Raw genomic sequence first — 230,686 nt, forward strand, 5'->3', positions numbered from 1 at the left:
ATGCCACTGCTGAAAGAACTTCAGGACAAGGTCCGCGCCACCCACCTACTGGTTCGCCCGGCCGAAGAATGGAACAAGCTCTCCGAGAAAGTTCAGCAGGCCTGGGCCAGCGGGGACGAGCAGCAACTCGAAACGGCCCGGAGGTTCCACCTCATCGCGTGGGCATCCGTCGCCCGGAACATCCTCGCCGATCCTTTCGAGGGCGTCGGCATCACCACCACCCCGGCCAGCACCGACTGGGGCATCGCAACCCTGACCACCAGCAGGCGCAGCTGCCAACCACAACTAACCCGATCGGACACCGCCGATCCCAGCACCGGCACCCAGCCCCGATTGCGGAGCTTCGAAGAAGTCATGACCGACTACGACGCCTGCCTCGACTACCTCGCCGGCATCCCATCCCCGCCCCAGGGCTAACTGCAAAACAAGCCGGTCCGCACTCGCGGGCCCTGACAACAGACAGCAAGTCAAAGAAACAATAAGGAAACCCGAGCCGGGGCGTCGGCACAATTCGTCCACGGGGTCACAAAGGCTGCCGACACTGCGATGCGCGGTGCGACGATGACCGCAGCGGAGGTCATACGACCCTCTAAAACCCAGGCCTACAGCCCACGATTTACCGTCCCAAAAAACAACAGTCTTTCGAGACACGGACGTCACGTCCCGGAGGATCGAAGGAACCGGCGTCGGGCCCGGCCGCCCGTGTCTTGGAAAGCTGTCTCACCGTGAATCGTCTCAGGCACGTGCCGGCCGGGGGTTTCTGAGGCACCATGGCCGGGTGAGACATCTCGGGTACATGTCATTTTCCGAAGCCGTCCGCACGAAATGTCCAAAGTCGTCGGCGCGCCCACTACTTCTCCGTGAGGGGGAGCCTGCACTGGGACGCTCGATCCCACGATCGGCCTACTCCGTTGTTCCACGGTTGAGGGTATGAGGCGGCCGGCACGGTATTGCGCCGGCGCTGACCGGCCCCGGATCGTCAGCCCACGCGGATGCCATTCTCAGCGAGGAACTCGCGGGCACGGCCCATCTGGCGGTCGGTGGAGAAGGCATACCACTGGTCGCTAAGGTTCTCGCCGTGGACCAGGTCGCGGAACCGGAAGAAGGCACCTTTGCCCTCGATCGCCCGCTCCAGCCGCTCCCGGAGGGCCTCATCATGCTGCCGCCCGGCGAAGGCCGCCATGTCCTCCCAGCCGTTGCGCGAACCGGTGCGGTCGAGCCGAAGCCAACGCTCCGGCTCCTCCTCCACGTCGATGGCCGAGCCCTCCCCGACCATCATCGGGTCAGTGGCGGCCTCGTCGTACACCTGCCCGGTGCGCAGGTCGAGATAGCCACCGGTCGACAGCTCGGGATCCCCTTCCAACACGGTGCTGAGCATGTCCAGGTCTACCGGCACCACGCGGCCCGTCAGCGGCACACGGCGCAGACCGGCCAGCAGGTCCTCGGCCAGCAGCCGGTCCCCTGTGCCGCCGCGCCACGTCAGCCGGTTGATGACCGACAGTGCCACCGGCTCGGCTTCCCGGCGTCTCCGCTCCAGCGCCATCGGTATGCCGGCCCCCACCTGTTGCAGAGCATCATCGATATCGCGTCCCGTCACCGCCGCGAGGAAGCGAGCCGCATCTGTTGCCGCGATGGCTTCACGCAGCTCGGACAGGTCGAGCCCGGGCACCTGCACCCGTGCGGGCCAGGCGTGCAGCAGCATCGGGTGCAGCCGGTCCGGTTTCCGTGGCGCCCGGCTCTCCCCGTCGTCGGTAGCCCACCGGCGCCCGTACTGGTCCGGGATGCTGCCCCAGCCCCAGTACGGCAGGGGGGCATCAGGGCGGATACCCAATACCTCCAGCGGGTCGACCTTCACCTCCCCGACCACGCATCGGTGCATCCAGGCGTCACCGAGGTCGAACGTGAACTGAAACTCAGCCCCCTGCTCCACCGTCCGGGCGACCTTGGCAGCAGCGATGTCGATTGGTGCGATGATCGGGCCGCGGATCGACGAGGCCATTTCGGATCCCGTCTCTTCATCAGTGATTACCCGGCCGTCGGCGAGGGTGAACATTGACAGGTGTGAGCGGTCCCATCGGGCGAAGGCATCGTTGATGGCATTGGCGAGGTCCATGAAGGTGTGCGACGGTCCGACCGCGAAGATGCGCCCGGGCCATGGCCACAGCTCCTCGCCACGACCACTGAGCAATTCCACCGTCACCGACAACCAAGTTCGTGCCATACCCCAAGAATGGCACGTGCCGCGGCGCTGCCGTAGCCGCGTTACTGCAGGGCCCCGGCACCAGCATCCCGCAGGAGGACGCTGTTCCGAGAGACGGATGAGCGAAAACCTTTGCACGCGCTTGCATGCGCGGTGATGGCCTGCGATCCGGCTCCAAAGCAGCCCCCTGCTATCACGTCTGAGGATCCTTCAACGGCCGTGTTTGCAGCTTGCCGTTGATCACCCGAAGGCGCCGGAGAGCGCCAGCGTAGTGATTGTTTCTACCGCACCAGTGACGGCTGCGCTGACGGCCGGAGCGCCAATCACTGCGGCGATGGCGTTTAGTTTGCCTGCTTTCTTCACCACGTCGCCGGTATTCGGCGTTTCCTGCTGGGTTGCTGCCCGGAGTTCCTCGACCGCCGCAATCAGTTCAGATCGGTTCTCGTCGTCAGCTACTCCCTTTGCCGTGGACTGAACGACGTCGAGCAGCCTGATCGCGTCGTCGACACTCAACCCCTCGGCCTTGGCTTTTGCCTTCGAACCGATGGCAGTAGGACCGTTTGCGGTCTGAATCGTGGTGTTGTATTGCGTACCGATGTGCTGGCCCACGGCTGCGTCCACAGCTTGTTTTCTTGGCAACTCCGTCAGCGGAGTCTCTGCAGTCAGGTCGGCAACGACGTCGACGAGTTGCGTTCTGATCTGACCCAAAACCCCTGTGAGCATCGACCCGGGAAGTGAGTAAGACATGCTCAGGATCTGCTGGAATGGGCCAAGCTCATCGTTCCAAATGGTCTGAGCATAGGCCAGGCCCGTGCTGGAAAAGGAGATCGACGAGCTCCCGGCGAGACTTTCCAGCTCTTCGATGGGCTGACGGAGTGGAAATGACTCCGGCACGCCCTTCTGGGCCTCTACGGGCAATTGCAGCCGATTGAACGTCTGACCTTTGGCCCAGGTATTCCCACTAATTGAGCTCACCGTTATCGGTGGCGAGGGCAGCACCCGGTAGCTGGGGACTTCAGCGTCGTCGTCATATCCGGAGAGCTCGTATCTTGCCCATTGCCTCAATGACTCAGAGCCGGTTTCGGCACCGAGCAGCAAGCACTTGCGCAGGAGCCCTGCCAGAGGTTCTGATTCGTCCAGGATTTGCTCCCTCAAGGAGCCGAGCAGAGTGTTGGTCATTTGAAGTCCTTCAACGTGAAGCCCTGTTGCATACCAAGCGAATCTACCGGCCATCTCCGACATCAGGGGGACAGGTGCCCGAACCGTCCCGTTAGCCGGTCCCCCACCGCAACACGTTTGAGAAGCTCCCCCATCGCGAAACTTCTATGCAGATGCTGGGCTTCAGACCTCGCGTATACGCCGCCCGCAAAACTGTCCCGCTTAGGTCGTCCAACCGCTACAGCTTTTCCGCCCACTCGACCGGCCCATCCGAACCCGAAGCGGTGTCTTGAGACAGCTGTGGTGTTCTTGACCCTCGATCCTGAAACTAGGATGACTAGGCTGCGGGCAAGGGAAGAGGAGCAGGGTGCTGGAGCTAACCAAGACTGGCGGCCTCGACGAAGCAGCTCTCGAGGAGTTCATGTCCTGGGTGCGGGGATATGACGACCCCGACTTCGCTGGTCGGAATCGCAGCCGCCATGAACAATGGCTGGCAATGCTCTCCTGTTCCATACTCCGTCTCGACAACTCTGGGCCGGTCGACGAATTGGTTTAGGCAATTACGGGATAGACCAGGGCCCGGCCGGAGGACGTAGCCGGTAGTTTTTGAAGCCCGCAGATCGCCATTAGATGTCGCAGGTGACGTTTAGAGTCTGTTCATGACTAACTACATCTATGCCACTTCGGGCAAAGCAGTCGGCTTCATACGAGGTCGATTTGTTCACTCACTTAACGGGAAGGCCATCGGCCAACTCAACGGAACCAACGTGCACCGCCTTAGTGGTCAGTACGTCGGAGAGCTCCACAATGACCAAGTGGTGGACAAACACCTGGGCAGCTTCGGGAACATCGGAAATCCAGGGAACCCAGGGAATCCCGGCAACCCTGGGAATCCAGGAAACCGGGGTAACCAGGGCTGTCCCTACCGGGATGTCTTCGACAAACTCCTCTAGTCGTCAAGTAACGCAGCATGCGGACCAGGTGCCCATTCGCCATCGCCGGGGCTCGTCACAATCGGCTGGTAGTCGTTTTGCTGGTCAGAAATCATCGATGTGGGAGTGGTCAGGAGGAAACACTTGAACTAAGTGTCCGACCGACTGCGTTTTGTGCGACAAACTGTCTGCATGGCCTTCAAAACGAGAAAAACTGCGAGCGAACCACCCTCAAGCCCTGAGCAGTTATTCCTGAAAAGTAGAACGGCATCAAGCACGCCAGATTCTCTTTGGCCCCATCAGGCCCAAATTTTCCAGACATGGCATGCGAGTCACTCCGGCGCCAGGGATGTTGCGATCGAGCTACCCACGGGCGCAGGCAAGACCCTGATTGGGGGATTTATCGGGGAGTTTCAACGACAAGCCAACAAGAAGCGTGTCGTGTATCTGTGCCCGACGAGGCAACTCGCGAGGCAGTGTCACGAGCGCCTTGAAAGCTACGGCATTTCTGCTGTCCTTCTCATTGGGCAGGTTAGTGACTGGAACCCTGCCGATAGAGCACGATACTCATCCGGTGAGGCTATCGCTGTCTCGGTCTATTCACATGTATTCAATAGCAACCCCGCCTTGGACAATTCCGAATACATGATCCTCGATGACGCTCACGCGGCGGAAGGGTACGTCTCCAAGCCTTGGTCAATCGTTCTCGATCGCAAAGAATCGGCCTACATGGAGGTCCTGTCAGCCCTCAGCGACGCACTTGATCCCTTAGTTGTAAACCGACTGAAGCAGGACAGCCCCGCCGGTCAATTCGCATCCGATACATATCTAGCTTCCCCACTCGGCGTCACCGCGGCCGCCGGCGACTTGGAGAGGATACTCAAGTCGGCCCAAGTGCCTGCAGACATGAGTTCAGATTCCCATTACGCTCTGCGACTGATGCAAGGACACCTGGGGCGTTGCTTGGTATATGCATCGTACCGACAGATCCAGATCCGCCCCTTCATACCTCCCACCCACTCTCACATGGCTTTCGACGCGCCTCAACAGCGGTTGTACATGAGCGCCACCCTTGGCGAAGGCGGCGAGCTCGAAAGAAGCTTCGGTCGACAGAGAATCTCAAGGATTCCTTCGCCTAAGGAATGGGAAACCAAGGGCACTGGACGCCGATTTTTCATGTTCCCTGAACTAACTACCGACCTGTCCAAAAACAAAGCAGGAACCTCGCCATGGGTTTCAAATCTCATAAAACAAGCGGGTAGAGCTATCGTTCTGACTCCGGACTCCCGGAGTGCTGACGATTTTGAGGATTGGATCGGCGGAGACCATAAGGTATTCCACGCAACTGACATCGAAGACGATCTGTCAGCCTTCACGGACGAGTCCAACGCCGTGCTGGTTCTGACCAACCGCTACGACGGAATAGACCTGCCTGATGACGACTGCCGGCTCGTGATCCTGTTCGGACTGCCATCAAGAGGCGACCTGCAGGAAAGGTTCCTCGCTGGCGCCCTGGGCGCCATGGATGTACTCCAAGAACGGATACGCTCACGAATAGTCCAAGGAGCGGGCCGTGCAACGCGAAACTCGGCCGACTATGCCGGCGTTGTGATGCTCGGTGATGATCTGAGTTCTTTTTGCACGCGCAAGGACGTCTTGAATGCGATGAGGCCAGAAGTCAATGCTGAGGTCTCTTTTGGTCTGGACAACAGCTTGGGGTTCGAATCGGATGAGATGACCGAAAACTTCCAGACGTTTCTCGCCCAAGGCGACGCCTGGCAGGAGGTTGAGGAAGACCTTGCGGAGCGGCGATCCGAAGCCGAGCGGGCCTATCCCCCAGGAACGCATGAACTTAGTGCAGCGGCGCGTGAGGAGGTAGCGGCCTACCACGCACTTTGGCAAGGGGAGCTGGACAGGACGCTGGATCACGCTCGGCGCGTTCTGGATGGACTCACGGGGGGCAGAGCACCTCAACGATACGCGGCGCTTTGGAACTATTTGGCTGCTTGTTGGGCTCTCCTCCATTCAAGAAATGGAGGAGAGGAAACCTTGAAAGAGTCCAGTAGGGCCTACTTCCTTGCAGCACGCTCGTCAGGCCGTGGGACTCTATGGCTTTCCCACATGGCAGCGCCTTCTGAAAGAAACCTCTTCCAGGCTCCTTCGACCAACGAGGTGGATCCGCTTGACGCGGCGGCGGCGCAACGAATAGTTGAAGTGTTGCCCAAGATCGGGAAGCCAAGCTCGTTTGACGATGAGGTAACGCGCATGAGGGGGCAGTTGCTCGCCACCGAGGCTACTCCCTATGAGGAAGCACTCGTTTTCCTTGGTTCCCTCCTAGGCGCGAATAGCTCCGGAAACGGCGGTGCAACTGCAGCGCCGGACGCGAGTTGGGTTTTCGATTCGCACTCCTGGATTGGATGGGAAGCAAAGAGCGAAGCCGAACCCAGCGGCGAGCTCGGTCCGGTGGATGTGCGACAGGCCGGCTCACATCTTCGTTACATTGCCAATGAGCGTCAGGAAGCTATCCCCAGTCAATCGCTGACGTTCACAATGACCCCACAAGAACGCATCCATCCAGCTTCCAGAGCCGTCGCTGAAGATCACGTATTCCTCGTACGCCCTCACCAAGTAGTAGAGCTCTTCGACGCGATCGTGGCAGCTTGGCGCAAGATTCGCTCTCGGGGGCTCCGCGTCGTCGGCCCCGATGATGTCGTTGCTGCCCTTACCGAGGCCGATGCGCTGCCGTCCACGCGGATACGCCGTCTTGCAACCGAACCGTTGAGTGCCCAAATTGAGCCGAGTGTGTAAGTAGCACCCGCGAAGGTCTTTTCGAGTGTCGGACGCAACGCCGAAGAGCCGGCACTTATGGTGCCGGCTCTTCCTGGTTTCCCTCTGCAAAGGAATCTGTGGTTCAGCTTAGCCGAACGGTTTGTGGTGCTGCCACGGCCTGGGGGACCCCGTTTTCCCTGGTCCCGCGGGTGGTGGTCAGCCGGTCGCGTTGCCGCTGTTAATGGCGGTCCGTCGCCGGTGAGTGGCTGCTGTGGTTCGCCCTGGGCGACGGACCAGGAGACACGGACCTCTCACGGCAACCCCGTCATTCTGTCACCAAGTGCTGTGAATTCATCGCCAAATAGCGAACCGCCCCCGCGGACATCAACGCATCAACCTGGGAGCCCAATGACTGCCCCAGTGCTGAACCTCGCATAGCCGATCACGTTGCTGACACCGGATTGCCGCCCAGGGTGGTGGAGGTACGGCCTGGGCGAAGCCCGATTGGCTGACCTTTATGGGCCCTCCAACGAAGAATCCCCTCCAAACCGTCGCGATCTGGAGGGGCTCCCTTCGCTAGCTAGCGGTCGGTCTCCCACGTTCCGGTCGAGGCGCTGTATGTAGCGGTGAACGGATGCGGGTGGGCCGGCGATCCCCAGTGGAACCGCTCTTCGCCATCTTCGAATTCGTGTGCAGAACGTTGCGCGATGCCCACTACTTATTACCCCTTGCCTTCTGAGCCAGTGCACTAGCCGCCGCCGTTTTGGCGGGCTTAGTGGACCGCGGGTTCCTGAGTACGTTACTAGCGGCGGTGGCAGCCTTGCTGCCGGTTTGTTTGGCGTTTTTAGCCATGGTCAGTTGTTCCTTGCTGTCGTGATTGATCAGACGAGGCAAGGTCATCGGCGGCGAGCGACCGCCGATGACCGGCCTTGAGTCAGGCGCTTAGCGCCGAACCGGGGAGATACGGATGGTCCGCTTGATGCGGATCCGTACTGCGCGAGTAGCCATGTGGCTAGCTCCTTCCCGGGATCACCGGACACAAGACATGGAACGATGTCAAGATTGACAGTTTGTTAGAACCGCTCGTACTCTGTTGTGACGTTCTGGTAGAAGGAACGAAAAAACAACACAACACATATCTTGGGCCTTGACGCAAACGATCTGATTGCGTGGGCGTTGATCCCTATTTATTTGTTCAAAGCGCATGCCCGGTTACCGCCGGTCGTGCGCTTTGTCGTTAAGCCACCCATCGGGAGTGGTCCAACTCCTTACAGTCTACTTGCCAGCTCCGACACTGTTCGGCCGGTGGCACGCTGAAACTGTATGTCGATACTACATGTAGTGCAAGAGCCTCACGCGGACCCCAAGATGATGTATTACACGTATGTCATTTAACCCACCCGTAATCCACAGGAAGGGGTCCTCCAAATGTCCGGATTTCCGCCATTTCGGCGCACGGAATCCACACCCTGTGGAGTAGTGAGCCACATTAATCACTCCCGCGTGTCGCACCGCAGACGGCGTGTCGTCCTGGGAATATCCGTTTCGAAACTGCCAAGCGGCTATTCTTCGGCCCCCGAACGTGGGTCGGTTCGTGTCAATCCGGTTTCGGGACTGCCCCGGAATTCGTTGACTCTCGGGGTTTGGTGTCGCTAGGCGGCTTTGAGGCCGCTATTGATTGTCTCAAACTCGACCGGTGTTAGCCGTCCGAGGCGCCGCTGGCGGCGTTTCCGGTGGTACGTTTTCTCGATCCACGTCACGATGGCCAGGCGCAGGTCCGCCCTTGTGGACCATCGCTGGCTGTCCAGCACGTTCTTCTGCAGGAGCGAGAAGAAGGATTCCATGGCGGCGTTATCGGCGCACGCGCCGACCCGTCCCATCGATCCTGTGAGCCGGTTGCCCTTCAACGTCCGCACGAAGGCGTTTGAGCGGAATTGGGAGCCGCGGTCACTATGGATCACGGTTCCCTCCGGCTCCCGGAGCGCTATTGCGTTGTGCAGGGCCGAGACTGCCAGGGACGCCTTCATCCGGGAATCGATGGAGTAACCCACGATCCGGTTGGAGTAGACGTCTTTGATGGCGCACAGGTAGAGCTTGCCCTCGTCGGTCCGGTGCTCGGTGATGTCCGTGAGCCACAGCCGATCCGGTGCCGTTGCTGTGAAGTCCCGCCGGACGTGGTCATCGTGCACGGGCGGGCCGGCCTTGCGGGTCAGGCCGCGCTTCTTGGCGAAGACAGACCAGATCCGCTGGCTGCTGCACAGCCGTGCGACCCGGTTCTCTCCGGCGCTGAAACCCTGGTCTTCGAGCTCGTCGGCGATAAACCGGTACCCGAACCCCGGATCGTCCCGGTGGACGTCCACCGCCGCGTTGATCAGGTGGGCATCTGACCAGTCGCGCTCGGAGACGGGACTTCTCTTCCATTCGTAGAAGGCCTGTTTGGAGAAACCCAGCACCCGGCAGGCCACCGCGACGGGAATTCCGTCCGCGGCAAGGTCAAGGACCAGCGGAAACTTCATTTTGGGGGCAGCTCCCGGGCGAAGAAGGCCGCTGCCCGGCGCAGAATCTCGTTCTCCTGCTCCAGCAGCCGGATCCGCTTCCTGGCATCCCTGAGTTCTGCCGCTTCCTTCTCCGTCACTCCGGGGCGGACGCCGTCCTCGACGTCGGCTTTCTTGAGCCAGTTGTGCAGGGTCGCTTCGGAAATCCCGAAGTCTTTAGCGATCTGTGAGATCGGGGCTTCGTGCTTGCGTGCCACGGCGACCACGTCACGGCGGAACTCAGCGGGGAAAGGCTTGGGCATGTGAACATCCTTGCTGCAAGGACTGAATCCTCACAAGTCAGGAGTCAACAAAACCGGGGGCAGTCCCTTCCTGTCGAACGCGTCCGAATAAGGAACTTTTGTGGCCTTCCTCGAGCAGATGAAAATCCGTCTTTGAATCTGGGGCTGATTGGCTGGTTTATCCCTTTGTCTCCGAGCAGGTCTGGAAAAGTTTTGATGCTTTGAACAGCGAACTCTTCTTCGGTGCGGCACACTTCAGACAGTTGTATGAAGTGGTCTACTCAAACCTCATTTGGATTTTGCCGGACTGCGAAGTCGTTCCGGACAGGGAGAACATCGGCTGGCGCGGAGTCTGGACATGCGGTTGGCATGGCCAGCTCTGGGAGCGCGTCCCGTCGCCGGCCGCCGCGGTCGGAGAACTACGTATGCCTCGTAAGCGAGTGGCGGAGCCTTCGGGTCCATGGCAGGAGGAGCGGAATTCCTCGAAGCCCAGGCCCTCCAGCGTTTTGCGGTCCATATTTGATTTCATCGCCGCTCGGGGAATACCGATGGCAAGTACGTGCAGCAGGAGTGAGACAGCGATCCTCCTCGAAAACGAAGGCCCTACGGTTTGAGCATCGCCCCTTCCTCGACATGACCGCCGTCCATGTCATCGCCGGGTTGTCGAGACCGCTCGGTGTTGCCTAAATAAGGTATCGGTAGACCGTGGCGCGGGAGACTCCGAGCATCTTGCCAATGTCGGAGGCACTGATTCCTTTTCCTTTGAGTTCTTTGGCCCTGGCAGCGGCAGCGTCGTCTATTTTGCGGGGCCTTCCCCCGTGGCGGTTGTTGGCTGCGGCCGCGGCGAGTCCCGCCCTGGTGCGTTCGATCATCGTGTCCCGCTCCAGCTGCGCGAAAGCGGCCATGATCGTCAGCATGGCCGTACCCATGGGCCCGGTGGTGTCCAGTCCTTCGGTCAGAGAGCGGAAGCCTGCTCCCTGTTCCCGGATGTTCTCGATGACGTCTAGGACGTGCCGGGTGTTGCGTCCCAAACGGTCGAGCTTCCACACGATGAGCACATCGCCGGCCTCCAGCCGATCCAGGGCTCTCGACAACTGTGGGCGTTCGACCGTGGATCCGCTGACTCCATCGTCGGCAAATATCCGGACTGCACCGGCGGCCTTGAGTGCTGTGAGCTGCAGATCAAGGCTTTGTTCTGCGGTGGAAACCCTCGCGTACCCGATCAAGGCCATCGCCGACCCCAATATTCTCTTAATCCTGAACACTTGGCCGTTATGAGACTACCTGTTCTTGGACGGCATTTCGAGACGACCAGGTGTCCGTATCGCGGGGGCTTTCGAAGCCCATGGCTGAACGACCAGGCTGTCTCAGCAATTGATCGTTGTCGAGACGAACGGAAACCGCGTTGGGCCCATCATGCGATGCTTCACTACCCGCGCCCTGGAGATCCAGACCACCAACGGCGCCATCGCCCAGCGGGACTGGAGTACTGAGGAGTAGACCAAGCAGGGGGCCATGCACTCCTGCTCCCAGGCCGCTGTCCGCTTCGCCGAAGGACTCTCGGCCGGGGTGCCCCTCATCCCCGAGGGTGACATCGATTACCACAGTGAGCGTTTCACCCGTCTTCTGGTCGGAGGCGAAACGAACGTCAACACGATCATCGGCGAGACCTTCGGCGAGGGTCCTGGTGAGCCCGGCACAGGACCGCGTCAACGGCCGCCGACCCGAAGGCGTTCGCCTGCCCGAGCATTCGGACGCTGTGGTGGCCCTCTCCCCCGCCGCCCAGCGGATGAGGTCAAATCCCTGCGCCCGCAACCAGCAGTTGACCCGGGAGCGGCAGGGGGAAGTCCTTGACGCGCAGCGGGACGAACTCCCTTCAGAGATCCGCCACGCCGCCACGGCATCGGCTGCCATCCAGATGCTCAATGTGCCTCCCCAGGCAGCCACCCTCAGCGAACGCAGAGACGGTGCCGAGGTCACCTTCTTCGAGGCCGTAGACGCAGACGGTAACACCATCGTCAGCTAAAAAAAGACCTCGGCGACTGGGACAACCCCTGTAAAAGGACCGATCTTTCCGGGCCGCGACCCGACGCTCCGAGGAACGCCTCCGGGCCTCCGAGTTGCCACTGGAGAGCTGGGTCGTCATCGGCATCAACGACGCCATCAGGAAGGCGGCCGCACGCCTGGGTTAATTAGAAACGCTCCCCTGACGCGGCGCCGCTTCGCCGATAGCATGGAGCGTGTCCACTGGCACGCCGGCGGGCGAGAACCCCTGTGTGCGCTATGGCTTGGACACCTGCGATTCGATCAATGGAACTTCATGCCATAAGCCATGCCATAAGTCACGTAGGGCGATTCACCGTACGTCGGGTAGACCGTCAGGCACTGAGGCCAATGGCTCGTGCTGCCGTATCTCTCACATCACGCCTAATGATGAATAACGCATTAAATGTCATTGACCGGACAGCTTGATAGAACGCACGTCGTCCTATATGACAACTCGTGGAAAATCCGGTGAGGGCATAAACATGAGTTCCCACGTGACCACATGCGGCACCTAACGCATGGCGTCAAGCACCGCGTCCAACGGTCTGTACGACGTGCCGTCCAGTTACCCACCCGACAGGACGCATTGTGAGGCCACTTATGCGTGTCACTGCCATCAATCACGCGGTAGTGCACATAGCGTTAAAGGCAGGAGCACCCGCCACCCACCATGTAGGAGAGTCACCGGCCGATGGCACGATCACTGCAAGCCCCAGTACCCCCGAAAACCCACGAAACACGGGCAATTGACCGGGTCGTTTCCCTGGCGAACGGCAAAGGGGGAGTGGGGAAGACCACGACTGCAGCCAACGTCGGCGGGTACGCGGCGCTGGCTGGCTCCCGCGTCCTGATGGTGGATCTGGACCCGCAGGGTGACCTGGCTCGTGACCTCGGCTATGAACGTCAGAGCGGCCGGGAACTGTTCCAGGCACTCATCGCCGGGACCGCGCCGATGATCCTCCGGAACGTCCGGGAGAACCTTGATGTCATCCCCGGCGGGCAGGACCTCGAGGACATCCAGGGCATCATGCTTTCCCGCTCCAGCCGTTCCGATGCCGGTGACTTCGGCGACATGCTTTACGCCGTCCTGGCGCCGCTGGCGGACGACTACGACCTGATCCTGATCGACACCCCGCCGGGGGAACGGATCCTCGTGGAGGGTGCCTTCGCCATCTCAAGTGCGGTCGTCATACCCACCCGCTCCGACGACGCAAGTATCGACGGTGTAGAGCGCATCGCACGCCGCTTCATGGCCGTCCGGGACCGGAACCCGAACCTGCAGCTGGCCGGCATCGTCCTCTTCGGTGTCGGACCGCGTTCGCTTCGCCTGGAACGAAGCGTCCGCGACACCCTGGAGGAGATGCTGGGTACCGTCGCACCGGTCTTCGAGACCCGGATCCGGAACCTGGAAAGCGCCAGCGCCGATGCTCGCCGCAAGGGCCTGCTGTTCCACGAGCTGGAGGGCGCAGTCACTGACGCCCAGAAGAAGCGCCTCAAGGCACTGCGGGCGGGGGAGAAGCCGGCTGACGGGTTCTTCTCGCGCAACGCCGGGGGACTGGCTGAAGAATACGAGCAGCTGACCGGGGAGATCCTGGCCCGATTGAACGAGATCGAGAGCGGGAACCAGGCATGAGCGGCCGCCAGAGCCTTGCCGGGGCGTTCGCGCCCGTCGCACCCGCCCGCGGGGTTGGACTGCAGGGGCTGCTGCCTCCGAAGCGGAGGAGAGGCACCCAAGCGCCGGAAGCAACAACCCACGACGAGTCCGTCGAAAGCCCCGTCCCGGAGCCCATTCAGGCACCGCCCGCCGCCGCACCCAAGCCCGAGGGGGAGCAAGCGCCTACAGTCGAGCTGGCTCCCCCTGAATTGGGGGAGCGGGACGAGCCGGAGCCGGCGTCAAAGCCAGCCGCCGCCCCGAAGGCCGCACCGCGGCAGCTGGCAGCCAAGAAGGCCGCTGCAGTACAGAAACCAGCACCAATGCATAAGGCATCCGAGACGGTGCCAGGGGCGCTGCGCAACGTCGGCGTATACCTGCCGCCGCAGCTGCTGGCCGAGGTCAAGGATGCGGTCTACCAGGGCCGAACCACATATGCCGACCTCCTCATTGATGCCTTTGACACTCTGACCGACGAGCAGATCGCGGCGGAATTCACTGCAGACACGGAGCTGACCAGCTCGGGCATGCCTCGGCGCGCACCCCGAAAGAGGGGAGAGGCCGGCATTCAGATCCAGTTGCGCCTCGACGGGCTGCAGGTTGCCTGGCTGGATGGGAAGGTCACCGAGTTCGACGCCCCGTCACGGAGCGCGCTCGTCTCGGCCGTCTTCAAACTCCACACCCAAGCGGGTCCAGCAGCGGGGGAGTGAGGATACACGTCAAGCAGGACTTCCGCCCTCACTTATGGCATGACTTATGGCATGAAAATGTGAGCTGCAGGAAGTCGGTCCTGCGGTGGGGAGTAGCTGCCCAAGGGCAGACCTTCGGCGTTGGACCTACCCGGCTCTGCTGAACGCGATGTCCGCCAGAGCCCAGTCATCCGGCGGACCCTCGAAGGCCTCCCATGGGTAGTCCTCCCCGGGCGAGAGGAGCTCGGCGACGGTGTTGACGTTGTGGGCAAGCCATTCGCGCCAGATGATCCGCTCGATCCGGTGCCGCTGCACCTGCGCGGCGACGGCTTCGAGAACACCGAGGTGTTCGGCGAGCTGCCTCAGCGACGTCGTTGCCACCACCGACCAGGACTTGCCGGCGTTCCGTGCCACCAGGTTCCAAGCGGCGAGTATTTCCAAGGCTTCGTTGACCGCTGAGCGGGAGAGCCGGGTGACCCGGACGAGTTCGGTGATCGGCAGTGCGGGGGAGTGCTCCAGGGCTTCGTAGACGAACGCGGCCGGCAGACCCAATTCCCTGAATGCCGGGCGGAGGGCGTGGATTTTCCCTTTCCGCCAGGACCCGTCCTCGGCCGCGGTCTTGAGCGCTTCGGGGACGCTGAGCATGTACAGATCGCCCTTTGTCCCGCGGGCTTCCTCAACCAGGGTGATGAGGGGATCCTTCTCCGCCCGGAGGGCCTTCAAATGCAGGGCCACCGTGGTGTGATCGAGACCTGTGGCCACGGCAATGGACCGGACCCCGAATTCGATGAACCGGGATGCCGTCATGTGGGCCGCCTCCCCCAGTGACCTCAGCACCATTCTTCGTGCCATCCCTATCCGGGATTCCGTGTAGTTCACCTCCCTGATTCGTAGCGCATTCCGCCAGGTCCGAATGAACCGATGCTCTGCATCGGGATTCGAGTTTTGGTTCAAGCCCTTCAGTGCCGGGGGCTGTGTATTTGGCTGGCTTGTGGGGGATCTACGGACATTGTTATTCCCGTCCCCGTTTGAGGGGTTTTTGCTCAGGTAGGCCACCGCATTGATCCAGTCACGACGCAGGGCCGGGACACGGTGACGGGAGGCATACCGGGCATAGAAGGAGGCGAGCCCTGGCCAGGTCCCCTGCATCATCCGGCGTTCGACGTCCACGAGCTGGAGGCCGGCTGCCGCGGCCCCGGTGACAATCGCCTGGCGGGCATCCGAATCGGAGGCGTACCGGTTCGAGTCGTAGAGCCCGGTCTGCGCCATCAACTGAATGACCCTAGATATCCGCCCCGCCGGAGGCGTGATCGCCGGCGCATCCTCGGCCACAGGAGTGAAGGTCGTCTCGAGCCGCAGCGCCCGGACCGCGTTGATCTCCCCCGCCAGGTCAGCGTTCATGGCCGCCCAGATGCCAGCGGAGTTGGGCCGCCGGGCGACGTCGTAGGCCATGGACAAGCTCATCGCGAGTTCCTGGTGGCCGCCGCGCTTGTGCGGGGACCCGGGTGTGCGCATGCAGCCATGGAGAAGGTTTTGGTGCGGGGTCTTGTCCAGGGTCCGGTACCGGGTGCCCAGCGCCTCGACAAGATCACGCGCTTCAGAAAAGGTGACCCGCTGCGCCAGCGGGATGTAAACGTGGCGGCCCCCGTTAGGTGAGTAGTCCTCAATCCAGCGGGCACCGACCGAGTGCAGCCAGGTCTGAACGGCCCGGACATCAGCCAGCACCCAGTCGACGCCGGCTACCGAGGAGTCGAAGTCAAGGAATATCGCGGCGCACGTTCCGTCTTTTCCGAAGATCCGGACGGCAGCAGGGAATGTGGGCAGCGCCTCAGTGAGAGCCCGCTCGTGCTTCTGCGGGTAGGTCTTTCCGGCGTCCCTGGAGAGCCGAACACGCGGCTGACCTGCGAGGATAGGCGCCAAAGCAGCCCACGCGTCAGCGGGCGAGTATGCCGAGTAAGAGTTGCGCGACACGCCAACGGTAGGTATAGCTGGCGGCGCACATGATTGTCCATGTACGATGAGTTTGTTCCTGTTCAGGGAATAGCAAAGGGCCGATCCTGCCAGATCGGTTTCATAGCAAAACTGAAGGACCTGAGAAGGTCCATCTACGATTTACGAACTGTCTCGCCGGCAAGCAAATCCAGTTCGTGAATCAGAAGCTTCGAAGGCCCGCCTAGTGCGGGCCTTCAACTTTTTAAGAGGCTAATGCGATGGGGAGCTCCTGCTGGTACTCGTGCTGATCAAGTGCCGCCAGGTCAGACTGCAGCTGTGGTTCCACTGCCGACAGGACGTACTCAGATACGGTTAGGCCTTTGGCTGCTGCGACCTTAGCAATGCCGTCAGCGGTGCATTCCGGGCTTCGGAAGCCAATAAATTTGCGCAGGCCCTTGCTGGGACGCCCGCCGCCTCGATTAACTGCTACTGCCGTCATGTGCTTAGTCCTTTGAATCTCGTACCGGAGCCGTAGAGCCGGTAGTGCTTCATCGTTCGTTGGTGCTGCAGCTGCTTCCGGATAGAAACGAATCCTTCATGCGGCTGTCTTGAAGCTACCACCACGGAATTACAAGTTCGGGTATTTGTTTTCTGAAAACGGGCGCGTGTCGCGTTTTCTGAAAACGATTGACTTCGGTGCCGGGCCGCCGACGATGGAGCTGCGCCGCACACAAACGGGCATGAATGCATCAACCCGACCCTGCGTCGACAGACGCCCCGACCACGAACAACGACTTCGTGCCCACCGTCTCGGTGAGTTCGGCTTCGCCGGCCACATGTCCGCCGAAGAGATCCCCCAGGTCACCGCCGAGCTGAACGCTTCGCCAGCCTTCCGGGATGAAAACATTACCGCCGTTGCCGACAGTGTCCATTACGACACGGCCGGACGCCTCATCAGCGACGCCCTGGCGGTAGACGAAAGCATCGTCCACCTGACCCGGCTCGGGCACGAGGACCAAGCCGCCGCCCTCCGCCGCGTGCTGGCCAAGGACAGCCAGCCGGCCCAGGCGACTTGGGCCCGTTCTCTGCTGGCCGGCCATTGCTCCAATATCTCACAAAATGAGAAAAATTGAAATTTGGCACTAATCGAGTAAATCTAGCTCAGCGCTTCCAGGCCCGGCGGACCATGGCGTCTACGGCCTCAGCGTCGTCAGAGGAGCTGAGGCCAGAGTTAAAAACGCCCCGGAATAGGTCCCGGGTTGCCAAGAAGGACCTGAAGTACTGTCCGCGGCGGTCGATTCGTCGAGCCTGCACGCCAAGGAATTTAGCTGCTTCCCGTCGATTCATTCCGGAGACGATGCAGATTTTCACTGCTTGGAAGATGACCCTGTAGGCAGCTTCGTCTTCTTTGTGGACCTTGGTGAGGACGCGTTTGACGGCCAGCTGGGCGTCTTGCGGCGTCGGATTCATGAGGCAGCCTTTCTAGTCGATCAAGAGAGCCGAGCGAAGCTCGGTCTGCGCTCTGCGGTTCTTCCGGGCATAGGCGAAGAGTGCCAGGCCTATTACCACGAAGGCCGTGGAGATGTAGGAGACAATCATGAAGAGGTAGGTGACGTCGCCGGTCGCGCTCAACTCGACCGGATAGGTGAAGGCGCGCATCAGTGACAGCGTAAAGCCGGAAGCAATAAGCCCGGACGCGAGCCGGCCGACCCGTAGGGGATTCTTACGGGAGTCCTTGTAAGCAGGCCTGATGAGGGGGGCGACGATGTAGGCGACGTAGGCCAGCACGAGCCACGTATTCAGGCGCACGCTCGGTTGTGCAGCGTAATCCAGCAGCTGCGGGGACGGATTCGGGGCGTCGGTCGCCAGCAGGGTCCCAAGTAGGCCCGTGGCGATGATTCCCAGCGTAGTCGCCCCTGGCACCCCGACAGTCCACCGACGAGCGAAAGGTGAGCCGTAGGCAATGCTGAGGTGGCCGCCCAGGAATGCAACGGCGACGAGGGCAAAGTATTTAGATATCAGGTCCGTGCCATTGGTCAGCGGCATGAGCGACTCCATACCCATGTAAACCGGGGGCAGGAGCAGCAGATAGGCCAGGGTCAGGAAAATACCCGAAAGGGCGATGCTGCTGGCTCTTCCCTGCAGTGCGTGCTGGTGTCCCAGCACAGGGGTATTGATGCGCTTGAACGTCAGGCTGCCCAGGAGAATGAGCATCAGGCTTACCGGGACGACGGTGAGCGGGCTCATCCCAGGAGTTCCGTCATTCTCTCCGCGTATTCGCGGGCTTCCTTCCGCTGCTTCACACGCCTCTGCAGGAGATGAATGCGCGCAGAAATGGCCTCGACCAAAACATCGTCAGAAACTTCAAGCAGCTCATCCTCGCGTGCCCGGATCTGCCACCCGCCCTCGGCCGGAGTGATCAATTCAGTCACCACAAGGCCGGTCGCGTACGAGGTTCCACCGGCCCGGGACGCCGCAATGGCCAGATAGGGATTGAGCTTGTTCTCGGTGAGCTGAGTAGCGATATAGGTGAGTGCCATGCCCGTTTCCTCGGACATTTTCTGGCGGATGTCTCCTGGGTCGATGGAGTCGATCCAGGCCCGGACAGAGCCGTCATGGGGAAAGGCAATGAGGTCGATTCCCTTGCGCATCTCACGGGGATAGTGCTTTCGAGAGGTGCGAAACTGCAGCTCAGCCATCAGGTCTGCGTGGTGGATCTGACTCAGGACCTCTGCGGCGGAGGGCTCTATGGGCCGGGATTTGATGACCTGGTACGGACTGAAGACGCTGAGGGCATCGATGACGTTCGTGTCGGTAGCCCGCGCAACGGCGATCACTGTGGACTCGGCAACATTTCCACGCCGGAGCTGATTGTTTAGAGTGCCCCGATTTATACCGGTCAACGCACTCAGCGCAGTCGGGGAAGGGCTGAGGGATCGCCCTTTCAACCATTCCCGAAATTCGGCGGCTGAGACGGGCACGGACACTCCTTAGACAAAAGGCACAGACAAGCACGGGCGATCAATACCTGCTACGTTTGAGCCAATAATTAAACAAGTCTTGATATTTCAAGATTTGTATTAGTTCTGCGTAGCTTCTGGGATCGAGTTTAGCCGGGGCCAGCCTACGAGACATGACCGCAAGGCAACACAGCACAGAAACGCAGGGGGAAGCCGTGAGCCCGTCCAGGATGCTCAGCACCGGTGCCGCCGTCGCAGCCCCCGTGCTGGTGCTCGGTCTGCTCTTCTCCCTGGTCCTGGTGCTGGCCCCCGCCAAACCTGCTGCGGCCGACTGCGGTCCGGCCATTTCGGTCGGTATCGATGGCAGCACCAAGGTTTATGGGTATACCCAGGAGCAGTTGAAGAACGTCGCCGCCATCATGGGTGCCGGCAAAACCCTGCACCTGTCGGCCAGGGGTCAGATGGTCAGCGTCTTGGTGGCCTTGGGGGAGTCGGGCCTGCGGGTGCTGGATACCGGCGACGGTGCCGGGCCCGATTCCCGGGGGTTGTTCCAGCAGCGCGGCAACGGCGCGTGGGGCTCATACACAGACCGCATGAACCCCACCATCAGCGCGACGAACTTCATCAAGGCCCTGCAGGCCGTGCCCGGCTGGGAGCTGTTGGAGCCGACCCTTGCCGGTAACAAGGTCCAGCGCAACACCGACCCCTACCACTACCGGAAGTACTGGCCCGAGGCCGTCAAACTCGTCCTGGCGCTCTCGACCTCGAAGCTCTCCCTGCAAGGCAGGGACTGCGCGCTCCCGGGACAATCCGGGGCGGGGGATGACTACCCGTGGAAAAACTCCCCGACCTGGTTGCAGGCCGGAGCGAACACCGCCAGCACCTCACCGCTGGGCATGTACTACCGCGAGTGCGTGGACTTCGCCCTGTGGCGGGTGAACCAGCAGATGGGCTCAACGGGAGCTCCGTTCAAGGTCCTCAACGGCACCTTCCGCCCGGACGGGCAGCAGCTGGGTTCCGCGGTGACGTGGAAGGCCGGCTGGGATGCCAAGGGCTGGCCCACCGGCAGCACCCCCCGGGTCGGTGCCGTTGTCTGGTACGCCCCCGGCGCCGGGGGAGCGGACTCGACCTTCGGCCACGTCGCCGTGGTGAAGGCCGTCAACGCTGACGGGACCTATCTGGAGGAGGGCTACAACGGCAACCCGGCCCCGGCGGACCACAGCTACTACGCCCGGACGGTGGCCAACACTGTCCCCTCCGCTTTCCTGTACCTGCCCACCCAAGAGGAGAAGAAGTGAAGAAGCCCTTGACCCTGCTCGCCGTGGCGCTGCTCTGCGTGTCCTGCGCACCGGTGGCGAACACGACGCCGGCACCGGCGGCATCAATTAGCAAGCCCACAGGGTCCGCGCCGGTCTCATTGAGCGCCAACAGCGGACCCCAGGCACCGGGCGGCACTATCCCCGCCACCATCGGCATTACTTGGGATCAGGCCAGCAAGGACGAGGCCATGGACGTCGCAGAGAACGCTATGACGGACTTCGCCCGCCCCGCCATGGGGGATATGCAGTGGGCCAATGACCTCGCCCGGTGGCTGACCCCGCAGGCCACCGCTGACTACTCGGCCGTGGACCCGGCCAACATCCCGGCCAGCCGCGTCACCGGCCCCGCCGCCCTCGCAGTCGATGAAGCCAACGGCTTCGGCGTCATGGCAGCGGTCCCCACCAACGCGGGAATCTACACCGTGCAACTGCTCCGCACCGGCAAGGACGCCCTGTGGAAGGTCAACCGGTTCACCCCGCCCTCGTCCTAACCGCCGCACCCTCCATCCCCACACACGTAAGGAAGAAGCTCATGGGTACTACACCAACCGAAGTCATGGCCTTTCCCAACATAAGGGCCATCGTCCGGGACAACGGCACCGCCGAGGTCGTCGTCGCGGGCAACTCCCGCATCGTCCCTGCCGGGGACTCCGTTCAGGAACTCCGCAACAGCGCCCTGGCCCTCATCGTGGGCGAGGCACAGACCCTCCAGCGCCCCGTCAGGGCTCGGATCGAAGATCCTGAGGGCCACGGTGAACTCATCGTCCACCCGGACAACAGGATCGAATCCGTGTCCTATGACCCCCGGCAGACCCGCCGCCGGGCAGAAGCCCCGGAAACCACACCGAAGGCAGCCGGGCCGGCTATCATCGAGACCGTCCCCGCACCGGAGCCCGTGGCCGCTCCTGCCACTGCATCACCGGTGGACGCCCAGCCGTGGCCACCGGCCCCCGCGACGGTCGCCCCGGAACCGCTGTCAGCTGCCGTTGTTGAGGAAGCCGCACCGACGCGGCGCAGCCTGAAGGAAACTTCGTTTCTGGTCAGCGCCCCGGTGCTGGAACCGGCCACGCAGGGCTGGCGGGGAACGCTCACGCGCCTGGGACTGCGGATGGATCCCTCGGAGGAAGAATTCGCGGAACGGGAGGATATCCGCACGGTGAGCCAGCACTGGCCAGGCCCGCGGACGATTGCCGTGGTCAACCGCAAGGGCGGGGCGAACAAGACCCCCACCGTGGTGATGCTCTCGGCAATCCTCGCCCGCTACAGCGGCGCCGCCACGGTCGCGTGGGACAACAACGAGTCCCAGGGCACGCTCGGGTGGCGGACGGAAAAGGGCTCCCACGACCGCAGCGTCCTGGACCTGATCGACGCCTCCACCGAACTGCTCTCCCCGTCCACAAACGCGGCCGAAATCGCCAAGTTCGTCCACCACCAGACCGCGGACAAGTTCGACGTCCTGCGCTCGGACGAAAACGAGGAAGGCGACCACGAAGTCACCGCCGATGAAGTCGACATTGCCCACCAGGTTCTCACCCGCTATTACCGTCTTGTGGTGATGGATTCGGGCAACACGGCCCGGGCCGCGAACTGGCGCCGGATGATCGATCACACCAACCAGCTCGTCGTCCCGGTCACCGCCATCGAAGACCGCGCAGAAGCCGCCAGACTGACGCTGCAGACGCTGGAATCCCGTGGGGGGCACGACGCGGAACTGGCCCGGGGCGCCGTCGTCATCGTCTCCGAGTCCACCGACGCCAAGCGCAGCATGAGCGGCGAGGCTCTGAAACGGGCGAAGGACGAGGCCCTGCGGATCGCTGACGGCTTCGCACCCTTCGTCCACGCCGTCGTCCGGATTCCTTACGACCCGGCCCTGGTCAATGGGCCCATCCGCTACGAAGCCCTCCAACCCGCCACCCAGCGGGCCTGGCTCGCGGCCGCGGCAGCCGTCGCCGCTGGCTTCTAAGCCACCCACCACCGGACTCTGAAAGGAGGCAACCATGCAACAGTCCCTGAACCCCTGGATCACCCGCCCGGCTCCAGCCGACGACGCGGACACGGCATCCCCGGAAGCGCACGTGCCGCCGCCGGCAGCCATCAATGCGCCGCTCAGGGGAATGGTCGAACCGGACGCCGCAGACCGGCTTGGCCGCTGCACCGTCCCAGGCTCCGCAGCACTGTGGGTCACCGGGACCCACGGTGGATCCGGCGAAAGCCGCATCGCCGACCTGATCGAAGGGGCGCGGACCACGGCTCACTGCTGGCCTGTCCTCCAGGACGGCGGCAAACCGCGGGTGCTGCTGGTTTGCCGTGCAGACATGCGGGGCCTGACAGCGGCCCGGAGCGCTCTGACCCAGTGGGCATCAGGGGCGGCACCCGATCTTGATCTGCTCGGCCTCGCCGTCCTGGCGGACGCCCCGGGCAAGACCCCCAAACCCTTGCGGGACTTCGCCACCATCGTCGGCGGGGGAGCGCCCCGGCTCTGGACGCTGACCTGGGTCGAAGCCTGGCGACACGGAGACTCCACGACCCTGCCGCCGGCCCGCGAGTACCAACGCTTCATCACTGACTTAGCCGCCCTGGCTGCCGACACCACACCAAGCATCACCAATTGAAAGGTCTCACCATGAACCCCTTCGCTGTACTTGACGGAAGCGTCATCCCCAACCCCACCCCGGTCGTCCCGGAACAGGCCAAAGGCCTACTGACTGTCCTGAACTGGGCCTCCGGCATCGGGCTGGTCCTCGGCGTCCTGGGCGTCATCATCGTCGGCATCGGCATGGTCATCCAGCTCCGCCGCGGCGAAGGCGGCGAGTCCATCGGCAAGCTCGGCTGGGTCCTGGCCGGCTGCATCATCATCACCGGCGCCTCCGGCATCGTCCGCGCCTTCGTCTAAACCCGCAACTACCGGAGAGGTTCATCATGAGCGAATCCACCCAAAGCAGTACCGAACGCAGCCCGTTCACCAAGCCCGGATTCATCATCTCGGCCGCCCTGGTCATCGCGCTGATCGCCGCCGTCGTCGTGATCTCCTTCCTCCCCAAGGCAGACAGCACCGCCCAACAGCCGCCCGCCTCATCGCCTGCCGGCGCCTCGCCGCCGACAAAGTCAGCCGACGCGACCGAAGGAAGCGTTTGCGGGCTGCCCTCAAGCACGGAGACGGCTCTTGGCGCAGCGCCGAAGTCCAAGTGGGAACTCGTCGGCAAAATGGCGGCACCCACTGACCCCAAGACCTTCGGCCCAGGCGTGACAGACGGGGACGGGTTCCGGTCATGCTTCGCCCAGAGCCCCACGGGAGCCCTCTACGCAGCCGCCAACATGATCGCGCTTGGCTCTTCCGGGACACAGGATGAACTCAAGCTCGCCGACAAACTTCTGGTGGCGGGCCCAGGACGTGACGCGGCTATTAAGGCTGCCAAGACGCGGACTTCGACTGCGGGAAGCGGTGAGACCGCTCAGATCAGCGGCTTCCTGCTTAAGTCCTACAGCCCGGCCGAGGCAGACGTCGATCTGGCTATCAAACTCCCGAACGGCGCGCTGGCGCATTCAGTCCTTTCGCTTCGCTGGGTAGCCGGAGACTGGAAAGTGAAGTCCTCTGATGATGGCCAAGTATTCAATGGTGTCGCCCAGCTCGGTGATCTGAGCGGTTTCATCCTCTGGTCAGGCGTCTGACATGGCTGAGTGCAGTCTGGGGGACATGACATGCGTGGCGGGCAACATCGCCTCCGGTGCGGTCAACGACGCCATAACGAACCTGGCGAAGTCGATCATGGAGGGCATGAGCCAGATGGTGACCACGCTCTCCACCTTCTGGGTGTCCATGCCCACGGCCAACCTCGCATCCCAGGACGGGCTCACCCCCAGTCCTGTGGTCGGGTTCGTCAATTCGGAACTGGGCTACTGGACGCTGGCGCTGGCGGTTTTGTCGGTCATCCTCGGCGGCACCCGGATGATCTGGGAGCAGCGCGGGGCACCGTTGAAGGACCTGCTCCGGTCCCTGCTGACCCTCACCCTGGTATCCGGGCTCGGGCTTGCGGTGATTTCCATTCTGGTGATCGCCGCCGATGCGTTCTCGGCCTCGATTATCGACCGGGCAACTGACGGCAAGGGCTTCGCCCGCGCGATGGCCATCCTGGTGATGACAAACCAGACCGGCGTCGGGGTCTTCATCCTGATTATCCTGGGCCTGATGGGTTTGCTTGCCGCCCTCGTCCAGATCGTCCTCATGATCGTCCGCGGCGGCATGCTCGTAATCCTGGCCGGCATCCTCCCGACCACGGCGGCGTTCACCAACACCGAGATGGGACGCCAGTGGTTCCAGAAAGCCATCGGCTGGACCATCGCGTTCATTCTCTACAAGCCCGCCGCGGCCGTCGTCTACGCCGTGGCCTTCAAGCTCATGGGATCCTCGCGCGGCGGGAACATCCTGCTGGGATCCATTACCGGCTTCGCCCTCATGATTGTCGCGCTGCTGGCACTGCCGGCATTGATGCGCTTCGTCACTCCGATGGTCGGAGCTGTCGCTTCCGGTTCCGGCGGGGGAGCCGGAGCGGCGGTGGGGGCCATGGCCACCGGTGCCGTCTCCATGGGCCGTTCCGGCAGTGGACGCGGCAACGCATCCCCCACACCGGGAAGCCAGCCCGGCCAGACGAGCGCCAGCGCACAGGGCAGCAAGGGCGCAGGCGGCAATAACGGCGGCAACGGCAAACCCACCCCTGGCTCAACGGGCCCCGGAGGGGCGCCCGGCAAGGGCACCACCGGAAGCGCCGCAGCCGCCGGGGCAGGCACCTCAGGCCCGGTTGCAGGAGCCGGCGCTGCCGCTGGCGCGGTTACCGCCGGTGCAGGGGCCGCATCGGGAGCGGCCAAAGCCGCCGGCCCGGCCGGACTCGCCGTCGCCGCAGGAGCACACGTAGCGTCCAAGGCCGCGTCGGCCGCACAACAGACCGCGCAGGATTCAACCGGCCAATCAGAACCAACGGAGGGCCCCAGTGGCAGCAATTAATACCGAATACAAGGAACCGTCCTACGGCAACTGGCGCGTTCCCCGCTCCGCAGGGCTGGGAAGCCTGGGCGCGATCGGCACCGGCATCGTCATGACCGGTCTGCTGGCCGGCATCATCACCTTCGCCATCTGGGGCCTGCTGCCGGGCCTGAGTGTCCTCGCCCTCGCCGGGCTGCTCGTGCTGCTTCTGACGGTCAAGGACAAGCACGGACAGTCCATCGTGGACCGGTTCGCGACGCGGATGAACTTCCGTCTCGCCCGTTCCGGCGGGACCAACCTCTACCGTTCCGGCCCGCTCGGGGTCACCGGGTGGGGGATGTTCCAGCTCCCGGGCCTGGCCGCGAAGTCCCGGCTGTATGAGTTCAACGACTCCTACAACCGCCCGTTCGCCATGCTTCACGTCCCGACGACGAACCACTTCACCGTGGCCTTCTCCACCGAACCAGATGGTGCGTCCCTGGTGGATCCGGAACAGGTCGACGCATGGGTCGCGAACTGGGGCGGCTGGATCGCCGGACTCGGGGATGAAGCCGGGTTGGAGGCCGCGGCCGTGACCGTGGAGACCGCACCGGACTCCGGTTACCGGCTGCACAACGAAGTCGAAATGAACATCCACCCCGATGCCCCGGAGCCCGCGAAGGCGATCCTCCGCGAGGTTGTCCGCACCTACCCGGAAGGCTCGGCCACCGTCCGGGCCTGGGTGTCCCTGACCTTCACCGCCGCGCTGCGCTCCGGATCCCGGAAGCGCGAACCCGAAGACGTCGCCCGGGACCTCGCATCCCGGGTCCCCGGGCTCGGTGCCCGGCTGCAAGCCACCGGCGCCGGCATCGCCCGGCCCATGTCCGCGCAGGAACTCTGCGAGGTCGTCCGCATCGCCTACGACCCGCCCGCGGCGTTGATCCTTGATGAAGCCCACGCCGCCGGATCCCCGGTCGACCTGACCTGGGGTGAGGTCGGGCCGTCCGCGACGCAGGCGAGCTGGGATGACTACCGGCACGACGGCGCGTTCTCAGTCTCATGGACCATGACAGGTGCCCCGCGCGGGTCGGTGAACTCCTCCGTTCTGTCCCGGCTGCTGGCCCCGCACGGGGACATCGACCGCAAGCGCGTTTCCCTGCTGTACCGGCCGATGGATTCCGCCCGGGCCGCCGCCGTGGTCGAGCGGGACCAGAACAACGCCAACGTCCGCATCACCTCCGGAGGGCGCCCGTCCGCCCGCGCCCTCGTCGATGCCCGCTCCGCCGCACAGACCGCCCAGGAAGAAGCCCAGGGCGCCGGGCTGGTGAACTTCGGCATGGTTGTCACCGCCACCGTCACCGACCCCGCCCGGCTCGCCGATGCTGTCGCCGCCGTGGAGCAGACCTCCGGCACCGCCCGGGTGCTGTTGCGCAGGGCCTACGGTTCTCAGGACACCGCCTTCGCCGCGTCCCTGCCGCTCGGACTGGTCCTGCCCCGTCACATCCTGCTGCCCACCGAAATCAGAGAGGCCCTCTAAATGGCACCCGTGTGGCCTCTCCGCTCAAAGACAGTAAAGACAGTAAAGACAGTATTCGGTACCGACGACCTGCCCGTGAAGCCGACGAAGTCCGGCAGCGTCCGTGGACGCGCGCCCGGGTCCCGTGGCTGGGGCGGCCGCGGGGGAGGGGCTGCCGCCCTGGTCCCGGCGGCGCGTGAATACCGCGGGACCACGGTGCAGGTCTGCGGGCTGTGGCCGTTTTCCTCGGGTACGTCCTCGCCCATGGTCGGTGTCCCGCTGGGCCGGCACGAGGAAACCCAGGCCACGGTCTGCTGTGATCCGATCAGCTGGTTCCAGCGCGCCCACCTGATTTCCAACCCTTCCGCGTTCATCCTGGGTAAGCCCGGTCTGGGCAAATCCACGCTCGTGCGCCGCATGATGCTGGGCCTCTCCGGCCAGGGCGTCCACCCCCTCGTGCTCGGGGATTTGAAGGGCGAACATGTGGACGCCGTTCGCGCCATCGGCGGGCAGGTCATCGAACTCGGCCGCGGCCGCGGCTTCCTGAACATCCTCGATCCGGGACAGGCTATTGAGGTCGCCCAGCTCCTCGAGGAACGCGGTCACCATGAAGCCGCCGTCCGGGTCCGGGCCGATGCCCACGGCCGGCGCCTGACCATGGTCGTTTCCCTCATCACGATCAGCCGGAACAGCCCGCCCACCGATCAGGAACAGACCATCCTGGACCGCGCCCTGCGGGTCCTCGATGACTCCTTCGACGGTGTTCCGGTCCTGAATGACCTGCTCGGCGTCATCATCGCCGCCCCGGACGAGCTGCGCCAGGTCGCGCTGGACCGGGGAGACATGACCGTCTACCTGCAGGAAACCCGTGCACTGGAAGCAACCCTCCTCGGACTGACCGGCGGCGGGAAACTCGGGGAAATCTTCTCCCGTCACACCACGAACCCAATGCGGCGCGACCGGGCCGTCGTCTTCGACGTCTCCAGCATCGATGAGACAGAAACGGACCTGCAGGCCGCCGTGCTGCTGGCGTGCTGGTCCTACGGCTTCGGCACCGTCAACGTCGCCAACGCCCTCGCCGACGCCGGGCTGGAACCGCGGCGGAACTACTTCGTCGTCCTGGATGAGCTCTGGCGGGCACTGCGCGCCGGCAAGGGCATGGTGGACCGGGTGGACGCCCTGACCCGGCTCAACCGCTCGGTAGGTGTCGGGCAGGTCATGATTTCCCACACCATGTCCGACCTGCTGGCGCTCCCGGCAGAAGAGGACCGGATGAAGGCCCGTGGCTTCGTTGAACGCGCCGGCATGGTCATCTGCGGCGGCCTTCCCGCCTCGGAGATGCCACTGCTGACCGCAGCGATCCCGCTCTCGCGACAGGAACAGCAGAAGCTCATCTCCTGGCAGGACCCGCCGGCCTGGGACTCGCGCGGCGGCGACGTCGAACCTCCCGGACGCGGGAAATTCCTAATCAAGGTCGGCGGCCGGCCCGGCATCCCCGTCCAGATCGGCCTCACTTCCATCGAGGCCTGCCTGAACGACACCAACAAACGCTGGCACGCCCCGGCAGAGTCCCTGGCCGAAGCGTCCGCTCCGGTCCGGGAAGAGGGTGCGGCATGAGTGCTCCGAACCGTAAAGGCACCGGCATGGGCGACGGGCTGGGGATCTGGCTGTCCATCGGCGCAGCTGTCGTCATTGGGGGCGGGGCCTGGGTCTCGGCACATCTCGGATCCTGGATGGCCGGTCTCGCGTCGGCCCCGGCCCACCCGATTGATCTGGTGGCCGGGCTGGCCAAGGGCCGGGTGCCCTGGCCGGTCCAGTCCACCATCGTCGCCTGCGTGCTCCTCGGAATATTGATTGCCCTGACGGTGACGGTGCTGGTGGTCCGGGCCCGAACGGCGCACCAGCGCACCCGGGTGGATAAGGCCGCCGTCCACATGGGCCGCGGCAAAGACCTCGATCATCTGGGCACCAAAGGAGCCACGGCCACCGCCGTACGTCTCGGCGTGGAGAACTCCACAGGGGTGCGGCTTGGCCGCAGCGTGGCCGGGAAGCGCCCGCTGTGGGCGTCCTGGGAGGACATGCTGATCCTCATCGCCGGTCCCCGCACGATGAAGACCACCTCCTACGCCGTCCCGGCAATCCTGGACGCACCCGGCGCGGTGATCGCCACCTCGAACAAGCGCGACATCGTCGACGTCACCCGTCCGGTCCGGGCTGAGGCCGGCGCCGTGTGGGTCTTTGACCCGCAGGCCGTCGCCGAAGAAGACCCCGCCTGGTGGTGGAACCCGCTGTCCTACGTGAAGAACGAAGCGACGGCCGGGAACCTGGCCCAGCACTTCGCCAACGGCTCCCGGGAACCCGGGACCAAACCCGATGCCTACTTCGACCCGGCAGGGCAGAACCTGCTCAAAGCCTTCCTGCTCGCCGCCTCCCTCGGCTCCGCCCCGGTCACGCAGGTCTACACCTGGCTGACCCGCCCGCACGACGAGGCCCCCGCCGAACTGCTCAGGACCGCCGGGTATGACTTGCTCTCGGACATGATCAGGGGCCACATCCGCGAACCGGAAAAGCAGCGGGCCGGCGTTTACGGCACCGCCCGGCAAATGGTTTCCTGCCTGACCGACCGTGAGGTCAGCCAATGGGTCACGCCGGCGCGGGACACGACGGTGGCCACCGACCCGCGGCCGCAGTTCGTCCCCGAGGACTTCGTGCGCGGCAACGGCACGCTCTACAGCCTCTCCCGCGAAGGCGTCGGCACCGCCGGCCCCCTCGTCACCGCCCTGACGGTCGCCGTCGTGGAAGCGGCCGAAAAATACGCCACCTCCCAGCCCGGCGGCCGGCTCGCTACCCCGCTCCTCGGGATCCTGGATGAGGCGGCGAACGTCTGCCGGTGGAAGGCGCTGCCGGACCAGTACAGCCACTACGGCTCCCGCGGCATCATCCTGATGACCATCCTGCAGTCCTGGTCCCAGGGTGTGGAGGTCTGGTCCCTGGAAGGGATGCGGAAACTCTGGTCCGCGGCGAACGTGAAAATCTACGGCGGCGGCGTCTCCGAAGTCGGCTACCTCGATGAGCTCTCCCGCCTGATCGGCCAGTACAGCTACATCAACGTCTCCCGCAGCCACAGCAAAACCGGATCCTCCTCCTCCCGGCAGGAGAACAAAGACGAGATCCTGTCCGTCGCCGACCTGACGGCACTGCCGCGGTTCCGGGCCATCCTGCTCGCCTCCGGCGCCCCGGCCACCATGATCGAAACCATCCCGTGGATGAACGGCCCCCACGCCCAGAAGGTCAAAGACTCCCTCACCGACCGGGAGAAAGTCGACCGCGAGCCTGTGGCCGTCCCCGCGCACAACCCATGGACGAACACCGCGTGAGTGAAGAGTTCGGGGACGCGTTCGGCGACGAAAAGGCCAGACCCACAACGAGCGGCCACAGCCATGACGAACCTGAACCGGAGCTGGTCTACTCCAGCGCCGTTAAGTTCTTCGCCGAGCTCCTGGCCCCGTCCTACGTCCGGGAAGTCAACGAAGGCGCAACCTTCGCCTGGTGCCCCGAGTGGTATAAACACCCAGAAGCCCTGATCCGAATGGAAGCTATCTGGCGCGCCTGGGAACACCTCCGGCTCGAACCTGCCCTCGGCATCAGCGCCTGGTGGCTGAACCATGCCGATCCGCACATGCGCGTCCTCATGGACACCGAAGGTCCCTTCAAGAAGTGCGCCTACGACGGTCATAAGCCACCGACCGAGGAGAAAACAGGCCTGCCTCACAGCGTCCCGGAGGAAGGAATCTTCGACTGAACCGGCGACTAATTCGTTGTTGGGGCAGGAACGACTGGGCACCCGAGTGAGTTGCCCGCTTCCTCAGAGCCCGGATTCGTCGAGATGCGCCGGGGTGCTAGTACGGGATTAGTTGGTGAGCTACGCCTGCGGACATCAAGCTCTGCGTTCGTCCCGGATGATGACGACGCAAAGCCGGACGATCCGAGCATCAATTAGTCAGTCCTGATGGCAGTGCGGAGTCGACGCGTCCGGAGTCAGTTGCGTTACAGTATTTGACTGTAACTTAATTTCCCTTTAGTCTAGCCCTAGAAGCGGCCCGGACGACTCTCAGTCTCGACTGGCTTCTCTTCGGCGGAAACCTACTCCTAGGATGGCCCGGCCTGCTGCCGCACTGGGAGGAGCGGCCGCGGGGGTGGGCCCTCTGGCGCTTTTCTATCGGCCGGAAAGCCAGAAGGCCGCCGTCGGTTCAAGACGGCCGCCTGGCAACGGCGTTGACGGATATCCGGCAGTAAGGAAGATAAGCATGTACTACAGGCATGATGATTGGCACAGCCTGCAAGGAGCGGAAGTGCAGGTGTGGCGTGGAGCGACCCTGCTGCGGACCGGCGTGATAGACGCAGCGACAGAGGATTCAACCATTGCTTGGATTGCAGCAGATGCCAATGACCGGAGGTGGCTGGTCGACAAGGCCAGCGGATTCCAGCTGAAAATTAGTACCAACCAGCTGATCTTGCGTTCCTTGACGGGGTGAAACCGAGCCCTGTCGTGGGCTTGATTCCGAAGTCGGTTACTGGACGTTGGCGCTGGCGGTTCTGTCCGTCATTTCTCGGCGGCAGCCGTATGCTCTGGGAGCAACGCCGGGGCACCATTGAAAGACCTACTCCGATCCCTGCTGACCCTCAGGCTGATGTCCGGTCTCGGGCCGGCGGTGATTTCGACTCTGGTGATTGCCGCCGATGCGTTCCCCGCCTCCATCATCGACCAGGCCGCGGACGGCAAAGGCTTTGTCGTCCGAGGGCGTCCTGGTTATGACGAATCAGACCGGCGTCGGGGCGGTCAGCAGTGCAATGGCTCCGTCCATGTGCCGGTTTATGGAAAGCAGGACTTCACTGCTGTCCCCGGATTCGATGGCACTGATGATGTCCAGATGCTCATCGACGGCTTCGTGCGGCAGGGCGTATTTTCCTTCCAGGCGTGCGATGCACTGGCGGGTCTGAACAAGGAAGGTTTCTGACATCCGTTCCAAGCGACTGTTGCGCAGGCTTGCCACGAGTATTTCGTGGAACCGCTGGTCGGCCCGGGTCAGTTCGGCGGAATCGCCGGTGTCCACGGACCGGGCCATTGTCATGTATTCCTTGCGCAGGCTGTCCAAGACGGTTGAATCGGGTGAGGACGCTAGGTTCAGGGCTGCCGAAGTCTCTATCGCCCGGCGGGCGTTGTAAATATCGACGATGTCGTCGGGAGAAATTTCCGTCACAAAGACACCACGGTGCGCGAAGGAGGTCAGCAGGCCTTCCTGCACGAGTCGCTGCATGGCTTCACGAACCGTCCCGCGGCTGACACCGAATCCTGCAGCCACTTCCGGCTCTACGAGTTGCTGGCCGTCAGCAAGGACTCCGTCTGCGATGGCGGCGCGAAGTTTCGCGGTGATCATTTCCGGCATGGATAGGTTCGTCAGTTTTCCAAATGCTGGGGTGGCTGCGCCCATGGCCCTCCTCTGAACGGCGTCTGGTATTTCACATCAGTGTAACGCAGAAACAGTTCTTCGTCCGATCGTTTGACAATCCAACGTTCCTAACCCTAATTTGGTGGGCCCCCGTCACAGAAGGCGGATCGGGAACCCAGCCGGCGAGACCAAAGGAATGTTGCATGCGCAGTAAAGACCAGTTCGAAGGCGTCCAGCGTTCCCTGCAGCGAGCCTGGATCAAGGGTGCGGGCTTCACCGACGAAGAGCTGTCGCGCCCTCTGATCATGATCGCCAATACCTATCAGGACTTCTCGCCCGAGAATGCACACCTCCGCACGTTGGCGGATGCGGTCAAGGCTGGCGTCCGGATGAACGGCGGCACGCCGATCGAAATGAACACCATCCACGTCACCGACAGCGAGGCCTTCGCAGCACGTAGCATGCGCTACGTGCTGCCCAGCCGCGACATCGTCGCAGACTCTGTAGAACTGATGGCCGAAGGCCATGGCGTGGATGCCCTCGTGCTGCTGACCGGCGGAGACAAGCCGACGCCGGGCATGATCATGGCAGCTGCCCGGTTGAACATCCCTGCCATCATGCTCTACTGCGGACCCACCCGGTTCGGTGAGCATCAGGGCAAGAAGCTCTTCCTCGAGACTGTGTACGACGGAGTAGGCGAAGCGATCCGCGGCGCCATCACCGAGGAGACACTTAAAGCTTGGGAGGACAAGCTCTTCCCTGGCAACGGTGCCGGTGACACCATGACGTCGGGCAACACCGCCGGCATCTACACGGAGGCTCTGGGTATGTCCCTGCCTGGTTCCGGGACCCTTGAAGGCGGCTCCAACGCGCAGATCCGGGCTGCCAAGCACACCGGCATGCGGATTGTTGACCTGTTCCGTGAGAACGTCCGCCCCTCGGACATCCTCACCGAAGCCGCCTTCGAGAATGCCCTGCGCGCTGCCCTGGCCGTCTCGGGATCCACGAACCTGGTGCTGCACTTCATCGCCATGGCCAGCGAGGCCGGCATCAAGCTCGACTTCGACTTCATCGACAGGATCGGGCGCACCACCCCGACGTTGGCCAAGATCGCGCCCTCTGGCCCGTGGGGTGTGTCCGAGCTGGGGCATGCCGGCGGCGTGCCCGCCGTCCTGAAGGAACTCGGAGACCTGATCCACCGGGACGCCATCACCGTCAGCGGCCGGACCGTCGGCGAGATCGTCGACGCTGCGGCAAACGAAAACCCCGAGTTGCTGCACTCTTCATCGAATGCCCACTCACCCGAGGGCGCGATTTTCGTGCTGAAGGGAAGTTCTCGGGCAAGGAAGCACGCCGACCCGCACATGCGCCTCCTCATGGACAAGGAAGGCCCGTTCAAAAAATGCGCCTACCACGGTCACGAAACTCCCGCCCGGGACAGAACTGCTCTTCCCCATAAGACCCCTGAAGCCGGAATATTTGACTAGCAATGCAGGATGGTCACGATCGGATGCAAAACATAGGGAAACGGTTAAGCCTTTGCTGCCCGGACCACACGGCCGGAGCTGAGCTGACTTTTAGCTGTCCAGGGCTGGGATCAATTCGGGCTTTCCATGGCTGGAAATTGGGAGCCGTTGGAGTAGCTCCCTCGGCAGCAGTAGCGGTGGATAACCCCGCAGGATTGTCCCCAGCCGTGTGCAGCTGGCCCTGTCTTCACCCCGAGACACCCGCAATCGTGCAACGCTGCCTGAGATAACTCGGTCTGATGTGGGCGGCAGTCGCCCTGAAGCTGATTTAGTTGCTAGGCCATCGGGCAAGGGAATGAGTGCCGCCAGACCTGTTGCCTGATTCCCGTTCGTACGCCTGAGGTTCCGTCAGAGCTTTGCGCCGAATCGAAGGCCGTCGAGTAGTAAGGTCACCATACGCTCGGTCTGCTCTTTTTTCGGAGGCAGAGGGTTGCGACAGCCTGAAGCAGGTCGCTTGTGGGCACATCAGGACGGATGGAACCTGCTGCCGCAGCTCTACTGAGCAGGAGACCTAGGGCTGGCCGCAGGGGTTCCTGAAGGCACTCGCTAAGGGTCGGAAATCGACGTCGACAGCTTCTTCGGATTCTGCCACGGCGTGAAGAAGTCCGGGTCGAGCGGCTTCTGGGCCACGACAACGTCGTTCTCGCCAGCAAGGTGCACTACCCCATGGGAGATGACCCGAATCGGCGCGGAAACTCCCGCCGCTGGATCTTGACAGCGGTCGAGGAGACACTGCGGCGTCTCCAGACTGATCACTTGGGTCTTTATCAGATCCATCGCCCCGACCCGACGGTTGATGTCGAGGAGACGCTCACCGCTCTCACCGACCTCGTATGCAGCGGCAAGGTGCGTGCGATCGGCACCTCCTCGTTCCCTGCTTCGGAGATTGTCGAGACGCACTGGGTGGCCGAACGTCGAGGTTTGGAGCGTTTCCGAACCGAGCAGCCCCCGTACTCGATCATCAATCGGAGCATAGAACGCGATGTACTTCCTGTAGCTCAAAAGCATGGGATGGGCACCTTGGTGTGGAGTCCACTGGGGCAGGGACTGCTTACAGGGCGGCACCGCAGAGGCGATGCTTCCTTCTCAAACGCACCGCTCCTCTGGCATGCCGTCGCATTTCAATAACGACCGCAAGCTTGATGTCGTCGAGCAGCTCATCCCGCTCGCCGCCGACGCTGGCCTCCAGATGACACACCTCGCTATGGCATTCGCGATCGCGCACCCTGGAGTCACTGCAATCCTCGGTCCCCGAACGATGGAGCAGCTCGACGGCCTACTTGAGGGAGCTGAGGTCACATTGGATGACGAGATCCTCGATAAGATCGACCACATCGCGCCACCGGGCACGGACTCTGGTCCGAATGATGTCGCGTACGTTCCGCCTGCCGTTCAGGACAAAGCGCTGCGCCGGCGCAACTTGAGCGAACGCTCGGCTGCATAAGCCATGGTTCCGCGGCCGCCGTCTCACCCAGAGGTGGCGGCCGGCTTGGCGCCGCCGGATGCTCGTCAGCTGCTTAGGTGCAGCGTGGCGACGTCCCTGTCAAGCGTGGGAGTGCAGGGCTGGTGTTGACGCCCGATAATGCAGCAGGCGTCGAACGATTCCAGTCGCTACGCGGGTCGTGCTCGCCAGCGCGTTCGGCTACGGACATATACCGCAGTCGGCCCCGCTCACCTAAGAAGACTGGACCAACATCGACGCAACATTTCACCCTACCAGCGGTCCAAAACCCTTCTTGAGCGAGCCGCCTGCCAGTTTTATCGCCCAGGAGGGACAGCGCGAGCCTGAGCTTGCCGTTGTGAACCCAACTACCGTCATCGGGCCGCTCCTGGGGCTGGATGATCCGCCGACATTGCGGATCATTGGTGGCATGCTCGGCAGGGCGCTGCCCGCCTCTGCCGTTCGTGACGAGGGGTCGGTATGGATCGACCAACCAAAGGAGATCCCCGAACAGTCAGCCGCCTAACTCCCACTGTTACCGTTCAGCTTGATAAGTTCCGACGCCGCAGCCTGCTTACTAGTGGGCAAGTTCAGCAGACTTCGTCTCACTTCGCGCAGTGTGCACAGGCGGCGAAATCCAGACAAGGGCTGAAACTGACGGGAGCACATAGTTGGGCTTTCCTCACAAACTGGCGAGCACTTGCGCGAGTCCGTCTTCCTTGAGTGTTCCGGTGGTCTCCGTCGCGACGGTCAAGAGTGCCCGGGGGGCATGGCCCATGGCTACCCCCCGCCCGTGTGCACCGGCCCATTCGAGAAGCTCAATGTCATTGAACCCGTCTCCGACCGCTAAAACACGATCATGGCAAAAACCTAGAACTGCTCGCACTTCTTCTGCCGCCGCCGCTTTGGTAATTCCTTCCGCGGCGATATCGATCCACGCGGTCCATCCGAACGAGCAGGTCACCCCCGTAAGATTCATCCGTTCGACAGTCATCCGAAACTCGGAGACATCACAGCCAGGCTCGGCCACGACCACCCGCAGGGTATTTCCTTTCAGCAAGGCCTCGAATGGAACGATGCTCTGGGCTTCCTTTGCCTCTGTCGTAGCAGGCGGAAACGGGTGGGTATATCGGTAGGAGCCCAACTCGTCTTCAACGGCGATATGCGCATTCGGGAGGTGCACACGAACTGCCTCCAGCACGGCCGAGGCATCAAACCCCATCGTCCGGAGCCGCCGGTATCCGCCCGCCGCGTCGGCATTGCGTTGCAGGATCACAGCACCGTTTGAACAGACGAGGTACTCGGGCCGAACCTCGATATGTTCCAGTACGGTAAGCGTTGTCGCCTGCGATCTCCCGGTAGCGATGAGTAAGTGATGCCCCGCCTGTCCGATTCTTCGAAGCTCCGCCCTTACGGCTGGGCTGGCTTGTCCACCCTCATCGATGGTGGTGCCGTCTAGGTCAATCGCGACCAGCCACTCATCGGCATTCCGGCCTTTATGGTGGAGTGCTCCGGCATCGGCGGCTTCGTAAGTCTTCTGGTGCAGTTGCCTCAAGAGAATCCTTTCAGTCAAGAGTTGGTGCAAAGAATCTGCGTAGCCTTGTTTCACCAAGCGTCCACGATAGATTGGCGTGCGGTCCTCGCATATCGGGCCGCCTAGCTGCCACACATAGGGAAGAAGTTTGGGCGAATGGCATGGAGACGGGCGTTGAGAATAAGTCAACACTGGCTACGCCGCCCATACCAGCTGCCGCATACGCGTATTCCGATCCGTTGATAGCATATGCCCAGCCCACTGGCTCGAGCTGTGGTTTACACGGAATCCGGGGAGTGGGACAGATCACGATATCAACTCGTTGGTCAGCTTTGCTGATGCAGTTCCGCTGAACAGTTTTGAAAATTCCACGGGCTCGCTGTCGAGACCGATTGTGCCTCGGGGAACGGGTTTGGTGTACCGGTAATGCCCGTGACTATCTTCGACCGCGAAGCGAGTGCTTTCCCTGTGCGAGCGGACTAGGAAGCACATTGGTCGGGTCAAAAAATTCCACCCGTTCATGCCGGTGGCCGCTTGGAGCGCCGGGAACGCTGCAGGGTGATAGCTTCATTGGCAGGCAGACAAGGAACCAAGGTGTGACACCGAGGCGCTCAAGCACTGGCATGGTGGCTGCAAAGGAACGGCCGGTGCGCTCACCACCTGATGTCCGGGAGCCTCGACACCTCGCTGCTGTTCAATGACAGCGCCGCCCTTGGATCCCTCTAGGCAATTGACTAAGCAGGGGAGAGTCGGCGTTGCTTATAACAAATGAAATATCCTTTCGCCTCTGGGCACAAGCCGAGAACGTTGGGGGTAGCGTCTCCTGCTGATTGCCGAAGCGGGGTGTGACGTCGGCTTGAACGACGCTTCGGGCGCCGACCGGGCCGCTTGGGATGGAGCGGTTGTGGCGACTGGCGGTAGTGGTCCTAGGGTAGGGGTCTTAGTGAGAGCCTGGTGTGTAGTGGCCGGGGACCATGCGGGTTGAAACGCCGAAGCGGTTGAATGCGTTGATGGCCACAACCGCCGCGATCAGGTGAGCGAGCTCGGTCTCGGTGAACAAGGCGGCGGCCTGCCGGTATACCGCGTCCGGCACGAAGCCGTCCGTGAGTACTGTGACCGCTTCGGTCAGTTCAATTGCCGCGATTTCTCGTGCGGTGTAGAAGTGTTTGGATTCGTTCCAGGCGTTGAGTTGGATGATCCGTTCTGCGGTTTCTCCGGCCGCAATGGCGTCTTTGCTGTGCATGTCGAGGCAGAAGGCGCATTGGTTGATCTGTGACGCGCGGATTTTGATCAGGTTGAGTAGGGCGGGATCGATGCCGTTCTTGGCGGCCGTGTCGAGGCGGAGCATGGCCTTGAAGACCTCGGGGGCGGCTGTCATCCAGTCCAGACGCGGTGTGTGTTCTGTCAGGAGTACTTCGTTTTCGGGTGCCGTAGTTATCATCATGGCTTCCACATTACGGATGATGCGGCATGGAGGTAAGATCCATTTTCTCGGTGTTTTCCCGGACCAATTCGCGCGTGTTCCTGTTCTGACGACGACCATCGTCTTGGCAGTCTTGGCAGTCTTGGCATGTCCGTTGGCCTGGTCGGCGGCGCGCTCTCGCCCGAGAGCGTGACCCGCACTCCGTGAGCGTTACGTTCGCTCACTCCGCGAGTCGCCGTTCCGCCGGCTGCCAGAAAAGAATTCACCGCCGCGGCCTCCGTGATCGCCGCAAGCTGTTTGCTCGCAGGACTGTCCCTCGGACTGGCACCGACGATCGTGCGTAACGTCTTCCACCTGAACAGCGGACTGGTCAGCGGTCTCAGCGGTCTCAGCGGCTTCATCGCGCCGGCGACGGTGGGCGTTGCCGGCGTCGCGATCGTACGCCTCAGCCCCCGGAGCGGATTGATCGTTGGCATTTACGCCTCCGTCTTGGGGACCGCCGGCCTCGTGTCCGCACTGCTGTCCGGAAGCCTGGCGATCCTCATCGCGGGCGCCGGGTTCGGCGCGGCGTTCCCCGCATCGCTGCGGCTGATCATGCCCGCTGGCCGTCCCCCAGCAGAGGGCAGGAATCGTCGCCGCCATTCATGTCGTCGCGTACATCGCCTTCGGCCTGCCGGTCATCATCGCGGGCCAGTTCGCCGCTCCCTTCCGCCTCGTACCCACGATGGTCGGATACGGAAACGCGACAGTCCTCCTCCCACTCATTAGCCTTATCGCGCAGTTTCGCATCCCGCGGCGCTCAAGTTTGAACGACTATGCGCCCGGCGAAACATTCTGAGCCCTAGCAAGGGAGTCCCGACCTTGAGCGAACCACACGGCCCTGACGAAGGTCGCGGACCGAAGTCTCAGGCAGTCCCCGATGCCTGCCTCCCGGGCAGCCGAGACCCTGGTCCAGATCCGATAGGTATCCCTGCGCCAGCGCGAACAGCAGGACACCCAGGCCGCGAACGTCACGACGCCTCGGTCGTACCGGAAAACCATCAGAACTCTTGAGCTCGACGAAAGGGATGGTCAGTGTTTCAACTGCAGGCTGAGACGGTCCACACCGTGCATGGCATCCGCCGCCCGCACCAGGGTCAGGTGGGAGAAGGCTTGGGGAAAGTTTCCCGCCATCCGATTGTCCTTCATTGAGTATTCTTCGCTGAGCAGGCCGAGGTCGTTGGAGAGTCCCACCAGCATGTCCATCAGGTTCCCGGCGTCGGTCCGGCGGCCCGAGCGGGCGTACTGTTCCACCAGCCAAAATGAACACGCGAGGAATGGATGCTCACCCGGTTCCAATCCGTCAACTCCCGTCTCAGTGCGGTAGCGCAGCAGCAGTCCCTCCGCGGTGAGCAGCTCCCTTTCCAGCTGAGCGACGGTGCCGAGCATGCGCTCATCGTCATAGGCCAGGAAGCCAACCTGCGGCAAGGCCAGCAGGGCGGCGTCCGTCTGCTGACCGCCGTAGGTTTGCGTGAACGAGTTGAGGTCCCGGTTGAATCCGAGAGCGACGACTTCCGCGGCCAGGTTCTCACGGAGTCTCTCCCAATGCTGCACAGGACCAGCCAGTCCGTGGTCCCGAACGGCCCTCACCCCGCTGTCAAAGGCTGCCCACATCATGACTCTGGAGTGGGTGAAATATTGGGCATCGCCACGCACTTCCCACAGGCCGAAGTCTTTGTCCTCGAGGTGATTTTCCACGGATCCGAGCAGCGCCCGCTGGAGCGCCCAGGAAAAATGGTCCTCTTTGCCCCCGGCGAGACGAAGCCGTTCAAGCGCCACCATCACTTCGCCGACGACATCGGCCTGGTACTGGGACACGGCAGCGTTGCCGATTCGCACCGGTCTGGCATTCCGGTATCCGGGAAGGTGGTGCAGCTCCTTTTCCGCCAGGTCCCGTTCGCCCCCCACCCCGTACATTATTTGCAGGTCCTCGGGATCGCCGGCGAGGGCGCGCAAAAGCCAGTTGCGCCACTTCAGCGCCTGGGATTCGTAGCCGTGTGTCAACATGGCCTCCAGCGTCAAGGACGCATCGCGCAGCCAACAGTAGCGGTAGTCCCAGTTGCGCGTCCCGCCAAAATCCTCCGGCAGGGAAGTGGTGGGCGCGGCGACAATGCCGCCGGTCTCATAGTGGGTGAGCGCACGCAGCACCAGCAGCGAACGCTTCACCGCCCCGCCGTATTTGCCGTCGTCGCGGCAATTGCCGGCCCAGGTGGTCCAATAGTCCACCGCCAGTTCGAGGGCATCATCGACATTGACGGCCGCCGGCACATCCTCGTGCGAGGGAAACCATGTCAGTTCGAAGTCCACGGTCTGCCCCTGTGCAACCGTAAATTCCCCGGCATGCCGGTGACCTTCGGCCATCGGAAGGTAGTCTCCCCGTAGGGCCAGGGCGTCCGGACCCGACATGGCCAGCAGTATCTCCGCACCCCGAGCCGCCGCGCTATCAAGGACCCGGCTTACCCAGGGCAATACAGTGGCGTATTGGGGCCGGATTCTCATCTCCTGGCGCATGAGGACGGTCCCGCTCAGTCCGGTAACCCGTCGGAGGAGTGTCGACCGAGCGTCACCCACGGGCATGAAATCCGTCACCAAGACCCATCCGGAGTCGGTCTGCCACGTTGTCTGGAGGACAAAGGTGGAGTCCACATAGTGGCGGTCAATCACAACGGCCTCGGGCGGGCTTGGTGCCAGCAGCCACCGGCCGTGTTCCTCGCTCCCGAGTAGGGCGGCAAAGACTGAGGGCGAGTCGAAACGCGGGAAGCACAGCCAGTCCACGCTGCCTTGCAGGGAAACGAGAGGTCCGGTGTGAAGATCGGAAAGCAGCGCATAATCTTCTATCGGTGCGGCCATGCTTCACTCAATCACGACGGGACGGAATCCAGATAGGCCCTGCCTTTCCGCAGCGCTTGATTTCCACCGGGTTCCTTTCCGCCTGCGCGACCGCGCCGGGCGACTGTTCGCAGGAGCAGGAGGTCGCACGTTGGTTGGCTACCCCGACAACCTTTTAGAGCTGTCCCTCGCGAGGACTCAGTCCAGTGACTCCGGTGACGGCTGGGAAGACTTCACTCCTGGGAGCCTCTCAGGCATTGGTAAGTCGAAGTCCTGGAGTGCAGTCGAAGAATGACGGCTGTACAACGCCTGCAAACGGAATGATGAGCCATTGGTTGCCGTAGAACTCCACGTAGGAGTCGGAGGGGCAACGTGCAAAGGCTTCTTCGCGAGTCATCGTGGTGTTCCCTTCTATAGTGTTCGAACGGGTAAGGCCTGACCCCAGCCGCATCAATGATCACATTTGAAATACCGGCGTGGTGCGGAGTGCTGCTGATGCATTCATCCGGATCACCCGTCGGACACATAGTTGCCTGGGAGAGAATCTTCGTTTGTATCTTTGGCATTATTTTGCATTGGTAGAATTAGCCACATTGATACATGTAATGCCGCAAGCTTTCAGAAGTACCCTCTCCACATTGATGTGTTGAAATAGTTGTAGCAATAAGACATTCGAGATCACAACCTTCCGTTGCATTTTTTGCACAGCGAAACACCTATTGAGGACTGGCTACGCCATTCCTCTGAGTAATATGCACAACGAATCGTCGATGGCCGAAATCGTGGGGCGAGAGCTGCGCGGTGCGCAGCCCGGCAAGGTCCCCGACGTCCGGCCGGCACTGTAGCAGCGCGAGACTTCCTTCACCCCGGATCCACGCCGACATCGGGGTGACTTGCTTACAGACTTCCAGACAAACAGAGTCCCGGAAATGACGGACCCTCATAGCGCATGAACGGGCGGTGACCGCGCGGACCGGCGTGGCGCTGCCGGCGCCGACAGGGTCCAACGTGAACTGGCTGCTTGGTTGCACCGGTCGAGCAGGCCCGGTCGGAACTGGACGGCGCCTCCGCTGCGAGCCATGATGAAAAGAGGCGCGGGGGCTGGATCGTCCACCGCAGTTTGCGATGGCCCCTCCGCGGTGGAGGCGCGATGACATGTCACGGAAATCGGCACCCACGCAGCAGGCCGAGTCTGCCGTTCCCCTTGAGCCCAGCGAATCCTTCCTGGCCGGCTACTACGCGCAGGTGTCCGCGGAGGACCTGAGGAGCTACAGCCCTGGGACACTCCGGGCGAGGGCGGCTCACCACCTGAAGGTGGCGTCGTCGCGGGCACCTGGACAGGCCGCCGTCGGGATCCTGAACGAAATGGACGCCAGCATCGTTGCCGTGGTGACCGACGACAACCCGTATCTGGTCCACTCCGTCACAGCGGAGCTCACGCGCGACGACGCGCCGATCCGGCTGCTGGTGCATCCGAGCCTTCAGGTGCTTCGGGATCCGGTTTCTCACGAGTTATTGGAGGTCGGGCGGGGCCCTTCTGTGGAAGGCGGGCCGGCTCGGGAATCCGGCAGCACCGAGGTCTGGTTTGCCGCTGAGATCGGCAGGCTGGGAGACGACGCTGCCGCAAGAGAGCTCACAGAGAACCTGCACAGGGTACTGGACGATGTCCGGGCTGCCGCCGATGACGCCGCTGCCATGCACGGCAAGCTGGCCGAGGCCGTGGCCGCTGTGGATGGATTCCCGCAGGCAGTTGTGCCACCGTCGGAGCAGCTTGGTGAACTGCTCCGCTGGCTCGACGACGGCAACTTCTTGTTCCTCGGTTACGGCGAATATCAACTGACGACGGCGGAAGGCCAGGAGCTGCTCTCTGAGCGACCCGGTGCCGCGCTGGGACTGCTGAAGGGACTGCGGGGAAGCGCTCCTGGAGCACCGGTGCCCGGGATGATCCGCGGAAACCAGGCACTCACGCTTGCCACCTCAGAGGTCCGCTCCACCGTCCTCAGGCGGTCGTATATGGACGAATTGCGTTTACAGATATTCAACGAGGCCGGCAGGGCCACCGGGGAACGACGGTTTGTGGGGTTGTTCACCCCGGTCGCCGCCCATCAGTCCGTTCGGCGGATTCCGATGATCCGTGAGAAGGTCCAGGCCGTTAGGGAACGCCTGGGATTCAGCCCCCGATCACAGCAGAGCAAGGACCTGCTGGCTGTTCTGGAAACCTTCCCGCGCGATGAACTCTTCCACATTGACGTGGATGACCTGACCCGGCTGGCGGGGGACATCCTTCGCGCCGAGGCACTCCGGCGGACCCGAGTGTTCCTTCGACCTGACAGCTACGGCCGGTTCATGTCCGTGCTGGTCTTCTTCCCGCGCCGCCGCTACAGCACCGCCGTGCGGCTGCTGATGGAACAGGAGCTCCGGCAGGCATTCAAGGCGAAATCCATCGAGTTCGAGGTCCGTCTGACCGGATCGGCCATGGCCCGGGTGTTCTTCCGGATTCTTCTGGCCGGTGGCCTGTCGGATTCCCCGGCGTCCGGGACTGCCGTCGTCGACCCTTCCGATCTGGAGCGGCGCCTGATTTCAGCCACCCGCTCATGGGCGGACGGGCTCGATGAAGTGATCCGTGAGCGCTTCCCCGCGTCAGAGGTCGCACGTCTTTCCGGGCTGTGGTCCGAAGCATTTCCGTCGAGTTATCGCGCTGATTACGGGGCGGAAACCGCCGTCGGGGACATTATCAACTTTGAGACGTTCGATCTGGACGGTACCGGTGGTCGCTCCTTGGGGGATCCGTTGCTGACGGTGTACGTCAGGACGCGGGTTTCGCCCACCCTGACCGAGGACGCCCGGATCCGGCTCTACCTGACCCGGCCGAGGAGCCTCACGCAGATCCTGCCGTTCCTGCACAACCTCGGGCTCGAGGTGCTGGACCAGCGGCCCTTCGAACTCCGGCGCGGTACCGGACAGGGCGTGTTCCTGTACGACCTCGGCGTGAAGTATCCTGCCGGCGTCGACCCCGTGGCCACCAGTGGACTCCTTGCCGATGCCTTCGGCGCCGCCATGCGGGGCGACCTCGAATCCGACCGGATCGACGCACTCGTTATTCGGGAGGGGGTGGGCTGGCGGCAGGCGACAATCCTGCGAAGCTACGCGAAGTACCTCCAGCAGTTGGGGATTACCAACTCGTACGGTTTCATTGCGGACACGCTGATGACCAACGTGCGGGCAACACACGCACTCCTGGGGCTGTTCGAAGCGAAGTTCGATCCCGGGCTGGACGCGACCGACCGGTCGCGGGATACCGCCGCGGCCCGGAACAAGCTGCTGGCCGCAATTGACGAAATTCCCACCCTCGATGCGGACCGCCTGCTGCGCACCTTCATGAACCTCGTGGAGGCAACGCTGCGCACCAACTATTTCCTGGACAAGGCCCATCTGAGTTTCAAGCTGAATCCGGCCGCAATCACCAATGCGCCGTTTCCGCGGCCAATGCATGAGATCTGGGTTTACTCTCCCCGCGTTGAAGGCGTCCATCTCCGGTTCGGGACCTTGGCACGCGGCGGCCTGCGGTGGTCCGAGCGAAGCGAGGATTTCAGGACCGAGGTCCTGGGGCTGGTGAAGGCGCAAAACGTGAAGAACTCCGTCATTGTGCCGACGGGGGCAAAGGGAGGGTTTTATCCCAAGCACTTGCCGGACCCGGCCGCGGACCGGGATGCCTGGCTGGCTGAAGGCCTGGCGTGCTACCGGATCTTCGTCAGCGGGCTGCTTGACCTTACCGACAACATGGTCCCGTCCGGGTCCGGCGAGTCGGTGGTGCCTCCGGAACGCGTGGTGCGCCATGACGGCGATGACTACTATCTGGTGGTGGCGGCCGACAAGGGAACGGCATCTTTTTCCGATGCCGCGAACGCCGTGGCGCAGGAGTACGGCTTCTGGCTCGGCGACGCCTTCGCATCAGGCGGCTCCGTGGGCTATGACCACAAGCAGATGGGAATGACGGCCCGCGGGGCGTGGGAATCCGTGAAGCACCATTTCAGCGAGCTGGGCATGGATCCCCAGCACGACAATTTCACGGTCGCGGGCATTGGCGACATGAGCGGCGACGTGTTCGGGAACGCCATGCTGCTCTCTCCACACATCCGCTTGGTGGCGGCATTTGACCATCGGCACATCTTCCTGGACCCGGCCCCTGACCCGGCGGCGTCCTTCGACGAGCGCGAGCGTCTCTTTCATCTTCCGCGCTCGTCCTGGGCCGACTACGATCCCTCGCTGATCAGCGAAGGCGGGGGCGTCCACTCCCGACGCGCCAAAGCCATCGAAATCACGGAACAAGTCCGGACCTGCCTCGGCCTCGAGGCCGGAACACTGGCATTGCCCCCTCACGGGCTCTTGCAGGCCATCCTCAGGGCACCCGTCGACTTGCTCTACAACGGTGGCATCGGAACCTACGCCAAAGCCTCCACGGAAAGCCACGCCGACGTGGGGGATAAGGCCAACGACCCCATCAGGGTCAACGGCAGCGAACTGCGGGCCCGGGTCGTGGCTGAAGGCGGGAACCTGGGCATTACCCAGCGTGGACGGATCGAGGCGGCCCTTGGCGGTGTGTTGCTGAACACCGACGCGATCGACAACTCGGCGGGCGTGGACTGTTCGGATCACGAGGTCAACATCAAGATTTTCATCGAACGGATGATCGCTGCCGGAAAGATGCCCGCGGCGGAACGCGCAGGCTTCCTGCAGTCCCTGACGGATGAGGTGGCCCGCCTTGTCCTGGCAAACAACGTCGACCAGAACGTCCTCCTTTTCAACGACCGGCACCTGATGCTGGAGTGGAGTCCCGGGTTCGAGAGGTTTATGGATTGGCTGGAAAGCACTACGGATCTGGACCGCAGCCTAGAAGCGCTGCCGACCGCGGAGCAGCTCCAGGAGCGGCTGCGGACAGGTGAAGGCCTCACTGCACCGGAACTCTCTGTGCTCGCCGCCTACGCAAAGATCGAGCTGGCCAGGGAGCTCAGCGCCAGCGATCTTGCCGACGACCCCTGGTTCAAGCAGGTACTCCGTGGCTACTTCCCCCGCCAGCTCTCCGAGCGCTTTGACGCGGAGCTGGACGCCCACCCCCTGCGCCGCCAGATCGTGTGCACGGTGGTGGCCAACGACATGATCAACCTCGGCGGCATCACCTTCGCCTTCCGCGCCATCGAGGAAACCACAGTCACCGCGGCGGCCGTGGCCAGAGCCTTCGTGGTAATTCGGGAGGCGTATGACCTTCCCTGGATCATGGGCAGGCTTGCCGCGCTTCCCCCCGGGTATCCCAGCGAACACGCCGCTGAAGCCACGCTGCACATGCGCAGGGTCCTCGACCGGGGAACCCGGTGGTATGTGACACACGACCACCGGGACCAGCCCGTCGCGACGGCTCTGGGCCGGATTGCGCCTGCTCTGGAGCTGCTTAGGACCAGAACCGTGGACTTTCTGCGCGGTTCCGATCTTGACCGCGTCCACGACCGGCTGTCCCGTTGGGACGAGGTGGGTATGCCGCAGGATTTGGGAAGACGCGCATCCGATCTATTGGAAAGTTTCGGGTTGCTGGACATCTCACTGATCTCCGAACAGGTGCGCGAACCGATCACCACTATCGCCGACGTGTACTACGCAGTTTTTCAGCGGATGGGTGTGGTGAGCATGCTGCTGCGTATCGCGGAGCTGCCCCGGCGGAGTCGGTGGGAGGCCTTGGCCCGGGCTGCCTTGCGTGACGACGTCTACTCCTCCGTGGCGGACATGACAATTTCTGTCATGCAGAGCACCCAGGGCGGCGACGCCTCCGGCGCCAACGGCGTAGAGCGCATTGTGGCGTGGGAGCGCGGGCACCGGGAGCAGCTGGCACGCATCAAGAACACTTTCGCGGAGGTGACCACACCTGGACAAGTCGACATCGTTTCGATCTCCGTCGCCTTGAAACTCCTGCGGACCCTGGTGCGGCGATGACATATCCACCTGCGGCTATGCTGTCAACATTCCTAGCCACGCGTGGTGTCCCGGCGACTTCTAGCGCGTGGGGGGTCCCTATGCTTTTGGTCAAGCGGCCTGGGGAGCTTTTTCCTCGTAGAGTGTCCCGTTTCGGAGCATCGCGTGGATGACGTCGCAGCGGCGCCGGGCGAGGCAGATGATGGCGGCGTTGTGCTTCTTTCCTTGGGCGCGTTTCCGGTCGTAGTAGGCCTTGGAGAGCGGGTCATGGCACGAGGCGATCCAGGCGGATCGGAAGAGCGCGTTCTTGAGTTGTTTGTTGCCGGAGCGGGCCGGGAATTCGCCGCGGATGGAGGTGCCGGACCGGCGGGTGACGGGCGCGATGCCGGCGTAGGCGGCGAGGTGCCCGGCGGTTTTGAAGCTGCTTGCGTCGCCGATGGTCAGGAGTATCGTCGCGGCGGTCTTGATGCCGACTCCCGGCATGGACATCAAGACCCGGGAAAGAGGGAAGTCGTCCAGGAGTTTCTCGACTTCGTCGGCGACGATGGCGCGCTGGTGTTTGAGTTCCTTGATCTGGGCGGCGACGCGCGGGATGACGAGTTCGACGGCTTCGGTTCCGGCGACGGTTACCGTCTGCTCTCCGAGCGCGGTGAAGATTGCATCTACAAGCTGGACGGGGTCCTTCCGGCTGTGGTGGCGGGCCCAGCGCAGCACGTTGGTGCGGCCTGCGGCGCGCAGGCCCGTGGGACCGGCGTATTTGATCAGCAGGTCCAGGACGAGGGGACGGGTCAGGACCGTGCCGGGGAAGGCACGTTCCAGGGCCGGGAAGATCTGCAGCAGCAGGGACCGCAGCCGGTTGATGGCGCGGGTGCATTCGTGGGTCAGATCGGCGTCGAACCCGGAGAGGACTTTCAGTGCGGAGAGGACCTCGCTGTCCCGGTCCACGGCCCGCAGCGTGTGAGGCATCGCCCGGGCTGTCTCGGCAATGATGAATGCGTCCCGGGCATCTGTTTTCGAATTACCGGGATGCAGATCCGCCGCTTTGCGCATGGCCAGCCCGGGCAGGTAAGCGACTTCGCAGCCGCAATCCCTGGCCACCGCCACGGGCAGGGCACCGATGGTGTTGGGCTGGTCCACGACCATCAGCACGTTCCCATGCTGCTGCAGCGTCGTGAAAAGCTCCCGCAGCCGGGCTTCGTCCTGCGGCAACGGCTTATCAAAAAGGCGTTCGCCGGCGCGGCTCAGCGCGGTGGCGTGGTGTTCGCTCTTGCCGACATCAAGTCCGCAGTAAACGTCGAATCCCTGATCCATACTGGCGCTCCTTCGCACCACTCTATGGCCGCAGTCACGACACCCGCTGCCGGCACCCACGTTACGAAGAGACCTGAACCCGTTGGTCCGGCCTTGTCCCTATCAGCGGTCAACAAGTGCCTCCGGACCCGGCGACAACACCCCCCTGTGATCATCAGTGACAGGGCAGGAAAGTCATACCGGGTCCAGCGACCATGTCCCCGGCGGTCGGGAACCCAATAAATGTAACGGGTAGCAGCCCTCATCGTCCGCGGTTCCGGTCACGCTGGTCTGACGCGTGGACTGCAGGGCCCACGCCCGGCGTCGGCTGCGGCGATGAATTCGCGGGCAGCGGCTAGCCTGGCGAACTCTAGGTAGATTGGGACCATGCAGATGAATGGTGCGTTCCAGGGGATCACAGGCGGCGGCCATGCCACCCATGCCCACACCGGAGCCTGGATTGCCGGCGTGCTGCGTTCGCGCATATCTGCAGGGCTACTCCCGCCGGGGACCAAGCTCTCCGAACAGAAGCTCGCGGCGGCGCTCGGGGTCTCGCGGAATACCCTGCGGGAGGCCTTTACGGTCCTCGCCGAGCAATCGATAGTGCAGCGCATCCCCAACCGGGGTGTCTACGTTTCCGCACCTGGAGCCGAAGATGTCCGGGAGATCTACCGTCTGCGGCGGCTGATTGAACCCGCGGCCGTCCTGTGGGGCGAGGTTGTGGCCGGAACGCTGGACAGCCTTGATGCCCTAATCGCAAGTGCCCGGGAAGCGCTGGCCGCAGGCTCTGTGCAGGGCATGGCCGACGCCAACCAGGAGCTGCACAAGGCGCTGGTGGCCCTTTCCGGAAGTACTTCACTGCAGGCCTTGATGGAAAAGGTCCTCGCCGAGATGCGGCTTGTGTTCCTTCCCATGGCCACCACTCCAGAATTCCACAGCCAATATGTGGAGCGCAACGCCGCTCTTGTGGCTATGATACGGGCCGGGCGCCGTGTCGAAGCTGCTGAGGAGCTTCGACGGTACTTGGACGCTGCAGAGCAAGAGCTGCTCGCGGAGCTGAACGGAGAATCCCCCTCCTAGTTGCTGACAACCAGCAACTTGCCCCCGTGGTCCAAGACCATATCCCGAACGGCGGGTCGTATCCCCTAGGAACCGGTCACTGGGGGCGGTACGGGTCCCGAGAGAAGCTAATACGCGGACAAGGAAGCCGGCCGAAAGTCACCGGAGAACCCGGGGCCAAGGCAAGGTCGACGGTGTCACCCCGTCCAGCACCGGCTCGTCAACAATTTATCGACCTGGGTCGGCTGTGTCGGGACACCTGATCAGGCCGCTGCTGGGTTTGACCCCATAATCATCTGGGATGAATTGTGGCGCGCTCTCGCACTCCCGTCGAGCACACGTTTCGTTTGGACCCCGTGCCGTTTGCCGTGCAGATTCGGCTCTCGCTGGACATCGACGCGCGCAGAGGCTCTGGATCAGGTGAGATTTCGCCCCGGCAGGCGTCCGCCCTTTCGGAGCTTTTTGGCCTGACCAGCTCAAGGCGGGAACGGACGAGCCCGGTCTCTAGAGTCAAGAAGCAAATTTCCTGTGCCTGCGCCGCCGCCGATGTGAAAGGGACCCATGAGCGCATCCTCGTCATCGGAGCCGGTGCGACAGGAGACGACTTCGATGCCTCGTGCCGGGAGCCGGTGGCAAGGTCATCTAGACGCCGGAGGGGTGAAGCCGCCGAACTCCTGCTCGAGCAGCTGGGCGAAACGAATGGGTGTGTGGTCTTCGAACATCGGACCAATTAGTTGAACACCGATGGGCAACCCATCGGGTGACCGGGTGATGGGCACGGCGGTCGCGGGGAGCCCGGGCGTTGTGGCGACACCGGCCCACACGAGCTGATCGGCGTAGTCGTAGTCGGCATCGTCAATCGGGATGGTTCGCGCCCACAGGTCCGCGCTCTGATCGTGACGGAAGGCAGTGGTCGGTGCCGCGGGGCAGATCACAATGTCGAATTCAGTGAACAGCTCGCTCCACGCGGCGCGGTGCCGGGTGCGAAGCGAGTCAGCGGTGATCCAATCGCGGTAGCTGAGTGCGGCGCCGCGGGTGCGTTCGGCGGCGAGGCTTATGTCGTCTGGGTCGACCCGTTGTGAGGCCGTGCGCGCCTGCTCGTAAACGTCGGGCGGGTACGCGGCCGCAATGGAGGCGAGAAGGAGGCGCATGTAGAGTCTCGCTGCTTCGATCTGATCGGGTAACAGGACGCTGTTGCGGTTCACCTTCGCACCTGCCTGAGCGAGACCTGAGGCCAGATAGTCGATTGCCGTGCGCACGTCGGTCGACGTCGGGATGAGCGGATGCGTGTCCACGATGAGAACCCGGTAGCTGGGCAGGTCATCGTGGCGGGCCGGGGGCAGTGCGAGCCGATGAGCGATGCCCACCCCCGTCGCATCTGGCTCGGCCAAGAGATTGAGCATGAGCGCAAGGTCAGAGGCGCTGCGGGCCATCGGTCCGATGACCGTGAGATCCCGGTCGTAGGCCAACGGCCGAGCAGGTGGGGTCGTGTGCCCTCGCGCGGGCAGCAGGCCGAACGAGGGTTTGTGCGCGTACACGCCCGTGAAGTGCGCGGGCATCCGCAGTGATCCCGCGATATCAGAACCGATCGAGACGGCCCCGAACCCGGCCGCGAGTGCCGCGGCCGAACCGCCGGAGGATCCGCCGGGCGTCCGCTCCCGGTCCCATGGATTGTTCGTCGTTCCATAGATGGGGTTGTAGGTCTGTAGATCTCCGAGCGCGACGGGCACATTCGTCTTCCCGAGGATCACGGCACCCGCAGCCTTCAGACGCGCGACCGCGACGGCGTCCTCGGTCGGAACGAAATTCTTGAACGGCGGGATACCCCATGTCGTGGGCAGCCCGGCGACGTTGAAGGATTCTTTGACCGTGATCGGCACCCCGAGGAGCGGCCCGCCCGCACCCCGGGCCCTGGCCGCATCGGCCACGCGGGCTGCATCCAGGGCGCGATCGAAGTCCCGCACGGGAATGGCGTTGATGCCGCTGTCGTAGCGTTCGATGCGATCCATCGCAGCGGAGGCAAGCTCGACAGCAGATACCGCTCGGTCGTTCATCGCCGAAATCAACTCTGTCGCCGTCGAGTGCGTGTAGTCGGTTGTGGTCATGGCGTCCTCACTTCAGTAATTGTCATGGCTGGAACCGGCATGAGAGGCGGTCCAACTTATGCCTAATTTCCAGACCAATGGTGCAGCTGGAAGGGGCGGACGCGACGCGGGCCCAACCGCCCCTTTGGCCTGGATCAAGCTGTGCCTCTGAGGTGGCGTCTCCTCTTGGCCTCAGTCGGTGATGACGATCACGCCCGACGGCTCGTTCAGCAGCTCGACCGTCCGCTCTGCGGCGCGGTCGATCTGGATTCGCGGGTCTTCGGGGATCTGGTGTTCGTTGTAAGTGCCGGGTCCGTAAAACTGGCCATAGCTCAGGACGACGCCACCTTCCGCGAGAACGGAGCGCTCCAGCTCTGCCACCGCCAGCGCGTCCGGCCCATCGGGCAGCTGCCACGCAACAGTCTGCGCCAGGATCTTCGGCGACCCGGACTGTCGTGCGGCCTCGATCAGGTTCTGGTTCCCCTCCGTGCGGATGCGAGCGTTCAGCTCCGCGTGGGCACCGATGCTCTCTACGTCGTCCGGCAGATCAGTTAGCTCGTTGAGGATCATGTCCGGTGCGAAGTCACGAACGGCCTGGATCAGCCTTTCTCGGTCGAAGACATCGCAGAGGATCGGTTCGGCACCGAGTCGGCTGAGCAGTTCGGTCTTGTCAGTCGAACGGGTCATGCCTCCGACGATGTGCCCGGCCCGGACTAGCCGGGGGATCAGTCTTTGACCGATCACTCCGGAGGCTCCGGCAAGGAATACGCGCTGGCTGTTGGTGGAGGACATTTGACTGCCTTCTTTCTTGTGGGGGTCCGGTTCACACGTTGGTGAGTTCATGGAGACCGTCGTTCTTGCCGGATTGCTGGTGCGTGCGTAGTTTGAGACGATGCTGAGCAGCGAGGCTGAGCAGCGCGAGGAATACGACTACCGCGCCGTACCAGCGGACGGTCGGGACGACGCCGAGGACGTCTGTGAGTTGCCCGGCGAGGACCACGGGCAGTCCGAGACCGACGTACGAGACGACATAGATTCCTGCGACGACTCCGGCACGTTGGTGGGCAGCCACGATCGAGATGATGAGGCCCAAAGCCGCGGTGAATGCCGCACCGAATCCGAGGCCGGCGATGGCTTGCCCGATGAACATGGTGACGAGGCTGTTGGCGGTCGCGCCTCCGATGATGCCGAGGGAGCCGATGATGGATGCCCAGATTCCGATGCTCATCGCAGTCCGAGGACGGACGCGGGCGAACGATAGCCCGATGATCACGGAGACCGCCGGCGCTATGAACCCGGCGAGCCCGTCGAGCAGGCCGCTGTCGAGGTGGAACACGCTGTGGACCATGCTCGGGGCCAGGCCACCGGAGAGTCCGGCGAGCATCCATACCGCTGCGACCGCGGGCGCTGCAGCCAGGAACTCGGCGCGGGCTGCCGACGGGATCGCGACGTTGGGGATCATCGAGCGAAGTGCTCCGGGGCTGCGGCGGATGGTCTCCCGGGAGGCAGCGACGGCGAAGCCGCCGACAATGGTGAGTGCGCTGAGAACGACGAAGGCGATCGTGTTGGCCGAGGACGTGAGCTCGATCGCAAAGCCTGCCAGAAGGGACCCCACGGCAAGACCTCCGGTGAGTCCGACGCTGCCGAGGATCGGGCCAAGCCGCTTCTGATGGGGCGGCGCATGCTCGACGAGTGCTGCCGTGAACGCCGCGGTCGCCGCGCCGCTGGCGACTCCCTGCACAATTCGGCCCGCGATGACCCACCCGATTTCAGGGGCCAGGAGGAATATGAGGTTCGATGCGAACTGGACGACGAGGGCGCCGATCAGTACCGGCCGTCTGCCGATATGATCTGACAGCGAACCCAAGGTGAGTGCGGCCGCGAGGAATCCGATCGCATAGACGGCGAACGCCACCGTGAGCAGTGAAGGCGCGAAGCCCCACTGCTCCCGGTAGACCACCAGCAGTGGTGTCAGGGCGCCGGCTGCGAGATACATGCTGGTGAATGCGAGTGCTGTACCCGCCAAGGCCAGGCCTGGGCGTAGCGTATGCCGTCTTCCGGGGGTGCCCGCGTTTCCATGGATTTCGTCAGTGGTCATATCGTCGACTTTACGGGTCAAGAGGACCGGGTGTAGGGTCCACTTTTATGATGAATTTCCAGACCAATTCGGCGACTGAATCGCTCTTCGGGACGGGTGTGGACCTGCACCTGGAGCTGAGAGGCCCGGGGCTGCGGGCTGGGCTGACGGGCGCTCTGCGGGAGGCGGTGCGCTCGGGACGACTGACGCCGGGCACTCGTCTGCCGGCATCCCGGACGCTCGCGGCTGATCTCGGCATCGCCCGCAGTACTGTGACCGAGTGCTACGCCGAACTGGTAGCCGAGGGCTGGCTCACGGCCCAACAAGGCTCCGGCACCCGGGTGGCTCAACGGGCCACGCCACGCCGCGCAGCGGCTCGCACCGGACAGACTGGGCCGCAGCGACGCCGACCCACCCACGGACTGCTACCCGGTGCAGCGGACTTCGCGGAGTTTCCTCGCCCCCAATGGCTCGCCGCCGCCCGCCGCGCCCTGACAGTAGCACCGCATGACGCCTTCGGTTACGGCGATCCCCTCGGCAGGGTGGAACTGCGCACCGCTCTAGCAGACTACCTCTCCAGGGTCCGCGGCGTGTATGCAGAGCCAGAGCGGATCATTATCTGTTCCGGTTTTCACCACGGGCTGACGTTGACAGCACGAGCACTCAAAGCGCGGGGCGAGCGTGCAGTAGCAGTCGAGGCATACGGTCTAGGCCTCTACCGCACCCTACTGACCGACGCCGGCCTGAGCATCCCGCCACTGCCCATCGATGAACATGGGGCACGTACTGACGACCTGGCGAGCCTGGGCGGTGTGGGTGCCGTACTGCTGACACCGGCCCACCAGTTCCCGACGGGCGTCGCCCTGTCCCCGGAACGGCGCGCCGTCGCTATCGACTGGGCCCGCACCACCGGCGGGCTGGTCCTAGAAGACGACTACGACGGAGAGTTCCGATACGACCGAAAACCGGTGGGAGCTGTCCAGGGCCTCGACCCTGACCGCGTCGTGTACTTCGGCACAGCGAGCAAATCACTGGCACCCGCCCTCCGAGTTGCCTGGATGGTGGTACCCGGACACCTCCTCCCGGATATCACGGCAGCCAAGGGGCGCGTCGAGACGGTGAGCGTCCTGGAACAACTGACTCTCGCGGAGTTCATCACCTCGGGCGCTTTCGACCGTCATGTACGCTCTCGGCGGCAGAGCTACCGGCGCCGACGCGACCAACTGGTCGCAGCCCTGGCGCAGAGCGCACCCGACATCCGAGTGTCCGGCATGGCCGCCGGGCTGCAAGCGGTCCTCGAACTACCACCCGGAACCGAGAGCTGGGCCCTACAAGCCGCGGCCCGCCAAGGACTGATGGTCAGCGGGATGGCGGAGTTTCGTCATGAAGAACTAGACCGGCGGGCAGCCACACAAGACGCCCTCGTCGTCAACTACTCAGCAGTCTCGGACAGCGCATGGGAGGGAGCACTGAACACGTTGTGCAGCGTGATGCCGTAGGGCGCACTCAGGCGGCCCGCTAAACGATTTGCTATTCCGAGGACTGGCATCCTCGCTCGGCAGTGTCGGCACGGCCTACGACAAGGCCCTCCGACAATGGACAACCGTGCTGTTCAAGGACGAATGCATCCGCAGCAGCAGACATTTCTTAAACGTTCCGCTCATACAGCTCGCAGACGTGGCGAGAGCGACCAGGGGCTGGGTCCACTCATACAACACCGTCAGACTGCACGGCCCGCTGGCCTCGGTCCCGCCCGACGAATTCGAGAAGATCAACTACGCGAAATTAGATCCCTCATCAAACGAGGCCACAGTAAGAAGAAGGGATAAACTTTCCGACCCCAATATGGGGTCTAAGGGGCTCTTCAAGGTTCATGGGGAAATTGATTCCCGGATGAGTGTCATGCCGCCGTCCGGGCGGCACTGGTCATGAGGATAATCGATTTGTAGTTCCCTGCGTTGCGGTAGCCGCGGGCGGTGCGTTTATGTGCTTGATTCCGGTGTTGTTGGCTTCGACCTTGCCGGTGGTGGCGCCGGTGACGATGAGGACTTCGATCTCGTTCCACCACCGGCAGACAGTGCGGTAGAGCTTGTTCGTCTCCGGCCTTCCGGCGGCCTCAACTAGGGTCTTGAGTTCCTCTTTCGCCGAGGCGGCGTCGGCCAGCGAGTTGGTGCGCAGCAGGGCCCGCAGCTGTTCCTTGACCTTCCAGACTGCCTGGAGCTTGCCGGTGGCGTCATCGGCGGCGAAGACCTCAGCCAGGCGGTGGGCCGCGGTGTCAGAGAGTGTGTCGCCGGCGCGCAGGAGCAGCATCCGGTGGGCCCAGGCCTTGTCGATGCCGCGGCCGCGGCGGCCCTTGACCTGCTGGGAGAGGTTCTGCCGGGTCTCGGTCACCGCCTGGTTGGCCAGGGACACCAGGTGGAAGTGATCGACCGCGACCGCGGTGCGGGGAAGCCACATCCTCAACGCTTTCTTCGAATGCGGCCGAGGGGTCGATCGCGACCACCTGCACGCCCAGCCGCCACTGAAGCGGGCGGGCGAAGAGCCAGTCCCCGACGCCCTTGTGATCCCGGCCGTCGACCACGCCCAGGACCTGCCCGGTGTCCAGATCCACGATGGTGGTCATTCACGGCTCGTGCCGGATCCACGAGCTGGATTCCGGGTCACGGAAATACCGCACTGATCGGAACCGGTGTTCGTCGATGCCCAGCATGCGCGGGCTGAGCTCATCCACGTCCGGCAGCGTCAGAAGGCAGGCTTCTGTCAGCGCGGCACGGACCATCCACCAGGACACCGCGAACGCGGCAGCGGTCTCGGACACGGCCCGGCCGGAATTGATGACCGCGTCAACGACGTGGTCCCGGAGCCGGCCGGTGGAGCGGGCGCGGCGCGGGACCTGGGCGGTGGATTCAAAGAACGAGAGCCGGGGACCCTCGGGTTCCACGCAGTGCCAGCGGTACTTGGACCAGAGAACCTCCACGGCGCCAGCCACGGGAATGTCGCGGATCCGCTGAAAGCGCCGTTCCTTTCGCCGCGTCGCCACGACACCGCAGGGGGGTGTCCCTATGCTTTTGGTCAAGCGGCCTGGGGAGCTTTTTCCTCGTAGAGTGTCCCGTTTCGGAGCATCGCGTGGATGACGTCGCAGCGGCGCCGGGCGAGGCAGATGATGGCGGCGTTGTGCTTCTTTCCCTGGGCGCGTTTCCGGTCGTAGTAGGCCTTGGAGAGCGGACTTCGCTGTCCCGGTCCACGGCCCGCAGCGTGTGAGGCATCGCCCGGGCTGTCTCGGCAATGATGAATGCGTCCCGGGCATCTGTTTTCGAATTACCGGGATGCAGATCCGCCGCTTTGCGCATGGCCAGCCCGGGCAGGTAAGCGACTTCGCAGCCGCAATCCCTGGCCACCGCCACGGGCAGGGCACCGATGGTGTTGGGCTGGTCCACGACCATCAGCACGTTCCCATGCTGCTGCAGCGTCGTGAAAAGCTCCCGCAGCCGGGCTTCGTCCTGCGGCAACGGCTTATCAAAAAGGCGTTCGCCGGCGCGGCTCAGCGCGGTGGCGTGGTGTTCGCTCTTGCCGACATCAAGTCCGCAGTAAACGTCGAATCCCTGATCCATACTGGCGCTCCTTCGCACCACTCTATGGCCGCAGTCACGACACCCGCTGCCGGCACCCACGTTACGAAGAGACCTGAACCCGTTGGTCCGGCCTTGTCCCTATCAGCGGTCAACAAGTGCCTCCGGACCCGGCGACAACACCCCCCTGTGAGTCTTGATGTGGCTGGTCTGGGACTGGCTGGCAGGGTTGGTGCTGGACGCCTCTTCCTGGCTGTGACTCAACACCCCCTCGGCCCTTTCTTGGGCCTTGGATCCGAATTGTCCGGTCACGGAAATGGCGGCCAGTGCCTGCCCGGCCCACCTCGATGGCTTGATCAGAAGACTGCCCAGCCCCTTAGGACTGTGGCTCATCACAGGAATGCCTCTGAGTGACCTTCACCCGGGCCGGCGTCCGGGCCGCACCGCGCGGCCTGAAGCATCTGCCCGTTCGTGAGGAAGGAACCCCGACCGCGATGACCACTGTCGCATGCTCCCACCCGTTCGTCATCGGCGTGGACACCCACGCCCGCACACATACCTATGCCGTTATCGCCGCCAGCGGCGAGCATCTGGGCACCCAGGCCTTCCCGAATACGCACGCCGGTAGGAACCGTGCGATCGCCTGGGCCGCACGCCGCACGGGCGGCGACCTCGGTGCCTTGTGGGTCATCGAGGGCACCGGCAGCTACGGGGCCCTGCTCACGGGCACCGTCGGAAGGGCGGGGTACCGAGTCGTTGAAGCCCCCAGGGCCTACGCACCCGCCCGCCGGGGCGCCGGAAAATCCGATCCGCTGGACGCGGCCGCCATCGCTGCAGCAGCTCTTCCACTGGACGAGGCTCGTCTGCGAATCCCGCGACAGGACGATGGAATCCGTGCCGCCCTGCGCGTCCTGGTCGCCGCCAGAGAGCAGATGACGCTCGAGCGGACCGCTAAGGTCAACGCCCTTACCGCCCTACTGCGGGCCATCGACCTAGGAATCGACGCCCGCAAGCCCCTCACCGATACCCAGATCACCGAGATCTCCCACTGGCGCGCCCGCGACGAAGAGTTGGCTCTGTCGACTGCGCGGGCCGAGGCCGTCCGGCTCGCCAAGCGCATCACCACGCTGGACGCCGAGCTTAAGGACAATCACACCCGCACCACGGAGCTTCTGGAGTCCAGCCCCGCCGCTCCGCTTCTGGAGGAAACAGGAATCGGGACCGTGACCGCCGCCGTGGTCTACACAGCCTGGTCGCATCTGGGCCGGGTACGTTCCGAGGCCGCCTTCGCCGCCCTGGCCGGGGTCAATCCCATCCCAGCATCGTCGGGGAACACAGTCCGACACAGACTCAACAGAGGAGGCGACAGGCGCCTCAACAGTGCACTCCACATGGCTACCGTCGTCAGGATGGTCCACGACCCCGTCACCCGGGCCTATGCCGAACGCAAGAAAGTCGAAGGTAAGAACCCACGAGAGATCCGCCGCATCCTCAAGAGATATCTCGCCCGGCACCTCTATCGCGCCCTGAACGCGCTCCACACCGCTAACGACACGGTCCCGAGGACGGCTTGACAGATATAGAAGATTCGGATCATCAGTGACAGGGCAGGAAAGTCATACCGGGTCCAGCGACCATGTCCCCGGCGGTCGGGAACCCAATAAATGTAACGGGCAGCCCGGTGGCTGGTCGGTTTCGACAATGACCTGGCGGCGCCCGTTCTCCAGCACGGTGGCGGAGATGACGCGGTAGTCGGGCAGGTTGAAGATGCTGGTGGCAGCGTCAGCCGCCGCCCCGGTAGGCTCAGTCAAGGCTCGTGGTCCTGTTCCTGGTTTGAATGCTTAGACACACTCATCCCAGCAGGGCCACGGGCCCCTTTTTTAGCTACGACACGGAATCAATTCCCCACCAACCTTGAAGAGCCGTCTAAGGAGTCCGAGAGAGACAAAGCAGGCGACCGAACTCGGCCGCAATTGACCCTGCACGAACGACGTGTGGCCCCCTCTTCTGAGGAATCGGGGGCCACAAGTGTCTGGGAGCGCCCCGGCGCCTAGTGTTCCGGGGACTTCTGGGCAAACTGGACGGGGACTTCCGTGCCCTCAGCGTCGATCAGCTTGCCGCCTTCGAACCGGTCGCCGTCGGCCAGGCACTTGAGGTCGTCTTCGGTCACCACCCGTCGCCCGGTACCCGCCACGGTGATCGACTGGTTCTCCGAGTTGCCCGCTTTGAAGTGGTTGAAGAGCAGGTTTAGGCAGATGGCCATGATGGCGGCAGAGCTGATGCCCGAGTGGAAGATGGTGGCAAACCAGGGCGGGGTCTTATCGTAGAACGTGGGTGCGACGATCGGGATCATGCCGAAGCCGATGGAGGCGGCCACGATGATCAGGTTCATGTTGTTCCGGTACTCCACTTTAGCTAGTGTCCGGATTCCGCTGGCGGCGACGGTGCCGAAGAGAACTATGCCAGCACCGCCTAGCACGGCGGTGGGGACGGCTGCAACGACTCGGCCAAGTATCGGAAGCAGGCCCAGGAGAACCAGGATGAGACCGCCGGCTGCCACCACGTAACGGCTTTTCATCTTGGTGACGGCGACGAGTCCGACATTTTGGGCGAAGGCGCTCTGGGGGAACGAACCGAAAATTGGTGCCACCAGGCTGGAAACCATATCCGCGCGCAACCCAGCTGCGATGCGCTTGGAATCTGTTTTGGTGCCGATGATTTCGCCGACGGCCAGGATGTCGGCCATGGTTTCGGTCAGGATAACGACCATCACGATCACCATGGAGATGATGGCTGCGATCTCAAACGTGGGGATGCCAAGGTGGAAGGGCGTGGGAAACGCGACGACTGGGCCGTCGCCCACCTTCGAGAAGTCCGCCATGCCGACGACAACGGAGACTAGGGTTCCGATCACCATGGCGAGGAGGATGGACAGGCGGGAAATCGTTGCCCTGCCTACCTTACTCAGCACGAGGACCAGGGCAAATGTCAAGGCGGCCAGACCGAGGTTAGCCATGCTGCCGTAGTCCTCGGCCTTTTTGTTCCCGCCCATGGCCCAGTTCGCCGCCACCGGCATGAGCGTCAGGCCGATAGTGGTGATAACGGTGCCGGTCACCACGGGTGGGAAGAATCGGACGATCCTCGAAAAGACGGGCGCGATCAGGAGACCGATGGCTGCGGACGCGATGACCGCACCGAACACGGCCGGAAGCCCGCCGCCGCCAGTCACGATGGCGACCATAGTCGCGACGCTGGAGAACGACACTCCCTGCACCAATGGTAATTGGCAACCAAAGAACGGGAGGCCGATAGTCTGCAGGAGCGTTGCCAGGCCCCCCACAAAGAGAGCGGCGGCGATCAGGATGCCGATGTCGTTAGGCGCTAGACCGGCAGCCTGACCGACGATAAGGGGAACGGCGATAATGCCGCCATACATGCTCAGGACGTGCTGGAAGCCGTAAGCGAAGCTGCTCCCGATGGAGACCCGTTCGTCTTCAGGCCGGTTACTTGGCCGCTTGGTACCAGCCTTGGAGGGACTTTTCTGGTTCATGGTGAACTCTCTGATTCATGACAGACGTCTTCGTCTGCTCAACATTGTCTGGCTAACAAGATGATGGGAGATCCTTCTGTGGATTTTGGTCCAGAGAACGGTCGTGTGGAGGTCCCGCAGGGCCCGATGAGTGGACAAGACACGGTCGGGTGAACCTGAGGTTGCTGCGGGCTTAGCAAATGCCCGCGAAGCCGGTCAACGCGACGGAGCGCAGGCGTCGTCGCGCCGGAACGGGGAAAATTGGGCGCGCGTTCGCAAAATTGACTTCCAGAATAGCCCAGCATCGACGTGGTGTGCATCACACTGCCGCGCGTAGAAGTGGTGATTCGGGTAGGTGAACGCCATCGGATCTGACTTCCAGAGTTTGCCCGTAGGGAACGTCGCTACTTAACTCGGCTGTGTAAGTCGAATGGTCATGTCTGGTGAGAAGTATGCCGGAGGATGGTCGCTCTAGGGCGGCAAGGATGAGCAGTCCGACGGCTTCATTGATTGATTCTTGGACGCTTTCGGCGTCGAGGGCGGTGATGCGGATTGCTGTTGGACTAACTTGTTCGGTGGTCATCTACGGACTTTCGTGCAAAGGGGGCGGCGCCTTTGGCCTCTCCTCTGAATCATGCGGGAGGTTCAAGACGATGGATACGAACGGGCGTGGCATCGCCGTCGATAGCAGGAAGATTCCACTTCCAGCTCTTCGGGCGCTGTTCTTTACCGCTTGAGGAGGCGCTCTGTCCTTCCCGGTTGACCTGTTCGGGCAGGCGAAAGGACGCCAATTTGCTCCCGTGGTACGGAGCATCCATCCACTGAAGAGCCGGCCCCTTCCGCGCCGGGCGCGGTGTGGTTATCCGAGGCGATCATCTCCAGGCCGTCCCGCTGGCGGGTGAGCTCGGCTCCGATCTTCGCAGCGATCTCCGGATCCAGCGCGGACAGGTCCGCGTCTAAGGACGGGGACCCTACCTGCTCAAACGCGACGGTAGCCGCTGGGCCGTTCACAGTTCGCCACCGTTCATGGACGCGTACTCCTGGGCGGAGAGCAGCGGGCCTTCGGCGGTCACGGCCACCTTGAACAGCCAGCCGGCGCCGTATGGATCGCTGTTGATCAGCGACGGGTCGTCGACGACGGCGGGGTTGATGGCGGTGACCTTGCCGGTCACCGGTGCATACAGGTCCGAGACGGACTTGGTCGATTCGACCTCGCCGCAGGTCTCCCCCGCTGTCACCTTTGTGCCGACCTCGGGCAGGTCCACGTACACAATGTCACCCAAGGCATCCGCGGCCACGGCCGAAATACCAATGCCAACCGGGCCGGACCCGTCAGCGGCAACCCACTCGTGCTCTGCGGAGTACTTCAGTTCAGCAACAACCTTGCTCAATTTGCTTCCTGTCTTCGGAGGGAGAATCTACTTTTGGCGCTTGTAGAAAGGCAGTACGACAACTTCGAAGGGCTCGGTCTTGCCACGTACGACAATGTCCACGAGGGTGCCGGGTTCGGTGTGCTTGACATCGACGTAGGCCATGGCAATCGGGTAGCCCAAGGTGGGTGAGGGCTGGCCGGAGGTAACTTCGCCGATCAAACCGCCATTTCTGAGAACTGCATAGAGGCCCCGCGCGGCTCGCCGTCCGAGGCCCTTGAGCCCGACGAGTTTCTGGCCAATAGTTGTGCCGACGCCGGCTTCCTTCTTGGCGGCCAGCGCGGACTTGCCGATGAAGTCGCCCTCCTTGGACAGCGCGATGACGGAGCCCAGGCCGGCAGCGTATGCATTGCCATACCGGGAGAGTTCGTTGCCGTAGAGCGGCATGCCGGCCTCGAGCCGGAGCGAGTCGCGGGACGCGAGTCCGGCGGGCGTCAGCTCGCCCTCTTCGGCGATGGCGACGAGCGCCTGCCAGAGGGCTGAGGCGGCGTCGTTTCCGACGAAGATCTCAAAGCCGTCCTCACCGGTGTAGCCGGTGCGGGCCAGCAGGAGGTCCTGGCTGGCGCCGCCGAACATGAACGAAACCTCCACGGCGGCGTAATACTTCAGGCCGGTCACGAGGTCGTGCTGACCGGCGGGGATCAGGCGCAGCAGGATCTCCTGGGCCTTGGGCCCCTGCACGGCGATCAGCGAGGTCTCGGCGGAGGCGTCCAGGACGGTGACATCGAACCCTGATGCCCGTACGGCGAGGGCTGCGGCGACCACCGTGGCGTTGCCCGCGTTGGGGACCAAGAGGAACTTGTCAGTGCCGTCGGTCCCCGCCGGGCGGCGGTAGGTGATGAGGTCGTCGATGATGCCGCCGTCCTCCTGGCAGATCAGCGAGTACTTGGCCTTGCCGATCGCCATCGCGGAGATCTTGCCGACGAGGGCGTAGTCGAGGAAGGCTGCGGCGTCGGGGCCGGTGACCCAGACTTCGCCCATGTGGGAGAGGTCGAACAGGCCCGCGGAGTTGCGGACGGCGTGGTGCTCGGCGAGTTCGGAGCTGTACTTCAGCGGCATCTGCCAGCCGCCGAAGTCAGTGAAGGAGGCGTCGAGCTTCTTGTGCTCTTCGTACAGGGCCGTGTAGTTCTCAGGCATCGTTGGCTGTCCTTAGTTGGCGGAGTCGTCCGAGCGGACCTCGAAGGCTTCGAGGGGAGGGCAGAAGCAGATCAGGTTGCCGTCCCCTGCAGCACCGTCGATCCGTCCGACCGGCGGGAAGTACTTGTCCTGCTTGAGCGTGTGGACAGGGAAGACGCCCTGCTCGCACGGGTACTCGCGGGTCCGGATGTCCTTCGGAACGGCGATGTCCACCGCGGCATCGACGGTGTCGTAGCCGTAAGCCTTCAGCATGTCGTCGACGTCGGTCTGGCGGCGCGCGCCGATGTGCCCGTCCGAAAATAGGGATTTAGATGAATGAACCGCCATGAGGAACTCCACAATTCAGGGATATGAGCCACGAATATTCAGGTTCCTCCCCGCTCTGTATTGGACCTGAGAGTTTTCGCGTCCCCTGTGGTTACAGGGCACCGCTTGCACCGTCGGTGAGTCGAGGTTCCAACTACGTTCAGAGTTGCCTCACCGCGGCGGTACGGGGGCCTGAGAGATTCCTGGGGAGGATTTGCTCCTACGGCGCCTGCTTGTATCTACTTGCAGGGCTCTCCCGCCGCGATCAACAGCTGTATCACTTGTGAGTGATATGTCTCACACAATAACCGACCTCGGATAGGAGCGGGAGGTGAGGATGCAAAAAATGCAACCGTGAGGGTGTTGTAAAAAATGCAACTTAGGGCTTGTGCAGAAAATGCAACTGGGGGTTGTGGAACCCAAGATTTCGTTGCTAGAACTTATCGCAACGCATCCGGTGGAGGAATCTAATTGGAGCTTGCGGCATCCAGTTCAGTTATCCCGCAGCTTCGCACGATGCGGATATGTGCTGAAGATAAAAGGGAAGTATGTGGAATCAAAAGCATTTAGGATCAAGTTTGTCCGATTCCAAAAATGCTAATAGATATTATCTAAGCAGGCTTTTCCTGCGACACCAGTCAGTGTCCGGCAGGGGGCTAGGTTATAACGAGTTTGTACTCTACATTCAGCCTGCTTGTCTCTAGCACATGCCAGTAAGGTCGCTACGGGTGGTCCGCTACGACTGAGAAATAACAATCAAGGAGATCAGTATGAGTGACAAGTCCACTCTTGTTGGTGCAGGAAAAACCATTGCCTCAATGACCAATGGGTTCAATATCTATACTCGATACTTGTCGAGTGGTGTGCAGAAAGGACTCGAAGGGACCGGGTACTCCTACGTCGGCCGGCAGTCCGGGTTCGACAGCGGCCGCGAACTGGCGAACTTCGAAGAGCTGATCGAAATGGGCGTCGATGGAATCGTCATCATGCCGCATCAGCTGGAGTCTGCAGCTCGTGGCGCCGAACTCGCCGCAAAAGCTGGAATTCCCGTCGTTAGCCTGCTCCGTTTCGGCCCCGGTCCGCTGGACCCCTACATTGTTGGGTCCGTTCGCCAGGATGACCGCGTTCCGGACATCGCCGAGTGGGTAACCGAAAACACCGATCCCTGTGAAGTCCTCCTCGTACCCAGCGTCCTGGGACAGGGCTTCTCGGAGGAATACACCAAGACCCTCGAAGAATCATTTGAGAAGTTCGGCGGCGGCAAATGGAAGATCGTTGGCGCCGCTGAAGGCCGATACGACCGCTTCAAGTCCGCTGCGGCCGTAGAGGGTCTCTTGCGGGAACACCCCAATGCAAAGGTCATCATCGATTACGCCGCAGAAATGGCCATCGGTATTGCCCAGTACCTGAAGAAGACTGGCCGGACCGACATCGTCACGATTACCAGCGACTGCACCGAGGAAATGATCCCCTGGGTCAAGAACGGCGGCATCACCGCATCGCGCTACTACTCCCCGGCCTGGCACGGCCTTACGGGCGTCGAGGTTCTTCGAAACTACCTCGAGAATGGCGTGAAAGAACTGGAAGCCGTTCAGGTTCCCGTTGCCGACGTCATCGTCACAAAGGAAAACATCGATGAATGGACCGCAAAGCAGCCGGTGTGCTACGAGGAATACTTTGCCAATGTAGTGCGCATCCCCTAGTTACCGAAGTCCTAAGCAGCCATAACAAGAGGTTGCTAGTTAGGGATATTAGGTTGTTTGGGAATCCTCGGGGAGCTGATTACGCATTTAGTTATGACAGACCCGGATGCAGCACTTCGACTTTACGACTGCCCGACCACGCAAGGACGCTGTGGACGGTCAGTGCGAGGTGCACACAGCATTCAGTTATGGCAGGACCGGAAGCAGCTTTCATCTTTTGACTACCCCACCACGGACGCTGTGGGCCGTCAGAACGAGATGTGCACAACTACAAGTAATTCGGATTAGATTTCGGCCCACCCTGCTCTCTCGATAGCGATGAGAAATCCCGTCCCTCGTCCCGTGCGGCGAGCGATTGCCGGCGCTTGGATTAACCGCAGCAGACCCGGACGCAGTGACAGTTGGGATAAGCCATGGTCACTGAGGGCAGGGTGGGACCGAAAGAAAGAGGCGACTATATTGTGAACGACTTGCTGATTGAGGGAGCACGGCTTTGGACTGGTGGACCTCTTCAAAATATTCGCATTGACGGGTCACACATAGTGTCGGTGATTCCTCAATCAGAGGACCAGGCGCTGAAACTCAGCTGCGGTCCTGCCAGGAGAACCCTGCGGCTCGACGGGCGACTTGTGTTTCCTGGTTTCGTCAATATCCACGCACATTTGGACAAAGCCATGATGGCCGATCGTTTTAGAAATGAAAGCGGGACCATTGACGAGGTCCGCAGAAATATGAAGAAGGCCAAATCATCCTTCACCTACGATGACGTCCGGGAGCGCGCTTCCAGAGCCTTGCAAAGATGCGTTGAGCATGGCGTAACTGCAGTCCGAACCCACGTCGATATAGACCCAACTGTCGGCTTGACCAGCCTGCGTGCGCTCCTGTCCCTCAAAGAAGACTTTCAGAAAAGTATCGACCTGCAGATCGTGGCTTTCCCACAGGAAGGCATACAAGAATATCCTGGAACGAGGGACCTGCTCAAGGCCGCACTGGAACTGGGAGCTGATGTCATCGGCGGACACCCAAGCATCTCAGCAAGCAGAAAAGAGCTCAACGAGCAAGTCGATATCGTCTTTGAATTGGCCAAAGAGTTCGACGTCGACATTGACTTCCATACGGATTTCGGGATCAATGCAAACTACACACACCCGGTAACGCTTCACGCGGATGGGCGGGAGTACCCCGATAATCTAGGGGCAGTCTATATCGCTGAAAAAACAATAGCGGAAGAATACCAAGGACGCGTCACCGCAAGCCACCTCTGCGGTCTGGATATGGTGCCACCTGAACTACGAGCGAACGTGTGCGACCTGTTGCGCGAGGCAGGCGTCTCGGTGGTATCCACGCCCGCAAGCAACATGTACGGCAATGGCCGCGATGATGCTGTGGGAGCGCGCCGTGGAGTGACGCGACTATCTGAATTGCGCGCGGCTGGTGTCAACGTTGCCGTTGGCACGGACAATATCCGTGACCCGTTCGATCCTTATGGGAACACGGACCTCATCCAAAACGCCATCCTGGCCTCGCTGGCTTGTCACATGGTCACCGAACACGACTTTCTGGAGATGCTTTCGCTTCATACGGTTGCGCCCGCTCAGATTATGGGCCTGACCAAGTATGGACTTGCCAGTGGCGATGAGGCGAGTCTGGTCGTATTGGAAGCCCGGTCCCTAACCGACCTACTTGACGGAGACACGGCTAGGAGAGTTGTGCTGAAACGCGGGCTCTCCGTGGGCGCGGCACCTCTGAAGTCTTTGTACGACGACAATGAAGGCGTCACGACCGGGGTGGCGAAATGACACAGAAAATCATCGACCTCAGAAGCGACACAGTCACCAAACCCACAGCCCGGATGCGCGCAGCCATGGCTGAGGCGGAGGTGGGTGACGATGTATTCGGTGAGGATCCCACAGTTAGGGCCCTTGAAGAGGAGAGTGCCGGACTGCTCGGCAAAGAAGAGGGCATGTTCGTTGCCTCCGGCACTATGGCGAACCAGATCGCCGTTCTGAGCCTTTGCAGCCGCGGACAGGCAGCGATTGTCCTAGAACACTCGCATCTTCAACGTATGGAGCGGGCGGGAGCGGCCGCTCTCATGGGAGTACCATTCCTGCCCATAGCCACAGGCAGTGGCGTATTCAATGGTGCCCAGTTGGAAGCCTCACTGTCGCCGGTACACCCGATTCAGATGCCGAAGCTAGGGCTGCTCTGCCTGGAGAATACGTATGACCTCAATCGGGGACTCGTTGTTTCGCCGGCGGAAATCGACGCAATGTCCGTACTGGGCCGGCAACATCACGTGCCGACATTTCTCGATGGTGCCCGAATATTCAATGCGGCGGTGGCCTTAGGTGTACCTGCTGCGACCTTGACCCGTTCCGTTGATGCCGCCCAATTTTGTTTGGCCAAGGGATTGTCGAGTCCTGTGGGGTCAGTTCTCGTCGGGAGTCGGGACTTTATTGCCGAGGCCAGATGGATGAAGCAACAGCTCGGAGGTGGCTGGCGACAGGCCGGCGTAATAGCGGCCGCAGGGCTCGTTGCCCTCAAGGAGATGATCCCCCGTCTAGCCGAGGACCACGCGAGGGCACGGCAGCTTGGGCTGATGCTTGCCGACGTTGGATTGAAAGTTGATGAATCGCAAATACAGACGAACATTATTCGCGTGGAACTTGGTCCGTTTGGCCTTGACGCGGAGACGTTTGTTCGGCGCATGGCGGCTCTTGGCGTTCTCGTGAAGCCGATCGGGCCCGAGACTGTGCGGATGGTTCTGCACAGGGAAATTGAGCAGGGCGATCTTGCCGCAGTTGTCGATGCGGCTGCAGCCTGCTCATCAGATTAGTGAATTAAATTACCCAAAGGAAACAGCGATGTTTGATCTTCTGATAAAGAATGGCAAATTGGTGACTGCGGAAGAGGAATTTTTCGGGGACGTTGGGATCCGCGATGGAAAAATTCTAGCCGTAGGTGCGCCGGGGACACTGTCGTCGGCTGAACAGACCGTGGATGCTGATGGCCTCCTTGTACTTCCAGGCTTAGTCGATCCGCATGCACATTTTGGGCACCGCGTCCACCTGGATCATGGGTGGGTTTCTGCGCTTGACGATTTTGCAACGGGAACCGCATTCGCTGCCGCTGGTGGCACCACAACGGTCATCGACTTCGCAGTCCAGCGCGAATCGGATCTGATTTCAACAATTCAAGAACGCCGAACAGAAACCGAGGGGCAGTCTGTCATCGACTTCTCGCTCCACCCGGTTTTAACCAGTACGTCGACTGAAACGGTTGACGAACTCCCTCAACTCATAGCGCTGGGCTTCCCTACTTTTAAGCTCTACATGCTGTATCGGTCTCAGGGCCGTATGGGTGATGATGCGCTCCTGCTGGCTGCTCTTGAAGCGTCCGCACGCGGAAACGGCATGACCATCGTGCACGCAGAGAACGCGGCGATGATGGAGTTCAACACTCAAAGCCTTGTAGCGAATGCCGCGACGACTGCGGCTGATTTTGCGCGAACGAAACCCAACATCGCCGAAGCAGAGGCGATCAATCGTGCCCTGTTCCTTGCCGAGCAGACGGGCGCAAGCATATACATCTTCCACACCTCCACCCGCCAGGGTGTGGAACTGATACGGCGAGCTCGCGAAAGGGGTGTTGCGGCCTACGCCGAAACGTGTCCACACTATCTGACCCTCACGGAGGAGTCACTGCAACGCCCTGACGGGCATCGGTTCCTGTGCAGCCCTCCGTTGCGCACAACCGAAGATTCCGATGCACTTTGGCGAGCGTTGGCAGACGGCGTGATTCAGGTCGTCAGCTCGGATCACTGTGGTTACGGCACTGAAGTGAAAGACCTCGGCCGCACCGACTTTCGCCGCGGGGCCAATGGTCTGCCCGGGGCAGGTCTCCGGCTTCAGCTGATCCATTCACAGGGCGTCCTGAAGGGACGTCTGAATTTGAGTGAGATGGTCGGGCTCTTGAGCACAAACCCCGCCCGACTATTTGGGTTATGGCCGATGAAGGGGACCATCAGCCAAGGATCCGATGCCGATCTGGTTCTGTTCGACCCGACTATACGACGGGTCGTCAGGGCAGCAGAACTTGACACCCCCGTTGACTGGTCTCCGTATGAGGGGATGGAACTTACCGGATGGCCAGTCATGACCTTGTCTCGGGGAGAGATCGTGGCCCTGGACGGAAAGTGCGTGGCCACCCCGGGCCGGGGGAAATTGGTCCAGCGCTGGTCATCTGGAGCCGCCGCAATGACTACAGGGTCGGCGGCAACCACAGCTGTCGAGACTACGGAAGAAAAAGAGAAAGGCCACTTGTGATGCATGAGACTCTTGAAGACTTTGAAGAAGATGCGGGCAGAATGCTCGACGAGCTCTACGCCATTGGTGCTCAGAGCGACGGTGGTACCTATCGATCCCTATACGATGCCTCCTGGGTGGAGGCACGGGAACTGATCAAGGGCTGGATGGCGGAACGCGGGCTGGAAGTACGGATAGACCCTGTTGGGAACATCATTGGTCGCCTGCAAGGAACGACCGATGCGCCAATCGTGGCTACTGGTTCGCACATGGACACGGTAAGGAACGGCGGCCGCCTGGACGGTGCCTACGGTGTTGTCGGCAGCATCCTCGCCGTCGGATCTCTGGGACGGAAGCTGGGTAAGCCCGCCCGTACGCTTGAAGTTATCGTGCTTTGTGAGGAAGAGGGAAGTCGATTCACCAATCATTACTGGGGCTCTCGCTCCATCGTTGGAGAGACGACTCTGCGCGAAGCCGAAGAGAGTCTCGACAAGACCGGCGTGTCCCTGGCCAGTGCCATGCAAGAACTAGGACTGGATCCGCGTGAGATCTCCTCGGCCAAGCGCAACGATATCGGCTACTTTGTCGAACTCCATGTCGAACAAGGCGGGATCCTAGAGAACGAGGGTCTTGACTTGGCGTTGGTAACTGCGATTACAGGAATTACGCGTTGGGACGTCACCGTGACGGGAGAGGCCAATCACGCCGGCACAACTCCAATGAACCTTCGCCGAGACGCGCTGGCAGGCGTTGCACAGATGATTTCCGACGTCGAAAATGCGGCAAAAGAGGCTGGCCCGCCGGCCGTCGCGACGGTCGGCCGCCTATCTGTAACTCCCGACCAGATCAACGTTGTTCCAGGACAGGTCAGGTTCACGGTCGAGCTGCGGACTCCCGACCGGATCCAGCAGCTGGCCACCCAGTCAGTCATTGAACGAAGTCTCGCCGCGACAGCGGCAAAGAGGGACCTCGGGATTGAGCTGAAACTTCAACACGATCATGAGCCTGTGCTGATGAATGTCGAAGTGATGGACGCTATCAAAGAAACGCTGAATGATGGCGGAGTTCCGTACCGGCCACTCTCCAGTGGAGCAGGGCACGATACACAGTTGTTCTCACAGATAGCGAAAGTCGGAATGATCTTCACCTCCTCAAAGGGCGGCCTGAGTCACACTCCCTTGGAGGACACCGACCCAAGGGCACTGGGAGAAGGAGTATCGATCCTTGCCGGCACCCTCCTGCGGCTGGCCTACAAGTCCTAATCCATGATCGCGGCAGACATGCGCCGCGGTTAGTGCCTGATCCAGCCCTGGCTGGAGGGATTCCCGGCTGATCTGGCCAGTGAGTGGGAGGGAAGGCCTCACGTACTTCTACGCACAAGGCGACAGGTCCCTTTCCTCTCACGCCGAAGCGTGGGAGGCCCCATGAGTACGTCCGCCGAGTCCGCGTTCAAATCGTTTGAAGTTTTGCCAAGCAATCTCAGTGGCGGACGTATACCTCAGCCGCTCCTGTGATATCACCGGTCAGCGGAGCACCCATAGGGTCGCCGGGTCCGCAAATGAGATGACGGCCCCGCCGTCATCCACAATCCGGGACCCGGCCTGCCCGCGAACGACGAGCCCGCCGTCTGGCCCCAGACGAAAATACGTTCAAAAAATCGCACGCGTAAGCGCCGCGCCCCAAAAAATCAGCAAGTCTGTGACACCACAAGAGTCACCGCCACACGCATATTAAGGATGCAGTCATGTCGCTTGGTTGGAAGATACATGGTGACGGCAAGTCACTCGGCCCGGAAGAGGTAGTGGCCCCCGACGAACGACTGTCCTGGCCCAGGACGATAGGCCTGGGTGTGCAGCACGTCGGTGCCATGTTCGGCCCCACTTTCATTCTTCCGCTGCTCATGGGGCTGGACGCGCGGCTAGCGATCATGATGAGTGGTGTCACGACCGTTATGTTCCTGCTCGTCGTAAAGGGTCGCGTGCCCAGCTACCTTGGCACCAGTGGTGCCTTTGTCGGCGCGGTACTCGTGGTGCGTTCCCAGCCCGGTGCAGATTCGGCCGAAGTCACCGGGGCCATCCTGGTCGCCGGTGTTGTGCTCGTCCTTCTGGGGGTCCTGATCCACTTTGCCGGATCCCGGGTGATCAACAAAGTCCTACCTCCTGTGGTGACCGGCTCAATCGTACTGATGATCGGATTCAATCTCGCGCCAGTGGTGGCCGACACCTATTGGCCGCAGGACCAGTGGGTTGCCCTGATCGTGATGCTCTTCACGATCTGCTGTGCGGTCGGGCTGCGTGGCTTCTTCGGCCGGATCTCGATCTTTCTCGGCCTGGTTTTTGGCTACTTCTTGTCCTGGGTGCTTGACGTGGCCGTGGGCCCGATCACCTCGTTGGACGCTGGCATAGGCCAGGTCACCACCCATTTACGGGTCAACTGGCAGCCGCTGCACGACGCCGATTGGATCGGGCTTCCTGCGCCCACGATGATGGGCGCAGACGGAACGGAGGCCGCCGGGTGGCACACTCCTAGCTTTTCCATCGCAGCGATCATGGTCATCTTGCCCGCCGTTATCGCCATTACGGCCGAGACGGTTGGCCATGTCAAGGCCATCGCGGAGACCACGGGCGAGGACCTGGACCCTATGATGGGCCGCTCAGTCATAGCCGTTGGCCTCGGCACGGTGGTCGCCAGTGCAGTGGGCGGCTCACCCGTCACCACCTACGGTGAAAATATCGGTGTCATGGCCGCCACCCGCGTCTTCTCCTCCGCCACCTACTACGTTGCCGCCGGCATAGCGGTCCTTTTTGGATTTTCCCCCAAGTTTGGCGCGCTGTTCGCGGCCATGCCTGGCGGTGTCCTCGCCGGCAGCACAGTCATCCTCTACGGCATGATCGGCCTACTTGGCGCCCAGATCTGGAAGGAAAGCGGCGTTGACTTCGGCAATCTGATCAATATGGTGCCGGTGTCAGCGGGCGTCATCATTGGAATCGGCAACACTAGCGTGAATTTCAGCGACTCATTCTCCCTGAGCGGAATATCACTCGGAACCATCGTGGTGATAGGCGGCTATCATCTGTGCCGAGTGATTGCTCCGGTACAGCTGTTGGCAAGTATCGACAAGCGGCAAGCTAAGGAGACCGCCCAGGGTTTGGTTGACTCTCCGAGGTAATGGGTTCCGGGCACGGGGCATCCAGGTCAAGGCCGCCTCGCCCCGTTTGCGAGAGCCAGTGCCGCGCACGGCGTAGGGTGGGGGAGGAGCCCGCCGCTAGACCGCCCGAAGGGTCCCGCGGAAGCTGCGGGCACCGGTCGACGCCCAGGTTGGCCTCACTCTGCACCTGTGCGCCCCAGAGCGGATGTCCGCAGCCAGAGTTCACCGTCCCTGAAAGGGCCGTTCGAGCACCCGCCGGCGTCGCAAGGACTGAAGCCCGACACCCATGTCCTCCTCGCCCTGCATCCGCAAAACCAGAAGGATCGCTGCAGCCGGTTTACGGACTGCTTCTCACCCTGCTGACCGTTGCCTAGACAACCGCTGACGCGACCAGCAGGTCCTCGATGTCCCACGCTAACGCCAATGCCGTTTTGACGCCGCGCCAACGTTTATGGGTCGCGCGTCTGGTCATTGACCACGGATGGCCGGTGTCCCGTGTGGCCGAACAGTTCAATTGCGCCTGGCCCACGGCCAAACCTTGGGCGGAGCGATATGCCGCGATGGGCGAGGCGGGCATGACGGACAGGTTCTCGCGGCCGCACCGAGTGGCGAACCGCTCCCCGCAGCAACTCGTACGCAAGGTCGTGCACCTTCGGTGGAAGCAGCGTCTGGGACCAGTCGGGATCGGCGCGAAGCTGGCCATGCCGGCCTCAACGGTCCACGCGGTTCTGGTCCGCTGCCGGCTGAGCTGGCTCCCTTACTCGGACAAGCGCACCAGGGAAGTGATCCGCCGCTATTAGCACGAGACACCCAGGATCCATGATTCATGATTCATGTGAAAGAGCTCGGGAACATCCCGGACGGCGGCGGCTGGCGCTACGGCGGCAGGAAAAACGGCGGACGGAACAGGGCTGCGACCCCAGCAAAGCCGCGGAGCAAGAACCGGGAACCGCTGATCGGGACCGCTTACGTGCACACCGTCATCGACGACCACTCCCGGGTGGCTTACGCCGAGATCCATGGCGATGAAAGTGCGGCCACGGCGGTAGCCGTGCCGAAAAGGGCTGCGTCTTGGTTCGCCGCCCGCGGTGTCACCGTCGAACGGGTCCTCTCCGACAACGGCGGCCTACAAATCCCATCTCTGGCGGGACACCTGCCTGGAGCTGAACAACAAGGCGAAGAAGACCCGCCCCTACCGGCCGCAGACCAATGGGAAAATCGAGCGGTTCCACTGCACCCTGGCCGACGGATGGGCATTCCAACGCTTCTACGCCACAGAATCAGCCCGCAGAAACGCCCTCCCGGCCTGGCTCCACCACTGCAATCACCACAGGCCCCACACCGCAATCGGAGGCCGGACGCCCATCAGCCGCTTAACCAGCCTGCCCGGGCAGTACACCTCGCCCGGCTTAAATCGGGTCCCGCGGTCGGCCCGTACCGCGAACCCTGGCGGGCTCCTCATGCCTACCGCGTTCCTGCGGTCTGGGTGTTCGCCACTCGTCGGTGTCGTGCCACGGCGTCCGTGTTTCCGCACCGGGCACTGCAGTATCGCTGCCGGCCGGCCTTTGAATTGTCGACGAACGCCCGGTAGCAGCTCTCCCGGGCGCAAGTGCCGATCCGTTCGCCGCCGCTCCAGGCAATAAAGAGCGCCAGTCCACAGGCAGTGACAGCCTTGACGCGGGAGAGAACGTCGTCGCCGTCAGGAAAAAGGTGGAGGTGGGGAGGGGAGCCGTCATGGGTCGTCAATGACAGTTTCCCAGCGGCACGCTCGAGGAGCGCATTGATTGAAAGGCATCTTGCTTCCACGCTTCGGGCGGCAAATACCGGCTTCAGTTCTGCTGCCCAGGCGTAAAGACCCTGCTCTGCAGCGGTGTCCACCCCGGGTTCCGTAATGCTGACATCGCGCAGCAAAGCCTCCAGGTCCTGCCCGTCCGGCGCATTCACCAGGGCCGCTGCTAATTGGGCTCCTACCTGAGTCTCGTGACTGTATCCCACACCGCCAGTGTAATGGTTGAACGGGAGCAATACATTACAGGATGCTGTACCTATGCATGAACATACCTGGCAAGTCCAATCCGAGCATTCCACGTCCTCCGGAACCGTAATCTACTCCCAGTGTCACTGCGGCGCTCACACGCTGGGACTGAAGCACCGCACCCACGACCTCCTCGCCGTTGTCGTGAAAAAATGACCGATGGGCAGCCATCCCTGGAGGGATGGCTGCATCCGATTCACTGTTTGTTTCTCACCCTGCTGAGGACATCTGGGACCTACGTTTGCCCCAGAACACAGGGCGACTCCGCCCTAATCGCATCAAGCATCAACTTTCGAAATCGCCAAGGTTCTACCGGCCAACCCTCCTGCTCCGGTTCCCCGCCCTTCTGTGTTCGCCGCATCCACCTACCGCTGCACAGGACCTTCAGTGGGGCCAGTAATAAGCGTCCTGCCAAGGCCAGAAAATACTCGACAGCCAAGGCTTTGGCGACGAGGTCATCATCATGGGAGCCGGTTGCTGCCCTGAAGTTGCAGTTTTTGCATCATGCCGTTGCATAAAGTGTGTCTTCGACCTAGCATCCGAGGATGGAGACGGAGCAGAAACAGAGCGGCGCGGCGAGAGTCATGGCAGTTCTTGAAGCGCTCAGCTCTGGCGATGCGGCTGAGTTCCCCGACGGAATGACCGTTTCCGATGTTTCGCGTGCGTTGGGCCGCGACAAATCCGTCGTATCCCGCCAGCTCAAGAGCCTGCTGGAAACCGGGCTGGTGGCCCGTGATCCAGAGGGCCGATATGAGCTGAGCTGGCGCTTGTTTGCGCTGGCTCTGCGGGCCGGTGATCAGCGCCTGACTAAGATGGCCGTGCCAATGATGTTCCGGCTTACTGCGGTGATTCGCGAACGCAGCTATCTGACAGTGTTCAGTGATGGCGAGGTCCTGACGGTACACACCGAAAGTTCCCACCGGTCCATCGAGGCAGTCGGATGGGCAGGGCGTACGGTACCCCTGAACCGAAGTTCAAGCGGGATGGCGCTGTTGATGGACTACGAGGATGATCAGATCCTCGAGATCGTCCGCAGAGGCCAAGACGGCCTCGGAACCCATGCAGCACGGGAGTATCTGGCTCACGTCCGGGAAGCCCGGGAAACTGGTTACACAGTAGCTAACCGGATTTTTGACCCCGAGCTCATCGGCGTCGGCGCACCAGTGCGTGACCATTCAGGACGCATTATAGCCGCCGTGAACATTTCTGGACCAGACACTCGAGTAGAACCTAACATCCTCGTCGTCGCGGGACAGATACTCTCTATGGTCCGAGCTGTTCAGCAGTCGCTCTCGCCAGGGACGCGTGTCTTCGGCTACCACACAAGGACATGATCTGGTCGGTACCTTCGCCGCCCCAGCCTTGCGAGGCCATTGATGGGCGATAGGCGACTGCGGGCCGACGCTTCCGCAACCAGAACGGAAACTTGAACTGGCCGGGGGTGCCGCCCCGCCTTCTGGGATCAGTCTCCCGATGGATGCGGATTTCCTTTCGCGTGGGCTGATGCGAGGAAGAAGCCTTCGCCGTCCGGTGGTCAGCTGCCCGCAATCGGAGCGAGATCGCCGATCTTTCCGGAGAAGGAACCACCGAGCCGCACGACCGAATCACTGCTCGGAACAGTGACGGATCTTCCGGGCAGCTTCTCGAGCGGGTACGGACGCCGTTCTGGGCCATCCATAGAGCTGCCACTAGAGCAACTGGGCCCCGCGATCTGGCGGGTTGATGAGCCAGGACGTAGGCGCCCGAACAGGACGGCAATCGACGCGCTCATGCTATCGGGCTACTTCCGGGCAAGCACACGCCATCATCCGGAAGGCTCATGCCGCCGGTTTCCATCGAGGCGAAGTCGACCGGTTGTGCAGCCGCCCAGGCCTGGTCCAAGGCAGCCACGAGAGCGTTGACGTCCCGAGCTCCATAAATCGCCAGATGCCCATCTATCAGCATGAAGGGGGTCCCGCTGGCACCGAGTTCCTGGGCCTCCCGCTGATCACGCTCGACACTGTGGCGGAACCGGCCGCTCCCGATAGTGTCGCGGGCGGCGACCGGATTGATCCCGATGTCGGATGCGAATGCAACGATGTCATCGATGCTCCACAGGTTGCGTCCGTCACCGAAGTGCTGACGGAAGGCGGTGTGCCACGCTTCGCTGTGCTTGCCCTGCTCCGTCGCAAAGGCAAGCATCTCATGCAGCTGGCCGGTCGGTCCGAGGGTCCGATCGAGCGCGTTGTAAGGCTGCAGCCCATCACGCTCTGCCATGAGCTCGATCGGGCGCAGGACGCTTTCCGTGTCGGCGTCTGTCATGCCATGCATCTTCGATAGCTGTCGCTGGGTGATCCCCTCCACCGGAAGGTCGGAATGCAGTGGGAATGACCGGTGAACGACTTCGACCTGTTCGGAGTGCGCGAATCGTTCAACTGCCAAGGTCAAGCGATGCTCCATCAATCCACACCATGGGCAGATGATGTCTGACCAGAAATCAATTCTCATGAAGGCTCCTCGGGTACTATTTGTTCGTAACAACATTATGTGTCAGTGTTGAGACCATACAAAAGGCACATCGATGTGCGTACGAAGGAGATGGCCATGACGTCAAAGAACGTCCGCGCGAACGTTCGGACAGTTCCCGGCCCGTGCGCACACTGGGGAGATCTCGACGCCGACTTCATTCGCGAAGTTCTCGACCTCGTGGGCGACAAATGGAGCATTTTGGTAATAGGCACGCTGGAAGGTGGACCGATTCGATATTCTGATCTTGCCTATGCCATCCCTGGCATTTCGCAACGCATGCTCACCCTTACGTTGCGCCGACTTCAGCGGGACGGACTTATCACCCGAGCCGCCTATGCCGAGGTACCTCCCCGTGTGGAGTACGCCCTCACCGATCTGGGCAACTCCCTGCTTTCGTCCGTCCTTCAGCTCTCTGCATGGTCGGTCGAGCATCATCGCCAAATCAAGATGCACCGCAACGGGTTCGACTCAGATCGCGATGGGGACGCCAAGCGGCCTGGCCTTACCCGGTCGTGACCAGCAGGGCTCTACTCTCCATGGTCCGAGCTGTTCAGCAATCGCTCTCGCCCGGGACGCGGGTCTTCGGCTACCACACAAGGACTTGATTTGGTCGGCACCTTCGCCGTTCCGGCCTTGCGAGGCGACTCACGGATGAAAAACGACTCTGAGCCGACGATTCCCAACCAGATCGGAAATTGAACGAGCCAGCCGCCGGCCGTCCAGGACCAGCCTCCCGATGGAGCCGGATGTCGTATCGCTTGGCCTGATGCGAGGAAGAAGCTACTCGCTCCGAGACCGGCCGTCCGCAATTGGTGCGGAATCGCCCTGATGTTCCCCTGGGGCACCGCGAGCTGGATGTGCTACTCACTGCTTGGTCAGGACAGTGATGGATCGTCCGGGCACCTTCTCAACCATCGAGCGGGTGAGGACGCCATTCGGGGCGAGCCAAAGAATACTTCCGTCGCTGGTCACGGCGTCTACGCGTCCCCGCGCAATAAGCTGACCACCGTCGTAGATCTGTACCGCTCGGCCTTCGAGTTGTGTCCAGTCAGCTTCGTGTTGCTGTGCTGTCCATCTGTCGCCCGGATGGCTGCTAGTTTGGTGTCTTTTATCCACGGCATTTCTCAATCTTTGAGGAGTGAAAAGTGGCAACGACAATCTTGCAGGGTAACGAAGACCGCCGGGATGAGTGCGTCGCGTCCAAAGTGCGCACGATTTACGCAGCGCAGACCTGCTGGGTGCGGCAGGCATGGTCGAGTTTCTGGGTGAATCCAAAGGGCACCCGGGGGAAAGGGACACGGAAAAGTGGTCAAAATCGTGTCGGGTGACGTCAAAATCGTGTCGGGTGACAAGGATGCCCCGCGTTCGGTCCACGACTGCCTGTTGTCTGGCCGCCCGGACGGCGGCTTCCAGTTTCCTCTCCATCTCGGTCCTGCCTTGGACGCGGAAGTCAGCGACCAGCTGATCAAATCCCATGAGTCTACTTTCGGGATTGTAGGGGCGGTTCATGTCAAGCTCCTAGGTTCGCCAACCAGAAGGTTGGCCACAAATGCGGGGGCGAATATCAGGTTCCTCGGGTTTCCCGCCGGCGCCGGCTCACGATTGGGCTCCCGTGGTGGATTGCGATCAGACCGCCTTGGTCAGAAGGCCACGGTCCACGCCCGCCCGGAGCTGGATAAGCGCGAGGTCGAGAATCGGGGTGGGTACGCTCCACGCATGGGCCCGGGCTGCGAAGTTGCCCAACAGGTGCTCTGTTTCGCCGGCCCGAGCAGCGATTACGTCGCGGTATAGCGAAGACGTGAACGTCGAGCCGGGCTCGGTGAGCATGCCGATAGTCGCACGGTGTTCGGTGTCTGGCACGGCCTGGCCAGCAGCGGCGGCAATGCTTTCGCACTCCGCGACGATCCGGCGAATCGCATCCTCACCGCCGGGAACTGCCAGGATATTGCCGATGGTGTTCCGAAACAGACACGTGGCCACTCCTGACGCGGCGATAAAAGCCCACTTGTGCCACAGAGAGGCCATAATGTCCTCCGCGAGCACGGTGTCGATGCCCGGAACGGTGAGCACATTGAAGGCTTGCAAAAGGCGCGGAGTGCGGTCGGCGGACAATTCACCGATGGTGAGTGTAGCGATCGGCTTGAGCTGGATGATCCGGCCAGTGTCGTCGACCGTAGTCACGACGCGGACGATCCCGCCCAGGACATTGCCGGGGAAGCGAGCCGTGAGTTCCTCAATATGCTCGATGCCGTTCAGGAACGGCACGATCACGGTCTGTTCCGTGACCACTGTTTCGATCCCGTTCAGTGCGGCGGCAAGCGCGTCAGCCTTGACCGCGACAATAATGAGGTCAAACGGTGTAGTTACCTGGTCGTGAGTCAGGATCGGCGGGTGGACGGTATCGGTGCGGTCGCACCCGATCACTGTCAGGCCCTCTGCCCGGAGCTGTGCAGCACGGGATCCTCGAGCGAGCAAAGTGACGTCCCGACCGGCTAGGGCGAGGCGGGCCCCGAAGTATCCTCCTGTCGCACCAGCTCCGATGACGAGAATGCGCATTTGCTTACCTTTCAGTCTGCAGTTTGCAGAACCGCCGCGGCGGCCGTTGGTATGTGTCAAGTGGGGTAATTGGCAAAGCGCGAGTCCGCTGGCCGCAACCCATACGATTTGGGCGGCTGGCGTTATCGGACTTCGGCCAGGGCGGGCTGCGATGTCGTCGAATCCTGCCCGGACATTTTCCATACAGCGACCATGGCCAAGGCAGATACGACCAGGGGAGCGCCGAACAGCATAAAGATTGCTTCGGCCGGCCATCCCCCTGCCAAGAGGTAGCCAACGAAAATCGGGGACACAATAGAGACTAGACGTCCGATGCCGATCATCCAGCCAATGCCCGTTCCGCGCAGCGCTGCCGGAAATAGTGACGGGGTCGTAGCGTAGAACCCGCAAACATTTACGCTTGTCAGCACGCCGAGAACCATTCCGATGAGGATGGCGATTGACGTTTGGTGAAACACCAAGCCAAACGTCAGATAGATCCCCGCCGATGCCAACAGCCCTCCGAGCAACAGGTGACGGCTATCAAGGAAGATTGCCAGAACAGCAAAGAGCACGGCCCCGGCAATACCTCCGGTGTTGATGACAAGGCCCATGGTTACTCCCAGGGAATCATCACCCGACGCAGTGGCCATCAGTTTTGGTGTCCAGGTGGTGGCGAAGTAGTAGGCGGCGATCATCAGGCCGTACCCGGCCCAAAGCAGCACAGTCCGGGTGGCCATGCGCCCGGTGAACAGCTCCCCAATTCGGCCCTTAGCCTGCTGCTCCTGAGAGGGCAATTCCGCCAAAAGCGGCCTTCCCATCTTTGCCATGATGGCGTTTACCCGCGTCAGTGCATGGTTGGGTCGTCTGCTGAGCAGGTAGTCGAGGGACTCCGGGAGGAAACGCCAGGCCACGGCGAGCATAACGAGGCTGGCAGCTGCGCCCGCAACGAAGACCGACCGCCAGCCGAACTGTGGAATCAGCGGGCTGGCGATCAATCCGCCCAGAGTTGCCCCGATCGGGAATCCTGCTGTGTAAATGCCAAAGATGCTGCCGCGGCGTTTGTCTGAGGAGTATTCAGACACGAAGACGTTGTTATTGGCAATCATGCCCCCGATTCCCAGACCGGCCAGGACCCGGAATGCCATCAGCTGCACAACATCCGCTGCCAAGGCGGACAATAGCATTCCGGCTCCGGTGAGGACGAGCGCGAGCAAGGTCAGCCTCCGTCTGCCGATCCGGTCCGAGAATGGTGTCAGGAACAGGGACCCGGCTGCCATGCCTACGAGACCTGAACTCAGCAGAAATCCCAAGGTGACAGGGTCCAGATTCCAGGTACGGGAAAGCGCGGGGGCTGCGTAGGCTGCAACAGCTATGTCGATCCCATCGATCATCATTAGTGCGGTTGCTACGGCAACGGCACGGATTTGAAGCCGGCTCATTGGTGCTTGGCGAAGGTCCTTCAGGATGTCCATCTTTGCGTCCTTAGTAAATAGGGTCGGGGGGCCAGCTGGCCTGTGATGCGGGCTTCTGCATTCCGCATTTTGGGACACGCTGGGTTGGAGAGGGAGATAACGGGCTTGTCGAATTCCGGATTTAGAGATGATGTTTGAACCACGTCAGGGCCGATGAGCACGCGGTTTGGAACTCTGTTTCGTAGGGGGAGAAGTGTCCACCGGGCATGGTGACCAGGGACTTTGGCTCAAGTGCATTCTCGTAGGCCCGTAAGGCCAGATCCGTTACTGTCACGGTGTCCTGTAATGCAACGAGAAAGAGAAGAGGGGTTGGAGAAACCCTTGGTGCCCAGATGCCCGGCTCGTAAGAACGGGCCGCTCGCGTAGACCTCAGCGTGACTTCGTTCTCCCAGCTATCTTCGGCGGAGGCCTGAGTGTAGAAAGACATGGCGTCCGGGCTGCGATAAGCGGCCGCTTCCTCGGCGTCAGACGAAACCACTCGAGTCTTACGGGGCGCCCGTCCACGGAACGGCTGCCTCGCATCTTCCGCAAAGGCGGCCTCCAGGGCTGCCGTGGCGTCGGGTGACACGCGGCGTTGTCCTTGGTCATAGCCGCTGATAGTTGGAACTTGCGCCACGACACAACGAAGGCGGCGGTCTGTCGCGCCCAACACTATGGCGTGTCCGCCACCGAAGCTGGTACCCCAAATTCCGATTCGATCCGGGTCAACCTCGGGCCGCAGCTCAAGAAAGGTGATCGCGCGGCGCCAATCGGCGATCTGTCGCCAGGGGTCGATGTCGTGGCGAGGTGATCCTTCGCTCGCTCCAAAATTGCGGTGGTCATGGACGAGAACGACGAACCCCTGAGCGGCGAAAGCGCGGGCGAATGTTTCCAGGCCATGTTCTTTCACGGCCGCGAAGCCGTGTGCCATTGTGATGGCCGGCTTTGGCCCCTCGCCTTCAGGCTGAAACAGCCAGCCGCGGAGAATGACGCCGTCCTCGCCTTCGAATTCGACATCGATTCGAGTTGTCATGAGCTATGCCCGATCGGGGAGTGCGATACGTTCAAAGCGCTGGGGTTCTTTTCCGGCGATGACATCGCGACCTCGTGCGGTGTCAGCGTATAGGCGTCCCTGCACAACCTGCCCGTTTGCCACCTTGAAGAGGAATAGGTGCTCATTGCGCATCCGGATGCCCTGTTTGGAGAGTGCATTGGTTTTCACCGGGACCACGATGGTGTTGCCGCTATGGATGATCTCGTGGGCATCGTAGCGGAAGTACTCCCACTCCTTTCCAACCTCCTTCCAGTACGCCGCGAACTCTTCAGGACCTATGTACAGTCCGCCATAGGGAAGCGAATCGGACATCTCAAACGCGAAGTCGGGGGAGAGGAGCTTGATCAGCGGTTCCCGATCGTTAGTTTCGTACCCTGTGAAGGCGAGCTCCATGGCCTCCACAATTGCAGTGCTGCTCATTGACGATTCTTTCTTGGGCATTGTTGTATTTCGACCGATTGGCCAGGATCCGATACGGACCGGAGAGAATATGGTGGGCGAGGGCTTCGGAGAACTGCGCGGGTGATTCCAGCGGGGGTGACCGGAACCCGCGACCACAGCCCTGAACGTGGGCTGTTGCCCGGTCCGTAACTGCTGCCGATGGCCATCGAAGGCAAATTGCTGGATGTGATGCCAAACACATCGATAATTAGGAGCATATACTCCTATTTGCTGGCATGTCAATCTTCTCTTGCCGGATGTCCTCGAGCTCGTCCCGGGAGCCAGGGCTGGTGATGCCAAAAACGAAACCGGAGGAGGAGCGGCGGGCGGGACTGCGCGCATGGGCGGCCAGTGCAACCGCCCTGCCTGCGCCAGGCTGTCGATCGTCGACCGCACCCTTAATGACAGCCGGCGTCGGCGCCTGTGGGACTATCCTGAAGAATTTGCCGAAATCAAGGACATGCCAGCGACGACGTCATCGTGATGGACGGTACTGCGCTCAAGACAAGCCTCCAGTCAACTGGCAGTGGCCGAGTCCGTCGCGGTCGACCTCCGCTGGGGACCGTCCAGATTGCGCCTGCCGGGGCGGCCAAATTCGCGGAGAATCCCTTCTGGACCGCGGAACGGTCGCACCCCCATTCCAGGTCGGTCCCGCTGGCAGGGTCGACGAGTTGCCGGCCGCCGTGCTCGATATTGGCCCCACTTCCACAAAGGGTCTTGCTTTCCCCAATAATATGCGCATATGCTCCTATTTATCCGTATGGCCTACCCGCCATCACACCAGGAGGATTCCATTGCCCGTCTTCAATGCCCATATTCCTGCCGGCCGATTCACGAGTACGCAGAAGCGCATGCTGGCGGACGCTCTAAACATGTCGCTCGTCGAAGGCCTCGGCGTTCCTGAGGACGACCGCTTCATCATCATCACCGAGCATGGGCCCGATGAGCTCTATCTCCATCCGACGTTCATGGGTATGGAAAGGGGATCTGACGGCATGATCATCACTGTTCTGTTCGGTGCCCATCGGTCACTGGACGATAAACGGAGCGTCACTGCGGCAATCAATCGACTCGTTGCCGAGGCTTTGGAGGTTTCGCCTGATGACATTTTCATCGCCTTAGTTCCTGTCCCGAACGAGGGCTTCTCCTTCGGTCGTGGCGAGCTCCAGCTGGCTGAAATAGCGCCCCGCTGGTGAAGCGCACAAGTCTGCGCACCAGCCCTACACCCAAAAGAAAAGAAATATGATGACAAAGTTCCTTGAATATCGCACGATCGGCAACGGCCCCGTACGCGTGCTCTTCGCCCATGCATGGTCGGCATCTTCAGCCGCCTTCGAGCCGCTGTATCCGTATCTCGACGTCAACGCCGCGACCTGGCTATTCCCAGACTTCAGGGGATACGGCGCCTCCGCGGCACTCTCAGGTGATTTCACCATTCGCGAGATGGCAGCGGACCTGCTCGCGCTCGTAGACGAATTGGGATGGGATCGTTTCCATGTAGTGGGCCATTCGATGGGTGGCCAGGCCGCTCAGTTGCTCGCCGCAGCAGTAGCCCAGGATCGCATCGAAACGTTGACCCTCATCTCCGCAGTGCCGAGTCGAGGCTTTCCCGTGGACGACGAATCAGCGGCTTTCTTCAGTGCGGCCGCCAAGGATCCAGACATCATGGCAAAGGTGTGCACCGTACTCACCGGTGGACTGCTTGGTTCAGCATTCGGATCAGCCATGGGGAAGCTCTCGGTCGAGACCGCGAGCCCCGAGAGCCTGGCCCTATACCTTGAGGCATGGACCCAGAATGATGTGTCCCCGGACGCGCAAGGGTTTGGCGGATCGGTCCTAGCCTTGGTCGGCGAGAACGATCCTGTACTGACCGCCCAGGTGACCGCCCTGCAGATCACAAATCAATATTCCTCGCCGAGATTGGTCACGTTGCCCGGTGTGGGACACTTTGCACCCCTTGAGGCGCCTGCCCGCCTGGCTGCTCTTGTCAGCAGCCATGTGTTCCGAACGCTTGACGTTTTGGATGACGTGGACAGGGCCAATCAAACCGTCCCGTCGAAAATTGTAAATGCGGTCAAGGCCGCTTTTACGGGGTACGAGCGTAACGACCGCGGTGCCCTGAATGCGCTGCTGGCACCAAACTTCACTTTCGAGATGTCAGACTCGCTCCCCTATGGCGGCCAGTATGTGGGGCCCGATGAGTGGGTGGCCTTTTGGAAGGAAGTTTCGAAGGAATGGCGATACTTCCGGTACGAGGCACGTGATGTACTCGTGTCCGGCGCCTGGGTGATCGTGCCGGTGCAGACCGACTCCCTTTCAATCCACGACATCCCCATGAATAACGAACACTTGTTTCTTTTCCGCGTCGAAGGTGACCGCATCGTGTTCTGCCGTCTCTACGCCGACACCGCCCGTGGTCGGGATGTCGTCCAAGGAATCCCCCCAAAGCGGTTCCCTCGCGCCGACCTCCACATCAAGAACTGAGACGACAAATACCGAGCAACATCCAGGACACTGGGCGCCCGGGCCGGCGGTGGCTCGCCGCTGCGGTTCCGGGTGCGCGCTGGTTCCGCATCAAATAATAATTCACCATCCAATCGTGCCGGCCACGCGCATGCGGGCCGGGCAGTTCACAACCGAAGGAAAGACTGATGGAAAACATTGACTGGGATCGCGTTCAGCGCGGAGTGGCTCGAGAGAACCACAAGATGATTTGGCGCCCCTATGGCGCCCCCCTCATCATGGACCTCGAGGGGTCCTCGTTCCACGATATGCCCACGTCAGAGCCATGGACGAGCATTCCCGAAGAAACGATCGTCTCTGTGGCAATCACGGGGGCCTTCTTCGGGAAAAAGGAGAACCCGAACCAGCCGATTTCTTCAGCGGAGATTCTGGAGTCCGCTCGTGAAGTTGCCGAAGCCGGAGCCAGCACGGTCCACCTACATGTACGCGACGACGCCGGATACAACGTGCTCTCCCCGCAGCTTTTCAAAGATGTCACAGAGCCCCTGCACAGCGAGTTCCCCGAACTGCCCGTTGACGGCTGCCTCGTGCCGGCCCTAGACGGGGAGTGGGAAAAGATGGTCGAGATGCTGGGGCTCGGTTTGCTCGACGCAGCGCCAATCAATGCCACTGCCACGTATATTGGAGACTCACTTTTTGCGAAGCCGGCTCCTATCATCCTCGAGAAGGCCCGGCTGATCAAAGAGGCCTCCAGCGTGCCGGAAATCGCCATCTATACAGATGCCGATGTCAGCATCGCCGATCGACTACTCATTCGAAGTGGACTCATTTCAACGCCAGCTGTATGGCTCGTGCTACCAGCCCTACCTGGTGGAAGCCCCATGAATAATCCCCGCCAGATGATCTCCGGGCTGACCCGCATCGTAGAAGCCATCCGCGACATCGACCCGGACGGCATCATCATGGTCTGCGCGGCGGGGAGACCTTCCCTCCACCTTGCAACCCTTGCCGTGCTGATGGGCCTGCACGTCCGTATCGGCATGGAGGACACGTACTACATGTGGCCCCACCGCACAGATCGAATCGAATCGAACCTCGCTGTCTTTAAGACCATGAAGAGCATCGTTGAGTCCCTCGGCCGAACGGTCGCGACCCCAAAACGAGCGGCCGAGTTGATGGGTCTTTCCCTCAAGCGGTAGAAACCAGCGGCGATGAGTCGGCAATGTCAACGATCACCAGAAGGAGCAGCGGGATGAAGTCAACCATGCAGGATATTGAACTCAGCATTGCTGACATACTCGAGCACGGCGCACGAAACTTCGCAGAGAGCAAGGTCTTCACCCATTATGAGGATGGCGTCCGGGAAACCAATTTTGCCTCAATCTCTGAAAAGAGTTCGCGTCTCGGTACCGCTCTCAAGACCCTAGGAGTGGCTCCGGGCGACCGGGTAGGAACGCTGGCCTGGAATACGCGGGAGCATTTGGAATGCTATTTTGCCATCCCCGGTCTAGGAGCGGTACTGCATACGCTAAACCCCCGGTTCAGTACCGACCAGCTCACCTGGTGCATCACTGACGCCGGCACCTCAGTGATCATCGTCGATGACATGCTGTTGGCAACCCTTGTCGACTGCATTGGGCTAACACCCGGCGTGCGAGCCGTCATTCACTACGCCAACGGCGTGCCAGGCCCCGATTCGGAGACGCACCTGGACGCAATCGCCAGAGCCGGAATTGCGGTTTACAAATACGACGAACTGGTCAACGCCAGTGAAGCCATTGCCGAATGGGTGCGCGTCCCCGAGAGATCGGCGGCTGCCCTTTGCTACACATCTGGAACGACGGGACAACCTAAGGGCGTCCTGTACAGCCACCGATCCATCTGGCTTCAGTCACTCCTGAACACAAGCGGAGCTCAGTTTGGGCTTTCGCGCCAAGACACAATCCTGCCCGCCGTTCCGATGTTTCATGTCACGGGATGGAATCTACTCTTCTCTGCATTCATGGTCGGCAGCAACATCATCCTCACCAACCGATCGAACCAGGCGAAGCCATTGCTTGAAGCTATTACGGAGTTGAGGCCAACGTTCGGGGCAGGAGTTCCGACGATTTGGGGCGACGTTGCACACGCCTACGACTTGGAGAAGGACGGGACCTACGACATTTCGTCACTTACGCGAATTTCCTCTGGTGGCGCGGTCGTCCCGGACGGGCTGATCTCTTGGTGGCAGATCAGTCATCACGTGGCCATCTTGCACGGATGCGGCATGACCGAAACATCGTCCACTATGACGTCCGGGATTCCACCCCAGGGGTTCGACTTCGAAACCCTTTCGCCGTATCAGCGCACCCAAGGGCAATTCCTGATCGGAGTTCAGAGTCGAATAGTCGACGAGTGCGGTTCTCCGCTTCCCAATGACGGCCGCCGGGCCGGCGAGCTTCAGCTTCGTGGTCCATGGGTCGCCAGCGGCTATTTGAACGGACAAGGGGACACCTTGACTGCGGACGGATGGCTCCCGACTGGAGACATCGCAAATATCTCCCCCGACGGATACGTCACCTACACTGACCGCATTAAGGACATCATCAAGTCCGGTGGAGAGTGGATCTCGTCAGTTGCACTGGAAGCGCACCTGGCCGGTCACGCAGGCGTACGGGAGGCCGCCGTCATCGCAGTGGATGACGACAAATGGCAGGAGCGCCCCGCAGCGATAATCGTCGCCAGCGGTGAACGGCCGGCAGCTGCTTCCTTGAGGGAATACGTCGCCGCAGCCTTTCCCAAGTTCTGGGTTCCGGATCATTGGATTTTCCTAGATGCGTTGCCGAGAACCTCCGTTGGCAAATACGACAAAAAGCTGCTCCGGGAGAGATTCCGGTCGCTCGGGAACGGCCATTAGTCAACGCAGCATGCTGCCTGGGTAACGAGCTGCGTATCGCATGTCCGTCGGTATCCGAGTGAGGCTGCACCGTGTTCCTCCCTGACTCCCGACGTGTAGGGGTTCAATTTATGCAGCAGGTTGTTCACCTGCCTTAGCCGTTCCCTGCTGATACGTGCCATGACATGGTCGAACTGGCAGCTAGGCATACAGTCCTGGACCTTGCCAGAAGATTTCCTGGCGCGGGCTCAGCCTGACGGGCCCCGGGTCTCTCAGAACACCCCATCCACGTGTGAAGGAGCAGGCAGGTCGCGGTGCTCGTCATTTCAAATCTTCGAGCCAAGGATGAAAGCGCCTTTGGTGGTCGAGGCGCCCCACAACAAAGTAGCGCCCCGACCTTCCCAAGGTTCATCGTCAAGTTCCCACGGATGACTGCGTGCCGTCAATAGCGCCGTATCCTGCCCGATGCACCTGAAGGGACGATACAAGGGTGGTGCGTGTGCGTCAGTGACTCTAAACGGGTCCTTTTGCTTAACGAATGCCGGGCCCGGTCACCGGTCTTCCTTCAGCCAGCCGGCAACCTCAGCTGCCCAGTAAGTAAGCACCATGCTGGCGCCCGCACGCCGAATGCTCAGAACTGATTCGGTGATGGCTGCTCGCCGATCTATCCAGCCATTCGCTGCTGCAGCTTCAATCACCGCACACTCACCCGAGACCTGGTAGGCCGCAACGGGCACAGGACTCATAGCTGCCACGTCGGCCACAATGTCCAGGTAGGTCGTGGCGGGCTTGACCATGACTATGTCCGCTCCCTCGGCCAGATCCAGCTTTACCTCGCGGAGAGCCTCGCGGCGGTTGCCGGCGTCCATTTGGTAGGTACGGCGATTCCCCTTGAGCTGGGAGTCGACAGCTTCGCGGAATGGGCCGTAGTAGGCCGAGGCGTACTTGGCACTGTAGGCGATGACAGAGGTTGATGCGTGCCCGGCGCCATCCAGTGCCGTCCTGATGGCCGCAATCTGACCATCCATCATTCCCGACGGACCCACCATGTGGGCACCGGCCTCGGCATGGGCTACTGCCATCCGCGCGTAAATTCCTACTGTTCGATCGTTGTCAACGTAACCGTCAGCATCGAGAACACCGCAATGGCCGTGGTCGGTGAACTCGTCCAGGCACAGGTCGCTCATGATGACTAGTGCGTCTCCCACCTCGGCCCGGACGTCGCGGATGGCCTTGTTCAGGACACCTTCAGGGTCTAATGAAGCGGTTCCGTCGGCATCCCGGACTCCCGGGATGCCGAACAGCATGACTCCTCCCAGCCCAAGTTCCGCCGCCTGCGTCACTGCTTGTTTGAGGGTGTCGGTGGTGTGTTGCACGACACCTGGCATCGAAGTAATGGGAGTCGGAGCCGTCAAACCCTCGCGAATGAAGGCCGGAAGAACCAGCTCGGCAGGGGCCACCCGTGTTTCGGTGGTCAGCCTGCGCATCGCAGCTGTGGTCCGTAGACGGCGGGGGCGGTGGCTTGTAAGACTCATGGTTTTGTCCTTAACTACGTCGGGGAGGTCGGGCGGGTGGTCCGTACCGGCGGGAAACTTGGCGTTCCAGAGTGACGCCATGAACGTTCTGGGGTTCTCAGTTGCATGCGACATCACCAGCCCGCTGAGAGGCTTGCCAATGGCTCTGGGGGCCATGCGGCCCGTTTTGCAGCCTTCTGGCATGCCGCATTTCGTGACACGCCGGGTCGGAAAGGGGCTAAGAGGCTTAGCCCCTTCGGCCCGCCACTTCAACCGGAACCTGAGATGGAAATCTAGAACAGTCCTCATGTGATTAGCGCTAGGGGCAGCATGGACAGTTAGGAGCATATGCGCCTATCATGAAGGAATACAAGAAACCCTTGTGGATGAAGCCAATATCGAGCGAAGGATACCAATGACCTCGTCGAGTCTGTCCGCGTCGGCCGACCTTGAGGGGCGGTGTAACTGCTTCGCGGTTCGGAAAGCAGCCCGCTACTTGACCGCCACCTACGATGCCGCCCTCGTCAGCGTCGACCTACGCGCCACCCAGTTCACACTCCTGCAGAAATTGAAATCACGGGGCCCGGAGACCATAGGGCAACTTGCCGACGTCATGGCCATGGATCGCACAACGCTGGCTGCCAACCTGAAGCCACTTGAGCGAGACGGACTTGTCCATACGGCGTTGTCGGCGTCGGACCGCCGAGCCAAGGTCGTAAGTTTAACCAAGCGAGGTGCTGAACGGTTCGACCAGGCATTGCCTCTCTGGGAAAGCGCTCAGGCTCGCTTTGAGGAGGCATATGGAGCAACCCGGGCCGCCAGCCTGCGAGAACTAGCCGGCGCCGTACCCGACACCCAACCAAACCCCTGGGCATAGTAGGGCTGACCCTCCAATCCACGGCCGAAGTGATTCCGGGATTGCGCCTTCCGCATTTCTGGGGATCGATTCGCCCGGGTCGATTAGTCACAACCTAGGACACTTTCGAGGGGGGCATCGGTCCGGTACATCGTTCGGATTACTCCGCACTCCGAGGGCCATTTGATGCAGACCGGGCCTCGACGCATGGTCGATGAACATGACAGATCAGGCGATGCCAGATCCCGTGCGCCTCGAAATGCTTTGTCATGGGCGAAATGGTCCGCTTCTTCATACGTCGAATGATTATCCCACCACAGAACGTTCTCGAGGCCTCGAAGGCCCGGCGCCTTCAGGACCGGTATCTGTCCAGTGTTTCTATCAAGTTCGGTAACAAAGTCACGGAAAGACAAAGGCTTCAACATGATCATTGATTCGGTGGACCTCGATGCGGTCTCCGCGTACAAGCTACTGATCGGGAGCATCGTTCCCAGAGCAATCGCATGGGTCAGCACGGCCTCAGGCGACGGGGTTGCCAACCTGGCCCCCATCTCATTCTTCACTGCGGTTGGGCGGAAGCCGCCGATGGTTTCCTTGACGCTGCAGCCTCGATCTGATGGCGCCTTGAAGGACACCCTCATCAACATTCGTGAAACGGGCTGCTTCGTCACCAACATCGTGACGTTGCCGCACGCTGACGAGATGCACCGCAGTGCCTTCGAATTCGATTCCGGAATCGATGAGTTCCACGCCGTGGGACTTGAGAAGGAAGCGTCCGAAGTCGTGAGTGCACCTCGGATCAAGGACGCCCCCATTTCGATGGAATGTGTGGTTGATCGGATTATCCCGGTGGGCGAAGTACTCGACCATGTCGTATGGGGCGAGGTTGTCCGGTTTCACATCCGGGATGACTTGTACCTGGACCGAGGACGCATAGACACCGCTGCCCTCGCCGCTGTCGGACGTCTGGCAGCTGAATACACGCTGGTCGAAAATGTGTTCACCACCCCTCTTCCTGATCCCCTCATCGATGTCAGACGAGGTCGCCGCATGTCGCGACTCGACGGCCAACCGGATGGCTGGTCTCCGATCGACACGGGGGCGTGGTCGGCATCCGGCTCCACGCTGGCGACCGAAAGGTAGAGCTCATGGTGAAGAGCCCGGATCTGTATTTCCGCATAGTTCCGGCTCACGCCACGGCCTACCCCTTGTGTTGTTCGAGGTCTTCGAAGCGCAACCCACGGACACGAAGCGCGGACTCCGGATCTGTCGAAATTCCTTGGAAAGCATCACGGTTCGGTCGGCCTCGCAACAATAGCGCGCCGGGCCCGCTGTCAATGAGGCGCAGAACTTTAGTGCGCCGCGGCCTGCATGAACTGCAAGCGGCGGTATCGCACGTGCAGCGCCATGGCAGGTCGCCTGACAGGTAGCTGCCTTCAATAAGCAGGAAGCGAATGATGCCTGCCTATGCGGCGGGGAATCAGGGGGTCCGCACCTGGCCTCCAACACCGTTGTTTGGATTTGCGATCCAAGAAATAGTTCCGCGGAAGAACCGATGACAACTCAAACAAGGCAAGGAAAATCTCGTGAAACTACCACTCGATACGTCATCCAAGATCCTGCAATACGCGCACCCTGCCCGTCTGGTTACGACAGCCTGGCTGGCCGCCCACCTTCGAAGCGAGGGCCTGGTGGTCGTTGAATCCGATGAGGACGTGCTTCTGTACGAAGTCGGCCACATCCCCACGGCGGTTAAGGTTGATTGGCACGTGGATCTCAATGATCCGATTCAGCGCGACTACTTGGACGGTGAGAAATTTGCCACTCTCATGAAGTCTCGAGGGATAACTCGCGACAGCACCGTGGTCATCTATGGCGACAAGAATAATTGGTGGGCTGCATACGCTCTCTGGGTGTTCAGCCTCTTTGGGCATCCTGATGTACGACTCCTGGACGGAGGACGGGACAGGTGGATTGCTGAGGGCCGCCCCTTAGAGGTCGGTTCTTCCGTGAAAGTGGCGGGCCAGGTCAAGTACCCCAATATCAAGCGGGATGATACCCGGATCAGAGCTTTCAAGGATCAGGTACTCAACCACATTGGTCATCCACTAATCGATATTCGTTCCCCGCAAGAATTCAGCGGGGAGAAAACCACCATGCCGGATTATCCGGAAGAAGGTGTACTGCGGGGCGGCCACATCCCCACCGCCCGAAACGTTCCCTGGGCTCGCGCCGTTGCAGAGGACGGTACCTTCAGGTCCCGTTCAGAGCTGGAAGCCCTGTACATGGACGAAGTCGGACTGCGTACACGGGACCGGGTCATCACCTACTGCCGCATCGGCGAACGGTCCAGTCACACCTGGTTCGCCTTGACTCATCTACTCGGGTTTGAAGACGTGCGGAACTACGACGGGTCCTGGACCGAGTGGGGAAATGCCGTGCGCGTCCCGATCGAGATCGGCGACTAAAAACGGCCATCGCCAGCTAATGAAAGTTGGTTTCTCCGTACACGTCAGAATCCTGCTCCGGCGCCGTTCAGACCTACTGCCAACAATGTTGGCCCGCAATTCCCTGCATGGACCCCCACCAACGAGGCCCGGGCGGCCCAGTATTTCGGTGCCGAATCTACCGTCCACAGCGGCCAAGCGGGACCACACCTGACCACCCGCCCGGACGCTTGAGTTTGTCCATCTCAACAGGAGCATCACATGACTACCCAGTCCTCCGTAGACACACCCACCCCTGCTGCCCACCATCGTTTCAAAATTCCGGCCAGGTTGGCCTTCGCGGGGAGTGCGATCACATTTATCAGCCTTTATCTCGCGGCAGGGGTACCGACGCCCTTGCTCGCGTACTACCAAAGTCAGTGGGGGTTCCCCGCATCAGTTCTGGCCCTGGCATTCGCCGTCTACGCGCTGGGCTTTCTGACGGCCATCCTGCTGGTGGGGTCACTCTCCGACCATGTCGGCCGGCGGCCCGTGTTGATCGGAGCTCTCCTTCTGCAGCTCGTATCGATCATCATGTTTCTGGTAGCACCCGACATCGGGTGGGTGATCGCGGCGCGCGTCGTTCAGGGCCTCTCTACGGGCGCTGCAACCAGCGCATTCACAGCCGCTCTTGTTGACCTGGCGCCCCCGGACCGAAAGAGATTGGGAAGCATTCTTGGCAGTGTTGGCATGTCCGCCGGCCTCGCCGTCGGCGCACTGCTTTCGGGGTTCGCCATCCAGTTCACGCCCGAGGCCAATACGGTCGTCTTCGGTGTCCTCGCGATTGTGACGATTCTGGGACTAGGCGTCGTGGTGCTCTCGCCCGAAAGCGTGACCCGCACACCCGGAGCGTTACGGACTCTTATTCCAAGGGTGGCTGTTCCGCCGGCCGCCAGACGTGAATTCACCGCCGCTGCTCCTGTGATCGCCGCAATCTGGATGCTGGCCGGCCTGTCCCTCGGATTGGCACCAACGGTCGTGCGCAACGTCTTCCACCTGAACAGTGGCTTGGTCAACGGACTCAGCGGTTTCATCGCGCCGGCGACGGCAGCTCTTGTCGGCATCGCGTTCGCACGCTTCAGCCCCCGGCACGGAATGCTCATCGGCATATACGCCACCATGGCAGGGACTGCCGGCATCGTTGCCGCCCTGTTGTCCGGAAGCCTGGCGGTCCTACTCGCCGGCCTGATCATCGCAGGCGTCGGCTTCGGTGCGGCGTTCCCCGCATCGCTGCGGCTTATCATGCCGCTTGCCGTCCCCCAGCAGAGAGCGGGCATCGTCGCAGCCATTTACGTTGTCGCCTACATCGCCTTCGGTCTGCCGGTCATCATCGCAGGCCAGCTTGCTGGCCCCTTCGGCCTCGTACCCACGATTGTCGGGTACGGAATTGTGACAGCCCTACTCGCACTCATTAGCCATATCGCGCAGTTTCGCATCCGCCGCGGTGCCGGGCAAGAACGATCTATCCGTCTGGGGACTCAGTCTGAGCGCTAGGGAAGTCCCGATCGCGCCCACCGGATTGCATTGACGGGCACCCGAACAGATGTTTCTTCGATAACCGGGTCCCGGCCGAGACCCTTAGCCTCAGATGCGATAGATGTCCCTGTGCACCCCAAGCAGCCGGACACTTCGCGCGAATTGCACGCATAAAGGGCCGCCTGCCGCGTTGGTTTGAGGGGCACTCGTTCGGGTCCTCGGAACCGTACCCGGCGCCACCCGCGTATGTCCGCTACAACGTGGCCAATACCTGCGCGAGGCCGTCGTCCATCACGCTTCCGGTGACCTCGCTGGCAACCTCAATCACTTCAGCTGGCGAATGCCCCATGGCCACGCCACGGCCACTTTCGGAAGCCCATCTGAGCAGCTCGATGTCGTTGCGGCCATCGGCTACAACCATCACCTGTTCCCGAGCAATGTCGAGTTCGATTCGAATCCGTTCCATGGCCGTGGCCTTGTTGACCCCGTCAGCGGCTATGTCGAGCCAAGCGGTCCAGCCGATCGCGTAACTTACCTGATGCAGGCCCATTTTCTCCACCACAGCGAGGAAGTCCACCATGTCGTGGTCAGGGGAGATCACAACGACACGCGTGGCAGGACGGTTCAGTAGTTCGTCGAATACTACGTGCTCACTGTCCAGCCCGATCGTGGCATCCGGGAACGGCTCGGTGTACCGGTAGTGGCCGTGTTCGTCCTCGACAGCGAAGCGGGTATTCGCCAGGTGTGTGCGGATCGAGCGGAGCGCATCGGTCGGGTCGAAGGATTCCACGCACTCGCGCCGGTAGCCGCTTACGGTCTCGGGGTCACGGTGCAGGGTAATTGCACCATTCGAGCAAACCAGAAACCGCGGTGTGATGCCGAGGCGATCGAGCACAGGCATGGTTGCTGCAAAGGAGCGCCCGGTTGCAAGCCCCGTCAAGACGGCGCACCTGCTCGACCACAGCGTCGCTTATGGATCCGTTTGGGTGCATTGTGGTGCCGTCGATATCCAACGCGACGAGCCACGAAGCCTCCTCAGTTTCAACAGGTACAGCCACGAAATGCGAATTCACCAGATGTGTGCTCCTGCCCGTTTTTGATCTCTCAGCGAGGGGATCGGGTGCTGCGATGTCCCCGACTGTAAAAATCCCAAACTGCATGGACTCCGCCTTTCCGCGTTGCTCTATCATGAAATGCACTCCCCACTCGGTTCTGTCAGCCTCCCAGCGGGCGAAAAGACCTTCTTGGGAGCGAGCATAGCGCTATCCAAAGGACCGAGGAGTCTTCCTTCCTACATTGCTTTAGCCGGCGCGGAGTGCAAGTTGTCTGTCAACGCGGTCACATGGAACATGTGTCCGCCCTCAAGGGGTTGGCGGCAGTCCGCCGATTCCATTCGGCTCCGGCGGATAAAAATTTGTGGGTCCCTTCTGGAGCCCGATTTTTCTGCGGATTAGGAGTGCCGTTCAAGACGTCCAGTGATTATCGAAGGACGTCTGGTATCTCCGACAGTTCGATTCGCCGACCGGTGTAGAAGGGAATTTCTTCTCGGACATGGTGACGCGCGTCTGTGCCACGAAGATGTCGCATCAAGTCAACCAGATCCACCAGCTCCGGCGCTTCGAGACCGAGAAGCCACTCCCAGTCGCCTAGGGCGAAGGAAGAGACGGTGTTGGAAATGACTTGCGGAAACTGACGTCCCAGCAGGCCGTGGTCGCGCAGCATCCGTCCGCGCTCGGCAGCGGGCAGCAAGTACCAGTCGTACGAGCGCACGAACGGATAGACGCACAGCCAGGCGCCAGGTGCTATTCCTTGGGCGTATGCCGGAAGGTGGCTCTTTGCAAATTCGGCCTCGCGATGGATGCCCATAGCGGACCATGTAATCGTGGTTTCAGCGAAGAGCTTGGTGCGGCGGATATTCCGCACGGCCGACTGAAGACCCTCAGGCTTGTTTCCGTGCAGCCAGATCATGATGTCAGCGTCGGAGCGCATTGCAGAGACATCGTAAACGCCGCGCAGTGTGATTCCTTGGGTTCCGAGTTCGCCAATGAGCTTTTCGAACGATTGGATCGCATCCTTTCGGTCGTGATTTCCGACGCGCTTGAAGACCGTCCAGAGGGTGAAGAAAAGCTCGTGATCTAGCCCGTTGGTGCGTGCTGATGAGGTGGTAGTGCTGGTCACAGTAGTTCCGTCGCCTTCATAGATGGATAAGTTGTCCCGGAGCCAGCAGAAATCAGCGGACGAATGTTGGTCTGACGAGACTGCAGCTAGACGTCATTTGCGGATGTGGCGCGTCCTGGTACCTCCGAACCCGGGGTCGGAAGCTGCTGGCGAGTGCTTGTGGTCAGTTGTTGCCCGTCACAGTCAGACTCCATGACGGACGATGGACTCCGTCCTCAAAGCTCTCGCCATTCATATCGTTAGTGTACGAATCATTAGTGGGCTAATCAAATGACAGTGGCTCGCTTACGCACGCGAGACCATTCGAGTCGGGGGTCCCGCCCCGAAGGCAGGGCACTTCACCGTTCTGGAGATCCCAGCGAACCCAAGCGGGACGCCACCGCCCGCCCTCGGCATCTAAGGCGTCGCGGACGGGGGAGCGCTGAAGCGCGACGGCTATTTTCTGGCTGCCGAAACGAGCTTGTCTTCCCTTTTGAGGGCACGGTAGGCACGTGCTTTCATGTGGTGCAGGCTTGCCCCAAATCAGAGAGCATGTGGCACAGCTCGGTGTTCTTCGGCGATACTCTTTTGCGTGTTTGACGGCAGTGGTGCCGGCGCTGGGGGAGCCGGCAGCGTAGGGGCCTGTTCGCGCCGAATGTCCCTGAAACTGGCTTACCTTCGCTGTGGCCCAGTCGGGAGATTTCTGTTTCCGTTTTCAGGCGCAGAAATCCCGAGAGTTTCACCCGAGCTTTTCTTGCCACGGCCCTGGGCAGCGTCCGTCCTTCAGCTCTCTGCATGGTCGGTCGAGCATCATCGCCAAATCAAGACGCACCGCAACGGCTCTACGCAGATCGCGTTGGGGACGCCAAGCGGCCTGGCCTCACCCGGTCGCGACCAGTAGGGCTCTAATCTCCCAAGGCCAGACGGCCCATCCATGGATCAGAGGCATTCAAACACCGGAGCAATGCAGATCCACCGGCGCGCTTGGCGTCGCCGGCGGATCTGCATGCCCGACGGCGGGCGAAAGGTTCAAGGATCCCGAACGGCTATTTGGAGAGGCCAAACTCGCCGAGGTTGTGCTGAAGTGCTTCGCCTAGGATGTGACGCATCTGGCCCCCGGCGGGGGTCGCCCAATCGACGGCCAGCTCGCCGATCACCGTGTTCGTCGCCGTGAGGATGACTCCCTCCTGTGCCATTCGCACCCGCGCGGCCGCTTCGGAGTCGGCGAACGGCGAACCTCCCGCGTCGAGAACGGCGTGGACCGTGTAGCCAGCGCGCCGGGCGCTGAGCGCTGTGTAGAGCAGGCAGCCATCCGTCGTGGTGCCAGACATGATGAGCGTCTTGCGACCGGTTGCTTCTACCGCGGCGACGAACTCTGGATCGTTCCACGAATCCACGATCCCTGTGCGCTGGATACGATTCGCGTACGCCTCGGGTGCGATCTCCTTGAGGCCATCCATCCACCAGTCCTTGTTCTCGGTCTCAGTGCTGGAGGTCCAGACACTCGGGATATCCAGTACTGACGCCGCCTTTACCAGGGCGATGTTGTTGACCTTCGCAATCTCCGGCGACTATGTCCTGATAAATGACATCGAGATGACTTGGTGGTCGATCAGGATCATGGCGCTGTCTTCGGCTCTTAGTGGTCCAGGCATGAGAGGTTCTCCTACTTCTCTCGCGTAAGCGAGCTGTCGTTATGAACAATTTGTTCGTAACCCCATGATCCATTTGTTTTGAGGGCGCTGCAAAAGGCACATTCCTGTGCGCTGGGCACATTCGGTCGGTCGGGCCGACCGGAGCTGCCTGTGCTGTGCATCCAGCAGCAACTCAGGCGCGAGGTCCTTGGTGCCGCGGAGGCCTTCGTGAACGACACGTACGCCGCGTGACCGCCGCGCGCACCTGCACCGCGACCGGTCTTCGCCTCATTCAGGCAGCAGGGGAGAGGTTTTTGGTAGCCAAGGAACGCTACGGTGCACTGTCCGCTCCGCAGAACACAATCGTCGGCCCCCTACCGATCACCCCCCACTACCAAGGCCTCGCCGGATCGCCGCGGGCGCTTCGAATGAGGCGAGCGCCAGGTGGGCCGGTGCGTTGTAGCGCCAAGGCCTGGCTGGATGCCGAGATCCACAGTCCCGCGACCTGGATCCGGGTGGCCCTGCCATGGTCTTGTTCCTTCGTCTGAGACGACCATTGTAGGGGTGGGATGCTGACAATACGAGGAGCCCGAACCTGCGCCGGAATCCGCTGCACACGGCATGTCCACTGGCGCCACCTGCCAGATCAAGGAGCTGTGGAAAATTGCCCTTCCCTTCCACTGAGAAATCACCGGCGTGTCCGGGCGGCCGGGAATGTCATCTTGGACGTTCCGGTGATGTGAACCGTTCAACCCTCGTAGCGAACGTCAAATTGTGCAGGAGACGGTCTGCACAATTGCATGAGGCAGCGGCTATCTCAGCGGCCGTTATCGGTGATACCTGCGGCGTCTGCTGGGCCCAATTGTCCAAAGCGATTTGGACAATTGGGGGAGCAGCCCGCCTCCCGGCCCGGCCGGTTCCAAAGCGAATAGCTGAAATCCTGAGTGCTCGACTTACAGACTTCCAGACAGACAGAGTCTGGAAGTGCCAGTCAGCCGCCCATGAGTGGCCGAAGCGCAACGTCCCGGCAGGGGCTGCGATATCCAAGGACGACCTCCGAGGGGTCCGCCTCAGGCCTCAGGAGTGCCTTGGCAATGGCCTTGCCGGTCGTGGTGCTGCTTCGGTGGCACAGGTGGCCTATGAACCACTATCGGTTGGAAGCTCCCGCCGTAATGGGTGAGGCGTGGCCCAAGGCAATCCCATCCTTCGCCGGGTGATGATGGCGGACCTCACCCGCACACTTAGGGTCCACGACGGTGAAACGCGAAGACCTCGATATGACCACGATTGTCGATCAGGCATTCAGCCGCTGGCTCGAAGCCAGCTCCCCCCGGCATGATGGGTGCCCTGCCGCCGGGGAAGCTCGAGGAGCTGAAGCGCTCCATGGCCGCCCCGATCTTCCACGCCATCCAGCACGTCATCGCCGGGCTGGAGGAAGAGCCGGTCGAGACCGACAAAGAGATCATCTCCTCGTTCTCCACACCGGACAGCTTCGAAGGCATCACGCCGTGAGCCGCCACGTCATCGACGAGGCCACGGCTGAATCCGGCGACGGGCACACTCTCACCCTCAGGGCCCTCACCGCCCTAGGCGAGCCGTGCGTGGCCAACCGCGGAGCCGTCGACGTGATCGTGACCGCCCCGGACGGCACCTGCCTGTCCTTTCGCCTTCCGGGGGAGCAGGCCGAGCTCATCGCCGGGCCCCTGGCACGCGGCGCCTTCCTGCGCGAGTCGGAAGCAGACGTGGCACGCCGTTATCTACGGACCGCCGGCGACTGGATGTCGGCCGAGCAGATCGCCGATCTCAAGCACAGGGCCGGAGAGTAGTGCGCAGCCCACTGCCCTGGGAGCTGAACCAGGACGACCCGATGGCCCCTTTCGCGGCCGGCATAGACCCCTGAACCGAAGGACTCCCTCACCGGCTAGCACTTGCGCGGGAGGGCTTCCCTAGGTCCGCGTGCGGCGGACGCCTTACCGGACCCCGTCCTGACGCCGCGGATTGCCAGGCTGGGCGCGCGGGAGACTGGAGCATGGCGTCGTGCGGGCCGCTGGAGTTGAGAGAATGCCTGTATGGAAGACCCTGTAGCCGAGATGACGGACGGTGCGGACTCGATTTTGGAGGTCCGTGTGCGCCTTCCGGAATGCGATCCCGAGATATGGCGCGTGCTGGAGCTGGCTGGTTCGTTGTCGTTGGGGCAGATCCACGAGGTCCTGCAGGCGGCGTTTGGGTGGGAGGATGCGCATTTGCACCGGTTTATCGCCAGCGATCCCTTCGCGCGCCTGCGGCCTGTTGACGGGGAAATCGTCGAGCCCCCGCAGTGGCTCCCGGCGGAGTGGTGCGAGGAGCCCACCGATCTGGCCGAGGAGGAGTGTTCGCTGGACCAGCTTTTCGCTGCGGAATCAGAGTCCGCGTTCTATGAGTACGACTTCGGCGACAGCTGGCTTCACCGGCTTGAGCTGGTCACCCGCCGGCTGCGGAACGAAACCGACCCGCTGGCGCGGCTGGTCGCCGGCGCCCGGCGCGGCCCGCTGGAGGATTCGGGTGGTTTCCCGGGGTATGGGGAGATTCTGGACGTCCTTGCCGATCCTGCCCACCCGGATCACGCCGAAGTATTGGAATGGGTGGCCGGGGTCACCAGCACGGATGAACTCTACGATCCCGATTTTCTGGACGTCGATGCGGTGAACCGGGCCCTCGCCGACCGCTCCAAGGCAGTTTGGCAGCGCTGCACATGACGGTCTTGGCCGCGTCTAGTGCTGGTAGATGTCCCGCCGGTGGCCCATTGCGACAACCAGGACGATCAGCTCAGCGTCCCGGATCTCGTAGATGATCCGGTAATCGCCGGTGCGGACGCGCCAGTCGCCGCTGCTTCCGGCGAGCTTCTTCGCCCCTGGAGGGCGGGGTGTTTCGGCGAGCAGTTCGATGGCGGCCTGGATCCGCCGGCGGGCGTCGGGCGGGAGTTTGCGCAACTGCCGCATCGCCGCTGGCGCGACCTGCACGACATAGCTCACGCCAGGCCCAGCTCCGCCTTGACTTCCTCCCAGGGCACCGGGCCTTCGCCGGTGTCCGCCATCTCGGTCCGCGCCGCGTTCGCCGCGCGGAGGTCCTCCAGGTCCTCGGCGGCCTCGATCAGCGTGGCGAGGTCTTCGGCGTCAATCAGCGCCGCGACGCGGCGGCCGCGGCGCAGCAGGTACACCGGTTCGTGACTCACTCGGGCGGTGTCGACCGCCTCGGACAGCCGGCTCCGCGCGTCCGTCACTGTCATCTCGCTCATGATCCAATTTTAGGCCGCGTGCGCTGAAATGTACATAACCGCAATAAGCGCGGAAATGCCGATAACGGACGTTTCGTATGGCCGGCAGGGGAGAGGGCAACGGGTTACCCACAGCCGAACCGTTTGTCCGGCAAGACGAGGTCTCCAATTTCACCTACTACGGCTACGACCCGGCAGCCCGCCTGATCTCTGTACGAAACAGCGCCGGGCACAGCTGGGAAGACGGCGGAACCACCCCAATGCCGGAATAGCCGGGCCGGCGGAGACCTCCAGTTGGGCTGGCACGACGCGCTCCGGCCCGCTGGCCGCCGGAGCACGTTCCGGTACTTAGCCTATTGCCCCGTTTTGTGTAGATGTTTGCCTCTAAGCTCCTGTAGTGATGACTTTCGATCAGGTTTGGCCGGTTGCGGCCTTCTTTCTGGGCGTCCTGAGCACGCTGTTCATCGAGACTGTAAAGGCACGACGTGCCCGCGCTGAAGAGCTCCGAAATGCGGCTGCCGCGAGGGAGCAGTTCTTCCAGGACAGGCGAGAGGCGTTCGAGCTGGACCACCTGCTTAAGGTGAATGAAGCGCTGAGTGCGCTGACCAGCGCAGTTGTCGAAGCTCACAACGAATACATCAGAAACTATGAGGTTTCGCCGGAGGCGCGGCAGCGCGTGGAAAAGGCCAATGGGGGAGTGGTAGCTGTCAGACATTTGATTCTGGATGACAAGCTGCGGGAGGAAGTACGTCTAGCTCATGGAGCACTATTACGGGATGGGAGGCTTGCTGGCAAGACAGAGGCACTTGAGTCTGACGTGGTAGTGGATGCTTTGCAGCTTGCGCGCCAGGGTATTGCAGCTCGGATCAGGTCCCTCTACTTGCGCAATGCCACCGAACCATCAGTCCATTAGCGCTGAACCAGATTGAGTCTGCGACTATCAATTTTCCTAGTACATTGTCGCGAGTTGTGAGGACCATAGGGGGGAAAGCTCCTTCTACAAAGATTTCAGATTCTGACGGTGGACAGCGTTGACTGCAGCTGCCGATCCATGTCGGACGAGACTCGATCGTTGTCTCATCGGCCATGTCTAGGAAAATTTAAAGATCCGAGAGGGAGAGCAGTTGGCATTTTCAACCGGAGTCCCGGTGAGCGGTGATCCTTTTGCGTTCTGGCCATCCCCACAGCGGCCCAGGGTGAGAGGCAGAGAACTTCCCGAATGGGTTGAGCCGATCAGGGAACTGAAACGACAAAAGCTTCGAGGGGAAGCCCTGTTGCTCCTCATGGAATGCATAGACGCGGCCGAAAAGGACGAGCAGCGCATCTTTCCTGCTCCTTGGTATTCCTGGGAAGCGGCCGTGATCTTAAGACAACAGCGAGAGTACACAAGGGAGGTAGAAGTTCTTGAACGGTGGGTTAGCGCTTTACCGGCCTCTTACGATCCCTCTGCGTGGGGATCTTCGGCCCGGCGCATGTTTCCAAGACTGGAAAGGGCCAGAAAGATTGCCAGACGGATGGAATGAGTGTCAGTGATGCAGATCGAAAGATTCCGTGTTTTCGACCTCATTCTCAACGGGCTTAGGTCCCTCGTGATTCGAACTGCCAGATGAGCGTGAGTCCGGGGAGGGCATGCGTCTTCTGCGGGTCTCCGGGTCCCTTGAATAAAGCGCACGTCGTGGCGCGGTCCTTCCTGCGTGTGCTCCCCAAATCGAACGAGGGTCTGCGTCAAACAAACACCCGACGCCACCCGACGCCACCCGACGCGAGGCGACTTGGTGCAGTCGATCAGAGAGTCAGACAGGGATCCAAGAGAGAGGGTTGCGAGGGTCACGTGCCACCAGTGCAATGGTCAGTGGATGGCCGGAGTTGAAGAACAAGCCCGGGCCCTTGTCATTGATCTCGCGGGCAACATCAGGGTCGAACTGAATCAGCAGAACAGCACTGCAATCGCGCTTTGGGTTGCCGCCGCAGGCGTCGTCGCCGGAAAAATGGGTGATGGACCGGATTTTGTCTCGGAAGACGGAGCCCACCTCCGCGCCCAGAGTGCGCTGCCCCCTGGTTTCAAGGTGTGGCTAATCTACGGCGACGAGTCCCGTGATGACCTCTTCAGCCAACACCGCGGCGGTCTTACCCGTAATGGTGCCGGCTGGCTTGCATGGTTCTGGATCGGACGCACTATTTCCATGGTGGCCTCCGGTGGTACCAGCCGGTTGCTAGACGCTCGCCTTGAGGGCATCAGCCCGGTAGTTCAACAATTGCACCCCTTACAGCCCGGCAGGACAAAATGGCCACCTCCCGCGGCGTCATTCACCGGCGGCATAACCTCTGCGCACATGCACGAGATAGGTTCCCTTTAGTGCCTACTAACCCATTTGGAAGGAGGCTGTATAACCCATTGCGGCTGATAGGTCAGCTACTGCGGGCGAGGAGGGGCCGGCAGGATCCGGATGAATGGCATCGGATTCACCTGGGCTGGCACTGCACGCCAAGGACTACGCCCGGCCGCTCATCGACCGAGCATGGTCTGAACGTTTCCCTGCTTCGGTCTCATGTCGCACGTCTGCACAGCTACGTGAAGCATCGCCTTCCGAGGTGTCTCGGGTCCTGGGGTATGCTCCATCAGGGCCCGTCCGAAGTCCGGATGGCTGGCCGTTGGGGGGAGTTTATGAAGACGTCCGGTGCCCGCACCCTACCTGTTTCACGGGGGGCCTCCGTTTGGCCGGAACCGAGCTGGCCATGTCGGCAAGCCGAGTGCCATCGGCAGAGGGAAGTCAGGCTGCTTGCTCTGACGGTTACGTGGCTTGGGTAGTCATGCAGATCACGACACTTCGTGTCTCCAATTCTCAGGCATTCGGTTCCGAACTGACTGAGATCGTCCTCTCTAACGTCACTTACGTCCTGGGGCCGAACGGCGCGGGCAAAACAGCGGTGCTCGCCGCCTTGTCGCGTCTGTTCAGTCCTCTTTCCGGTCAGCGCAAGATCCAGCTCAGTGACTTCCACATCCCGAAGGACCGCAGTGCCGCGGACGTTCACCTCGGAGAGCCTGAGCTGTGGATCGAAGTCGACATCGAATTCCCCGAAGCTGGTGAGGACGGACAACACGCATCGGTCCCGGCTAACTTTGCTCACATGCGAATTGACACTGAAGGCAGTGTCCCGCGCGTTCGAGTTCGCCTGACTGCAGTTCTTGCACCCGACGGCGTCATTGACGAGAAGATCCAGTACGTGCTCGCCGCCGATGATGACGGGAAGCCGACTTCAACCGTCGACATGAACCGCTTCGATCGCGGCAGCATCGAGGTACACTACCTGCCAGCGCGGCGCGACCCCGCTGATCACATCTCCTGCACCGCCGCTTCACTCATCGGCCGGACGCTCCGGGCTGCGGACTGGACCGCGGAAAAGGAGAAATTGAAGGGTCTGTCGGAGCAGGTTACCGACGCCCTGGGCGCAAACGCGGCAGTCGCCAGCCTCGGCGCGCAGCTGACCGCTCAGTGGGGCGGGCTGCACACCGGAGATTACTTCAAAGATCCGTCACACGCCTTCGGGCGCGGCGACCTCGAAGGAGTCCTCCGGCAGCTCACAGTTTCTTTCACGCCGTCTCCTGACGATGTGGCTCTTCCGTTCGAGCGGCTTTCTGACGGGCAGAAATCACTGCTCTATATATCGCTGGTCTTGGCGTGGCAGGCCCTCTCGCGAAAGGTGCTGAGGCGCGAAGAGGCTTCTCTCGACGAACATCGGCTGCGCCCGCCCGTTCACACCGTGATCGCGCTGGAGGAGCCTATCGAAATGAGCATGAGTCCCAGGACCTGACAGCTGAGCCAGCAGCGGCGCTGATGCTGAACTACTTGCGGGTCGTGGCGGATGACCGTCGTCCCGACGCCTATGCAGAACTAATGCGCGTTGCTGCGCGAACGAGCGACACTGACACGGAGACTCAGGCGTTCGAGAGTAGGCTGCGTCGGCACCTGCGTGATGCGCGAGCTGTTGTGCGGACACAGAACTTCGATCGGACGCTTTTCACCTCTTGGAAGCCGCTCATCACGGAATACCTTCGCTTTGTCCCACGCCCCCTTCTCAATGCGCTATCGCCGGCGTACCAACAGGGCAATCGTCTTGATCAGGTTCTAAACAACGCAATTGCGGCGTTTGAGCGAGAGCTCACCGTCGATGGAGATCCTGTCGCAGCGCTAAACCGCCTTTCAGAGGAGGATGCGATCCGGCTCCTGACTATCCACAAGTGCAAGGGGCTAGAGTTCGAGAATGTCATCGTTCTCGGCGTTGAGACGGACGTTTTTTCGGGAAACCTCCGCATGTTAAGTCAGAGTTCTTCGTCGCAATCTCGCGAGCGAAGGAAGAGCTGGTCGTAACGCACGCGGCCTTCCGCGCCAAACCTGAAGGTGCAAACCAGTATTGGTCTCAGTACCGGACTCCTTACCAGGAGTTGCTCGGCTATGCGGAAGAGATTGAGTAGTGCAGGACGTTTCGGAATCTCTGTCTTGACATCGTTCAAACTGTTGAACGTGTGCGGGCTCCTCCAAGGATGCCGGGCTAGTGTGCGGGAGCTCGGCGACGTCATACGGGCAAATTCCTCCCACCACGGGGGACATCAGAGCGCTCGTGCAACTATCAGCCTGCTTACTTTACGTAACATCGGTTATCGGCGCTCGAAAACGGGCGGGGGAGTAGAAGAAAAGGAGCTGCTCCTGGCATCAGGACCGAGTCCTTTTCGCCTGCAAAACGCCGGGGGTTAGAACTGCTCAGCCAGAGCCCGGTTCACTGCGGGGATGTCCAGGGAGGCGGGATCAAAAGGCTCGTCGGATCCGGTCATTTCGGCGACCCATGCGGTGTGTTCGGCGTGGTCAGGATGGGACGGGTCGGCCAAGGCGTCCATGATTTCCTCGTATCCGGGTAATCCGCCGGAGTCTTCCAAGGGGCCGCGCCGTGCGCCGCCGACCAGCCGGGCCGGCGGAGCATCGCTGGTTGCTGGCCGGCGGGAAACCAGTTCGAGCCGGTGAAGCCAGCAGTCGCCGAAGTCGTATTCGTAGAAAGCTGTGCCAGAGCCGAGGGCGAGCAGCTGCTCCAGGGTGCACTCCTCCTCGGGCCTGTCCTCCGGTTCTTCACATCCCCGCCCGGGGAGCCACTGCAGGACCTCGGAAATCTCGCCGCCAATGGGCCGCAGCGGTGAGAAGGGATCGTCTGGTGTGAACCTGCAGGTGCGCGTCCTCCCAGTCAAAGGCTGCCTGCAGGACCTGGTGTACCTGGTTCAGAGCCAGGGAGCCGCGGATCTCCAACTGACGCCAAATGGAGGGCTTGCTGTGGACCAGCTCCACGCGAACCTCCAGGATCGTCTCCCGGCGAATCAGTTTGCCGGCTTCCAGCTTGTCCGTGCTGCCCACTCTTTCAGGGCACGCCGCTGTACCCAGAACGGGACGCGGGAGCAATCCCGCGCTTCAGCGCACGTAGGGCGGGACGGAAGCGTCGTTGAATGGCTCGAACCAGTCCTGGATTTTCATTGGGGCAAGGCCAAGTTGCATGTTCAATTCGATGTCGTCCTCGAAGCCGTCCATGGCGTTCTGGTAGAGCATCTCGCTGTCCGTGTCTTCGAGCATGTGTTGTTCAAGCAGGCCACGCCAGTCGTCTGCAAGATCGAGATCATACAGGTCCTGGATGACTTCGACCTGGTCAAAAAGGCAGCGGAGCGCCAGTTCCTGGGCGACGCAGGAAGGACGGGCCCACCCGCGGGTCAGCGCCCCGGTCATGTCCGTAGCGATGACGAGAAACTGCCGGGCGAAGCGGACGTCGTATTTGTCGGCGTGTCTGGGCGGCAGTCCGGACAGGACGAAGGTGTTGGCGATGTCCTGGCGATCAATCCGGTCAAGGTCCCGCAACCCGTCGAGATCCTCGAACAGCTGGTCGATCAGAACGGCGGATGCCTCCCATAGGGCGCCGGCAAGGAGCTTTGCCTGGAACAGACTCCTGTCGCGTCGCTCCGGGGTGATTGAGCCCGCCCATTCGAGGTCATCAGGGTCCAGGCGGCTCCGCTGATCCTCCGTCAAATCCTCCAGGCGCGGCACGAAACCCAGCTGCTCCAGGGTCAGGCCCATAAGCCGATCCCCCACCTGCAGTGCGTGCTCGACATAGTTCTCTTGTCCGGTCATGGCCCCGATGCTACCGCCTTACCATTTGGCACTCCCGGAGCACGGACTTGCCCGGCACGACATCGCTGGCGTACCGTGGCAGAAGTTTCACCACTTTCACCAGTTTCACCTACATTCCCCTAGGAGGTTTGGTGCAGAACCCCTTCAAGCCGACGGCCGGAGCAACGCCCCCTGCATTGGTCGGGCGGGCCGGGCTTTTGGACGAGTTTGAGTATGGCCTGCAGCAGGGTTCCGGAGCCCCAGGGCTTCTGACCATCATCACGGGGTCCAGGGGCATCGGCAAAACAGTCATGTTGAGCGCGGCCGAAGGGATCGCCCGGGCTCACGGCTGGGCCGTCATCTCCCGGACAGCCACACCCGGGTTCCTGGCCGGAGTCGGCGACGACATGCTCGCTCTCGTCGAGGAGCTCGGGGACGGGCCTCCTGCCCGGAAAATTACAGCCTTCTCCGCGGCGGGGTTCGGACTGACAACCCAGCTTCCCCCGGAACGGGTAGCCGACTGGCGCCGCACCGGGAACGAACTGCTGCGTCTTCTGGACGCACAAGGCACAGGGCTGGTCATCACCATTGACGAGATTCATGCCGTCGACAGGACTGAGATCTCGCAACTGGCTGCCGACGTCCAGCACTTTATCCGCGAAGGGCTGCCTATCGGCCTGATCTTCGCCGGCTTGCCATCAGCGGTGTCCAACCTCCTCAACGAAGGCGTCGCCACCTTCCTGCGGCGCGCCGACAGGATTAATCTTCACGAAGCAGCCATCACCGAAGTCACCGCCTCCTACAGCGAGCTCTTCAGCCAGGGAGGCATCAGCATCTCCCCCAGCCTCATTAACGAAGCAGCCGAGGCCACCGAGGGGTATCCCTTCCTGATCCAACTGGTCGGCTACTACCTCTGGCTCGAAGCCGACAAAGCAGGATGGAAACTGGACCAGAGCGGCGTTCAGCATGCGATCGCTGCCGCCCAAAGGCGGAACACCCTAGTGGTCCTCGAGTCGGCGCTGTCGGACATTTCTGACAAAGACCGCGAGTTCCTCGACGCGATGGCCACTCAGGATGGTCCCTCTACCGCCGGTCAGATCGGCGCCATCCTCAAGTCCAAGCCCAACGTCGTATCCAAGTACCGCAACAGGCTCATCGCCGCGGGCCTAATCGAGTCCGCAGGCTACGGCAAAGTGGACTTCGCAATCCCCGGACTCCGCCAATACCTCCGCCAATAGATTGACAGTACGTCCGTTGTCGGCGTCTGGGAATCAGCCGTAATCGGTTGATTATTAGCTGTGGGATCACTTTCCGTGGTCCCCGCGGCGGTGGGCGATACGCACGACGGTGACGGTCAGGATGTTGTTCTGAATCTCGTAGAGCACGCGGAAATCTCCGAACCAGATCCGCCAGGCTTTTTTGTTCGCCGGCGAGCTTCTTGCGTATATCCCTGCTTGTGTCCTGGGTGTGAGCGGTCAGGAGTTGCCGATCAGCGCCGAAGAGAGGTCGATTCGCTCGCTGCCCGGGTGAGCGGCGACCACAATCGATCACTTGAAGAAACAACACAGCGGGGCCACCCAGGACTGGATAGGCCCAAGGTTCACACGCAGGGGTGCCAGTAGAACAATGATTATGGCATCTGATGCAGTATCGTCGGCTCCAAGCCACCTCCCCTCGTGACGGAACGGTTTCGACCGGTGAAAAGCAGGCCGTCGAAGCCGGATGCGCGTCGCCTGGTTCCGGCTAGAAGACCTCGGCGTCCTGATCCGCGCGCACCGCACCGATGACAGCGTCACCCGGGCGGTCTCCCGGATCCTGCGCGCGGAGCTCGTGGTGATCGATGATATTGGCCTGCTTCCGGTGGCCACGGACGCCGCCGAGGGGCTCTGCCGAGGGGCTCTACCGGGTCGTGGACGCAGCCTACGAAAAGCGGTCCGTCGCGATCAGCTCCAACCTTCACCCGGCCGGGGTCGATGAGCTCATGCCCAAACCCCTCGCCACCGCGACCGTTGACCGGCTGCTGCACCACGCCCACGTCTGCCAGACCAGCGGTGATTCCGTCCGCCTCACCCAGGCCCTCACCGGAAAAGGAGTGACCCGACTGAACTGACCAACCCAAGCGATAGCCAACCCCGCCGAAACCGATCAGTGGGCAGATCTGTTGGCCATCACCGGGCACATCAACTGGCCGCCGGTGGGCAGAACGTAATGGCCATTGACAGCAGAACGTGTTTGACCGTTCCGCGGCGGTAGGCCTCCCGGGAGTTTCTTCCAGATCAGGAACATCAAAGTACGAAAGGGGGCCATGAAGGACTCGCCGTTAAGAACCGAAGCTGAGTATTTTCTATCGCCAATGCCCGGTGATTGCGTTCAGGGTGAAGACACAGCAAGGCAGCGTTGGCAAGGCACCGTTGATATGGCAGACCACGAGCATGGAGTCATCTGGATATTTACGGACAGCTGCGAACGAAAATTGCTGGATAATTGCGATCACTCCATCCGGAGAGTGGTGATGCCTGCAGGGGGCCAGAGTGCGGGGACTCGGCAACGGTCCTCGATACGTCCTGCCAGCGTGAACAAACCCGAAAGTTGACTCTGCTGCTGGCCCTTGCCTGGTCCAGAAGGTGGGTGCCCACCAGGTAGCCAGTGGCCGAAAGACCCTAAAGTGGAAGAGGTAGGAAGCATGGCCCTTAGCACTTCACCTCGCCAGCCCCTCGCAGACGAAATCAGCGGCAAGCTTCGGGAAATGATCCGCTCCGGTGCGTGGACGTTGCACGGGCGTATCCCGCCTGAAAGGGAGCTGATGGCAGGACTTGGAGTTTCACGCGGGACTCTCCGCGAGGCAATCAGGGCTTTGGCCCACAGCGGCATGCTCGATGTGCGCCGCGGGGACGGGACCTATGTCCGCGCTCCGAACGAGTTCGCCGGCGCCGCCCGCCGTGCGCACCTGGACCACACGCAGGAGCACATCCTGGAAGTCAGAGTGGGACTGGAAACCCAGGCGGCGCGCCTGTGTGCTCGCAACGCAACGGCCGATGACGTGGCCGCACTGCGTGCCCTGCTCACCGAGAGTGAGGATGCCTGGCTTGCGCGCAACTACGCAGGCTGGGCCCGCGCTGACTGGGACTTCCATGCCCGCGTGGCCCAAGCGTCGGCCAATCCCCTGTTGCGCGAACTGTACGTCAGTTTCGGTAACCTCGTTCTGAAAGACTTACTGGCCCAGCATCACCGGCCAGATTTCGACAGGCTCCCGCCGCGTGAGGGCCACGGTCAGCTGGTGGACGCCATCGTGGCACGTGATGGCGACGCCGCCGCGGCCACTGTCGACAGAACCGAACGCTGTGCGGAGCGTCTGCGGACCCCCGCGCCCTCGAAGGACGATCGCCCATCAGCAGATGTAACCAATCTGCAGGCTGAGTGCACTTAGGGGCTCGACGCGTTCCTCACATGTTGCGCCTCGGGCGCTGCGCCGGGGCTTGTATTCCCCGCTCCGGGCTCCGTGCATGGAGGGCAGCGAAGCCAAACGGCTACCTCGCAACCGAGCAGCTATTCGGGTAGCGACGGACTGCTACTCCCGCCCCATCAATACCCGTCTCTGCCAGTTTGTCAGCGCTGGTCGAAAGTTGAGCCGTTTCGCGGGGTGAAAACTGAGCCACGTTGACGAAATTATTCTGCCGTATTTTCCGGTCTTGTCGAGGGCAGCGAGTCGATCTGGTGGTTCCTGAGCCGGTAACTGGAGCCTTTGAGGGTGACGACCTCCGCGTGGTGGACGACGCGGTCGATCATCGCGGAGGCGACGACCTGGTCCCCGAAGACATCGCCCCAGCGGGCGAAGCTTAGGTTCGAGGTCAGGATCAGTGAGGCGTGTTCATAGCGTGAGGACACGAGCTGGAAGAACAGGTTCGCGGCGTCCTGTTCGAACGGGATGTAGCCGACCTCGTCGACGATGATCAGCCCGTAGCGGCGGAGCCGGATCAGTTCTGAGGGCAGACGGCCGACCTGGTGTGCGGCCTGCAGCCGGGTCACCCAGCCTGTTGCGGTGGCGAACAGGACACGGTGGCCCAGCCGGGTGGCCCGCAGGCCGAGCGCGGTGGCGAGGATGCTTCTATGAAGCTTCTATATCTCGTCAACCCCCAATTTCGCTGCCGGCGGCGGTGTTGAGGTGGCGGAAGAGGTGTCGGGCGAGGTAGCGCTTGATGCAGCGGCGGATCTCGCGGTCGGTCTTGCCTTCGGCGCGGCGCCTGTCGGCGTAAGCACGGGTTTGGGGGTGGTGGACCATCCTAACCATGGCGATGACGTTCAGTGCGCGGTTGAGGCGCCTGTCGCCGCCGCGGTTGAGCCGGTGCCGGGTGGTGTTACCAGAGGAAGCCGGAATGGGGTGCACTCCGGCGAGAGCGGCGAACGCGGCCTCGTCCCTGACCCGTCCGGGATGGGACCAGGCGACCAGGACGGTGGCTGCGGTGACCGGCCCGATCCCGGTCTCCTCGATCAGGGCCGCAGCGGGGCTGGCCTCGACGAGCTCGCCGGTCCGGTTCGTGTTGTCCGTGATCTCGGCGTCAAGGGCGAGGATCCTCTTGGCCAGCCGCACGGCCTCGGTGCGGGCGGTCGCGGCGGCGAGGTCCTCCTCGCGCGGGCGCCAGCGGGAGATCTCCCCGATCTTCCTGGCGCCGAGGGGATACCGTGCGTCGATGCCGAGGTCGGCGATGCGCACGAGGGCGGTCAAGGCGTTCACGGCCCTGGTCCGTTCCCGGGTGAGCTCATCCCGGGCGGTGAGGAGGATCTGGGCTGCCGCCCGGATCCCTTCGTCCATCCGCGGGGTGCGCAGCTGCTCATCCTCGAGGGAGCACGGCGGCGGCGATGCGCCGGGCATCGATCGGGTCGGACTTGCCGATGCCGCGGCGCCCTGCCCTGCCCATCCGGCCTGCTGCGACCGCCCGGTAGCCGGCAAGCCCGGTCTGGCGGGCGAGATGAGCCCCGTAGCTGCCGATGCCCTCGATGACCCACAGGGCGCCGAGGTCTCCACCGGTGCGGCGTGCCGCCCAGGCGATCGCGCGGGCCCTGCCGGTATGGGTGTTGGGGAAGGCCTCGGTTCCCAGGTGCTCGCCGTTGGAGGTTAGCACCGCGTAGGTGTGGGTCCTGGCGTGGGTGTCCACGCCGATGACGAATGAATGCGTGTGGGCGACAGTGGTGTTCACGCGATCACGGTTCCTTTCCATGCGGCAGTGTTCCCGGCCGCTGCGGACCGGCGCCGTGCCCGGGAGAGGTCACTTCGAGGCAGAACTGTGATGGGCCACGATCCCTGGGGGTCGGGCAGGCTTCTTATCAGGCCACCGAGGTGGGCCGGGCTGGCGCCGGCCGCCCACCACGGTCGGACAGTTCATAGGCAAGGCACCCAAGGGGGCCAGTTCTGTCATGAGCCACAACCGCGGCGAGGCGACCAATGCCAACCCTGCCAGCCGGTACCGGACCAGCCATGTAAAGACTCACAGTCTGTCAAGCCGTGAGTTGGATGTGGTTGACTGCGCGTGCCTGGGCTTCAAGGGTGCGATAGATTTCGCGTGCGATGGCCCGCTTGAGGCATCGTTTGATCTCGCGTGGTGTCTTTCCCTTCCGTTCCCGTTTGGTTGAGTAGGCCTTGGTCGGCTCATGATGTTGAAGCCGTGAGAGCGCGACGGTGTGGAGTGCTCGGTTCAGGTGGCGATCGCCAGATCGGTTGAGCCTGTGGCGGACGGTCGCGACACTGCTGGCCGGGATGGGGGCGACGCCGGCGAGGGCGGCGAATGCCGCCTCGTTGCGGATGCGTTTTGCTGTAGGACCATGACACGAGGAATTGTGCTGCCGTGATCACCCCGACCCCGGGCTTGGCGAGAAGCTCCGGGCAGGCTGCGACAACCAGACCCTCCAGTTCGGTCTCATACTCGGCCGCTTCGGCCTCGGGCATAAGTGCTCTGCGGGCGACGGCGCGGACGGCTCGCACGGTTGCCCGATGCTCTACCGAGTGACTGGGCACAGTCCGCAGGCGGGAGCACCGGTCGAGCTGCTGATCGGTAGTGCCTCGACGCAGCTGCTCGCGTAGGCTCTCGGGGGCGTTGACGATCAGGGCTTTGAGTTGGCCGATGGCTTTGGTGCGCGCGACGACGGCGCCTTGCCTGGCCGTAATGAGCACTCGCATAGCTTCCCGGTCTCCTCTGGCACGAGGGGCGGCAAGATACTCACGGGAGAGCGCTTCGCGGGCGGCGCGGACAGCATCGAGTTCGTCGCTCTTCGCCCCGTTGCGGCGGGCTGGCCTGGCTGGTCGGTCGATCTCAACGACCCACTCTCCGCGTTCGAGAAGGAATGTTGTGAGGCCAGAGCCGTAGCTTCCCGTGCCCTCGATCGCCCAAACCCGCCGAGTAGACGAATAGCGATTCGCGAAGCTGAGCACGCGTTTGTATCCGAGGGCGTCGGTCGCGCTTTGGGTATCCCCGAGCGCGGCACCCGTTTTCGCGTCAACGACGGCCGCGGTGTTGGTGTCTCGGTGGGTGTCGACGCCGATGACGAAATCGACTTCATCTGAGAGCATTGGCATGGCGTTTTCCCTTCGTGGAGCCAATATGTTGGCATCGGCCCGGGCAGGTTCACCATGCGGCAGGACTGTGATGAGGCACGGCCCAGGGGCGGCCAAGCTGCTGATTAAGCCAGCGTTTCGGTGGAACCAGGCCGATACCGGCGACCACGACGACATATCCAACGCAAGGGCGCAACGATCTCTCGCCTGCCAATGTGACTTTAGGGTCAGTCATGGTCACCAGCACCGACTCTGGCAGCAATCACACCCGTGACCGCAAGAGCGACCCGGGAAACGGATCGTTTACTACGACCAGCCGGACGGCATCCCCTGACAGCGACAAATCCGAATCACGAAATCTCGCACCGCCACTACGGTGTCGGATTCAGGTCAGCTTCGAGCGACATCACCTGACGCCGGCCAGCACTCGTGGCTCGAGCGCTTGATATCAGTCTCACAATCGGTTTTCCCGGTCCCCGGCGGTCCCAGGAACACCACGTTGGCGGCCTCGGCCAGGAAAGCGCCGGTGGCCAGATGGGCGATCGTTTCCCGTTTCAGCCCGGGCTGATGGTCGAAGCTGAAGTCCTCCAGCGACTTCCTGGCCGGAAATCCCGCGGCCCGGGCCCGGGTTTCCGCCCCGGAGGCTTCCCTGGCGGCAACTTCCCGGGACAGCACGGCGGCAAGATATTCCTCGTGGGACCAGCCGGCCTCGCGCGCCTGGTCGGCCAGACGGGCCGCTGACTCGCGGATCCGCGGTGCCTTCATGGCCCGGGCGTAGTACTCGATCTGCCCGGAAATCTCCCTGGCGCCGGTCATGGGAGGACCTGCCCGTCCTCGAAGACAACCCCGAACGCCCGGTCGTACTCCGCCAGATCGCGGAGCTCCGCGTCCAAACCGGACTCTTCCGGCGCCGCGGCGGCGTTCTGGAATGCTCTCCGTTGCACCCTTGCCGCTTCGACGTGGGCCGGGTCGGTGATCGTCTGGCCCTGCCCCAGGACCGCCGGTGAATCCCGGCATCCCGGCCCTCGAAACTGATCCGTACCGTCTCCAGATCCGCGCGGACCTCCACGAAACGTCCGATGGCCTGCGGGTTCACGGAGTAGTCGTTGGACGCGACCCGCACGTAGTAATCCCCGGGTAGACGGACCCGGACGGGAATCCCCGCGATCGGTTGGCGGCCTGCCGCGCCGCTTCGGACGCAGCCCGTCTTCCCCGTCGCGTCGATAGATGCTCGTCCAGTTGGCAACGGTGCTGGGCGACGGAAGGCCATACTCCTCGGAAAGAGCCCTTCCGGACTCACCCTTGATATGACGCAGCACGATCTCGAGCTTGGTCTCGAAGTCGTACTGCCTGCGGTCTCTCGTCACCAGCGCACCCGCCCCCCGTAGCTGCCATCGCTGATACAACATTTGGACCGGAGACCGGGCAAGGTCAAGCGAAATGGCCACGGACTTCGCAGTGTATCCCTGCTCGAACAATTCGACAGCCGACACGGCGTCGGGGTAACTCAACGTGCTTCCTGAGTACATCTGACTACTCCCTGGAGAAGGATACCTAGATTCGGTGTCCAACTTTCGGGGACCATTCCAGCAGGCCATTCGTGTTTTCATTCGAGCCGCGCTGCCAGGGGCTGGCCGGATCGCAGAAGTACACCGGGATTTGCGTCTGCCGCGTGAAGTCCTGGTGGCAAGCCATTTCAGTGCCCTGATCCCAAGTCAGGGAACGGCGCAGATGGACCGGAAGGCTGCCCATCGATTCTGCCAGCCGGTCGCGCAGATTCTCCGCCCCGCGGTTGCCTGCCAGATGCACAAGAACGATGAAACGCGTGGTCCGTTCGACCAGTGTGGCGATGGCCGAACTGCTGCCCTTTCCAATGATTAAGTCCCCCTCCCAATGCCCTGGTACTGATCTGCCGATCACTTCTGCAGGCCTGTCCCGGATCATGACCATGTCCGGGAAGCGCTTGGTCCGGTGCTCACGCCGGCTGCGTGGCCGGCGACCGGTCCGTCCGGACCTCAACGAGACAGCAGGGTCCACGGCCAGATCCAGGCTTCCGCGCCCGTACAGAGCCTGATAGACGGTCTCAGGCACGATGTGCATTTCCGGTTGGCCCGGAAAATCCGCGCGTAGACGGTTGCTGATCTGGCGGGGGCTCCAGCGTTGTTTCAGGTGTTCGCGCACGAACTCCCGCAGCTCCTGGTTGCTGGCTATCTTCCCGGGCCGCGGACGGCTCCTTCTGCGCTCTGCACTGCGCTGAGCCGTCCGCGGTCGGTAATTACCGGAGGGTTCATGAATGTTCCGGCGGATCTCCCTGCTCACGGTCGACGGACTCCGCCCGAGCTCCATTGCAATGGCACGGATGCTGCGCCGGGCATGCAACAGGTCCGCGATCGTAATCCGTTCCGACTCGGAGAGAAACCGGGCGGAGATTACCGCACGCCGCTGCCGCGAAATCGGAGCGTACTTCTTGATGTCTCCGGACTTCAAGACGACCGTATGGCCGTGCCGCCAGCGAGTTCCGGAACTACGGCTAATACCCACGATCCGGCAGGCCTCAGAATTGCCCATTCCCTGTTTCATCAGCTGATCATAGTGAGCCCGTGCAGCGTTCTTCGGAGGGGCGCCCCGGGACTTCTTCGCTCTTTTCATATCTACCAATTGCAACTCCCAATCACTCAGGTGTTGCAACGACCGCGCCAAGCCGTCATAGTGGCTCACTTTTCGACCATCACTGACACAGTTCAAGGTTCGCCTCCTGTTCATGTCCGGTTCCTTATCTGCATATAGAGCCGGTTGATGACGCTAGCTGTTCTCCACTACTCACGGTATCGGCAGCACACTTGGTCTCCGCACCCGTGCAGAACAGAGGAGCTATACCGGAGACTAAGTCACGCAGAGCAGCATCTATTGCATTAGGGCCAACACGATGGCGTCTGAGTTGAGGAATTGTGTGAATCCCGTCCGGCGCCGATGGTGCTGATCAATTCCCGGTTCCTCGGTTCTGATTCTGGTCTGTGCCCCATATCAGGTCCTGCTTATCGGCTTCAATCGCCCGGAGAAAATCGGCCTGGCTTGCCCGGAGAAGCGCCTCCCGGGACCCCACTTCATACCGATCGCCGTCGCGGCGATATCCTCGAGGGCTTCCTGCATCCATGCCACGGCGGCCGTGTCGGCTCGGACCGAGGCCTCCTCGGACGATTGGACCGTGCAGAACAACGCAAAGCGGGCTAGTTTCCTTCAGCTCGCCGGTGAGATCTTCGATCTCCGCCAAGAGTTGCTCCCCCCAGACGCCGGAATTTTGCGCGGCACCGTGTCGGCTTGAGTATGAGCGAGGCCCGTTCAGACCCGGTTGCCGCCGTTTCCGGAGGTCCAGCTCTGCGGCTACAACCACGTCGAATGCCTGGGCCGACAGCGACGGCGTGGGCGACCGTTCGCGCGTGCCGTCAGCCGTCTGACCGCGATGTTCCGCATCAGTCTCCGTGAGGCCGGGGCGCGGATCATCCGCGGTCGGCCCGGACCCGCGGACGCGACCCTGATAGTGGGTTGGTCTCGCATGGCTGCTGTCTCTTCCTTTCGTAGGACCGGGTGGCGCACGACCGCGGTCATCTCGCTAAGCTGCATTTTCGCCAAGATCCGTTAGCGGCTATTCGGAATCAGGTGTTGCCGGATTCTTGGTGCACGTACCACAGACTTGACGCGTATCCGGTCGCCAGACCGTGTGCATGGCAATGTCGAGCAGCTTCCGTTCGCCTAAATCCGTGACCACCCAGACAAGCCCGTGTTCTGGAAACGGCACGTCAACCGAACCGCGCCAGACTTCACCGGTTTCGTGATCCAGGGCAACGATTCGGTGCCCTGGCGCAAGTAACAGGAAGGCTTCGACTTCACATGTGGTGAGGGAGTCTTTCGGCCCGTTTCGTCCCGCCGCGAGGTTGGCAGACGCCTTCCGCAACGAGCATTTGATCTGGCCGTCCGTGAGGCATGCGCCCAGCATCAAGCTGACGGTAGTCTCGCCGGCGATACCACCGTTATCTTGATTCATCGGCGGACGCACCCCAGCTTTCCCTTGTCGTGCCCGGTGGCGGATCACCTTTCAGCCGAGCCGCGTAGCGGCCTGGGGCGAGCCGCATTACCAGGACGCCGACTCGTTCGGTCATAGCCACGGGCATCAGAATTCCAGCACCCTGTCCAAGATGGCATCTAATTCCTTTCGTGTTTGAACGGCTCGGCAAGCCGATCGGGCACTGTTTGAATGGTCACAAGTCCCTACTCTCTTGGCGAGCGGCATTCCCCGCCATCGTTGTCAACCGTTTGACGGTTGAATATTTAGCGGCGGTAACCGCGGTTGTGTCAGCTTAAGTTGACATAGGGTTCGATATCAGTGTTAAAAACTCCCTAACCTATTTGGGGGAGATGGGTGTGTCCGGCGGGTAGGCAATAGTACTCAACCTCCGCCAGTGCTGAGCGTTCTTGCCCGAGAATTTATCCGGTCTTGATCCGAAATTGAGAAAGGTTCTCATAGACGAGATCATGTCCTTGTGTGGTAGCCGAAGACACGCGTCCCTGGCGAGAGCGACTGCTGAACAGCTCGGACCATAGAGAGTATCTGTCCCGCGACGACGAGGATGTTAGGTTCTACTCGAGTGTCTGGTCCAGAAATGTTCACGGCGGCTATAATGCGTCCTGAATGGTCACGCACTGGTGCGCCGACGCCGATGAGCTCGGGGTCAAAAATCCGGTTAGCTACTGTGTAACCAGTTTCCCGGGCTTCCCGGACGTGAGCCAGATACTCCCGTGCTGCATGGGTTCCGAGGCCGTCTTGGCCTCTGCGGACGATCTCGAGGATCTGATCATCCTCGTAGTCCATCAACAGCGCCATCCCGCTTGAACTTCGGTTCAGGGGTACCGTACGCCCTGCCCATCCGACTGCCTCGATGGACCGGTGGGAACTTTCGGTGTGTACCGTCAGGACCTCGCCATCACTGAACACTGTCAGATAGCTGCGTTCGCGAATCACCGCAGTAAGCCGGAACATCATTGGCACGGCCATCTTAGTCAGGCGCTGATCACCGGCCCGCAGAGCCAGCGCAAACAAGCGCCAGCTCAGCTCATATCGGCCCTCTGGATCACGGGCCACCAGCCCGGTTTCCAGCAGGCTCTTGAGCTGGCGGGATACGACGGATTTGTCGCGGCCCAACGCACGCGAAACATCGGAAACGGTCATTCCGTCGGGGAACTCAGCCGCATCGCCAGAGCTGAGCGCTTCAAGAACTGCCATGACTCTCGCCGCGCCGCTCTGTTTCTGCTCCGTCTCCATCCTCGGATGCTAGGTAGCGAATATGATCTACGCAACGCCACGTTGCAAAAATTGCATCCACTAGGGACAGCGGATCCGCGCCCGGCGCCTCCGGCACACCTGCCGTCGCAACCCCGACTGTTCTGTGGCGACGAACTGATCCCGGGTTGACGACGTCTCCGCTGCCGTTGTCCCAGCCTCACGGAGTTTCACCGCGGCCACACAACCCCGGTCCCAGCGCGCCGTGAATGCGTGTCTGTTCAACGGCTCGAATGAAACCGCCGGCGAGGGCGCGGTTTGTCGCAGCAATATTCGGAAGGCCGGGGCGAAGAACTGTCGGCGCCAGTCACATCGACCCACATGGACAAGCATGAATCGACAGCGCACTGTTGGATCATCAGCATGATGCGCCGGAGCCAGCGTTGACGCTGTATAGGACTGTCGTGTGGCCGTTCCAGCCGCCGTGGACGGCGACATCGTTGCCGACGTAGACAGCGATGTGGGCCATTCCCAGGCCGCCGTTCCGGTAATAAGTGAGGTCGCCCGGGCGTGCCTCGGCGGCGCTCACGGCATGGCCCAGAGACGGGTAACCTGCCGGCAAGCCATGGAAGTTGATGCCGGCGGCTGCCAAAGCGTGCGTGGCCAGAGCCGTGCAATCCTGGAAAACGCCGAGCTGGGCGTAAGCGGCGGCAGCGATGGTTGCCCCACTCCAGCTGCGGATGCCAGCCAGTGCCTGCACGCCGCTTCCGGGCCGATCGCGATGCCCAGCCAGCACACTTCCGATATCCCCGATAGCGCCGCTGCATGGGCGTGCTAGGCGCCGAGGATCTGAACGTGGTCAGGAGTTAGTTCGGAGATGCGGCTGACGCCGAGCAGGGCAATGGTGCGTTGCTTGTCCTTTCCAGGATCTGGATGGCACGGTCCACGCCCGCCCGGCCGCCGGCCATAAGGCCGTAGAGGTAGGCGCGGCCGATCAGGGTGAAGTCGGCGCCGAGGGCGAGGACGGCGATGATGTCCGCGCCGCTCATGATGCCGGTGTCCAGGATGATCGCCGCCTCGCTGCGGTCCGCCTTCAGCGCGGCGGAGACCTCGGGGAGCAGGCGGAAGGGGATCGGTGCCCGGTCCAGTTGTCGGCCGCCGTGGTTGGAGAGCACGATCCCGTCTGCGCCGTGGTCCACCACCTTGCGGGCGTCCTCGACCGTCTGGATGCCCTCGCCGATCGCCACGGTGCGATGCGCTTCAATGCTGAGGTGCCCGCGGAGGTGTTCCAGGGCGCTGGCCTTGGTGACTCCTTCGGCGGCAATGTCCAGCCAGGCGGACCAGCCCACAGAATACGCAACCCCTAACAGGCCGATGTCCTCGATGGCCTCATTGAAGTCCTCGGGCGTGTCCTCGGAGCTGAACACCACAACGCGCACGGCTGTGGCCTCAAGCATGGTCGGGAAGTCCACGCCGATTGCCTCCACGCCAAAGCTGGCATCCTGGAAGCGCTCGGTGGACAGGAATTTGCCGTCCTCGTCCTCCAGCGCATACTTTGCCCAGGGCAGCCGCTTGCGGAGGGCGCGGCCCGGATCGAACGTGGCCTTGTGGATGACTTCGTAGCCGTCAGGGTGTGCCGGATCGAGCCGGAGCGTGACGCCGCCGTTGCAGCACACCGCATAGCCTGTATTTATCCCGATCTGCTCGATAATGGGCAGGGTGGCGTTTAGCGAACGTCCGGTGGCGATCAGGACCTCATGCCCCGCGGCGACAACAGTCTGGGCCGCCTCACGGACAGGGATTGACATGTGGCCGTCGTGGTTGACCAGCGTGCCGTCAACGTCCAAGGCGACCATAAGCTTTTGACCCGTGTTGTTGTCTCGCCGGTCACCGTTGCCAGCGACTGAGTTTTCAGTAAGTAGAGGAGAGACGGGTACGGCAGGGCTCTCCTGCCTCCGTGGTAGAAGGCTCAGCATCGAGCATCGTGCTGCTGCGTGTAGCCATAAGGAACCGCGCTGCTGAGAGGAACACGGAAGACATGATGCTCAAGGCGCGTCACCAGAATGCCCTGGGTTGCGTCCTTGACCGCCATTTTGATCATGAGATCTACTGCGGTATCCAGCCCTCGCTCCATGGAGGCCTTATCCAGTGCCACAACTTGGATTTGTGGCGGATTTTCCGTCGTGGTCAAGAGGGGCATGGCACCCCAGATGTCGGTTTGACGGCGTATCCGTTGGCTCTTTCTTATAGTGCTCTTCTGTCTAGGCCATCGTTTCAAGCCACAGCGCGTCTACCGTACTCGTTACGTCTTCCACGAAACCAGTACGGATAAGACGTCGGGACTGCCCCCGGTTTTGTTGACTCCTGACTTGTGAGGATTCAGTCCTTGCAGCAAGGATGTTCACATGCCCAAGCCTTTCCCCGCTGAGTTCCGCCGTGACGTGGTCGCCGTGGCACGCAAGCACGAAGCCCCGATCTCACAGATCGCTAAAGACTTCGGGATTTCCGAAGCGACCCTGCACAACTGGCTCAAGAAAGCCGACGTCGAGGACGGCGTCCGCCCCGGAGTGACGGAGAAGGAAGCGGCAGAACTCAGGGATGCCAGGAAGCGGATCCGGCTGCTGGAGCAGGAGAACGAGATTCTGCGCCGGGCAGCGGCCTTCTTCGCCCGGGAGCTGCCCCCAAAATGAAGTTTCCGCTGGTCCTTGACCTTGCCGCGGACGGAATTCCCGTCGCGGTGGCCTGCCGGGTGCTGGGTTTCTCCAAACAGGCCTTCTACGAATGGAAGAGAAGTCCCGTCTCCGAGCGCGACTGGTCAGATGCCCACCTGATCAACGCGGCGGTGGACGTCCACCGGGACGATCCGGGGTTCGGGTACCGGTTTATCGCCGACGAGCTCGAAGACCAGGGTTTCAGCGCCGGAGAGAACCGGGTCGCACGGCTGTGCAGCAGCCAGCGGATCTGGTCTGTCTTCGCCAAGAAGCGCGGCCTGACCCGCAAGGCCGGCCCGCCCGTGCACGATGACCACGTCCGGCGGGACTTCACAGCAACGGCACCGGATCGGCTGTGGCTCACGGACATCACCGAGCACTGGACCGACGAGGGCAAGCTCTACCTGTGCGCCATCAAAGACGTCTACTCCAACCGGATCGTGGGTTACTCCATCGATTCCCGGATGAAGGCGTCCCTGGCAGTCTCGGCCCTGCACAACGCAATAGCGCTCCGGGAGCCGGAGGGAACCGTGATCCATAGTGACCGCGGCTCCCAATTCCGCTCAAACGCCTTCGTGCGGACGTTGAAGGGCAACCGGCTCACAGGATCGATGGGACGGGTCGGCGCGTGCGCCGATAACGCCGCCATGGAATCCTTCTTCTCGCTCCTGCAGAAGAACGTTCTGGACAGCCAGCGATGGTCCACAAGGGCGGACCTGCGCCTGGCCATCGTGACGTGGATCGAGAAAACGTACCACCGGAAACGCCGCCAGCGGCGCCTCGGACGGCTAACACCGGTCGAGTTTGAGACAATCAATAGCGGCCTCAAAGCCGCCTAGCGACACCAAACCCCGAGAGTCAACGAATTCCGGGGCAGTCCCGTCCATCTTTCCAAAGCTGTACCTGCTGACCGATCAGGCCGGTCCACTCTTGATCCGTGCCGTTACTCAATTGCTGTCTCCCTTTGTGTTCGGGTGCGTCTTTGTGGTGAGGGTGAATCCACGTTCAATTCTGTTTTGGTTCCGGTGAAGCGAGCGGGTCGTCGGGGTCGTCAGCTGAAGATTCCTGCCTCGGGTGATGGATCCAGCCCAAGGAGTTTCAGCTCGGCGGCGGCACCCACCGGAAGGGCACGATCGGCGAAGGGGGCTCACTGTCCGGATGCCCTGACGGTCGGCGACGGCGTCCCGCTCCCAGTGGCGAGCCGCCGCCGTTTCTTGCCTGGATCCGATTGGCCGCCGCTATTGAGTCGGGTGATCCCGACCTTGCCGCGGCCGAAGCCCAGAGGCACGTCCGCTCCTATCGGGCCATGACTATGGAAAACCTCTTCGGGGAGACCGGCACTGGTTCGAATGGAATTCGCCCAGAGGACATCAGCCGCAGATAGCGGCGAGGTCCGTGGGGCTGGGACATGCCGGCATCCAGGGCAGACCAGATTGGTCCATGCAGCGCACCATGCTCTCCCCCAGGTACGCCAAACACTGGGACGAGCTCCTGCTCGTTTAGGCGTAGCATGCTTGAACCTCACGTAGAGATGGCATGGCTCCCGTCCGGGGTTTAGGGGTCCAGCGTCTGGGCCAACGCTGCCAGCACGGGCTCGCGGCGGAGTTCGATGTGGGAGTGGGCGAGCGAACAGGCCAGGTCCGGCTTGCCGGCGAGGATGGCGTTGCACAGTTCCATGTGGTCGTCGCGCTGGAGCTCGTTGCTGCGGTTTTGGGCCAGCCCGAAGATCCACTGCATGCGGCCGAAGAGCGGTTTGACCGATTCTATGAGCAGGCGGTTGCCTGAGAGCCGCACGATTTCGGCGTGGAATTCCGCGCTAGGACGCACGACGTCGTCGCTCCGTCCGCCGTCGATCGCGTCCCGGGTCCCTTCCAGGAGTTCCTGCAGCCGCCCGGTGGGCTGGCCTGCCGCAACGCGGGTGGCCGCTTTGCGGGCGGCGAAGGTCTCCAGGCACAGCCGCACATCGAAGAGTTCGTTGACATCGGTAACGGTCAGCCTGCGCACCACGGCTCCCCTGTAGGGGAACGTTTTCACAAAACCGTCCTGTTCGAGGCGCTGGATGGCCTCCCGGACGGGGGTTCTCGAGACGTTGTAGAGCTCGGACAGTTCACGTTCGCGCAGCCTGCTCCCCTGCCCGTATTTTCCAGCCACGATCCCCTCGAGAACCAGCTGGTAGACGTGCTCGGCCCGCACTTCGTCGTCGCGGCCGTTCGGCGTCTCAGGCATCGGCTTGACCACTCTTCCACTCTCCTTCATGCCTTCCGCCTCCGGAGCCGGAGTCACTCGCAAGGTCGGCGACGTCCGGCGCGAGCGCGTGCTCGAACTGTCCGAGCCAGGCCGGCGGATCCTCAACGCGGCGATCCCGCTCTGGGAGGGCGCGCAGGCGCAGATCAAAACCCAACTAGGCGTCGACGGCGCCCGCGTCTTCCGCGAGACCCTTCGGGCGGTCTAGCGGCGGGCTCCTCCCCCACCCTACGCCGTGCGCGGCACTGGCTCTCGCAAACGGGGCGAGGCGGCCTTGACCTGGATGCCCCGTGCCCGGAACCCATTACCTCGGAGAGTCAACCAAACCCTGGGCGGTCTCCTTAGCTTGCCGCTTGTCGATACTTGCCAACAGCTGTACCGGAGCAATCACTCGGCACAGATGATAGCCGCCTATCACCACGATGGTTCCGAGTGATATTCCGCTCAGGGAGAATGAGTCGCTGAAATTCACGCTAGTGTTGCCGATTCCAATGATGACGCCCGCTGACACCGGCACCATATTGATCAGATTGCCGAAGTCAACGCCGCTTTCCTTCCAGATCTGGGCGCCAAGTAGGCCGATCATGCCGTAGAGGATGACTGTGCTGCCGGCGAGGACACCGCCAGGCATGGCCGCGAACAGCGCGCCAAACTTGGGGGAAAATCCAAAAAGGACCGCTATGCCGGCGGCAACGTAGTAGGTGGCGGAGGAGAAGACGCGGGTGGCGGCCATGATGCCGATATTTTCCCCATATGTGCAGACAGGAGAGCCACCCACCGAACTGGCAACAACTGTGCCGAGGCCAACGGCTATGACTGAGCGGCCGATCATCGGGTCAAGGTCCTCGCCCGTGGTCTCCGCGATGGCCTTGACATGGCCAACCGTCCCGGCAGTCATGGCGACCACTGCCGGCAGGATAATCAGGATCGCTGCGATGGAAAAACTCGGCGCGTGCCACCCGGCGATCTCCTTGCCGTCCGCGCCCATCATCGTCGACATCGGAAGCCCGATCCAATCAGCATCCTGCACCTGCTGCCAGTTGACCCGCAAATGGGTGGTGATTTGACCGACGCCAGCGTCGAACGAAGTGATCGGGCCCGCCGTCACATCCAAGACCCAGGATAGAACGTAGCCAAAGACCAGGCCGAGAAAGATCGAGATCCGGCCCAGGAAGCCACGCAGCCCGACCGCACAGCAGATCGTGAAGAGCATCACGAACAGCGCGACCCACTGGTCCTGCGGCCAATAGGTGTCGGCCACCACTGGCGCGAGATTGAAGCCGATCATCATCAAGATGGCACCGGTCACGACCGGCGGCAGGACTTTGTTGATCACCCGGGATCCGGCAAAGTGGATCAGGACCCCCAGAAGGACCAGCACGACACCGGCGACCAGGATGGCCCCGGTGACCTCGGCCGAGCCGGCACCGGGCTGGGAACGCACCACGACTACCGCACCAACAAAGGCGCCGCTGGTGCCAAGGTAGGCGGGCACCCGACCTTTCACAACGAGCAGGAACATGATGGTCGTGATACCACTCATCATGACCGCGAGCCGCGCGTCCAGCCCCATGAGCAGCGGAACGACAAAAGTTGGGCCGAACATGGCACCGACGTGCTGCACGCCCAGGCCTATCGTCCTGGGCCAGGACAGTCGTTCGTCGGGGGCCACTACCTCTTCCGGGCCGAGTGACTTGCCGTCACCATGTATCTTCCAACCAAGCGACATGACTGCATCCTTAATATGCGTGCGGCGGTGACTCTTGTGGTGTCACAGACTTGCTGATTTTTTGGGGCGCGGCGCTTACGCGTGCGATTTTTTGAACTTGCTTTGGCCCGTGGCGGTCCAGCCCAAGCCTTGGGGTCCGTTGTTGCGGGGCACGCCGGGCACGCATCGGTCGGCGTCGGTGACCCCATCTACGATGCGGGCCCGGCGACCCGTTAAACCTAGCGGCGCATGTCTGCCGCGATCATGGATTAGGACTTGTAGGCCAGCCGCAGGAGGGTGCCGGCAAGGATCGATACTCCTTCTCCCAGTGCCCTTGGGTCGGTGTCCTCCAAGGGAGTGTGACTCAGGCCGCCCTTTGAGGAGGTGAAGATCATTCCGACTTTCGCTATCTGTGAGAACAACTGTGTATCGTGCCCTGCTCCACTGGAGAGTGGCCGGTACGGAACTCCGCCATCATTCAGCGTTTCTTTGATAGCGTCCATCACTTCGACATTCATCAGCACAGGCTCATGATCGTGTTGAAGTTTCAGCTCAATCCCGAGGTCCCTCTTTGCCGCTGTCGCGGCGAGACTTCGTTCAATGACTGACTGGGTGGCCAGCTGCTGGATCCGGTCGGGAGTCCGCAGCTCGACCGTGAACCTGACCTGTCCTGGAACAACGTTGATCTGGTCGGGAGTTACAGATAGGCGGCCGACCGTCGCGACGGCCGGCGGGCCAGCCTCTTTTGCCGCATTTTCGACGTCGGAAATCATCTGTGCAACGCCTGCCAGCGCGTCTCGGCGAAGGTTCATTGGAGTTGTGCCGGCGTGATTGGCCTCTCCCGTCACGGTGACGTCCCAACGCGTAATTCCTGTAATCGCAGTTACCAACGCCAAGTCAAGACCCTCGTTCTCTAGGATCCCGCCTTGTTCGACATGGAGTTCGACAAAGTAGCCGATATCGTTGCGCTTGGCCGAGGAGATCTCACGCGGATCCAGTCCTAGTTCTTGCATGGCACTGGCCAGGGACACGCCGGTCTTGTCGAGACTCTCTTCGGCTTCGCGCAGAGTCGTCTCTCCAACGATGGAGCGAGAGCCCCAGTAATGATTGGTGAATCGACTTCCCTCTTCCTCACAAAGCACGATAACTTCAAGCGTACGGGCGGGCTTACCCAGCTTCCGTCCCAGAGATCCGACGGCGAGGATGCTGCCGACAACACCGTAGGCACCGTCCAGGCGGCCGCCGTTCCTTACCGTGTCCATGTGCGAACCAGTAGCCACGATTGGCGCATCGGTCGTTCCTTGCAGGCGACCAATGATGTTCCCAACAGGGTCTATCCGTACTTCCAGCCCGCGTTCCGCCATCCAGCCCTTGATCAGTTCCCGTGCCTCCACCCAGGAGGCATCGTATAGGGATCGATAGGTACCACCGTCGCTCTGAGCACCAATGGCGTAGAGCTCGTCGAGCATTCTGCCCGCATCTTCTTCAAAGTCTTCAAGAGTCTCATGCATCACAAGTGGCCTTTCTCTTTTTCTTCCGTAGTCTCGACAGCTGTGGTTGCCGCCGACCCTGTAGTCATTGCGGCGGCTCCAGATGACCAGCGCTGGACCAATTTCCCCCGGCCCGGGGTGGCCACGCACTTTCCGTCCAGGGCCACGATCTCTCCCCGAGACAAGGTCATGACTGGCCATCCGGTAAGTTCCATCCCCTCATACGGAGACCAGTCAACGGGGGTGTCAAGTTCTGCTGCCCTGACGACCCGTCGTATAGTCGGGTCGAACAGAACCAGATCGGCATCGGATCCTTGGCTGATGGTCCCCTTCATCGGCCATAACCCAAATAGTCGGGCGGGGTTTGTGCTCAAGAGCCCGACCATCTCACTCAAATTCAGACGTCCCTTCAGGACGCCCTGTGAATGGATCAGCTGAAGCCGGAGACCTGCCCCGGGCAGACCATTGGCCCCGCGGCGAAAGTCGGTGCGGCCGAGGTCTTTCACTTCAGTGCCGTAACCACAGTGATCCGAGCTGACGACCTGAATCACGCCGTCTGCCAACGCTCGCCAAAGTGCATCGGAATCTTCGGTTGTGCGCAACGGAGGGCTGCACAGGAACCGATGCCCGTCAGGGCGTTGCAGTGACTCCTCCGTGAGGGTCAGATAGTGTGGACACGTTTCGGCGTAGGCCGCAACACCCCTTTCGCGAGCTCGCCGTATCAGTTCCACACCCTGGCGGGTGGAGGTGTGGAAGATGTATATGCTTGCGCCCGTCTGCTCGGCAAGGAACAGGGCACGATTGATCGCCTCTGCTTCGGCGATGTTGGGTTTCGTTCGCGCAAAATCAGCCGCAGTCGTCGCGGCATTCGCTACAAGGCTTTGAGTGTTGAACTCCATCATCGCCGCGTTCTCTGCGTGCACGATGGTCATGCCGTTTCCGCGTGCGGACGCTTCAAGAGCAGCCAGCAGGAGCGCATCATCACCCATACGGCCCTGAGACCGATACAGCATGTAGAGCTTAAAAGTAGGGAAGCCCAGCGCTATGAGTTGAGGGAGTTCGTCAACCGTTTCAGTCGACGTACTGGTTAAAACCGGGTGGAGCGAGAAGTCGATGACAGACTGCCCCTCGGTTTCTGTTCGGCGTTCTTGAATTGTTGAAATCAGATCCGATTCGCGCTGGACTGCGAAGTCGATGACCGTTGTGGTGCCACCAGCGGCAGCGAATGCGGTTCCCGTTGCAAAATCGTCAAGCGCAGAAACCCACCCATGATCCAGGTGGACGCGGTGCCCAAAATGTGCATGCGGATCGACTAAGCCTGGAAGTACAAGGAGGCCATCAGCATCCACGGTCTGTTCAGCCGACGACAGTGTCCCCGGCGCACCTACGGCTAGAATTTTTCCATCGCGGATCCCAACGTCCCCGAAAAATTCCTCTTCCGCAGTCACCAATTTGCCATTCTTTATCAGAAGATCAAACATCGCTGTTTCCTTTGGGTAATTTAATTCACTAATCTGATGAGCAGGCTGCAGCCGCATCGACAACTGCGGCAAGATCGCCCTGCTCAATTTCCCTGTGCAGAACCATCCGCACAGTCTCGGGCCCGATCGGCTTCACGAGAACGCCAAGAGCCGCCATGCGCCGAACAAACGTCTCCGCGTCAAGGCCAAACGGACCAAGTTCCACGCGAATAATGTTCGTCTGTATTTGCGATTCATCAACTTTCAATCCAACGTCGGCAAGCATCAGCCCAAGCTGCCGTGCCCTCGCGTGGTCCTCGGCTAGACGGGGGATCATCTCCTTGAGGGCAACGAGCCCTGCGGCCGCTATTACGCCGGCCTGTCGCCAGCCACCTCCGAGCTGTTGCTTCATCCATCTGGCCTCGGCAATAAAGTCCCGACTCCCGACGAGAACTGACCCCACAGGACTCGACAATCCCTTGGCCAAACAAAATTGGGCGGCATCAACGGAACGGGTCAAGGTCGCAGCAGGTACACCTAAGGCCACCGCCGCATTGAATATTCGGGCACCATCGAGAAATGTCGGCACGTGATGTTGCCGGCCCAGTACGGACATTGCGTCGATTTCCGCCGGCGAAACAACGAGTCCCCGATTGAGGTCATACGTATTCTCCAGGCAGAGCAGCCCTAGCTTCGGCATCTGAATCGGGTGTACCGGCGACAGTGAGGCTTCCAACTGGGCACCATTGAATACGCCACTGCCTGTGGCTATGGGCAGGAATGGTACTCCCATGAGAGCGGCCGCTCCCGCCCGCTCCATACGTTGAAGATGCGAGTGTTCTAGGACAATCGCTGCCTGTCCGCGGCTGCAAAGGCTCAGAACGGCGATCTGGTTCGCCATAGTGCCGGAGGCAACGAACATGCCCTCTTCTTTGCCGAGCAGTCCGGCACTCTCCTCTTCAAGGGCCCTAACTGTGGGATCCTCACCGAATACATCGTCACCCACCTCCGCCTCAGCCATGGCTGCGCGCATCCGGGCTGTGGGTTTGGTGACTGTGTCGCTTCTGAGGTCGATGATTTTCTGTGTCATTTCGCCACCCCGGTCGTGACGCCTTCATTGTCGTCGTACAAAGACTTCAGAGGTGCCGCGCCCACGGAGAGCCCGCGTTTCAGCACAACTCTCCTAGCCGTGTCTCCGTCAAGTAGGTCGGTTAGGGACCGGGCTTCCAATACGACCAGACTCGCCTCATCGCCACTGGCAAGTCCATACTTGGTCAGGCCCATAATCTGAGCGGGCGCAACCGTATGAAGCGAAAGCATCTCCAGAAAGTCGTGTTCGGTGACCATGTGACAAGCCAGCGAGGCCAGGATGGCGTTTTGGATGAGGTCCGTGTTCCCATAAGGATCGAACGGGTCACGGATATTGTCCGTGCCAACGGCAACGTTGACACCAGCCGCGCGCAATTCAGATAGTCGCGTCACTCCACGGCGCGCTCCCACAGCATCATCGCGGCCATTGCCGTACATGTTGCTTGCGGGCGTGGATACCACCGAGACGCCTGCCTCGCGCAACAGGTCGCACACGTTCGCTCGTAGTTCAGGTGGCACCATATCCAGACCGCAGAGGTGGCTTGCGGTGACGCGTCCTTGGTATTCTTCCGCTATTGTTTTTTCAGCGATATAGACTGCCCCTAGATTATCGGGGTACTCCCGCCCATCCGCGTGAAGCGTTACCGGGTGTGTGTAGTTTGCATTGATCCCGAAATCCGTATGGAAGTCAATGTCGACGTCGAACTCTTTGGCCAATTCAAAGACGATATCGACTTGCTCGTTGAGCTCTTTTCTGCTTGCTGAGATGCTTGGGTGTCCGCCGATGACATCAGCTCCCAGTTCCAGTGCGGCCTTGAGCAGGTCCCTCGTTCCAGGATATTCTTGTATGCCTTCCTGTGGGAAAGCCACGATCTGCAGGTCGATACTTTTCTGAAAGTCTTCTTTGAGGGACAGGAGCGCACGCAGGCTGGTCAAGCCGACAGTTGGGTCTATATCGACGTGGGTTCGGACTGCAGTTACGCCATGCTCAACGCATCTTTGCAAGGCTCTGGAAGCGCGCTCCCGGACGTCATCGTAGGTGAAGGATGATTTGGCCTTCTTCATATTTCTGCGGACCTCGTCAATGGTCCCGCTTTCATTTCTAAAACGATCGGCCATCATGGCTTTGTCCAAATGTGCGTGGATATTGACGAAACCAGGAAACACAAGTCGCCCGTCGAGCCGCAGGGTTCTCCTGGCAGGACCGCAGCTGAGTTTCAGCGCCTGGTCCTCTGATTGAGGAATCACCGACACTATGTGTGACCCGTCAATGCGAATATTTTGAAGAGGTCCACCAGTCCAAAGCCGTGCTCCCTCAATCAGCAAGTCGTTCACAATATAGTCGCCTCTTTCTTTCGGTCCCACCCTGCCCTCAGTGACCATGGCTTATCCCAACTGTCACTGCGTCCGGGTCTGCTGCGGTTAATCCAAGCGCCGGCAATCGCTCGCCGCACGGGACGAGGGACGGGATTTCTCATCGCTATCGAGAGAGCAGGGTGGGCCGAAATCTAATCCGAATTACTTGTAGTTGTGCACATCTCGTTCTGACGGCCCACAGCGTCCGTGGTGGGGTAGTCAAAAGATGAAAGCTGCTTCCGGTCCTGCCATAACTGAATGCTGTGTGCACCTCGCACTGACCGTCCACAGCGTCCTTGCGTGGTCGGGCAGTCGTAAAGTCGAAGTGCTGCATCCGGGTCTGTCATAACTAAATGCGTAATCAGCTCCCCGAGGATTCCCAAACAACCTAATATCCCTAACTAGCAACCTCTTGTTATGGCTGCTTAGGACTTCGGTAACTAGGGGATGCGCACTACATTGGCAAAGTATTCCTCGTAGCACACCGGCTGCTTTGCGGTCCATTCATCGATGTTTTCCTTTGTGACGATGACGTCGGCAACGGGAACCTGAACGGCTTCCAGTTCTTTCACGCCATTCTCGAGGTAGTTTCGAAGAACCTCGACGCCCGTAAGGCCGTGCCAGGCCGGGGAGTAGTAGCGCGATGCGGTGATGCCGCCGTTCTTGACCCAGGGGATCATTTCCTCGGTGCAGTCGCTGGTAATCGTGACGATGTCGGTCCGGCCAGTCTTCTTCAGGTACTGGGCAATACCGATGGCCATTTCTGCGGCGTAATCGATGATGACCTTTGCATTGGGGTGTTCCCGCAAGAGACCCTCTACGGCCGCAGCGGACTTGAAGCGGTCGTATCGGCCTTCAGCGGCGCCAACGATCTTCCATTTGCCGCCGCCGAACTTCTCAAATGATTCTTCGAGGGTCTTGGTGTATTCCTCCGAGAAGCCCTGTCCCAGGACGCTGGGTACGAGGAGGACTTCACAGGGATCGGTGTTTTCGGTTACCCACTCGGCGATGTCCGGAACGCGGTCATCCTGGCGAACGGACCCAACAATGTAGGGGTCCAGCGGACCGGGGCCGAAACGGAGCAGGCTAACGACGGGAATTCCAGCTTTTGCGGCGAGTTCGGCGCCACGAGCTGCAGACTCCAGCTGATGCGGCATGATGACGATTCCATCGACGCCCATTTCGATCAGCTCTTCGAAGTTCGCCAGTTCGCGGCCGCTGTCGAACCCGGACTGCCGGCCGACGTAGGAGTACCCGGTCCCTTCGAGTCCTTTCTGCACACCACTCGACAAGTATCGAGTATAGATATTGAACCCATTGGTCATTGAGGCAATGGTTTTTCCTGCACCAACAAGAGTGGACTTGTCACTCATACTGATCTCCTTGATTGTTATTTCTCAGTCGTAGCGGACCACCCGTAGCGACCTTACTGGCATGTGCTAGAGACAAGCAGGCTGAATGTAGAGTACAAACTCGTTATAACCTAGCCCCCTGCCGGACACTGACTGGTGTCGCAGGAAAAGCCTGCTTAGATAATATCTATTAGCATTTTTGGAATCGGACAAACTTGATCCTAAATGCTTTTGATTCCACATACTTCCCTTTTATCTTCAGCACATATCCGCATCGTGCGAAGCTGCGGGATAACTGAACTGGATGCCGCAAGCTCCAATTAGATTCCTCCACCGGATGCGTTGCGATAAGTTCTAGCAACGAAATCTTGGGTTCCACAACCCCCAGTTGCATTTTCTGCACAAGCCCTAAGTTGCATTTTTTACAACACCCTCACGGTTGCATTTTTTGCATCCTCACCTCCCGCTCCTATCCGAGGTCGGTTATTGTGTGAGACATATCACCGACAAGTGATACAGCTGTTGATCGCGGCGGGAGAGCCCTGCAAGTAGATACAAGCAGGCGCCGTAGGAGCAAATCCTCCCCAGGAATCTCTCAGGCCCCCGTACCGCCGCGGTGAGGCAACTCTGGAAAGCAGCCCGGAACCTCAGGGCTCACCCACGGTGCAAGCAAAGCCATGCGAAAGCATGGCTGCGCGGAAACTCTCAGGTCCAATACAGAGCGGGGAGGAACCCGAATCAATGTGGCGTACCCTGCGCCGCCTGAGTTATGGAGTTCCTTGTGACTGTTACCCCAGCCTCCACGTCCTTCGTTGACCGGCACATCGGTGCCCGTCGCCAGTCTGACGTCGACGCCATGCTGAAGGCTGTCGGCTACGACACCGTCGACGCCCTGGTGCACACCGCCGTTCCGAAAGACATCCGCCAGGACTCCGATCTCGCTCTCGGCGCGGCCCTGAGCGAAGTGGAAGTCCTCGCCGAGCTGCGCAAGCTGGCCGGCAAGAACAAGACGGCCGTGCAGATGATCGGTCAGGGCTATTACGACACCGTGACCCCGCCGGTGATCCGCCGCAACATCCTCGAGGCCCCGGCCTGGTACACCGCGTACACGCCCTACCAGCCGGAAATCTCCCAGGGCCGGCTCGAGGCGCTGCTGAACTTCCAGACCATGGTCCAGGACCTCGTCGGCCTGCCGATCGCCAACGCCTCGCTGCTGGACGAAGCCACGGCTGTCGCCGAGGCCGTGCTGATGATGCGCCGCGCCAACAAGAACAAGGAAGCGCATGACGGAAAGACCGTCCTCGACGCCGACTGCCTCCCGCAGACCATCGCGATCGTCAAGGGTCGCGCCGAAGCCCTCGGCTTCGAGGTCGAGGTCGCCGACCTCTCCAAGGGCCTGCCCGACGGCGTGATCAACGGCGTCGTCCTGCAGCAGCCGGGCGTCTCCGGCCGCGTGTTCGACCACACCGCCGTGATCGCCGAAGCCAAGGAACGCGGCGCGCTCGTCACCGTCGCGGCGGATCTGCTGTCCCTGACCCTCATCACGCCCCCCGGCGAGCAAGGCGCGGACATCGCCGTCGGCTCCGCCCAGCGCTTCGGCGTGCCGCTGTTCTTCGGCGGCCCGCACGCCGCGTACATGGCCGTCCAGAAGGGCCTCGAGCGCTCCATGCCCGGCCGCCTCGTGGGTGTCTCCAAGGACAACGCCGGCGTCCCGGCCTACCGCCTGGCCCTGCAGACCCGCGAGCAGCACATCCGCCGCGAGAAGGCCACCTCCAACATCTGCACCGCCCAGGCGCTGCTGGCGATCGTGGCTTCCTTCTACGCCGTCTACCACGGCCCCGACGGGCTGAAGGCCATCGCCCAGACCGTCCACGGCCACGCCAAGACCATCGCCGCCTCGCTCAAGGCCGCCGGCCTGGACGTGCAGCACACCTCCTTCTTCGACACCGTGGCCGTTCGAATTCCGGGTAAGGCGACTCAGGTTGTTGCCGCCGCTGCCGCCAAGGGCATCAACCTCCGGCGGGTTGACTCCGACGTTGTAGGGCTTTCCGTTGATGAGCGGACGACCCGCGGAGTCCTTGAGTCCGTGATGGCCGCCTTTGCGATAGTCGCCGCCCACGGAGCCTGCCTTGTTGACGACGAAAGTAGCGCTTTGGATGGCTTCGTCCTGGATGCCGCCGTCGAGCGGACCTCGGACTACCTGCAGCACCCGGTGTTCAACACCCACCGTTCCGAGACCCAGCTTCTGCGTTACATCCGCCGGCTCTCGGACCGCGACCTCGCGCTGGACCGCACCATGATCCCGCTGGGTTCGTGCACCATGAAGCTGAACGCCACGGCCGAGATGGAAGCGATCTCCTGGCCGGAGTTTGCCTCCATCCACCCCTTCGCCCCGGACTCCCAGACCGCGGGCTGGCGCGAACTGATCGAGGACCTCGAGGCCCAGCTGACCGAGATCACCGGCTACGACCAGGTCTCCATCCAGCCCAACGCCGGATCCCAGGGCGAGCTGGCGGGCCTGCTGGCGATCCGCGGCTACCACCGTTCCCGCGGCGACGATCAGCGCAACATCTGCCTGATCCCGGCCTCGGCGCACGGCACCAACGCGGCCTCGGCCGTGCTGGCCGGCATGAAGGTCGTTGTCGTGGCCACTGCCTCCGACGGCACGATCGACCACGCCGACCTCACCGCCAAGATTGAGGCCAACAAGGACGTCCTGTCCGCGATCATGATCACCTACCCGTCCACGCACGGGGTGTACGACGCCGACGTCCGCGAGGTCTGCGACGCGATCCACGCCGCCGGCGGCCAGGTCTACATCGACGGCGCCAACCTCAACGCGCTCGTCGGGCTGGCCCAGCCGGGCATGTTCGGCGGCGACGTCTCGCACCTGAACCTGCACAAGACCTTCTGCATCCCGCACGGCGGCGGCGGCCCCGGCGTCGGCCCGGTCGCGGCCAAGGCACACCTGGCCCCGTTCATGCCGGGCAACGCCGCTGATCCCGCCAACGGCGAAAGCGGAACCCCAATCTCCGCCTCCCGGTACGGCTCCGCCGGCGTGCTGCCGATCTCCTGGGCCTACGTGAAACTCATGGGCGGCCAGGGACTCACCGAGGCCACCAAGTCGGCACTGCTCGCGGCGAACTACATCGCGGCCCGCCTGAATGATTCCTTCCCGGTGCTCTACACCGGCGAAGGCGGTCTCGTGGCCCACGAGTGCATCCTGGACCTGCGCGAACTCACGGCCAAGACCGGTGTGACCGCCGAGGACGTGGCCAAGCGCCTGATCGACTACGGCTTCCATGCCCCCACCCTGGCGTTCCCGGTGGCCGGCACCCTGATGGTGGAGCCCACCGAGTCCGAGGACCTCGGCGAGATCGACCGGTTCATCACGGCCATGATCACCATCCGGGCCGAGATCGACCAGGTGGCCCACGGCGAGTTCACCGTGGAGCACAGCCCGCTGCGCAACGCCCCGCACACCGCCGCCGCCGTGATCAGCACCGACTGGACCCGCGAGTACCCGCGCGAGCAGGCGGTCTTCCCGGTCCACACGCTCAAGCAGGACAAGTACTTCCCGCCGGTCGGCCGGATCGACGGCGCCGCGGGCGACCGCCACCTGATCTGCTCCTGCCCTTCCCTCGAATCCTTCGAAGAAGACACAGCAGTCCACTCCGACGACTCCGCCTCTGACAACTAGGGACAGCCAACGATGACTGAGAATTACACGGCACTTTACGAAGAGCACAAGAAGCTCGGCGCCTCCTTCACGGACTTCGGCGGCTGGCAGATGCCGCTCAAGTACAGCTCCGAACTCGCCGAGCACCACGCCGTCCGCAACTCCGCGGGCTTGTTCGACCTCTCCCACATGGGCGAAGTCTGGGTCACCGGCCCGGACGCCGCAGCCTTCCTCGACTACGCCCTGGTCGGCAAGATCTCCGCCATGGCGATCGGCAAGGCCAAGTACTCGCTGATCTGCAACGAGGACGGCGGCATCATCGACGACCTCATCACCTACCGCCGCGGCGAGCAGAAGTTCCTCGTCGTGCCCAACGCGGGCAACGCCAAGGTGGTCGCAGCTGCAATGGCTGAGCGCGCTGCAGGCTTTGAGGTCACCGTCCAGGACGCCTCCGCCGACACCTCGCTGATCGCCGTCCAGGGCCCCAAGGCGGAGGCCATCCTGCTCCGCCTGGTCCCGGCCGCGCAGCACGAGCTCGTCACCGGCCTGAAGTACTATGCCGCCGTGGAGGTCCCCTTCATGGTCGGCGGCACCAGCCAGGACCTCCTGCTGGCCCGCACCGGCTACACCGGCGAAGACGGCTTCGAGATCTTCGTGGACAACCACGACGCCGCTGCCCTCTGGCAGGCGCTCATCGCCGTCGCCGGGGACGGCGAGCTGACCCCCGCCGGGCTCGCCTCCCGCGACTCCCTGCGGCTCGAAGCCGGCATGCCGCTGTACGGCAACGAACTCTCCCTCGAAGGCAACCCGTTCGCCGCCGGCCTGGGCCCGGTTGTCTCGCTCGCCAAGGAAAGCAACTTTGTGGGCAAGGAGGCGCTGACGGCGATCAAGGCCGTCGGCGTCGGATCGTCCATCGGCCTAAAACTAGTGGGACTCAAGGGCACGGGCCGCCGGGCAGCGCGAGCCCATTACTCCGTCCTCAAGAACGGATCGCTCATCGGCGAGGTGACCTCGGGTCAGCCGAGCCCGACGCTCGGTTACCCGGTCGCCCTGGCCTACGTCGACGTCGAGCACTCAGAACCGGGCACGATCGTCGACGTCGACCTGCGCGGCAAGACCGAGCCCTTCGAAGTGGTCGCGCTGCCGTTCTACAAGCGCCAAAAGTAGGTCCCGTCGGGTCGCCTTTGGCCCGTCGGTCCTGGGACAAACAAGCTTTACGAACTGGAAGAAAAGAAGGAATTGAGATGAGCAAAGTAGTTGCTGAACTGAAATACTCGGCCGAGCACGAGTGGGTTGCCTCTGATGGGGCCGGGCCTGTAGGAATCGGCATTTCCGCCGTCGCGGCGGACGCCCTCGGCGACATCGTGTACGTTGACCTGCCCGAGGTCGGCTCCGCGGTGACCGCGGGCGAGACCTGCGGCGAGGTCGAATCGACCAAGTCCGTCTCGGACCTGTACGCCCCGGTCACGGGCGAGGTCACGGAGGTCAACGCCGCCGTCGTCGAGGACCCCGCGCTGATCAACAGCGATCCGTACGGTGCCGGCTGGCTCTTCAAGGTCGCCGTGACCGAAGCGGGCCCACTGCTGAGCGCCGCCGAGTACGCGGCCGCCAACGGCGGTGAACTGTGATCACGACAGCAGCCATTGAGCAGGTTGTCTCGCCGAGCATGGACGCGGACCTGTCCGTCCTGGACCCGGAGATCGCCGCGAAGATCGACGACGAGCTCACCCGCCAGCGCGGGGGCCTGGAGATGATTGCCTCGGAGAACCACACCGCCAGGGCCGTCATGCAGGCGCAGGGTTCGGTGCTGACGAACAAGTACGCCGAGGGCTACCCGGGCAAGCGCTACTACGGCGGCTGCGAGCACGTTGACGTGATCGAGCAGCTTGCGATCGACCGGGTCAAGGCCCTGTTCGGCGCCGAGTACGCCAACGTCCAGCCGCACTCCGGCGCCCAGGCCAACGCCTCCGTGATGCACGCCCTGATCCGTCCGGGCGACACCATCATGGGCCTGAACCTGGCGCACGGCGGGCACCTGACCCACGGCATGAAGATCAACTTCTCCGGCCGGCTCTACAACGTCATCCCGTACCAGGTCCGCGAGGATGACCACCGGATCGACATGGCCGAGGTCGAGGCCCTGGCCCGGGAGCACAAGCCGCAGCTGATCGTTGCCGGCTGGTCCGCGTACGCCCGCCAGCTCGACTTCGCCGAGTTCCGCCGGATTGCCGACTCCGTGGGCGCCTACCTCATGGTGGACATGGCCCACTTCGCCGGCCTCGTGGCGGCCGGGCTGCACCCGAGCCCGGTCCCGCACGCCCATGTCACGACGTCCACCACGCACAAGACCCTTGCCGGTCCGCGCGGCGGCATCATCCTCACCAACGACGCCGACATCGCGAAGAAGATCAACTCCGCGGTGTTCCCCGGACAGCAGGGCGGCCCGTTGGAGCACGTGATCGCCGGCAAGGCCGTGGCCTTCAAGATCGCCGCGTCCCCGGAGTTCAAGGAGCGCCAGGAACGTGTCCTGGCCGGTGCACGGATCCTCGCCGACCGTCTGGTCCAGCCGGACGTCACCGCCAAGGGGATCAACGTGATCTCCGGCGGCACCGACGTGCACCTGGTCCTCGTGGACCTGCGCAGCTGCGAGCTCAACGGGCAGGAAGCCGAGGACCGCCTCGCGGCCATCGACATCACCGTCAACCGCAACGCCGTCCCGTTCGACCCGCGCCCGCCGATGGTCACCTCCGGCCTGCGGATCGGCACCCCGGCGCTGGCCACCCGCGGCTTCGGCGAAGCGGCCTTCACCGAGGTCGCCGACATCATCGCCGAGGCCCTGACCGCCGACGCCGGTGCGGACCTGTCCGGTCTGCGTACCCGGGTGGAGGCCCTCGCCGCCGCCCACCCGCTCTACCCCTCCGTAACCGAACTCGCATAGCGAGACGTTGTGACCCACGACGCCGGGCTGCCGCCACAAGCCGCCGCCCGGCGTCGAACACCTACAGTGCTGCCTCACGATCGTCCGGCAGACCATCTGCCGAACCACCACAAACAATACCTAGTTAGGAACCGACAATGGCTGTTGGAGTCTTTGACCTCTTTTCCATCGGCATAGGGCCATCCAGCTCCCACACGGTGGGCCCCATGCGGGCCGCCGCCGTGTTTGCCGAAGAGCTCAAAACGTCCGGAGTCCTTGACCGCGTGGCGTCGTTGCGGGTGGACCTCTATGGTTCGCTTGCCGCGACCGGCCACGGCCACGGCACGATGACCGCCATCCTGCTCGGGCTCGAAGGCTTCCATCCCGAGCAGATCCTGCCCGAGGAGGTCGAGGGCCGGCTCGCCACGATCGAGGAGACCGGCACCCTGCAACTGGCCGGAGCTGTTCCCCTGCCGTACGGGGTGAAGGACATGGTCCTGCGGCCGCTCACCATCCTGCCCCGGCACACCAACGGGATGACGTTCACCGTCTCGGACGCCGACGGCGAGGTCCTGCACAGCGCCACGTTCTTCTCCGTGGGCGGCGGCTTCATCGTCCGCGAGGGCGAGGAAGAGGCGGCCCTGAAGGAACTCGACGAATCGAAGAAAGAGCTTCCCCTGCCGTTCCGCACGGCCGCTGAACTGCTGGGGCACTGCCGATCCATTGGCTTGTCCATCGGCGGGATCATGTTCGTCAACGAGCGCGCCTCACGCACCGGGGAGGAGATCCGCGAAGGGCTCCTGCACATTTACTCGGTGATGGAAGGCTGCGTCGAGGTCAGCCTCAAGCGCACCGGGCTGCTGCCCGGCGGCCTCAAGGTCCGGCGCCGTGCCCCGGACTGGCACGAGCGCCTCATGAAGGAGGACAAGGACCGGAACCCGAAGTACTGGCAGGAATGGGTCAACCTGATTGCCCTGGCCGTGAATGAGGAAAACGCCTCGGGCGGCCGTGTGGTCACCGCCCCCACCAACGGCGCCGCGGGCATCATCCCGGCCGTGCTCTACTACGCGCTGCACTTCGCCCCCGGCATGGACAAGGCAACCCAGGCCGACCGCGACGACGTCGTGGTCAAGTTCCTGCTGACCGCGGCCGCCGTCGGGGTGCTGTACAAGGAACAGGCCTCGATCTCCGGCGCAGAGGTCGGCTGTCAGGGCGAGGTGGGCTCGGCGTCGTCGATGGCCGCCGCCGGCCTGGCCGAAGTCATGGGCGGCACGCCCCAGCAGGTGGAGAACGCCGCGGAAATCGCGATGGAGCACAACCTTGGCCTGACCTGCGATCCGATCGGAGGCCTCGTCCAGATCCCCTGCATTGAACGCAACGCGATCGCAGCAGCGAAGGCCATCAACGCCGCCAAGATAGCCCTGTGGGGCGACGGCACACACCGCGTCTCCCTCGACGAAGTCATCGTGACCATGCGCGAGACCGGCAAGGACATGTCCTCCAAATACAAGGAAACCGCGATGGGCGGCCTCGCCGTGAACGTCGTGGAGTGCTGATTGATGTCGAAAGTGGTCAGTCAAGTTGAGGGCGGGACCGAAACCTCCTCGGGCGAGCTGCACCGTCGGCCGCCGAGGTCACTGGAACAACAGTTGCGGAATGAGACATGGTTGGTCACTTTAACTTTTCTCTGCCTTCTCGCAATCATCGTTGGGGCGACGTTTCTATGCAACCCACCCTGACTAACTCAAGCCTCAGGACCGGTTCTTGGACTGGCAGGAGTGTCGCTATCAACACGCAAAGGAGCTCTACTGTGACACTGGCACCAGAAGGCCGGAAGATGCTGCGCATTGAGCAGCGCAATGCGGCCACACCGGTGGAGCGTAAGCCGGAATGGATCAAGGCCAAGGTCCAGATGGGCCCCGAGTTTGTCCAGCTCAAAAACCTCGTCAAGAAGGAAGGCCTCCACACGGTGTGTGAAGAGGCCGGCTGCCCCAACATCTTCGAATGCTGGGAAGACAAGGAAGCGACCTTCCTGATCGGCGGCTCCGAATGCACCCGGCGCTGCGACTTCTGCCAGATCGACACCGGCAAGCCCTCGCCCGTGGATGTCTTCGAGCCCACCAAGGTGGCCCGCTCGGTGCAGTCCATGCAGCTGCGCTACGCCACCGTGACCGGGGTGGCCCGCGATGACCTCGCCGATGAGGGCGTCTGGCTCTACGCCGAGACGGTCCGCAAGATCCACGAGCTGAACCCGGGCACCGGCGTCGAACTGCTGATCCCGGACTTCTCCGGCAAGCCCGAGCACATCGAGGCGATCTGCGACTCCAAGCCCGAGGTCTTCGCCCATAACGTCGAAACCGTGCCGCGGATCTTCAAGCGGATCCGTCCCGCGTTCCGCTACGAGCGGTCCCTGGACGTCATCACCCAGGGCCGGAAGCTCGGCATGGTGACCAAGTCCAACCTGATCCTGGGCATGGGCGAGACCCGCGACGAGATTTCCGAGGCCCTGCGGGACCTGCACGAGGCCGGCTGCGACCTCATCACGATCACCCAGTACCTGCGCCCGTCCGAACGGCACCTGCCGGTGGACCGCTGGGTCAAGCCGCAGGAATTCGTCGACCTGCAGAACGAGGCGGACGAGATCGGCTTCCTGGGCGTCATGTCCGGGCCCCTGGTGCGGTCCTCCTACCGCGCCGGCCGGCTCTGGGCCACCGCGATGCGCAAAAAGGGCCGGGAAATCCCGGCCCAGCTCGCCCACATCGAAAGCTCCGGCAGCACCCGCCAGGAAGCCAGCTCCATCCTCGCCGCGCACGCCGGCGTCTGACACCTGCAGAGGACCAAAAGATGCTTCCCACCAGAATCGAGATCGTCCCCACCGATGACATCGTCACTCGAGTCCACAACGCCGTGCCCTTAGACACGACGCTCACAATTACCTGCCTGCCTCACCACGGAGTCCGGCGGACCATGCAGACGGCCATTCAACTTCGTCTGCTCGGATACAGCGTGGTTCCCCACCTTGCGGCGCGCAGTCTACAAGACCGTTCCGAGCTCGCCAGCATCATCAGAGACTGCGAAGTCGCCGGTATTAACGAGGTCTTCGCGGTCGGAGGCGACGCGCCGGAAGCAGCAGGTCCATACGGTTCCAGCCTTCATCTCGTGGAAGACATCGCAGAGTTTTCGGGCGGCCGGATTGGAGTTGGCATTGCAGGCTACCCTGAGGGTCACCCGGGCCTGAGCGCACTTCACCTCGTGGACTCCCTCGTGGCCAAACATCATCTGGCCACGCATCTTGTCACGCAGATGTGCTTCTCCGCTCCGAAGATCCTGGACTACGCGGCGCTGCTGCGCCGGGAAGGGGTGGAGCTGCCCGTCTGGGCAGGCGTGGCCGGCATTCTTCCGAAGGGCAAACTGGTCTCGCTCGCAACCAAGATCGGTGTCGGTACCTCCCTCAAATTCCTCAGCCGCCAGGGTCCCCTTGGCCGCCGCCTGCTAAGCGGCGGTCGGTACTCGCCCCGAGACCTCATCGCAGAGTTGAGCGAACCCCCCGTAGCTGTCGAGGGCATCCACCTCTACAGCTTCAACGATCTCGCCACCCTCGCCAGTAGCGCGGCAAGCAAGATCGCGGGAACTTTCTCTCAAGGAGCTTTGCATGAGCACAACTAAGCCAGTGACGCGCGGCCTGTCGGGCAGCAGCCGCGTCAAGCGCGGCATGGCGGAGATGCTCAAGGGCGGCGTCATCATGGACGTCGTCAACGCCGAGCAGGCCCGCATCGCCGAAGACGCCGGTGCCGTGGCCGTGATGGCGCTGGAACGTGTTCCGGCCGATATCCGTGCCCAGGGCGGCGTGTCCCGGATGTCCGATCCGGACATGATCGAGGCGATCATCGCGGCCGTGTCCGTGCCGGTCATGGCCAAGGCCCGGATCGGGCACTTCGTCGAGGCGCAGGTCCTGCAGTCTTTGGGCGTGGACTACATCGACGAGTCCGAGGTCCTGACCCCGGCCGACTACACCAACCACATCGACAAGTGGAAGTTCACGGTTCCGTTCGTCTGCGGTGCGACCAACCTGGGTGAGGCGCTGCGCCGTATCAATGAGGGTGCGGCGATGATCCGGTCCAAGGGTGAGGCCGGCACCGGGGACGTCTCCAACGCCACGACGCACATGCGCCAGATCCGCGCCGAGATCCTCAAGCTCGCCTCCCTGCCCGAGGACGAGCTCTACGTTGCGGCCAAGGAACTGCAGGCCCCGTACGAACTGGTCAAGGAGGTTGCCGCGACCGGCAAGCTCCCGGTGGTCCTGTTCACCGCCGGCGGCATCGCCACCCCGGCCGACGCCGCAATGATGATGCAGCTCGGCGCCGACGGCGTGTTCGTCGGCTCCGGCATCTTCAAGTCCGGCAACCCGGCCCAGCGTGCCGCCGCCGTCGTGAAGGCCACCACCTTCTACGACGACCCGGACGAGATCGCCAAGGCCTCCCGCGGCCTGGGCGAGGCCATGGTCGGCATCAACGTCGACGAGATCCCGCAGCCCCACCGCCTCGCAGAGCGCGGCTGGTAACCGAGTGGACGAGCAACAGCGCCTGAAAGGCGTAAAAGGGTGGCGCGGATGCGGCTGGTACTTCAGTGGATGGATGCTCCGTACCACGGGAGCAAATTGGCGTCCTTTCGCCTGCCCGAACAGGTCAACCGGGAAGGACAGAGCGCCTCCTCAAGCGGTAAAGAACAGCGCCCGAAGAGCTGGAAGTGGAATCTTCCTGCTATCGACGGCGATGCCACGCCCGTTCGTATCCATCGTCTTGAACCTCCCGCATGATTCAGAGGAGAGGCCAAAGGCGCCGCCCCCTTTGCACGAAAGTCCGTAGATGACCACCGAACAAGTTAGTCCAACAGCAATCCGCATCACCGCCCTCGACGCCGAAAGCGTCCAAGAATCAATCAATGAAGCCGTCGGACTGCTCATCCTTGCCGCCCTAGAGCGACCATCCTCCGGCATACTTCTCACCAGACATGACCATTCGACTTACACAGCCGAGTTAAGTAGCGACGTTCCCTACGGGCAAACTCTGGAAGTCAGATCCGATGGCGTTCACCTACCCGAATCACCACTTCTACGCGCGGCAGTGTGATGCACACCACGTCGATGCTGGGCTATTCTGGAAGTCAATTTTGCGAACGCGCGCCCAATTTTCCCCGTTCCGGCGCGACGACGCCTGCGCTCCGTCGCGTTGACCGGCTTCGCGGGCATTTGCTAAGCCCGCAGCAACCTCAGGTTCACCCGACCGTGTCTTGTCCACTCATCGGGCCCTGCGGGACCTCCACACGACCGTTCTCTGGACCAAAATCCACAGAAGGATCTCCCATCATCTTGTTAGCCAGACAATGTTGAGCAGACGAAGACGTCTGTCATGAATCAGAGAGTTCACCATGAACCAGAAAAGTCCCTCCAAGGCTGGTACCAAGCGGCCAAGTAACCGGCCTGAAGACGAACGGGTCTCCATCGGGAGCAGCTTCGCTTACGGCTTCCAGCACGTCCTGAGCATGTATGGCGGCATTATCGCCGTTCCCCTTATCGTCGGTCAGGCTGCCGGTCTAGCGCCTAACGACATCGGCATCCTGATCGCCGCCGCTCTCTTTGTGGGGGGCCTGGCAACGCTCCTGCAGACTATCGGCCTCCCGTTCTTTGGTTGCCAATTACCATTGGTGCAGGGAGTGTCGTTCTCCAGCGTCGCGACTATGGTCGCCATCGTGACTGGCGGCGGCGGGCTTCCGGCCGTGTTCGGTGCGGTCATCGCGTCCGCAGCCATCGGTCTCCTGATCGCGCCCGTCTTTTCGAGGATCGTCCGATTCTTCCCACCCGTGGTGACCGGCACCGTTATCACCACTATCGGCCTGACGCTCATGCCGGTGGCGGCGAACTGGGCCATGGGCGGGAACAAAAAGGCCGAGGACTACGGCAGCATGGCTAACCTCGGTCTGGCCGCCTTGACATTTGCCCTGGTCCTCGTGCTGAGTAAGGTAGGCAGGGCAACGATTTCCCGCCTGTCCATCCTCCTCGCCATGGTGATCGGAACCCTAGTCTCCGTTGTCGTCGGCATGGCGGACTTCTCGAAGGTGGGCGACGGCCCAGTCGTCGCGTTTCCCACGCCCTTCCACCTTGGCATCCCCACGTTTGAGATCGCAGCCATCATCTCCATGGTGATCGTGATGGTCGTTATCCTGACCGAAACCATGGCCGACATCCTGGCCGTCGGCGAAATCATCGGCACCAAAACAGATTCCAAGCGCATCGCAGCTGGGTTGCGCGCGGATATGGTTTCCAGCCTGGTGGCACCAATTTTCGGTTCGTTCCCCCAGAGCGCCTTCGCCCAAAATGTCGGACTCGTCGCCGTCACCAAGATGAAAAGCCGTTACGTGGTGGCAGCCGGCGGTCTCATCCTGGTTCTCCTGGGCCTGCTTCCGATACTTGGCCGAGTCGTTGCAGCCGTCCCCACCGCCGTGCTAGGCGGTGCTGGCATAGTTCTCTTCGGCACCGTCGCCGCCAGCGGAATCCGGACACTAGCTAAAGTGGAGTACCGGAACAACATGAACCTGATCATCGTGGCCGCCTCCATCGGCTTCGGCATGATCCCGATCGTCGCACCCACGTTCTACGATAAGACCCCGCCCTGGTTTGCCACCATCTTCCACTCGGGCATCAGCTCTGCCGCCATCATGGCCATCTGCCTAAACCTGCTCTTCAACCACTTCAAAGCGGGCAACTCGGAGAACCAGTCGATCACCGTGGCGGGTACCGGGCGACGGGTGGTGACCGAAGACGACCTCAAGTGCCTGGCCGACGGCGACCGGTTCGAAGGCGGCAAGCTGATCGACGCTGAGGGCACGGAAGTCCCCGTCCAGTTTGCCCAGAAGTCCCCGGAACACTAGGCGCCGGGGCGCTCCCAGACACTTGTGGCCCCCGATTCCTCAGAAGAGGGGGCCACACGTCGTTCGTGCAGGGTCAATTGCGGCCGAGTTCGGTCGCCTGCTTTGCCTCACCCGACCTCCTTAGACCGAATTGGTTTCGGACGGTTTAGGCCCTCTTCTTACCGTGGCCTCGGCTGATGAGGGAGCTAATTTAGCGTAGTAGATCTGCTCGGATTCAACCGGGACCTCAACTCGTTCACGCAAACCTACGGCGGTCAGCAGACGGACGCCGCCCTGCTGGCCTTGCCGCAGGTTGGCTTCCTGGCCTATGACGATGAGCGCATGCTCGGCACCGTCGCTCAGCTGGAAAGAGAGCTGCTCACCGCGGAGGGACTGCTGCTGCGCTACCGCACTGAGACGGGAGTTGACGGATTGGAACCGGGTGAGCATCCATTCCTCGCGTGTTCATTTTGGCTGGTGGAACAGTACGCCCGCTCGGGCCGCCGGACCGACGCCGGGAACCTGATGGACATGCTGGTGGGACTCTCCAACGACCTCGGCCTGCTCAGCGAAGAATACTCAATGAAGGACAATCGGATGGCGGGAAACTTTCCCCAAGCCTTCTCCCACCTGACCCTGGTGCGGGCGGCGGATGCCATGCACGGTGTGGACCGTCTCAGCCTGCAGTTGAAACACTGACCATCCCTTTCGTCGAGCTCAAGAGTTCTGATGGTTTTCCGGTACGACCGAGGCGTCGTGACGTTCGCGGCCTGGGTGTCCTGCTGTTCGCGCTGGCGCAGGGATACCTATCGGATCTGGACCAGGGTCTCGGCTGCCCGGGAGGCAGGCATCGGGGACTGCCTGAGACTTCGGTCCGCGACCTTCGTCAGGGCCGTGTGGTTCGCTCAAGGTCGGGACTCCCTTGCTAGGGCTCAGAATGTTTCGCCGGGCGCATAGTCGTTCAAACTTGAGCGCCGCGGGATGCGAAACTGCGCGATAAGGCTAATGAGTGGGAGGAGGACTGTCGCGTTTCCGTATCCGACCATCGTGGGTACGAGGCGGAAGGGAGCGGCGAACTGGCCCGCGATGATGACCGGCAGGCCGAAGGCGATGTACGCGACGACATGAATGGCGGCGAAGATTCCTGCCCTCTGCTGGGGGACGGCCAGAGGGCATGATCAGCCGCAGCGATGCGGGGGTCAGATGGCGGCCATCCGGACGGCACTGGACGGCGCCGGGCACACGTCACTCCGCGTCATCGCCTACAGTGCCAAGTAGGCCTCGGCGTACCTCGGCGTACTGCGGCCCATTCCGCGAAGCTGTCGACTCCCAGCTCAAGCGCGATCGTCGTACCTACCAAATGGACGCCGGAAACCGCCGCGAGGCACTTCACGAGCTAAAGTTGGACCTGGCCGAGGGAGCGGACATAGTCATGGCCAGACCCGCTACGAGCTGCCTGGACATTGTGGCCGACGAGGCAGCCATGAGCCCTGTGCCCGTTGCCGCGTACCAGGCCTCGGGTGAGTGTGCGGTGATCGAAGCTGCAGCAGCGAGTGGATGGTAGATCGGCGACCAGCCGTCACCGAATTAGTTCTGAGCAGTCGGCGTGCCGGCGCCAGCAGAGTGCTTACTTACTGGGCAGCTGAGGTTGCCGGCTGGCTGAAGGAAACCCGTGACCGAGCCCCGTATTCATTCAGCAGAAATTCCCATCTAGAGTCGCTGACTCGTACGCACCGCCCTTGTGTCGTCCCTGTCAACTGCGGCGAGCAGCGCCACGACCTTATTGATGGCGTACAGTCATCGCTGGGAACTTCGGCGCGGATTGCAGGATCTTCCGGTCACTAGAACGCCGAGTGCTCTCAGTGCCCCCTCGTAGCACGACCCAGCCTTGGCGCCCCGAGAGATGATGGTCGACGACAAAACGGGAACACGCCTGAATTGGTCTGGGAAAACACCGAAGAAATGGACCTTAACCCCAAGCCGCATCATCCGTAATGTGGAAGCCATGACGATAACTACGGCACCCGAAAACGAAGTACTCCTGACAGAACACACACCGCGCCTCGACTGGATGACGGCCGCCCCCGAAGTCTTCAAAGCCATGCTCCGCCTCGACACAGCCGCCAAGAACGGCATCGATCCCGCCCTACTCAACCTGATCAAAATCCGCGCGTCACAGATCAACCAATGCGCCTTCTGCCTCGACATGCACAGCAAAGACGCCATTGCGACCGGAGAAACCGCAGAACGGATCATCCAACTCAACGCCTGGACCGAGTCCAAACACTTCTACACCGCACGAGAAATCGCGGCAATTGAACTGACCGAAGCGGTCACAGTACTCACGGACGGCTTCGTCCAAGACGAGGTATACCAGCAGGCCGCCGCCTTGTTCACCGAGACCGAACTCGCCCACCTGATCGCGGCGATCGTGGCCATCAACGCATTCAACCGCTTCGGCGTTTCAACCCGCATGGTCCCCGGCCACTACACACCAGGCTCTCACTAAGTCCAATACCGCTGATCGGGCCGCAACCGGTCACCCCAAACGGCCCGATCGGCGCCCGCAGCGTCGTTCAAGCCGACGTCACACACCGCTTCAGGACTCTATCCCAACCTGCTTGGCTTGGGCCCGGGAGCGAGAGGATATTTCATCTGCCTAGTCAGTTGCCTCAGGCATCACCCTGGCTCTTCGTCGTGGACATCGACGGCACCGCACAGCACCCAGACGGGTCCATAAGCGGCGTCGTCATCTAACAGGTGCGCCGCCTCGACACTGCCGGACACCAGGCGATGCTCGATACCGGCCACCCCTTTGCAGCCACCATGCCGGTGCTCGAGTGCCTCGGCATCACTCCTCGGTTCCTGGCCTGTTCCAATGGAGCTATTACCCTGCAGCGTGACCCCGGTGCTCCAAGCGGCTGCCCGCGTGAACGGGTGGAATCTTTCGACCCGACCGACATGCTCCGGTCAATCCGCACGGACTTTGAGAGCGCCCGCTTCGCTGTCGAAGATAATCACGGGCAGTACCGGCACACCGAACCGTTCCCCGATGCGCCATTGGCTGGACCGCCTGGCTGGACATCGGAGCTGAGGGCGTTGATTAGTCCACAGCGGCTGAACGAGCGCGATACGAACTGGGCATCCCTCGGGAACGGGTGATGGCTGTGGCGGACGGACGCAATGACATCGAGCTGCTCAGATGGGTTTCGGAACGCGGCCCGGGGGGTGGCGATGGGCTACTCCCCAATCGAAGTGCTGGTTGCTGGCGAAGTCACAGGAACAGTACAGGAAGACTGTCTCGCGCAGGTCCTGACCACACTGTAGTCCCGAAGTCGGGGCCACCATATTTCAAGGAGAATCACCATGACTGAGACCCAAACAATTGCCGGCTACAAGGCTGGCACCTGGACCGTTGACCGCTCGCACTCAGAGGTCTCCTTCAGTGTTCGCCACCTTATGATCAGCAAGGTAAATGGCAAGTTCGAACAGTTCTCCGCCACCTTCGTCACTGGCCAAAGCATCCAGGACTCGTCCGTCGAAGCCACCGCTGAAGTCGCGTCCATCAACACGAACGAACCGAACCGAGACGCCCATCTGCGCGCCGGCGACTTTTTCGAGGCAGACACTCATCCCCAGATTCACTTCAAGAGTACGTCCGTTCGCGTCGCCGGAGGCGCCCTGTTTGTAGACGGCGAGCTCACGATTAAGGGCGTAACCCGGACCACTACATTCGACCTGGAAATTGGCGGTTTCGGCAGCGACCCGTACGGCAATTACAGAGCTGGCATAGTCGCGACGACGACTATCGACCGCACTGACTTTGGACTGGCCTATAACGCCGCGCTTGAGACAGGCGGCGTTCTGATCGGAGAGAAAGTCACAATCACCATTGATCTGCAGGCGGTATACACGGGCTGAGAAAACAGCCGCCAGGGAGTGCCAAAGACCGTGAGCATTTGTTGAAGCGCTCGATCCTGAACAAGTAGGAGCAGGGGTCTCGTGGGTATTCGTCCTATACCCACGAGACCCCTGCTCCTGCGCATCTGGTCGGCATCACGAAACAGGCCCCAGCGGTCAGTCGTTCCGACATGCACGGCCTACGACTTCAAGGACGGCGCCGTGGCTCGATTTGTCGATCATCGGCACGTCGCGTGATTTCGCCGCCGCTCCTGAGCACCCGCGCCATACAGGGGTTAGTCCCCCGTCGCTTTCCGGAGCGTCCCGCTGCGCTGCAACGATGAATCCTTCGCCGGGGAGTGCCTGTTGAGCGGCTGGGGGGGCAGTTTGTCATTGCCGTATGCGGCTACCGCCATGGGCGAGCTGGAGCAAGGCTATATCTGATGCTGCCATCATTTGGTGCCACGGAGGAGGCCAATGTTTTCGTTGTGATGCTCACGGCGGAGGGTATCGCCGAACATAACGTCTTCGGCAATGTCGGTCCGGTGATGATGCTCGTCTGTCGTATCGGCTAGCGTGTCAGCGTCGCTGTCGCGCCGTGGTGGGAGAAAGTGGTCATCGCCTCGCGTTGTCTCTGGGGGGTGGAGCTTGTCCGGGCAGATTATTGAGGTGTCTGCCTCGGTCGTCGCCGGTTTCTTCTTGGTGCTGTTGGTGAGCCTGTCGGCTAGCGTGGCGCGGAGGGCTTCCACGGATTGTTGCCTTGGAGCACGAGTGTTAGATTCCTTGAAGTTTCCCTGTCCTCCCCGCGGCAGACACCAGATAGCCCGGTCGAGGTGTCAGGAGAAACAGTCATGGATATCGTGCACGAACGGGCCGCGGGAATGGATATTTCCAAGCGCGACGCGAAGGTCTGTCTCCGGTTGCCCGGGCAGCGGGCCGGAACCTATACCTCCACGGTGACCACCTGGGGTGCGACCACCGGGCAGATTCTGCAGCTGCGGGACGTCCTGGAATGCGAGCACGTCACCACGGTCGTGATGGAAGCGACCCGTGATTACTGGAAACCCTTCTTCTATCTCCTCGAAGAGGCGCTGCCGGTGATGCTGGTCAATGCCAAGGCCGCACGGAACATCCCGGGCCGCAAAACCGATGTCTCCGACGCGGGCTGGCTGGCCCAGCTAGGCGCACACGGCCTGCTTCGCGGTTCCTTTGTCCCGCCGGAGCCGATCCGTGAACTGCGGGACCTGACCCGGGCCCGGTCGATCGCCACCCGTGACCGGACCCGGGAGATCCAGCGCCTGGAGAAGTTCCTGGAAGGCTCCGGGATCAAGCTCTCCTCCGTGGTCTCGGACCTGACCGGGGTCTCGTCCCGGGCCATGCTCGAAGCCCTCGTCAACGGCGAACGCAACACGGAAGTCCTCGCCGGCCTGGCCAGGGAACCCTGCGCTCCCAAATCCCCGAACTCGTCGACGCGCTCACCGGCCGGTTCAAGGAACACCACGCGTTCATGGCCCGGCTGCACCTGGACCAGATCGACGCCCAGACCCGCATCATCGACGCGCTCACCGCGCGGATCGAGGAGGCGAGGGAACCCTTTCGTGCCGCCAGGGAATTCCTGGCCACCATCCCCGGAGTCTCCCTCAAAATCGCCGAAGTGATCATCGCCGAAACCGGTGCCGATATGGCCCGTTTCGAAACCCCCGGACGGCTCGCGTCCTGGACCGGAGTCTGTCCAGGCTCCAACGAATCCGCCGGCCGGATCAAATCCGCGCACATCCTGCCCGGCAACAAATACCTCAAAGCCGCCCTGGGCACCGCGGCCTGGCACCTGCTCGCCGACGGCGAATGCTACGCCGACCCCGGCGCCGACCACTTCACCCGGCTGGACCCCATCAAAGCCAAAAACAGCGCCATCAGCAAGCTCAAAAGCCTCGGATTCGACGTCACCATCACCCCGGCCACCGCAGCCTAACTACCCTTACTTTCGTATTAGATGAAGGTGGGGTCGAAGCCGGAGTGCTCGAAAAGGTGGGTGTCGTAGTGCCGGTGCAGGGAATGATGTCCAGGCCGGGCGGATGGCCGGGTTCGTCGATGTAGTTCCCGGAAGCGGCGGTGCAGGCTGGATTTGGGGATCGGGAGCCCGGTGGCGGTGGCAAAGATTTCCGACGCGGCCGGGACAGCGACGCCGGCAGTCCGGATCTAGGTGTCCAGGACATCCGGGGAGTCGACGATCCTCAGCACGGAGTGCCTCTCGGGCGGTGTGCCACGCCGTACCTGACCTGCGAGACACCGAACGCGCCGAATTGGGGTGCCCGGCGGTTCCGGGAAAAGTCGATGGTCTGCAGATGCTTGACCTCTACCAGTGCGTCCGGGAACTGATGTCATGGACCTCGCCATTCCATCCCGACTCGACAAGGGCCATGAAGTCCTTCAATGACAAGGTGCAGTAGTAATCGACGTAACGTAGGACGTTGCTGCCGCTAGAACCAGTAGCGTCAGGCGTATTCATCTGAGGCTCCGGCTGGCTTCGTTGTCCAACCCCTCCATGCGTCGCGTGAATAGTCCACGTCCGCGGGATGGCTCCTGGTGCCCTTCAATGTGCTCGTCTCCTCTGGTCTGACGGCGGCTCCGCTGTCTTGAGAGCCACAATAGTACTCAATTCCGTTACAGTCAATGACTGTAACGGAATTAGTTCTTGAGCCTTATCTGGGTCGCATGCCGGCAGCGAGGGAGGAACCACTTCGGACCAAACCGTCCGTGCTTGCTGCCCCCGGTCCACCCTGCCCTTAGCGCGTGCTCGACCGGGCACACGGTGGTGCTTCATGCGTCCACGTGGCGGCATAGAAGGCTGCAGGCTGCGGACACTTCAAAGCCCAACTGAGGAAAGCGCACATCCGCGTGCACCAACACCGAGCCCCGACGCTGACGCGGCCTGCCCCGAGTGGGCGGCGTCCAGTGCTAAGTCAGTTTCTGGGCTCGATAGAAGCGGAAATACCGAATGCCACCGCCGCGGGCACCAATCGCGATGTTCCGCATTCCTTGGCCCGTCTCCGGGGGAAACCAAAACAGCGGAAAAGGCTGACGCCTAGCCCGTCTTCCATCTCGGCCTGGCCTGACCCGACTGCGAAGGCAGAAGCCACCATCAGCGGGCTGAACCATCCCGGGCTCGGGACCGGCTGCACCTGAGGTGCTGCCTAGGCGTCAGTCACGTAGAAGCCAGGAAGGCGGAAACACCGTCCTCTGGGACCCGATGTCCCAGGTGAGGTCGCTGTCGGTGTCATCGCCCGCGATCAGCGTCCAGCCCGAGTCCGGCTCAAGCGGGCGCAATTGAGCCGCGGCGGGGCTTCCTGCTTGGCACCGCCCTTCAGCTCCGCGGGGCCCATCGAGCGCCCTGATCTCAGCACTGAGATCCCTGGGGTGTCTGCATTGCGGGTCTCCTTTGCCTAGGATTTTTCAAATGTCGTCCATTCGAACGTGAATTATGGCGCCAAGTGGAAGGCCCGAGGGCGGTTCACATTTAAGACCAGTGCCACCCGGATGATTTGTCACCTTCCCGTTCTGGAAGGGCGTCGGAGGACCACTGTTTTTCGGCTTGCCGCAAGGGCACCGATGCGTCGTTCGATGCCCGCCATTCAGGGCGCCGTGCGGCCGCGCCCTGAATCCAAGGGTTCCTGTTTCAGGGAACCGGAAGGTGCCCCACTTACGGATGAAAGGCCGGCGGTGAATTGTGTTGAACGTTCGTCGTCCTCATAGAAGGTGGTGAACTTCTTCACCGCTTCCCGGGACATCGAGAGGCGATTCAGCGGGTGCAGGGGGTCTGCGTATCCCAGGGAGAGCCCGCAGACGATGATCTGGTCGTCGGGGATACGTAAATGTCTACGAAGGACAGGATGGAAGTCGATAAACGAGGCCTGCGTGCAGGTGTCCAGCCCCGAGGCGCGCGCAGCCAGCATCAGTGACTGGAGGAAGAGGCCAGCGTCAACGAGGCCGCCTCCGAGGGAACTTCTGCTGACCGTGAGGAACATACCGACGGGGGCGCCGAAGAAATCGTAATTGCGTCTGTGATGGGCCAGTCTCCCAGCCGTGTCTGCCGCTGTAATCCCAAGCGTTTCGCCGTATAGCCGCTCCCCGAACTCCCGACGCCTGGATTTGAAAGGCTCGGCCCAGTCTTCAGGACGGAGCTGGTAGCTGTATTCGTTTTCCGCCGCGCGGCCTTCGTTGTCATGGGCATGTAGCAGCGCAGCGGTCAGAGCCGACTGCGCTTCACCGATGAGTACGTGAACCTGCCAGGGCTGAGAGTTGGAGTTGCTGGGTGACTTAGCCGCGAGGGCGAGCAGGCGCTCGACCTCTGGCCTGGGAACAGCGGTGGGAAGGAATGCCCTGACACTGCGCCTGGTGTCTAGTGCCTCTTCCACGCTGACAGAGGGGGCACGTTTCGACGGTACGAACCGCTTCACCGCTAGTGGGTTTCTCACGAGGTTTTGCATGACACGTTGGCCTCTTTCTGGAGCGATTATTCCGGAGTGATGTCGTAGGAAATCCGGCCTGCGGGCAGAAAGAACAGCGCGATGACAGCACCGCCCTTTGATTCAGGGTAGTGATGGCTGCCGGGCCCCGGCGCCGTCCAGCCCGCGCCAGACCAACCGTTGGGCCCCATCAGCTTCGCCTCCGGATCCAGGGGGACCACGAGGTTCAATTCACCATAGGGGTGCTGATGATACTGGCCACGGAACGGTTCCACGCTGTTCATGTAGACGGCCGTGATGCTGAAGTAATTCAGGACTTCGCTGGGCTCAGCGATGCGGCTTCGTCGGTAGTTCGGGCCATCGATTTCGATATTGGCGGCCCAGCCCTCCCAAACTCCCTGGGTAATCATTCGTGCAAGATCCTCATACAGTTCCGTTCCGGGACCGTAGTTTTCGTTGAGCCACGTCTCGAGTTCCCCCCCGGCCGTACGGTTCTTGACCTCCATGAGAAAGGGGATGCTTCGATCGATCAGGTTCTGGCTAGCACTCATTGTTGGTCTCCTCAGGCTTGAATCACACCCACTGTGTGATGTCAGTAACGCTAACCGCTGGTTACGTTACAGTCAAGAGCTGTAATGTAACTATGCAGCTTTCCACTTCAAGAGCACAGAAACGGGTTCCCGACTTGGCTCTCGTCTTCAATGCCGTTGTGTTACATTCAACCTATGTAACGTAACTTGCAGAGGGGTGGCAGGAATGACCGATCAGGCAGGCCGAATGGCCGAGCAGAATTCAGAAGGCGGTTCCCATTCCAAGGGAGGTCGTCCTCGTGATCCTGCCCTGGACGAGGCGATCATCAAAGCAACGCGGCGCCGCCTCGTCCTGGACGGATACTCGACAATGACGCTCGGGGATATCGCCGCAGATGCAGGCGTGACAAGACCGACGCTGTACAGACGGTGGCCGGGTAAATTCGAGTTGGTTGTTGAAGCACTCGATTACGGCTTCCGGGCGCAGCGTGACACTTACCCCTCATTAAACTTGGACGAGCTGCCGGCCATTGAGGCCTTGACCGAAGCCGTCCGCCGGCTTGATCCGGCCTACTTCAATCCTGATGCCATGGTCCTCATGGGCAACTTCATGGGAGAGACCATCCGAACCCCCGAGCTGCTTGCCATTGTGTGCCAACATGCGGTCGAGCCCCGCGTCAACCTGCTCGAGAGGGTTCTCGTAAATCTCCAGGACCGTGGCGAGGTGAGGCCTGAAATTGACACCCGCACTATCGCCACCATGTGTTTCGGCAGCTACTTTGCCGCGTTCCTGCGTACAGACGCTGATCGTGCCGGCCTGGCCGAGAAGGTGGTCGCAGTGCTATGGCCGGGAATCGCTGTGGACCCTCAGGAGGGGATCCCCGCCTAGCAACCGCGCACCGCGCCTATGCTTCGGCGGCGGTGCGCGGCATCATGCCTTTCACAGGTGCAAGTCGGGCCTCAATCAGGCGCCGCGCAGGCGTCAGCGACGCCGGTGGCCCAAGGTGAATACGCTGGCTCCGGCGGCGACAAGGACCACGGCTAAAGCAAGGAATACTTCCCCTGCTCCCATCCCGGCGCCCAGCGCGATGCCCACAAGCAGCGGGCCGGCGATGCCGCCGACGCGCCCGATGCCCAAGGCCCAGCCCACTCCCATGGACCTCATCCTTGGCGGGTAGAGCACAGTCGCCAGCGCAATCACGCTCATCTGGCCTCCCGTCACACAGGCTCCGCTGAGAAAGGCAACCACTAGAAGCAGGACTGGCCCGCCGGCAACCACCATGCCAAGGATCGCCACACAAACGGCCCCGAGCACATATACAGATCCAAGGGTGCGAAACGGACTGATACGGTCCATGCAGGGGCCAATAACCGTGGCTGCGATGATTCCACCGATGGTGGTCAAAATGGTCGCACCAATGACCAACGCCGGGGGTTGGCCCAGCCTCACAAGGATCGTAGGAAGCCAGCTCTGGATCGCATAGAAGGCTGCGAGATTGGCCGCAATAGCGATCCACAACAGCAAGGTACTCGCCCGCCAGTTGCGGCGGAACAGCTCAACGACCAGTGAGCGCGTAGTTTCGATCACAGGCTTGTCGTCATGGACGACAATGCTGGCCCGCGGGGAAAGCTTGGGATCCAAGCGCCGCAGCGTGGCATGAGCGCGGGCCATGCCGCTAGGGTGCCCCAACAGGAAGCTCGGAGACTCAGGAAGATACCGAACAAGCAGGACCAGCAAGAGCAGGGGGACCACTCCGCCAATGACAAACAGGGTGCGCCAGCCCAGGAGGGGGATGACCATGCCGGAGACGAGGCCCGCCGCAACAAACCCAAGGGCATAAAAGCAATAAATAAACATAACGAGGCTGGAACGGCGGCGCTTGGGTGCGAATTCGCTGGTAAGCGACACCAGGCTTGGAATGATCGCCCCCAGACCCGCGCCCGTAAGGAATCTGAGCAAAATGAGTTGAACAGGTTCCCCAGCGATAGCGGTGACAAGGCTAAGGACACCGAAAACGGCGGTACACCAGATAATCATGCGCCGGTGCCCGGCACGGTTGGCCAAAGGTGCGAGCACGAGGTATCCGACCATCAAGCCGACGATGGCAGCCGAAAGTATGGGCCCAAGGACGGCCACTGGAAGGTCCCATTCCCGGGCAATGGCCGGGGCGGCAAAACTTATCGCCTGCGTGTCGAATCCATCCAGAAACATCACGGCGCCGGACAGCATGAGCACAAGGTAATGGAATCTGCCGAGCGGCCGGGCATCGATAATTTCGTCAAGACGAACGGTGGCACCGAGGTTGGACTGGTCAAGTGGTTGGGGCACTCTTGGGGACATCACAAGTTCACTTTCGTTGGAACGCAGAAGGCGGTGGGGACAGCCGTGGCTGGCGGACCGGGGGAACACGTTTGGGGACGACGAGTAGTCACAACGTAGACCGTGGCATACGTTACAGTCAATAGGCGTAACGTAAACGAGTTCGATTACAGACGTTGATGGTAACGTAACCAGCTACTAGTCTCTTTCTTGGCGCTATCAACGCTGAAGACCACCCCTCGACAAGGAAGTAGAAATATCATCATGAGTCTCGATATTGAAACTGGCCAGGCGGTCGAATGCCTGAGTTTAAGAGACAACGGATTCACTTGCCGAGGCATCACGATTGCCGCCCATGGATACAGCAAAGCTCTTCATGGGCGGTCGCATGCAAGGGACGTCAAATTGGTTCAATAGCCTTGGCCTGCGCCCGAGCGCATTCCATGCCTGGCTGGCTGCCGTCACTGAGGTCACTGCAGGTCTGGCCTTCGCCGCCGGGCTCCTCACTGCGTTCGCTTCCGCCGCATTCGTGGCCCTAGTGCTTGTGGCAGCATGGACCGTCCACCGCCATAAGGGATTCTTTATCGTCTCCGGCGGCTGGGAGTACACCCTCGTACTGGGAATCGGGGCAATAGCAACGGCAGTTGCCCGGCGCAGGACGGCTCAGTCTTGACTGGCTGTTCTTCGATAAAAATCTCCTCGAAGGATGGCCCGGCCTGCTGATAGCAGCGCCGGGAGGGACAGTCGCAGACATTGCCCTTCTAGCAATCTTTTACCGGCCGGCAAAGACCCAGGGCGCCTCAAGCCGGTGACGACCTGCCTTGGAACAAATCGGTCACATGCAAGGGGTTTACAGTGCTCCCCAGTGAGGAAGGGCTGTATCCCGCCACCGGAAAGACTTACCTGAGACCCGGATGCGTCCCTCGTGGACACCTTCGGAGACGGACGTTTCCGCCAGAGAACATTAACACTGTCGATGTGTTGAGTGTTCCGGAGCGTCCGTACTGCCGGTTGCTACCGGCGGCCGCGCCGGACCGGACCTGATCCCCCCATAGGGTCCGGTCCGGCGCCGGCATCTAAAGGGAGTGCGTGGTCTGAAACGGACCGCAGCACACGTGTTTTGAGCACTCCCCGGCGCGAACAATCCCATACATAACCTGGCATTTCTTGATTTGCGTATACCCGGCCCGCAACACTCCCCTCTTATGTACCTCAACCGCTACAGCCCTCCGGAACCGACGTCCCGCTGGCTGAAGTGGCTGGATCGTCGCCGTATGGCACATCCCACCCTCCTGCTATTTCGCCGGATAGGATCCAGTGCGGCTCTGCCAAACGGGCGGGTTGGCCTACTTTCGTCATCCCGAAAGCTGAAGTGATCAGTGGCAAATCCGACATCACTTTTCAGCGGTTCCAGTGTTGCCAGCGGACAATAACGGCTGCATCTTCGGACAGCATTGCTGCTATCGGCAGGGCCGAAAATGGTGCCAGGTCGCTGCATAATCTGCTCTACCCGCCGGTGAGTTTCGGTTGCTCCACGATGCAAATTATCGGTTCCGTGGACAAGGACACAGCCGTTCTGCCTATCGGCGTTGTAGACGTCCTGTTCAGGCCGCTATCTGGCTTCAGTACCACAACCACTCAGGCAATGGCAGCCGGCTCTCCTGCAGAGAATCCGGGCACGCCTTCTAGACACGTGTCCGAGCAGCGACGTTCGCTGCGATGGACCGGTTGTGAAGGTCCTTTTCCAAAGCGGCGGCTTCGTGGAAGTCGTTCCTGGCTTCAAGAGTTCAGGCACTCGGGCCCTGTCGGCACAGGACACCTTTGGCTCGTGGTGAGCTTAATTCTGTCCACACTTTCGGCTGGCTTGCCATACTCCAGAGTTTCGAGCCCTTAAAAAGCCACCAGACACTGGACGACGGCTAAGCAACTGCTGGAGATACGTCACCAATACATCCATCGAGGATTTCCCTGCCCAAGAGGGTGGTGTGGAACCGGTTGAGCATGGATTGCAGTTCGGAGGCCGGGGCGTTCGCGCCAAAAGCCTCCGCGTGCGGCTGCAGGCGGATGCTGTCATGGAGTGTCCCGGCCGGGACCGGGTCGAGGCCGATCTGGTCTACCAGAGTGATCACGCGGTCGGTGCCGTTGCCGTCGTCTCCGGCGACGGCCATGCCCTTCCGGCCAGGGGCTCCGGGTCTGCGGGGTCCTTCATCCAGGTCGTGGTAGCCCATGTGATTGAAGGCCTTGACGACGACGGAGTGGGCGAGGAATTCCTGCACCACCGTGCTGGTGGGGAGGTCCGAGTCCGTCAGATCGGGCCGTGGGCCGTCGACTTCCCACCAGTAGTTCATTGCGTCGATGACCAGTTTGCCCGCCAGGGCCTCCCGCGGCAGGGTCCTGTATTTGCCCAGGGGCAGGGCCAGGATGACGATGTCACCTTCCCGGGCTGCCTGAAGCGCTGCTACCGGTTCGGCGCCGGGAGCCATGACCTGCATGATCAGTCGGATGCGTTCCGGGTCCCCGGATCCAGCGATGAGGACACGGTGCCCGGAGGCAACGGCCAGGCGTGCCAGGACAGTGCCAAGTTTGCCGGCTCCAAGAATGCTGATGGTCTCGCTCATACGGCCGCAGATTCGGTCAGCTGGCGCTCGGCGAGCATTTCGCGCACCAGCGGCACGACGGTGCTGCCGTAAAGTTCAACTGCTTTCAGCCGGGCGCTGATGGGCTGGGCACCGGCGGTGAAAATGAGGTCGAACCGGCCGACGTTGAGGGAGGAGACGGCGCCGGCGATTCTTCGCGCCACGGAGTCGGGGGATCCAATGTACATCGAACCATGCTGGATTTCTGCTTCGAATTCCTCCCTGCGGACCGGTGGCCAGCCCCGAAGAGCGCCGATGCGGTCCCGGACCACTTTGTAATGCGGCCAGTAAATTTCCTTCGCCTCATCATCGGTGTCGGCAATGAAGCCAGGAGAGTGCATACCCACCGGCCATGCAGTAGTGCCGAACTGTGCCGCGGCCCTCTTGTAGAGGTCGATGTATGGGGCGAAACGTTCCGGCTGCCCGCCGATAATGGCCAGCATGAGCGGGAACCCATACTTTGCCGTGCGGACCACGGACTGGGGCGAACCGCCCACGCCCACCCACGTCCTCAGGCCCCCTTCTGTTTTCGGATAGACATCGGCATCGACCAGGGGAGCACGGACGGTCCCCCTCCAGGTCACCGGCTTCTCTTCCAGCAGGCGGGCGAAGAGCTCGATTTTTTCCTCGAAGAGGACGTCGTAGTCGCTGAGGTCGTAACCGAAGAGAGGGAAGGACTCGGTAAACGATCCCCGCCCGAGGATCACCTCGGCACGGCCGTTCGAAAGCGCATCGACTGTGGCGAACCGCTGAAAAACGCGCACCGGGTCATCAGAACTGAGCACAGTCACGCCGGAGCCCAGACGGATGCGTTCGGTCCGGGTGGCCATGCCGGCCAGAACCGTTTCGGGGGAAGACACAGAAAACTCCGGCCGGTGATGCTCACCCACGGTGAAGACATCAACCCCCAGGTGGTCGGCTATAACCACCTCATCAATGAGTTGCCTGATCGCCCGGGCTTGGCTCACGGGCACGCCGTTGTCATCCATAGGGACGTCTCCGAAGGTATCCAGACCAAAGATGACTTCGCTCATGGGTGGCTCCTTGTAATTGACACATCAACCAACTAGTTGACGTGTCAATTCTTGCCTCGTTATGATTGACATGTCAAGCGAAGGGCAGATGAATGACCAACCAAGCAGAAAAGCTGGCGCGGCGCAGCCCCACCCGGGCGGAACTGGCGGTGTGGCGTGAATACATCGAGACAGCAGAGGCTCTGGGGCGGGCCCTGGCCACTGGGTTGCAATCGACGTCAGGTGTATCGTCCGCGGACTATGCCGTGCTGCTGGCACTCAGCGAGGCTGAGGACCACCGGCTGCGGTCATCAGCGCTGGCAGTGGCCATCGGCTGGGAACGCAGCCGGTTGTCGCATCATCTGGGCCGAATGGAGGCCCGCGGGCTCATCCGCCGGCAACGGTCGGACTCAGACAACCGGGGGGCAGCGGCGGAGCTCACCGACGAGGGGGCCAGAATGTTCCGCAGCGCGTCTGCGTCACACCTGCGGCTTGTCCGCGAGGTTTTTGTCGACGCCCTGACATCCGAGGAGCTAGAGGACGCCGGGAAGGTGGCGGCCAGCCTGCGGGCCCATCTGGAGAAACAGCGCGGGCTGTAACCGATCAGGTGCCGAAAAGGGTCGGGTGGCCCGCTCCGAAGCGAGAAAAGGATGCCCCAAGCCCAAAGTTGATCAGTGCAGTCCGGGCATCCCGGTAGGACGAGGCCCAGGGCAGCGAGGATTTCGAGGAGGCTGATGCGCTTGACGGCACACCCGGAGACGTCTTGGACCCAGCTTTCGCGGGCAGCCGCGAGCTTCACTACGGTTGGGCGATTTTCTTGGTTCCTGCGGCCAGAAAGAGAAGGGTGAGTACGGCGGTGATGACCCAGAGGACTACGTTCATGATGCTCTTCTTTGTGATGCCTTGACGTGATGCAGGGAGAGGCCGTCATGCGGCTTCGCCGACATAGCCGTTGGCGGCGAGTATTTCGCGGACCATAGACACCACTTTGCTCCCGTAGAGTTCGATGGCTTTAAGGCGTGCGCTGATCGACTGGGCTCCGGAGGTGAAGATGAGATCGAAGCGGCCAACGTCCAGCGATCGCACGGCCAGCGCAATCCTCCTCGCGACGGTCTCGAGCCGTTCTGGGTTTCGGCCTCGCGGCGGCCGGGCGGCCGGCCGCGGAGGGTCCGATGCGGTCCCTGTCCACCTTGTGTGGCCAGAAAACCTCTTTGGCTTCGTGGTCAGTGTCGGCAATAAAGCCGGGGGAGTGCATGCCTACCGGTCATGCCGTCGTGTTGAAGTCTGCGGCGGCCCGCTTGTAGAAGTCTATGAAGGGCAGGAACCATTCCGGCTGTCCGCCAATGATGGCGAGCATCAGGAACCAACATGCCGCCACCGGTCATTTCTAAGTTGCCGTTGACAGCTAACGCAATGTTGCCCTCAAAAAGCCCGTTTCAAGCTAACTCAATTGGTCGTCGGTCATCACTGGGGTACCGAATCTGTTCATGGTTTCCTGGCCTACCCATAAATGCTGGTCGCCCGCTACCGCGATAGCGGGTGTGAGGGATGTAAGACAAGTCCTCCCGCCGCCGCACCACAACCCCAACCGGACGCACCGAAAGCTCATCAAGCGCAGTGTTGCCCTGAAACCTCTTATAGCGGGAGAACGGTTCGTAATCGCGTGAGTGGTCCAGACTGAGACTTTGTCTGCTCAGAATGGACCCTCGCGCAGCGGAACACAGCGCTCGACGTAGATCACCTGCGCCTCATGGGACGTGTCATTTCGCCAGTTCCACACCACGTGGGGTTCGAGGATGATGGAATCGCCGACACACAAAGTTCTGCTTTCGTCGCCGACCACGATCACCAGTTCACCCCTCAGGATGAATATCCACAGCTCATCGGGTCTGGTGTAACTACCTCCGCTGCTTCCGCCCGATGGAACGATGAGCAGCGCCGGTTCCAGACCATGACCGGGTTTTGCCAGCTCCTCCCAGCGCACGCCTCCGGCCATCGTGGTGGTCGTCCGTTCATCCGCGCGAGTCAGCCGGTCATGCGTCGTAGACGGCGGCACGAACGCGGAGATCCCGAACCCGAGGGCGTCCGCGATCACCGAGAGCAGCTGCGGAGTTACTGAATCATGCCCCAGCTCCAGACTCGACAAGGCAGAACGCGAAATACCTGCACGGCGTGCAGTTTCGTCGAGAGTAAGTCCTCGGGCTTTCCTGGCGGCCCTGATACGTGCACCGTAAGAGTGGCTGGCGGGTAACGTGGCCTCCCCGTCTAGCGCTTGACCAGAGGCTCCTGCACCGGCGAGTGCGCTCTTGATCGCTGCCGGGTTCCAACCCTGCTTACGCCGTAGCGATGCGATCCAGGACGCCCGGTCCACTTGATCTCGCGAGAACACTCGCTGCCCACCGAGCGTTCGCTCCGGGCTGATCAACCCTTGTTTCTCCCACAATCTGAGCGTCTGCACGCTCACGCCTATGTTTGCAGCCAGCTCTCCCACACGCATCTGATGCTGACCTTCGGGATGCTTAGACATCATGAGGACTTTACCATCCCTCAGAACGCAGACGCCGTTCCACTGCGGCGCTCAGCTGGGTTCTTCTCCGTTCTCTAGTTCTTCAAGCGAAGTATTCAATTGTCAAACCTACTGGAGCAATGTAGTGTTTCACTCAAATTTAGCTACCGGAATCATGTAGCTTACGAAAGGGCGATGATGACCTTCGAGATGATTAGCAACCCCGTTCCCTGGCCCGCTGGATCCCGTGGCGCAGCCTCCGTCAGCTTTGACGTAGATCTCGACAGCATGTTGGAACTTGAACACGGCGAGCACGCGAGACAGCGGATGGCGGGTCGCTCCTGGCTTCGATATGACGAGGTCGCTGTTCCTCGCCTCCTGCGTCTTTACCGCGAGCTGGGGATCAAGCAGACGTTCTTCTTTCCCGGTTGGTGTATCGAGAACTATGCGTACCTTGTCGAAGCTTGTGTCGAAGGAGGACACGAGATCGCTCTACATGGGTATCAACATGAGGTGATCAATCGCCTAGCACCCGGGGAAGAGGAACGTCTTCTAGATCGAACAATCGCAGCGGCAGAAGCGCTGTTGGCCGGCGTGATCCCGACCGGGTGGCGTTCCCCTCTGTACAGCCTCTCCCAGGACACGCCCCGTCTCCTAGTTGAACGGGGATTCACCTATGACGCATCTCTAATGGGAGACGACGTTCCATACATCCTGCGTTCCAGCGCTGGCGATCTTCTAGAACTTCCGTCGGAGTGGGCGAACGATGACTGGTCGCACTATGCAGTCGCACCGGATCTTGACTACGCCACACAGGTGCGTTCACCTTCGGAGGCTGCGGGTGTGTATCGCGCCGAACTTGAATCGGCTCGCCGCCATGGAGCTCTATGGATCGCTGTATGGCATCCGAACGTCTCCGGTCGGATGGCTCGCTTCGAGGTTGTTGCAGACATCCTCACGGAATTAGCTCAGGGGCCGATGTGGCTGGCACCTCTCGGGACGATTGCTGGCTACGTCAACGATCGCATCGCCGACGGAAGCTTCAACCCGCGCGTTGATCTCCTGAGGACCTGAATAACTCGGGTCTAAGAACACTGCAGAATACAACAGAGTCGAAGGAATACACACTATGGACAACCTCGTCATCCCCATCCCCGCGCGTGAAGGCTGGAGCGCTAGCCTCAAATGCGGGGACACTATCCGTCTCATCGATGTTGAAGGCGGACAAGCCGCGGACCTGTGGGCCTATAACCCCGCTGACCATACAGAGTTTCTCAGCGCTCAGCACTCACGGGTTCACATGGGCCAGGCCTATCCCGTCGAGGGATGGACGTTCGTCACCAATCAGCGACGTCCTATTCTGGAATTTACACGAGACGACTCGCCGGGACGCCATGATTGCCTCGCTGCTGCGTGCGACCGCTTCCGGTATCAGATCCTCGGAGCCGACTCCGGGCATGCATCGTGCGAAGACACCCTCATCAGGGAAGCTGCAACGCATGACATTCACGTGTCCCGCGCGCCTCAGCCGTTCAACGTCTTCGCGAACTTTCGCGTTGAACCGGATGGAACCTTCAACCTCGACGAATGCCTTACGAAGGCCGGTGACAGTGCCACCTTCACACTCCTCGCCGACGCCGTGGTCGTGATTTCCGCATGCCCACAGGACATCGTCGGATTCCAACCGGGTGGCCCAACAAGCATGGCCGTCGAGATCTCATCCCGGCGGGCAGGAGACGACGGTGAATAGAGCCCTAGAACGACCAAAGGCGATCACAATCGAGACCCACTCGATCGGATGGATTCCCACGAAGGATAGGCACGGCAAGGCATGGCATCAGGGACCACTCTGGTTCCTCGGCAACCTCGAACTCTTCACAATAGCGATCGGCTTCATCGGGCCGGGGATGGGACTATCGCTTGGATGGTCGATCCTCGCAGGCGTCAGCGGCCTACTCTTCGGCACTGTTTTCATGGCGGCGCATGCCACACAGGGACCGGTCATTGGGCTTCCCCAGATGATCCAGACTCGAGCGCAACTCGGTTACCGAGGGGTTTCCATTACCTTGATCGCCGCGATGCTCGGTCAGATCGGCGCGATCATCGCCGTACTCGTGTTGCTCTCACAAGGTCTCGCAGGAACCTTCGGCTGGGATCCGAAAATTGTCGCTTTTCTAGCTGCGATGACTGGTGCTATCCTCGCGATCTTCGGTCACAATCTAATTCACCGTGTCTTTCAGATCCTCCTCTACATCTCGACACCGTTTTATATCATTCTGACGGTCGCGATCCTCGCAGGAGGAATACCCGCTGCCGACTCCGCAGTGCCTGGAACATTCGTTCTCGCCGCATTCCTTACCCAGTTCGGAGCTGGAGCGGCGTGGACAATCTCTTATGCACCTTTCGTGTCAGACTATTCACGTTATCTGCCCAGCAACACAAAATCTGGCAAACTCATGTTCTGGGTAGCGCTGGGTGCAAGTGGCTCTGCTGTATGGCTCATGGCTGTCGGGTCGTGGCTGGCATCGATGCTGGGCGCCACGGATGCATTCGTTGGGGTGCAGCTCGCGGGCAACACCGTATTCCCTGGTCTGGGCAGCCTCCTGACATTACTTAGTGTTTTTGCGCTGATAGGTGTAATCGCTCTGAACATCTACAGTGGACACCTTTCACTACTCACCGCGATCGACTCAATTCGGTCAATAAAACCGAACCGCAAGACACGGGTGCTCGTCTGTGCCGTATTCGCGGCCGTAGTACTTCTGATCAGCTTGCTCATCACCCCAAGCGCAGTCGCCGTAGTTTCCATCATCCTGACAGTGATCCTGTACCTCCTGGTGCCATGGACTGCATTCAACCTGACGGACTACTTCTTCGTGCGCAAAGGGCATTACAAGATCGCGGACCTATTAACGCCCAACGGGATTTACGGCTCGTGGAACTGGCGAGGTCTGTTTTCCTACGGACTTGGGCTCGCTGTTGAAGTTCCGTTCGTGGTCCTACCAGGACTATTCACTGGATTTTTTGCCGAAAATCTCGGGGGAGCGGACATCGCTTTTATATTCGGATTGCTGGTTTCGAGCCTCGCATATTGGCTCCTGCACCGCGGGAAGGACTACAACATCGGCAGGACGATCACGCCAGAAGATGAAGCCCGAGATTCAACACTGATGTCAATATCAAATGAGGGTAGCGATGCAAACACCCGCTGATAAATTAACGCCTCGAACTGAACGGCTTCAGGACGATCTCACCGAGCTCTCAAACTATAGAGACTCCACGATGGCGGGTTGGACGAGGACAGTGTTCTCAGAGTATGGGACTGCCCCCGGTTTTGTTGACTCCTGACTTGTGAGGATTCAGTCCTTGCAGCAAGGATGTTCACATGCCCAAGCCTTTCCCCGCTGAGTTCCGCCGTGACGTGGTCGCCGTGGCACGCAAGCACGAAGCCCCGATCTCACAGATCGCTAAAGACTTCGGGATTTCCGAAGCGACCCTGCACAACTGGCTCAAGAAAGCCGACGTCGAGGACGGCGTCCGCCCCGGAGTGACGGAGAAGGAAGCGGCAGAACTCAGGGATGCCAGGAAGCGGATCCGGCTGCTGGAGCAGGAGAACGAGATTCTGCGCCGGGCAGCGGCCTTCTTCGCCCGGGAGCTGCCCCCAAAATGAAGTTTCCGCTGGTCCTTGACCTTGCCGCGGACGGAATTCCCGTCGCGGTGGCCTGCCGGGTGCTGGGTTTCTCCAAACAGGCCTTCTACGAATGGAAGAGAAGTCCCGTCTCCGAGCGCGACTGGTCAGATGCCCACCTGATCAACGCGGCGGTGGACGTCCACCGGGACGATCCGGGGTTCGGGTACCGGTTTATCGCCGACGAGCTCGAAGACCAGGGTTTCAGCGCCGGAGAGAACCGGGTCGCACGGCTGTGCAGCAGCCAGCGGATCTGGTCTGTCTTCGCCAAGAAGCGCGGCCTGACCCGCAAGGCCGGCCCGCCCGTGCACGATGACCACGTCCGGCGGGACTTCACAGCAACGGCACCGGATCGGCTGTGGCTCACGGACATCACCGAGCACCGGACCGACGAGGGCAAGCTCTACCTGTGCGCCATCAAAGACGTCTACTCCAACCGGATCGTGGGTTACTCCATCGATTCCCGGATGAAGGCGTCCCTGGCAGTCTCGGCCCTGCACAACGCAATAGCGCTCCGGGAGCCGGAGGGAACCGTGATCCATAGTGACCGCGGCTCCCAATTCCGCTCAAACGCCTTCGTGCGGACGTTGAAGGGCAACCGGCTCACAGGATCGATGGGACGGGTCGGCGCGTGCGCCGATAACGCCGCCATGGAATCCTTCTTCTCGCTCCTGCAGAAGAACGTGCTGGACAGCCAGCGATGGTCCACAAGGGCGGACCTGCGCCTGGCCATCGTGACGTGGATCGAGAAAACGTACCACCGGAAACGCCGCCAGCGGCGCCTCGGACGGCTAACACCGGTCGAGTTTGAGACAATCAATAGCGGCCTCAAAGCCGCCTAGCGACACCAAACCCCGAGAGTCAACGAATTCCGGGGCAGTCCCTATTACCGTGCGTCGCGTGAGTGGGTTGCATCGCGGATGACGGCTGCAGGACTGCAGGTACACCTGGATCAAGCTGGAAACCTCATCGGAGTGAGACACGGACGCACGCCCGCGGCGCCGGCAATTAGGACCGGCTCGCACACGGACACCGTAATTCACGGCGGCCGCTTCGACGGTGCGGTCGGCGTGGTTGGTGGCCTTGAAGTAGCCCGCCTACTTGCCGAAAACGACATCGAGCTCGATCACGACTTCATCGTCGTCGACTTCTTCGGTGAGGAGACAAACGCGTTCGGATTGAGTTGCTTAGGAAGCAGGGCGCTGGTCGGTTCATTGACAACCCAGCATCTTGATCGGGTTGATGACGACGGGATGACGCTCGGGAGTCGCTATGAAGGTTTCGGGTTGGACCCGTCATATGTTCTTAGGGCTGGAGAGGCCTTCGCGAAGAAGCGGTTGCACCGATATGTTGAGCTCCACGTCGAGCAGGGACCGGTGCTACAGGAACGCGGGACGAGTATTGGAGTGGTCACTGCAATCGCTGGAATACAACGACTGGTTGCCGACTTTATAGGACGGCCCGATCACGCAGGATCCACGCCGATGGAAGATCGACGTGATGCAATCGCTGCCGCAGCATCGGCAGTACTCGCGATCCGGCAGGAAGGATGCTCCGCACCCCGTCATGGAGTTTCAACGACTTCGAAGATCGTCACAGAACCAGGCTCACCCAATGTTGTTTCAAGTGAAGCTCGACTTTGGGCAGAGATCCGTAGTGTCGATGCACCTTGGCTTGCTTCCGCACCAGGCAGGTTAACAGACGAAATTCAAGCGAAGGCTCACAGCTTCGGCGTCGAGGTAGACCTCACCTGGTGGCTCGACAATCCGACAGTTCCTGCCCATGAGGCAGTCCAGGAAACCATCGTCACCGCAGTTGACGCACTCGGCATTGAATGGCAGCCAATTCCAAGCGGTGCTGTTCACGACGCCGCACATATCGCCCAACTCGCTCCAATGGGCATGATCTTCGTGCCATCCCTCGATGGCCGCAGCCATTGCCCCGAGGAATGGACCGCTCCGCAAGATATCGTCACCGGTGTACACGCACTCGCGGCGACAATCCTCGAATTGGATCACAGTTAATGTCACGCTACTGCGGCACGCGTCTACAGCGTAGACATACTAGACCTCGCCAATTACTAGCTGTTGACAGGAACTCGGACCCGAACAATTCTGAATGAAGCAAGAGAGCACGGTATCGACCTAAGGGTAGTGGTTGAAACTCCACACCGCGAAGCCGTTGTGCCTCTAGTTCTAGAGGGTGTCGGGAGCGCTTTCGTGACCAGCTTCGTGGCCCGGGAAACAGAAGCGCGGAGCGGTCGCATCCGCGCTCGAGCCCCGGATCAGCTACGACGTTTAGCTAATTCACCGCTCAAGACCACTCACACGAGCTGCTGCCGCGTTTGTAAACCATGCACTTCCGCTCAGCACTACAACGGCACATGCTTTTGATCCCGCTTCCGGTACCGCTTAGAAAACGGACATATCGAAGAGTTCCCCTGTCTGGCTACTCAGCGGGAGCCGCAGTAGGCCTGCATGCAACCACCGAAGGGAGTGCAGTTCACGTTAGCGGTCCTCCTTTTGCGGGAGTCTTAGCGTTCGAGTCTTCCGCGTTCCAGTGGCCTGCCTCTGCGGCTCTGCGTGGCCATCCTTGACGTTTGGCCAACGATGGATTCTGAGCAACAGCTGCCGACGGGCGGGTGTCCTGGTGCTTATCGGCCAGGAGTCGAGAGTTTCCAGCTTCGCGGCCTCCCGAGCAGCTTCCTAGGGAGCTCCTGTGCCTGCAGGAGCACAGCGGCGACCGCGCCGCCCCCTTGCTCCTGCTAATCCCGACCGCTCCCCCACCCATCAGGATCGCCACGACGTCGGAGCCGGTGTTGCAGTGGGTTATGAGTCCTCTGCGCCCACGCCGGCGTGGCTGCTGAAGACTATGAGGCTTTGCTGGCCTCAATTCCGTTCTGTTTCGCATGGATATCCTGGTCCTAGATCCACACGATTGTCATGCGGCAGAAAGGCGCGACTTGTCAGGTCTCCCCTCCAGCATTGCCGCATCCCTTCACCGGGCCGCGGGCGGCGTGGCCTAGGCCATCAGCTGGCACTCCGATGGCCTCAGTCACTACCGGAGTCTGTTAGTCATTTCCTGCAGGCCGATAGCGAGTTTAGGTCAATCTGGCGCCTAAAGGGACCGGCAGTCGGGGCCGTTCGTAACGAATCTCGCAATGCTTCCGACTCGAAAGTAGCAGTATCGCGAGGGTGTCCCCACCTTGTTTGGATGGCGCAGGAGAGCCTGAGGCATAGTCTGCCCACACTCCTGACCTAGTGCGTCCACTTTGTGAGATGGCATCTCAAGATGTGAAATTTAGTTTTAGACTCCATCTCATGAGTACAAGGGATTCGATCTTGCACCCCTTTGTCGACTGGACCTGGTGCGTCGACAACTGGGGACGATTCGTTTTCGTGGATACCCGCTGGTATCTGGACGGGTCCTCGGGAAAGGACGCCTACGATGCTGGCCATATACCCGATGCCGTCTACGTCGACATGGACGAGTCGCTTTCCGGGCCAGGCTCGAAGGAAGCCGGGAGGAACCCGCTGCCCGATGCCGAAGTGTTTGCCCAAGGGATACGGGAAGCCGGAATTAGTGACTCTGACACCGTGATCGCCTACGACGACGCAGGTGGAGTCATCGCGGCCCGACTTGTCTGGATGCTCCGATCGACAGGCCGCAGTGCCGCGATCCTGGACGGAGGCATCGCCAGTTACCCGGGAGAACTCGCTACGGAGGCCCCGCAAAGACTGGAAGGAGACGTCTCGGCCCAATCATGGCCAAGCACCCTGCTCGCAGATATCTCGGACGCCTCCTCTGGTCAATACAAGGTCGTGGACGCGAGGAATCGTGACCGCTTCGAAGGGCACCAAGACCCCATCGACCCCCGCCCTGGCCACATACCCGGAGCAGTCAATGTCCCCTGCCGCGAGAACCTCGACTCCTCAGGAAGGTTGCTCCCGGAAGTGCAGCTACGCGAGAATTTCGCACGCGCCGGCATCATCTCCGCCGAGGACATCATCGCCTATTGCGGATCCGGAGTGACCGCCTGCCACAATCTGTTGGTTCTGGAGCAACTGGGAGTTGGGAAAGGCAGACTGTTCGTCGGCGGCTGGTCCCAGTACGGACACGCCACCGATAGGCCTGTCGAAACTACCTAGCCGGGCATCGTCCCTCACGTAGGGCCTTCTCCACTACGGTTTTTGTGAAGCCGTTCAGTCAGTGTTGCGACGTTCGTCAGAGACCGCCACCCACGAAATGGTTCAGTTTTTCCACCGTCACCGACAGAAAGCCAACGTCGCCTCCCACAATGGCGTGCCACGTTTTCCCCAGCCAGTAGCTAGATGCTGCTGGTCCCTCTCCCAGGCCCGGAAAGCGGCTGACCCGTGGGGCCCAATTATCCCGATGGTGTCTGGACAATTGGCGTAGGATCGTCGGCGCCTCCTACTAGGGTGGAATCATGACCCAGCTCGAACCGGACCTTCCTGGAGACTACGCTGCCGCACTCATGACCCTGAAAGGCCTTGTGCGTGAGGCTCAACAGCGGGCGCAGCGGGTCGTGAATACCGCCATGATCGAGCTTTACTGGAACATAGGGCGGACCATTCTGGACAGGCAGAGGAACGAGCCATGGGGGAGCAAGGTTCTCGACCGGCTCGCACACGACCTACGGAGAGAGTTCCCGCACATGAAGGGATTGCGAACCAATGTGTACAATATACGCGCCTTCGCTGCGGCATGGAACGGCCCGGAACCAATTGTCCAGACACCGTCTGGACAATTGAGCTGGAGTCACAACGTCGCGCTCCTGAACAAGCTGGACGACCACGAGCTTCGTCGATGGTACGCCTCAAGGGCCGTCTGAAACGGTTGGTCGGTGGCCATGCTGGAACACCAGATCCTCACCAGCCTCCACACCCGCGCCGGTGCGGCACCAAACAACCTGGAGGCGAGGCTGCCCGGCGAAGGCACTGACTTGGCACGGGAGGTTGCTAAGGACCCTCTGGTGCTTGACTTTCTGGGTCTCACCGAGGATGCCCAGGAACATGCCCTGGAGGAGGCCATGACGCTTCGCATGGCCCAGACGTTGGCAGAGTTCGGGGCCGGCTTCGCTTTCGTTGGCCGCCAGTATCATCTCGACGTCGATGGAGGTGACTTCTTCATCGACCTCTTGCTCTACCACGTCCCTTCCGACCGTTACGTTGTGGTGGAACTGAAGGCCGGCAAATTCAAACCCGAGCATCTTGGTCAGTTGAACTTCTACGTCGCGGCAGTCAACGACATGCTCCGACTGCCCAGGCAAGCCCCAACTGTCGGGATCCTGGTGTGCGGGTCCAGGAACGAGCGCACTGTGCGCTACGCTCTCGATGGTTCCGCTCAGCCCTTGACCGTGACCTCCTACACGTACGAGGCACTTCCGGCTGATGAGCAGGCTACCCTGCCCTCCCCCGCGGCCATCACCGCTGCGCTAGAGCACGATCTGACGGGCGCTCTCGACGCGTGACGAGTTGCTAAATCAGCACCTGGGCCGCCGTGCGAGCACGACTTTAACCCGGGCAACTCAGGCCGAAGTCGAACAGGTCAGTCGCAGACGGCCCGCGCATCTTCTCGGAAGTCCGATAGTGGACCTCATGTCAAGTTGTTTGCTTAAATCTTCAACTTAATCCGCCGTTTTGAGCTTACCCGGCTGAAGTCTGCTGGTGTGTCCGCTACTTGCTAGACCTCCCCCGTGTCAGCAGAGGAGTACTCCTCGATCCCTGGATCCATGGCTTCGGCAAGGTCGGCAATAGCGTCGATATCGTCGCCTTCTCGGTATATTACGGATCCCGCACCACCTGGTGTGTGAACGGTCATAGTCACTAAGTTTGCCGGCACGCCTATGTGGCGGATCTGGTAGGTCGGTTGCGTTTCGCCTAGCCAGGTCCAACGTACGAGCGTAGGAATTCCAACATCGAACTCGAGGGCGTTCCGAGGCTGGAGAAAGCCTCTGCCGTGTTCCTCGCAATCCTCTGGGCGGACCTCTCCACGGCTATGTGTTTCGGCGCCAATGACGATCCAGCGGGCCGGTCCCATCTCATAGCCGGGCATCCAGAACAAGGATGGCAACATGATGAACGAACTTGGCGCTGTGTGCAGGAGGTCAAGGTGAAGGCTTGGGGGCTCAACACCCGAACCCTCGATGAGTTGAACTGCGAGCATCACCATTCCAGATTTCGACCAGCGACGCACAGTACGACTACTCGGCGCCTCCCTGATTGGTAGTCCCATGCGTTCCGCCCACGTCAGCGCAAACTCGTTTAGCCTGTCCTCGACGTTGGAGGCACTGCGGTCTAGTCCGATATGAGCAAAAGCGGCCGCAACATCCCTTGACTTATTCCGGCGTCTGATACCGACGAGCGCATGGAAGGCCTGCTCCGGGCTGCCGTGTCCGAGGATGCGTGTGACCTGTGGCGTGTGGGCAAGTGATTCCACACTGATGCCAGACTCCGCATCTGCGAATGACTCGAGTTCGCCGATAATGTCGTCCCGCATAGTCATGTCTGCTCCTGGATGTCCATTTGTTGTCACGACACAATCGTGCTCCCCGGACAGCATAGAAGGACGGCAAGGACTACAGGCTAAGGAGGCTGGCTATGGGCTCGAAAGGCGGGCGTCCTACGGCAAGGGCACAAAGCGCGCTATGGCAGGTCGTCGACCGAGCAGTTCATGGAGGTTGGGGGACGACTACTCGGCTCGGGTTGCTGCTGGTCATCGTCATCGCAGCTGGGGCGGGAGGCGGTGGCGCTGCTGTTCAGGGTGCAATTCAAATCATTGGGGAGTTGGGATCGGTCTTGGGCCAGGGCCAGTGATGCTGAGTTGGTGCGGAGGTCAATGGGGCTGGCGTTTGATAAAGGCCGCCATTCCTGGAACCGTGAATGCAATGACCCCATGCTCCGGAGCGTAGACGAGACCCTTTGCGATCAGGTTCGCTCGAATTGGACCGAAGCTGGCAGGGCCTCGTCCTAGTCTTGATGCAATTTCACCGGATGAACTGCCGTTGTCGCCGTCTTCGGCCATGGCCCTGAGGTAGTTCTGTTCGGCTCTGGTCGCCCTGTCCCAGCGTGCTCGAAAGAAGCCGCTATCGAGAGCCGCCCGACCGTTGGCAGCGCCGACTCGCGCATCGTCGTAGGTGATTCTGTCGCCGGTGGCGGCGTTCCACGTGTCCTGTCCGAATTGCTGCAGGAAGTACGGGTAGCCGGCGCTCTCGTCAACGATCAATTCCACGGCTGGGTCGTCCCACTCGACTCCGTCTTCGCTTGCTGGTTTGGTTAAGGCTTCGGATGCGACAGTTCCTCGCAGTTCCTCGATCTTTTCGTAGTTGAATCGTTCCGCATAGGACTTCGCCTCGGCGAGAACTCTCGGCAGACTCGGAAGGCCGGCAAACGCGAAAAGGACACGCCAGTCATCTTGTGCCGCGGCGTGGGCGATTGCGCACAGGGCCACCAATTCAGCCTGATCAAGGTCTTGGGCCTCATCAATCAAGATGGCCAAGCCCACATTCTCCTCTTCCGCCGCTAAGGCTAGGTCGTGAACGAGCTTCCGGAGGTCGGTTTCGAGGACGCCGGTGTCTGCTCCCCCACCGGACGCCCCGGCCAGGTCCAATCCGAAGTTCCATGTTCCGCTCTGGTCATAGGACGCTTTGAAGCTGACGGCCGTCTTTAAGGCTTTGAGCAGTCGCCGCCCGGCCGAAGGACGTGCCAGATCGGCAAGAGGGCCATGAAGGGCCTCTCCTAACGCCTCACGTAGTGACTTGCCAGCGCCCGCTTCTACCTGCGCGACCAGCCAGTCTCGTTCAGCGGCTGCTCGGCGGAAGTCTGAAAGCAACACCGTCTTCCCGACTCCCCTCAAACCGTAGAGTACGAACGGCTGGGCGGTCCTGCCAGCCTCAACTCGTTCGATGGCGACCTGCCAGTCCCGCCGAGGCTGGTCGCGGCCAACAAGGGCCGCGGGCTTCCGCCCTGCCCCCGGCGAATAGGGATTGGATACGGGGTCCATGCGCCTCACCTCTAGGAAGATCTACTGAAGTATAAGAAAGTATAGCGAAATGCTAGATATCAGTAGATATTGTTAGCATCAAGATCGGACGACAATAGTCGCATATCCGAATGAGAGGGGACAGCTCGGATGGAGCCGATAGCCACTGGTGCTGTTCTGACCACGTTGGGGAAACTCGGCGCTGGCGCAGCTTCTGCACCCATCAGAAACCTCCTGAACAAGCGGCTCCTCAGGCTTCGGGTGGCCTTCGCGTCAGCCCGAAGTGCCGAAAAAGTGCGTATAAAGATCAGTCCGTGGGCTATCCGGGGCTGGCTTGGGCGGGATGACGTCCAAAGCCAACTTTCTGCCGGAACGAGCGCAGCGGTTGACTCGGCCATCCAGAATCTGGCGTGGCGGCTCGCGGGCGATGAAGACAAGCGGCAGACAGATGCAGCGGCCTTGCTCGGACTGGTTCTCGACGAGTATCTAAGGGCCCACGCGCCTGGGGACGCCAACGTTCTGGCTAACGGCTGGACTCAGTCGAAGATCGAGTCTGAGGGCAAACAGAACCGAAATGCGCTGCAGGATCAAACGAGCCTCCTTCTTGATGCATTCAAGGGGCAGGACAGGTTAGAAGGCGATCTTGCCAAATTGCACCCGTGGCGACGCCAAAAGGCCCAAGAACTGGCCCAAACATGGCCGGCGTTTCGCCCATTCCTACACACCCTGTGCAGCACTGATTCTCCAGGCAACGTCTTGGAGCAATGGGCCACAGATCACCCACACCACTTCGATGAGGCGCCGGCCGAAGCTTGGTGCTGGTTCGGGCTGGTTGCCAACGACTACGGCAAGCATGAAGCGTCCCACACGTTCATCACTCAAGGTATCGAGGTCGGCGCAGCCCCCTCCAACTACTGGTGGGCTCGAACAGCCTTGAATTTTGTCGGAGAAAACGGTGACCACCAGCGGTCCAGGGAAGCCATCGAGCGCTCAGAACCGAGACACCCCATGGGACTGGCCCTGAAACTGATGTTGGACGAAGAATATGCGGCCGCCGAGGGCGCGTTGCACCGATGGGAGCCAACCGACACCAATGACAGCATGATTCGCAAGCTGCTATTGAGTCAGTGCGCGGCGGCGCAGGAAGACCTCAACAGGGCGATTTCCATAGCACTTGAGGCTTGCTCGGGTAATTCAGAGGCAAGTGGCCCCATGCTGCGGGCAGCCGAGATGCTGCTCAGCCGTGGCCTCTACGGCGTCAGCGACAATCCACTCGCTGACTTTGCCGAAGCGCACAGAATGGCAGTTAGGGCCCGAGACGGGCGAAGGACATGGAGGGGCGACAGCGTTACCCCCATTCTTGTGGCAGTCAAAGCGTCAGTTCTGGGCAACGAAATTGACCAAGCATGGCGCCACACCCAAGGCCCCCCGGATGGTGCAGCCACAGCCGAGGAAGCCCGAGACCCCCGGCTGCGGCGGGAAACAGCGATCCTAGCCGCCTGCATGAGCAATTTTGACCTCGCACTCAAAATCGCAGGGGGCATCGACGACCCCTACACAACCGCCTGGGTCAAGGCCTTCTCAGCACATGGCGGAGGCGACGATAAATCGGCAGAGTCAGCATGGATGGAAGCCTGGGACCTGGCCTCCGACGATTTCGAACGCCTCCAGGCCGCCAACGCTCTAGCACCCATAGGCGGGTCCATGCCCGACCTATCTGATCTCGCAGCGCGTCATCCTCACGCCGTGGAGAGGATAAACACCATTCACCGGGTCATGTCCGCACCTGGGGATCGAATCACGATCCTTCGCGCCAGAGCCCACGAGGCAGAAATACTGACCGTGCTCCTAGCCGAGCAGCTCTCAGCTGTTGGCCAGCACTCTGAAGCAGCCAAGACCCTCGAGGCTGGAGCAGAGCGGTGGCACAGTCCCCTCTTGGAGAAAATGGCAGCGGGCAAATACCTCCACGCTGGCGACTACGCCCAGGCGGTAGCAGCAACACAGTCAGCTTTGTCAATGGCAGGAGCCAGCTGGGACAGTGAACTAGACGTACTCCGCCTCCGCCTCGATGCCTTGGAAGCCCAAGGCCTCCACGATGAGTCGCTACGGACCGTTCGGCGCATGATCATGCTTGCCCCGGATAACCACGCCGTGAGATGGGCTCTCGTTCACTGTCTCATCCGGAGTGGAGACGGCGCTGGAGCATGGTCCGCCCTCACTGGCCCGGGCGAACCCATCCAGCCTCGCGACCTTCAAGACGCACGAGTTTGGATCTCGCTGGCATCAGCACACGACAGAAGCCCTCGGTTCGTGAATCGATCGCTGGAGATTATGCGACAGTTTCCAGAGGATGCGGACTTCCTCGGCGCCGTCCTCGCCCAAATCTATTTCGGGCTTTCCAGCAAAGAAACAGAAGTTACCGAGACTGACCTCAAGGCCTTGCACGCCGCAACAGCCAGCTTTACGGAAGCGAACCCGAAAAGCACAGTCTTTCGAGCCATTCCCGTCGGTCCTGCTGACAACCCACTCTCAGCCCTCGAACAGGAGTTCAGAGACCGAAGAGGCAGCAGAGAGCTCGCGGAACTCGAACAGCAAATCCGCGACGGAGAAATCCCGCTTGGATTCGCAACCGAAGTAACCGGGCGTAGCTATGCAGAACTTGCACTCCAACGCGGATCCGGCCTTGTCTACAGTCATAGTCCAACACAGGCCGAGGCCGGCAGTAGCGCAATTGATGGAGCCCTTGGCCGCCCTGTCGCCATCGACACTACTGCGGCCGTGTCCTTGTCCTTACTGGACCCCCAAATTGCAGACCAGCTCACTGGTGTCTTCGCAATGCTGGAAAGCACCGACGCTGCCTTCTGCGATGCCCAAAGAGCCGAACAAATGCTCAACCTACGGACAACAATGTCAGCAAATTGGGACGAGGAAGAGCAGCGAGTCGTCCCCTCCGTAATCAGCGAAGAAGCAGCAACCAAGGCAGCCGAAAGCGCCACCAGAACAGTTAAGGCCCTCCGGGCTTGCAACCGACGCAACTGGGTGCCCCGACAACTGACGGATTTGGAGATGAGTGGTGTATGGCTGAACACCCTCGATTACGCCATCAGCTCGCAAACTCCGTTCTGGAGCGATGACCGGCTGCTTCGGCTTCTCGCTGCAGAATACGGGCTTCCATCCTTTGGAACCGTCGACCTCATCCGCGCGCTGGTTCGCAAGAGACGGATACCACTGGAGCTGAGCCAAGTTGCAGAGGCAACCCTGCTGGCCAACTTCCACGTTGACCTCGGATTCAATCTGAAGGTGATGCGCCTGGCCGCTGACCTTACCGGTTGGAAGGGAGCAGGGGCAGCCGCAGCGCTGGCCCGCCCCCTCACCTGGGAGACACCGCGCTCAGTCGTAGATTTCCTGCACGAAGCGCTGGCCAAGGTCGCCCACACTTCACCCGAGTTGGTACAAGCGTGGGTCCAGAACACCGCAGCCGGAGTCCTAAACATCGTGACAGATTCCGTCCCCGCATCACTGAACCTGAGGCTGCTGCTCAGAGAGATGTTTACACAGCCATGGATGCGGCCCGACACTCTGCCCTTTGTCCTCCGGGCGATGCGTGCGGCCAAAAAGGACTCCACGTTGGCCGTCGAAGATCCATTACAGCCTGTGCTGATGGGGATGCATCAGAAATTCCTTGAAGATAACGGGTCGGCTGCGGCCGCGGAGTTACTCATGATGTGGGTACGCCGCCTTGACGCTAGCGATCGTCAGGCGGCAGCACGGATCATCCTCACGAGTACTGATTAATAGAGGCATCCATCGGCAGGTACAGTCAGCGGCCGGAAGAAGAAGGGGTGCCGTTCGCTGCCCTGTCTCTCGACGATTCCAGGAACCTGGGCAGCGCTCCGTTTTCGTGCTCGTCACCGCTCGACCTATTGGCCGAGCACGCCCAAATCGTCATCGATGGATTGCTATAGCCGAACTGGCGTTTTAGCGCTCTAGTCCGCCCCGTTCCATCGCCTTTCCTTTGCCACCCTGCTTGGCCATCTTCGACGTTTTGGCAAGCGACGGCCTTTGCGCAACTGCGGCTGTGGCCGGCGCTCCTTGGTGCTTGTCAGCCAGGAGGCGGGAGTTTACTGCTTCGCGATCGCCTTTGCCTTCGAGGCTTTCTGCAAGTTGCTGGCGCCGTTCGGGTGAATCGTAGGCCGTTGCGTCCTGGCCCTTCTGCGCTGCGGTGTCCTGACTGTTGGCCCCTGCCACAGCGGCTCCTGCCACCACTTCATCCGTACGTGCAGTTGAGGCTTTGGTCCGTTCATTTTCGGCTTCAGTGAGTGCTTGCTGTGCCCGAGTGAGGGCTGCGGAAACGGACGCTTCGTCGGCTCCTGTGTTGTCCACGTCGATGCCGTAGCGTGACTGCACTTGGTTCCGGATGTGTTCCGATGCCTGAAGGGCTTCGGGGGCGTAGGCCTTCCATGCCGTCGCGGTTTCGTGAACCCGTTCGATCATTTCGGGGGTGGCTTTGTCCCACCAGTCCTCGCGACGGACAGGCGCCAGCTGGGCCCGGGCGGCAGCGCGCTGGGCGTCGAAGCGACCCTTCAGCTCGCGGGCTCGTTGTTCCTCTGCTGCGGCGATGTTGCGCTGTTCCTGTTCGTGCATTCTGGCCAGCTGTTCGCCGATGCGGCTGGCGACCATCAGCCCGGTACGCATCGCGCCGTCCACTGCATCTTCCATTCCGTCTGCTTCGCTCATGCTCTTCCCCTATCGCTCGATGCCTGGATTGTTCTGCCGGCGGGTCTCTTCGGTCCGTGACTGGGTTCCCTGCAGCTGCGCTGCGTCCGGTTTGGTCAGAACGGGAGGCAGCGGTGAGCCGCCCCGTGACCGTTCAGCGATGAGCCGTGCCCGCAGGGCTTCTTCGCTTGCTTCCGGGTGCTGCTCACGGAGTGCGTCTATCGTCATGGGAGGCGCCGTGATGGTCTGGGCTGTGGCGCTGGCTTCGACGATCTTGCTGGCGGCGGTGACGGCCACGCCGAGGCCCCGGACGCGGCGGAGGTCATCGGTGGCTTTGTGCATGTCGTGGATGGCGCGGGCAGTCTGGGCGAGCTGCCGGAACATCAGCGCGTAGGCGGCACGGTCGCTCTTGGACGTCGCCGCCAGGAGGATCATGGTCGCGCCGCGTGCCGACGGCAAGGCAACTGTCGGCCGTGACGGGTAGCGGCGGAGCTGGGCTGATTTGGACAGCTCCCGCGCGGCGTCCGCCAGCGGTCCGGGCGTCGGTTCGATGCGCCTGGACCAGGCACCAAACGCAGCCGACGTTTCCCGAGCTGCCTGTGCCCAGGCCGCGTGGTCACGGTACGGTGTGGTGGCCAGTTTCTCGCGCAGGGCGCTGACGTCGTTGGCATACTTACTCCACAGCTCGGCCGATGGCTGCAGCGTTTCCCGGCCAGGGTTTACCGGTCTGCGGTTGCGTGCCGCTGCATTCCATTCCGCAACAGCGCACTCCGCTGACTCCGGGGTGCTCTCCCACTCAGCCCGAAGCTTGGGCAATGCCAGATCACGTCCCAAAGAGTTGCCGCCGAACCACACGGCACGCTCTCCCTTGCGGGGGCGTTCGGCAACGGAGTAGCCGGTCACGACGTCCGTACGGCCGGCGGCGTACCGGGGGCGGACGAGAACACCCTCCAGGCGCGCGCGGCGGACGAACTCAGCTTCATCAATTGATGCTGCTGCGCAGGTACGGACCTGGCGGGCGAGGCTGTGGCGCTCCACCTCGGGCAGTCCCTGGCGGATGGCCTTCGCCTGTTCCGCGGGAGTGAACCCACGCTCCGCGCGGACCGCGTCGAGCACGACGAGCCCGTACTTCTTCTCGAGGGTTCGGGCGACCTGTTGAGACTTGTATTTGCTCTTCCAGTTGTTCCATTTGGTGCCGTCGTCGCGGACCATGGACGCCACGACGTGGATGTGGTCGTTGCCGTTCTTGCTCAGTCCGTGGCGGACGGCAACCCACCGGGCGGGGGCTTTTCCGCCGTCCTCGGTGAAGTCCATGTCCTTCATGAAGTCGTTCGCGATGCCACCCCACTGGGCGTCGGTGAGCTGGCCTTCTTCTGCGGCCAGGCTCAGTGAGCAGTGGAAGACGTGTCCGCCGTCCACCTCTGTCTTGTAGAACTGGTGTGCGCGTTCGAGTGCGTTGGCGATGTCCAGGGCAGCGTCGCGGTTCAGTTCGTTGTCGTCGTGCCAGGCCATGAGTGCGGAGTCGCCGGCTACAAGGTGCGGTTCCTCGTGCTCGTTGGCGCGTCCCGGGCCCGCGAGGTACATCATCAGGCCCGCCATGCGGTCGCCCTGGGTGATGTTCGGAATCACGGAGAAACTACCGGCCGGCCATGTCGGCGAGCTGCCGGTCGATACGGATGATGACGCTCTTCGCGTGGGCGATCGTTGCCGCCGTTTCCGGTGGCACCTCCCCGGTGGAGTTGGCGTGCCGGGCGATCTGGTTGATGTTGTTGGCGACGCTGCCGACGAGGCGCTCCAGGTTGGACAGCTGCATGAACTGGTCGCGTCGTTCCGAGGGGCTTTCGCTGTCCTCATTGAGCGCCGCTTCGATCAGAAGTCTCGGGATCGTGACGCGGTGCATCTCCGCGAGGGCGAGTAGCTGGGCTTCCTCTTCGGGGCTGACCTTGACATCGTGACGGTGCATTCTGCCGCCGTCGACATTGGCGCGGCGGCGGCGGGACTTCCAACCGGCGAAGCCGTTGCCTTCACTCACTTGTCCCGCCCTTCGTTTCTGCCAGCGCAGCGACCCGCAAAACTCCGGGACCAGACTTCAGTCTGCCGCCATCGGAACGCAGTTCTCGGTAGCGACACGAACTTAGCCCGGCTAAGTTCCCAGCTTGCTCCGCGACCTATCGGGATCGCCGTCCGCGTCGGTGTGCCTTCCACGGCCACATGTGGGCGGCGGTTAGGGTGGATGGCATGGCGAACCTCGACATTGAACAGACACGTAACCAGGCCCGCGCGCTGCTGGACTCGCGCATCGAATCCGTCACCGCGCTGGTCAAGGCCCGGCAGCGGGTCGCTGACCTCAAGGAACAACTCGCCGAAGCCGAACGCGACGACAAACGCACCTACATCCGGGCCAGCAAAGACGGGTGGAGCACCGAGGAACTGAAGAAACTCGGACTCGAACCCGGAGCCGTCTCCCGCCGGCGGAAATCCCCGGCCACGACCGCCGAACAGGCCTCCACTCCCCCGCACGATGCCGTCCTGACCACCCAGGCCACCCCGTCCTAACCAGCTACCGGGTCCTTCCCCATGGTCCACGCCCTGGGCACCCGGCACACCAGACGTGAGGGGTCAGCTTTCTTCAGCCAAGGACCACAAAGAAACACCCGCAAGCGGGTGCACCGCACCACCTGAACGACCGTCACCTTTACCGGGGCGACCGTTCCCGATTCCTATGTTTGCCTGGTTCCGCTGCCGCTTCGCAGGGCCGCCGTCGGCGGCTCGGGAGGGGTGGGTCAGGTGGCCGGGTCGATGAGTTCGGGGCCGTTGTTGCGGACGCTGTTTACCCGGTCGGTGACCACCGTCGGTGTCAGGGCCGGTTCGGGAATGCCGTCCAGGATCTTTTGCACTTCCGTCTTCTCGGTGGTGCCGGGGTTGAGCCAGTCATGGAACATCTCCGGCGGGACAATGACAGGTGCCCGGTCGTGGACGTGGCCCATCGAGTCGTGGGCCGTGGTGGTCAGCACGGTGCAGCTGAGCAGCCACCGGTGCGGGTCATCCACCGGCAGGGGCGGGTCGGGCCAAAACTCATAGAGCCCGGCGAAGGCCAGCAGCTCGTTCTTCTCGGAGTGGAGGTAATGGGGGATCTTTTTCCCGTCCGGGGTTTTTCCCATTCGTAATATCCCTCGGCGGGACTATCCGGCATCCCCTGAGCACACTCTTCAACGTCTTGAAGAGTGCCCCCAGACGCTCTCGGTGCCGTTGAAGCCGGTCGTATCTGGTACCCGTCTTCAACAAGAGGAAACGAATTCCGGCGTGTCGGTAGGGCTTCAGCCATCTTGAGGTGGGTGCTGTGTGGCAACTGCTTCCGAGGATGCCTGCAATGGTCAGAGTCCAGCGTATTCAGATTGACGGCTTCGACGATTCTTGAACCGTGCTCGGCGATAATCATTTGCCTGTTGTGCCGGTCGAAATGTTCCTGGAGCACCTTCGGCAAACGGGAACATCACCGAACACCGTGAAGTCTTACTCACGGGCGCTGGAACTGTGGTGGCGGTTCCTGGCCCTCCGCGGCCGAACGTGGGAGTCCTTCGCGCTGGAAGATCTGACAGGTTTCCTCGCATGGCTACGGAACGGCCTGCCCCCGGGTGTGGCAGCGCTGGGGGAAATCCCTGCCCTGGTCTCAGATGCCACGCCGGCGATCCGGTTGCAGGGCGTGCGGTCGTTCTACGTCTTCCACCAGTGGCGCGGAGTCGAAGTTCCCGTTTGGCTCTTCAGTGGAAGACCGGCGCGTGCGCCATACACGCCGTTCCTCGGGCATCTCACCCGGAACCAGCCACATCAGGCGGTGACTGTACGCGTGGGCCGCGGGCGGAGATCGGCACCGACCCTGACGCCAACCCAAATCCAGCTGGGGGGTGGAAGGACGTCTATGCGGGGAACGTGCTGCAGCGCCGGGTCGATCCGGTGGGAAACACCACGGATTACGAGTACGACATCCAGCTGCGGTTGATCGCCACCCACGGACCCGACGGCGTCCGCAACGCTCTGGCCTACACACCCGGCGGGGACGTGAAATCCTTCCAAGGCACCACGCCGATGGTCCGTTCGGAATACAACACCGCGCACCTGCCCACCACCACGACCAACGCCCGCGGCTACAGCAGCACACAGGCCTACGACGCGGCGAACAACCTCACCCAGCTGACCAGGCCCAACCCTGCAGGCGGAAGCATCACAGCGTCCCTCGCCTACGACGCGATGGGCAACAGCACCTCGGCGACCGACCCGTTAGGAAACACCGGCACCTTCGAATACAGCGCGGACGGGGACCCCACCAAGTCCACGTCCCCGCTGGGCTCGGTGACATCTATGGGGTACGACACCGCCGGCCGGGTCACCAGCGTGGTGCCCCCGCGGGGCAACGCTCCCAGCGCGGACCCGACCCAGTTCGCCTGGCGGTACGAGTACGACGCGCTCGGCCGCACGGTAAGGTCCACCACCCCCGCAGGCCAGTACGAAACCCGGGGTGTAGGTGGTGCCGTCGCGGAGCATGGCCCAGAGGACGTTGAGGCGTCGCCGGGCGAGGGAGAGCAGGGCCTGGATGCGGGTTTTGCCCTCGGTGCGTTTTCGGTCGTAGTAGATCCGGGAGGCGGGGCAGCTTTTCAGGGCCGAGAGCCCGGAGAGATAGAAGACGCGCAGGAGCCGGCGGTCGTAGCGGCGGGGTCGGTGGTGGGTGCCGGTGATGCGGCCGGAGTCCCTGGGTGCGGGGGCGAGTCCGGCGACGCCGGCGAACCGGTCCGCGGTTTCAAAAACCGTGAGGTCACCTCCGGTGGCGCCGAGAAACTCGGCGGCGAGGACGGGTCCGAAACCGGGCATGCTCAGCAGCACCTGCGCGTGCCGGTGTTCGGTGACCTTCTCGCCGATCAGCGCATCCAATTCGGCCAGTTCCTCATTCAGGGCGAGGATTTCCCGTGCGAGGGCGGCGACGATCAGCTCACCAACATGCTGGGCGGGAACGGTCGTGTGCTGGGATTTCGCAGCATCCACGGCGGCTTGTGCGACCGCCGCGGACGAACGGGTCCCTTGTTTCTTCAGCCACGCGTGCAGCCTGGCCTGCCCGGTCCGGCGGATCCCGTCCGGAGTCCGGTGTTTGGTCAGCAGCAGCAGCGCGGCTTTGGAACGGCTGTAGTCAAAGGCCCGCTCCAAGGCAGGGAAGTATTCGAGCAGCTGGGCCTGCAGGCGGTCGATCGCCCGGACCCGGTCCGCGGACTTGTCAGCCCGGCGGGCGGTGAGGATCCGCAGCCCGGTGCTGATCTCATCCCCGGCCCTCAGCGGCTGCACATCCCGGCGCATCCTGGTCTGGTCAGCAATGACGGCGGCGTCTTTCGCGTCCGTTTTGCCTTCCCCGCGGTAGAGCTTGGAGGCGTGGTGGACGATACGGCCGGGAATGTAGAGGATGTTCTGGCCGTGGGCGACGACGATGGCGATCAGCAGCGCCGGGCCACCGTGGTTCAGGTCGGTCGCCCAGATGACCTCGTCCCCGTCGGCGAGTTTCAGGACGGCAGCGATGAGCTCGAGCAGGGCCGGTTCGTCGTTTGGGATCTTCTGCGAGAGCAGCCGGTTTCCGTCCGCGTCGATCACGACGCAGTGATGATGGGCTTTGCCGGCGTCGACGCCGGCCCATAGGTGCACCAAAACAGCCTCCAGTCTGTCGGATGCTTGGAACCCAGCAGATAACCGCGCCGTCGTGTCCTTATCCAGCGATCATGTCGCGTCTCTCAATGAGCGGTCGGGTCATCGCGGGGTGGCGGGCGGCCAATCCTACGAAGCCGTCACGACGTGAATCGTCCGGCCACAGCAACAAAGCCATACCCGACTCCCCTGGGTAGCCACGATCCTACAACGGCCACGGAACCACCCGACAACACCATAAGGACAGCAGCAAAAGAGAAAAAGAGCCTGTACAGCCCGAGCGCAGCGAGGTCCGAGAACCCGCCCTCGGCGCGGACTGGGCGAGTCTGGGAAACGAGGGCCTCCGTCACCCGCCGTTCAGGAGGAACTACCTTGTGGTGCTCTCGTGTGCAGCGAGGGCTTGCTGGTGGCGGTAGAGGGTTGCTCGGCTCTAGACGACGAGGCGGGCGGCGTCTTCCGCGGTGCGTCCCTTCGCGCGGGCGTCCCGGGCGATAGCGTGCTTGTCTGCGATGACGATCGGGGCGGACAGCGGCCGGCCGAAGCTGGTGCCATTCTGCTTCGCGGCGGCGAACCCGGCGTTGACCCGTTCGACGATCGGTTCGCGCTCATACTCGGCGAGGGTGGCGCGCATATTCAGCATCAGCCGGCCCGTCGAGGTCGCCGGGTCGATCCCGTCGGCGAAGGATCGGACATGGACCCCGTGGTCGCGCATGAAGGTCTCTGTGTTGAGCACGCCGATCAGCGACGGGGTTGTGGTGGGTGGGCTAGGTTGATTCGACGTGATGCCAGTGGGGCTGCCGGGAGAGTTATCCGGCAATGAAAATCTCTTGGGCGACCCCCACTGGACGCGGAGCGTGGTCAGCTTTCCACGAAAACCGGGACGGGCGTTTCGACGGACTGACGAGCCCATGCCCGGTGAGCGTAGAAGAGGCCAACGCTGATCAGCAGGCACAGGATTGCCGAGTCGGCGTAGAGCGTGAAGAGGCCCGGACGGCCCGTCTGCGGCAAACGCCAGGCCGCCGAAGAATGTGCCCCTAAATGATCCGATGAACGCCATCGTGTTGGTCAGCCCAGAATGGTTCCTCTGGAATGCGGAGCGACGGCGCTGGTGGCCGTTGCGTTGATGAGGTTTTGAGCCGAGTGTCCGTCGATACCCATGAGTGTGACGCAGGCCAGGAAGAAGACAAGGAAAACCGGTTCCAGCAGGATTTTTACCAGCCCGGTGAGGGCGAGAGCGGTACACACGATCCCTACCGTGGCGGACCCGTACTTGTCGGCGGCGTTGGCGGTGAACCAGGACCCGATGACGGCGGCTCCGTTGAGAGTGAAGCCGCAGATCAGGGTCTCGGTGAGGCTGAAGCCAAGGGTCTTCATCGATTCGGCGGGCCAGACGTTCAGGCCGAGCCAGGTTGTCAAGTTGGTGATGGCGGCCAGTCCCACCGGGCCAACAAAAATGTAGCCGCGCCCGGCGAACGGGCCCGTGAATTTCTGCACCCGGGCCAGTTGCATAGCCCGCATTTCTGCCGGCTCGGTGATCCGGCACAGGAGAATGATTGCCAGGATGACGGCGATCATGGCGGTTCCGAGCCAGAACATGGACCGCCAGCCCCAGACGGGCATCAGGAAGATGCCGGCCAGGGCGGCCATAATCCCTTCCATGGGGACTCCGGCCATGGCAATGGTGATGACCAGACTTACCCGGCCTTCCGGGGCGTGGTTCCTGACCAGCGTCATGGAGGTGGTCAGTGCCGCGCCGACGCCGGTCAGCAGGCGCGCGGCTCCGAGGAAATCCGAGCCTACGGCGAAGATGGCCGCGGCCAGTGCCTTCACGCGGGGCCGGCCGGTCCGGCCAGCCAGGGCGGTTCCACCGAGAACGCCGATCAGTGCGCCGGCGTAGATGTCTCCATCAGACAGCGATTCACGTCGGTGCTAAGGCTAACAGCGAAGGAATCGAAATCGTGTTGGGTGGTCATAAATCCATGGCCGCCACCCGAGCATAGCCCGTTCACGGACGTCGTCGGCTGCCGCGGTGCCGGTGTCCTGGAGCGATACAGGGTCCTGGCCGGTGACTTCAAGGATCGAGTGCGGGTTCCCATGGGGTTCCTTGCCTTCTGGGGAGAGTGGAAGGTTTGATGGAGCAGCCGCTGCAATGTTGCCCTCCGGACGGCCCACCGGCGGTCGGCTTGCTGCCCGCTGGGTACCTAGGCTGCGGTCCGGTTCCTGGACAGGCACTATCTGGTCAGCGCGTAAAGGACAACGACGGCGGTGGCTGCCGCGAGCAGTCCCAGCAGCACATACGAGATGACATTGAGCCGGCGGGTGCGCCGCTGCTCTTTCTCGAAGTATCGGTAGTGCATTGAATTTCTTTCCATCATCTCCGCCGTCTCGAAGGATCCCAAGGATCTTGAATACCAAGGATCTTGAATACCAAGGATCTTGGATACCACTCTAAGGTCCGACAAAATGTGTACTAAAATTGATGGTCCTAATGCAGAATAATTGAGTCATAATTCACCGAAACGAAGTTCAAAGTGATGCACATCACTACCATGCCGCGGTGCCTTCGAGGGAATTCTTACTATCTTGATTCAGCGCCTTCGAGGTTCTTCCCCAGTGGAGACGTACCCCCCCCGGAAAGCCCGCCTTCGATTGCCTTGGCCGAAGGCTGGATTTCGTTGTAATCTGACGTTTTGGCTGTTCAGCACCGGGTAACGGTGAAGGGTGCGACTCGGACTGGCACGGCCCGATGCTCCTCGGGGAAATTATGGAATTTCTGACTCGTAAATTACTAAGATGCCTTACTAGCCAGCGTTAATTTTCAAGATGTCTTACTAACCCGTGAATGTCATCTGTGCCGTGCCGAAAGAGGCTTTTTGGGGGTCAAGCCTGGTTGGTCTGTTGCTCCGGTCGGGCGAATTTTCGGGACAGTATTGTAGAATTTAGAGACCGAGCACCAGGGCATGGTGAACGTGGTCTGGAAGCCGCGGTTTCGTATTTTTTTGGCCTGTTTGGGAAGTGCGCCCGAGCTTGAAGAACCGCAGCTTGTCCGCGCCGGAGGCACAGCTCGGGGGCGCACGGCGCCGCCGGCCGCCCGCACGCTTGCAGCGGGACGAAATCCACCACCGAGAGCAGTTTCAAACTGACCCAGGCCCTTAACAAGCCGAAGGAGATAGCTCTATGACCACCAACGCCTCCGACTTCAGGGTCGCTGCCACCCACCATCGCGCTGGAACAGAAGCTTTCGCGCACATATCGAGGGACGAGAGGCGTCATCGAATAACGCGGCTCAAAGCTCCGACGACTTGGCCGGCCTCGCGTGGATCCAGCGGTCCCTGGAAGACCTTGAAGCCACCATCATTGGACTGTCGGAAGCAAGTCACCGCCATTCTGCAGTGTTCGAGGGTCCGACCTCTTTTGCTGTAAGTCAGGCTCCCTAGGTTCGCCGGACCAGCCGGTTGGCCCGACCAGAGCTCTTGTTGACCATGCCGGCCATTTCCTCTCCTCTCCTCCACGCCCGGGCATTCGACGTTTCCACGGTACGTATCAGCGCCCTGAGCGTAGGGAATCTGACCAGGCACGCAGTACCCGATTGTCTCGTCCTGGTCGTTCAAACCCGAAGGGAATGGGACGCTGCCCCGGATGAAGCAGAGGATCTCCTCAAACCGGCGGCGATGACTGAACAGGTCGGCATCCCGGTGACGCGGCTCGCCCCGGACTACTATGAAAAGCGCCTGAACAACAACGTTCCCCGGGCGTGACAATCGAAAAGCGGGGGGACGAGCTGGGATGAGCGGAGCGGTTTCTCCGACGTGCCGAACAGCAGCATGTTTATATGGTCGGGCCCGCTGCCCGCCAGCTACTCGCTGAGCGCCTGGGCAGCGTTCTCCGAGAGGCGGTAATGCCGCTGGCGAGTGCCGCAGCGCACGCGTCAGCCCGACCTAACCATGCCTATCAGCGAAGGGTCAGAAAAGGTGCATCCACAAGGAAACCAGCCGTCACGACGTCGATATTCTGCTTGTCATGAAGAGCACCTTTCCAATGCTTCTTCTCCCTCACTGTCTTCCCGTTCGTACGGACGGCCTTCCATCGGTCATCAACGTGTCGTGTATCAACAACTGCATTGGCGGCAAGGACCCTTCAAATGTAAGTTCTCCAACGGGAAGTCGCCACGACAAATGTCCCCCTCGATCGAGACCGTGGCCCTGCACACGTGAATGGCATGAAATAGCAGGCTCTGGCGGCCACCGCCGCGGCGACAGTCTGGTCCGCCCGGCGCCGTCGGCGGGCCGGCGCCGCAGCGTCGGAGCCCAGCACCCTACTGGTCACGGGCGGGGGATGTTTGAGTCTGGGTGTTGACTGGCCAGGTGGACTTCGTGCCAGCAGGCTCGCTGGCCCCGATGCCGATCGTCATGGCCTTCCTGGCCCTGCTTTCTCGCAGGAATCAACGCTCGGAGCGAATCCAGGCCAAGGTGTCACTCTCCAGCGCCGTGTGGGGGCTAAAGCTCTGCGGTGGTGGCCAGGACCGCCTGGTTCCTGCCCCGGGCCTTGGCCCGGTAGAGCGCGGCGTCGGCGGAAGCCAGTGCCGCTGTCACGGCGCCTCCGGCGTCCAGTCGGGCGATTCCGTAGCTGACGGTGGGCGGAGACTGTATCTGCCCGGAGTTCCTCAGGGTCGCGCTGATCTGTTCGGTGACGCGGACCGCCTGCCCAGGCGTGGCCCCGGGAAGAAAAAGGATGAATTCCTCTCCCCCGTACCGTCCCACGAGGTCATTGGACCGGACCGAACTCCTGCAGGCCGAGGCGAAGGCCCTCAGGGCGGCGTCACCGCCGGCATGGCCGCTGCGGTCGTTGACGGCCTTGAAGTGGTCCAGATCGGCCAAAATGAGGGAGCCGGAGTTTTCGGCGCCGCGGCGGCTGCCCAACGCGTCCTCCAACAGAGCCAGGAATGCGGCCCGGTTCAGCAGACCCGTCAGGCCGTCATGGCTGGCCCGGATACGGAGCGCCTCAGTGGCCTGCTCGGCGCTGAGGGCCGTGATGCTGAATGACACGACAATCAGGAGCGTGATGGTCAGCAGCGTGGTGATGCCGGACCCGAAGAACATGCCGAAGACCGGGCCGTCAGGCCCGTCCAGGATGAACGCCGCGCACCGTAAAAGGTAGAAAAGGGCCACGATCCCGGATGTGACAGCCATGGGCACTTCGGCCCCGTCAAATCCGCCTTTGCGCCGCCATAGCTCGCGGGAGGCAAGCCCGATCATGAGGGACATCGCCGCCAGAAAGCAGGGACCGCCGGACCAATTGTTGACCGAGGGATGATCCAGTGCGGACACTATCGCCGTGAGGGCCGGCGAGGTGGCAATCTGCCAGCCCCTCACTTTTTTCAGCCGCAGGGAACGGGCAGCGGCCCAGACGCAGCTGGCACCGAGAACCACTATCGCGTTTCCGGCCGGGTTGGCCCACCGCTGGTGCCAGGTGCCGTTGAGCAGATAGGCGGAAGAACCGAGGAGAAAAGCGGTGATCGCCAGACACCACCAGGCGCTGTACTCGGACCTGGTCGAACGGAACGTCACCAGGTAGAACAGCACCAACAGGGTGAACGCTGACACGCCAAAGGCAACGCGAAGACTGAATACCTCAAGCAATACGGCGACCTGCCTACGGACCGGGAATGTGGCACCAGTATGCCAGCAGAACCATCGCCTATAACATCCGTTACATTTATTGCGTTTCTGATCGCCGAGGACATGGTCGCTGGACCCGGTATGACTTACTCGCCTGTCACTGATGATCCGCTGCCTGAAATGCTGCATCAAGCGCGAGGTCTACGACCTCGTCAAGACATAAAGACGCCGGAGTCGCGGCTTGACAAACTATAGGATCATCAATGCGCTGAAGGAATCGACGATCGGACTGTACGAAACCGAGCTCATCTATCATCTCTGAATTAAAACCCGACACGCCGGTTCTGACTAAGTAATAGTCAGCCCCCCGGGTAATGAATCAATACGATGACCGACATGACCACTAAACGCCCCCGGGCAGTTGCTCTCATCACTTCTGTTTTGTTCATGATCGGTGTGGGAGCGGTCAGCACACTGCCGGCAGCGGCGGCCACCGCTCCCGGTGGTGTCGCTGTCACCTGGACCAACACCAGTGTCTGGACGAGCGGATTCCAGTCCGAGGTGAGTGTACGCAATACGTCGACCACCAAACTCAACCCGTGGCAGATCTCCTTCACCTATGGCAATCAGGTGAACACGCTGTGGAACGGCGTCCAGTTGCCCGCCGAGGGTGGTTTCGCTGTGGCGGCTCCTTCCTGGGCAACGACGCTGCCCGCGGGCAGCGCCACATCGTTCGGCTTGACCTCCTTCAAGGTCGGAACCGCCGCATTGTTCCCCACGGCCTGCACTGTGGTCGGTCTTCCAACGGGTGCCCCGGCAATCCCGTGTTCTATTAATGGAGCGGCCCCGACACCCACGCCCACCTCAACACCCACGCCCACCTCAACACCCACGCCCACCTCAACACCCACGCCCACCTCAACACCCACGCCCACCTCAACACCCACGCCCACCTCAACACCCACGCCCACCTCAACACCCACGCCCACGCCCACGCCCACGCCGACAGATCCGCCGGGATCGGCAGGCATTGTTGTCAAGTGGACCAACACGAACATCTGGACGGGCGGATTCCAGTCCGAAGTGGGTGTGCACAACGCTTCGTCCACCACGCTCAGTCCTTGGCAGATTTCATTCGCCTATGCACATAACGTCGACACGTTGTGGAACGGCCTTTTGGTGCCGGTGGAGGGTGGTTTTGCCGTAAAAAGCCCGAGCTGGGGCGCTCCGCTGACCTCGGGCGCCGACACATCGTTCGGCTTGACCTCTCTCAAAGTCGGCACCGCGGCCTCGTTCCCCACGGCGTGCAGCGTGATCGGTCTACCGGCCGGTGCGGCGGCCATCCCCTGCTCCATCGATGGAGCACCCGCGACCCCGACTGAAACCCCGGCGCCGACGCCGACGCCGACGGAAACCCCGGCGCCGACGCCGACGGAAATCCCGGCGCCGGCTGGCGGCAGCACCCTCATCGCCCCCTACGTGGACATGGGTGTGTGGCCGACCGCTGATCTGTCGGCGTTTTCTGCGGCATCCGGTGTCAAAGCCGTTACAGGGGCGTTCATCGTCGCTGACAGGTCCAGTGCCTGCAGCCCGACCTGGGCCGGATATACCGCCTACACGATCGGCTCGACAGGTGACTCCTTGGCCGGGATCTCGACGTTCCAGGCCGGGGGAGGACGGTTCATTGCTTCGTTCGGTGGTGCGATCAACGACGAGCTCGCTCGCGTCTGTACCAGCCCTGCCGCGTTGCTGAACGCGTATACGAGCGTTGTCACCCGATTCGGCCTGGACCGGATCGACTTCGACCTCGAGGGCACTGACGTCTCCGATTCGACCTCCAACCAGCGTCGCGCCACGACGGTCGCGGCTCTCCAGGCGCAGCGCGCCGCTGCCGGTCATCCTCTGCAGGTCTCTCTGACCCTCCCGGTCATGCCGTCCGGTCTCGTCGCGAGTGGTCTGCGCACCGTCCGGGAGTTCGCCGCTGCAGGGGTGAAGTTGTCTGCCGTCAACGTCATGGCGATGGACTACGGCGACGGGACCACCGCCATGGGAGCGGCGGCGATCTCCGCGGCGAAGGCAACGGCCACCCAGCTGGCCACTGTTCCCGCTTACGCCAGCCTGACCAGCGAACAGCGCCTTTCTCTGGTCGGCCTCACGCCGATGATCGGTGCGAACGACGTCGCAGGGGAAATCTTCACACTGGCCGACGTGGCTACAGTCAGCATGTTCGCCAAGGCCAATTCGCTCGCCAACCTCGGTTGGTGGGAGATGACGCGCGACCAGCCGTGCGCCGCCGGCATCCCGACGTACATGTGCTCCGGAGTTAGAGACCCGCGATGGGCGTTCTCGAAGGCGTTCGTCGCTGCGAGTCAGTAGCGGAGCGACTTACTCGCGGCGGATGCCTTCGTCGGGGGCCTCATCGAGAACGCTGCAGCGCTGGCGGCGCATTCCTTGGCCAGCAACCACGGGCTGAGCGGTGACCGAACTGCGCGAGGCAGCGAAGATCACTAAATCGCGGGTCCGCCGACCGTGCCAGTGAGGGGAACGGATCAAGCGTTACCACCCATCACAATCTCGTGGCCGGCGGATCCACGTTAGGGTAGGGCCAGCACAGCAGTCTCCTCGCTGATGGGCTGCTCCGCGCTCCCCAGCGGGTCGATCGGGCTGGAGACCACAGCGATTGCTGGGCGTCACGGGGTTCGGCTCATCCACGGCAGCCGACCGGAAGACACCGCAGCTGGGGCACCCCGGTGGTTGGTCGGCCTCGACAATGATCTGGCACCGGCCATCATCCAGCACGGAGGCAGAGATGAAGCGATAGCCGGCAGCCTGAAGATGCTGGTGGCAGCGTCGGAGGCCGCCCCGGTAGGCTCAGTCAAGGCTTGTGGTCCTGTTCCTGGTTGAATGCTTAGACACACTCAGCCCAACAGGGCCACGGGCCTCTTTCTTAGCTACGACACGTAATCAGTTCCCCCACCAACCACGAATGGCCAGCCCCCGGGCCCGGTTTCCGCGGAAGGAACTCAGCATCCTGAACGGTCCGGTCTCCGACTTGTGGGGGGGCCCGGGCCGCATATCCCGGATGGATCTATGGGGTGTTAGGCAGACCCGGCCCGTTTCCGGCGGTCCGCGGAACCCCGGAGGTCCCGGTTCAGCCGGCGGTCGCCATGATAAAGAATCGTTTCCCAGTCGACTTCCTCGGCTGTTTTGGCAATCACGGGGCTCTCCTTCACCTTCTTGGGGCGGGGACTGACATAAAGCCAGTTAACCATCCCGAGAAAAACATCCACGGCGGAGTTGAAGACGCCGATGTAGGCGCGGATGGCGCCTGCCGCCAGGACTGCGTTCAGTGAGGCGAATGCCACGTTGCCCCAGTTACCCACTTGGGCGTCCCGCCACACGGTCAGCAGCGAGAACGCCACAATCGCGTACGGCGTCAGGACGTAGATGGCCGGGGCCGCGGTGCGGTCCTTGACCTTCGGGGTGCGGGCGAATGGAATCTTATCTCCAGTGACTGCCTGCTGCAGAGATTTCAGCACCCCGGCCAGGTTCACCGGAAGCAGGACCAGGTTGAACCCGTAGATCCGGAAGATGTCACTGAAGCGGTGCCCACAGTCGCGCAGGTCGCTGCCCATGGCCAAGAAGTAGGGAAGGGCTGCGAGGAACACGATCGGGCTCAGCAGCCGGCTGTCGTAGGGGTAGGCCAGGAGGAAGAGCAGGCCGAAGCTTGACCATGCGATGGACGCCATGTAGTTCACCCGCAACAGCACCTCCCGGAACAGGATCGCCCGGCGCTCGGACCTGTGCTGGCGCAACTGCACCCACAGTTTGGGCAGGATCAGCAGGCCGCCGTTGGCCCAGCGCCGGCGCTGGACAATCAGAGAGCCGAAGTCGGGAGGGGTGGCGCTGTAACTGAGCCGTTCCGGGTAGTTCACCAGGGTCCAGCCGTGCTGGCCGAGATCGATGCTGGATTCGGTGTCCTCGATGACGGTCCGGTCCTGAATGTAGGTCCGGATCTCGAAGCCGCCGATGGACTCCACCTCGACGATGTCCTCCAGGGCGCGCTTGCGGATGACGGCGTTGGCCCCCACCCAGAAGGTCGCACCATAATACGTCATGCCCTGGTGGAGGATGTGCTGGAGGTCGGTGCTGGCACCGGCGACCCGCTCGATCCGGGTGGGCGCCCCACGGAAGGAGGAGTACGGCGTCTGGGTCACCGCGACGCGTTCGTTGCCGGCCGATTCGAGGAGGTACACCAGGCGCAGGCAGTAATCGCGCAGCAGGAGTGAGTCGGCGTCCAGTGTCAACAGGTATTCGGTGTCCGGGACGTCAAGGACCGGGCCCGGAATTTCAGGGCCGGCGCCGGCGGCCAGCTTGCGCAGGACGACGCCGTCGGCGGTTGTTTCCTCTGTCCAGCGGTGGCCCATCAGGGAGATGTAGGCGTTGAGGTTCATCGCCTTGTTCGCCTCGTGGGAGAGGCTGGCGTACTTCTTGCGCTCGAAGGTCTCAGTCTTCACGTTGAAGATCCAGGTCAGCCGGAGATACAGCTCGTCGAGCCTGGCCCGCGGAGGACAGGTGCGCTGCGCGGCGGCCGCGTGGAGGCCCAGTAGCACCAGGCGCAGTTCACGGGCCAGGCCCATAAGCACTAGATCCACGAAGAACTCGCCCACGTGGTCCTCAACCTTTTCGGCAGCGGCCATCGACTCCAGCCAAGCCGCCCCCGCCTCGTATTCGGAGATGAGGACTTCCAGCTCGGAGGCGTCGGTCCCTGGCCCCGCCGGGGCTGCATCAGCGCGGTACCGGAAGCCCGCCAGCGCCGCATTGGAGCGGGCGGCCGGGACACTCATTGCGGCGGCAATCTCAGCCGCCAGGACCCGAGTCTTGTCCAGCCTGGCCAGATCGGCCGGGTCCGAGGGGTGCGGCGGATCATCCAGCAGCAGAACAACCTTGAGATCCGGGAACTCCTGCAGGGCCGCGGACCACAGCGTCGCGCGTACCACCTGGGGTTCCTCGGCATAGGAGGGCACCAGCACGGTGATTCCCTGATGGTAGTCGGCGAAGTGCCGGTCCAGTTCCCCACGGGGAACCCGCGTGTGGTCCCGGAACCGGTAAAGCGCCCCTTGCCGGGCCAACAGATACATCAAAGCGGAAAAAGTCAGGAATGTTACGAGGACAAGATAAGAAATCGTCTCGAACTGAAATCTAAAACCCGGATTAGGATTATTTGCCTGCTCCCTGAGAATCGTGGAGATAACGTAGGCAATCCAGGCGGCCACCGTCGTGAGAATACCCAGCCGTCCGAGGATGATTTTCCGCCGGGAAGGCCGAGGATGAACAATCGACAGCGCTTCGGAGCGCTTCTCCGCCCCCCATTGACGGCGTCGCACCGTGCTTTCTTGCTCAGTGGGGACGCTTTCTGCATCAAGGCGCGGCAAAACAAGCTGATCAGACATTAGTCCCCATTGGCTGCAAGTCGGAGTTTCGGCATGTGCCAATGGCGGATCGCGCACGAGGCACCGGAATATTCTGGTGAGTGCCCTTATAATAATGCAAGCTCAGCCCGTTTCCGGACATCAGACACCCCGGCACTTGCTCGAACTGATCCCCACGGCCGGCGCATGGCCGACAACTCAACTTCCTGACAAAGGGGGCCCTGTGTCCGCAAGATTCCCAGGCCGCAAATTATCTGTTCTCCGGCTCAGCATCCTCACCGTCGTCGTCGCGGCTGTGGCTGTCGGCGGCGTGGCCGCATGGGGCAACTTCCAGGACGTCCGGGCAGCCGAGGCCATCCCGTCGGGCTTCTCCGGCTACGTCGATGTCACGGCGACGCCCCGCTACGCCTTCGAGGCGCCGGTGTCCAAGGAAGCAGGGAATGTGGTTCTTTCCTTCGTGGTGGCCGATCCGAAGGGCCCGTGCACGCCATCGTGGGGCGCCGCCTATTCCCTCTCAGAGGCAGCATCGGCCCTGGACCTGGACCGGCGGGTGGCACGGCTCCAGCAACTGGGCGGCACCGTGGCCGTTTCCTTCGGCGGACTGAACAACAACGAACTGGCTGCCGGCTGCACGGACCCGGAGAAGCTGAAGTCGGCCTACCGTGCCGTCGTGGACCGCTACAACGTCACCAGCATCGACCTTGATGTCGAGGGCGGGGCCCTCTCCGCGGCCGACGCGCTGGACCGGCGCTCCACTGCGATCGCAGCCCTCCAGCAGGACCGCCGGCGGGACGGCAAGGACCTGGGCGTCTGGCTGACGCTGCCGGCTGACCCTAACGGGATCACAACGGCGGGCAGCGACGCCGTGCGACGGATGATCACCGCCGGCGTCGACCTCGCCGGAGTGAACATCATGACGATGGACTACGGGGCAAGCAAGCTTCCAGGCCATTCCATGTACGAGAACGCGGTGTCCGCTGCGGAGGCCGCACACGGGCAGCTGACCGACATCTACCGGGCAGCAGGCAGAGAACTCGGCAGCGAAACGGTGTGGCGCAAGATCGGCATCACGCCCATGATCGGCCAGAACGACATCCCAGGCGAAATCTTCACCCTCACGGACGCCCAGGAGCTCAGCAGCTACGCGGCCGAGAAGGGAGTGGGCCGGCTTTCCATCTGGTCCCTCAACCGGGACCGAACCTGCAGCCCGAACTTCCCCGACATCAAACAGGTTTCGGACGGCTGCAGCGGCATTGACCAGGGCGGATCGACCTTCGCCACGATCCTCGGCGCCGGAGTCGCTGGCCCGGTTTCCGGGCCGACGGCTTCGGCACAGCAGACGGCGGTCCCCGCCATCACAGACAATCCGTCCACCAGCCCGTACCCGGTCTGGTCCGAGAACACCACCTACACCGCCGGAGAACGGATTGTGCGGCACTCCTACGTCTACGAGGCCAAATGGTGGACACGCGCCGACACCCCCGACGATCCGGTACTCCAGAACGGGACCACCCCCTGGCGCATCATCGGCCCCGTACTGCCCGGGGACAAGCCGACCCCGCAACTGACTGCACCTGAAGGTACGGCGCCGGAGTGGCAGCCGGCGACCGTCTACGTCAAGGGCGACCGGGTGCTCTTCGAAGGCCGCGTCTTCGACGCCAAATGGTGGACCCAGACAGACAGCCCCGACGCCTCGTTGCAGGGCTCCCTGGAATCGCCTTGGACCAAGCTGCCGGACGCGGAACTACTGAAGATCATGGCCACAGCGACAGCGGCCGCCGCGCCGGCACCCATGACGACGGCACCCGCTCCGGCGCCGTGAACGCCCTGGGTCAACGGGTCTGATTCAGCGGGGCCCGGGCAGGGCGAGCTTGCGGCAGCGGGCGCTGGTGCCGGAGACCCGCTGGGCGAGGCCTGCTGCCGGGAATAGGCCACGAGCCGCGGACTGCAGGAAACTGGCCAGGACACCCGGGTGGATCCTGACTCCTAGACGGTTTTGACCGGCGCGCTGAAACGGCGCGTCCAGGCCAGAACCGCCGGGATCCAGGGAGCCCGCGGCACCGCCCGGCCGGTAATCCGGGACATTCCGGGACATTCCGGGACATTCCGGGACATTCCGGGATCAAGTCTGCGCCGGAGGACCGCCCCCGGCAATAATGGCCGTCCGGACGCTCCGAATGCCCGAACCGGCATTTCACTTCATACTGTCTCGACAACCACGGCTCCGCAATCCCTAAGTCGGTCGGGCGCTCCCGTTCCCTGCATCGGCCATCCACCCGGACTGGACCTCCTCTCCCCCAGGCTGCAGTGATCTGGTCGCTGGCAGGCTGACGGCCACACTGGGCCTGGCTGGGCTGGCGGCTCCGGCCTTGTGCCCGTTGTCGACAGGCGGGCCGACTGTGGGGAAGATCTTAGTGGGGGCTGTATGTCCATAAGGGCCACAGGTCGGTGCCGTTGTACCGTTTGCTCACGTCCGCATTCCGGAACCCGGGGTCCTTGATTCCGGAAGCGGCGGGACGATTCCGGACTCAGCCGGAACGGGGGAACAAAGGAACAACCCATGGCAAGGCACCCGTTATGCTTTTCAGCACGCCCCTGCGGCCAGCCTCCCGCAGACCCGCTACCAGGCGGGCGTTACGGCGATGACGCCTCGAGGATACGCCGGCAGGCCTCGGAGATCATCAGGGCGGTGCTGGCCCATCCGGCGCCTGCGCATACCAGGGCCAGAGAACAGCTACGCGAACACGTGGCCGCACATCCCGGACAGCCGGAAAAGGCGCTGGAGAATCAGCTGATGTCCCTCAGGTCCCTGACCGGGTTTGCTGCGGTATCCCCGCCTGCGTTGCCGCCGGTGGCCACGTCCGTCGGGCAGCACCCGCTGGAAATGCCGGCCCCGGCAATACCGGAACCGCCTCGCCGATCGAGGCGGTTCCGAACGGCACGGTGTTTCTTCAAACAAAGATAGACGACGAGGCGAGCGACACTTCCGACGCGCTTCGCGCGGTCCAAAAACCAATTGCGTCCCGATCGGAATTCTGAACCCGGGCTCCCATGCGTCCGGGTATTCTCTGCCTCGACGTCCCGGGAAACCGTCATTCTCAACTGTGAATTAACCGCCAAACGAAGTTGACAGTCACACGCGAGGGCCTCTCCGGTCTGCCCGCATTGCTGGATGACTACTGCATCGAAACACACTCCCGGAGGAATCAGAATGAACGAAGAAGACCCCGCAGCACGCAAGGGGCGTGGTGAAGAAATTATTGCTATCCCTGTCATTGGAACCGTGATCAAACCGGCAACTGCGCGCAAGGTACAACGGCTGCTGGGCCTCTGGGTCATGTGGCATACCTGCGGAGGCTTGACGGCTCTTCAAGGTTGGTGGGGAATTGATTCCGTGTCGTAAGGGGCCCGTGGCCCTGCTGGGATGAGTGTGTCTAAGCATTCAAACCAGGAACAGGACCACGAGCCTTGACTGAGCCTACCGGGGCGGCGGCTGACGCTGCCACCAGCATCTTCAACCTGCCCGACTACCGCGTCATCTCCGCCACCGTGCTGGAGGACGGGCGCCGCCAGGTCATTGTCGAAACCGACCAGCCACCGGGCTGCCCCACCTGCGCTGTCGTGGCGACGCGGCGAAAGGAACGGCGCTTTCAGCGGATCCGCGACATTCCCGTGGCTGGCGCCGTGGAGGTTCTCTGGTCCAAGTACCGCTGGCACTGCGTGGAACCCGAGGGTCCCCGGCTCTCGTTCTTTGAATCCACCGCCCAGGTCCCGCGCCGCGCCCGCTCCACCGGCCGGCTCCGGGACCACGTCGTTGACGCGGTCATCAATTCCGGCCGGGCCGTGTCCGAGACCGCTGCCGCGTTCGCGGTGTCCTGGTGGATGGTCCGTGCCGCGCTGACAGAAGCCTGCCTTCTGACGCTGCCGGACGTGGATGAGCTCAGCCCGCGCATGCTGGGCATCGACGAACACCGGTTCCGATCAGTGCGGTATTTCCGTGACCCGGAATCCAGCTCGTGGATCCGGCACGAGCCGTGAATGACCACCATCGTGGATCTGGACACCGGGCAGGTCCTGGGCGTGGTCGACGGCCGGGATCACAAGGGCGTCGGGGACTGGCTCTTCGCCCGCCCGCTTCAGTGGCGGCTGGGCGTGCAGGTGGTCGCGATCGACCCCTCGGCCGCATTCGAAGAAAGCGTTGAGGATGTGGCTTCCCCGCACCGCGGTCGCGGTCGATCACTTCCACCTGGTGTCCCTGGCCAACCAGGCGGTGACCGAGACCCGGCAGAACCTCTCCCAGCAGGTCAAGGGCCGCCGCGGCCGCGGCATCGACAAGGCCTGGGCCCACCGGATGTTGCTCCTGCGCGCCGGCGACACACTCTCTGACACCGCGGCCCACCGCCTGGCTGAGGTCTTCGCCGCCGATGACGCCACCGGCAAGCTCCAGGCAGTCTGGAAGGTCAAGGAACAGCTGCGGGCCCTGCTGCGCACCAACTCGCTGGCCGACGCCGCCTCGGCGAAAGAGGAACTCAAGACCCTAGTTGAGGCCGCCGGAAGGCCGGAGACGAACAAGCTCTACCGCACTGTCTGCCGGTGGTGGAACGAGATCGAAGTCCTCATCGTCACCGGCGCCACCACCGGCAAGGTCGAAGCCAACAACACCGGAATCAAGCACATAAACGCACCGCCCGCGGCTACCGCAACGCAGGGAACTACAAATCGATTATCCTCATGACCAGTGCCGCCCGGACGGCGGCATGACACTCATCCGGGAATCAATTTCCCCATGAACCTTGAAGAGCCGCTTTGACGGACTTGTAGACCAGAATCTGATCCCTCACACGAGGCTCGACCAGAACCTGGGGGAGTTTCAGCGGCTCTTCGGCGTCCACATTGACGATTGGATGCCGGAAACGGGCGCGGCCATGAAAAAAGAAGGTGCCTGATGTGTGAATTCTGCGAGGGAATGGGACTGAACTGGTCCGACTGTCTCGACTGCGGCTATGAGTTCATCTGGAAGCACTGGTATGCCGATGCGATGGGGCCGCCCGTTGCGGGGATTCCGGCCGGCACTCCCCACGCCGAGAACGCGACGGAGTCTCCCTCGTGGGTTCCCACGCTTCCCCCTCTCTTTGCGTCGAGTGCGCGCCTGGGGGTATGTCTATCCGATGCCGACTCCCGACGAGCTGGCATGGATGCAGCGCCAACATCGGTAACCCGCACCCCCGCAACGCCCGAACCGCGCGCCAGCGCCGAGGACATCGGGGCGCTGTGTTACGGGGATGACTGGTATTCCAGACAGCAGGACGCCCACAATGGAGTTATGGACCCGATAGATCCAGACCTGGCGCTGGCCTTTACCAGCGCCGCCGCTGTCGGTTCTTCCATGATCCGCAGCTTCCGCATCGACGATGCGAAAGCCTGCACCCGACTCTGCCGCAGAATCCTCACGTTCGCGGCAGCTCCCCCACCCTCAGACCTGGCCGGCATCGTCCGTACACTCACCGGTCTGGACAACATCATGACCGCCCTGCGCCTCCTGACCCGCCGCCTGGACCCGCTCGGGACCATAGACACCGTCCACCTGCGCAACGCCTACGCCGCCATCAGCTCGCTCCGCGATGTTCTGGCCTCCAGCCCGCCGGCTGACCTTCAAGCCGCCCGGAAATGGATGAGCTCCGTCGACAGTCACAGGAATCCGCCCTTGAACCTCGCACACTCTCGTCACCGATAAGCCGCACCGGCGGGCCGGGAAGAGCAGGCGCCGGCGCACCGCAGGCGCCTGAAAAGCGGCCAGCAGTCGTGAGCGATACCTTAACCCGTTCCTGGCCGGACACAAAACGCCCCCGTACCGGTTGGGGGATCGGTACGGGGGCGTTCACGGCTTGCCCCGCCACCACTGGGGGAAGTGCGGCGGGACTTATAAAACATAGACCGGGAGAAGCGCAAGTCAAAAACCGCTGCCGGGGTATGACGAAGGGCGGCTACCGTAAGCGTGGGAAAGTGGCTCGCGACAACCATGGTGGGGGCGGGCCACACAGCCTTCCGGGCGCATTGGCCCCAACGGTCCGTTCCATGGTCTCGGCGCCAGTCCGCGGCAGTCACTCGCCGCGGCGTTCACCTCCGCTGGTCACCCATCACCGGGAACGGCCGAACTCGGTCCAGGCGTTGCACCGGCGCCGCCCCGACTGCGAGGTATTTCGGGGCCCATCCGGCTCCGAAGTCTCCGAATCGCTCACAGGCTGCCGCACCAGTCGGGCGCACACGGCTCTCCTGACGCGCGAGTGTCATCCGCAGACCCGCACCGGTCAGAGGATCCGGGCCGGGGGCCTTGGGGCATACGGCCAGTTCCGGTCCATCACTCCCCTGCGCTGCAGCCTGTCGCGGCCGTGAAGGCGGCGTTCGCGTAGACGATGTGTTGGTCCGCATCGGCAACAAGCCCCCGCAGAACAGCATTCAGAGCGTGGCCGAGCAACGAGTGAGGATCCAACACGGGCACAGGCCTCGCCCCCTCCGGCATTGGAACCCATTGATGATGACCCTGGCCAGCAAACCTGAACATGTCCGAGGAGTGACCGCGCAGCCCCCCTCACTCGATGCCACCACTTCACGACAGAACCGCCATCAGAATCAGTCTATTCAGCTGCGTCCCCCAGGAGAATGAGATCCCCCCAGAACAACAAAGATTGTCTTTGCCCCCGGCTCGGTGCGGTATTGAGGTAATAATCGCCTCAGACGCCATGCAGTATCAAAATTAGGAGCCGTCTTGGTAACCAGAAAAATACGTAAGTTACCCCAGGTAATTAACAGAACCAAGTAAGCCGCCTTAGTAACTAGCGGCCGGGCAGGCGCATTGATCCCGGAGGGCTGGCCAGCCACCGGCGGCGTAGTCGACCAAAAGGGTGGAGTTGCCTGCCTGAGGCGCTGACCAGCTACAATATCGAAAAAAGGGACAGCCCGCCCTCGGCCAAGGGGGTCGAAGGTGGGCCTCCCTTGAGACCGCGCCTCGCCAGGCAAGAATCTCGAGACACAGAATCCAAATGGCAGGACGCCTCCTATCAATCGCACGGCACGTGCGTGATATCGATCACATGTGAGCTTATGTTCTCATTCTTGAGCTTCATGGAAGCGTCATTTATCGTCTTCCAGAATCCGTCACGTCATATGAGCCCATTACGCTTCTTGACGAAACCTTAGAGTAAGGGTTTGTGGAATGGTTGAACGAAATTCGCTGCGCTACCGATACTTCGACAAAGAGCATGGGCGATCCCGTCGGCTCAGGATCAGCTCGTACGTTTTCCTGGGCCTGCTGGCACCGGCCACAGCTGTCGTCGTCTATTACGCCCTTACCAGATAAGGCCTGACAAGCCTGTCTCCAGGACAGCAACGCATCCCGGGGCGCCGATCGGGCATAGAGCCCCACCCGTGTCGAGAGCGACTGAGGAGCAAGTGCCAGAGGAAGCCTTCTCGGCCTTCCTCTCAAAGACAAGGAACTCATCATCACCGATCTCAGCCTGAACACCACCACCGGTAAAATTCATCCGGACCCCATGCCAACAATTCCTCCCCGTCACGAAGCGATGAACACCGTGCCGATTCTGCCCCCAGTGCTGGATGACCGACGGCTGCGGAAAATGGCAGAGGAGACCAGCTGTGAAACAGCCGAACGATTCGCCGCAGGCTACCGCCGGCTGCTTCCTCACCGGGTCCAACGCATGACCGATTCCGTGCGCGTCGAAGAGACGGAAGCGGCCATGGACGCCGCCCTGAGCCTGAAAACCAGCTCCGCTCTCGTCGGCGCGCTTCGGATGGAACGCATCTGCCTCCACCTTCAACAGGCGCTGGACAGGTCGGAAAGCCACACGGCCGAAAAGGCCTGCCAGGAAGCAGAAGACCACCTTCCCCACCTGACAGCAGCCCTGGCCAACAGAGTGGTCGCACAGAATTAGCTGACCGCCTGGACATCTGCTCCACGCTCTTCAGCGGCGGCGAAAAGAGAAGAGTGGGGGTATGGAACCAGACCCGATAACGACCATAGGCGCCGCCATCACGATCACTCGTGGTGCCGGCAAATCGACATCGCCGTAACCAGCTACGGGACGGTCCCGGGTGCAACGTCGCTTGAGTCACCGTCAGGAACTCTGCCTAAGCTCGTTCCCACGTCCGGCGGGAAGTACTCCCTGCACCCAGCTTCCGACGCGAGTCGACGGCCTGAGATCCTTGCCGTTACACGGCCAATGCTTTGAACGTCTGAATGTGCGACGTCCCATTAAAAACCACCGACGTCTGCTAACTGATTCCGGACGCCGGCCAGGGAAAGCATGGTCTGGATATGAGATCTTCCTTCGGTGCGTTTGCCGCTTCGCAGGGCCGCCGTCGGCGGCTCGGGAGGGGTAGGTCAGGTGGCCGGGTCGATGAGTTCGGGGCCGTTGTTGCGGACGCTGTTTACCCGGTCGGTGACCACCGTCGGTGTCAGGGCCGGTTCGGGAATGCCGTCCAGGATCTTTTGCACTTCCGTCTTCAGCACGGTGCAGCTGAACAGCCACCGGTGCGGGTCATCCACCGGCAGGGGCGGGTCGGGCCAAAACTCATAGAGCCCGGCGAAGGCCAGCAGCTCGTTCTTCTCGGAGTGGAGGTAATGGGGGATCTTTTTCCCGTCCGGGGTTTTCTCCCATTCATAATATCCCTCGGCCGGGTTATCCGGTACTCATACCCCGTGGTCTTCAACGTCTTCAACAAGCAGGCTTCCGCTCCCGGTAAGCGTCGAAGCCGGGGTTATCCGGTACTCGTCTTTGACGCTAGCTAACTGGCGTGTCGCTGCAACGTCAGAGGAACGACCGGGCGGATTATGGGCGTGAGCTTGGCGAAGGAGCCGCGCATGAGAGTGCAAAGCATAAGGCTGGAGGGCGAAGAGCCCACGTGGACCTGATCTGCTGCCTGTGCGGGAGATCGAGCCGTACCTTGAGTTCCTGCGGCAGACGGACGCATCCCCGAACAGAGTGAAGGCTTATGCACGAGGGTTGGCGTTGTGGTGGGAATTCCTCGAGCTCCGCGGTCGGAACTGGGACCGGTTCGGTGTTGAGGACCTAACGGGATTCCTCGGCTGGATGCGGTCAGGGCTTCCGCCGGGAGTTGCGTCATTGTCCGCCGTGCCAGCACGCATCTCGGATGCCACGGCGTCCCAAAGACTGCAGGCAGTTCGGTCCTTCTACGTGTTTCACCAGTGGCGCGGCCTGGAAGGAATTCCGGCACTGTTCGTAGGGCGGGAGTCCAGCTCGCCGTACGTGTCGTTCCTGGCACACATACGGAGAGGTTCTCGTGCGGCGTCGGTGAAGGTCCGTCGGAGGCGGCAATCGGCGCCGACGTTGACGCCGGCTCAGATCGACTTGATCAAGGACAGTTGCGCGCGATGGGATCCCGCCGCGCGGTCGTGGTCAGGATCGGTCAGAGACCGGTTGTTCTTCGCTTTGCTTGAGGAAACAGGTGTACGGCTTGGCGAGGCGCTGTCATTGCAGCATCGGGACTGGCATTCGGGCGGCGGAGAGAATCCGTTCATCGAAGTGGTCCCGCGCCCTCATCCCCACGGGGCGCGTGAAGGGCGGAAATTACCGCAAACTCTACATTTCAGATGAGCTGGATCGGCTCTACGCCGAGTACGTCTGGCGCCTGTGTGAGGACGGCCTCGACCTGGCAGTCGATGACATCGACGGGTCGTACGTTTTCGTGAATATTGCAGGCGGTAGGCGTTTCGCCCCGCTTCGGCCGGAGACAAGCGGGGCTCCGGGCTTCGACGCAGCACGGAATGAGGAACTGCTCGATGCTGTCCCGCAGGGGTTGCGGCTGCTGCATTACACCCGGGACTCGGTACCGGCGGAGTATCTGGGTTCGTTCGGTTTCTACCATGGCAAGATCGGCAACATCCATCTCGACGGCCTCGGCACAACGATGCAGAACGAGTTTATCTTCGCGATCTGGCGCATCGTCGAACTCGGCGGGCGAGTGCCCTGCGCGCCACTGGCGTTACTCCTGAGGGAGCTCGCCGCGACGTCGGAACGGCTGCAGCGGGCGGCCCAGCCGTTCAAGAGCGTGATGGACTATACGCCGGCCGAATGGCGCACAGAGCTGTCTACGACCTGGGTCCGACGGACGCAGCAACTGCCGAACTCGAACACGCTGCGCACGATCTTGGCGCCGCTGGACCGGATCAGCAAGCTGCTCTGGTTCGCCTACGACACAAGACCGTGGTGGCAACGAGAGATCTGGGACCTGACGATGGACCCGAGGATCCCCCGACGGCCACAGGAGATGCTCGCGCAGGTAGCGATTCACTGGCACCGCCTCCAGCCTGAATGGCTTCGTCGCGGCACGATGTTCTATGTCAAAACCCAGATCGAAGGCGGCGATCTGTCATGGTCAAGCGCGCACGGCCGCTACGACTGGCTCCTACCCTTCGGTGACTTCGTCGTTTCCCGGGATCTCCCCGGCCCACAACTCACTCCAGATCCGGAAAGGCTGCGCCCGCTGATGTTGGAGTTTCTGGCAGACGTCCGCCAGGCGAAGTCGCGCACCGGCAAGAACAAGGGCAAGCCGCGGTCCGTCGGAAGCATCGCATCAATCACAGCAGCCGTCCGGGGTCTTTACGCATTCATGAACGACTTCGGCCCTGAAGCCGCGGTCGCAGTTGGCGATGAGCGTTGGGCGGGAATCGGGAACGAGTACCTGCGATTCTGGAGACTTGGCGACATTCCACGCAACACCCAGAAACATCGATACGACGAACGCCACCTGATTAGCGACGCCAACATGGCAGCTCTGGCCGCACACGCTCACCTGCTAAGTTCTCCCCGCTCAAGCAGCGGCCTGGAAGATGAACAGGCGATGCGCATCCTTCTCCTAATGATGAAGACAGGACGTCGAATCAACGAGATCTGCATGCTGGATCTCGACCCGATCATCGCTGTCGAGGGACCCACACCTGAGGGTGAACAAATCGCCAAACTGCGCTACCAGCAGACCAAAATAGATGACGCTCCGAACACAATACTCATCGATCAGGAAGCGATAGCCATCGTTGCTGAGCAGCGCCGGTGGCTCACCGAGCACTTCGCTGAGGACATTACGCCGAAGTACCTGTTCGTACGGGCCCAAAGCAATTTGCAAGGCGTTCATCCCTATCAGGCCGGGCAGTTCCGGAACCAGCTACGTCGCCTTGTTGCCCTCGCCGGCCTGACCGAACCCGACGGGACCGCGCTGGATTTGGGCAAAACACACCGGTTCCGGCACACGAAAGCGACCAGCCTCATCAACGGCGGTGTCCCCCTGCACGTCGTCCAGCGATATATGGGCCACCTAAGCCCGGAGATGACCATGCACTACGCGCAGACCCTGGACGCAACAGCCAAAGCAGAGTTCCTCCGCGTCCGGAAGATCACGGCGTCCGGCTCCCAACCCGGAATGGCGACTGACGACCTCTACGAACTGATGGCTTTGGACTCGCGCACCGACCGCGTGCTGCCGAACGGCTGGTGCACGCTCCCACCCGCCAAAACCTGCGACAAGGGCAATGCTTGCCTCACCTGCAACCTCTTTGTCACCGACGAAAGGTTCCTCGGTGTTCACGAGGGCGAGATTGTCGCCCTCGACCAGCTCATCGACCGGCGGCAGGCCGCGCACCAGGAACATACAGGGCAGCCCATGAGCGAAAACCACGTCTGGCTCACGCTTCGGCGCCGGGAACAGCGCGCGCTCAAGACCATCGTAGATTCGCTCAAAAAACAGCCGGACGGCGCTCCTGAGCCACTTCGCGGCGCAGGAGCACAATCCCGGATCGCCGCGGACCGACACGATAAGGAGGACTCGCAGTGAGCCGAGGCAACCCCGAGTTGCTCGCGCAGGCTGCTGCACGAAAACGCCAGGCAGCACGAGACCGTGCTGATGCCGGGATACGAGCGCTCCTCAAGGTCGGCGCCCCCATCACTTTCGAGGCCGTGGCCGCAGCGGGGAACGTTTCCAAGGATTTCCTTTACCGCACGACCGACCTGCGCGACCGTATTCAAGACCTTCGCAAGCGCACTACGGGCAAGCCGGGAGTCGCCCCGTTGGGGGAGCCCGCCGCAGCAACGACGACGAGCAGTGTGGTCCGCACGCTCACCATTACCCTCAGAGAGGAGCGCTCCCGGCATCGGGCCGAGATCTCCGAACTCAAGACCGCCCTAGAAGCCGCCCACGGCGAGCTGTTGAGGCTACGGCGCCTCCATGGGGACTCGGGGCAGGATGATGCGCCAAATAACTTCTCGAAGCGCCTACCCTCCGGCCAGCGTGTGAGCCCCGGCGGCCAAGGCGAGGATGACCGCCGCGACGGCGGCACTAGGGGGTAGCTGGAACGGCGCTTTGTCGGAACATGGTGCGCCTTCTCTTTCGTTCGGGGCGGCGGCCGCCGGTTCACGCAGGTCAGTCTCGGGCTCCTCTTGCCGGGAATCCCCAGCGCCTACATAGCGGCGTCGGCGAGGAAGGATCCGATGATCTCCGCAATGATCACGGTGAAGGTAATGGCGAAGACGAGGATCAGTTCGCCCCCGGTTCCCTGCTGCGGCCGCGCCGTGGTCGTGGTCGCGCCCGCTCATGCGTGCCCGTCCGGGCGGGTGCCGGTCAGCGTGATGTCTTGCTGTCCGAGCCCTGACCCGCACCCCTCGCAACAGCCGTCGGCGGAAGATTCATCCGGACCGTGTCCTGCGTCTCCGGGCGCCTCAGCTGCATGGGGAACAGTGCAGCATACGTCGCCCTGCCAGGCGCTTATGCCTTCCCGGACGGCGATGACAGCGATGACCAGCGCGGCGGCCGCGTCGGCCCACCACCAGCCCAGGGTGCTGTTGAGGACCAGGCCCATGAGCAGGACGGCCGAAACGTAAGTGCACAGCAGAGTCTGTTTGGAATCGGCAACCGCGGTCCGGGATCCGAGCTCCCGTCCGGCGCGGCGCTGCAGCCAGGACAGGACGGGCATGATGGCCAGGCTCAGTGCAGCGATGATGATGCCCGGTGTGGAGTGCTGCGCTTCGCCGCCGCCGGCCAGGGAGGTCACGGAGTCGAAGGTGACGAACGCGGCGAGGGCGAAGAAGGAGATCGCGATGAGCCGCAGCGTCAGATGCTCGCGATGCTCGGGATCCTTGGCGGAGAACTGCCAGGACAGGGCGAGGGCCGAGGCCACCTCGATCACTGAATCCAGTCCGAACGCGATCAGCGCCGAGGATTCCGCGACGCCACCGGCCCAAAGGGCGACAACGGCCTCGATAACGTTGTAGCTGATGGTCGCGGCGGCGAAGAGCCGGATCCGGCGGCTCAGAACGGCGCGGCGGGCCGGGGCTGGCGCGAGTTGGGAGGTGCTCACGTCAGGCACGTCCCGTCAGGTGCGCAGCAGGACGGGTCCACAGCCAGCACGACGCCGAGCAGGTCACCGATCGCGTGTCCCAGCCGGGCATCGGCGAGCTCGTACCGGCTCCGCCGACCGTCCGGAACAGACACGACGAGGCCGCAGCCGCGAAGACACGTCAGATGGTTGGAGATGCTCTGTCGCGATACGCCCAGAGAATCAGCCAGGTCCGACGGGTAGGCGGGTGCCTCCGCGAGAGCCAAAAGAATCCGAGCCCGGGTCGGATCCGAGACCGCGTAGCCGAACCGCGCCAGCACCGGTGCATGCGTGAGTGTTACCATGACTTGAAAGTACAGCGATAGATGTATCCACGCAATTCTGTACCTATATTTGCCCGGTCCACCCCCAACCGTCCCGGCTGCTACTCGATCTTCAGCGGCAAAAAGTCTGGAGAGGTGGAGCGCTTGAGGACGCGTCTTCAACACTCCCGACCCGCAGCTGCCCGGACGACGGGTAAAGGACTACAGATAAGCCGGGATCAGAGCCCGCCGCTTGATCGCCGCCTTGCGGAAAGCCGGCTTCTCCAGAATGGATTCGCTCCGGGCGTTAATCAGCTTCGAGCCGATCTTCACATCCTTGACCCAGGACGGGACGAGGCCCCAGCGGGCGATCAACAGCCGGCGCTCCACGGCGTCCTCATCCAGCCGCTCGGCGATGATCGGGACATCCTGGGTCGGCGCCACATTCCAACTCGGCGCAGGCGGGCTGCCCTCGACGTCCTTCGCCTCGAAATGACGCAGGAGATCCCCGGTCGCCTTGGACATCACGTACCTGCCGCACATGCCTTAATTCTCCCCCGTTACATTTATTGGGTTCCCGACCGCCGGGGACATGGTCGCTGGACCCGGTATGACTTTCCTGCCCTGTCACTGATGATCCGAATCTTCTATATCTGTCAAGCCGTCCTCGGGACCGTGTCGTTAGCGGTGTGGAGCGCGTTCAGGGCGCGATAGAGGTGCCGGGCGAGATATCTCTTGAGGATGCGGCGGATCTCTCGTGGGTTCTTACCTTCGACTTTCTTGCGTTCGGCATAGGCCCGGGTGACGGGGTCGTGGACCATCCTGACGACGGTAGCCATGTGGAGTGCACTGTTGAGGCGCCTGTCGCCTCCTCTGTTGAGTCTGTGTCGGACTGTGTTCCCCGACGATGCTGGGATGGGATTGACCCCGGCCAGGGCGGCGAAGGCGGCCTCGGAACGTACCCGGCCCAGATGCGACCAGGCTGTGTAGACCACGGCGGCGGTCACGGTCCCGATTCCTGTTTCCTCCAGAAGCGGAGCGGCGGGGCTGGACTCCAGAAGCTCCGTGGTGCGGGTGTGATTGTCCTTAAGCTCGGCGTCCAGCGTGGTGATGCGCTTGGCGAGCCGGACGGCCTCGGCCCGCGCAGTCGACAGAGCCAACTCTTCGTCGCGGGCGCGCCAGTGGGAGATCTCGGTGATCTGGGTATCGGTGAGGGGCTTGCGGGCGTCGATTCCTAGGTCGATGGCCCGCAGTAGGGCGGTAAGGGCGTTGACCTTAGCGGTCCGCTCGAGCGTCATCTGCTCTCTGGCGGCGACCAGGACGCGCAGGGCGGCACGGATTCCATCGTCCTGTCGCGGGATTCGCAGACGAGCCTCGTCCAGTGGAAGAGCTGCTGCAGCGATGGCGGCCGCGTCCAGCGGATCGGATTTTCCGGCGCCCCGGCGGGCGGGTGCGTAGGCCCTGGGGGCTTCAACGACTCGGTACCCCGCCCTTCCGACGGTGCCCGTGAGCAGGGCCCCGTAGCTGCCGGTGCCCTCGATGACCCACAAGGCACCGAGGTCGCCGCCCGTGCGGCGTGCGGCCCAGGCGATCGCACGGTTCCTACCGGCGTGCGTATTCGGGAAGGCCTGGGTGCCCAGATGCTCGCCGCTGGCGGCGATAACGGCATAGGTATGTGTGCGGGCGTGGGTGTCCACGCCGATGACGAACGGGTGGGAGCATGCGACAGTGGTCATCGCGGTCGGGGTTCCTTCCTCACGAACGGGCAGATGCTTCAGGCCGCGCGGTGCGGCCCGGACGCCGGCCCGGGTGAAGGTCACTCAGAGGCATTCCTGTGATGAGCCACAGTCCTAAGGGGCTGGGCAGTCTTCTGATCAAGCCATCGAGGTGGGCCGGGCAGGCACTGGCCGCCATTTCCGTGACCGGACAATTCGGATCCAAGGCCCAAGAAAGGGCCGAGGGGGTGTTGAGTCACAGCCAGGAAGAGGCGTCCAGCACCAACCCTGCCAGCCAGTCCCAGACCAGCCACATCAAGACTCACAGGGGGGTGTTGTCGCCGGGTCCGGAGGCACTTGTTGACCGCTGATAGGGACAAGGCCGGACCAACGGGTTCAGGTCTCTTCGTAACGTGGGTGCCGGCAGCGGGTGTCGTGACTGCGGCCATAGAGTGGTGCGAAGGAGCGCCAGTATGGATCAGGGATTCGACGTTTACTGCGGACTTGATGTCGGCAAGAGCGAACACCACGCCACCGCGCTGAGCCGCGCCGGCGAACGCCTTTTTGATAAGCCGTTGCCGCAGGACGAAGCCCGGCTGCGGGAGCTTTTCACGACGCTGCAGCAGCATGGGAACGTGCTGATGGTCGTGGACCAGCCCAACACCATCGGTGCCCTGCCCGTGGCGGTGGCCAGGGATTGCGGCTGCGAAGTCGCTTACCTGCCCGGGCTGGCCATGCGCAAAGCGGCGGATCTGCATCCCGGTAATTCGAAAACAGATGCCCGGGACGCATTCATCATTGCCGAGACAGCCCGGGCGATGCCTCACACGCTGCGGGCCGTGGACCGGGACAGCGAGGTCCTCTCCGCACTGAAAGTCCTCTCCGGGTTCGACGCCGATCTGACCCACGAATGCACCCGCGCCATCAACCGGCTGCGGTCCCTGCTGCTGCAGATCTTCCCGGCCCTGGAACGTGCCTTCCCCGGCACGGTCCTGACCCGTCCCCTCGTCCTGGACCTGCTGATCAAATACGCCGGTCCCACGGGCCTGCGCGCCGCAGGCCGCACCAACGTGCTGCGCTGGGCCCGCCACCACAGCCGGAAGGACCCCGTCCAGCTTGTAGATGCAATCTTCACCGCGCTCGGAGAGCAGACGGTAACCGTCGCCGGAACCGAAGCCGTCGAACTCGTCATCCCGCGCGTCGCCGCCCAGATCAAGGAACTCAAACACCAGCGCGCCATCGTCGCCGACGAAGTCGAGAAACTCCTGGACGACTTCCCTCTTTCCCGGGTCTTGATGTCCATGCCGGGAGTCGGCATCAAGACCGCCGCGACGATACTCCTGACCATCGGCGACGCAAGCAGCTTCAAAACCGCCGGGCACCTCGCCGCCTACGCCGGCATCGCGCCCGTCACCCGCCGGTCCGGCACCTCCATCCGCGGCGAATTCCCGGCCCGCTCCGGCAACAAACAACTCAAGAACGCGCTCTTCCGATCCGCCTGGATCGCCTCGTGCCATGACCCGCTCTCCAAGGCCTACTACGACCGGAAACGCGCCCAAGGAAAGAAGCACAACGCCGCCATCATCTGCCTCGCCCGGCGCCGCTGCGACGTCATCCACGCGATGCTCCGAAACGGGACACTCTACGAGGAAAAAGCTCCCCAGGCCGCTTGACCAAAAGCATAGGGACACCCCCCGCCGGGGTTCCCGGCGGGGGGGGTTGGAGGGTCAGTCCTCGGTGGTTGTTTCCTCGGGGATCTGCCCGGCGGCGATCCGCTGGGCCGTCTTGTCGTAGGCGGCCTCGATGTAGGCCAGCAGGTCATCCTCCCGGACGCGCCAGACGCCGCGGCCGCCGAACTGCGCGGCCCGCAGTTCCCCGCTGCGCACCAGCGCATACACCAAAGGTGTGTTGACGTTCAGGACTTCCTTCACCTGATCCAACGTCAGCATCCTGGGCAGTCCCCCACCAACCCCCGGCACCGCCGGCGCGTCGGTGTCGTCGGTCCGTTTCGCCGTCATCGGGTCCCCCCGTTCCGGTGCTGCAGTTCATCCCTCGTGCGTTGCCCGCGGCGCAGCGCACCGGCCGGAACCGGATCCCATGCCCGGCCCTGGTTGTGGCGGCGCTGCAGCCGCTTCACCTCCCGCATCGTGGCCCGCACGATGAAGTCCGACACGGACGCGTCCCCTTCCAGGTGACCTGCGGCCAGGAACGCCGCACGGACCTGGCCGGCCTGGTCTTCAGTGAAATAGGGCGTGAACGCCGCGATCTTCTTCATCCCGTTGATCTTCCCTCACGCAGTGCCCGGCTCATGAACCTTGGCCCCTCCCGGCGTGGCCCCTGACGGTCCGCTCCGGCAGGACCGGACGGACGGTCCAGAACACCAGCAGGACCGCACGTGCCGCGGTCAACAGGACATCGGGCCAGCTGAACCCTTCCACCCCAGAGCCGGGACATGGCCGGGAGGTGGTTATCGTCGCAATAACGTTGCCCATCTAGCCCGGTTCCGGAGCGTTCCTGCAATGTCTTGGCCATCAGTGCCCCTGCATTCGATCCGCGGATGTTTGGGCCTCGTGCAATCTCAGAGGGGCGGCTCGGGATCGGGGGCCGGGACATTGATGTGGCCGTCCGGGTTGGCCGCGAGCCCAAACCACGCATCATCATCGTTCCCATACTCCCGGGCGGACAGGCTGAACCTGTCCGGCGGGAGCTCCTCATCCTCCTCCGGGCCGGGGCCGGTGCGCGTGACTTCCGCGGTGGTGTGGCGCAGGGACGGGCCGATGTCCTCGACCTCGAGCTCGACGACAGTGCGCACCTCCCCCGTCTTCGCCGTATAGGACCGGGGCTTCAGGGTGCCGGTGGCGATCACGCGCATGCCCTTGGCCAGGGACACGGCCGCGTGTTCAGCGGTCCCGCGCCACGCCGTGGCGGACTGGAACAGGGTATCCCCGTCGGTCCACCGGCCGGTCGGGGCGTCGAAGGTCCCGGGAGTGGAGGCGATGGTGAAACGGGCGACGGCCGTTCCGGCTCCCGTGGACCGCAGCACCGGGTCGGCGGTGAGGCTTCCGATGACTACCACGCTGGTTCCGCCGGTCATGCCAGAGCGCCTTCCCGGACGGTTTCGATCCCGATGACCCGGGCGATCCTGGCCGGGTTCAGCCCGGACCAGCGGTCCTCGCTGTCATCCGTGTCGTAGACCACCACGGGGACCTGGGAGTAGCCGAGCTCCTCGGTGATGTACTCGAAGGCGCCCGGGTTGGCGGTCACATCCACCTCGGTGAAGGCGATGCCGACGTCGGTGAACTTCTGCCTGGTCTTGGCGCAGCCGAAGCATCCGACGGCCTTGGCGTAGATGGTGAGGGTCATATCAGCACCTGGATTCGTATCTCGATAAGTTTCGTTCGTCTGGCTAACCTGCTGCCCCAATTCTACCAATCATTCAACTGAATGAAGAGACGTTTTCCCCGGATTCACTGGCGTTTTCACCTGCGCGTTAGGTGATATTCCCGGTGGCGGGACCGTCAGCTCCCGGTGTCGATGTCGATTTCAGAAGCTGACTGCACAGATGTCAGAAGTCCTCTGCACATGACCCTGTTAGAGGGCTCAAATCCGCCGTTGTCAGAAGCTGACTGCACAGATAGTCACACGGTTGTGGATCTGCGCACATGACTTCTGACCTATGGCTGGTCGGCATATCCCTGCACTAAGGTGCTTCTGTTCAGTGCTCCTGTTCCCAAAAGGAGGCAGTAATGGAGGCTGATCCGGACCGGATTGTTGCGGATGGGCAGCTGACAATGTCGGACGCTGCATGGGAACAGGCCAAGAGTCGTGCGGCAGTGATCGGTGCGCTGGCGACGCGTCGCGTTACGGGGATTGCTGCCGCTGATGAGGCAGCTATGAAGCTGGGTGTTTCCCGGCGTCAGGTTTATGTATTGCTTGGCCGCTACCGCCAGGGCTCAGGTCTTGTAACTGATCTCGCGCTCCATCGTTCGACCGGCGGCAAGGGCGGAAACCGTCTGCCTGAAGAGGTTGAGGACATTGTGCGCGGCCTGATTCGTCGGCGGTTTTTGACACGGCAGAAGTTGAGTGTGGCGGCATTGCATCGGGAGATCATCCGGACCTGTACGTTGCAAGGAATAAAGGCTCCGACCAGAAACACGGTCAGCCGTCGCATCTCGATGCTGAACCCGGTTGAGGTTGGGCGTCGCAGGGAGGGCCGGGATGCTGTGAGGCCGCTGCAATCAGCTGGTGGTGAGGTGCCGGTGATCGGCTCGATCCTGGAACAGGTTCAGATTGATCACACGGTTATAGACGTCGTCGTCGTGGATGAACGCGAGCGTCGACCAGTTGGCCGCCCATATTTGACCGTTGCCATCGATGTCTTTAGTCGGGCTCTTGTCGGGCTGGTCCTCACACTGGAACCGCCGTCGGCATTGTCGGTCGGGCTGTGCCTGGCTCACGCTGTTGCTGACAAACGTCCCTGGCTAGAGCAGCTCGGCGTCAGCGTTCAGTGGCCAATGAGTGGTAAGCCCAAGTCGCTGTTCCTCGATAACGCGGCAGAGTTCAAGAGCGAGGCGTTGCGGCGCGGCTGCGAGCAGCACGGCATCCGCTTGTCCTATCGTCCCCCTGGACAGCCCCACTACGGAGGCATTGTTGAACGCGTCATCGGCACGTTCATGCGTGAAATCCACCAGCTACCCGGCACGACCTTCTCGAGTCCGGTGGAGCGGGGCCGGTATGACTCGGAAAAGATGGCCGCACTGACCTTGCCCGAATTGGAAAAGTGGCTGGTGCTGGCCGTCGCCAGCTACCACGGCAGCAGGCACAGCACGTTAGGTCAAACGCCGGCCGCTGCATGGGCTGCCGGGACTGCTGCCACCGGCATACCTGCAGTTACGGCAAATCAGACGGCATTCCTCGTGGACTTCCTACCGGTCATCCGTCGCACGCTGACCCGCACCGGTTTCCTCATCGACCACGTCCATTACTTCGCCAATGCCTTGAAACCATGGATCAGCCGACGTGACAGATTAGGCAAATTCATCATCCGACGCGATCCCCGGGACATCAGCAGAATATGGGTCCTGGAACCGGACGGTCATAACTATGTGGAGGTCCCTTACCGGTCGATCTCCAACCCTTCCATCAGCCTCTGGGAACACAGGCAAGCTCTGACCCGACTACGCGAACGCGGCGCAGCCCAAGTGGACGAAGCAACCTTGTTCCGGATGATCGAGCAAATGCGCCAAGTCAGCGAGACTGCCGTGAAAACGACCAAAAGCCTGCGGAGGGAAACAGAACGCCGCAAACAGGCTAAAGACCCACACCACTCAGGCACCCAATCCACACAAATCCCATCTGCACTGGATGTGCCGGTAGACGTCGAGCCGGGAGAGGCCGCCGTTCAACCCTTTGAGCAAATTGAGGAATGGTAACCGTGGACAATCGCCAGCCGCCGGCTCCGGCGCACCTTCATCCTGCAGCACGGGAACTTTCAAAGCTTCCAACGGAAGAGCGCTTGCAGCGCATTCGCGCGGACCGGTGGATCGGCTATCCGAAGGCCGTTGACGCTGTAGAACGCATGGAGGTGCTCTTTGGCTGGCCGAGAAAACAGCGCATGCCCAACCTGTTGCTGATCGGACCAACGAACAATGGCAAATCCATGATCGTCGAACGGTTCCGTCGGGCACACCCCACCGTGACAGGACCCGCCGGTGAGAACATACCCGTTGTATGTCTGCAGATGCCATCGGAACCATCAGCGCTTCGGTTCTATACGGCCCTGCTTTCGGCGATTGGTGCGCCGTTACGGCCACAGCGGCGCCTCCCCGAAGCTGAACGACTGTCACTTTCACTCCTGCGAGAGGTGGGAGTCCGAATATTGGTGATCGACGAGATCCACAACGTCCTGGCTGGACCGGGTGAGAAACGACGGGAGTTTCTCAATCTGTTGCGGTTTCTTGGTAACGAGCTCCACGTTCCCCTGGTTGGCGTCGGCACCCGCGAGGCCTACCTTGCCGTCAGATCCGATGACCAGCTCGAGAACAGGTTTGAACCGTTCATCCTGCCGCTCTGGGAAGTGGGCGACGAAGCCCGGTCGCTGCTGGCCAGCTTCGCTGCTTCATTTCCCCTGCGCCGTCCATCCCTGATCGATACGGAGGACATGACCCGGTATCTGCTCGCACGCAGCGAGGGCACCATCGGGGAACTCGCCCGCCTGCTGACGGCCGCCGCTGTCGCCGCTGTTGAGACGGGCGAAGAGAGGATCAACCACCGGACGTTGACCCTGGCCGATTACCTAGGCCCTACCGAACGACGCAGGATTTTCGAAAGACAACTGCTGTGAACCCTGCCCGACGCTGGCCGGTCCATCCCCGGCCGGAACCAGGTGAAGCACTGACGTCATGGCTCCGGCGCATCGCATCGCGTTACGACGCCGACCTTGACGACCTCGTGTCCGACGTGGGGTTCTGGCCGGAAGCCGTTGGCGACCTGGACACCTGCCCACCCGATGGGTTTGCTCGCGAGCTATCCGAGCGAACCGGGGTGGACGTGGAGCAGATACGGAGGATGAGTCTCACCGGCTGGTCACCCTGGCTGATTGACCCGATTGGACCGGGCCCTGACACGTTTACGGTCTATAACCAGCAGTTCTCTGTGCTGCTGGGAGTCGGAAGACGGCGAGTGAGAGAGATCCCTACCTGGCTGCCGTGGCGTTCAACGCGGCCGGCATTGCGGGCATGCCCTCAGTGCATCGCCGCGGCGCAACCGCCGTATCCCTACCAATTGCTGTGGCTGCTTCCGCTAACACTCAGCTGCCCGTTCCATAAATGCTTCCTCGGAGTGCGCGAAAACCCGGTCAGCCAACTCGCGGACTGGGAGCACAAGCCCCCGATCCCGAGGCCCGCGTCGCCGACGGTCCTCAAGATGGATGCCAGGACTTGGCAAGCCATGGCTACAGGGGTCGCCGACCTACCGGGGCGTCGGATCCACGCTGAAACATGGTTCCGACTCCTCCGGACGATCATCGACGAACTGGAGGCAACCATAACCGAATGCACGACCGCAGCGCGCATGATCACAGGGATCTGGAAGGACGCCGGATATCCTGCGCGCGTGGGACCACTGAGTTGGCAGCCCCATGAAAGCTATCCGGTCGACGTTCAGGTCCGTGCCCTCCAAACAGCCGCGACGGCCATCCACCTGCTCGAACGCGGAACCCTCACCGGTCGAGGTCCCGACGCCGCATTTTTCGTACCTGTACTGGGAGTCGCAGACATGGAGCCTCAAGGAAGGCCGTTGGACCTTGGAGTCCTGAGCGCTCAGGAGCTGAACAAGCGAGTCAGAGCCTAGGAACAGTCCAGCGAGGGATCCCCCTGCGGGCAGCCGACTAATCCGACTCGGTGTCTCGCAACCCCAGTGTCTCGAAACCCATAGGTTTCGAAGCAAATCAATGTGGCGAATTGTGAACAGGAGTGCAGAGCAAACGGGCACTTGCGCATAGGCGTACCGGCCAGTCACTGATCACAACCCGTCTGCACAAGCCCCGGATTTCAGCGGGATTCTGTGCAGTCGGGTTCTGAAAACGACATAGCCGGCGGGTTCCCAGTCAGCGGAGAGTTGCGGTGGATCGCCGACTTCCGGACGACAGGCGGCAGGCAGCTTTCCCGCAAGATTCCGCCTCCTGGCCGGTTCCTCACTCGCGCCGGCACGCCCGGTTAGAGTGGTGCCATGACGCTGGGGGACGCGGCCGCCGAGCCGCTGGTACACATCAAGGACTTCCGGATGGACTTCGGGGACACGACGGTCATCAGTGACCTCTCTTTCGACGTCCGGGCGGGGGAAACCTTCGGGTTCCTGGGCAGCAACGGCTCGGGGAAGACCACGACGCTGCGGGCGCTGCTGGGGATCTACCAGCCGACCGCCGGGACCCTCCACATCGGCGGCAAACCCTTCACCCCGCAGGACGGGGCCCGCCTCGGCTACCTGCCCGAGGAGCGCGGACTTTACAAGAAAGAGTCCGTCCTGGACGTGATGGTCTACTTCGGCCGGCTCAAGGGCCTGGACAAAGCCCGCGCGAAGGCCTGGTCCCGGGACTACCTGGAACGGGTCGACCTGGCCGACAAAGCCACCACCCGGCTGGATAGGCTCTCCGGCGGGCAGCAGCAAAAGATCCAGCTCGGCGTGACCATCATGAACGACCCCGAACTGCTGATCCTGGACGAACCGACCAAGGGCTTCGACCCGGTCAACCGGCGGCTGCTGATGGACATCATCGAGGACCAGAAGCTCGCCGGCGCGACCGTCATCATGGTCACCCACCAGATGGAAGAAGTCGAACGCCTCTGTGACCGGGTGATCCTGCTCAAGGACGGCACCTCCCGCGCCTACGGCACCGTCGCCGAGGTCCAGGAACAGTTCGGCGGCACCGTCTACCGGCTCTCCTACACCGGGCCCCTGCCTTCTTCGGCCCTGTATGACATCGTCAGTGCCGCCGGCGGGCACGCCGAACTCTCCCCCAACCCCGGCGCGGACGAAGCAACGGTGCTGCGCGAGCTCATCGGCCACGGCGTGGCCGTGAAGTCCTTCGCCACCGCCAGGACGTCCCTGGACGAGGTCTTCATCAAGATCTACGGCGAAACCCACGACATGGCGGAGGCATAAAACCCCATGACACAGAAAACCTCCACGCAGCTCCCCTCCCCCGCCTCGGCGCCGGCAACCCCGCCGCCCACGCCCAAGCGTCCCTTCGCCGGTCACAACCTCGGCACCGTCGTCGGGTTCGAATTCACCCGCACCGTGAAGAAACGCCGCTTCTGGATCGCCACCCTGGCCATCCCGGTAGTGATGGCCATCGTCTTCGGCCTCGTATACCTGAGCAACTCCTCCACCCACGCCAGCGCCGACGCCCAGAAGACCGCCGCCATCTCCTTCACCTACACCGACGCCTCCGGACTCATCACCCCGGCCATCGCTACCGCCATGGGCGGCCGGCAGGCCAGCGATCCGGACAAGGCGCTGCAGGACGTCAAAGACGGCGTAGCGGAGGCCTACTTCGCCTACCCCGCCGACATCGCCACCCAGCCGGTCAAGGTCTACGGGCAGGACCAGGGGATCTTCGACAACGGCAAGTACGACGCCGTCGCCAAGCAGCTCCTCACCGCCTCAGCCCAGGCCACGATCGGCTCCCCGCAACTAATGGCCGCGGCCAGCGGCGACGTCAAGACCGAATCCCAGACCTTCAAGGACGGCCAGCCCGCCGGCGGCATCGGATCCGCCGTCCCGCCGCTGATGTTCCTGCTGATCTTCTACGTCTCGATCATTCTGCTCTCCAACCAGATGCTCAATTCCACCCTGGAAGAGAAAGAAAACCGGGTCACCGAAATGATCCTCACGACCCTGAACCCGACCACCCTGATCATCGGCAAAATCATCGCCCTGTTCATGGTCGGCCTGGTCCAGATCCTGGTCTTCCTCACCCCCATCGCCGTCGGATACGCCTTCTTCCGCGACAAACTCGCCATGCCCGACCTGGACCTCTCCACCCTGGGCTTCGAGCCCGGCACCATGATCGTCGGGGCGCTGCTGCTCCTGGGCGGATTCACCGTCTTCACCGGTGTCCTGGTCGCGATCGGCGCGGTCATGCCCACCGCGAAGGACGCCGGCACGATCTTCGGGCCCCTGATGGCGCTGATTTTCGTCCCCTTCTACGCCATGACCCTCATCGTCTCGGACCCGCGCGCCCCCATCGTGCAGATCTTCACCTACTTCCCGCTCTCCGCCCCCGTCACCGCCATGCTCCGCAACGGCTTCGGCACCCTCAACCCGCTCGAGGCCACCATCGTCATTGCCGAACTCTTCATCATCGGAATCCTCATCCTCCGACTCGCCGTCCACCTCTTCCGCTACGGATCCATCCAATACTCGGGCAGACTCTCCATCGCCGGCACCTTCCGCAAACGCACCACACCCGTCGGTAAATGACCCGCCCCGCCGGCACACGGTTGTCGCGCTGGGTGCTCGAGGCGCCTGCGGCTAACTGTGGCCGGCACCCGTTGCCCACTTGCCAAGATCCCTGCAGCTCACGTTTTGACCGGCTTTGTTTCCAGCAACGAGTTATGACCACCGCTGCTGGGGCATTCGGAGCCTTTTCGGAGGCTTGCCAAGGACGGGTCGGAAACGGTCGTTTTTGATTCCCGCGGCGAGTCTTGGCTCGCGCGTGACGCGACCTCGTGGATTTCCCGTTAGTCTCTTGGGGGCCCTTCACTACCGACAGGGCTGGAGGCAAGTGCGCTTGTCTCTTGCGATGAATTGGGGACAGCGATGAGTAGTGCAAAAGGCCGCGGCATACAACAACTACTTCTTGCCGTTATCGCTGTATCAGCCCTCTCTATAGCCATCGGTTCGGGACGACAAAAATCTTCACTAGCTATATCGCCCGCCTACACCCAGAACCCGGCTAAGCCCGCAACAACCGTCAATCCCTCACGGCGCAAGATGATTGCCGGTCTCGTCATCCGCTCAATCGCCGCACTTCTGATTTTGACGCTTGATGCATTGCTTCTCTGGAAAGTCGGTGACAAAGCGTCAACTGCTTTTGGCGCCACAGCCGTTGCCATCGGCGCAACTCTCGTGTTGCTTGCTGACACCGACCCGATGGGTTTGAGCACGCGAGACTGGCGTAAGGGGGCTAAAGCCTTTGGAAACATCTTTGTTGCGGTGGGGGGCGGGGTGCTTGTCTTAGCAGCTTGGCAGCCATTTTTTTAGGCCTACCCCCGGCCGTGTGGATAACGTTCTAAAACTGATCAGTGTGCGGCCTTTCATGGGAACTGGAGAGTAGATGCCCCGTATGTCGGTCAATGCCCGAGAGCTGAAGCGCAAGTCACTTTCATCTCTCCGTGCAGCGGTGACGAGCTTCAATTCGCTCGACAACGATGGTCGGGCGACCGCTGTTTTGTTGAATCTCCAGCATGCCTTCGAAATGCTTCTGAAAGCTTCCTTGGACTCCGCGAAGGTTTCGGTCTTCGATAAGCGGTCTGAAAAGTCGATTTCATTTGAGGCGGCGATCAGGAAGTGCCAGGAGACTCCGGGCATCAAGGTTTCCGAGGGTGACGCTGGAACCATGCGGGTAATTGATGCTTGGCGGGATGCGGAGCAGCATTGGTATGCCACTGTCGATGAAGGCCTGTTGTATCTGCACGTCCGCGCAGCGATCACGCTCTACGATGACCTGCTTTATAGAGTTTTCCAGGAACGGCTGGGCGATCATCTTCCTGCACGGGTACTGCCTATCAGCGCCGAGCCTCCACAGGACTTCCAGCTATTGGTCGACCGGGAGTTTTCACGCATCGCGGAACTGCTGCACCCCAAGAGGCGCGGGCGGGGCGAGGCGCACTCCCGCATCCGCGCCCTCCTTGCCATGGAGTCACACACAGACCCCGATGCGGCGGAGATTCGAGAGGCGGACGTACGCAGGGTCGAGCGCGGAGTGAAATCGGGGAAGCCCCGGGCACAGGTATTTCCCAAACTGAGCAGCGTAGGATCACAAGTCTCCGGAGAAGGACTGACCGTCGAAGTGAAGCTGGTGAAGACCGGGGGACTTCCGATGACCTATGTTGCTGCAGACAGCGACGTCGAACCTTCCGCGATTCGTATGGTCGATCTGGAAAAGAAGTTTCACATGAGCCCATACGAGCTAGCCGACAAGGCCGGCATTGAGCGCACTAAGGCGACAGCGGTCCGCCGTCATTTCAATCTGGACTCAAACGATGACGTCCACTCACACCGCTTCGTTTTTGGTTCCCAAAAGTACATGCGGTACTCAGACAATGCGCTGAAGAAGATGAAGGAAGCCAAGACGTCTTTGAACCTGGCCGACCTCTGGAACGCTCATCGCACTCCACCCAAGGGCAAGAAGTTGCCCTCTTGTACCCAGCCGGGATGCCAGGCAGGGCAAACTTCGGGCGGCCGTTAAAGCGACAGGGCCGGCACTGTGTGCCGGCCCTGCCCTTGTTTCCCTCTGCACAGGAAATATGTGGTTCAGCTTAGCTGAATGGTTTGTAGTGCTGCCGCGGGCTGGTACCTCGTTGTTCCTGGTCGCGCGGGTGGTGGCTGGCCGGTCGCGGGGTCGCGTTGAATGGCGGTCCGTCGCTGGTGAGTGGCTGCTGTGGTTCGTACTGGGCGGCGGACCGCCCGACCTCTGGAAGGTTTCTTGCCCTTGCTGGGGTGAGTGGGCCGGGCGGCTGCCTCTGGGGTACAGCCGCCCGGTTCACCGTCACATTACTCGGTGTCGGTGGTGTGCTGGTCGAGGATGATCTGCTCGACGGCGCTTGCCGTGTAGCCCCAAGTGGTGAGCTGGTTCAGGTAGTGGAAGTGCCGCTTCTCGGCGCTCCGCCATGAGTCTTTCTGGATGGTCTTTTCATACCCGGCGCAGATCAGGGCGATCAGGGAGAATTCGGGCCGTGCGGTGGTTTTGGCGGTGTGGTCCCGCAAAGGGTTCCAGCCCCACCGGTCGGTGTCCTCCCCGGTCTTGGCCCCGATCATCTCGGTGGCGACCTTGCCGTCGTAGCCGCTGGCGGTTTCGGGGTCGTGGGTGATGGCGTGGACGGTGAAGTACTGCCAGCCCTTCGGCGCGGTCTTCCGGGACAGCAGGGTCTTCACGAATTCACGCCTGACCTTCGTGGAGCTCTCCATCTCGCGATTATTCGCTATCAGGGTCTTTCGCTCAGCTTTCTGCTCCTCGGTCATCGGGCCTTTCTGCGCCTGTGAGCCGCCGTCGTAGCGTTCGTACTTCGGGGTGAAGCCCAGGTTCTTCCAGCCGGTGATGACGGCCTTGGCGTTGTGCTGGCCCCGGTAGTCGGTGCTGATCAGGTAGGCGTTGGCGTCCTCGTCGGTGGCCGGTTCCCCGTCGGCCCGCTTCGCGGCCGAGACGTACAGGTTTTCGTCGTTGGCGTAGTGTCCGGCGTCCTCCACGACGGTCTTGCCTTGGGCTTCCAGTTCCTCGATGAGCGTGGCGAGGGCGGCGGCGTTGTCGCGGCGGTCCCGCAGCAGCTGGGCGACGTGGAGGAGCTGATCGGGTTCGTCCGCGATCACGGACTCCAGTTCCTCGGTCGCGTCCTCGTTCCCTTCAAATTCGGCCATGATGAGCGCTTCATCGATGGTGTATCCCTTGCCGAGGGCGGCGGATCCGGCGCTCGAGGATTTGGCCTTCAATGCCCCTTCCACGGTGGTTTTGGTGCGCCCGGTTTTCTTGGCGATCGCGGCGGCTGAAACGCCGATCAGGGACAGCTGGTGGTAGGCGTCGGCTTCGTCCGCTTCGGTCAGTTCGGCGCGCTGGATGTTCTCCACGACCTGGGTCACGATGCGCTCGGCCTCCTCGGGGGACTCGATGATCATCACCGGGATGCTGGCGCGCCCGGCCTCGACAGCGGCGCGGGTGCGGCGCTGGCCCATCAGGACATGCACCACGCCGTCGTCTTTGCGGTGGGCGATGACGGGTTCCATCACGCCGTGTTCGGCAATGCTGGCGATGAAATCTGGTGTCAGGGCGGCGTCTTGACGGACGTTGATGTCTACGGTCAGGGTGGCCGGGTCGAGCATTTCGAGGGTGGGTGTGGTCTTCATGGTGTTGCTCCTTTTGCAGAGGATTCCGGCGGGTGGAGCGGCTCAGGTGACCGGCCAGCTTCCCCTCTCCCCCCGTTGTTTTTTGGTTGCTGGCAAGCTCGCTTGCTCGGCGGCCGACGGAGCCCTGTCTACCCGCAGGGCAAGGGGCAGGAAATTCCCTCAAGGAAATCAGCGACGCAGGAGCGCCGGAGGGACATTTCCTGCACCGCAGGCCCCGGTGGAGCTTGCGGAACCGGGGCTAGACGGGGTGGAGCGGACGCCTAGAATCCGGAGGACAGCAACCAAAAACGTCGAAGACGTAAGACAGGGCCAGGGCATCCGGAGCCCTGCGACGGAGGCACTGGACCCCACAGCCGGCCGCGCCAGCGGACGCCCGAACGGGTGCGAGCCCTGCGAGCATGCCCTGTCCCTCGTCTCCCCGCGATCCGCCCGTGCCGGCCCCGCGCTCGGTCGGGCCGGCACACCTGCTGTTCCGCCTGCGGTCCTTCCCGGAAATGGCGGTCCGCCGCCGGTGACCAGCGGCGGCAGCCAACCACCGGCGGCGGACCGCCCGGACACTTTCGGCCGGTTCTGGTCCTTTGTTGAGGGGTGGGCCTTGCCGGGCGGTGGTTCCGCCCGGCAAGGATTCGGCAGGTTTAGGCGACGTTGGCCATGTACGGCATGCGGTACCGGCTGGGAAGTTCGGCGGCGGCTTCGGGCAGGTCGTCCGGGCCGTGGGCCTGTCCGTTCTTCCAGTGGAAGAACGCCTGTTCGCTGATCGCGTCCCATTGCCGGGCCTTCGTCCGGTAGTAGGTCACCGGGCATTATTCGTTCCTTGGGTCTTCTGACTGGCTGCCAGGTGTTTCGTTCGTCGCTGATCGGACGGCTTAAATTGGGTGAGGCCGGCCCGTGCGGGGCCGGCCTCTGTGACGTTAGCGGTGAGAAGACCGGGAGTCGGTTGCTTCGCGTCCCGTCTTAGCCGTCGTCACTCATTCTCTCTGCCGAAGAGTCGTGACGACGAGCATCCTGTTGGTAGTCGTCCGCGATGCCTCGCAGCACACGGGCAGTCCGCGGCCACCGAGTGGAAATCTTTGTCGCCATCTCCCGGTACTTCTTCTCGAGCTCGCGCTCCTGATCTCCGCCATCAAAAATTCCTCGACTGGTGACCCCACGTTTATTGATCTTGCCGATGTGTAGTCCCGTGTCGAGCCGGGCGTTACCGATGTTCTCGATGATCTCGCGGACCGGTTCAGCGGGCCAAACGCCGTCAGTGCCGACAGGACTTGACGCGAGGACTTGGCCGATCTGTTCATCGCCGATTGCAGCGCGGTTGCTGTCCGAGAAGGCAAGACGGGCGCCTCTAACCCAAGCAGTCAGCTGAGAGCCATCGATGGTACCGTCTTCCGCGAGACCCGGAAGGGTATGCCAATTTTGGAGAACGCTAAAGGACAGATGAGCGAACGCTTTCTCCTGAGCAGTCAGGGATCGCTTTGGCTCGTCGTCGCCACGGTATAGCGCATTGATCATGCTTACGAAGTCGCTTGGTTCCGTCCCCAGCGCGCGGTACAGCGCCGCAGACGGTTGGTGGTCATGTAGCAGTTCAAAGAACGTGAACTCATACACTGGAAGCTCCCTGTCGTCAGGAAAGTGCTGCTCCATGTATTTCAGGACGTTGCCGACGTAGTAGCTACTCATGGTCGTGTCGTGCACGGGGCCAGGCCCATTACGGAGCGAGTTAAGGACCACCTTGACGAGGCCAACGCCCGGTTCGTCGTTGTCATGAACCATGTCGTTAAGGAGCGCTACTGCTTCCCATGGGCGATCGTGCTTGACGAGCAGGTCAATTGCTTCTGCTCGCTCCTCTGGGGCGACGTGATGATGTTGTGCTCGATTCCAATATGCTGCCTCGAGATCCTTTCCGAGGGCGGCAATCTCGGTCCAATATTGTTTCGCGAACGGGACGGCTGCCATGAGTGTTTCCGGTGATGGCGCTTCCCTAAGCGCAGGGCTGGCAAGCGCAGCCTTGACCCAGGAGAAGCCTTCAAGGTTGATTTTGTTGCTGGCGAAGGTCAAAGCGGCATGTCGCAGGTTTTCTTCCTTAGTGCTGAGCCAACCAAGGATCGCCTCCTCAAGGGCGTCACCCTTTGCCGAGAGCATGCGACCAATAATATGCGGAGTTTTGACCTCAAGTGTCAACGCCTTCAACGCCTCCGCGCCAAGTGTGAGGACCTCGTCGAGGGCCTCGTCTTGTAAGCGGGCGAGTTCAACGTCGTAGCCTTCTTCTCCCCACTTGTAGTTAGGGAAACGCGGCCGCCAGTCAAAGAGATTCGAGAAACGGCGGGCGTCCTGATCAGGTGTCAGATCATCAGCAACAGCACGAAGAAGCGTCACGTCGTCGGTGGACATGGCCCACTCGGCCTCCGCATACTCCTCGTGTTTGTCTGCCTCGCCGATCAGTGCTTCCCACATCGCATACCGTTGTTCCTTATTCCAAGTGTCGGCACCGACAGCCTCACGAAGCTTTTGGATAACTACACCCCGCTCATCGGATTGCAGCGTGGCGATTTTCGGAAGCAATTCCAGCCAGCGTTCCGTGTTTGTGCCGACGATAGTCATCGTGATGGCGACAAGCCTGTGGACGAAGCGACCCCAGTCTGAGTAGGACACTGATCGTCTGACCGGGCTCCAATCGCGATATGCCGGCGAGTGAGGGGGAAATGCGGTCGCGTGGTTCTGGGGCCACACTCCCATAAGGAGTTTCCAGCCAACGTCTGGCTCGCGCTGAAGGACCCGCTCGATTACCGCTAGTTTGTCGTCAACCGTAGCCCCGCTTTGAGGAAGCCAGCCGGTTACGACCGTCTGAAGGCTCTCGATCGGACGGTTGCTGAGCCGGCCTCCAGGGTCGATCGAGGACAGCTGACCGAGCAGCAGCGCCGCCCGGCCAAAATAGGAGGGCGACCAGCAAAGCGTTTCCATTGCCCATAAAAGACTCGGGTGAGGCGATGACGGACCGAAGACCACGTCCTGCACTTGGTCCTTGAACATCGTGCGGAGCACAGGGCTCGGTTGCTCGAGGCCAAGTTCGACGGCGTCCAGGAAGACTTCAGGAGACGCTTCGGCCAACGCAGGCAAGGATCCCGCCAGCCGCGCCCAGGTCTCGCCGGATGTGTCAGCGTTTGCGGTAGTAAGTAACCCGTGGACAGTCTTGTCCACTCGGCTTTGCATTTGGAGGTCAGACGGAAGTTCGGCTTGGCTTGCAGCGGAGAGCGCCAAGCCGTTCGCGAGTCCTTTCTTCAGTATCTCGGAATAAAGCGGCGTCGTGCCCTGCGCCCCCGCTGTCATTCGGCTAAGGGTGTCCATGCCTTGATAGGGGTCTGGTTCCAGCAGAACATCCACTGTCACTTCACTCCAGCGGGCCAAGTCGCTGGTCGTCAAGGTTGGCAGAAGGAGCAAAGCCGCCTCTGCTGGTGATGTAAGCCTCCACGTACCTCCCGAGCGGACAAAAGGAGCATCGCTACGGCCGGCCAGACTCGTAAGGAGTCGCTCTATCTCTTCCCGTGCTCGCCCAGTCAACTTCTCCAAGGCGAGGAGGTCTCCTTCGTATCCTGACCACGATCCGGCCAATACAAGGGGCCCAAGAATGCCAGCAGACTCGGGCTTAGCGGCCCAGTCGGGCTTGCGGAATCGTGGCTCAATTGCGATGGAACGGATGAGTGCGGCCATGCTGCGACGGGCGAGAGCCACCATCGCTTCCGCCTTGTCCGAGTCGGGAACAGTTGCCTTCAACGCCTCACGGGCGGCAACCCGGTCGATTTTTCGAATCTCGATTCCCTTACCGCCGCGAACGACGTCGTCGCCCTCGGCGATCAGGACGACCCGGTGTCCCCCATTTACCGTCGTGGCAAGGTCTGGCTCGCCCTCAAATAGCGGCACAAGGATCAGGGGTACCGTCGACTCGACCAACCGTTGCCATGCGGCTTTATCGGTGACCACGACGGTGCGGTAAAGAAGCTCCTCATGCGTCGCCAATGCTGAGAAAAGGAAGGCCAGAGCGTCGTCCTTCCACTGGGCGGTGAGCGTCACGATCACATCGGTCTGCGCTGCGCCCGTCAGCGCGGCACGCAGCTCATCGGCAGCGGCTGAACGCCCGGCGGCGAAGAATTCGGGTGGCAGTGCGATCTCGGTGCGCCCTCTGAACGAGTTCCACCACCGTTCGATGGTCTGCGCGTCACGAGGCTGGTACCCGAGGCGCTCGGAAATCCAGTAGTGCACGGAAGGAGACGCTTGGAGCCAACCCTCAAGGCGGTGCGCATCGATGGCCACCACACCGGCGAACTTAGATTCCGCCGCACGCTCGGTTGCCCATCCCTTCGCTCCTGGCCAGTTGCGGGGCGTCGCGAACACGAATACTGAGCTCGTGTCATTAGGGAGTGACTCTACGCGCTTGTCGTAGTCGCTCTGCGCCTTACCCTTCGGGTTGGCTTCGGTTCCGAACTCGAAACGCAGCTCACCGGAGGGGAGATACGTGCTTCCGGTGGATGTCGCTGTGCCGTCCCAGCCAGGCGCGGCACCACCTTCGTGCGCCCGCACGTCGACGTTGGTGACGCCGGCGGTCACGGCCAAAAGGCGACGGATCAGTTCCGGAAAGGCTCCTTTTGCATCGTCCCGCGCCGCCCAACTGTGAAGTTCGTTGGCGCTGATCAGTTCAGGCCCGTCGGCACGAAGGGCGGGAGCTACTGATGATGCGCTTTCGCCGCGCTTCGCTAGAAGACGCTCGACCTCTGCGCGGGCAAAACGGTGCTGCGATGAGCCTGGCAGGCGCGCTGAGGTCAATGTGCCT

184 protein-coding genes, 23 pseudogenes and 2 riboswitches (1 of these 209 cut by a window edge) are annotated in these 230,686 nt (G+C 62.0%); of the genes and pseudogenes, 107 read left to right on the forward strand and 100 right to left on the reverse strand.

Features of this window, described 5'->3' with window-relative positions:
* The gene (locus tag LDO15_RS22235) at nt 1–417 is read left to right on the forward strand and encodes a hypothetical protein (RefSeq protein ID WP_223987955.1); all 417 of its coding nucleotides are present in this window, start codon (nt 1–3) and stop codon (nt 415–417) included.
* 562 nt (nt 418–979) lie between these two features.
* Here LDO15_RS22235 and LDO15_RS22240 read toward each other — a convergent pair.
* Nucleotides 980–2,221: a UPF0158 family protein gene (locus LDO15_RS22240; RefSeq protein ID WP_223987957.1), complete on the reverse strand. Its 1,242-nt coding sequence runs from the start codon at nt 2,219–2,221 to the stop codon at nt 980–982.
* Nucleotides 2,222–2,440: 219 nt separating this feature from the next.
* Nucleotides 2,441–3,379, reverse strand: coding sequence for a hypothetical protein (locus LDO15_RS22245; RefSeq protein WP_223987959.1), 939 nt, complete (start codon nt 3,377–3,379; stop codon nt 2,441–2,443).
* Between the two features lie 346 nt (nt 3,380–3,725).
* Here LDO15_RS22245 and LDO15_RS22250 point away from each other — a divergent pair, with 346 nt between their 5' ends.
* The 3 genes from LDO15_RS22250 to LDO15_RS22260 all read left to right on the forward strand — a co-directional run bounded on the left by LDO15_RS22250 (nt 3,726) and on the right by LDO15_RS22260 (nt 7,098).
* Nucleotides 3,726–3,914, forward strand: coding sequence for a hypothetical protein (locus LDO15_RS22250; protein ID WP_223987961.1), 189 nt, complete (start codon nt 3,726–3,728; stop codon nt 3,912–3,914).
* 103 nt (nt 3,915–4,017) lie between these two features.
* The gene (locus LDO15_RS22255) at nt 4,018–4,311 is read left to right on the forward strand and encodes a 4-fold beta flower protein (RefSeq protein ID WP_223987963.1); all 294 of its coding nucleotides are present in this window, start codon (nt 4,018–4,020) and stop codon (nt 4,309–4,311) included.
* A 171-nt stretch (nt 4,312–4,482) separates the two neighbouring features.
* Complete coding sequence (locus LDO15_RS22260; RefSeq protein ID WP_223987965.1) at nt 4,483–7,098, forward strand: DEAD/DEAH box helicase; 2,616 nt, start codon at nt 4,483–4,485, stop codon at nt 7,096–7,098.
* 1,613 nt (nt 7,099–8,711) lie between these two features.
* Here the strand turns inward: LDO15_RS22260 and LDO15_RS22265 are convergent.
* Nucleotides 8,712–9,856, reverse strand: a protein-coding gene (locus tag LDO15_RS22265) for an IS3 family transposase (protein WP_223979232.1) whose coding sequence is annotated in 2 segments (ribosomal slippage) — nt 8,712–9,583 and nt 9,583–9,856 — 1,146 coding nt in all. Because the reading frame shifts where the segments join, the coding sequence is not laid out codon by codon here.
* A 662-nt stretch (nt 9,857–10,518) separates the two neighbouring features.
* Entirely contained in the window at nt 10,519–11,067 is a 549-nt protein-coding gene (locus tag LDO15_RS22270) for a recombinase family protein (RefSeq protein WP_223987968.1), read from the reverse strand.
* Nucleotides 11,068–11,209: 142 nt separating this feature from the next.
* On the opposite strand from LDO15_RS22270, the gene LDO15_RS23430 reads away from it, so the two are divergent.
* The 4 genes from LDO15_RS23430 (at nt 11,210) to LDO15_RS22285 (ending at nt 14,242) form a co-directional block, all read left to right on the forward strand.
* Complete coding sequence (locus LDO15_RS23430) at nt 11,210–11,335, forward strand: hypothetical protein (protein WP_263428417.1); 126 nt, start codon at nt 11,210–11,212, stop codon at nt 11,333–11,335.
* A gap of 187 nt (nt 11,336–11,522) precedes the next feature.
* Nucleotides 11,523–11,861, forward strand: a complete 339-nt coding sequence (locus LDO15_RS22275) for a hypothetical protein (RefSeq protein WP_223987971.1) — start codon at nt 11,523–11,525, stop codon at nt 11,859–11,861.
* A gap of 711 nt (nt 11,862–12,572) precedes the next feature.
* Complete coding sequence (locus tag LDO15_RS22280; RefSeq protein WP_223987974.1) at nt 12,573–13,514, forward strand: ParA family protein; 942 nt, start codon at nt 12,573–12,575, stop codon at nt 13,512–13,514.
* Nucleotides 13,511–14,242 (forward strand): hypothetical protein, encoded by a 732-nt coding sequence (locus LDO15_RS22285; protein WP_223987976.1) that lies wholly within the window; start codon nt 13,511–13,513, stop codon nt 14,240–14,242. The genes LDO15_RS22280 and LDO15_RS22285 overlap by 4 nt, the downstream gene beginning before the upstream one ends.
* A 126-nt stretch (nt 14,243–14,368) precedes the next feature.
* Here LDO15_RS22285 and LDO15_RS22290 read toward each other — a convergent pair whose 3' ends face one another.
* The gene (locus tag LDO15_RS22290) at nt 14,369–16,192 is read right to left on the reverse strand and encodes a helix-turn-helix domain-containing protein (RefSeq protein ID WP_223987979.1); all 1,824 of its coding nucleotides are present in this window, start codon (nt 16,190–16,192) and stop codon (nt 14,369–14,371) included.
* 223 nt (nt 16,193–16,415) lie between these two features.
* Nucleotides 16,416–16,652 (reverse strand): hypothetical protein, encoded by a 237-nt coding sequence (locus tag LDO15_RS22295; protein WP_223987982.1) that lies wholly within the window; start codon nt 16,650–16,652, stop codon nt 16,416–16,418.
* Between the two features lie 109 nt (nt 16,653–16,761).
* Between LDO15_RS22295 and LDO15_RS22300 the strand changes: the two genes are divergently transcribed.
* Nucleotides 16,762–17,286, forward strand: coding sequence for a hypothetical protein (locus LDO15_RS22300; RefSeq protein ID WP_223987984.1), 525 nt, complete (start codon nt 16,762–16,764; stop codon nt 17,284–17,286).
* 28 nt (nt 17,287–17,314) lie between these two features.
* On the opposite strand, the gene LDO15_RS22305 is transcribed toward LDO15_RS22300, so the two are convergent.
* Genes LDO15_RS22305 through LDO15_RS22315 form a run of 3 tightly spaced genes read right to left on the reverse strand, consistent with a single transcriptional unit; the run spans nt 17,315 to nt 18,990 of the window.
* A complete protein-coding gene (locus LDO15_RS22305) occupies nt 17,315–17,623 on the reverse strand; it encodes a hypothetical protein (RefSeq protein ID WP_223987986.1) in 309 nt (102 codons plus the stop codon).
* Between the two features lie 12 nt (nt 17,624–17,635).
* Entirely contained in the window at nt 17,636–18,400 is a 765-nt protein-coding gene (locus tag LDO15_RS22310; RefSeq protein ID WP_223987988.1) for a hypothetical protein, read from the reverse strand.
* The gene (locus LDO15_RS22315; RefSeq protein WP_223987990.1) at nt 18,397–18,990 is read right to left on the reverse strand and encodes a hypothetical protein; all 594 of its coding nucleotides are present in this window, start codon (nt 18,988–18,990) and stop codon (nt 18,397–18,399) included. The genes LDO15_RS22310 and LDO15_RS22315 overlap by 4 nt, the downstream gene beginning before the upstream one ends.
* Before the next feature lie 353 nt (nt 18,991–19,343).
* Here LDO15_RS22315 and LDO15_RS22320 point away from each other — a divergent pair, with 353 nt between their 5' ends.
* The 12 genes from LDO15_RS22320 (at nt 19,344) to LDO15_RS22375 (ending at nt 31,440) form a co-directional block, all read left to right on the forward strand.
* Nucleotides 19,344–20,411, forward strand: coding sequence for a CHAP domain-containing protein (locus tag LDO15_RS22320; RefSeq protein WP_223988183.1), 1,068 nt, complete (start codon nt 19,344–19,346; stop codon nt 20,409–20,411).
* Nucleotides 20,408–20,923: a hypothetical protein gene (locus LDO15_RS22325; RefSeq protein ID WP_223987992.1), complete on the forward strand. Its 516-nt coding sequence runs from the start codon at nt 20,408–20,410 to the stop codon at nt 20,921–20,923. The genes LDO15_RS22320 and LDO15_RS22325 overlap by 4 nt, the downstream gene beginning before the upstream one ends.
* A 41-nt stretch (nt 20,924–20,964) precedes the next feature.
* On the forward strand, nt 20,965–22,395 hold the full coding sequence (locus tag LDO15_RS22330; protein WP_223987994.1) for a chromosome partitioning protein ParA: 1,431 nt from the start codon (nt 20,965–20,967) through the stop codon (nt 22,393–22,395).
* A 34-nt stretch (nt 22,396–22,429) separates the two neighbouring features.
* The gene (locus LDO15_RS22335) at nt 22,430–23,044 is read left to right on the forward strand and encodes a DUF6668 family protein (RefSeq protein ID WP_223987996.1); all 615 of its coding nucleotides are present in this window, start codon (nt 22,430–22,432) and stop codon (nt 23,042–23,044) included.
* An 11-nt stretch (nt 23,045–23,055) separates the two neighbouring features.
* Nucleotides 23,056–23,325, forward strand: a complete 270-nt coding sequence (locus tag LDO15_RS22340; RefSeq protein WP_091254934.1) for a TrbC/VirB2 family protein — start codon at nt 23,056–23,058, stop codon at nt 23,323–23,325.
* A 26-nt stretch (nt 23,326–23,351) separates the two neighbouring features.
* Complete coding sequence (locus LDO15_RS22345; RefSeq protein ID WP_223987998.1) at nt 23,352–24,101, forward strand: hypothetical protein; 750 nt, start codon at nt 23,352–23,354, stop codon at nt 24,099–24,101.
* A 1-nt stretch (nt 24,102) separates the two neighbouring features.
* Nucleotides 24,103–25,431, forward strand: a complete 1,329-nt coding sequence (locus LDO15_RS22350) for a hypothetical protein (RefSeq protein ID WP_223988000.1) — start codon at nt 24,103–24,105, stop codon at nt 25,429–25,431.
* On the forward strand, nt 25,418–26,926 hold the full coding sequence (locus LDO15_RS22355; RefSeq protein WP_223988003.1) for an SCO6880 family protein: 1,509 nt from the start codon (nt 25,418–25,420) through the stop codon (nt 26,924–26,926). The genes LDO15_RS22350 and LDO15_RS22355 overlap by 14 nt, the downstream gene beginning before the upstream one ends.
* Nucleotides 26,927–28,522, forward strand: a complete 1,596-nt coding sequence (locus tag LDO15_RS22360) for an ATP/GTP-binding protein (protein WP_223988007.1) — start codon at nt 26,927–26,929, stop codon at nt 28,520–28,522.
* A complete protein-coding gene (locus LDO15_RS22365) occupies nt 28,519–30,282 on the forward strand; it encodes a type IV secretory system conjugative DNA transfer family protein (RefSeq protein WP_223988010.1) in 1,764 nt (587 codons plus the stop codon). Before LDO15_RS22360 ends, LDO15_RS22365 begins: the two co-directional genes overlap by 4 nt.
* A complete protein-coding gene (locus tag LDO15_RS22370; protein WP_223988013.1) occupies nt 30,279–30,707 on the forward strand; it encodes a DUF4913 domain-containing protein in 429 nt (142 codons plus the stop codon). The genes LDO15_RS22365 and LDO15_RS22370 overlap by 4 nt, the downstream gene beginning before the upstream one ends.
* A gap of 505 nt (nt 30,708–31,212) precedes the next feature.
* Nucleotides 31,213–31,440, forward strand: coding sequence for a hypothetical protein (locus LDO15_RS22375; protein WP_223988016.1), 228 nt, complete (start codon nt 31,213–31,215; stop codon nt 31,438–31,440).
* A 285-nt stretch (nt 31,441–31,725) separates the two neighbouring features.
* Here LDO15_RS22375 and LDO15_RS22380 read toward each other — a convergent pair whose 3' ends face one another.
* On the reverse strand, nt 31,726–32,397 hold the full coding sequence (locus LDO15_RS22380) for a GntR family transcriptional regulator (RefSeq protein ID WP_223988018.1): 672 nt from the start codon (nt 32,395–32,397) through the stop codon (nt 31,726–31,728).
* 161 nt (nt 32,398–32,558) lie between these two features.
* Between LDO15_RS22380 and LDO15_RS22385 the strand changes: the two genes are divergently transcribed.
* On the forward strand, nt 32,559–33,842 hold the full coding sequence (locus LDO15_RS22385; RefSeq protein WP_223988020.1) for a dihydroxy-acid dehydratase: 1,284 nt from the start codon (nt 32,559–32,561) through the stop codon (nt 33,840–33,842).
* Between the two features lie 428 nt (nt 33,843–34,270).
* Here the strand turns inward: LDO15_RS22385 and LDO15_RS23560 are convergent, their stop codons facing one another.
* Nucleotides 34,271–34,534 (reverse strand): hypothetical protein, encoded by a 264-nt coding sequence (locus tag LDO15_RS23560; protein ID WP_346656004.1) that lies wholly within the window; start codon nt 34,532–34,534, stop codon nt 34,271–34,273.
* Here LDO15_RS23560 and LDO15_RS22390 point away from each other — a divergent pair.
* Together LDO15_RS22390 and LDO15_RS22395 are read left to right on the forward strand one after the other, a co-directional pair.
* Nucleotides 34,479–35,325 (forward strand): annotated as a pseudogene (locus LDO15_RS22390) (aldo/keto reductase); the annotation flags it as partial. The gene LDO15_RS23560 and the pseudogene LDO15_RS22390 overlap by 56 nt on opposite strands.
* 355 nt (nt 35,326–35,680) lie before the next feature.
* A complete protein-coding gene (locus LDO15_RS22395) occupies nt 35,681–35,848 on the forward strand; it encodes a hypothetical protein (RefSeq protein WP_223988023.1) in 168 nt (55 codons plus the stop codon).
* A gap of 156 nt (nt 35,849–36,004) precedes the next feature.
* On the opposite strand, the gene LDO15_RS22400 is transcribed toward LDO15_RS22395, so the two are convergent.
* The 4 genes and pseudogenes from LDO15_RS22400 to LDO15_RS23565 all read right to left on the reverse strand — a co-directional run.
* Nucleotides 36,005–36,877 (reverse strand): HAD-IIB family hydrolase, encoded by an 873-nt coding sequence (locus tag LDO15_RS22400; protein WP_223988025.1) that lies wholly within the window; start codon nt 36,875–36,877, stop codon nt 36,005–36,007.
* Between the two features lie 919 nt (nt 36,878–37,796).
* Nucleotides 37,797–38,300 carry a carboxymuconolactone decarboxylase family protein gene (locus LDO15_RS22405; protein WP_223988185.1) on the reverse strand — a complete coding sequence of 168 codons (504 nt, stop codon included), beginning with the start codon at nt 38,298–38,300 and terminating at the stop codon, nt 37,797–37,799.
* 1,050 nt (nt 38,301–39,350) lie between these two features.
* The gene (locus tag LDO15_RS22410) at nt 39,351–40,625 is read right to left on the reverse strand and encodes a glycoside hydrolase family 15 protein (RefSeq protein ID WP_346656013.1); all 1,275 of its coding nucleotides are present in this window, start codon (nt 40,623–40,625) and stop codon (nt 39,351–39,353) included.
* 159 nt (nt 40,626–40,784) lie between these two features.
* Nucleotides 40,785–41,168 (reverse strand): annotated as a pseudogene (locus tag LDO15_RS23565) (trehalase-like domain-containing protein); the annotation flags it as partial.
* 1,134 nt (nt 41,169–42,302) lie between these two features.
* On the opposite strand from LDO15_RS23565, the gene LDO15_RS22415 reads away from it, so the two are divergent.
* A complete protein-coding gene (locus tag LDO15_RS22415) occupies nt 42,303–47,129 on the forward strand; it encodes an NAD-glutamate dehydrogenase (protein WP_223988028.1) in 4,827 nt (1,608 codons plus the stop codon).
* A 90-nt stretch (nt 47,130–47,219) separates the two neighbouring features.
* Here the strand turns inward: LDO15_RS22415 and LDO15_RS22420 are convergent, their stop codons facing one another.
* Nucleotides 47,220–48,419 carry an IS110 family transposase gene (locus LDO15_RS22420; RefSeq protein WP_223987885.1) on the reverse strand — a complete coding sequence of 400 codons (1,200 nt, stop codon included), beginning with the start codon at nt 48,417–48,419 and terminating at the stop codon, nt 47,220–47,222.
* 366 nt (nt 48,420–48,785) lie between these two features.
* Between LDO15_RS22420 and LDO15_RS22425 the strand changes: the two genes are divergently transcribed.
* A complete protein-coding gene (locus LDO15_RS22425; RefSeq protein ID WP_223988031.1) occupies nt 48,786–49,478 on the forward strand; it encodes a GntR family transcriptional regulator in 693 nt (230 codons plus the stop codon).
* Nucleotides 49,479–50,095: 617 nt separating this feature from the next.
* Here the strand turns inward: LDO15_RS22425 and LDO15_RS22430 are convergent.
* The 3 genes from LDO15_RS22430 to LDO15_RS22440 form a co-directional block, all read right to left on the reverse strand.
* Nucleotides 50,096–51,562 carry an amidase gene (locus LDO15_RS22430; protein ID WP_223988033.1) on the reverse strand — a complete coding sequence of 489 codons (1,467 nt, stop codon included), beginning with the start codon at nt 51,560–51,562 and terminating at the stop codon, nt 50,096–50,098.
* A gap of 171 nt (nt 51,563–51,733) precedes the next feature.
* On the reverse strand, nt 51,734–52,333 hold the full coding sequence (locus tag LDO15_RS22435) for an NAD-dependent epimerase/dehydratase family protein (protein WP_223988035.1): 600 nt from the start codon (nt 52,331–52,333) through the stop codon (nt 51,734–51,736).
* A 31-nt stretch (nt 52,334–52,364) separates the two neighbouring features.
* Nucleotides 52,365–53,567 (reverse strand): MFS transporter, encoded by a 1,203-nt coding sequence (locus tag LDO15_RS22440; protein ID WP_223988037.1) that lies wholly within the window; start codon nt 53,565–53,567, stop codon nt 52,365–52,367.
* 119 nt (nt 53,568–53,686) lie between these two features.
* Here LDO15_RS22440 and LDO15_RS22445 point away from each other — a divergent pair, with 119 nt between their 5' ends.
* Together LDO15_RS22445 and LDO15_RS22450 are read left to right on the forward strand one after the other, a co-directional pair.
* Entirely contained in the window at nt 53,687–55,117 is a 1,431-nt protein-coding gene (locus LDO15_RS22445; RefSeq protein WP_223988039.1) for a PLP-dependent aminotransferase family protein, read from the forward strand.
* Between the two features lie 106 nt (nt 55,118–55,223).
* Complete coding sequence (locus tag LDO15_RS22450) at nt 55,224–55,550, forward strand: hypothetical protein (RefSeq protein ID WP_223988042.1); 327 nt, start codon at nt 55,224–55,226, stop codon at nt 55,548–55,550.
* Here the strand turns inward: LDO15_RS22450 and LDO15_RS22455 are convergent.
* The 4 genes and pseudogenes from LDO15_RS22455 to LDO15_RS22465 form a co-directional block, all read right to left on the reverse strand.
* A complete protein-coding gene (locus tag LDO15_RS22455; RefSeq protein ID WP_263428415.1) occupies nt 55,545–56,075 on the reverse strand; it encodes a transposase in 531 nt (176 codons plus the stop codon). The two genes, LDO15_RS22450 and LDO15_RS22455, sit on opposite strands and share 6 nt — an antisense overlap.
* A gap of 55 nt (nt 56,076–56,130) precedes the next feature.
* Nucleotides 56,131–56,241, reverse strand: a pseudogene (locus tag LDO15_RS23435) (hypothetical protein); the annotation flags it as partial.
* Complete coding sequence (locus tag LDO15_RS22460) at nt 56,242–56,658, reverse strand: helix-turn-helix domain-containing protein (RefSeq protein ID WP_223988189.1); 417 nt, start codon at nt 56,656–56,658, stop codon at nt 56,242–56,244.
* Nucleotides 56,659–56,860: 202 nt separating this feature from the next.
* Nucleotides 56,861–57,229, reverse strand: a pseudogene (locus LDO15_RS22465) (IS110 family transposase); the annotation flags it as partial.
* A gap of 452 nt (nt 57,230–57,681) precedes the next feature.
* Here LDO15_RS22465 and LDO15_RS22470 point away from each other — a divergent pair.
* Nucleotides 57,682–58,761, forward strand: a complete 1,080-nt coding sequence (locus LDO15_RS22470) for an IS110 family transposase (protein ID WP_223988179.1) — start codon at nt 57,682–57,684, stop codon at nt 58,759–58,761.
* A gap of 42 nt (nt 58,762–58,803) precedes the next feature.
* Here LDO15_RS22470 and LDO15_RS22475 read toward each other — a convergent pair whose 3' ends face one another.
* The 7 genes and pseudogenes from LDO15_RS22475 to LDO15_RS22505 all read right to left on the reverse strand — a co-directional run bounded on the left by LDO15_RS22475 (nt 58,804) and on the right by LDO15_RS22505 (nt 63,610).
* Nucleotides 58,804–58,998 (reverse strand): hypothetical protein, encoded by a 195-nt coding sequence (locus LDO15_RS22475; protein ID WP_223988044.1) that lies wholly within the window; start codon nt 58,996–58,998, stop codon nt 58,804–58,806.
* A gap of 239 nt (nt 58,999–59,237) precedes the next feature.
* On the reverse strand, nt 59,238–60,737 hold the full coding sequence (locus LDO15_RS22480) for a nucleobase:cation symporter-2 family protein (protein ID WP_223987805.1): 1,500 nt from the start codon (nt 60,735–60,737) through the stop codon (nt 59,238–59,240).
* 298 nt (nt 60,738–61,035) lie between these two features.
* Nucleotides 61,036–61,299: a hypothetical protein gene (locus LDO15_RS22485; protein WP_223987802.1), complete on the reverse strand. Its 264-nt coding sequence runs from the start codon at nt 61,297–61,299 to the stop codon at nt 61,036–61,038.
* 266 nt (nt 61,300–61,565) lie between these two features.
* Nucleotides 61,566–61,727: pseudogene (locus LDO15_RS22490) on the reverse strand (serine hydroxymethyltransferase); the annotation flags it as partial.
* Nucleotides 61,724–62,107 (reverse strand): glycine cleavage system protein GcvH, encoded by a 384-nt coding sequence (gene gcvH / locus LDO15_RS22495; RefSeq protein ID WP_223988046.1) that lies wholly within the window; start codon nt 62,105–62,107, stop codon nt 61,724–61,726. The pseudogene LDO15_RS22490 and the gene gcvH (LDO15_RS22495), both read right to left, overlap by 4 nt.
* Nucleotides 62,108–62,134: 27 nt before the next feature.
* Complete coding sequence (gene gcvT, locus LDO15_RS22500; protein WP_223988048.1) at nt 62,135–63,283, reverse strand: glycine cleavage system aminomethyltransferase GcvT; 1,149 nt, start codon at nt 63,281–63,283, stop codon at nt 62,135–62,137.
* Nucleotides 63,284–63,295: 12 nt separating this feature from the next.
* Entirely contained in the window at nt 63,296–63,610 is a 315-nt protein-coding gene (locus tag LDO15_RS22505) for a hypothetical protein (RefSeq protein ID WP_223988191.1), read from the reverse strand.
* Nucleotides 63,611–63,759: 149 nt separating this feature from the next.
* Nucleotides 63,760–63,858: riboswitch (glycine riboswitch) on the reverse strand.
* Between the two features lie 501 nt (nt 63,859–64,359).
* Between LDO15_RS22505 and LDO15_RS22510 the strand changes: the two genes are divergently transcribed.
* The 7 genes and pseudogenes from LDO15_RS22510 to LDO15_RS22540 form a co-directional block, all read left to right on the forward strand.
* A complete protein-coding gene (locus tag LDO15_RS22510) occupies nt 64,360–65,292 on the forward strand; it encodes a sugar ABC transporter substrate-binding protein (RefSeq protein ID WP_223987784.1) in 933 nt (310 codons plus the stop codon).
* Between the two features lie 413 nt (nt 65,293–65,705).
* Nucleotides 65,706–67,091, forward strand: a complete 1,386-nt coding sequence (locus tag LDO15_RS22515) for an amidohydrolase family protein (RefSeq protein ID WP_223987780.1) — start codon at nt 65,706–65,708, stop codon at nt 67,089–67,091.
* Nucleotides 67,088–68,128, forward strand: coding sequence for a GntG family PLP-dependent aldolase (locus LDO15_RS22520; RefSeq protein ID WP_223987778.1), 1,041 nt, complete (start codon nt 67,088–67,090; stop codon nt 68,126–68,128). Before LDO15_RS22515 ends, LDO15_RS22520 begins: the two co-directional genes overlap by 4 nt.
* Nucleotides 68,129–68,156: 28 nt before the next feature.
* Nucleotides 68,157–69,617 (forward strand): dihydropyrimidinase, encoded by a 1,461-nt coding sequence (hydA, locus tag LDO15_RS22525; RefSeq protein ID WP_223987776.1) that lies wholly within the window; start codon nt 68,157–68,159, stop codon nt 69,615–69,617.
* Nucleotides 69,617–70,858, forward strand: coding sequence for a Zn-dependent hydrolase (locus tag LDO15_RS22530; RefSeq protein WP_223987774.1), 1,242 nt, complete (start codon nt 69,617–69,619; stop codon nt 70,856–70,858). The genes hydA (LDO15_RS22525) and LDO15_RS22530 overlap by 1 nt, the downstream gene beginning before the upstream one ends.
* Before the next feature lie 482 nt (nt 70,859–71,340).
* Nucleotides 71,341–72,765, forward strand: a complete 1,425-nt coding sequence (locus tag LDO15_RS22535) for a solute carrier family 23 protein (RefSeq protein ID WP_223988050.1) — start codon at nt 71,341–71,343, stop codon at nt 72,763–72,765.
* 383 nt (nt 72,766–73,148) lie between these two features.
* Nucleotides 73,149–74,144, forward strand: a pseudogene (locus tag LDO15_RS22540) (IS481 family transposase); the annotation flags it as partial.
* A gap of 64 nt (nt 74,145–74,208) precedes the next feature.
* On the opposite strand, the gene LDO15_RS22545 reads toward LDO15_RS22540, so the two are convergent.
* Nucleotides 74,209–74,739, reverse strand: a complete 531-nt coding sequence (locus tag LDO15_RS22545; RefSeq protein WP_223988052.1) for a CGNR zinc finger domain-containing protein — start codon at nt 74,737–74,739, stop codon at nt 74,209–74,211.
* A 585-nt stretch (nt 74,740–75,324) separates the two neighbouring features.
* On the opposite strand from LDO15_RS22545, the gene LDO15_RS22550 reads away from it, so the two are divergent.
* Complete coding sequence (locus tag LDO15_RS22550; protein WP_223988056.1) at nt 75,325–76,113, forward strand: IclR family transcriptional regulator; 789 nt, start codon at nt 75,325–75,327, stop codon at nt 76,111–76,113.
* 433 nt (nt 76,114–76,546) lie between these two features.
* Here LDO15_RS22550 and LDO15_RS22555 read toward each other — a convergent pair whose 3' ends face one another.
* Nucleotides 76,547–77,266 carry a DsbA family protein gene (locus tag LDO15_RS22555; protein ID WP_223988059.1) on the reverse strand — a complete coding sequence of 240 codons (720 nt, stop codon included), beginning with the start codon at nt 77,264–77,266 and terminating at the stop codon, nt 76,547–76,549.
* Nucleotides 77,267–77,362: 96 nt separating this feature from the next.
* Between LDO15_RS22555 and LDO15_RS22560 the strand changes: the two genes are divergently transcribed.
* Nucleotides 77,363–77,803 (forward strand): helix-turn-helix domain-containing protein, encoded by a 441-nt coding sequence (locus tag LDO15_RS22560; protein WP_223988062.1) that lies wholly within the window; start codon nt 77,363–77,365, stop codon nt 77,801–77,803.
* Between the two features lie 1,110 nt (nt 77,804–78,913).
* Here the strand turns inward: LDO15_RS22560 and LDO15_RS22565 are convergent.
* The 4 genes from LDO15_RS22565 to LDO15_RS22580 all read right to left on the reverse strand — a co-directional run bounded on the left by LDO15_RS22565 (nt 78,914) and on the right by LDO15_RS22580 (nt 82,750).
* On the reverse strand, nt 78,914–79,843 hold the full coding sequence (locus tag LDO15_RS22565) for a 2-dehydropantoate 2-reductase (RefSeq protein ID WP_223988065.1): 930 nt from the start codon (nt 79,841–79,843) through the stop codon (nt 78,914–78,916).
* Between the two features lie 122 nt (nt 79,844–79,965).
* Complete coding sequence (locus tag LDO15_RS22570) at nt 79,966–81,297, reverse strand: MFS transporter (protein WP_223988068.1); 1,332 nt, start codon at nt 81,295–81,297, stop codon at nt 79,966–79,968.
* Nucleotides 81,298–81,418: 121 nt separating this feature from the next.
* The gene (locus LDO15_RS22575) at nt 81,419–82,309 is read right to left on the reverse strand and encodes an alpha/beta fold hydrolase (RefSeq protein ID WP_223988071.1); all 891 of its coding nucleotides are present in this window, start codon (nt 82,307–82,309) and stop codon (nt 81,419–81,421) included.
* A 3-nt stretch (nt 82,310–82,312) separates the two neighbouring features.
* Nucleotides 82,313–82,750: a nuclear transport factor 2 family protein gene (locus tag LDO15_RS22580; RefSeq protein ID WP_223988074.1), complete on the reverse strand. Its 438-nt coding sequence runs from the start codon at nt 82,748–82,750 to the stop codon at nt 82,313–82,315.
* A 755-nt stretch (nt 82,751–83,505) separates the two neighbouring features.
* Between LDO15_RS22580 and LDO15_RS22585 the strand changes: the two genes are divergently transcribed.
* The 4 genes from LDO15_RS22585 (at nt 83,506) to LDO15_RS22600 (ending at nt 88,130) form a co-directional block, all read left to right on the forward strand.
* Nucleotides 83,506–83,967 (forward strand): tautomerase family protein, encoded by a 462-nt coding sequence (locus LDO15_RS22585; RefSeq protein ID WP_223988150.1) that lies wholly within the window; start codon nt 83,506–83,508, stop codon nt 83,965–83,967.
* Between the two features lie 46 nt (nt 83,968–84,013).
* Nucleotides 84,014–85,255 (forward strand): alpha/beta fold hydrolase, encoded by a 1,242-nt coding sequence (locus tag LDO15_RS22590; protein WP_223988077.1) that lies wholly within the window; start codon nt 84,014–84,016, stop codon nt 85,253–85,255.
* 167 nt (nt 85,256–85,422) lie between these two features.
* A complete protein-coding gene (locus LDO15_RS22595) occupies nt 85,423–86,433 on the forward strand; it encodes a 3-keto-5-aminohexanoate cleavage protein (RefSeq protein WP_223988080.1) in 1,011 nt (336 codons plus the stop codon).
* Nucleotides 86,434–86,486: 53 nt separating this feature from the next.
* Nucleotides 86,487–88,130 carry a long-chain-fatty-acid--CoA ligase gene (locus LDO15_RS22600; protein ID WP_223988082.1) on the forward strand — a complete coding sequence of 548 codons (1,644 nt, stop codon included), beginning with the start codon at nt 86,487–86,489 and terminating at the stop codon, nt 88,128–88,130.
* Between the two features lie 530 nt (nt 88,131–88,660).
* Here LDO15_RS22600 and hemB read toward each other — a convergent pair.
* Entirely contained in the window at nt 88,661–89,644 is a 984-nt protein-coding gene (hemB, locus tag LDO15_RS22605) for a porphobilinogen synthase (RefSeq protein WP_223988152.1), read from the reverse strand.
* A 475-nt stretch (nt 89,645–90,119) separates the two neighbouring features.
* On the opposite strand from hemB, the gene LDO15_RS22610 reads away from it, so the two are divergent.
* From LDO15_RS22610 to LDO15_RS22625, 4 genes are all read left to right on the forward strand, one after another.
* Entirely contained in the window at nt 90,120–90,500 is a 381-nt protein-coding gene (locus LDO15_RS22610; protein WP_223988084.1) for a MarR family transcriptional regulator, read from the forward strand.
* 402 nt (nt 90,501–90,902) lie between these two features.
* Nucleotides 90,903–91,622: a flavin reductase family protein gene (locus LDO15_RS22615; protein ID WP_223988086.1), complete on the forward strand. Its 720-nt coding sequence runs from the start codon at nt 90,903–90,905 to the stop codon at nt 91,620–91,622.
* 443 nt (nt 91,623–92,065) lie between these two features.
* Nucleotides 92,066–92,947, forward strand: coding sequence for a sulfurtransferase (locus LDO15_RS22620; protein ID WP_223988088.1), 882 nt, complete (start codon nt 92,066–92,068; stop codon nt 92,945–92,947).
* Nucleotides 92,948–93,187: 240 nt separating this feature from the next.
* A complete protein-coding gene (locus tag LDO15_RS22625; protein WP_223988090.1) occupies nt 93,188–94,459 on the forward strand; it encodes an MFS transporter in 1,272 nt (423 codons plus the stop codon).
* Between the two features lie 235 nt (nt 94,460–94,694).
* On the opposite strand, the gene LDO15_RS22630 is transcribed toward LDO15_RS22625, so the two are convergent.
* The 3 genes from LDO15_RS22630 to LDO15_RS22640 all read right to left on the reverse strand — a co-directional run bounded on the left by LDO15_RS22630 (nt 94,695) and on the right by LDO15_RS22640 (nt 98,160).
* Complete coding sequence (locus tag LDO15_RS22630; protein WP_346656005.1) at nt 94,695–95,381, reverse strand: HAD hydrolase family protein; 687 nt, start codon at nt 95,379–95,381, stop codon at nt 94,695–94,697.
* 539 nt (nt 95,382–95,920) lie between these two features.
* A complete protein-coding gene (gene hemQ, locus LDO15_RS22635) occupies nt 95,921–96,619 on the reverse strand; it encodes a hydrogen peroxide-dependent heme synthase (protein WP_223988092.1) in 699 nt (232 codons plus the stop codon).
* 1,025 nt (nt 96,620–97,644) lie between these two features.
* On the reverse strand, nt 97,645–98,160 hold the full coding sequence (locus LDO15_RS22640; protein WP_346656006.1) for an isochorismatase family protein: 516 nt from the start codon (nt 98,158–98,160) through the stop codon (nt 97,645–97,647).
* Nucleotides 98,161–99,567: 1,407 nt separating this feature from the next.
* Between LDO15_RS22640 and LDO15_RS22645 the strand changes: the two genes are divergently transcribed.
* From LDO15_RS22645 to LDO15_RS22655, 3 genes are all read left to right on the forward strand, one after another.
* A complete protein-coding gene (locus LDO15_RS22645; protein ID WP_223988095.1) occupies nt 99,568–99,744 on the forward strand; it encodes a hypothetical protein in 177 nt (58 codons plus the stop codon).
* Nucleotides 99,741–100,058 (forward strand): hypothetical protein, encoded by a 318-nt coding sequence (locus LDO15_RS22650; RefSeq protein WP_223988098.1) that lies wholly within the window; start codon nt 99,741–99,743, stop codon nt 100,056–100,058. The genes LDO15_RS22645 and LDO15_RS22650 overlap by 4 nt, the downstream gene beginning before the upstream one ends.
* Before the next feature lie 243 nt (nt 100,059–100,301).
* Nucleotides 100,302–100,967, forward strand: coding sequence for a plasmid pRiA4b ORF-3 family protein (locus tag LDO15_RS22655; RefSeq protein ID WP_223988101.1), 666 nt, complete (start codon nt 100,302–100,304; stop codon nt 100,965–100,967).
* A 15-nt stretch (nt 100,968–100,982) separates the two neighbouring features.
* Here the strand turns inward: LDO15_RS22655 and LDO15_RS22660 are convergent, their stop codons facing one another.
* Entirely contained in the window at nt 100,983–101,243 is a 261-nt protein-coding gene (locus LDO15_RS22660) for a type II toxin-antitoxin system RelE/ParE family toxin (RefSeq protein ID WP_223988104.1), read from the reverse strand.
* Nucleotides 101,240–101,506 (reverse strand): type II toxin-antitoxin system Phd/YefM family antitoxin, encoded by a 267-nt coding sequence (locus LDO15_RS22665; RefSeq protein WP_223988107.1) that lies wholly within the window; start codon nt 101,504–101,506, stop codon nt 101,240–101,242. The genes LDO15_RS22660 and LDO15_RS22665 overlap by 4 nt, the downstream gene beginning before the upstream one ends.
* A 77-nt stretch (nt 101,507–101,583) precedes the next feature.
* Here LDO15_RS22665 and LDO15_RS22670 point away from each other — a divergent pair, with 77 nt between their 5' ends.
* The 4 genes from LDO15_RS22670 (at nt 101,584) to LDO15_RS22685 (ending at nt 105,298) form a co-directional block, all read left to right on the forward strand.
* Entirely contained in the window at nt 101,584–101,757 is a 174-nt protein-coding gene (locus tag LDO15_RS22670; protein WP_223988110.1) for a hypothetical protein, read from the forward strand.
* A gap of 125 nt (nt 101,758–101,882) precedes the next feature.
* Nucleotides 101,883–102,398, forward strand: coding sequence for a hypothetical protein (locus LDO15_RS22675; RefSeq protein WP_223988113.1), 516 nt, complete (start codon nt 101,883–101,885; stop codon nt 102,396–102,398).
* A 943-nt stretch (nt 102,399–103,341) separates the two neighbouring features.
* On the forward strand, nt 103,342–103,842 hold the full coding sequence (locus tag LDO15_RS22680) for a hypothetical protein (protein ID WP_223988116.1): 501 nt from the start codon (nt 103,342–103,344) through the stop codon (nt 103,840–103,842).
* A gap of 454 nt (nt 103,843–104,296) precedes the next feature.
* Entirely contained in the window at nt 104,297–105,298 is a 1,002-nt protein-coding gene (locus tag LDO15_RS22685) for an AAA family ATPase (RefSeq protein ID WP_223988119.1), read from the forward strand.
* Nucleotides 105,299–106,235: 937 nt separating this feature from the next.
* On the opposite strand, the gene LDO15_RS22695 is transcribed toward LDO15_RS22685, so the two are convergent.
* Genes LDO15_RS22695 through LDO15_RS22705 form a run of 3 tightly spaced genes read right to left on the reverse strand, consistent with a single transcriptional unit; the run spans nt 106,236 to nt 107,646 of the window.
* Nucleotides 106,236–106,721: a plasmid pRiA4b ORF-3 family protein gene (locus tag LDO15_RS22695; RefSeq protein ID WP_223988122.1), complete on the reverse strand. Its 486-nt coding sequence runs from the start codon at nt 106,719–106,721 to the stop codon at nt 106,236–106,238.
* Entirely contained in the window at nt 106,606–106,884 is a 279-nt protein-coding gene (locus LDO15_RS23570) for a plasmid pRiA4b ORF-3 family protein (RefSeq protein ID WP_223988125.1), read from the reverse strand. Before LDO15_RS23570 ends, LDO15_RS22695 begins: the two co-directional genes overlap by 116 nt.
* 54 nt (nt 106,885–106,938) lie before the next feature.
* Nucleotides 106,939–107,646: a hypothetical protein gene (locus LDO15_RS22705; RefSeq protein WP_223988128.1), complete on the reverse strand. Its 708-nt coding sequence runs from the start codon at nt 107,644–107,646 to the stop codon at nt 106,939–106,941.
* Nucleotides 107,647–107,777: 131 nt separating this feature from the next.
* On the opposite strand from LDO15_RS22705, the gene LDO15_RS22710 reads away from it, so the two are divergent.
* Nucleotides 107,778–108,863: an ATP-binding protein gene (locus LDO15_RS22710; protein WP_223988131.1), complete on the forward strand. Its 1,086-nt coding sequence runs from the start codon at nt 107,778–107,780 to the stop codon at nt 108,861–108,863.
* 66 nt (nt 108,864–108,929) lie between these two features.
* On the opposite strand, the gene LDO15_RS23575 is transcribed toward LDO15_RS22710, so the two are convergent.
* On the reverse strand, nt 108,930–109,010 hold the full coding sequence (locus LDO15_RS23575) for a hypothetical protein (RefSeq protein ID WP_346656007.1): 81 nt from the start codon (nt 109,008–109,010) through the stop codon (nt 108,930–108,932).
* Between the two features lie 337 nt (nt 109,011–109,347).
* Between LDO15_RS23575 and LDO15_RS22720 the strand changes: the two are divergent.
* Nucleotides 109,348–109,735: pseudogene (locus tag LDO15_RS22720) on the forward strand (ATP-binding protein); the annotation flags it as partial.
* 573 nt (nt 109,736–110,308) lie between these two features.
* Nucleotides 110,309–111,052 carry a FadR/GntR family transcriptional regulator gene (locus tag LDO15_RS22725; RefSeq protein ID WP_223988134.1) on the forward strand — a complete coding sequence of 248 codons (744 nt, stop codon included), beginning with the start codon at nt 110,309–110,311 and terminating at the stop codon, nt 111,050–111,052.
* A gap of 239 nt (nt 111,053–111,291) precedes the next feature.
* Here the strand turns inward: LDO15_RS22725 and LDO15_RS22730 are convergent.
* From LDO15_RS22730 to LDO15_RS22780, 13 genes and pseudogenes are all read right to left on the reverse strand, one after another.
* A pseudogene (locus LDO15_RS22730) lies at nt 111,292–111,723 on the reverse strand (ATP-binding protein); the annotation flags it as partial.
* A 28-nt stretch (nt 111,724–111,751) separates the two neighbouring features.
* Nucleotides 111,752–112,841: pseudogene (locus LDO15_RS22735) on the reverse strand (IS110 family transposase).
* Between the two features lie 277 nt (nt 112,842–113,118).
* Nucleotides 113,119–113,379 (reverse strand): transposase, encoded by a 261-nt coding sequence (locus LDO15_RS23580; protein ID WP_346656008.1) that lies wholly within the window; start codon nt 113,377–113,379, stop codon nt 113,119–113,121.
* Nucleotides 113,270–114,349 carry a transposase gene (locus tag LDO15_RS22740; RefSeq protein WP_346656009.1) on the reverse strand — a complete coding sequence of 360 codons (1,080 nt, stop codon included), beginning with the start codon at nt 114,347–114,349 and terminating at the stop codon, nt 113,270–113,272. Before LDO15_RS22740 ends, LDO15_RS23580 begins: the two co-directional genes overlap by 110 nt.
* Nucleotides 114,350–114,634: 285 nt before the next feature.
* A pseudogene (locus LDO15_RS22745) lies at nt 114,635–114,988 on the reverse strand (ATP-binding protein); the annotation flags it as partial.
* Nucleotides 114,985–115,116 (reverse strand): hypothetical protein, encoded by a 132-nt coding sequence (locus tag LDO15_RS23445; protein ID WP_263428418.1) that lies wholly within the window; start codon nt 115,114–115,116, stop codon nt 114,985–114,987. The pseudogene LDO15_RS22745 and the gene LDO15_RS23445, both read right to left, overlap by 4 nt.
* A 610-nt stretch (nt 115,117–115,726) precedes the next feature.
* Nucleotides 115,727–116,935 (reverse strand): IS30 family transposase, encoded by a 1,209-nt coding sequence (locus LDO15_RS22755; RefSeq protein WP_223988137.1) that lies wholly within the window; start codon nt 116,933–116,935, stop codon nt 115,727–115,729.
* An 880-nt stretch (nt 116,936–117,815) separates the two neighbouring features.
* Entirely contained in the window at nt 117,816–118,214 is a 399-nt protein-coding gene (locus tag LDO15_RS22760; protein ID WP_223988140.1) for a hypothetical protein, read from the reverse strand.
* Nucleotides 118,215–118,700: 486 nt separating this feature from the next.
* Complete coding sequence (locus tag LDO15_RS22765; RefSeq protein ID WP_223988056.1) at nt 118,701–119,489, reverse strand: IclR family transcriptional regulator; 789 nt, start codon at nt 119,487–119,489, stop codon at nt 118,701–118,703.
* Nucleotides 119,490–119,865: 376 nt separating this feature from the next.
* A pseudogene (locus tag LDO15_RS22770) lies at nt 119,866–120,174 on the reverse strand (NlpC/P60 family protein); the annotation flags it as partial.
* Nucleotides 120,175–120,281: 107 nt separating this feature from the next.
* Nucleotides 120,282–120,682 (reverse strand): annotated as a pseudogene (locus LDO15_RS23450) (alpha-hydroxy acid oxidase); the annotation flags it as partial.
* Nucleotides 120,677–121,423 (reverse strand): annotated as a pseudogene (locus LDO15_RS22775) (HAD family hydrolase); the annotation flags it as partial. The pseudogenes LDO15_RS22775 and LDO15_RS23450, both read right to left, overlap by 6 nt.
* A complete protein-coding gene (locus LDO15_RS22780; RefSeq protein ID WP_223988146.1) occupies nt 121,417–121,638 on the reverse strand; it encodes a hypothetical protein in 222 nt (73 codons plus the stop codon). The pseudogene LDO15_RS22775 and the gene LDO15_RS22780, both read right to left, overlap by 7 nt.
* A 214-nt stretch (nt 121,639–121,852) precedes the next feature.
* Between LDO15_RS22780 and LDO15_RS22785 the strand changes: the two genes are divergently transcribed.
* Both LDO15_RS22785 and LDO15_RS23585 read left to right on the forward strand, forming a co-directional pair.
* Nucleotides 121,853–122,997, forward strand: a protein-coding gene (locus LDO15_RS22785) for an IS3 family transposase (RefSeq protein WP_223988149.1) whose coding sequence is annotated in 2 segments (ribosomal slippage) — nt 121,853–122,126 and nt 122,126–122,997 — 1,146 coding nt in all. Because the reading frame shifts where the segments join, the coding sequence is not laid out codon by codon here.
* Between the two features lie 601 nt (nt 122,998–123,598).
* Nucleotides 123,599–123,661: a hypothetical protein gene (locus tag LDO15_RS23585; RefSeq protein WP_346656010.1), complete on the forward strand. Its 63-nt coding sequence runs from the start codon at nt 123,599–123,601 to the stop codon at nt 123,659–123,661.
* Between the two features lie 51 nt (nt 123,662–123,712).
* Here the strand turns inward: LDO15_RS23585 and LDO15_RS22795 are convergent, their stop codons facing one another.
* Nucleotides 123,713–124,384, reverse strand: coding sequence for a GntR family transcriptional regulator (locus LDO15_RS22795; RefSeq protein WP_223987766.1), 672 nt, complete (start codon nt 124,382–124,384; stop codon nt 123,713–123,715).
* Nucleotides 124,385–124,388: 4 nt separating this feature from the next.
* On the opposite strand from LDO15_RS22795, the gene LDO15_RS22800 reads away from it, so the two are divergent.
* On the forward strand, nt 124,389–124,610 hold the full coding sequence (locus tag LDO15_RS22800) for a hypothetical protein (RefSeq protein WP_223987769.1): 222 nt from the start codon (nt 124,389–124,391) through the stop codon (nt 124,608–124,610).
* A 96-nt stretch (nt 124,611–124,706) separates the two neighbouring features.
* Here the strand turns inward: LDO15_RS22800 and LDO15_RS22805 are convergent, their stop codons facing one another.
* The 6 genes from LDO15_RS22805 to LDO15_RS22830 form a co-directional block, all read right to left on the reverse strand.
* Nucleotides 124,707–126,131, reverse strand: a complete 1,425-nt coding sequence (locus LDO15_RS22805; RefSeq protein WP_223987772.1) for a solute carrier family 23 protein — start codon at nt 126,129–126,131, stop codon at nt 124,707–124,709.
* A 248-nt stretch (nt 126,132–126,379) separates the two neighbouring features.
* Nucleotides 126,380–127,621, reverse strand: a complete 1,242-nt coding sequence (locus LDO15_RS22810) for a Zn-dependent hydrolase (protein ID WP_223987774.1) — start codon at nt 127,619–127,621, stop codon at nt 126,380–126,382.
* A complete protein-coding gene (gene hydA / locus LDO15_RS22815) occupies nt 127,621–129,081 on the reverse strand; it encodes a dihydropyrimidinase (RefSeq protein ID WP_223987776.1) in 1,461 nt (486 codons plus the stop codon). Before hydA (LDO15_RS22815) ends, LDO15_RS22810 begins: the two co-directional genes overlap by 1 nt.
* Nucleotides 129,082–129,109: 28 nt before the next feature.
* Entirely contained in the window at nt 129,110–130,150 is a 1,041-nt protein-coding gene (locus LDO15_RS22820) for a GntG family PLP-dependent aldolase (protein WP_223987778.1), read from the reverse strand.
* Complete coding sequence (locus tag LDO15_RS22825; RefSeq protein ID WP_223987780.1) at nt 130,147–131,532, reverse strand: amidohydrolase family protein; 1,386 nt, start codon at nt 131,530–131,532, stop codon at nt 130,147–130,149. Before LDO15_RS22825 ends, LDO15_RS22820 begins: the two co-directional genes overlap by 4 nt.
* 413 nt (nt 131,533–131,945) lie before the next feature.
* Entirely contained in the window at nt 131,946–132,878 is a 933-nt protein-coding gene (locus LDO15_RS22830) for a sugar ABC transporter substrate-binding protein (RefSeq protein WP_223987784.1), read from the reverse strand.
* Between the two features lie 501 nt (nt 132,879–133,379).
* A riboswitch (glycine riboswitch) is annotated at nt 133,380–133,478 on the forward strand.
* Nucleotides 133,479–133,626: 148 nt separating this feature from the next.
* Here LDO15_RS22830 and gcvP point away from each other — a divergent pair.
* The 14 genes and pseudogenes from gcvP (at nt 133,627) to LDO15_RS22900 (ending at nt 150,280) form a co-directional block, all read left to right on the forward strand.
* Nucleotides 133,627–136,557 carry an aminomethyl-transferring glycine dehydrogenase gene (gene gcvP, locus LDO15_RS22835; RefSeq protein ID WP_223987788.1) on the forward strand — a complete coding sequence of 977 codons (2,931 nt, stop codon included), beginning with the start codon at nt 133,627–133,629 and terminating at the stop codon, nt 136,555–136,557.
* A gap of 12 nt (nt 136,558–136,569) precedes the next feature.
* On the forward strand, nt 136,570–137,703 hold the full coding sequence (gene gcvT / locus LDO15_RS22840) for a glycine cleavage system aminomethyltransferase GcvT (RefSeq protein WP_223987790.1): 1,134 nt from the start codon (nt 136,570–136,572) through the stop codon (nt 137,701–137,703).
* 77 nt (nt 137,704–137,780) lie between these two features.
* Nucleotides 137,781–138,164 carry a glycine cleavage system protein GcvH gene (gene gcvH, locus LDO15_RS22845; protein ID WP_223987792.1) on the forward strand — a complete coding sequence of 128 codons (384 nt, stop codon included), beginning with the start codon at nt 137,781–137,783 and terminating at the stop codon, nt 138,162–138,164.
* Between the two features lie 38 nt (nt 138,165–138,202).
* Entirely contained in the window at nt 138,203–139,474 is a 1,272-nt protein-coding gene (glyA, locus tag LDO15_RS22850) for a serine hydroxymethyltransferase (RefSeq protein WP_223988160.1), read from the forward strand.
* A 137-nt stretch (nt 139,475–139,611) separates the two neighbouring features.
* Entirely contained in the window at nt 139,612–141,009 is a 1,398-nt protein-coding gene (locus LDO15_RS22855) for an L-serine ammonia-lyase (protein ID WP_223987793.1), read from the forward strand.
* A gap of 254 nt (nt 141,010–141,263) precedes the next feature.
* Complete coding sequence (lipA, locus tag LDO15_RS22860; RefSeq protein WP_223987795.1) at nt 141,264–142,277, forward strand: lipoyl synthase; 1,014 nt, start codon at nt 141,264–141,266, stop codon at nt 142,275–142,277.
* Between the two features lie 20 nt (nt 142,278–142,297).
* The gene (locus tag LDO15_RS22865) at nt 142,298–143,119 is read left to right on the forward strand and encodes a methylenetetrahydrofolate reductase (RefSeq protein WP_223987797.1); all 822 of its coding nucleotides are present in this window, start codon (nt 142,298–142,300) and stop codon (nt 143,117–143,119) included.
* Nucleotides 143,106–144,014 carry a pyridoxal 5'-phosphate synthase lyase subunit PdxS gene (gene pdxS, locus LDO15_RS22870; protein ID WP_223987799.1) on the forward strand — a complete coding sequence of 303 codons (909 nt, stop codon included), beginning with the start codon at nt 143,106–143,108 and terminating at the stop codon, nt 144,012–144,014. The genes LDO15_RS22865 and pdxS overlap by 14 nt, the downstream gene beginning before the upstream one ends.
* Before the next feature lie 304 nt (nt 144,015–144,318).
* Nucleotides 144,319–144,582 carry a hypothetical protein gene (locus LDO15_RS22875; RefSeq protein ID WP_223987802.1) on the forward strand — a complete coding sequence of 88 codons (264 nt, stop codon included), beginning with the start codon at nt 144,319–144,321 and terminating at the stop codon, nt 144,580–144,582.
* A gap of 298 nt (nt 144,583–144,880) precedes the next feature.
* Nucleotides 144,881–146,380 (forward strand): nucleobase:cation symporter-2 family protein, encoded by a 1,500-nt coding sequence (locus tag LDO15_RS22880; protein WP_223987805.1) that lies wholly within the window; start codon nt 144,881–144,883, stop codon nt 146,378–146,380.
* 210 nt (nt 146,381–146,590) lie between these two features.
* Nucleotides 146,591–147,058 (forward strand): annotated as a pseudogene (locus tag LDO15_RS22885) (glycoside hydrolase family 15 protein); the annotation flags it as partial.
* A 498-nt stretch (nt 147,059–147,556) separates the two neighbouring features.
* Nucleotides 147,557–148,030: pseudogene (locus LDO15_RS22890) on the forward strand (porphobilinogen synthase); the annotation flags it as partial.
* Between the two features lie 334 nt (nt 148,031–148,364).
* Nucleotides 148,365–148,868 carry a carboxymuconolactone decarboxylase family protein gene (locus LDO15_RS22895; RefSeq protein ID WP_223988162.1) on the forward strand — a complete coding sequence of 168 codons (504 nt, stop codon included), beginning with the start codon at nt 148,365–148,367 and terminating at the stop codon, nt 148,866–148,868.
* 857 nt (nt 148,869–149,725) lie between these two features.
* Nucleotides 149,726–150,280: a YceI family protein gene (locus tag LDO15_RS22900; RefSeq protein WP_223987807.1), complete on the forward strand. Its 555-nt coding sequence runs from the start codon at nt 149,726–149,728 to the stop codon at nt 150,278–150,280.
* 431 nt (nt 150,281–150,711) lie between these two features.
* Here the strand turns inward: LDO15_RS22900 and LDO15_RS22905 are convergent, their stop codons facing one another.
* Nucleotides 150,712–151,008, reverse strand: coding sequence for a hypothetical protein (locus tag LDO15_RS22905; RefSeq protein ID WP_223987809.1), 297 nt, complete (start codon nt 151,006–151,008; stop codon nt 150,712–150,714).
* A 102-nt stretch (nt 151,009–151,110) separates the two neighbouring features.
* On the opposite strand from LDO15_RS22905, the pseudogene LDO15_RS22910 reads away from it, so the two are divergent.
* Nucleotides 151,111–152,231: pseudogene (locus LDO15_RS22910) on the forward strand (IS110 family transposase).
* 1,660 nt (nt 152,232–153,891) lie between these two features.
* Here the strand turns inward: LDO15_RS22910 and LDO15_RS22915 are convergent.
* Nucleotides 153,892–154,674, reverse strand: coding sequence for a nitroreductase (locus LDO15_RS22915; RefSeq protein ID WP_223987811.1), 783 nt, complete (start codon nt 154,672–154,674; stop codon nt 153,892–153,894).
* A 98-nt stretch (nt 154,675–154,772) separates the two neighbouring features.
* Nucleotides 154,773–155,276, reverse strand: coding sequence for a DUF4863 family protein (locus LDO15_RS22920; protein WP_223987813.1), 504 nt, complete (start codon nt 155,274–155,276; stop codon nt 154,773–154,775).
* 226 nt (nt 155,277–155,502) lie between these two features.
* On the opposite strand from LDO15_RS22920, the gene LDO15_RS22925 reads away from it, so the two are divergent.
* Nucleotides 155,503–156,144, forward strand: a complete 642-nt coding sequence (locus LDO15_RS22925; RefSeq protein ID WP_223987815.1) for a TetR/AcrR family transcriptional regulator — start codon at nt 155,503–155,505, stop codon at nt 156,142–156,144.
* Between the two features lie 93 nt (nt 156,145–156,237).
* Here LDO15_RS22925 and LDO15_RS22930 read toward each other — a convergent pair whose 3' ends face one another.
* Nucleotides 156,238–157,584: an MFS transporter gene (locus tag LDO15_RS22930; protein WP_223987817.1), complete on the reverse strand. Its 1,347-nt coding sequence runs from the start codon at nt 157,582–157,584 to the stop codon at nt 156,238–156,240.
* Nucleotides 157,585–157,878: 294 nt separating this feature from the next.
* Between LDO15_RS22930 and LDO15_RS22935 the strand changes: the two are divergent.
* Nucleotides 157,879–158,387, forward strand: a pseudogene (locus LDO15_RS22935) (DoxX family protein).
* Nucleotides 158,388–159,494: 1,107 nt separating this feature from the next.
* On the opposite strand, the gene LDO15_RS22940 reads toward LDO15_RS22935, so the two are convergent.
* Nucleotides 159,495–160,193 (reverse strand): NAD(P)-binding domain-containing protein, encoded by a 699-nt coding sequence (locus tag LDO15_RS22940; protein ID WP_223987819.1) that lies wholly within the window; start codon nt 160,191–160,193, stop codon nt 159,495–159,497.
* Nucleotides 160,190–161,245: an LLM class flavin-dependent oxidoreductase gene (locus LDO15_RS22945; protein WP_223987822.1), complete on the reverse strand. Its 1,056-nt coding sequence runs from the start codon at nt 161,243–161,245 to the stop codon at nt 160,190–160,192. Before LDO15_RS22945 ends, LDO15_RS22940 begins: the two co-directional genes overlap by 4 nt.
* A 92-nt stretch (nt 161,246–161,337) precedes the next feature.
* On the opposite strand from LDO15_RS22945, the gene LDO15_RS22950 reads away from it, so the two are divergent.
* The gene (locus LDO15_RS22950) at nt 161,338–161,823 is read left to right on the forward strand and encodes a MarR family transcriptional regulator (RefSeq protein WP_223987824.1); all 486 of its coding nucleotides are present in this window, start codon (nt 161,338–161,340) and stop codon (nt 161,821–161,823) included.
* Nucleotides 161,824–162,151: 328 nt separating this feature from the next.
* Here the strand turns inward: LDO15_RS22950 and LDO15_RS22955 are convergent.
* Nucleotides 162,152–162,587, reverse strand: a pseudogene (locus tag LDO15_RS22955) (LLM class flavin-dependent oxidoreductase); the annotation flags it as partial.
* A gap of 330 nt (nt 162,588–162,917) precedes the next feature.
* Entirely contained in the window at nt 162,918–163,754 is an 837-nt protein-coding gene (locus LDO15_RS22960; RefSeq protein ID WP_223987826.1) for a helix-turn-helix domain-containing protein, read from the reverse strand.
* A 171-nt stretch (nt 163,755–163,925) separates the two neighbouring features.
* Between LDO15_RS22960 and LDO15_RS22965 the strand changes: the two genes are divergently transcribed.
* From LDO15_RS22965 to LDO15_RS23595, 9 genes and pseudogenes are all read left to right on the forward strand, one after another.
* Nucleotides 163,926–164,804 carry a polysaccharide deacetylase family protein gene (locus LDO15_RS22965; RefSeq protein ID WP_223987828.1) on the forward strand — a complete coding sequence of 293 codons (879 nt, stop codon included), beginning with the start codon at nt 163,926–163,928 and terminating at the stop codon, nt 164,802–164,804.
* 55 nt (nt 164,805–164,859) lie between these two features.
* Nucleotides 164,860–165,480 carry an urea carboxylase-associated family protein gene (locus tag LDO15_RS22970; protein WP_223987830.1) on the forward strand — a complete coding sequence of 207 codons (621 nt, stop codon included), beginning with the start codon at nt 164,860–164,862 and terminating at the stop codon, nt 165,478–165,480.
* Complete coding sequence (locus LDO15_RS22975; RefSeq protein ID WP_223987832.1) at nt 165,473–166,942, forward strand: cytosine permease; 1,470 nt, start codon at nt 165,473–165,475, stop codon at nt 166,940–166,942. The genes LDO15_RS22970 and LDO15_RS22975 overlap by 8 nt, the downstream gene beginning before the upstream one ends.
* A gap of 173 nt (nt 166,943–167,115) precedes the next feature.
* Nucleotides 167,116–168,260 (forward strand): IS3 family transposase gene (locus tag LDO15_RS22980; RefSeq protein ID WP_223979232.1). Its coding sequence is split into 2 segments (ribosomal slippage): nt 167,116–167,389 and nt 167,389–168,260, totalling 1,146 coding nucleotides; the frame shifts between segments, so codons are not numbered across the junction.
* A gap of 57 nt (nt 168,261–168,317) precedes the next feature.
* Nucleotides 168,318–169,442: pseudogene (locus LDO15_RS22985) on the forward strand (M20 family metallo-hydrolase); the annotation flags it as partial.
* Nucleotides 169,443–169,505: 63 nt separating this feature from the next.
* Nucleotides 169,506–169,811 (forward strand): LysR substrate-binding domain-containing protein, encoded by a 306-nt coding sequence (locus LDO15_RS22990; protein ID WP_223987838.1) that lies wholly within the window; start codon nt 169,506–169,508, stop codon nt 169,809–169,811.
* 927 nt (nt 169,812–170,738) lie between these two features.
* Nucleotides 170,739–171,566 (forward strand): sulfurtransferase, encoded by an 828-nt coding sequence (locus tag LDO15_RS22995; RefSeq protein ID WP_223987840.1) that lies wholly within the window; start codon nt 170,739–170,741, stop codon nt 171,564–171,566.
* A gap of 299 nt (nt 171,567–171,865) precedes the next feature.
* Nucleotides 171,866–172,270, forward strand: coding sequence for a DUF1016 N-terminal domain-containing protein (locus tag LDO15_RS23590; protein WP_346656002.1), 405 nt, complete (start codon nt 171,866–171,868; stop codon nt 172,268–172,270).
* An 18-nt stretch (nt 172,271–172,288) separates the two neighbouring features.
* Nucleotides 172,289–172,909, forward strand: a complete 621-nt coding sequence (locus LDO15_RS23595; protein ID WP_346656011.1) for a PDDEXK nuclease domain-containing protein — start codon at nt 172,289–172,291, stop codon at nt 172,907–172,909.
* 212 nt (nt 172,910–173,121) lie between these two features.
* Here LDO15_RS23595 and LDO15_RS23005 read toward each other — a convergent pair whose 3' ends face one another.
* Complete coding sequence (locus LDO15_RS23005) at nt 173,122–173,943, reverse strand: hypothetical protein (protein ID WP_223987842.1); 822 nt, start codon at nt 173,941–173,943, stop codon at nt 173,122–173,124.
* Nucleotides 173,944–174,273: 330 nt separating this feature from the next.
* Nucleotides 174,274–175,440, reverse strand: coding sequence for an ATP-binding protein (locus tag LDO15_RS23010; RefSeq protein WP_223987844.1), 1,167 nt, complete (start codon nt 175,438–175,440; stop codon nt 174,274–174,276).
* A gap of 129 nt (nt 175,441–175,569) precedes the next feature.
* Here LDO15_RS23010 and LDO15_RS23015 point away from each other — a divergent pair, with 129 nt between their 5' ends.
* Nucleotides 175,570–179,214 carry a hypothetical protein gene (locus LDO15_RS23015; RefSeq protein WP_223987846.1) on the forward strand — a complete coding sequence of 1,215 codons (3,645 nt, stop codon included), beginning with the start codon at nt 175,570–175,572 and terminating at the stop codon, nt 179,212–179,214.
* Between the two features lie 183 nt (nt 179,215–179,397).
* On the opposite strand, the gene LDO15_RS23020 is transcribed toward LDO15_RS23015, so the two are convergent.
* The 3 genes from LDO15_RS23020 to mobC are packed head-to-tail and all read right to left on the reverse strand — an operon-like array spanning nt 179,398 to nt 182,167.
* Nucleotides 179,398–180,156 (reverse strand): hypothetical protein, encoded by a 759-nt coding sequence (locus LDO15_RS23020; RefSeq protein WP_223987848.1) that lies wholly within the window; start codon nt 180,154–180,156, stop codon nt 179,398–179,400.
* A gap of 9 nt (nt 180,157–180,165) precedes the next feature.
* Nucleotides 180,166–181,764 (reverse strand): relaxase/mobilization nuclease domain-containing protein, encoded by a 1,599-nt coding sequence (locus LDO15_RS23025; RefSeq protein ID WP_223987850.1) that lies wholly within the window; start codon nt 181,762–181,764, stop codon nt 180,166–180,168.
* Between the two features lie 7 nt (nt 181,765–181,771).
* The gene (gene mobC / locus LDO15_RS23030) at nt 181,772–182,167 is read right to left on the reverse strand and encodes a plasmid mobilization relaxosome protein MobC (RefSeq protein WP_223987852.1); all 396 of its coding nucleotides are present in this window, start codon (nt 182,165–182,167) and stop codon (nt 181,772–181,774) included.
* A 206-nt stretch (nt 182,168–182,373) separates the two neighbouring features.
* Between mobC and LDO15_RS23035 the strand changes: the two genes are divergently transcribed.
* Nucleotides 182,374–182,691, forward strand: a complete 318-nt coding sequence (locus LDO15_RS23035; RefSeq protein ID WP_223987854.1) for a hypothetical protein — start codon at nt 182,374–182,376, stop codon at nt 182,689–182,691.
* A gap of 227 nt (nt 182,692–182,918) precedes the next feature.
* Here the strand turns inward: LDO15_RS23035 and LDO15_RS23040 are convergent, their stop codons facing one another.
* From LDO15_RS23040 to LDO15_RS23455, 5 genes and pseudogenes are all read right to left on the reverse strand, one after another.
* Nucleotides 182,919–183,296: an SOS response-associated peptidase family protein gene (locus tag LDO15_RS23040; protein WP_223987857.1), complete on the reverse strand. Its 378-nt coding sequence runs from the start codon at nt 183,294–183,296 to the stop codon at nt 182,919–182,921.
* Between the two features lie 1,369 nt (nt 183,297–184,665).
* Nucleotides 184,666–185,832 (reverse strand): annotated as a pseudogene (locus tag LDO15_RS23055) (IS110 family transposase); the annotation flags it as partial.
* Nucleotides 185,833–186,247: 415 nt separating this feature from the next.
* Nucleotides 186,248–186,562: pseudogene (locus LDO15_RS23060) on the reverse strand (recombinase family protein); the annotation flags it as partial.
* Nucleotides 186,563–186,882: 320 nt separating this feature from the next.
* Nucleotides 186,883–187,731, reverse strand: a complete 849-nt coding sequence (locus LDO15_RS23065) for an MFS transporter (RefSeq protein ID WP_346656012.1) — start codon at nt 187,729–187,731, stop codon at nt 186,883–186,885.
* A 317-nt stretch (nt 187,732–188,048) separates the two neighbouring features.
* Nucleotides 188,049–188,174 (reverse strand): hypothetical protein, encoded by a 126-nt coding sequence (locus tag LDO15_RS23455; protein WP_263428412.1) that lies wholly within the window; start codon nt 188,172–188,174, stop codon nt 188,049–188,051.
* A 1,125-nt stretch (nt 188,175–189,299) separates the two neighbouring features.
* Between LDO15_RS23455 and LDO15_RS23070 the strand changes: the two genes are divergently transcribed.
* Nucleotides 189,300–189,575, forward strand: coding sequence for a hypothetical protein (locus LDO15_RS23070; RefSeq protein ID WP_223987859.1), 276 nt, complete (start codon nt 189,300–189,302; stop codon nt 189,573–189,575).
* 738 nt (nt 189,576–190,313) lie between these two features.
* On the opposite strand, the gene LDO15_RS23075 is transcribed toward LDO15_RS23070, so the two are convergent.
* The 3 genes from LDO15_RS23075 to LDO15_RS23460 all read right to left on the reverse strand — a co-directional run bounded on the left by LDO15_RS23075 (nt 190,314) and on the right by LDO15_RS23460 (nt 192,547).
* Nucleotides 190,314–191,456, reverse strand: coding sequence for a GGDEF domain-containing protein (locus LDO15_RS23075; protein ID WP_223987861.1), 1,143 nt, complete (start codon nt 191,454–191,456; stop codon nt 190,314–190,316).
* Nucleotides 191,457–191,794: 338 nt separating this feature from the next.
* On the reverse strand, nt 191,795–192,052 hold the full coding sequence (locus LDO15_RS23080) for a hypothetical protein (RefSeq protein WP_223988187.1): 258 nt from the start codon (nt 192,050–192,052) through the stop codon (nt 191,795–191,797).
* Nucleotides 192,053–192,061: 9 nt separating this feature from the next.
* Nucleotides 192,062–192,547, reverse strand: a complete 486-nt coding sequence (locus LDO15_RS23460; protein ID WP_263428413.1) for a hypothetical protein — start codon at nt 192,545–192,547, stop codon at nt 192,062–192,064.
* A gap of 148 nt (nt 192,548–192,695) precedes the next feature.
* On the opposite strand from LDO15_RS23460, the gene LDO15_RS23465 reads away from it, so the two are divergent.
* Nucleotides 192,696–193,811, forward strand: coding sequence for a glycosyl hydrolase family 18 protein (locus LDO15_RS23465; protein ID WP_263428414.1), 1,116 nt, complete (start codon nt 192,696–192,698; stop codon nt 193,809–193,811).
* A gap of 722 nt (nt 193,812–194,533) precedes the next feature.
* On the opposite strand, the gene LDO15_RS23090 is transcribed toward LDO15_RS23465, so the two are convergent.
* Nucleotides 194,534–196,576: a glycosyltransferase family 2 protein gene (locus tag LDO15_RS23090; protein ID WP_223988174.1), complete on the reverse strand. Its 2,043-nt coding sequence runs from the start codon at nt 196,574–196,576 to the stop codon at nt 194,534–194,536.
* A 514-nt stretch (nt 196,577–197,090) separates the two neighbouring features.
* On the opposite strand from LDO15_RS23090, the gene LDO15_RS23095 reads away from it, so the two are divergent.
* The 8 genes and pseudogenes from LDO15_RS23095 (at nt 197,091) to LDO15_RS23125 (ending at nt 204,816) form a co-directional block, all read left to right on the forward strand.
* Nucleotides 197,091–198,689, forward strand: a complete 1,599-nt coding sequence (locus LDO15_RS23095; RefSeq protein ID WP_223987863.1) for a carbohydrate-binding protein — start codon at nt 197,091–197,093, stop codon at nt 198,687–198,689.
* Between the two features lie 1,389 nt (nt 198,690–200,078).
* On the forward strand, nt 200,079–200,270 hold the full coding sequence (locus LDO15_RS23100) for a hypothetical protein (protein WP_223987865.1): 192 nt from the start codon (nt 200,079–200,081) through the stop codon (nt 200,268–200,270).
* Between the two features lie 65 nt (nt 200,271–200,335).
* Complete coding sequence (locus tag LDO15_RS23105; RefSeq protein ID WP_223987867.1) at nt 200,336–200,905, forward strand: transposase family protein; 570 nt, start codon at nt 200,336–200,338, stop codon at nt 200,903–200,905.
* Nucleotides 200,906–201,043, forward strand: a pseudogene (locus LDO15_RS23470) (ISL3 family transposase); the annotation flags it as partial.
* 28 nt (nt 201,044–201,071) lie between these two features.
* Entirely contained in the window at nt 201,072–201,602 is a 531-nt protein-coding gene (locus tag LDO15_RS23110; protein ID WP_263428415.1) for a transposase, read from the forward strand.
* 588 nt (nt 201,603–202,190) lie between these two features.
* A complete protein-coding gene (locus tag LDO15_RS23115) occupies nt 202,191–202,601 on the forward strand; it encodes a hypothetical protein (RefSeq protein WP_223987869.1) in 411 nt (136 codons plus the stop codon).
* A gap of 1,479 nt (nt 202,602–204,080) precedes the next feature.
* The gene (locus LDO15_RS23120) at nt 204,081–204,224 is read left to right on the forward strand and encodes a hypothetical protein (protein WP_223987871.1); all 144 of its coding nucleotides are present in this window, start codon (nt 204,081–204,083) and stop codon (nt 204,222–204,224) included.
* A 358-nt stretch (nt 204,225–204,582) separates the two neighbouring features.
* Nucleotides 204,583–204,816 (forward strand): hypothetical protein, encoded by a 234-nt coding sequence (locus tag LDO15_RS23125; protein WP_223987873.1) that lies wholly within the window; start codon nt 204,583–204,585, stop codon nt 204,814–204,816.
* A 449-nt stretch (nt 204,817–205,265) separates the two neighbouring features.
* Here the strand turns inward: LDO15_RS23125 and LDO15_RS23130 are convergent.
* Nucleotides 205,266–205,550 (reverse strand): annotated as a pseudogene (locus LDO15_RS23130) (SOS response-associated peptidase family protein); the annotation flags it as partial.
* Nucleotides 205,551–206,458: 908 nt separating this feature from the next.
* Here LDO15_RS23130 and LDO15_RS23140 point away from each other — a divergent pair.
* A complete protein-coding gene (locus LDO15_RS23140) occupies nt 206,459–208,732 on the forward strand; it encodes a tyrosine-type recombinase/integrase (protein WP_223987877.1) in 2,274 nt (757 codons plus the stop codon).
* The gene (locus tag LDO15_RS23145; RefSeq protein WP_223987880.1) at nt 208,729–209,244 is read left to right on the forward strand and encodes a hypothetical protein; all 516 of its coding nucleotides are present in this window, start codon (nt 208,729–208,731) and stop codon (nt 209,242–209,244) included. Before LDO15_RS23140 ends, LDO15_RS23145 begins: the two co-directional genes overlap by 4 nt.
* Nucleotides 209,245–209,486: 242 nt before the next feature.
* Here the strand turns inward: LDO15_RS23145 and LDO15_RS23150 are convergent, their stop codons facing one another.
* The 4 genes from LDO15_RS23150 to LDO15_RS23165 form a co-directional block, all read right to left on the reverse strand.
* On the reverse strand, nt 209,487–210,251 hold the full coding sequence (locus LDO15_RS23150) for a cation transporter (RefSeq protein WP_223987882.1): 765 nt from the start codon (nt 210,249–210,251) through the stop codon (nt 209,487–209,489).
* Entirely contained in the window at nt 210,248–210,574 is a 327-nt protein-coding gene (locus LDO15_RS23155; RefSeq protein ID WP_223987883.1) for a metalloregulator ArsR/SmtB family transcription factor, read from the reverse strand. The genes LDO15_RS23150 and LDO15_RS23155 overlap by 4 nt, the downstream gene beginning before the upstream one ends.
* A 180-nt stretch (nt 210,575–210,754) precedes the next feature.
* Nucleotides 210,755–211,075 carry an SOS response-associated peptidase gene (locus LDO15_RS23160; protein WP_346656003.1) on the reverse strand — a complete coding sequence of 107 codons (321 nt, stop codon included), beginning with the start codon at nt 211,073–211,075 and terminating at the stop codon, nt 210,755–210,757.
* A gap of 113 nt (nt 211,076–211,188) precedes the next feature.
* Entirely contained in the window at nt 211,189–212,268 is a 1,080-nt protein-coding gene (locus LDO15_RS23165) for an IS110 family transposase (RefSeq protein ID WP_223988179.1), read from the reverse strand.
* Between the two features lie 452 nt (nt 212,269–212,720).
* Between LDO15_RS23165 and LDO15_RS23170 the strand changes: the two genes are divergently transcribed.
* Nucleotides 212,721–213,920 (forward strand): IS110 family transposase, encoded by a 1,200-nt coding sequence (locus tag LDO15_RS23170; RefSeq protein WP_223987885.1) that lies wholly within the window; start codon nt 212,721–212,723, stop codon nt 213,918–213,920.
* Nucleotides 213,921–213,974: 54 nt separating this feature from the next.
* Here LDO15_RS23170 and LDO15_RS23175 read toward each other — a convergent pair whose 3' ends face one another.
* The 4 genes from LDO15_RS23175 to LDO15_RS23190 all read right to left on the reverse strand — a co-directional run bounded on the left by LDO15_RS23175 (nt 213,975) and on the right by LDO15_RS23190 (nt 215,610).
* Entirely contained in the window at nt 213,975–214,196 is a 222-nt protein-coding gene (locus tag LDO15_RS23175) for a helix-turn-helix domain-containing protein (protein ID WP_223988181.1), read from the reverse strand.
* Nucleotides 214,197–214,261: 65 nt separating this feature from the next.
* Entirely contained in the window at nt 214,262–214,522 is a 261-nt protein-coding gene (locus LDO15_RS23180; RefSeq protein ID WP_223987887.1) for a hypothetical protein, read from the reverse strand.
* 303 nt (nt 214,523–214,825) lie between these two features.
* Entirely contained in the window at nt 214,826–215,341 is a 516-nt protein-coding gene (gene ssb / locus LDO15_RS23185) for a single-stranded DNA-binding protein (RefSeq protein ID WP_223987889.1), read from the reverse strand.
* Complete coding sequence (locus LDO15_RS23190) at nt 215,338–215,610, reverse strand: glutaredoxin family protein (protein ID WP_223987891.1); 273 nt, start codon at nt 215,608–215,610, stop codon at nt 215,338–215,340. Before LDO15_RS23190 ends, ssb begins: the two co-directional genes overlap by 4 nt.
* A 383-nt stretch (nt 215,611–215,993) precedes the next feature.
* Here LDO15_RS23190 and LDO15_RS23195 point away from each other — a divergent pair, with 383 nt between their 5' ends.
* From LDO15_RS23195 to LDO15_RS23225, 6 genes are all read left to right on the forward strand, one after another.
* Nucleotides 215,994–217,679: a Mu transposase C-terminal domain-containing protein gene (locus LDO15_RS23195; RefSeq protein ID WP_223987893.1), complete on the forward strand. Its 1,686-nt coding sequence runs from the start codon at nt 215,994–215,996 to the stop codon at nt 217,677–217,679.
* Nucleotides 217,673–218,590 (forward strand): TniB family NTP-binding protein, encoded by a 918-nt coding sequence (locus LDO15_RS23200; RefSeq protein WP_223987896.1) that lies wholly within the window; start codon nt 217,673–217,675, stop codon nt 218,588–218,590. Before LDO15_RS23195 ends, LDO15_RS23200 begins: the two co-directional genes overlap by 7 nt.
* Nucleotides 218,591–219,975: 1,385 nt before the next feature.
* Nucleotides 219,976–220,908: an ATP-binding cassette domain-containing protein gene (locus LDO15_RS23210; protein WP_223987902.1), complete on the forward strand. Its 933-nt coding sequence runs from the start codon at nt 219,976–219,978 to the stop codon at nt 220,906–220,908.
* Nucleotides 220,909–220,914: 6 nt separating this feature from the next.
* Nucleotides 220,915–222,228 carry an ABC transporter permease gene (locus LDO15_RS23215; RefSeq protein WP_223987905.1) on the forward strand — a complete coding sequence of 438 codons (1,314 nt, stop codon included), beginning with the start codon at nt 220,915–220,917 and terminating at the stop codon, nt 222,226–222,228.
* A gap of 339 nt (nt 222,229–222,567) precedes the next feature.
* The gene (locus tag LDO15_RS23220) at nt 222,568–223,011 is read left to right on the forward strand and encodes a hypothetical protein (RefSeq protein WP_223987907.1); all 444 of its coding nucleotides are present in this window, start codon (nt 222,568–222,570) and stop codon (nt 223,009–223,011) included.
* Nucleotides 223,012–223,093: 82 nt separating this feature from the next.
* Nucleotides 223,094–224,218, forward strand: coding sequence for a hypothetical protein (locus tag LDO15_RS23225; protein WP_223987909.1), 1,125 nt, complete (start codon nt 223,094–223,096; stop codon nt 224,216–224,218).
* 305 nt (nt 224,219–224,523) lie between these two features.
* Here the strand turns inward: LDO15_RS23225 and LDO15_RS23230 are convergent, their stop codons facing one another.
* From LDO15_RS23230 to LDO15_RS23240, 3 genes are all read right to left on the reverse strand, one after another.
* The gene (locus LDO15_RS23230) at nt 224,524–225,867 is read right to left on the reverse strand and encodes a ParB/RepB/Spo0J family partition protein (RefSeq protein WP_223987911.1); all 1,344 of its coding nucleotides are present in this window, start codon (nt 225,865–225,867) and stop codon (nt 224,524–224,526) included.
* A gap of 635 nt (nt 225,868–226,502) precedes the next feature.
* Nucleotides 226,503–226,664, reverse strand: a complete 162-nt coding sequence (locus LDO15_RS23235) for a hypothetical protein (RefSeq protein ID WP_223987913.1) — start codon at nt 226,662–226,664, stop codon at nt 226,503–226,505.
* A gap of 157 nt (nt 226,665–226,821) precedes the next feature.
* A protein-coding gene (locus LDO15_RS23240) for a helix-turn-helix domain-containing protein (RefSeq protein ID WP_223987915.1) crosses the window boundary here: on the reverse strand, nt 226,822–230,686 show its 3' portion. 98 nt of this gene lie beyond the right edge of the window; only the last 3,865 of its 3,963 coding nucleotides appear in the window; the start codon falls outside the window, past its right edge; it ends in the stop codon at nt 226,822–226,824.

Source organism: Arthrobacter sp. NicSoilB8 (assembly GCF_019977355.1).
GTDB lineage: Bacteria > Actinomycetota > Actinomycetes > Actinomycetales > Micrococcaceae > Arthrobacter.

Excerpts from the sequence above, each read along its gene's own strand:
- LDO15_RS22235 (WP_223987955.1), top strand. The coding sequence starts at position 1 with ATGCCACTGCTGAAAGAACTTCAGGACAAGGTCCGCGCCACCCACCTA.
- LDO15_RS22240 (WP_223987957.1), bottom strand. The coding sequence starts at position 2,221 with ATGGCACGAACTTGGTTGTCGGTGACGGTGGAATTGCTCAGTGGTCGT.
- LDO15_RS22245 (WP_223987959.1), bottom strand. The coding sequence starts at position 3,379 with ATGACCAACACTCTGCTCGGCTCCTTGAGGGAGCAAATCCTGGACGAA.
- LDO15_RS22255 (WP_223987963.1), top strand. The coding sequence starts at position 4,018 with ATGACTAACTACATCTATGCCACTTCGGGCAAAGCAGTCGGCTTCATA.
- LDO15_RS22260 (WP_223987965.1), top strand. The coding sequence starts at position 4,483 with ATGGCCTTCAAAACGAGAAAAACTGCGAGCGAACCACCCTCAAGCCCT.
- LDO15_RS22270 (WP_223987968.1), bottom strand. The coding sequence starts at position 11,067 with ATGGCCTTGATCGGGTACGCGAGGGTTTCCACCGCAGAACAAAGCCTT.
- LDO15_RS22280 (WP_223987974.1), top strand. The coding sequence starts at position 12,573 with ATGGCACGATCACTGCAAGCCCCAGTACCCCCGAAAACCCACGAAACA.
- LDO15_RS22285 (WP_223987976.1), top strand. The coding sequence starts at position 13,511 with ATGAGCGGCCGCCAGAGCCTTGCCGGGGCGTTCGCGCCCGTCGCACCC.
- LDO15_RS22295 (WP_223987982.1), bottom strand. The coding sequence starts at position 16,652 with ATGACGGCAGTAGCAGTTAATCGAGGCGGCGGGCGTCCCAGCAAGGGC.
- LDO15_RS22305 (WP_223987986.1), bottom strand. The coding sequence starts at position 17,623 with ATGAATCCGACGCCGCAAGACGCCCAGCTGGCCGTCAAACGCGTCCTC.
- LDO15_RS22310 (WP_223987988.1), bottom strand. The coding sequence starts at position 18,400 with ATGAGCCCGCTCACCGTCGTCCCGGTAAGCCTGATGCTCATTCTCCTG.
- LDO15_RS22320 (WP_223988183.1), top strand. The coding sequence starts at position 19,344 with ATGCTCAGCACCGGTGCCGCCGTCGCAGCCCCCGTGCTGGTGCTCGGT.
- LDO15_RS22330 (WP_223987994.1), top strand. The coding sequence starts at position 20,965 with ATGGGTACTACACCAACCGAAGTCATGGCCTTTCCCAACATAAGGGCC.
- LDO15_RS22335 (WP_223987996.1), top strand. The coding sequence starts at position 22,430 with ATGCAACAGTCCCTGAACCCCTGGATCACCCGCCCGGCTCCAGCCGAC.
- LDO15_RS22340 (WP_091254934.1), top strand. The coding sequence starts at position 23,056 with ATGAACCCCTTCGCTGTACTTGACGGAAGCGTCATCCCCAACCCCACC.
- LDO15_RS22345 (WP_223987998.1), top strand. The coding sequence starts at position 23,352 with ATGAGCGAATCCACCCAAAGCAGTACCGAACGCAGCCCGTTCACCAAG.
- LDO15_RS22350 (WP_223988000.1), top strand. The coding sequence starts at position 24,103 with ATGGCTGAGTGCAGTCTGGGGGACATGACATGCGTGGCGGGCAACATC.
- LDO15_RS22360 (WP_223988007.1), top strand. The coding sequence starts at position 26,927 with ATGGCACCCGTGTGGCCTCTCCGCTCAAAGACAGTAAAGACAGTAAAG.
- LDO15_RS22365 (WP_223988010.1), top strand. The coding sequence starts at position 28,519 with ATGAGTGCTCCGAACCGTAAAGGCACCGGCATGGGCGACGGGCTGGGG.
- LDO15_RS22375 (WP_223988016.1), top strand. The coding sequence starts at position 31,213 with ATGTACTACAGGCATGATGATTGGCACAGCCTGCAAGGAGCGGAAGTG.
- LDO15_RS22380 (WP_223988018.1), bottom strand. The coding sequence starts at position 32,397 with ATGGGCGCAGCCACCCCAGCATTTGGAAAACTGACGAACCTATCCATG.
- LDO15_RS22385 (WP_223988020.1), top strand. The coding sequence starts at position 32,559 with ATGCGCAGTAAAGACCAGTTCGAAGGCGTCCAGCGTTCCCTGCAGCGA.
- LDO15_RS22405 (WP_223988185.1), bottom strand. The coding sequence starts at position 38,300 with ATGATGATAACTACGGCACCCGAAAACGAAGTACTCCTGACAGAACAC.
- LDO15_RS22415 (WP_223988028.1), top strand. The coding sequence starts at position 42,303 with ATGTCACGGAAATCGGCACCCACGCAGCAGGCCGAGTCTGCCGTTCCC.
- LDO15_RS22420 (WP_223987885.1), bottom strand. The coding sequence starts at position 48,419 with ATGGATCAGGGATTCGACGTTTACTGCGGACTTGATGTCGGCAAGAGC.
- LDO15_RS22425 (WP_223988031.1), top strand. The coding sequence starts at position 48,786 with ATGCAGATGAATGGTGCGTTCCAGGGGATCACAGGCGGCGGCCATGCC.
- LDO15_RS22430 (WP_223988033.1), bottom strand. The coding sequence starts at position 51,562 with ATGACCACAACCGACTACACGCACTCGACGGCGACAGAGTTGATTTCG.
- LDO15_RS22435 (WP_223988035.1), bottom strand. The coding sequence starts at position 52,333 with ATGTCCTCCACCAACAGCCAGCGCGTATTCCTTGCCGGAGCCTCCGGA.
- LDO15_RS22445 (WP_223988039.1), top strand. The coding sequence starts at position 53,687 with ATGATGAATTTCCAGACCAATTCGGCGACTGAATCGCTCTTCGGGACG.
- LDO15_RS22455 (WP_263428415.1), bottom strand. The coding sequence starts at position 56,075 with ATGTGGCTTCCCCGCACCGCGGTCGCGGTCGATCACTTCCACCTGGTG.
- LDO15_RS22470 (WP_223988179.1), top strand. The coding sequence starts at position 57,682 with ATGACCACTGTCGCATGCTCCCACCCGTTCGTCATCGGCGTGGACACC.
- LDO15_RS22480 (WP_223987805.1), bottom strand. The coding sequence starts at position 60,737 with ATGAACCAGAAAAGTCCCTCCAAGGCTGGTACCAAGCGGCCAAGTAAC.
- LDO15_RS22485 (WP_223987802.1), bottom strand. The coding sequence starts at position 61,299 with ATGACCACCGAACAAGTTAGTCCAACAGCAATCCGCATCACCGCCCTC.
- gcvT (WP_223988048.1), bottom strand. The coding sequence starts at position 63,283 with ATGCCTGAGAACTACACGGCCCTGTACGAAGAGCACAAGAAGCTCGAC.
- LDO15_RS22505 (WP_223988191.1), bottom strand. The coding sequence starts at position 63,610 with ATGGCGGTTCATTCATCTAAATCCCTATTTTCGGACGGGCACATCGGC.
- LDO15_RS22510 (WP_223987784.1), top strand. The coding sequence starts at position 64,360 with ATGAGTGACAAGTCCACTCTTGTTGGTGCAGGAAAAACCATTGCCTCA.
- LDO15_RS22515 (WP_223987780.1), top strand. The coding sequence starts at position 65,706 with ATGGTCACTGAGGGCAGGGTGGGACCGAAAGAAAGAGGCGACTATATT.
- LDO15_RS22520 (WP_223987778.1), top strand. The coding sequence starts at position 67,088 with ATGACACAGAAAATCATCGACCTCAGAAGCGACACAGTCACCAAACCC.
- hydA (WP_223987776.1), top strand. The coding sequence starts at position 68,157 with ATGTTTGATCTTCTGATAAAGAATGGCAAATTGGTGACTGCGGAAGAG.
- LDO15_RS22530 (WP_223987774.1), top strand. The coding sequence starts at position 69,617 with ATGCATGAGACTCTTGAAGACTTTGAAGAAGATGCGGGCAGAATGCTC.
- LDO15_RS22535 (WP_223988050.1), top strand. The coding sequence starts at position 71,341 with ATGTCGCTTGGTTGGAAGATACATGGTGACGGCAAGTCACTCGGCCCG.
- LDO15_RS22550 (WP_223988056.1), top strand. The coding sequence starts at position 75,325 with ATGGAGACGGAGCAGAAACAGAGCGGCGCGGCGAGAGTCATGGCAGTT.
- LDO15_RS22555 (WP_223988059.1), bottom strand. The coding sequence starts at position 77,266 with ATGAGAATTGATTTCTGGTCAGACATCATCTGCCCATGGTGTGGATTG.
- LDO15_RS22560 (WP_223988062.1), top strand. The coding sequence starts at position 77,363 with ATGACGTCAAAGAACGTCCGCGCGAACGTTCGGACAGTTCCCGGCCCG.
- LDO15_RS22565 (WP_223988065.1), bottom strand. The coding sequence starts at position 79,843 with ATGCGCATTCTCGTCATCGGAGCTGGTGCGACAGGAGGATACTTCGGG.
- LDO15_RS22570 (WP_223988068.1), bottom strand. The coding sequence starts at position 81,297 with ATGGACATCCTGAAGGACCTTCGCCAAGCACCAATGAGCCGGCTTCAA.
- LDO15_RS22575 (WP_223988071.1), bottom strand. The coding sequence starts at position 82,309 with ATGACAACTCGAATCGATGTCGAATTCGAAGGCGAGGACGGCGTCATT.
- LDO15_RS22580 (WP_223988074.1), bottom strand. The coding sequence starts at position 82,750 with ATGAGCAGCACTGCAATTGTGGAGGCCATGGAGCTCGCCTTCACAGGG.
- LDO15_RS22585 (WP_223988150.1), top strand. The coding sequence starts at position 83,506 with ATGCGCATATGCTCCTATTTATCCGTATGGCCTACCCGCCATCACACC.
- LDO15_RS22590 (WP_223988077.1), top strand. The coding sequence starts at position 84,014 with ATGATGACAAAGTTCCTTGAATATCGCACGATCGGCAACGGCCCCGTA.
- LDO15_RS22595 (WP_223988080.1), top strand. The coding sequence starts at position 85,423 with ATGGAAAACATTGACTGGGATCGCGTTCAGCGCGGAGTGGCTCGAGAG.
- LDO15_RS22600 (WP_223988082.1), top strand. The coding sequence starts at position 86,487 with ATGAAGTCAACCATGCAGGATATTGAACTCAGCATTGCTGACATACTC.
- hemB (WP_223988152.1), bottom strand. The coding sequence starts at position 89,644 with ATGAGTCTTACAAGCCACCGCCCCCGCCGTCTACGGACCACAGCTGCG.
- LDO15_RS22615 (WP_223988086.1), top strand. The coding sequence starts at position 90,903 with ATGATCATTGATTCGGTGGACCTCGATGCGGTCTCCGCGTACAAGCTA.
- LDO15_RS22625 (WP_223988090.1), top strand. The coding sequence starts at position 93,188 with ATGACTACCCAGTCCTCCGTAGACACACCCACCCCTGCTGCCCACCAT.
- LDO15_RS22645 (WP_223988095.1), top strand. The coding sequence starts at position 99,568 with ATGATGGGTGCCCTGCCGCCGGGGAAGCTCGAGGAGCTGAAGCGCTCC.
- LDO15_RS22655 (WP_223988101.1), top strand. The coding sequence starts at position 100,302 with ATGGAAGACCCTGTAGCCGAGATGACGGACGGTGCGGACTCGATTTTG.
- LDO15_RS22665 (WP_223988107.1), bottom strand. The coding sequence starts at position 101,506 with ATGAGCGAGATGACAGTGACGGACGCGCGGAGCCGGCTGTCCGAGGCG.
- LDO15_RS22670 (WP_223988110.1), top strand. The coding sequence starts at position 101,584 with ATGGCCGGCAGGGGAGAGGGCAACGGGTTACCCACAGCCGAACCGTTT.
- LDO15_RS22680 (WP_223988116.1), top strand. The coding sequence starts at position 103,342 with ATGGCCGGAGTTGAAGAACAAGCCCGGGCCCTTGTCATTGATCTCGCG.
- LDO15_RS22685 (WP_223988119.1), top strand. The coding sequence starts at position 104,297 with ATGCAGATCACGACACTTCGTGTCTCCAATTCTCAGGCATTCGGTTCC.
- LDO15_RS22705 (WP_223988128.1), bottom strand. The coding sequence starts at position 107,646 with ATGACCGGACAAGAGAACTATGTCGAGCACGCACTGCAGGTGGGGGAT.
- LDO15_RS22725 (WP_223988134.1), top strand. The coding sequence starts at position 110,309 with ATGGCCCTTAGCACTTCACCTCGCCAGCCCCTCGCAGACGAAATCAGC.
- LDO15_RS22740 (WP_346656009.1), bottom strand. The coding sequence starts at position 114,349 with ATGTCGTCGTGGTCGCCGGTATCGGCCTGGTTCCACCGAAACGCTGGC.
- LDO15_RS22755 (WP_223988137.1), bottom strand. The coding sequence starts at position 116,935 with ATGAACAGGAGGCGAACCTTGAACTGTGTCAGTGATGGTCGAAAAGTG.
- LDO15_RS22760 (WP_223988140.1), bottom strand. The coding sequence starts at position 118,214 with ATGAATCAAGATAACGGTGGTATCGCCGGCGAGACTACCGTCAGCTTG.
- LDO15_RS22765 (WP_223988056.1), bottom strand. The coding sequence starts at position 119,489 with ATGGAGACGGAGCAGAAACAGAGCGGCGCGGCGAGAGTCATGGCAGTT.
- LDO15_RS22795 (WP_223987766.1), bottom strand. The coding sequence starts at position 124,384 with ATGCCTGAGACGCCGAACGGCCGCGACGACGAAGTGCGGGCCGAGCAC.
- LDO15_RS22805 (WP_223987772.1), bottom strand. The coding sequence starts at position 126,131 with ATGTCGCTTGGTTGGAAGATACATGGTGACGGCAAGTCACTCGGCCCG.
- LDO15_RS22810 (WP_223987774.1), bottom strand. The coding sequence starts at position 127,621 with ATGCATGAGACTCTTGAAGACTTTGAAGAAGATGCGGGCAGAATGCTC.
- hydA (WP_223987776.1), bottom strand. The coding sequence starts at position 129,081 with ATGTTTGATCTTCTGATAAAGAATGGCAAATTGGTGACTGCGGAAGAG.
- LDO15_RS22820 (WP_223987778.1), bottom strand. The coding sequence starts at position 130,150 with ATGACACAGAAAATCATCGACCTCAGAAGCGACACAGTCACCAAACCC.
- LDO15_RS22825 (WP_223987780.1), bottom strand. The coding sequence starts at position 131,532 with ATGGTCACTGAGGGCAGGGTGGGACCGAAAGAAAGAGGCGACTATATT.
- LDO15_RS22830 (WP_223987784.1), bottom strand. The coding sequence starts at position 132,878 with ATGAGTGACAAGTCCACTCTTGTTGGTGCAGGAAAAACCATTGCCTCA.
- gcvP (WP_223987788.1), top strand. The coding sequence starts at position 133,627 with ATGGAGTTCCTTGTGACTGTTACCCCAGCCTCCACGTCCTTCGTTGAC.
- gcvT (WP_223987790.1), top strand. The coding sequence starts at position 136,570 with ATGACTGAGAATTACACGGCACTTTACGAAGAGCACAAGAAGCTCGGC.
- gcvH (WP_223987792.1), top strand. The coding sequence starts at position 137,781 with ATGAGCAAAGTAGTTGCTGAACTGAAATACTCGGCCGAGCACGAGTGG.
- glyA (WP_223988160.1), top strand. The coding sequence starts at position 138,203 with ATGGACGCGGACCTGTCCGTCCTGGACCCGGAGATCGCCGCGAAGATC.
- LDO15_RS22855 (WP_223987793.1), top strand. The coding sequence starts at position 139,612 with ATGGCTGTTGGAGTCTTTGACCTCTTTTCCATCGGCATAGGGCCATCC.
- LDO15_RS22865 (WP_223987797.1), top strand. The coding sequence starts at position 142,298 with ATGCTTCCCACCAGAATCGAGATCGTCCCCACCGATGACATCGTCACT.
- pdxS (WP_223987799.1), top strand. The coding sequence starts at position 143,106 with ATGAGCACAACTAAGCCAGTGACGCGCGGCCTGTCGGGCAGCAGCCGC.
- LDO15_RS22875 (WP_223987802.1), top strand. The coding sequence starts at position 144,319 with ATGACCACCGAACAAGTTAGTCCAACAGCAATCCGCATCACCGCCCTC.
- LDO15_RS22880 (WP_223987805.1), top strand. The coding sequence starts at position 144,881 with ATGAACCAGAAAAGTCCCTCCAAGGCTGGTACCAAGCGGCCAAGTAAC.
- LDO15_RS22895 (WP_223988162.1), top strand. The coding sequence starts at position 148,365 with ATGACGATAACTACGGCACCCGAAAACGAAGTACTCCTGACAGAACAC.
- LDO15_RS22900 (WP_223987807.1), top strand. The coding sequence starts at position 149,726 with ATGACTGAGACCCAAACAATTGCCGGCTACAAGGCTGGCACCTGGACC.
- LDO15_RS22920 (WP_223987813.1), bottom strand. The coding sequence starts at position 155,276 with ATGAGTGCTAGCCAGAACCTGATCGATCGAAGCATCCCCTTTCTCATG.
- LDO15_RS22925 (WP_223987815.1), top strand. The coding sequence starts at position 155,503 with ATGGCCGAGCAGAATTCAGAAGGCGGTTCCCATTCCAAGGGAGGTCGT.
- LDO15_RS22940 (WP_223987819.1), bottom strand. The coding sequence starts at position 160,193 with ATGAGCGAGACCATCAGCATTCTTGGAGCCGGCAAACTTGGCACTGTC.
- LDO15_RS22945 (WP_223987822.1), bottom strand. The coding sequence starts at position 161,245 with ATGAGCGAAGTCATCTTTGGTCTGGATACCTTCGGAGACGTCCCTATG.
- LDO15_RS22950 (WP_223987824.1), top strand. The coding sequence starts at position 161,338 with ATGACCAACCAAGCAGAAAAGCTGGCGCGGCGCAGCCCCACCCGGGCG.
- LDO15_RS22960 (WP_223987826.1), bottom strand. The coding sequence starts at position 163,754 with ATGATGTCTAAGCATCCCGAAGGTCAGCATCAGATGCGTGTGGGAGAG.
- LDO15_RS22965 (WP_223987828.1), top strand. The coding sequence starts at position 163,926 with ATGATGACCTTCGAGATGATTAGCAACCCCGTTCCCTGGCCCGCTGGA.
- LDO15_RS22970 (WP_223987830.1), top strand. The coding sequence starts at position 164,860 with ATGGACAACCTCGTCATCCCCATCCCCGCGCGTGAAGGCTGGAGCGCT.
- LDO15_RS22995 (WP_223987840.1), top strand. The coding sequence starts at position 170,739 with ATGAGTACAAGGGATTCGATCTTGCACCCCTTTGTCGACTGGACCTGG.
- LDO15_RS23590 (WP_346656002.1), top strand. The coding sequence starts at position 171,866 with ATGACCCAGCTCGAACCGGACCTTCCTGGAGACTACGCTGCCGCACTC.
- LDO15_RS23595 (WP_346656011.1), top strand. The coding sequence starts at position 172,289 with ATGCTGGAACACCAGATCCTCACCAGCCTCCACACCCGCGCCGGTGCG.
- LDO15_RS23005 (WP_223987842.1), bottom strand. The coding sequence starts at position 173,943 with ATGACTATGCGGGACGACATTATCGGCGAACTCGAGTCATTCGCAGAT.
- LDO15_RS23010 (WP_223987844.1), bottom strand. The coding sequence starts at position 175,440 with ATGGACCCCGTATCCAATCCCTATTCGCCGGGGGCAGGGCGGAAGCCC.
- LDO15_RS23015 (WP_223987846.1), top strand. The coding sequence starts at position 175,570 with ATGGAGCCGATAGCCACTGGTGCTGTTCTGACCACGTTGGGGAAACTC.
- LDO15_RS23020 (WP_223987848.1), bottom strand. The coding sequence starts at position 180,156 with ATGAGCGAAGCAGACGGAATGGAAGATGCAGTGGACGGCGCGATGCGT.
- LDO15_RS23035 (WP_223987854.1), top strand. The coding sequence starts at position 182,374 with ATGGCGAACCTCGACATTGAACAGACACGTAACCAGGCCCGCGCGCTG.
- LDO15_RS23040 (WP_223987857.1), bottom strand. The coding sequence starts at position 183,296 with ATGGGAAAAACCCCGGACGGGAAAAAGATCCCCCATTACCTCCACTCC.
- LDO15_RS23455 (WP_263428412.1), bottom strand. The coding sequence starts at position 188,174 with ATGCACTACCGATACTTCGAGAAAGAGCAGCGGCGCACCCGCCGGCTC.
- LDO15_RS23070 (WP_223987859.1), top strand. The coding sequence starts at position 189,300 with ATGCCGGCCATTTCCTCTCCTCTCCTCCACGCCCGGGCATTCGACGTT.
- LDO15_RS23090 (WP_223988174.1), bottom strand. The coding sequence starts at position 196,576 with ATGTATCTGTTGGCCCGGCAAGGGGCGCTTTACCGGTTCCGGGACCAC.
- LDO15_RS23100 (WP_223987865.1), top strand. The coding sequence starts at position 200,079 with ATGAACGAAGAAGACCCCGCAGCACGCAAGGGGCGTGGTGAAGAAATT.
- LDO15_RS23110 (WP_263428415.1), top strand. The coding sequence starts at position 201,072 with ATGTGGCTTCCCCGCACCGCGGTCGCGGTCGATCACTTCCACCTGGTG.
- LDO15_RS23115 (WP_223987869.1), top strand. The coding sequence starts at position 202,191 with ATGGACCCGATAGATCCAGACCTGGCGCTGGCCTTTACCAGCGCCGCC.
- LDO15_RS23120 (WP_223987871.1), top strand. The coding sequence starts at position 204,081 with ATGGTTGAACGAAATTCGCTGCGCTACCGATACTTCGACAAAGAGCAT.
- LDO15_RS23125 (WP_223987873.1), top strand. The coding sequence starts at position 204,583 with ATGACCGATTCCGTGCGCGTCGAAGAGACGGAAGCGGCCATGGACGCC.
- LDO15_RS23155 (WP_223987883.1), bottom strand. The coding sequence starts at position 210,574 with ATGGTAACACTCACGCATGCACCGGTGCTGGCGCGGTTCGGCTACGCG.
- LDO15_RS23160 (WP_346656003.1), bottom strand. The coding sequence starts at position 211,075 with ATGTGCGGCAGGTACGTGATGTCCAAGGCGACCGGGGATCTCCTGCGT.
- LDO15_RS23165 (WP_223988179.1), bottom strand. The coding sequence starts at position 212,268 with ATGACCACTGTCGCATGCTCCCACCCGTTCGTCATCGGCGTGGACACC.
- LDO15_RS23170 (WP_223987885.1), top strand. The coding sequence starts at position 212,721 with ATGGATCAGGGATTCGACGTTTACTGCGGACTTGATGTCGGCAAGAGC.
- LDO15_RS23175 (WP_223988181.1), bottom strand. The coding sequence starts at position 214,196 with ATGCTGACGTTGGATCAGGTGAAGGAAGTCCTGAACGTCAACACACCT.
- LDO15_RS23180 (WP_223987887.1), bottom strand. The coding sequence starts at position 214,522 with ATGAAGAAGATCGCGGCGTTCACGCCCTATTTCACTGAAGACCAGGCC.
- ssb (WP_223987889.1), bottom strand. The coding sequence starts at position 215,341 with ATGACCGGCGGAACCAGCGTGGTAGTCATCGGAAGCCTCACCGCCGAC.
- LDO15_RS23190 (WP_223987891.1), bottom strand. The coding sequence starts at position 215,610 with ATGACCCTCACCATCTACGCCAAGGCCGTCGGATGCTTCGGCTGCGCC.
- LDO15_RS23195 (WP_223987893.1), top strand. The coding sequence starts at position 215,994 with ATGGAGGCTGATCCGGACCGGATTGTTGCGGATGGGCAGCTGACAATG.
- LDO15_RS23200 (WP_223987896.1), top strand. The coding sequence starts at position 217,673 with ATGGTAACCGTGGACAATCGCCAGCCGCCGGCTCCGGCGCACCTTCAT.
- LDO15_RS23210 (WP_223987902.1), top strand. The coding sequence starts at position 219,976 with ATGACGCTGGGGGACGCGGCCGCCGAGCCGCTGGTACACATCAAGGAC.
- LDO15_RS23215 (WP_223987905.1), top strand. The coding sequence starts at position 220,915 with ATGACACAGAAAACCTCCACGCAGCTCCCCTCCCCCGCCTCGGCGCCG.
- LDO15_RS23220 (WP_223987907.1), top strand. The coding sequence starts at position 222,568 with ATGAGTAGTGCAAAAGGCCGCGGCATACAACAACTACTTCTTGCCGTT.
- LDO15_RS23225 (WP_223987909.1), top strand. The coding sequence starts at position 223,094 with ATGTCGGTCAATGCCCGAGAGCTGAAGCGCAAGTCACTTTCATCTCTC.
- LDO15_RS23230 (WP_223987911.1), bottom strand. The coding sequence starts at position 225,867 with ATGAAGACCACACCCACCCTCGAAATGCTCGACCCGGCCACCCTGACC.